General features: G+C 62.3%; 246 protein-coding genes, 3 tRNA genes and 2 pseudogenes (1 of these 251 only partly in view). 143 read left to right on the forward strand and 108 right to left on the reverse strand.

What is annotated here, in order from left to right; all coding sequences use genetic code 11:
* Both KIH45_RS00005 and istB read left to right on the forward strand, forming a co-directional pair.
* Positions 1-298: pseudogene (locus KIH45_RS00005) on the forward strand (IS21 family transposase); the annotation flags it as partial.
* On the forward strand, positions 295-1,062 hold the full coding sequence (gene istB, locus KIH45_RS00010; protein ID WP_007686288.1) for an IS21-like element ISSsp5 family helper ATPase IstB: 768 nt from the start codon (positions 295-297) through the stop codon (positions 1,060-1,062). The pseudogene KIH45_RS00005 and the gene istB, both read left to right, overlap by 4 nt.
* Positions 1,063-1,065: 3 nt before the next feature.
* Here istB and gntA read toward each other — a convergent pair whose 3' ends face one another.
* Together gntA and KIH45_RS00020 are read right to left on the reverse strand one after the other, a co-directional pair.
* Positions 1,066-1,668, reverse strand: a complete 603-nt coding sequence (gntA, locus tag KIH45_RS00015; protein ID WP_420481915.1) for a guanitoxin biosynthesis heme-dependent pre-guanitoxin N-hydroxylase GntA — start codon at positions 1,666-1,668, stop codon at positions 1,066-1,068.
* Between the two features lie 822 nt (positions 1,669-2,490).
* Positions 2,491-3,237, reverse strand: a complete 747-nt coding sequence (locus KIH45_RS00020) for an MgtC/SapB family protein (RefSeq protein WP_337925370.1) — start codon at positions 3,235-3,237, stop codon at positions 2,491-2,493.
* On the opposite strand from KIH45_RS00020, the gene KIH45_RS00025 reads away from it, so the two are divergent.
* The gene (locus tag KIH45_RS00025) at positions 3,190-3,831 is read left to right on the forward strand and encodes a cytochrome c oxidase assembly protein (protein WP_213174632.1); all 642 of its coding nucleotides are present in this window, start codon (positions 3,190-3,192) and stop codon (positions 3,829-3,831) included. The two genes, KIH45_RS00020 and KIH45_RS00025, sit on opposite strands and share 48 nt — an antisense overlap.
* Positions 3,828-4,478, forward strand: a complete 651-nt coding sequence (locus tag KIH45_RS00030) for a cytochrome b (RefSeq protein WP_213173976.1) — start codon at positions 3,828-3,830, stop codon at positions 4,476-4,478. The genes KIH45_RS00025 and KIH45_RS00030 overlap by 4 nt, the downstream gene beginning before the upstream one ends.
* On the opposite strand, the gene KIH45_RS00035 is transcribed toward KIH45_RS00030, so the two are convergent.
* A complete protein-coding gene (locus KIH45_RS00035; RefSeq protein ID WP_213173977.1) occupies positions 4,402-5,070 on the reverse strand; it encodes a c-type cytochrome in 669 nt (222 codons plus the stop codon). The two genes, KIH45_RS00030 and KIH45_RS00035, sit on opposite strands and share 77 nt — an antisense overlap.
* Positions 5,071-5,177: 107 nt before the next feature.
* On the opposite strand from KIH45_RS00035, the gene KIH45_RS00040 reads away from it, so the two are divergent.
* The 6 genes from KIH45_RS00040 to KIH45_RS00065 are packed head-to-tail and all read left to right on the forward strand — an operon-like array spanning position 5,178 to position 11,204.
* Positions 5,178-5,543, forward strand: a complete 366-nt coding sequence (locus KIH45_RS00040; protein ID WP_213173978.1) for a c-type cytochrome — start codon at positions 5,178-5,180, stop codon at positions 5,541-5,543.
* Entirely contained in the window at positions 5,536-6,570 is a 1,035-nt protein-coding gene (locus KIH45_RS00045) for a cytochrome c oxidase subunit II (protein ID WP_213173979.1), read from the forward strand. Before KIH45_RS00040 ends, KIH45_RS00045 begins: the two co-directional genes overlap by 8 nt.
* A complete protein-coding gene (locus KIH45_RS00050; protein ID WP_213173980.1) occupies positions 6,567-9,104 on the forward strand; it encodes a cbb3-type cytochrome c oxidase subunit I in 2,538 nt (845 codons plus the stop codon). The genes KIH45_RS00045 and KIH45_RS00050 overlap by 4 nt, the downstream gene beginning before the upstream one ends.
* Entirely contained in the window at positions 9,097-9,399 is a 303-nt protein-coding gene (locus KIH45_RS00055; protein ID WP_213173981.1) for a hypothetical protein, read from the forward strand. The genes KIH45_RS00050 and KIH45_RS00055 overlap by 8 nt, the downstream gene beginning before the upstream one ends.
* Before the next feature lie 36 nt (positions 9,400-9,435).
* Positions 9,436-9,873 carry a DUF2231 domain-containing protein gene (locus KIH45_RS00060; RefSeq protein WP_213173982.1) on the forward strand — a complete coding sequence of 146 codons (438 nt, stop codon included), beginning with the start codon at positions 9,436-9,438 and terminating at the stop codon, positions 9,871-9,873.
* Positions 9,870-11,204 carry a PQQ-dependent sugar dehydrogenase gene (locus KIH45_RS00065; protein WP_213173983.1) on the forward strand — a complete coding sequence of 445 codons (1,335 nt, stop codon included), beginning with the start codon at positions 9,870-9,872 and terminating at the stop codon, positions 11,202-11,204. Before KIH45_RS00060 ends, KIH45_RS00065 begins: the two co-directional genes overlap by 4 nt.
* Positions 11,205-11,738: 534 nt before the next feature.
* Here the strand turns inward: KIH45_RS00065 and KIH45_RS00070 are convergent.
* From KIH45_RS00070 to KIH45_RS00080, 3 genes are all read right to left on the reverse strand, one after another.
* Complete coding sequence (locus tag KIH45_RS00070; RefSeq protein ID WP_213173984.1) at positions 11,739-12,371, reverse strand: tyrosine-type recombinase/integrase; 633 nt, start codon at positions 12,369-12,371, stop codon at positions 11,739-11,741.
* A 173-nt stretch (positions 12,372-12,544) separates the two neighbouring features.
* Entirely contained in the window at positions 12,545-13,324 is a 780-nt protein-coding gene (locus tag KIH45_RS00075; RefSeq protein ID WP_213173985.1) for an SDR family oxidoreductase, read from the reverse strand.
* Positions 13,321-13,650, reverse strand: coding sequence for a nuclear transport factor 2 family protein (locus KIH45_RS00080; protein ID WP_213173986.1), 330 nt, complete (start codon positions 13,648-13,650; stop codon positions 13,321-13,323). Before KIH45_RS00080 ends, KIH45_RS00075 begins: the two co-directional genes overlap by 4 nt.
* 97 nt (positions 13,651-13,747) lie before the next feature.
* On the opposite strand from KIH45_RS00080, the gene KIH45_RS00085 reads away from it, so the two are divergent.
* The gene (locus KIH45_RS00085) at positions 13,748-14,647 is read left to right on the forward strand and encodes a LysR family transcriptional regulator (protein ID WP_213173987.1); all 900 of its coding nucleotides are present in this window, start codon (positions 13,748-13,750) and stop codon (positions 14,645-14,647) included.
* A gap of 668 nt (positions 14,648-15,315) precedes the next feature.
* On the opposite strand, the gene KIH45_RS00090 is transcribed toward KIH45_RS00085, so the two are convergent.
* From KIH45_RS00090 to KIH45_RS00115, 6 genes are all read right to left on the reverse strand, one after another.
* Positions 15,316-15,516: a hypothetical protein gene (locus KIH45_RS00090; protein ID WP_213173988.1), complete on the reverse strand. Its 201-nt coding sequence runs from the start codon at positions 15,514-15,516 to the stop codon at positions 15,316-15,318.
* A 660-nt stretch (positions 15,517-16,176) separates the two neighbouring features.
* Complete coding sequence (locus KIH45_RS00095; RefSeq protein ID WP_213173989.1) at positions 16,177-16,383, reverse strand: hypothetical protein; 207 nt, start codon at positions 16,381-16,383, stop codon at positions 16,177-16,179.
* Between the two features lie 304 nt (positions 16,384-16,687).
* Complete coding sequence (locus tag KIH45_RS00100; RefSeq protein ID WP_213173990.1) at positions 16,688-17,680, reverse strand: sensor histidine kinase; 993 nt, start codon at positions 17,678-17,680, stop codon at positions 16,688-16,690.
* 262 nt (positions 17,681-17,942) lie between these two features.
* Positions 17,943-18,119 (reverse strand): hypothetical protein, encoded by a 177-nt coding sequence (locus KIH45_RS00105; RefSeq protein ID WP_213173991.1) that lies wholly within the window; start codon positions 18,117-18,119, stop codon positions 17,943-17,945.
* A 339-nt stretch (positions 18,120-18,458) separates the two neighbouring features.
* On the reverse strand, positions 18,459-18,884 hold the full coding sequence (gene cueR / locus KIH45_RS00110) for a Cu(I)-responsive transcriptional regulator (protein WP_213173992.1): 426 nt from the start codon (positions 18,882-18,884) through the stop codon (positions 18,459-18,461).
* Positions 18,881-21,211 (reverse strand): heavy metal translocating P-type ATPase, encoded by a 2,331-nt coding sequence (locus KIH45_RS00115; protein WP_225899560.1) that lies wholly within the window; start codon positions 21,209-21,211, stop codon positions 18,881-18,883. The genes cueR and KIH45_RS00115 overlap by 4 nt, the downstream gene beginning before the upstream one ends.
* Positions 21,212-21,334: 123 nt before the next feature.
* On the opposite strand from KIH45_RS00115, the gene KIH45_RS00120 reads away from it, so the two are divergent.
* Both KIH45_RS00120 and KIH45_RS00125 read left to right on the forward strand, forming a co-directional pair.
* Complete coding sequence (locus KIH45_RS00120; protein WP_213173994.1) at positions 21,335-21,571, forward strand: hypothetical protein; 237 nt, start codon at positions 21,335-21,337, stop codon at positions 21,569-21,571.
* A gap of 169 nt (positions 21,572-21,740) precedes the next feature.
* Complete coding sequence (locus KIH45_RS00125; RefSeq protein WP_213173995.1) at positions 21,741-23,126, forward strand: class II fumarate hydratase; 1,386 nt, start codon at positions 21,741-21,743, stop codon at positions 23,124-23,126.
* 106 nt (positions 23,127-23,232) lie between these two features.
* Here KIH45_RS00125 and KIH45_RS00130 read toward each other — a convergent pair whose 3' ends face one another.
* The 5 genes from KIH45_RS00130 to KIH45_RS00150 form a co-directional block, all read right to left on the reverse strand.
* Positions 23,233-23,718, reverse strand: a complete 486-nt coding sequence (locus tag KIH45_RS00130; RefSeq protein ID WP_213173996.1) for an MgtC/SapB family protein — start codon at positions 23,716-23,718, stop codon at positions 23,233-23,235.
* A gap of 9 nt (positions 23,719-23,727) precedes the next feature.
* Positions 23,728-23,916, reverse strand: coding sequence for a DUF3008 family protein (locus KIH45_RS00135; protein ID WP_213173997.1), 189 nt, complete (start codon positions 23,914-23,916; stop codon positions 23,728-23,730).
* An 82-nt stretch (positions 23,917-23,998) separates the two neighbouring features.
* Positions 23,999-24,187: a hypothetical protein gene (locus KIH45_RS00140; protein ID WP_213173998.1), complete on the reverse strand. Its 189-nt coding sequence runs from the start codon at positions 24,185-24,187 to the stop codon at positions 23,999-24,001.
* Positions 24,188-24,252: 65 nt separating this feature from the next.
* Positions 24,253-24,684 carry a CBS domain-containing protein gene (locus tag KIH45_RS00145; protein WP_213173999.1) on the reverse strand — a complete coding sequence of 144 codons (432 nt, stop codon included), beginning with the start codon at positions 24,682-24,684 and terminating at the stop codon, positions 24,253-24,255.
* A 42-nt stretch (positions 24,685-24,726) separates the two neighbouring features.
* Positions 24,727-25,143 carry a PRC-barrel domain-containing protein gene (locus KIH45_RS00150; protein WP_213174000.1) on the reverse strand — a complete coding sequence of 139 codons (417 nt, stop codon included), beginning with the start codon at positions 25,141-25,143 and terminating at the stop codon, positions 24,727-24,729.
* 232 nt (positions 25,144-25,375) lie between these two features.
* Between KIH45_RS00150 and KIH45_RS00155 the strand changes: the two genes are divergently transcribed.
* Positions 25,376-25,609 (forward strand): hypothetical protein, encoded by a 234-nt coding sequence (locus KIH45_RS00155; protein WP_213174001.1) that lies wholly within the window; start codon positions 25,376-25,378, stop codon positions 25,607-25,609.
* Between the two features lie 84 nt (positions 25,610-25,693).
* On the opposite strand, the gene KIH45_RS00160 is transcribed toward KIH45_RS00155, so the two are convergent.
* From KIH45_RS00160 to KIH45_RS00175, 4 genes and pseudogenes are all read right to left on the reverse strand, one after another.
* The gene (locus tag KIH45_RS00160; RefSeq protein ID WP_213174002.1) at positions 25,694-25,966 is read right to left on the reverse strand and encodes a hypothetical protein; all 273 of its coding nucleotides are present in this window, start codon (positions 25,964-25,966) and stop codon (positions 25,694-25,696) included.
* Positions 25,967-26,256: 290 nt separating this feature from the next.
* Positions 26,257-27,449 (reverse strand): IS3 family transposase gene (locus KIH45_RS00165; protein ID WP_213174003.1). Its coding sequence is split into 2 segments (ribosomal slippage): positions 26,257-27,191 and positions 27,191-27,449, totalling 1,194 coding nucleotides; the frame shifts between segments, so codons are not numbered across the junction.
* A 562-nt stretch (positions 27,450-28,011) separates the two neighbouring features.
* Positions 28,012-28,155, reverse strand: a pseudogene (locus KIH45_RS00170) (IS3 family transposase); the annotation flags it as partial.
* Positions 28,103-28,453 carry a site-specific integrase gene (locus KIH45_RS00175; RefSeq protein ID WP_213174004.1) on the reverse strand — a complete coding sequence of 117 codons (351 nt, stop codon included), beginning with the start codon at positions 28,451-28,453 and terminating at the stop codon, positions 28,103-28,105. The gene KIH45_RS00175 and the pseudogene KIH45_RS00170, both read right to left, overlap by 53 nt.
* Positions 28,454-28,588: 135 nt before the next feature.
* On the opposite strand from KIH45_RS00175, the gene KIH45_RS00180 reads away from it, so the two are divergent.
* A complete protein-coding gene (locus tag KIH45_RS00180; RefSeq protein WP_213174005.1) occupies positions 28,589-28,879 on the forward strand; it encodes a type II toxin-antitoxin system RelE/ParE family toxin in 291 nt (96 codons plus the stop codon).
* Positions 28,869-29,171: a HigA family addiction module antitoxin gene (locus KIH45_RS00185; protein WP_213174006.1), complete on the forward strand. Its 303-nt coding sequence runs from the start codon at positions 28,869-28,871 to the stop codon at positions 29,169-29,171. The genes KIH45_RS00180 and KIH45_RS00185 overlap by 11 nt, the downstream gene beginning before the upstream one ends.
* Before the next feature lie 109 nt (positions 29,172-29,280).
* Here KIH45_RS00185 and KIH45_RS00190 read toward each other — a convergent pair whose 3' ends face one another.
* Positions 29,281-30,180, reverse strand: a complete 900-nt coding sequence (locus tag KIH45_RS00190; RefSeq protein ID WP_213174007.1) for a tetratricopeptide repeat protein — start codon at positions 30,178-30,180, stop codon at positions 29,281-29,283.
* A 182-nt stretch (positions 30,181-30,362) separates the two neighbouring features.
* Here KIH45_RS00190 and KIH45_RS00195 point away from each other — a divergent pair, with 182 nt between their 5' ends.
* From KIH45_RS00195 to KIH45_RS00205, 3 genes are all read left to right on the forward strand, one after another.
* Positions 30,363-31,316 (forward strand): hypothetical protein, encoded by a 954-nt coding sequence (locus tag KIH45_RS00195; RefSeq protein WP_213174008.1) that lies wholly within the window; start codon positions 30,363-30,365, stop codon positions 31,314-31,316.
* A 256-nt stretch (positions 31,317-31,572) separates the two neighbouring features.
* Positions 31,573-32,019 (forward strand): hypothetical protein, encoded by a 447-nt coding sequence (locus tag KIH45_RS00200; protein ID WP_213174009.1) that lies wholly within the window; start codon positions 31,573-31,575, stop codon positions 32,017-32,019.
* 38 nt (positions 32,020-32,057) lie between these two features.
* Positions 32,058-32,651, forward strand: coding sequence for a hypothetical protein (locus KIH45_RS00205; protein WP_213174010.1), 594 nt, complete (start codon positions 32,058-32,060; stop codon positions 32,649-32,651).
* A 917-nt stretch (positions 32,652-33,568) separates the two neighbouring features.
* Here KIH45_RS00205 and KIH45_RS00210 read toward each other — a convergent pair.
* The 7 genes from KIH45_RS00210 to KIH45_RS00240 form a co-directional block, all read right to left on the reverse strand.
* A complete protein-coding gene (locus tag KIH45_RS00210) occupies positions 33,569-35,173 on the reverse strand; it encodes an AMP-binding protein (RefSeq protein WP_213174011.1) in 1,605 nt (534 codons plus the stop codon).
* Positions 35,166-35,897, reverse strand: a complete 732-nt coding sequence (locus KIH45_RS00215; protein ID WP_213174012.1) for a lipoyl protein ligase domain-containing protein — start codon at positions 35,895-35,897, stop codon at positions 35,166-35,168. Before KIH45_RS00215 ends, KIH45_RS00210 begins: the two co-directional genes overlap by 8 nt.
* Positions 35,898-35,902: 5 nt before the next feature.
* Complete coding sequence (locus KIH45_RS00220; protein WP_213174013.1) at positions 35,903-36,133, reverse strand: lipoyl domain-containing protein; 231 nt, start codon at positions 36,131-36,133, stop codon at positions 35,903-35,905.
* Positions 36,130-37,158, reverse strand: coding sequence for an alpha-ketoacid dehydrogenase subunit beta (locus KIH45_RS00225; protein WP_213174014.1), 1,029 nt, complete (start codon positions 37,156-37,158; stop codon positions 36,130-36,132). Before KIH45_RS00225 ends, KIH45_RS00220 begins: the two co-directional genes overlap by 4 nt.
* A complete protein-coding gene (locus tag KIH45_RS00230; protein WP_213174015.1) occupies positions 37,155-38,156 on the reverse strand; it encodes a thiamine pyrophosphate-dependent dehydrogenase E1 component subunit alpha in 1,002 nt (333 codons plus the stop codon). Before KIH45_RS00230 ends, KIH45_RS00225 begins: the two co-directional genes overlap by 4 nt.
* On the reverse strand, positions 38,153-38,908 hold the full coding sequence (locus KIH45_RS00235) for an SDR family NAD(P)-dependent oxidoreductase (protein ID WP_213174016.1): 756 nt from the start codon (positions 38,906-38,908) through the stop codon (positions 38,153-38,155). The genes KIH45_RS00230 and KIH45_RS00235 overlap by 4 nt, the downstream gene beginning before the upstream one ends.
* 130 nt (positions 38,909-39,038) lie before the next feature.
* Positions 39,039-40,004, reverse strand: a complete 966-nt coding sequence (locus KIH45_RS00240; RefSeq protein WP_213174017.1) for a helix-turn-helix domain-containing protein — start codon at positions 40,002-40,004, stop codon at positions 39,039-39,041.
* Between the two features lie 253 nt (positions 40,005-40,257).
* Between KIH45_RS00240 and KIH45_RS00245 the strand changes: the two genes are divergently transcribed.
* From KIH45_RS00245 to KIH45_RS00255, 3 genes are all read left to right on the forward strand, one after another.
* Complete coding sequence (locus KIH45_RS00245) at positions 40,258-42,486, forward strand: TonB-dependent receptor (RefSeq protein WP_213174018.1); 2,229 nt, start codon at positions 40,258-40,260, stop codon at positions 42,484-42,486.
* Between the two features lie 28 nt (positions 42,487-42,514).
* Positions 42,515-42,922, forward strand: a complete 408-nt coding sequence (locus KIH45_RS00250) for a 2,4'-dihydroxyacetophenone dioxygenase family protein (RefSeq protein ID WP_213174019.1) — start codon at positions 42,515-42,517, stop codon at positions 42,920-42,922.
* Positions 42,923-43,172: 250 nt separating this feature from the next.
* Positions 43,173-43,583: a hypothetical protein gene (locus tag KIH45_RS00255; RefSeq protein ID WP_213174020.1), complete on the forward strand. Its 411-nt coding sequence runs from the start codon at positions 43,173-43,175 to the stop codon at positions 43,581-43,583.
* An 82-nt stretch (positions 43,584-43,665) separates the two neighbouring features.
* Here KIH45_RS00255 and KIH45_RS00260 read toward each other — a convergent pair whose 3' ends face one another.
* From KIH45_RS00260 to KIH45_RS00275, 4 genes are all read right to left on the reverse strand, one after another.
* On the reverse strand, positions 43,666-44,298 hold the full coding sequence (locus KIH45_RS00260; RefSeq protein ID WP_213174021.1) for a tyrosine-type recombinase/integrase: 633 nt from the start codon (positions 44,296-44,298) through the stop codon (positions 43,666-43,668).
* Between the two features lie 178 nt (positions 44,299-44,476).
* Complete coding sequence (locus KIH45_RS00265) at positions 44,477-45,574, reverse strand: phosphotransferase (protein WP_213174022.1); 1,098 nt, start codon at positions 45,572-45,574, stop codon at positions 44,477-44,479.
* Positions 45,567-46,766, reverse strand: coding sequence for an acyl-CoA dehydrogenase family protein (locus KIH45_RS00270; RefSeq protein WP_213174023.1), 1,200 nt, complete (start codon positions 46,764-46,766; stop codon positions 45,567-45,569). The genes KIH45_RS00265 and KIH45_RS00270 overlap by 8 nt, the downstream gene beginning before the upstream one ends.
* Positions 46,767-46,769: 3 nt before the next feature.
* Positions 46,770-47,168: a nuclear transport factor 2 family protein gene (locus KIH45_RS00275; RefSeq protein WP_213174024.1), complete on the reverse strand. Its 399-nt coding sequence runs from the start codon at positions 47,166-47,168 to the stop codon at positions 46,770-46,772.
* Positions 47,169-47,307: 139 nt separating this feature from the next.
* On the opposite strand from KIH45_RS00275, the gene KIH45_RS00280 reads away from it, so the two are divergent.
* The 6 genes from KIH45_RS00280 to KIH45_RS00305 all read left to right on the forward strand — a co-directional run bounded on the left by KIH45_RS00280 (position 47,308) and on the right by KIH45_RS00305 (position 51,768).
* Positions 47,308-47,658, forward strand: coding sequence for a Rieske (2Fe-2S) protein (locus KIH45_RS00280; RefSeq protein ID WP_213174025.1), 351 nt, complete (start codon positions 47,308-47,310; stop codon positions 47,656-47,658).
* A 115-nt stretch (positions 47,659-47,773) separates the two neighbouring features.
* Complete coding sequence (locus KIH45_RS00285) at positions 47,774-48,202, forward strand: nuclear transport factor 2 family protein (RefSeq protein WP_213174026.1); 429 nt, start codon at positions 47,774-47,776, stop codon at positions 48,200-48,202.
* Between the two features lie 2 nt (positions 48,203-48,204).
* A complete protein-coding gene (locus KIH45_RS00290; protein WP_213174027.1) occupies positions 48,205-49,215 on the forward strand; it encodes an NADP-dependent oxidoreductase in 1,011 nt (336 codons plus the stop codon).
* A gap of 5 nt (positions 49,216-49,220) precedes the next feature.
* Positions 49,221-50,030 (forward strand): ThuA domain-containing protein, encoded by an 810-nt coding sequence (locus KIH45_RS00295; protein ID WP_213174028.1) that lies wholly within the window; start codon positions 49,221-49,223, stop codon positions 50,028-50,030.
* Between the two features lie 17 nt (positions 50,031-50,047).
* Positions 50,048-51,058 (forward strand): NADP-dependent oxidoreductase, encoded by a 1,011-nt coding sequence (locus KIH45_RS00300; protein ID WP_213174029.1) that lies wholly within the window; start codon positions 50,048-50,050, stop codon positions 51,056-51,058.
* A complete protein-coding gene (locus KIH45_RS00305) occupies positions 51,055-51,768 on the forward strand; it encodes an SDR family NAD(P)-dependent oxidoreductase (RefSeq protein WP_213174030.1) in 714 nt (237 codons plus the stop codon). Before KIH45_RS00300 ends, KIH45_RS00305 begins: the two co-directional genes overlap by 4 nt.
* Positions 51,769-51,789: 21 nt before the next feature.
* Here the strand turns inward: KIH45_RS00305 and KIH45_RS00310 are convergent, their stop codons facing one another.
* The 3 genes from KIH45_RS00310 to KIH45_RS00320 all read right to left on the reverse strand — a co-directional run bounded on the left by KIH45_RS00310 (position 51,790) and on the right by KIH45_RS00320 (position 55,355).
* Positions 51,790-52,974 (reverse strand): aromatic ring-hydroxylating oxygenase subunit alpha, encoded by a 1,185-nt coding sequence (locus KIH45_RS00310; protein ID WP_213174031.1) that lies wholly within the window; start codon positions 52,972-52,974, stop codon positions 51,790-51,792.
* Positions 52,975-52,998: 24 nt separating this feature from the next.
* Positions 52,999-54,405, reverse strand: coding sequence for an aromatic ring-hydroxylating oxygenase subunit alpha (locus KIH45_RS00315; RefSeq protein WP_213174032.1), 1,407 nt, complete (start codon positions 54,403-54,405; stop codon positions 52,999-53,001).
* Between the two features lie 188 nt (positions 54,406-54,593).
* A complete protein-coding gene (locus tag KIH45_RS00320) occupies positions 54,594-55,355 on the reverse strand; it encodes an SDR family NAD(P)-dependent oxidoreductase (protein ID WP_213174033.1) in 762 nt (253 codons plus the stop codon).
* Between the two features lie 148 nt (positions 55,356-55,503).
* Here KIH45_RS00320 and KIH45_RS00325 point away from each other — a divergent pair, with 148 nt between their 5' ends.
* Both KIH45_RS00325 and KIH45_RS00330 read left to right on the forward strand, forming a co-directional pair.
* Complete coding sequence (locus tag KIH45_RS00325) at positions 55,504-56,310, forward strand: SDR family NAD(P)-dependent oxidoreductase (protein ID WP_213174034.1); 807 nt, start codon at positions 55,504-55,506, stop codon at positions 56,308-56,310.
* 2 nt (positions 56,311-56,312) lie between these two features.
* Positions 56,313-57,779, forward strand: coding sequence for an FAD-dependent oxidoreductase (locus KIH45_RS00330; RefSeq protein ID WP_225899561.1), 1,467 nt, complete (start codon positions 56,313-56,315; stop codon positions 57,777-57,779).
* Between the two features lie 17 nt (positions 57,780-57,796).
* Here KIH45_RS00330 and KIH45_RS00335 read toward each other — a convergent pair whose 3' ends face one another.
* Together KIH45_RS00335 and KIH45_RS00340 are read right to left on the reverse strand one after the other, a co-directional pair.
* Positions 57,797-58,432, reverse strand: a complete 636-nt coding sequence (locus KIH45_RS00335) for a PadR family transcriptional regulator (RefSeq protein ID WP_213174036.1) — start codon at positions 58,430-58,432, stop codon at positions 57,797-57,799.
* A gap of 62 nt (positions 58,433-58,494) precedes the next feature.
* Positions 58,495-60,126 carry an AMP-binding protein gene (locus tag KIH45_RS00340; RefSeq protein WP_225899562.1) on the reverse strand — a complete coding sequence of 544 codons (1,632 nt, stop codon included), beginning with the start codon at positions 60,124-60,126 and terminating at the stop codon, positions 58,495-58,497.
* A 215-nt stretch (positions 60,127-60,341) separates the two neighbouring features.
* On the opposite strand from KIH45_RS00340, the gene KIH45_RS00345 reads away from it, so the two are divergent.
* From KIH45_RS00345 to KIH45_RS00355, 3 genes are read left to right on the forward strand one after another with little or no spacing between them, the layout of a single operon-like run.
* Positions 60,342-61,529, forward strand: a complete 1,188-nt coding sequence (locus KIH45_RS00345) for an aromatic ring-hydroxylating oxygenase subunit alpha (RefSeq protein WP_213174037.1) — start codon at positions 60,342-60,344, stop codon at positions 61,527-61,529.
* 1 nt (position 61,530) lies between these two features.
* A complete protein-coding gene (locus tag KIH45_RS00350) occupies positions 61,531-62,325 on the forward strand; it encodes a sugar phosphate isomerase/epimerase family protein (RefSeq protein WP_213174038.1) in 795 nt (264 codons plus the stop codon).
* The gene (locus KIH45_RS00355) at positions 62,322-62,684 is read left to right on the forward strand and encodes an EthD domain-containing protein (RefSeq protein ID WP_213174039.1); all 363 of its coding nucleotides are present in this window, start codon (positions 62,322-62,324) and stop codon (positions 62,682-62,684) included. Before KIH45_RS00350 ends, KIH45_RS00355 begins: the two co-directional genes overlap by 4 nt.
* Before the next feature lie 65 nt (positions 62,685-62,749).
* On the opposite strand, the gene KIH45_RS00360 is transcribed toward KIH45_RS00355, so the two are convergent.
* The 4 genes from KIH45_RS00360 to KIH45_RS00375 form a co-directional block, all read right to left on the reverse strand.
* Positions 62,750-63,190 carry a nuclear transport factor 2 family protein gene (locus KIH45_RS00360; protein ID WP_213174040.1) on the reverse strand — a complete coding sequence of 147 codons (441 nt, stop codon included), beginning with the start codon at positions 63,188-63,190 and terminating at the stop codon, positions 62,750-62,752.
* A gap of 13 nt (positions 63,191-63,203) precedes the next feature.
* Positions 63,204-63,893, reverse strand: coding sequence for an SDR family NAD(P)-dependent oxidoreductase (locus KIH45_RS00365; RefSeq protein ID WP_213174041.1), 690 nt, complete (start codon positions 63,891-63,893; stop codon positions 63,204-63,206).
* A 1-nt stretch (position 63,894) separates the two neighbouring features.
* A complete protein-coding gene (locus KIH45_RS00370) occupies positions 63,895-65,241 on the reverse strand; it encodes an aromatic ring-hydroxylating oxygenase subunit alpha (protein WP_213174042.1) in 1,347 nt (448 codons plus the stop codon).
* Positions 65,242-65,342: 101 nt separating this feature from the next.
* Positions 65,343-66,005 carry a TetR/AcrR family transcriptional regulator gene (locus KIH45_RS00375; protein ID WP_225899563.1) on the reverse strand — a complete coding sequence of 221 codons (663 nt, stop codon included), beginning with the start codon at positions 66,003-66,005 and terminating at the stop codon, positions 65,343-65,345.
* A 190-nt stretch (positions 66,006-66,195) separates the two neighbouring features.
* Between KIH45_RS00375 and KIH45_RS00380 the strand changes: the two genes are divergently transcribed.
* From KIH45_RS00380 to KIH45_RS00425, 10 genes are all read left to right on the forward strand, one after another.
* Positions 66,196-68,484: a TonB-dependent receptor gene (locus KIH45_RS00380; RefSeq protein WP_213174044.1), complete on the forward strand. Its 2,289-nt coding sequence runs from the start codon at positions 66,196-66,198 to the stop codon at positions 68,482-68,484.
* A 141-nt stretch (positions 68,485-68,625) separates the two neighbouring features.
* Positions 68,626-69,837, forward strand: a complete 1,212-nt coding sequence (locus KIH45_RS00385; protein ID WP_225899564.1) for a cytochrome P450 — start codon at positions 68,626-68,628, stop codon at positions 69,835-69,837.
* On the forward strand, positions 69,837-70,373 hold the full coding sequence (locus KIH45_RS00390; RefSeq protein ID WP_225899565.1) for a nuclear transport factor 2 family protein: 537 nt from the start codon (positions 69,837-69,839) through the stop codon (positions 70,371-70,373). The genes KIH45_RS00385 and KIH45_RS00390 overlap by 1 nt, the downstream gene beginning before the upstream one ends.
* A gap of 26 nt (positions 70,374-70,399) precedes the next feature.
* On the forward strand, positions 70,400-71,749 hold the full coding sequence (locus KIH45_RS00395; RefSeq protein ID WP_213174046.1) for an aromatic ring-hydroxylating oxygenase subunit alpha: 1,350 nt from the start codon (positions 70,400-70,402) through the stop codon (positions 71,747-71,749).
* A 7-nt stretch (positions 71,750-71,756) separates the two neighbouring features.
* Positions 71,757-72,179: a nuclear transport factor 2 family protein gene (locus KIH45_RS00400; RefSeq protein WP_213174047.1), complete on the forward strand. Its 423-nt coding sequence runs from the start codon at positions 71,757-71,759 to the stop codon at positions 72,177-72,179.
* A gap of 41 nt (positions 72,180-72,220) precedes the next feature.
* Complete coding sequence (locus KIH45_RS00405; protein ID WP_213174048.1) at positions 72,221-72,670, forward strand: nuclear transport factor 2 family protein; 450 nt, start codon at positions 72,221-72,223, stop codon at positions 72,668-72,670.
* A 32-nt stretch (positions 72,671-72,702) separates the two neighbouring features.
* Positions 72,703-74,049, forward strand: a complete 1,347-nt coding sequence (locus KIH45_RS00410) for an aromatic ring-hydroxylating oxygenase subunit alpha (RefSeq protein WP_213174049.1) — start codon at positions 72,703-72,705, stop codon at positions 74,047-74,049.
* A gap of 24 nt (positions 74,050-74,073) precedes the next feature.
* Positions 74,074-74,670, forward strand: a complete 597-nt coding sequence (locus KIH45_RS00415) for a TetR/AcrR family transcriptional regulator (protein ID WP_213174050.1) — start codon at positions 74,074-74,076, stop codon at positions 74,668-74,670.
* Between the two features lie 80 nt (positions 74,671-74,750).
* A complete protein-coding gene (locus KIH45_RS00420) occupies positions 74,751-76,481 on the forward strand; it encodes an FAD-dependent oxidoreductase (protein ID WP_213174051.1) in 1,731 nt (576 codons plus the stop codon).
* Entirely contained in the window at positions 76,478-76,903 is a 426-nt protein-coding gene (locus KIH45_RS00425; protein ID WP_225899566.1) for a c-type cytochrome, read from the forward strand. The genes KIH45_RS00420 and KIH45_RS00425 overlap by 4 nt, the downstream gene beginning before the upstream one ends.
* Positions 76,904-76,921: 18 nt before the next feature.
* On the opposite strand, the gene KIH45_RS00430 is transcribed toward KIH45_RS00425, so the two are convergent.
* Genes KIH45_RS00430 through KIH45_RS00440 form a run of 3 tightly spaced genes read right to left on the reverse strand, consistent with a single transcriptional unit; the run spans position 76,922 to position 79,306 of the window.
* A complete protein-coding gene (locus KIH45_RS00430) occupies positions 76,922-77,701 on the reverse strand; it encodes an SDR family NAD(P)-dependent oxidoreductase (protein WP_213174052.1) in 780 nt (259 codons plus the stop codon).
* A gap of 19 nt (positions 77,702-77,720) precedes the next feature.
* Positions 77,721-78,527 (reverse strand): SDR family NAD(P)-dependent oxidoreductase, encoded by an 807-nt coding sequence (locus KIH45_RS00435; protein WP_213174053.1) that lies wholly within the window; start codon positions 78,525-78,527, stop codon positions 77,721-77,723.
* Positions 78,524-79,306 carry an SDR family NAD(P)-dependent oxidoreductase gene (locus KIH45_RS00440; RefSeq protein ID WP_213174054.1) on the reverse strand — a complete coding sequence of 261 codons (783 nt, stop codon included), beginning with the start codon at positions 79,304-79,306 and terminating at the stop codon, positions 78,524-78,526. Before KIH45_RS00440 ends, KIH45_RS00435 begins: the two co-directional genes overlap by 4 nt.
* A gap of 159 nt (positions 79,307-79,465) precedes the next feature.
* On the opposite strand from KIH45_RS00440, the gene KIH45_RS00445 reads away from it, so the two are divergent.
* From KIH45_RS00445 to KIH45_RS00475, 7 genes are all read left to right on the forward strand, one after another.
* Positions 79,466-80,884: an aromatic ring-hydroxylating oxygenase subunit alpha gene (locus KIH45_RS00445; protein WP_213174055.1), complete on the forward strand. Its 1,419-nt coding sequence runs from the start codon at positions 79,466-79,468 to the stop codon at positions 80,882-80,884.
* On the forward strand, positions 80,884-81,678 hold the full coding sequence (locus KIH45_RS00450) for a ThuA domain-containing protein (protein WP_213174056.1): 795 nt from the start codon (positions 80,884-80,886) through the stop codon (positions 81,676-81,678). The genes KIH45_RS00445 and KIH45_RS00450 overlap by 1 nt, the downstream gene beginning before the upstream one ends.
* Positions 81,679-81,776: 98 nt before the next feature.
* Complete coding sequence (locus KIH45_RS00455) at positions 81,777-82,475, forward strand: endonuclease/exonuclease/phosphatase family protein (RefSeq protein WP_213174057.1); 699 nt, start codon at positions 81,777-81,779, stop codon at positions 82,473-82,475.
* Between the two features lie 187 nt (positions 82,476-82,662).
* Positions 82,663-83,001, forward strand: coding sequence for a P-II family nitrogen regulator (locus tag KIH45_RS00460; RefSeq protein WP_066765395.1), 339 nt, complete (start codon positions 82,663-82,665; stop codon positions 82,999-83,001).
* Between the two features lie 17 nt (positions 83,002-83,018).
* A complete protein-coding gene (locus KIH45_RS00465) occupies positions 83,019-84,350 on the forward strand; it encodes an ammonium transporter (RefSeq protein WP_225899567.1) in 1,332 nt (443 codons plus the stop codon).
* 236 nt (positions 84,351-84,586) lie between these two features.
* Positions 84,587-84,925, forward strand: coding sequence for a P-II family nitrogen regulator (locus KIH45_RS00470; protein ID WP_213174058.1), 339 nt, complete (start codon positions 84,587-84,589; stop codon positions 84,923-84,925).
* Between the two features lie 21 nt (positions 84,926-84,946).
* On the forward strand, positions 84,947-86,287 hold the full coding sequence (locus KIH45_RS00475) for an ammonium transporter (protein ID WP_213174059.1): 1,341 nt from the start codon (positions 84,947-84,949) through the stop codon (positions 86,285-86,287).
* A 69-nt stretch (positions 86,288-86,356) separates the two neighbouring features.
* On the opposite strand, the gene KIH45_RS00480 is transcribed toward KIH45_RS00475, so the two are convergent.
* On the reverse strand, positions 86,357-86,791 hold the full coding sequence (locus tag KIH45_RS00480) for a protein tyrosine phosphatase family protein (RefSeq protein ID WP_213174060.1): 435 nt from the start codon (positions 86,789-86,791) through the stop codon (positions 86,357-86,359).
* Positions 86,788-87,597 (reverse strand): TerC family protein, encoded by an 810-nt coding sequence (locus KIH45_RS00485; RefSeq protein WP_213174061.1) that lies wholly within the window; start codon positions 87,595-87,597, stop codon positions 86,788-86,790. Before KIH45_RS00485 ends, KIH45_RS00480 begins: the two co-directional genes overlap by 4 nt.
* A gap of 253 nt (positions 87,598-87,850) precedes the next feature.
* Here KIH45_RS00485 and KIH45_RS19305 point away from each other — a divergent pair, with 253 nt between their 5' ends.
* From KIH45_RS19305 to queC, 5 genes are all read left to right on the forward strand, one after another.
* Positions 87,851-88,654 carry a cold-shock protein gene (locus KIH45_RS19305; RefSeq protein ID WP_213174062.1) on the forward strand — a complete coding sequence of 268 codons (804 nt, stop codon included), beginning with the start codon at positions 87,851-87,853 and terminating at the stop codon, positions 88,652-88,654.
* A gap of 129 nt (positions 88,655-88,783) precedes the next feature.
* Positions 88,784-89,962: an aspartate aminotransferase family protein gene (locus KIH45_RS00495; protein ID WP_213174063.1), complete on the forward strand. Its 1,179-nt coding sequence runs from the start codon at positions 88,784-88,786 to the stop codon at positions 89,960-89,962.
* Positions 89,959-90,888 (forward strand): ornithine carbamoyltransferase, encoded by a 930-nt coding sequence (argF, locus tag KIH45_RS00500; RefSeq protein ID WP_213174064.1) that lies wholly within the window; start codon positions 89,959-89,961, stop codon positions 90,886-90,888. The genes KIH45_RS00495 and argF overlap by 4 nt, the downstream gene beginning before the upstream one ends.
* Positions 90,885-91,790 carry an Hsp33 family molecular chaperone HslO gene (gene hslO, locus KIH45_RS00505; RefSeq protein ID WP_213174065.1) on the forward strand — a complete coding sequence of 302 codons (906 nt, stop codon included), beginning with the start codon at positions 90,885-90,887 and terminating at the stop codon, positions 91,788-91,790. The genes argF and hslO overlap by 4 nt, the downstream gene beginning before the upstream one ends.
* 41 nt (positions 91,791-91,831) lie before the next feature.
* Positions 91,832-92,518: a 7-cyano-7-deazaguanine synthase QueC gene (queC, locus tag KIH45_RS00510; RefSeq protein WP_213174066.1), complete on the forward strand. Its 687-nt coding sequence runs from the start codon at positions 91,832-91,834 to the stop codon at positions 92,516-92,518.
* Between the two features lie 83 nt (positions 92,519-92,601).
* On the opposite strand, the gene KIH45_RS00515 is transcribed toward queC, so the two are convergent.
* The 18 genes from KIH45_RS00515 to KIH45_RS00600 all read right to left on the reverse strand — a co-directional run bounded on the left by KIH45_RS00515 (position 92,602) and on the right by KIH45_RS00600 (position 107,891).
* Positions 92,602-93,669: an OmpA family protein gene (locus KIH45_RS00515; protein WP_213174067.1), complete on the reverse strand. Its 1,068-nt coding sequence runs from the start codon at positions 93,667-93,669 to the stop codon at positions 92,602-92,604.
* Between the two features lie 142 nt (positions 93,670-93,811).
* Entirely contained in the window at positions 93,812-94,267 is a 456-nt protein-coding gene (locus KIH45_RS00520) for a DUF2793 domain-containing protein (RefSeq protein WP_213174068.1), read from the reverse strand.
* Positions 94,268-94,288: 21 nt separating this feature from the next.
* Entirely contained in the window at positions 94,289-96,481 is a 2,193-nt protein-coding gene (locus KIH45_RS00525) for a phage tail protein (RefSeq protein WP_213174069.1), read from the reverse strand.
* Between the two features lie 3 nt (positions 96,482-96,484).
* Entirely contained in the window at positions 96,485-96,895 is a 411-nt protein-coding gene (locus KIH45_RS00530) for an NlpC/P60 family protein (protein ID WP_213174705.1), read from the reverse strand.
* Positions 96,892-97,710, reverse strand: coding sequence for a DUF2163 domain-containing protein (locus tag KIH45_RS00535; protein WP_213174070.1), 819 nt, complete (start codon positions 97,708-97,710; stop codon positions 96,892-96,894). The genes KIH45_RS00530 and KIH45_RS00535 overlap by 4 nt, the downstream gene beginning before the upstream one ends.
* Positions 97,707-100,028 carry a DUF2460 domain-containing protein gene (locus KIH45_RS00540; RefSeq protein WP_213174071.1) on the reverse strand — a complete coding sequence of 774 codons (2,322 nt, stop codon included), beginning with the start codon at positions 100,026-100,028 and terminating at the stop codon, positions 97,707-97,709. Before KIH45_RS00540 ends, KIH45_RS00535 begins: the two co-directional genes overlap by 4 nt.
* Positions 100,029-100,051: 23 nt before the next feature.
* Entirely contained in the window at positions 100,052-100,609 is a 558-nt protein-coding gene (locus tag KIH45_RS00545) for a tail tape measure protein (RefSeq protein WP_213174072.1), read from the reverse strand.
* The gene (locus KIH45_RS00550) at positions 100,602-100,808 is read right to left on the reverse strand and encodes a phage tail assembly chaperone (protein WP_213174073.1); all 207 of its coding nucleotides are present in this window, start codon (positions 100,806-100,808) and stop codon (positions 100,602-100,604) included. Before KIH45_RS00550 ends, KIH45_RS00545 begins: the two co-directional genes overlap by 8 nt.
* The gene (locus KIH45_RS00555) at positions 100,808-101,125 is read right to left on the reverse strand and encodes a gene transfer agent family protein (RefSeq protein ID WP_213174074.1); all 318 of its coding nucleotides are present in this window, start codon (positions 101,123-101,125) and stop codon (positions 100,808-100,810) included. The genes KIH45_RS00550 and KIH45_RS00555 overlap by 1 nt, the downstream gene beginning before the upstream one ends.
* Positions 101,122-101,535: a phage major tail protein, TP901-1 family gene (locus tag KIH45_RS00560; protein WP_144095808.1), complete on the reverse strand. Its 414-nt coding sequence runs from the start codon at positions 101,533-101,535 to the stop codon at positions 101,122-101,124. Before KIH45_RS00560 ends, KIH45_RS00555 begins: the two co-directional genes overlap by 4 nt.
* Positions 101,536-101,566: 31 nt before the next feature.
* Entirely contained in the window at positions 101,567-101,956 is a 390-nt protein-coding gene (locus KIH45_RS00565; RefSeq protein ID WP_213174075.1) for a DUF3168 domain-containing protein, read from the reverse strand.
* Positions 101,957-102,114: 158 nt separating this feature from the next.
* Complete coding sequence (locus KIH45_RS00570; protein ID WP_213174076.1) at positions 102,115-102,678, reverse strand: head-tail connector protein; 564 nt, start codon at positions 102,676-102,678, stop codon at positions 102,115-102,117.
* Between the two features lie 139 nt (positions 102,679-102,817).
* A complete protein-coding gene (locus KIH45_RS00575) occupies positions 102,818-103,966 on the reverse strand; it encodes a phage major capsid protein (protein WP_420481916.1) in 1,149 nt (382 codons plus the stop codon).
* A 116-nt stretch (positions 103,967-104,082) separates the two neighbouring features.
* Positions 104,083-104,553 (reverse strand): HK97 family phage prohead protease, encoded by a 471-nt coding sequence (locus KIH45_RS00580; protein WP_213174077.1) that lies wholly within the window; start codon positions 104,551-104,553, stop codon positions 104,083-104,085.
* Positions 104,550-104,858, reverse strand: a complete 309-nt coding sequence (locus tag KIH45_RS00585; RefSeq protein ID WP_213174078.1) for a DUF6127 family protein — start codon at positions 104,856-104,858, stop codon at positions 104,550-104,552. The genes KIH45_RS00580 and KIH45_RS00585 overlap by 4 nt, the downstream gene beginning before the upstream one ends.
* Positions 104,855-106,042: a phage portal protein gene (locus tag KIH45_RS00590; RefSeq protein WP_213174079.1), complete on the reverse strand. Its 1,188-nt coding sequence runs from the start codon at positions 106,040-106,042 to the stop codon at positions 104,855-104,857. Before KIH45_RS00590 ends, KIH45_RS00585 begins: the two co-directional genes overlap by 4 nt.
* Positions 106,043-106,086: 44 nt before the next feature.
* Positions 106,087-107,409 carry a DNA-packaging protein gene (locus KIH45_RS00595; RefSeq protein WP_213174080.1) on the reverse strand — a complete coding sequence of 441 codons (1,323 nt, stop codon included), beginning with the start codon at positions 107,407-107,409 and terminating at the stop codon, positions 106,087-106,089.
* Positions 107,409-107,891, reverse strand: a complete 483-nt coding sequence (locus KIH45_RS00600) for a hypothetical protein (RefSeq protein WP_213174081.1) — start codon at positions 107,889-107,891, stop codon at positions 107,409-107,411. Before KIH45_RS00600 ends, KIH45_RS00595 begins: the two co-directional genes overlap by 1 nt.
* 235 nt (positions 107,892-108,126) lie before the next feature.
* Here KIH45_RS00600 and KIH45_RS00605 point away from each other — a divergent pair, with 235 nt between their 5' ends.
* Positions 108,127-108,765: a YqaA family protein gene (locus tag KIH45_RS00605; protein WP_213174082.1), complete on the forward strand. Its 639-nt coding sequence runs from the start codon at positions 108,127-108,129 to the stop codon at positions 108,763-108,765.
* A 103-nt stretch (positions 108,766-108,868) separates the two neighbouring features.
* Positions 108,869-109,138: an usg protein gene (locus KIH45_RS00610; RefSeq protein WP_213174083.1), complete on the forward strand. Its 270-nt coding sequence runs from the start codon at positions 108,869-108,871 to the stop codon at positions 109,136-109,138.
* Positions 109,139-109,143: 5 nt separating this feature from the next.
* On the opposite strand, the gene KIH45_RS00615 is transcribed toward KIH45_RS00610, so the two are convergent.
* From KIH45_RS00615 to KIH45_RS00630, 4 genes are all read right to left on the reverse strand, one after another.
* Positions 109,144-110,757 (reverse strand): hypothetical protein, encoded by a 1,614-nt coding sequence (locus KIH45_RS00615; RefSeq protein WP_213174084.1) that lies wholly within the window; start codon positions 110,755-110,757, stop codon positions 109,144-109,146.
* Positions 110,758-110,814: 57 nt separating this feature from the next.
* A complete protein-coding gene (spt, locus tag KIH45_RS00620) occupies positions 110,815-112,071 on the reverse strand; it encodes a serine palmitoyltransferase (protein ID WP_213174085.1) in 1,257 nt (418 codons plus the stop codon).
* Positions 112,072-112,078: 7 nt separating this feature from the next.
* Positions 112,079-112,321: an acyl carrier protein gene (locus KIH45_RS00625; protein ID WP_066765427.1), complete on the reverse strand. Its 243-nt coding sequence runs from the start codon at positions 112,319-112,321 to the stop codon at positions 112,079-112,081.
* Positions 112,322-112,543: 222 nt separating this feature from the next.
* Positions 112,544-112,924 (reverse strand): response regulator, encoded by a 381-nt coding sequence (locus KIH45_RS00630; RefSeq protein WP_213174086.1) that lies wholly within the window; start codon positions 112,922-112,924, stop codon positions 112,544-112,546.
* A 125-nt stretch (positions 112,925-113,049) separates the two neighbouring features.
* Here KIH45_RS00630 and KIH45_RS00635 point away from each other — a divergent pair, with 125 nt between their 5' ends.
* The 5 genes from KIH45_RS00635 to KIH45_RS00655 are packed head-to-tail and all read left to right on the forward strand — an operon-like array spanning position 113,050 to position 116,276.
* A complete protein-coding gene (locus KIH45_RS00635; protein WP_225899568.1) occupies positions 113,050-113,289 on the forward strand; it encodes a DUF3572 domain-containing protein in 240 nt (79 codons plus the stop codon).
* The gene (locus KIH45_RS00640) at positions 113,286-113,915 is read left to right on the forward strand and encodes an HAD family hydrolase (RefSeq protein WP_213174088.1); all 630 of its coding nucleotides are present in this window, start codon (positions 113,286-113,288) and stop codon (positions 113,913-113,915) included. Before KIH45_RS00635 ends, KIH45_RS00640 begins: the two co-directional genes overlap by 4 nt.
* A complete protein-coding gene (locus tag KIH45_RS00645; RefSeq protein ID WP_213174089.1) occupies positions 113,912-114,376 on the forward strand; it encodes a RidA family protein in 465 nt (154 codons plus the stop codon). Before KIH45_RS00640 ends, KIH45_RS00645 begins: the two co-directional genes overlap by 4 nt.
* A 26-nt stretch (positions 114,377-114,402) precedes the next feature.
* The gene (locus KIH45_RS00650) at positions 114,403-115,119 is read left to right on the forward strand and encodes a glycerophosphodiester phosphodiesterase family protein (RefSeq protein ID WP_225899569.1); all 717 of its coding nucleotides are present in this window, start codon (positions 114,403-114,405) and stop codon (positions 115,117-115,119) included.
* On the forward strand, positions 115,116-116,276 hold the full coding sequence (locus KIH45_RS00655) for a GNAT family N-acetyltransferase (protein WP_213174091.1): 1,161 nt from the start codon (positions 115,116-115,118) through the stop codon (positions 116,274-116,276). Before KIH45_RS00650 ends, KIH45_RS00655 begins: the two co-directional genes overlap by 4 nt.
* A 15-nt stretch (positions 116,277-116,291) precedes the next feature.
* On the opposite strand, the gene KIH45_RS00660 is transcribed toward KIH45_RS00655, so the two are convergent.
* Positions 116,292-116,639, reverse strand: a complete 348-nt coding sequence (locus KIH45_RS00660; protein WP_225899622.1) for a hypothetical protein — start codon at positions 116,637-116,639, stop codon at positions 116,292-116,294.
* Between the two features lie 280 nt (positions 116,640-116,919).
* Between KIH45_RS00660 and dksA the strand changes: the two genes are divergently transcribed.
* The 4 genes from dksA (at position 116,920) to KIH45_RS00680 (ending at position 119,888) form a co-directional block, all read left to right on the forward strand.
* Positions 116,920-117,375, forward strand: coding sequence for an RNA polymerase-binding protein DksA (gene dksA, locus KIH45_RS00665; RefSeq protein WP_213174092.1), 456 nt, complete (start codon positions 116,920-116,922; stop codon positions 117,373-117,375).
* A gap of 183 nt (positions 117,376-117,558) precedes the next feature.
* Positions 117,559-117,921, forward strand: coding sequence for a PilZ domain-containing protein (locus KIH45_RS00670; RefSeq protein ID WP_213174093.1), 363 nt, complete (start codon positions 117,559-117,561; stop codon positions 117,919-117,921).
* Positions 117,922-117,984: 63 nt separating this feature from the next.
* On the forward strand, positions 117,985-119,418 hold the full coding sequence (locus KIH45_RS00675; RefSeq protein WP_213174094.1) for an ABC transporter substrate-binding protein: 1,434 nt from the start codon (positions 117,985-117,987) through the stop codon (positions 119,416-119,418).
* Positions 119,419-119,492: 74 nt separating this feature from the next.
* Positions 119,493-119,888 (forward strand): DUF4112 domain-containing protein, encoded by a 396-nt coding sequence (locus KIH45_RS00680; RefSeq protein ID WP_213174638.1) that lies wholly within the window; start codon positions 119,493-119,495, stop codon positions 119,886-119,888.
* Between the two features lie 18 nt (positions 119,889-119,906).
* Here KIH45_RS00680 and KIH45_RS00685 read toward each other — a convergent pair whose 3' ends face one another.
* Positions 119,907-120,083 (reverse strand): DUF1674 domain-containing protein, encoded by a 177-nt coding sequence (locus tag KIH45_RS00685; protein ID WP_213174095.1) that lies wholly within the window; start codon positions 120,081-120,083, stop codon positions 119,907-119,909.
* Between the two features lie 95 nt (positions 120,084-120,178).
* Here KIH45_RS00685 and KIH45_RS00690 point away from each other — a divergent pair, with 95 nt between their 5' ends.
* Positions 120,179-121,417 carry an RsmB/NOP family class I SAM-dependent RNA methyltransferase gene (locus KIH45_RS00690; protein ID WP_213174096.1) on the forward strand — a complete coding sequence of 413 codons (1,239 nt, stop codon included), beginning with the start codon at positions 120,179-120,181 and terminating at the stop codon, positions 121,415-121,417.
* Here KIH45_RS00690 and msrA read toward each other — a convergent pair whose 3' ends face one another.
* Positions 121,418-121,948 (reverse strand): peptide-methionine (S)-S-oxide reductase MsrA, encoded by a 531-nt coding sequence (gene msrA, locus KIH45_RS00695; protein WP_213174097.1) that lies wholly within the window; start codon positions 121,946-121,948, stop codon positions 121,418-121,420. It abuts the gene before it with no gap.
* Between the two features lie 152 nt (positions 121,949-122,100).
* On the opposite strand from msrA, the gene aguB reads away from it, so the two are divergent.
* The 3 genes from aguB (at position 122,101) to KIH45_RS00710 (ending at position 123,555) form a co-directional block, all read left to right on the forward strand.
* Positions 122,101-122,955, forward strand: coding sequence for an N-carbamoylputrescine amidase (aguB, locus tag KIH45_RS00700; protein ID WP_213174098.1), 855 nt, complete (start codon positions 122,101-122,103; stop codon positions 122,953-122,955).
* Positions 122,948-123,439 (forward strand): 2-amino-4-hydroxy-6-hydroxymethyldihydropteridine diphosphokinase, encoded by a 492-nt coding sequence (folK, locus tag KIH45_RS00705; protein WP_213174099.1) that lies wholly within the window; start codon positions 122,948-122,950, stop codon positions 123,437-123,439. Before aguB ends, folK begins: the two co-directional genes overlap by 8 nt.
* Positions 123,440-123,479: 40 nt before the next feature.
* Positions 123,480-123,555 (forward strand) — tRNA-Lys (locus KIH45_RS00710).
* On the opposite strand, the gene KIH45_RS00715 is transcribed toward KIH45_RS00710, so the two are convergent.
* The 4 genes from KIH45_RS00715 to KIH45_RS00730 form a co-directional block, all read right to left on the reverse strand.
* Positions 123,550-123,750, reverse strand: coding sequence for a hypothetical protein (locus tag KIH45_RS00715; protein ID WP_213174100.1), 201 nt, complete (start codon positions 123,748-123,750; stop codon positions 123,550-123,552). The genes KIH45_RS00710 and KIH45_RS00715 overlap by 6 nt on opposite strands.
* Before the next feature lie 61 nt (positions 123,751-123,811).
* Entirely contained in the window at positions 123,812-128,203 is a 4,392-nt protein-coding gene (locus KIH45_RS00720) for a PKD domain-containing protein (RefSeq protein WP_213174101.1), read from the reverse strand.
* 125 nt (positions 128,204-128,328) lie between these two features.
* A complete protein-coding gene (locus tag KIH45_RS00725; protein WP_213174102.1) occupies positions 128,329-130,017 on the reverse strand; it encodes a bifunctional helix-turn-helix transcriptional regulator/alpha/beta hydrolase in 1,689 nt (562 codons plus the stop codon).
* A gap of 247 nt (positions 130,018-130,264) precedes the next feature.
* Positions 130,265-131,563, reverse strand: a complete 1,299-nt coding sequence (locus KIH45_RS00730; RefSeq protein WP_225899570.1) for an acetyl-CoA hydrolase/transferase family protein — start codon at positions 131,561-131,563, stop codon at positions 130,265-130,267.
* A 182-nt stretch (positions 131,564-131,745) separates the two neighbouring features.
* Between KIH45_RS00730 and KIH45_RS00735 the strand changes: the two genes are divergently transcribed.
* Positions 131,746-132,597 (forward strand): OmpA family protein, encoded by an 852-nt coding sequence (locus tag KIH45_RS00735; protein WP_213174103.1) that lies wholly within the window; start codon positions 131,746-131,748, stop codon positions 132,595-132,597.
* A 30-nt stretch (positions 132,598-132,627) separates the two neighbouring features.
* Here the strand turns inward: KIH45_RS00735 and KIH45_RS00740 are convergent.
* The 3 genes from KIH45_RS00740 to KIH45_RS00750 all read right to left on the reverse strand — a co-directional run bounded on the left by KIH45_RS00740 (position 132,628) and on the right by KIH45_RS00750 (position 134,594).
* Positions 132,628-132,704, reverse strand: a tRNA-Pro gene (locus tag KIH45_RS00740).
* A 39-nt stretch (positions 132,705-132,743) separates the two neighbouring features.
* A tRNA-Ile gene (locus KIH45_RS00745) sits at positions 132,744-132,816 on the reverse strand.
* Between the two features lie 50 nt (positions 132,817-132,866).
* Complete coding sequence (locus KIH45_RS00750) at positions 132,867-134,594, reverse strand: sensor histidine kinase (protein WP_213174104.1); 1,728 nt, start codon at positions 134,592-134,594, stop codon at positions 132,867-132,869.
* A gap of 262 nt (positions 134,595-134,856) precedes the next feature.
* Here KIH45_RS00750 and KIH45_RS00755 point away from each other — a divergent pair, with 262 nt between their 5' ends.
* Both KIH45_RS00755 and KIH45_RS00760 read left to right on the forward strand, forming a co-directional pair.
* Positions 134,857-135,318 (forward strand): Lrp/AsnC family transcriptional regulator, encoded by a 462-nt coding sequence (locus KIH45_RS00755; RefSeq protein WP_213174105.1) that lies wholly within the window; start codon positions 134,857-134,859, stop codon positions 135,316-135,318.
* A gap of 4 nt (positions 135,319-135,322) precedes the next feature.
* Positions 135,323-135,922, forward strand: coding sequence for a hypothetical protein (locus KIH45_RS00760; RefSeq protein WP_213174106.1), 600 nt, complete (start codon positions 135,323-135,325; stop codon positions 135,920-135,922).
* 43 nt (positions 135,923-135,965) lie between these two features.
* Here KIH45_RS00760 and accC read toward each other — a convergent pair whose 3' ends face one another.
* From accC to KIH45_RS00775, 3 genes are all read right to left on the reverse strand, one after another.
* The gene (accC, locus tag KIH45_RS00765; protein WP_213174107.1) at positions 135,966-137,312 is read right to left on the reverse strand and encodes an acetyl-CoA carboxylase biotin carboxylase subunit; all 1,347 of its coding nucleotides are present in this window, start codon (positions 137,310-137,312) and stop codon (positions 135,966-135,968) included.
* Positions 137,313-137,325: 13 nt separating this feature from the next.
* Positions 137,326-137,778 (reverse strand): acetyl-CoA carboxylase biotin carboxyl carrier protein, encoded by a 453-nt coding sequence (accB, locus tag KIH45_RS00770; protein ID WP_213174108.1) that lies wholly within the window; start codon positions 137,776-137,778, stop codon positions 137,326-137,328.
* Positions 137,779-137,925: 147 nt separating this feature from the next.
* A complete protein-coding gene (locus KIH45_RS00775) occupies positions 137,926-138,339 on the reverse strand; it encodes a holin family protein (protein WP_213174109.1) in 414 nt (137 codons plus the stop codon).
* A 117-nt stretch (positions 138,340-138,456) separates the two neighbouring features.
* On the opposite strand from KIH45_RS00775, the gene KIH45_RS00780 reads away from it, so the two are divergent.
* The 4 genes from KIH45_RS00780 (at position 138,457) to maiA (ending at position 142,491) form a co-directional block, all read left to right on the forward strand.
* Positions 138,457-139,044, forward strand: a complete 588-nt coding sequence (locus KIH45_RS00780) for a GNAT family N-acetyltransferase (protein ID WP_225899571.1) — start codon at positions 138,457-138,459, stop codon at positions 139,042-139,044.
* Between the two features lie 185 nt (positions 139,045-139,229).
* Positions 139,230-140,513 (forward strand): homogentisate 1,2-dioxygenase, encoded by a 1,284-nt coding sequence (gene hmgA, locus KIH45_RS00785; protein ID WP_213174111.1) that lies wholly within the window; start codon positions 139,230-139,232, stop codon positions 140,511-140,513.
* A gap of 41 nt (positions 140,514-140,554) precedes the next feature.
* The gene (gene fahA / locus KIH45_RS00790) at positions 140,555-141,850 is read left to right on the forward strand and encodes a fumarylacetoacetase (protein ID WP_213174112.1); all 1,296 of its coding nucleotides are present in this window, start codon (positions 140,555-140,557) and stop codon (positions 141,848-141,850) included.
* Positions 141,847-142,491: a maleylacetoacetate isomerase gene (maiA, locus tag KIH45_RS00795; protein ID WP_225899624.1), complete on the forward strand. Its 645-nt coding sequence runs from the start codon at positions 141,847-141,849 to the stop codon at positions 142,489-142,491. Before fahA ends, maiA begins: the two co-directional genes overlap by 4 nt.
* Here the strand turns inward: maiA and KIH45_RS00800 are convergent.
* The gene (locus KIH45_RS00800) at positions 142,488-143,381 is read right to left on the reverse strand and encodes a LysR family transcriptional regulator (RefSeq protein ID WP_213174114.1); all 894 of its coding nucleotides are present in this window, start codon (positions 143,379-143,381) and stop codon (positions 142,488-142,490) included. The genes maiA and KIH45_RS00800 overlap by 4 nt on opposite strands.
* A 110-nt stretch (positions 143,382-143,491) precedes the next feature.
* Between KIH45_RS00800 and KIH45_RS00805 the strand changes: the two genes are divergently transcribed.
* The 9 genes from KIH45_RS00805 (at position 143,492) to KIH45_RS00845 (ending at position 152,215) form a co-directional block, all read left to right on the forward strand.
* Positions 143,492-144,604 (forward strand): S-(hydroxymethyl)glutathione dehydrogenase/class III alcohol dehydrogenase, encoded by a 1,113-nt coding sequence (locus tag KIH45_RS00805; protein ID WP_213174115.1) that lies wholly within the window; start codon positions 143,492-143,494, stop codon positions 144,602-144,604.
* 71 nt (positions 144,605-144,675) lie between these two features.
* Entirely contained in the window at positions 144,676-145,059 is a 384-nt protein-coding gene (locus KIH45_RS00810; protein ID WP_213174116.1) for a VOC family protein, read from the forward strand.
* A gap of 2 nt (positions 145,060-145,061) precedes the next feature.
* The gene (gene fghA / locus KIH45_RS00815) at positions 145,062-145,901 is read left to right on the forward strand and encodes an S-formylglutathione hydrolase (protein WP_213174117.1); all 840 of its coding nucleotides are present in this window, start codon (positions 145,062-145,064) and stop codon (positions 145,899-145,901) included.
* On the forward strand, positions 145,898-146,302 hold the full coding sequence (locus tag KIH45_RS00820) for a ketosteroid isomerase-related protein (protein WP_213174118.1): 405 nt from the start codon (positions 145,898-145,900) through the stop codon (positions 146,300-146,302). The genes fghA and KIH45_RS00820 overlap by 4 nt, the downstream gene beginning before the upstream one ends.
* 4 nt (positions 146,303-146,306) lie before the next feature.
* A complete protein-coding gene (locus KIH45_RS00825) occupies positions 146,307-146,723 on the forward strand; it encodes an NAD(P)H-dependent oxidoreductase subunit E (protein WP_213174119.1) in 417 nt (138 codons plus the stop codon).
* A complete protein-coding gene (locus KIH45_RS00830) occupies positions 146,720-148,258 on the forward strand; it encodes an NADH-ubiquinone oxidoreductase-F iron-sulfur binding region domain-containing protein (protein WP_213174120.1) in 1,539 nt (512 codons plus the stop codon). The genes KIH45_RS00825 and KIH45_RS00830 overlap by 4 nt, the downstream gene beginning before the upstream one ends.
* Positions 148,255-149,070, forward strand: coding sequence for a formate dehydrogenase accessory sulfurtransferase FdhD (gene fdhD / locus KIH45_RS00835; RefSeq protein ID WP_213174121.1), 816 nt, complete (start codon positions 148,255-148,257; stop codon positions 149,068-149,070). Before KIH45_RS00830 ends, fdhD begins: the two co-directional genes overlap by 4 nt.
* Complete coding sequence (gene fdhF / locus KIH45_RS00840) at positions 149,070-151,925, forward strand: formate dehydrogenase subunit alpha (RefSeq protein ID WP_213174122.1); 2,856 nt, start codon at positions 149,070-149,072, stop codon at positions 151,923-151,925. The genes fdhD and fdhF overlap by 1 nt, the downstream gene beginning before the upstream one ends.
* Positions 151,922-152,215 carry a formate dehydrogenase subunit delta gene (locus KIH45_RS00845; protein ID WP_213174123.1) on the forward strand — a complete coding sequence of 98 codons (294 nt, stop codon included), beginning with the start codon at positions 151,922-151,924 and terminating at the stop codon, positions 152,213-152,215. Before fdhF ends, KIH45_RS00845 begins: the two co-directional genes overlap by 4 nt.
* Here KIH45_RS00845 and KIH45_RS00850 read toward each other — a convergent pair.
* The gene (locus KIH45_RS00850; RefSeq protein WP_213174124.1) at positions 152,212-152,538 is read right to left on the reverse strand and encodes a PilZ domain-containing protein; all 327 of its coding nucleotides are present in this window, start codon (positions 152,536-152,538) and stop codon (positions 152,212-152,214) included. The genes KIH45_RS00845 and KIH45_RS00850 overlap by 4 nt on opposite strands.
* 203 nt (positions 152,539-152,741) lie before the next feature.
* Here KIH45_RS00850 and KIH45_RS00855 point away from each other — a divergent pair, with 203 nt between their 5' ends.
* The 7 genes from KIH45_RS00855 (at position 152,742) to KIH45_RS00885 (ending at position 157,582) form a co-directional block, all read left to right on the forward strand.
* Positions 152,742-153,248, forward strand: coding sequence for a hypothetical protein (locus KIH45_RS00855; protein WP_213174125.1), 507 nt, complete (start codon positions 152,742-152,744; stop codon positions 153,246-153,248).
* 19 nt (positions 153,249-153,267) lie between these two features.
* Positions 153,268-154,065: a cytochrome b/b6 domain-containing protein gene (locus tag KIH45_RS00860; protein ID WP_213174126.1), complete on the forward strand. Its 798-nt coding sequence runs from the start codon at positions 153,268-153,270 to the stop codon at positions 154,063-154,065.
* Positions 154,062-154,811 carry a molybdopterin-binding protein gene (locus KIH45_RS00865; protein WP_213174127.1) on the forward strand — a complete coding sequence of 250 codons (750 nt, stop codon included), beginning with the start codon at positions 154,062-154,064 and terminating at the stop codon, positions 154,809-154,811. Before KIH45_RS00860 ends, KIH45_RS00865 begins: the two co-directional genes overlap by 4 nt.
* A gap of 10 nt (positions 154,812-154,821) precedes the next feature.
* Entirely contained in the window at positions 154,822-155,388 is a 567-nt protein-coding gene (locus KIH45_RS00870) for a nucleotidyltransferase family protein (protein ID WP_213174128.1), read from the forward strand.
* Positions 155,389-155,524: 136 nt separating this feature from the next.
* Positions 155,525-155,863, forward strand: coding sequence for a hypothetical protein (locus KIH45_RS00875; protein ID WP_213174129.1), 339 nt, complete (start codon positions 155,525-155,527; stop codon positions 155,861-155,863).
* Between the two features lie 7 nt (positions 155,864-155,870).
* Positions 155,871-156,719: a hypothetical protein gene (locus tag KIH45_RS00880; protein WP_213174130.1), complete on the forward strand. Its 849-nt coding sequence runs from the start codon at positions 155,871-155,873 to the stop codon at positions 156,717-156,719.
* Positions 156,720-156,793: 74 nt separating this feature from the next.
* On the forward strand, positions 156,794-157,582 hold the full coding sequence (locus KIH45_RS00885; protein ID WP_213174131.1) for a DUF2189 domain-containing protein: 789 nt from the start codon (positions 156,794-156,796) through the stop codon (positions 157,580-157,582).
* A gap of 39 nt (positions 157,583-157,621) precedes the next feature.
* Here KIH45_RS00885 and KIH45_RS00890 read toward each other — a convergent pair whose 3' ends face one another.
* The 3 genes from KIH45_RS00890 to KIH45_RS00900 form a co-directional block, all read right to left on the reverse strand.
* On the reverse strand, positions 157,622-158,047 hold the full coding sequence (locus tag KIH45_RS00890) for a hypothetical protein (protein WP_213174132.1): 426 nt from the start codon (positions 158,045-158,047) through the stop codon (positions 157,622-157,624).
* Between the two features lie 130 nt (positions 158,048-158,177).
* Positions 158,178-159,800, reverse strand: a complete 1,623-nt coding sequence (locus KIH45_RS00895) for a Mur ligase family protein (protein ID WP_213174133.1) — start codon at positions 159,798-159,800, stop codon at positions 158,178-158,180.
* A complete protein-coding gene (locus KIH45_RS00900) occupies positions 159,797-160,561 on the reverse strand; it encodes an alpha/beta fold hydrolase (protein WP_213174134.1) in 765 nt (254 codons plus the stop codon). The genes KIH45_RS00895 and KIH45_RS00900 overlap by 4 nt, the downstream gene beginning before the upstream one ends.
* Positions 160,562-160,653: 92 nt before the next feature.
* On the opposite strand from KIH45_RS00900, the gene KIH45_RS00905 reads away from it, so the two are divergent.
* Positions 160,654-161,811 (forward strand): D-alanine--D-alanine ligase, encoded by a 1,158-nt coding sequence (locus KIH45_RS00905; RefSeq protein WP_213174135.1) that lies wholly within the window; start codon positions 160,654-160,656, stop codon positions 161,809-161,811.
* Here KIH45_RS00905 and KIH45_RS00910 read toward each other — a convergent pair.
* A complete protein-coding gene (locus tag KIH45_RS00910; protein ID WP_213174136.1) occupies positions 161,808-162,569 on the reverse strand; it encodes an SDR family NAD(P)-dependent oxidoreductase in 762 nt (253 codons plus the stop codon). The genes KIH45_RS00905 and KIH45_RS00910 overlap by 4 nt on opposite strands.
* A 77-nt stretch (positions 162,570-162,646) precedes the next feature.
* Between KIH45_RS00910 and glk the strand changes: the two genes are divergently transcribed.
* Together glk and KIH45_RS00920 are read left to right on the forward strand one after the other, a co-directional pair.
* Complete coding sequence (gene glk / locus KIH45_RS00915) at positions 162,647-163,630, forward strand: glucokinase (RefSeq protein WP_213174137.1); 984 nt, start codon at positions 162,647-162,649, stop codon at positions 163,628-163,630.
* A gap of 171 nt (positions 163,631-163,801) precedes the next feature.
* Entirely contained in the window at positions 163,802-164,098 is a 297-nt protein-coding gene (locus tag KIH45_RS00920; protein ID WP_213174138.1) for a UrcA family protein, read from the forward strand.
* Between the two features lie 95 nt (positions 164,099-164,193).
* On the opposite strand, the gene KIH45_RS00925 is transcribed toward KIH45_RS00920, so the two are convergent.
* Positions 164,194-166,251 carry a 3-hydroxyacyl-CoA dehydrogenase NAD-binding domain-containing protein gene (locus KIH45_RS00925; RefSeq protein WP_213174139.1) on the reverse strand — a complete coding sequence of 686 codons (2,058 nt, stop codon included), beginning with the start codon at positions 166,249-166,251 and terminating at the stop codon, positions 164,194-164,196.
* Positions 166,252-166,942: 691 nt separating this feature from the next.
* Positions 166,943-167,575, reverse strand: a complete 633-nt coding sequence (locus KIH45_RS00930) for a hypothetical protein (RefSeq protein WP_213174140.1) — start codon at positions 167,573-167,575, stop codon at positions 166,943-166,945.
* A gap of 75 nt (positions 167,576-167,650) precedes the next feature.
* Here KIH45_RS00930 and KIH45_RS00935 point away from each other — a divergent pair, with 75 nt between their 5' ends.
* Genes KIH45_RS00935 through KIH45_RS00945 form a run of 3 tightly spaced genes read left to right on the forward strand, consistent with a single transcriptional unit; the run spans position 167,651 to position 169,269 of the window.
* Positions 167,651-168,409: a TlyA family RNA methyltransferase gene (locus KIH45_RS00935; RefSeq protein ID WP_213174141.1), complete on the forward strand. Its 759-nt coding sequence runs from the start codon at positions 167,651-167,653 to the stop codon at positions 168,407-168,409.
* Between the two features lie 21 nt (positions 168,410-168,430).
* Positions 168,431-168,934 carry a TspO/MBR family protein gene (locus tag KIH45_RS00940; protein ID WP_213174142.1) on the forward strand — a complete coding sequence of 168 codons (504 nt, stop codon included), beginning with the start codon at positions 168,431-168,433 and terminating at the stop codon, positions 168,932-168,934.
* A gap of 26 nt (positions 168,935-168,960) precedes the next feature.
* Positions 168,961-169,269 carry an accessory factor UbiK family protein gene (locus tag KIH45_RS00945; RefSeq protein WP_213174143.1) on the forward strand — a complete coding sequence of 103 codons (309 nt, stop codon included), beginning with the start codon at positions 168,961-168,963 and terminating at the stop codon, positions 169,267-169,269.
* 10 nt (positions 169,270-169,279) lie between these two features.
* On the opposite strand, the gene KIH45_RS00950 is transcribed toward KIH45_RS00945, so the two are convergent.
* On the reverse strand, positions 169,280-170,149 hold the full coding sequence (locus tag KIH45_RS00950; RefSeq protein WP_213174144.1) for an energy transducer TonB: 870 nt from the start codon (positions 170,147-170,149) through the stop codon (positions 169,280-169,282).
* Between the two features lie 60 nt (positions 170,150-170,209).
* Positions 170,210-171,097, reverse strand: a complete 888-nt coding sequence (locus tag KIH45_RS00955) for a hypothetical protein (protein ID WP_213174145.1) — start codon at positions 171,095-171,097, stop codon at positions 170,210-170,212.
* Positions 171,098-171,182: 85 nt separating this feature from the next.
* Here KIH45_RS00955 and recO point away from each other — a divergent pair, with 85 nt between their 5' ends.
* Genes recO through KIH45_RS00975 form a run of 4 tightly spaced genes read left to right on the forward strand, consistent with a single transcriptional unit; the run spans position 171,183 to position 174,497 of the window.
* Complete coding sequence (gene recO, locus KIH45_RS00960) at positions 171,183-171,791, forward strand: DNA repair protein RecO (protein WP_213174146.1); 609 nt, start codon at positions 171,183-171,185, stop codon at positions 171,789-171,791.
* A gap of 49 nt (positions 171,792-171,840) precedes the next feature.
* Entirely contained in the window at positions 171,841-172,896 is a 1,056-nt protein-coding gene (gene leuB, locus KIH45_RS00965; protein WP_213174147.1) for a 3-isopropylmalate dehydrogenase, read from the forward strand.
* Between the two features lie 35 nt (positions 172,897-172,931).
* Positions 172,932-173,351, forward strand: coding sequence for a hypothetical protein (locus KIH45_RS00970; RefSeq protein WP_213174148.1), 420 nt, complete (start codon positions 172,932-172,934; stop codon positions 173,349-173,351).
* Positions 173,352-173,396: 45 nt separating this feature from the next.
* Positions 173,397-174,497, forward strand: coding sequence for a glycosyltransferase (locus KIH45_RS00975; protein ID WP_213174149.1), 1,101 nt, complete (start codon positions 173,397-173,399; stop codon positions 174,495-174,497).
* Here KIH45_RS00975 and KIH45_RS00980 read toward each other — a convergent pair.
* Positions 174,494-174,772 carry a hypothetical protein gene (locus KIH45_RS00980; protein ID WP_213174150.1) on the reverse strand — a complete coding sequence of 93 codons (279 nt, stop codon included), beginning with the start codon at positions 174,770-174,772 and terminating at the stop codon, positions 174,494-174,496. The two genes, KIH45_RS00975 and KIH45_RS00980, sit on opposite strands and share 4 nt — an antisense overlap.
* The gene (locus KIH45_RS00985) at positions 174,751-176,034 is read right to left on the reverse strand and encodes a phospholipid carrier-dependent glycosyltransferase (protein ID WP_213174151.1); all 1,284 of its coding nucleotides are present in this window, start codon (positions 176,032-176,034) and stop codon (positions 174,751-174,753) included. The genes KIH45_RS00980 and KIH45_RS00985 overlap by 22 nt, the downstream gene beginning before the upstream one ends.
* A 79-nt stretch (positions 176,035-176,113) precedes the next feature.
* On the opposite strand from KIH45_RS00985, the gene KIH45_RS00990 reads away from it, so the two are divergent.
* The 3 genes from KIH45_RS00990 to apaG all read left to right on the forward strand — a co-directional run bounded on the left by KIH45_RS00990 (position 176,114) and on the right by apaG (position 179,275).
* Positions 176,114-177,322: a trans-sulfuration enzyme family protein gene (locus KIH45_RS00990; protein WP_213174152.1), complete on the forward strand. Its 1,209-nt coding sequence runs from the start codon at positions 176,114-176,116 to the stop codon at positions 177,320-177,322.
* A 33-nt stretch (positions 177,323-177,355) separates the two neighbouring features.
* Positions 177,356-178,798, forward strand: a complete 1,443-nt coding sequence (locus tag KIH45_RS00995) for a sensor histidine kinase (RefSeq protein WP_225899572.1) — start codon at positions 177,356-177,358, stop codon at positions 178,796-178,798.
* Positions 178,799-178,876: 78 nt separating this feature from the next.
* Positions 178,877-179,275, forward strand: coding sequence for a Co2+/Mg2+ efflux protein ApaG (gene apaG / locus KIH45_RS01000; RefSeq protein ID WP_213174641.1), 399 nt, complete (start codon positions 178,877-178,879; stop codon positions 179,273-179,275).
* Between the two features lies 1 nt (position 179,276).
* Here the strand turns inward: apaG and mddA are convergent, their stop codons facing one another.
* Both mddA and KIH45_RS01010 read right to left on the reverse strand, forming a co-directional pair.
* Positions 179,277-180,005: a methanethiol S-methyltransferase gene (mddA, locus tag KIH45_RS01005; protein ID WP_213174153.1), complete on the reverse strand. Its 729-nt coding sequence runs from the start codon at positions 180,003-180,005 to the stop codon at positions 179,277-179,279.
* 69 nt (positions 180,006-180,074) lie between these two features.
* Complete coding sequence (locus KIH45_RS01010) at positions 180,075-181,163, reverse strand: AI-2E family transporter (RefSeq protein ID WP_213174154.1); 1,089 nt, start codon at positions 181,161-181,163, stop codon at positions 180,075-180,077.
* Between the two features lie 162 nt (positions 181,164-181,325).
* On the opposite strand from KIH45_RS01010, the gene KIH45_RS01015 reads away from it, so the two are divergent.
* Positions 181,326-182,117, forward strand: coding sequence for a LysR family transcriptional regulator (locus KIH45_RS01015; protein ID WP_213174155.1), 792 nt, complete (start codon positions 181,326-181,328; stop codon positions 182,115-182,117).
* Positions 182,118-182,130: 13 nt separating this feature from the next.
* Here the strand turns inward: KIH45_RS01015 and tmpT are convergent, their stop codons facing one another.
* From tmpT to KIH45_RS19035, 4 genes are all read right to left on the reverse strand, one after another.
* A complete protein-coding gene (gene tmpT / locus KIH45_RS01020) occupies positions 182,131-182,769 on the reverse strand; it encodes a thiopurine S-methyltransferase (RefSeq protein ID WP_213174156.1) in 639 nt (212 codons plus the stop codon).
* Positions 182,770-182,880: 111 nt separating this feature from the next.
* The gene (locus KIH45_RS01025) at positions 182,881-183,555 is read right to left on the reverse strand and encodes an energy transducer TonB (protein WP_213174157.1); all 675 of its coding nucleotides are present in this window, start codon (positions 183,553-183,555) and stop codon (positions 182,881-182,883) included.
* A gap of 128 nt (positions 183,556-183,683) precedes the next feature.
* On the reverse strand, positions 183,684-184,499 hold the full coding sequence (locus tag KIH45_RS01030; RefSeq protein ID WP_213174158.1) for a universal stress protein: 816 nt from the start codon (positions 184,497-184,499) through the stop codon (positions 183,684-183,686).
* Between the two features lie 28 nt (positions 184,500-184,527).
* Positions 184,528-185,463, reverse strand: a complete 936-nt coding sequence (locus KIH45_RS19035; protein ID WP_225899573.1) for a hypothetical protein — start codon at positions 185,461-185,463, stop codon at positions 184,528-184,530.
* 115 nt (positions 185,464-185,578) lie between these two features.
* Between KIH45_RS19035 and KIH45_RS01040 the strand changes: the two genes are divergently transcribed.
* From KIH45_RS01040 to KIH45_RS01215, 36 genes are all read left to right on the forward strand, one after another.
* A complete protein-coding gene (locus KIH45_RS01040) occupies positions 185,579-186,433 on the forward strand; it encodes a hypothetical protein (RefSeq protein WP_213174159.1) in 855 nt (284 codons plus the stop codon).
* On the forward strand, positions 186,430-186,978 hold the full coding sequence (locus tag KIH45_RS01045) for a hypothetical protein (protein WP_213174160.1): 549 nt from the start codon (positions 186,430-186,432) through the stop codon (positions 186,976-186,978). The genes KIH45_RS01040 and KIH45_RS01045 overlap by 4 nt, the downstream gene beginning before the upstream one ends.
* A gap of 398 nt (positions 186,979-187,376) precedes the next feature.
* Entirely contained in the window at positions 187,377-187,748 is a 372-nt protein-coding gene (gene rpsL / locus KIH45_RS01050; protein WP_047820267.1) for a 30S ribosomal protein S12, read from the forward strand.
* A gap of 163 nt (positions 187,749-187,911) precedes the next feature.
* Positions 187,912-188,382, forward strand: coding sequence for a 30S ribosomal protein S7 (gene rpsG / locus KIH45_RS01055; protein WP_213174161.1), 471 nt, complete (start codon positions 187,912-187,914; stop codon positions 188,380-188,382).
* A 134-nt stretch (positions 188,383-188,516) separates the two neighbouring features.
* The gene (gene fusA / locus KIH45_RS01060) at positions 188,517-190,649 is read left to right on the forward strand and encodes an elongation factor G (RefSeq protein ID WP_213174162.1); all 2,133 of its coding nucleotides are present in this window, start codon (positions 188,517-188,519) and stop codon (positions 190,647-190,649) included.
* Positions 190,650-190,786: 137 nt separating this feature from the next.
* Positions 190,787-191,962, forward strand: coding sequence for an elongation factor Tu (gene tuf, locus KIH45_RS01065; RefSeq protein WP_213174163.1), 1,176 nt, complete (start codon positions 190,787-190,789; stop codon positions 191,960-191,962).
* Between the two features lie 168 nt (positions 191,963-192,130).
* The gene (rpsJ, locus tag KIH45_RS01070) at positions 192,131-192,442 is read left to right on the forward strand and encodes a 30S ribosomal protein S10 (RefSeq protein WP_047820271.1); all 312 of its coding nucleotides are present in this window, start codon (positions 192,131-192,133) and stop codon (positions 192,440-192,442) included.
* A 187-nt stretch (positions 192,443-192,629) separates the two neighbouring features.
* Positions 192,630-193,484: a 50S ribosomal protein L3 gene (gene rplC, locus KIH45_RS01075; RefSeq protein WP_213174164.1), complete on the forward strand. Its 855-nt coding sequence runs from the start codon at positions 192,630-192,632 to the stop codon at positions 193,482-193,484.
* Between the two features lie 3 nt (positions 193,485-193,487).
* Positions 193,488-194,111 carry a 50S ribosomal protein L4 gene (gene rplD, locus KIH45_RS01080; RefSeq protein WP_213174165.1) on the forward strand — a complete coding sequence of 208 codons (624 nt, stop codon included), beginning with the start codon at positions 193,488-193,490 and terminating at the stop codon, positions 194,109-194,111.
* Positions 194,104-194,412 (forward strand): 50S ribosomal protein L23, encoded by a 309-nt coding sequence (locus tag KIH45_RS01085; RefSeq protein ID WP_066765577.1) that lies wholly within the window; start codon positions 194,104-194,106, stop codon positions 194,410-194,412. The genes rplD and KIH45_RS01085 overlap by 8 nt, the downstream gene beginning before the upstream one ends.
* Before the next feature lie 12 nt (positions 194,413-194,424).
* The gene (gene rplB, locus KIH45_RS01090; protein WP_066765579.1) at positions 194,425-195,261 is read left to right on the forward strand and encodes a 50S ribosomal protein L2; all 837 of its coding nucleotides are present in this window, start codon (positions 194,425-194,427) and stop codon (positions 195,259-195,261) included.
* Between the two features lie 6 nt (positions 195,262-195,267).
* Positions 195,268-195,543 (forward strand): 30S ribosomal protein S19, encoded by a 276-nt coding sequence (rpsS, locus tag KIH45_RS01095; protein ID WP_066552624.1) that lies wholly within the window; start codon positions 195,268-195,270, stop codon positions 195,541-195,543.
* Complete coding sequence (gene rplV / locus KIH45_RS01100; RefSeq protein ID WP_066765580.1) at positions 195,543-195,920, forward strand: 50S ribosomal protein L22; 378 nt, start codon at positions 195,543-195,545, stop codon at positions 195,918-195,920. The genes rpsS and rplV overlap by 1 nt, the downstream gene beginning before the upstream one ends.
* 3 nt (positions 195,921-195,923) lie before the next feature.
* The gene (gene rpsC, locus KIH45_RS01105; protein ID WP_213174166.1) at positions 195,924-196,619 is read left to right on the forward strand and encodes a 30S ribosomal protein S3; all 696 of its coding nucleotides are present in this window, start codon (positions 195,924-195,926) and stop codon (positions 196,617-196,619) included.
* 21 nt (positions 196,620-196,640) lie between these two features.
* Positions 196,641-197,075, forward strand: a complete 435-nt coding sequence (rplP, locus tag KIH45_RS01110) for a 50S ribosomal protein L16 (RefSeq protein ID WP_066552631.1) — start codon at positions 196,641-196,643, stop codon at positions 197,073-197,075.
* Positions 197,072-197,275 (forward strand): 50S ribosomal protein L29, encoded by a 204-nt coding sequence (rpmC, locus tag KIH45_RS01115; RefSeq protein WP_066552632.1) that lies wholly within the window; start codon positions 197,072-197,074, stop codon positions 197,273-197,275. The genes rplP and rpmC overlap by 4 nt, the downstream gene beginning before the upstream one ends.
* 10 nt (positions 197,276-197,285) lie before the next feature.
* Positions 197,286-197,576, forward strand: a complete 291-nt coding sequence (gene rpsQ, locus KIH45_RS01120) for a 30S ribosomal protein S17 (RefSeq protein ID WP_213174167.1) — start codon at positions 197,286-197,288, stop codon at positions 197,574-197,576.
* Between the two features lie 65 nt (positions 197,577-197,641).
* A complete protein-coding gene (rplN, locus tag KIH45_RS01125) occupies positions 197,642-198,010 on the forward strand; it encodes a 50S ribosomal protein L14 (protein WP_066775183.1) in 369 nt (122 codons plus the stop codon).
* Complete coding sequence (rplX, locus tag KIH45_RS01130) at positions 198,010-198,330, forward strand: 50S ribosomal protein L24 (protein WP_213174168.1); 321 nt, start codon at positions 198,010-198,012, stop codon at positions 198,328-198,330. Before rplN ends, rplX begins: the two co-directional genes overlap by 1 nt.
* Positions 198,323-198,904 (forward strand): 50S ribosomal protein L5, encoded by a 582-nt coding sequence (rplE, locus tag KIH45_RS01135; protein ID WP_213174169.1) that lies wholly within the window; start codon positions 198,323-198,325, stop codon positions 198,902-198,904. The genes rplX and rplE overlap by 8 nt, the downstream gene beginning before the upstream one ends.
* A 26-nt stretch (positions 198,905-198,930) precedes the next feature.
* On the forward strand, positions 198,931-199,236 hold the full coding sequence (gene rpsN, locus KIH45_RS01140; protein ID WP_213174170.1) for a 30S ribosomal protein S14: 306 nt from the start codon (positions 198,931-198,933) through the stop codon (positions 199,234-199,236).
* Positions 199,237-199,247: 11 nt separating this feature from the next.
* Positions 199,248-199,643, forward strand: coding sequence for a 30S ribosomal protein S8 (gene rpsH / locus KIH45_RS01145; RefSeq protein WP_213174171.1), 396 nt, complete (start codon positions 199,248-199,250; stop codon positions 199,641-199,643).
* Complete coding sequence (gene rplF / locus KIH45_RS01150; RefSeq protein WP_213174172.1) at positions 199,643-200,176, forward strand: 50S ribosomal protein L6; 534 nt, start codon at positions 199,643-199,645, stop codon at positions 200,174-200,176. The genes rpsH and rplF overlap by 1 nt, the downstream gene beginning before the upstream one ends.
* A 1-nt stretch (position 200,177) precedes the next feature.
* Entirely contained in the window at positions 200,178-200,522 is a 345-nt protein-coding gene (rplR, locus tag KIH45_RS01155; RefSeq protein ID WP_066552646.1) for a 50S ribosomal protein L18, read from the forward strand.
* On the forward strand, positions 200,522-201,301 hold the full coding sequence (rpsE, locus tag KIH45_RS01160) for a 30S ribosomal protein S5 (RefSeq protein ID WP_420481917.1): 780 nt from the start codon (positions 200,522-200,524) through the stop codon (positions 201,299-201,301). The genes rplR and rpsE overlap by 1 nt, the downstream gene beginning before the upstream one ends.
* A gap of 6 nt (positions 201,302-201,307) precedes the next feature.
* Positions 201,308-201,493, forward strand: a complete 186-nt coding sequence (rpmD, locus tag KIH45_RS01165) for a 50S ribosomal protein L30 (protein ID WP_213174173.1) — start codon at positions 201,308-201,310, stop codon at positions 201,491-201,493.
* A 190-nt stretch (positions 201,494-201,683) separates the two neighbouring features.
* The gene (rplO, locus tag KIH45_RS01170) at positions 201,684-202,172 is read left to right on the forward strand and encodes a 50S ribosomal protein L15 (protein WP_213174174.1); all 489 of its coding nucleotides are present in this window, start codon (positions 201,684-201,686) and stop codon (positions 202,170-202,172) included.
* A 116-nt stretch (positions 202,173-202,288) separates the two neighbouring features.
* Positions 202,289-203,653: a preprotein translocase subunit SecY gene (secY, locus tag KIH45_RS01175; protein ID WP_213174175.1), complete on the forward strand. Its 1,365-nt coding sequence runs from the start codon at positions 202,289-202,291 to the stop codon at positions 203,651-203,653.
* 37 nt (positions 203,654-203,690) lie between these two features.
* Complete coding sequence (locus KIH45_RS01180; protein ID WP_213174176.1) at positions 203,691-204,338, forward strand: adenylate kinase; 648 nt, start codon at positions 203,691-203,693, stop codon at positions 204,336-204,338.
* Between the two features lie 105 nt (positions 204,339-204,443).
* The gene (locus tag KIH45_RS01185) at positions 204,444-205,208 is read left to right on the forward strand and encodes an SRPBCC family protein (protein WP_213174177.1); all 765 of its coding nucleotides are present in this window, start codon (positions 204,444-204,446) and stop codon (positions 205,206-205,208) included.
* A gap of 359 nt (positions 205,209-205,567) precedes the next feature.
* Positions 205,568-205,936 (forward strand): 30S ribosomal protein S13, encoded by a 369-nt coding sequence (rpsM, locus tag KIH45_RS01190; protein ID WP_213174178.1) that lies wholly within the window; start codon positions 205,568-205,570, stop codon positions 205,934-205,936.
* Positions 205,937-205,991: 55 nt separating this feature from the next.
* Entirely contained in the window at positions 205,992-206,381 is a 390-nt protein-coding gene (gene rpsK, locus KIH45_RS01195) for a 30S ribosomal protein S11 (RefSeq protein ID WP_047820301.1), read from the forward strand.
* Positions 206,382-206,518: 137 nt separating this feature from the next.
* The gene (locus KIH45_RS01200) at positions 206,519-207,574 is read left to right on the forward strand and encodes a DNA-directed RNA polymerase subunit alpha (RefSeq protein WP_213174179.1); all 1,056 of its coding nucleotides are present in this window, start codon (positions 206,519-206,521) and stop codon (positions 207,572-207,574) included.
* A gap of 115 nt (positions 207,575-207,689) precedes the next feature.
* A complete protein-coding gene (gene rplQ, locus KIH45_RS01205; protein ID WP_066765621.1) occupies positions 207,690-208,112 on the forward strand; it encodes a 50S ribosomal protein L17 in 423 nt (140 codons plus the stop codon).
* 201 nt (positions 208,113-208,313) lie between these two features.
* On the forward strand, positions 208,314-208,901 hold the full coding sequence (locus KIH45_RS01210) for a hypothetical protein (protein WP_213174180.1): 588 nt from the start codon (positions 208,314-208,316) through the stop codon (positions 208,899-208,901).
* Positions 208,902-209,074: 173 nt separating this feature from the next.
* Positions 209,075-209,851 carry a hypothetical protein gene (locus KIH45_RS01215; protein WP_213174181.1) on the forward strand — a complete coding sequence of 259 codons (777 nt, stop codon included), beginning with the start codon at positions 209,075-209,077 and terminating at the stop codon, positions 209,849-209,851.
* Here KIH45_RS01215 and KIH45_RS01220 read toward each other — a convergent pair.
* The 8 genes from KIH45_RS01220 to KIH45_RS01255 form a co-directional block, all read right to left on the reverse strand.
* A complete protein-coding gene (locus tag KIH45_RS01220) occupies positions 209,833-210,477 on the reverse strand; it encodes a trimeric intracellular cation channel family protein (RefSeq protein WP_213174182.1) in 645 nt (214 codons plus the stop codon). The genes KIH45_RS01215 and KIH45_RS01220 overlap by 19 nt on opposite strands.
* A complete protein-coding gene (locus tag KIH45_RS01225) occupies positions 210,474-211,166 on the reverse strand; it encodes a PepSY domain-containing protein (RefSeq protein ID WP_213174183.1) in 693 nt (230 codons plus the stop codon). Before KIH45_RS01225 ends, KIH45_RS01220 begins: the two co-directional genes overlap by 4 nt.
* Before the next feature lie 62 nt (positions 211,167-211,228).
* Positions 211,229-212,632, reverse strand: a complete 1,404-nt coding sequence (lpdA, locus tag KIH45_RS01230; protein ID WP_213174184.1) for a dihydrolipoyl dehydrogenase — start codon at positions 212,630-212,632, stop codon at positions 211,229-211,231.
* 41 nt (positions 212,633-212,673) lie between these two features.
* Positions 212,674-213,897, reverse strand: coding sequence for a 2-oxoglutarate dehydrogenase complex dihydrolipoyllysine-residue succinyltransferase (gene odhB / locus KIH45_RS01235; RefSeq protein WP_213174185.1), 1,224 nt, complete (start codon positions 213,895-213,897; stop codon positions 212,674-212,676).
* A 22-nt stretch (positions 213,898-213,919) separates the two neighbouring features.
* Positions 213,920-216,751 (reverse strand): 2-oxoglutarate dehydrogenase E1 component, encoded by a 2,832-nt coding sequence (locus KIH45_RS01240; RefSeq protein WP_213174186.1) that lies wholly within the window; start codon positions 216,749-216,751, stop codon positions 213,920-213,922.
* A gap of 110 nt (positions 216,752-216,861) precedes the next feature.
* A complete protein-coding gene (sucD, locus tag KIH45_RS01245) occupies positions 216,862-217,752 on the reverse strand; it encodes a succinate--CoA ligase subunit alpha (RefSeq protein WP_213174187.1) in 891 nt (296 codons plus the stop codon).
* Positions 217,753-217,774: 22 nt separating this feature from the next.
* Positions 217,775-218,395, reverse strand: coding sequence for a hypothetical protein (locus KIH45_RS01250; protein ID WP_213174188.1), 621 nt, complete (start codon positions 218,393-218,395; stop codon positions 217,775-217,777).
* Positions 218,392-218,847, reverse strand: the 3' portion of a protein-coding gene (locus KIH45_RS01255) for a hypothetical protein (protein WP_213174189.1). It continues 48 nt past the right edge of the window; 456 of the gene's 504 nt are visible here — the last part of the coding sequence; its start codon lies beyond the right edge, outside the window — the gene reads right to left on this strand; its stop codon occupies positions 218,392-218,394. Before KIH45_RS01255 ends, KIH45_RS01250 begins: the two co-directional genes overlap by 4 nt.

The raw sequence follows: 218,847 nt of genomic DNA on the forward strand, positions 1-218,847 counted from the left end.
GACACTGCAGCGGTTGATGGAAGGGCGCATGCACAAACATGGCAGGCGCGAATATGTGCAGGTACTGCGCCTGCTGGAAACGTTCACCCTCGCCGATCTCCAGGCGGCGGTCGAACAGGCCATCGATCTTGGCGCCATCGGCTTCGATGCCGTCAAGCACCTCGTCCTGTGCCGGATCGAACGCGTACCGCCCAGGCTGGACCTGGACGTCTATCCCTTCCTGCCACGCACCACGGTCGAGAAGACCTTTGCCAGAGCCTATCTGAGCCTGCTCTCCGACCGGCAGGAGGCCGCATGAGCGATCAGGCCCCGGAGATCCTTCTCGCTCACCATCTCAAGGCGCTCAAGCTGCCTACGTGCCTGCGTGAGCATCACAAGCTCGCGCGGCAATGTGCCGCTGAAGGCGTCGATCATATCCGCTTCCTCGCCCGCCTCGTCGAGATGGAAATGATCGACAGGGAGCGTCGCATGGTCGAGCGGCGCATCAAGGCCGCGCGCTTCCCCGCCGTCAAAAGCCTCGACAGCTTCGACTTCGCCGCCATCCCCAGGCTCAACAAGATGCAGGTGCTCGAGATGGCGCGCTGCGAGTGGATCGAGCGGCGTGAGAACGCCATCGCTCTGGGGCCATCAGGCACCGGAAAGACGCACGTAGCGTTGGGGCTCGGACTGGCAGCATGCCAGAAAGGACTGTCGGTGGGCTTCACCACCGCGGCAGCGCTGGTCAGCGAAATGATGGAGGCCCGCGACGAGCGCCGTCTTCTGCGCTTCCAGAAGCAGATGGCCGGATACAAGCTGCTCATCATCGACGAACTGGGCTTTGTGCCGCTCTCCAAGACCGGCGCCGAACTGTTGTTCGAGCTGATCTCCCAGCGTTACGAACGCGGCTCCACCTTCATCACCAGCAACCTGCCCTTCGACGAATGGACCGAAACCTTCGGATCTGAGCGTCTCACAGGCGCGCTCCTCGATCGCCTGACCCATCACGTCAGCATCCTCGAGATGAACGGCGAAAGCTATCGCCTCGCGCACAGCCGGGCCCGCAAGGCCAAAACCAGACCCTGAAAATTACACCAATGCCGGGGGGAGTGGCCCTCGGGCTACGCCCTCACGCCACTCCCCCCGGCATGTAACACGATGGCCTGGTTTTACGCCGCCGAATGGCCGACTTTTGCTCCGCCGTTGACACAGATTGAACACCAATGCGGGCCGTTCGAATCTGCGGGCGGGCCTGCTAGCGCGCGGATGCATTCCTACGACAAAGAAAGCCTCTCCACCAAAACTCAGCGAAAAATGCGGATCGTTTGGATCAGGACTGACACGATTGTCATAGGGCTGCTCAAGCCAAGCATCCTTATCGGCAAGCGACTGGATGCGCTCCCACATCGCTGCTTCGAAACTCCTTTCGTCGAGATCCTCGTTCTCCTTGAAAATAAAGGCGAGGGAGCGAAACAGTCCCGGATCATTCTGATAATCAAATGACCAATCCAGCAATTCGCGATGTATGCGCACATCGTCCCAATTGCTTGTCATTGACCGGCAGACGCTAACCTTTAGCGTCCCTTTCGAAAGCGCGCTTTTCGCTCCCACACAAGGAAAGTCGCGATCTCGAATGAAATCCTCGAATTGGGTAGCAATTTTACGATCTATGTCGGCTGTCATCAGCATCATCCCAATTACTGGCCCAAGGCCATTATTTAAAATCCCTCCAATTCAAAATGTTCCGGGGCATTGCGCCGTATTTTTTCTGAGATTAGCGACTGGCGGCCATGCCTAGGCGTTGAAGTGCGCGACGATTGATGGATGAAGTGGGCCGTCAAAATCCAATCGATCCAGACCTGCCCGGTTCAACACGTGCAGGGGCCCAATCGCGCCGATCCAAACTACCCCTCGGATTCCAGCCAGCGAAGCGTGTAGTCGTTCATTCAATTTGCAAGCATGTACGGTGAGATCAACGATCCGAACCGTTGTGAATACGCCGCGCGCCAACGAAAGCTCTGCAGGCAATGTAATCGCGGGCATGTGCGGCCTCCTAGGGATCGAAAATTGCTTCGTTTTGTCAGATTTGGAAATCTGCGCTAACCGGCCTATCTTTCCACTAACGATGGTCAAATGCACCTTCTACAGAGCCCGTTCAAAGAACGTTTAGTCGTGCGGAAATAGTTTCTATCTAGAGATGAGCGTGTTCTTCTCAGCTCTCCTCAAGTGATTACCGGTTTCATCGAGATATGAATAACGGCGCACTGAGAAATGAGGGGCATGTGTGGAAGACCCTTGCGGCGCAAAAGCCTTTATTTAGCGAATAGCACTGGTCGGGCGCATCCATATGTTCGCAGCAGGCGCAATCTGTGGCATGCGCCGCACACGATTACACCCGCCATCATAGGCGAGGCTCCTTTAATCGCTTTGGTGCGTTTGCTGCATAGTGCTGCAAATACGCGTCCATCTAGAGCCGCGCGTGTTCTTCTTCGCCCTCTCAAGGGGCTATCGGTTTCACCGGCTGGTCGAGCGATTGGCGGATTTCTCGGTGCGGGCAACCTTGTCGAGCTTGCGGTCTCTGTCTTTGGATTCGACCACACGGAGGATCGTGAGCATGATCAGGCTTATCGCCGCAGCGATAGCGACAAGCGGCCATTGCGCGGCGCCGCAGGCGATGCCAATTACCGCCGCGAGCCACAGATGCGCGGCGGTGGTAAGGTTGTGCACCTGGCCCTTGCTGAACACGATCAGCCCGGCACCGACAATCCCTATGAAAGCGCCCGCAGCCTCGTAGACGCGCAAAGGGTCCATGCGCTGCCCGCCCAGTTCGTTATAAAGCGCCACGATCGAAACGGTCATCGAGGCGGCGGAAAAGCATATTAGGCCATGTGTTCGCATACCTGCGGCATGGCCTCGCAATTCTCGGTCAAGTCCCAGCAACAACCCGATGATTGCTGCAACGCCCAGACGCGACAGGAGGTCCCAGTCGAACCAGTGAACCAGAACGGGGTCATTGAGCTCCATCGCCTTCTCCTCGCAGCAGGAGTCAAGCGCATGATGGCCATGGAAAGTTCCGGAACCCTGCGGCACAACTGCGCATTTCTCCGATGCATGCAACGCGTGAGGTGATATTTGCCAAAATGGCTGCCCTATTGCGGTGAAGCACCGCTCCCTGCGGAATGGCTCTCGCGCTGGAATCTGGCTCCAGAGCTTATGCTTCTCGTGGCCGGACTCCTCGCGGCGATCTATTTTCAACGGCATCGGTTGCGCGTAGGTCCAGCGATCGGGGCGGTGGGCTTGATTGGCTGTCTCTACATTAGCCCTTTTTGTGCCCTCGGTTCAGCGTTGTTTGCCGTTCGGATCGTGCATGATGTGGTGCTTGTGTCGGTGCTCGCCCCACTTGTCGTGGCGGCACTTCGACTCGAGCGTCTGGCGATTCACGGATCGCTGGTAGGCTGGACCGTGATCCATGTGCTGACTTTCTGGCTGTGGCACGCACCGCCGTTCTACGAAGCAGCTATGAGTAGCGATGCAACGTTTTGGGCGATGCAGGTGAGCATAGTTGCTACCGCCTCTTTATGGTGGGTCAAAGTGTTCCGCGCACCTGCCCCTGCCGCCGCCACCGTGCTGCTCGCGACAATGGTCGCGATGGGATCGCTGGGGGCCCTGCTCACATTCGCCCATCGCGCCCTTTACGCGCCGCATTGGCTAACCACACAGGACTGGGGCCTATCTCCGCTGGAGGATCAACAGATCGCCGGCATCATCATGTGGGCGCCAGGGAGCCTCGTCTATCTCCTCGCCGCGCTCACGATCGTCTATCGCTCTCTTGGTACGCGGGCCGCAACCATATGAAGTTGCATCGCCTCGTCCGCAAATGGGCTCAAAGCTATACGAGGAGCGGCAAATATTCGCCGGTCGGCGTATGGTTTCATTGGCTCATGGCCGCGCTAGTGCTGTACCAACTTGCCTCTGGTTGGCTCATGTCGCGCTATCCCGTCGGTGGAAGCAAGCTTGCCACTTACGAGTTACATAGCGAGCTAGGCCTGTCGATCCTGTTACTCGCTATCCTGCGCTTCGCCTGGCGGCTGTTCGTTCCTAATCCGATAAACGACGCCCAAGCTCCGGAATGGCAACAAACAGCCTCCCATCTGACGCAATATCTGTTCTACGGCCTGTTTGCCATGTTGCCATTGTCCGGTTGGGCGATGTGGTCGGCGATCCAACCTGTCGAGCCGCTCCGGATCGGGGGGGTGATCGCGATCCCGCCGATGCCATTCCACACCCTTTCGCCCGCCTGGCAGTTCCAAGTGCTCGATTGGGCAGAGAGCCTGCATGTGCTCGGCGTCGTTGGTCTGAGCCTGCTCGTGCCGCTGCATGTGGGGGCAGCGTTCAAGCACCATTTCTGGGACCGCGACGATGTAGTCAGGGGCATTCTACCAGAAATCCGGGACGATGAGACCGCCCCGGACCATACGCAATATACCCCGCGAGTGGGCTGATCTCGTTGTCTCGCAGTTTGCCGGCAGCATCATGCATGACCTTCAGCGGATCGCCGAACCGCTCGCCCGTGCGCCAGCGACGCAGTTGTTCAGCGGTGTAGGCGGCGCTTTGTCCGACCAGCGAGGGGTTGCCGGCGCCGACGCCTTCGCCCTCCTCGCCATGGCAAGACGCACATGAGGCGAGATCGCGATCGGGAATGCCGTTGTGATAGATCGTGGCCGCATCGCCGAACGTGCAGATGTCAGCATCGTTGCCGCGTTCGGTGTCCGGAATCGGCATTCCGGCATAGAATGTCGAGACCGCCAGCCGGTCCGCGTCGTCCAGCCGACTGGCAAACCAAGTCATTTGCGGATGACGCCGCTGACCATCAGCATAGAAGCCCAGCTGCCGGACGAGGTAGCCCGCATCGATCCCCGCGATCCGCGGCACCAAGGCGCCATCTCCGCCACCATCAAGTCCGTGGCAGGTGTGGCATGCCGCCTGCGGACCGGCGTCGCCGCCCGACAGCGCAATAAGCTCCCCCGTCTCGTCGAAGCGACTGTCGACCGGCGCGGGATTGCACGAGGTGAGCGAACCAATGGCAGCGATCAACGGGAACGGGCGGAAAAGCATCGTCTGGCCGGAACGAATGTGGGGTTTGTCAGGTTCCCATAAGGATGAGGAGTGCGGAGCATCGGGATCTGCGTAACAGGACAATCATGATCGTCATGGCCCTTTCCGCCTGCGTCACACTTGTAGCGTGTAAGGAGCCGGTCGAGACGCGGCGAGAGCCGACTAACGATATGAAGGCGCGCGGATTGGCGGCGATTGAGCGCGCGGGCTGTGGATCGTGCCACAAAATTCCTGGGCTGGACTGGCCCGCGGGGCGGCTCGGACCATCGCTTGAGGGTTTTGACGATGTCGGCCTGATTGCGGGGGCGCTTCCCAACAGGCCCGACGTACTCGCCGCCTTCATCCGCAACGCGCCCGGCGTGAAGCCCGGCTCGACCATGCCACCGATGCCGGTGAGCGCGAGCGAGGCGGAGGATATCGCTGCTTATCTCTACGGCATCGACCATGATTGACGCGCTCTGGGGATGGCCGCCGCCAGTGCTCGATCCGGCGGGCCCCTATTCCGCCAAGGTGACTACACTTTCTTGGTCGTTGTTCGCGCTGGGGCTGGTCGTCACTGCGATCGTAGTTGCCGCGCTCTATGTCGCGATCAAGGGGCCGGACAGGTGGAAAGCAAAGCTGGGCGGCGAGCGCGCTATATGGCTGGGCGGCGTTGCGTTTCCCGGCGTGGTGCTAACCGGTCTGCTTATCTGGGGCCTGACACTTACCGCGAGCCTTACCGAGTCAATCCGTGGCGACGAGATGCGGATTCGCGTGACTGGCGAGATGTGGTGGTTCCGGGTCCAGTATCTCGACGCGGACGGCAGCGTCGCGATGGAGGATGCCAACGAGATTCATATCCCGGTTGGAGTACCGGTGGTGCTCGAACTCGAGAGCGCCGACGTGATTCACAGTTTCTGGGTGCCGCATCTGTCGGGAAAAAAGGATATGATCCCCGGCCGCCGCACGCTGCTCAGGATCGAGGCGGACAGGGCAGGGGAGTTCGGCGGGGTTTGCGCCGAATATTGCGGCGGGCAACACGCGCTAATGGGCTTCGTCACCGTCGCACATGATCGCCAGGAATGGAATGTATGGTTGGCCGGGCGCAGGGCCGGGGCCGCACAAGCGGCAGCGTCGCCCGCATCCGCGTCTGAGGGAGCTTCACCATATCCCGGCGACGCCGATGCCTATCCAACCGAAGCGGAGTTGCTTGAGCAATACGATCCCCGGGCGGGCTATCGGTTGTTCATGGATAGCGGCTGCGCGGCTTGTCATCGGATCGCAGGCTCTGATGCCAACGGACTTGCTGGCCCCGACCTTACATATGTAGGATCGCGCCGAACCCTGGGTGCGGGAATCCTGGCCAATAATCGGGGCACGATGGTGGGCTGGATCGGCGATAGCCAGTCCCTCAAGCCGGGCAATCGCATGCCCAGTTACGATGTGCTGACCGCGAAGGAACTGGGTCATATCGCCGCATTTCTGGAGCTGCAGCGGTGAGGTCCGAAACGGGTTTCGATCCCGCTCTTTACGATCGCTTCCCGACCGAAAAACGTCCGGACGGAGAAGTCGAGGAACTCGAAAGAATCTGGGCCGCGCCGAAGGGGTGGGCGCGTCTGACCGCGGTCAACAACAATTATGTCGGCTTCTGGTATGTTGTCACCGCCTTCGGGTTTTTCCTCGCGGCGGGCGTGCTGGCTCTGGGGATGCGGGTGCAGCTAGCCGCACCGATGCAGGATTTCCTTGGCGTCGATACCTACAACCAGTTCTTTACCATGCACGGAACGGTGATGATGTTCCTGTTCGCGGTGCCGATGGTGGAGGCGATCGGGATCATGTTGTTGCCTCAGATGCTGGCAGCGCGCGACTTGCCGTTCCCTCGCTTGTCTGCCTTCGCTTACTGGGCGTACTTCGTCGGCGGCACGATGTTTTTCCTGTCGCTGTTCGTCGGCTTAGCGCCCGATGGCGGGTGGTTCATGTATCCACCGCTTACCAGTATCGCCTTCAGCCCAGGCATCAACACCGATTTCTGGTTGCTCGGCATCGGTTTCATCGAGATCTCGGCTATTGCCGGGGCGATCGAGATCATCGTCGGCGTGCTGCGCACCCGCGCGCCAGGCATGACACTCGACAAGATGCCGATGTTCGCCTGGGCCATGCTGGTGTTCGCGGTGATGATCGTAGTCGCCTTTCCAAGCGTTATACTCTGCACGATGCTGCTGGAAATAGAGCGGGCCTTCAACTGGCCGTTCTTCGACGCTTTGCGCGGCGGCGATCCGATGCTCTGGCAGCACCTGTTCTGGTTCTTTGGCCATCCGGAAGTCTACATCATTTTCATCCCCGCCGCCGGCCTGATGAGCATGATGGTGGCCGTGGTCGCCAGGGTGCCGCTGGTGGGATATCGCCTTAACGTGCTGGCGCTGGTCGCGACCGGCTTCATCAGCTTCGGAGTCTGGGCACACCACATGTTCGCCACCGACATGCCACGCGTTTCCGCCGGATATTTCAGCGCTGCGAGTATGGCGGTGAGTCTGCCTGCCGGTATCCAGGTGTTCTGCTGGATTGCGACCCTCGCCAGCGGAAAGATCAAGTGGACGACGCCTGCTCTCTTCGTTGTCGGCAGCGTGCTGATCTTCACCATGGGCGGGCTTACAGGCGTGATGGTCGGCATGGTGCCGTTCGACTGGCAGGCCCACGATACCTACTTCATCGTCGCGCACCTCCATTACGTGCTGATGGGGGGGATGGTGTTCCCGATGTTCGCCGCCTTCTATCACTGGCACGGGATGACCAGCAGTCGGAGGCTGTCGGAGCGGGTGGGGAAATGGGTGTTCGGCCTCATGTTCGCCGGGCTCCACATCACCTTTTTCCCGATGCATCTGACAGGGCTAATGGGGATGCCGCGCCGAGTTTACACCTATCTGCCGGGCCGCGACCTCGACCTGCTTAATCTGGTTTCAACGGTGGGCGCTTTCGTGATGGCGGCTGGCATTTTGCTTTTCCTCGTCGACCTGGCGCGACGCTTCCGCTTCACCACCGATAACGACGTCGGCAACATCTATGGCGGCGGCACGCTCGAATGGTTGCCGACCGGGCTCTATTCGACCCGCTCGATCCCGCTGGTCACCTCGCGCGAGCCGTTATGGGATCGCCCCGAGATTTCTCGGGAGGTCGCAGATGGCCGTTACTTTCTTCCCAACTCTGCAACCGGCCAGCGCGAGACGCTGATCACATCGACCGTCATGGCCGAGCCGCAATATGTTCAGCTAATGCCCGGTCCATCGCCCTGGCCACTGGCGGCGGCGGTGTTCACCGCTCTGTTCTTCCTCTCGCTGACAGTGCAGGCCTATGCGTTTGCGGTGTTCTGCGGACTGGTCGCAATCGTCAGCACATTGCGCTGGATGTGGGAGACCGATCGTCCAATCAAGCAGGAATGCGCCGATATCGGGGGCGGGATCAAGGTGCCGATCGCGATCACCGGTCCGCAAAGCCACGGTTGGTGGGCCTTGAACACGCTCATGGTGGTCATCGGCATGATCGGCTTCATGGCGGTTTTTGCCTATCTCTATCTCTATGGCATCAATCCAGAGGTCTGGAGTGCGCCGCCGCCGCTGGGTGAGACCGCGCTGATTCTTGGCATCGAGGCGCTGGCGCTGCTCTCGGCGTGGGGCGGACGGCGCTTTCTTGCCACCAAAGAAGGCCGCCTGGCAGAGGATTTGCCATGGATGTTCGAGGCGCTGGCCGCCGCGCTGCTGGTCGGCGCACTCTATCTTGACGTCACCGGCTGGCTCGCCACCGGGCTAGAGCCGACTGCCAACGGCATGGGCGCAACCGTGTTCATGCTTGCGGTGCTGCAAGGCCACGTCGTAATTGTTTCCGTCATCATGGCAATTTACCTAGCCTTCCGCGAAGCACGCGGGATCATGACTACGCCGACCAACGTCACCATGGACATAGTTGCGCGCTTCGTGATGTTCTGCGCCTTTCAGGGCATAGTCTTTACTGTACTGCCGCGAGTGTTTCCGGGTGGATGAACGCGACGCCATCGAATCTGGTGAACCGATCGATAGGCCTCCGATCTATCGTATCGTGCTGATCGCCTTTCTCGTCTGGTCTTCCCATTTCATCGTGAGCTACGGTGCGGCTCTGATATTTCCCGAGCAGGCGATCGCCCGCTGGATTGCCGGTGCCGCAATGCTGCTCGCCTTTGCCGCCCTAGTCGTAAGGGCGCGGCGGCCCGGCTGGATGCGCGATCCCATGGCGCTCGGCGCGCTGGGTCTCGCGCTGGCGGGCATAATTTTCGGCACCTTACCCGCCGTCGTCGGTTAGTCCTCAAAAGGTCGCGGCATTCAGAGGAGAGACACCATGGATCGCACAGTCACGCGTGCACGAAGTTTCGCCAATCCGCTCCATGCGACCCTGCTTGCCTTTCCGGTGGCGCTTTTTCCTTCCGCGCTTCTGTCGGACCTCACCTATTGGAGAACCGCGGAAATCCAGTGGACGAATTTCTCCTCCTGGTTGATCGCAGGGGCCGACGTATTTGCGGGCCTGGTGTGCGCTTGGGCGCTCATTGGCCTGTTCGTCGGGCGGGCGCGGCATAGCAGGGGACGCGGGACAATCTATTTCGTAGTGGTCGCGGCGATGTTCGTCCTTGGCGTGCTCAATGCCTTCCAGCATGCGCGTGACGGCTGGCATTCGGTCGGACCGATGGGCCTTGTGCTCTCAACGCTCTGCACCATTCTTGCCTTGGTCGCGGCCCTCCTCGCCTATGGCGGAACTTTCTCGGTGGAGAAACGCGCATGAATCGGCTCGCCATCGTTGCTATACCGCTCACTGTTGCGCTGACTGCGTGCCAAGCTGCCAGCGAACCCGACATCGACCAGACGGGCAATAGCCCCGACCTGCCGGAACAGAACGACGCGTTGATCCCCGCAATGAAAATTCCGACGCCCGAAGCTTGGGGCGACGAATTGCCGGTCGTGCCGGACGGCTACACTGTCAGCGCCATTGCCAAGGATCTGAAGATCCCGCGCCAGACGCTTGTGCTGCCCAATGGCGACATCTTGGTGGCGGAAGGATCGGGCGGCAAGGCGCCCAAATTGCGGCCTAAGGACGTGATAGCGGGCTGGATCAAGCAGCGCGGTAAGAGCTCAGTCGAAGGCGGCGATCGTATTACGCTGCTGCGCGACAGCGACGGTGACGGCCAGACTGACCTCCAGACCACTTTCATCGAAGGGCTCGACGCACCCTATGGCCTCGCGTTCGTCGACGGTACCCTATATGTCGCCAATCAGGGCAGTCTGGTGAGCTTCGCCTACACCGAGGGTGCAACCAAAATCACAGGAACGGGCGCCGAGGTCACCAAACTTCCCGCCAAAGTCAACCACCACTGGACCAAGGCGTTGACTGCCAGTCCCGACGGCTCGAAGCTTTATGTCGGAATTGGCTCCAACAGCAATGTCGGTGAACGCGGCATGGATGTTGAGGAAGACCGAGCTGTAATCTGGGAGATCGACCGTGAAAGCGGCGCGAGCCGCATCTTTGCCTCGGGAATCCGCAATCCTACCGCTCTGGCCTTTGATCCTTGGTCCGACCGGTTGTGGGCGGTCGTCAACGAGCGCGACGAGCTAGGCCCACAGCTGGTGCCGGACTATCTCACGTCGGTTCGCGACGGCGGATTCTACGGCTGGCCCTACAGCTATTACGGCCAGCACGTCGACCCCCGTATTCAGCCGCAGCGGCCAGATCTGGTGCGAAAGGCGATTTCTCCCGACTATGCGCTCGGTTCACACGTCGCGGCCCTAGGCGTCGATTTCACGACCGGAGGTAGCTTCGGCGAACGGTTCGGCGCAGGCGCCTTCGTAGGTATGCACGGCAGCTGGAACCGGGCCGATCCGTCGGGCTACAAAGTCGTATTTGTGCCGTTCAGCGGCGGCCACCCCAACGGTAAGCCGATCGATCTTATCACCGGCTTTCTAAAGGACGGTAAGGCACGCGGACGCCCGGTCGGCGTAACCTACGATGCGGCGCGCAGTGTGCTATTGGTGGCGGACGACGTTTCCAACACGGTTTGGCGCGTCGCTCCGCGTCGGGTGCCACGTACGAATCCGACCCCTTCCGTGCCACTTGAGTAAATGAGACCGTGGCACCGACCGTCGACAAAGCGGGCTACCGCAACTGATTTGTTACGCTGAAATCATCCAAAACGGCACAGTTCAAAGGGCTTGGGCTACGGGAGAGCGGACGCAAACGTCAGTCTACTATAGCGGGGAGCTATACGAGCAAGTCTTTGGCGACCTCGAGTCCGAAAGGATGCTAGAGGAGGGGCGCTCGGCGCGCATCCGCAGCTTGTGGCAGCGCTAGAACACTTTCTGTCTTGCCTAAAGCGGCTTGATGCCTGGATAGAGGCGCGTGTTGACACGTGGAGTGGGGTAAAGGCCAAGCGATACCGACAGGCGTAGCCGAAATCTTCGCCGCTAGAGGTTGGGACGAGGCCCAATCTGCGGGCAGAGCATTGGCGGCGGTTGCGTCAGAAGCGGGCTTCAGCAGCAAGGACTTTAAATTCCTGCGGTGAATGACAGCTGCCCACCTCAAGTCGGCCGATCAGTGGGATGTGAGAGAACGCCTGGAAGCGGTCGATGAGATCTGCCGAGCGACCGCTTCTTTGGCTAGATTTCAGTTCGCTCCGCTAAGAGCAAAGCGTCTTCGACGTCGACGCCCAAATAGCGTACAGTGTTTTCGATCTTCGTGTGGCCGAGCAGGATCTGGATCGCTCGGATGTTTCCCGTCGCGCGGTAAATCATCGCCGCCTTCGTCCGGCGCAACGAATGCGTACCGTATTCTGCCTTCCGCAGTCCGATCGCAGTAACCCATTCATCGACTAGGCGTGCATACTGTCGAGTGCTCATATGGCCAGAGTGGTCGATACGGCTTGGGAATAGATAATCACCAATCGAACCGCCTCGACGTTCCAGCCACGCTAGCAATGTCGCTCGCACGTCGGCAGTCAGCTCGAACTGGACTGGACGGTTGGTCTTTTGCTGAATGACGGTTGCCCGATTCCGAACTTCGACGCCCGCAACCACATCGCCGATCTTGATTTTTACCAGATCACAGCCCCGCAGTTTGCTGTCGATCGCGAGATCGAAAAGGGCCTTGTCCCTCAGTCGTCCTTCGCGATCGAGATGAAAGCGGATCGCCCAGATCTGCTTCTGTGTCAGTGGTCGCTTAGTTCCGACATTCTTGCCAGCATTCCAAGCCGGACGATGCCGAGTTGAGGCATCAAAATGTGAGTATCCCATTGCATTTCTCCTCGGCCCAAATGGCCGAAGAGATAACGCTCAGAATGTCGCTGCTTGGGCCGGTAGCGGACTCTCAGCTTGCGGTTAGTTTTCGCTCGAAGCGGCCATTTCTGCCCTGGCGCGGGCAGAAAATGGGCGAGGGCACTCTCTTGATGATGCCATTCTTAGGCATCTCATGCGGTCGGGACAGTTCCGCCATCGATGACATACTCGGTGCCCGTGATCGTGCTAGCACGATCGGAAGCGAGGAATGCGATCAGGCTGGCGATCTCCTCAGGCTGGGAGGGTCGTCCGATCGGCACGCCTCCAAGGGACTGCATGATCATCTTCCTGCCCGCGGCGATGTCGCTACCATGCTCGGTTGCAAGACGCTTGGCCAGTTCGACTGAAGCCTCGGTTTCGATCCACCCTGGCGAGACGCGCACCACGCGCACGCCCGCCGGTGCAACCTGCTTGGACAGGCTCTTGCTATAGGTCGAGAGCGCCGCCTTGGCGGCCGCATATGCGGTCGTCGCGTCCGGCAGGGGCAACTCGCGCTGGATCGAGGTTACATGGATCACGACCCCGGATCCGCGCGTGACCATCGCCGGGACCAGAGCGCGATCGAGGCGGACGGCGGGCATGAGGTTGAGGTCGATCTCGGCTCGCCATTGTGCCTCGTCCAGCGCTTCGAACCCGCCCGCAGGGGCGGACGAACCGCCGAGCATGTGGACTATGATGTCGACTCCTTCGAACCTTTCGAGAACCGCTTCTACGACTGCGTCACACCCTTCCGCATGGGAGAGATCGGCGGCGATGAAACCGTCGGCCTCCATATCCGACGGTGCGTGCCGGGCCGTAGTGAGCAAGGATGCGCCAAGCTCCCGTAAGAGTTCGACCGTGGCCTTGCCCGCGCCTCGCGTTCCGGAGGTTACGAGCGCGCGCTTGCCTGCGAGATCGAGAAAGGGCCTCATGGCACGATCTCCAGTTGCGCGATTTTGTCTCCATCGATGATGAAGCGATATCGCAAGTCCACCGGACTGCCGGGGAAATTGCCGACCAGGTGGCTGGTGACGACGATGCGGCCTACTTCCTTGGTCAGCGCAAATGGTTCTACGGTATACGAGTATTCGGTGGACGCGTGGGCAATCCAGTGCCGAATCGCTTCGCGCCCCTCATAAGTGTTACCCTCGTCGATCACGGTCGCGTCGGTTGCGAAGCATTGCGCCAGCGCCTGCGCATCGCCTTTTCTGTCGGCTGCGAAATAGGCCGCGATCGCGTGCGGTAGCTCGATAGCCATAGTTGTGCTCCTCTAGTCTGGAGTTCCTCTCCTACCGGCTTGCCTCCATGCCGATAATCAGGATAGTTCGGGATGAGTTATTTTAAAGATCCGGACAATGGCACGTTACACCCTCAGCGATTTCGACGCGGTTCTGGCGGTCGGCAGGCTTGGCTCTTTCCGGGCCGCAGCTCTCGATCTGGGGATCTCGACCAGCGCGCTCAGCAGCGCCATTGCAAAGCTCGAGGCGCAGCTGGGCGTGCGCCTGTTCAATCGCACCACGCGCAGCGTGGCTCTGACCGAAGCCGGGCGCAGGTTCGTCGATGAGCTCGGCCCGGCCGTGCGCGACATCGGGCAGGCGCTCGATGCCGTTCGGTCCCAGCAAACTACCCCCTCGGGGACCCTTCGGATCAACACGTTCGCCACCGCAGGCCGAGAGGTGCTGGAGCCGCTCGTGCTGGAATATCTCCGCCGCTTTCCCGAAGTGAGGATCGATCTCGTCACCGAAGGCAAGCTGGTCGATATCGTCAAACAGGGCTTCGACTTCGGCGTTCGCAGCGAACACCTTGTGCCAAGCGACATGATCGCGATCCCGCTGACCGCGCCGAGGCGATACGCCGTGGTCGGCACCTCGGACTATTTCGAAGCCAATCCGCCGCCCCGGGTGCCGGCCGACCTGCTGCGCCATTCGTGCATTCGCACCCGCCTACCGAACGGAGCGATCTTCCGCTGGCGGTTCGAAGCCGGCGGAGAGCCGGTCCAGATCGATGTCGATGGCCCGATCACGCTCGACGAGGCGAGCCTGGCGCGCATCACGGCCCTGCAATCCGTCGGCATCGGCTTCTTCATGGAAACCGACGTAAGAGAGGATATTGCGGCCGGGCGTCTGGTCCGCGTGCTCGAGGACTGGACGCCTCCGCTCTCGCCGCTGTGTCTTTACTATCCCAGCCGCCGCAACCCGCCTGCGGCTTTCCGTCTCCTGGTCGACTTGGCGAGGGAATTGTCTCGGACTAGATAACGACTACCAATATTGGGCCGCTTGCAGACAGTCTGCTTTTTGGGTCTTATGTGGACAATGCAGCCATTAGAGCTCAAGCCGTCCGAAGCGACATTCAAACCCCTAGTCAAACGGTCCCGGGAGGCGCATATTCCGGCCCAGCGCCAGTCCCTAGGCCTCTTTGGGGAGAGTCCATACGTTCCAATTCTGGCGGAACATCTTCGGATATGCAGTCCGGGTAACACCTTCCTTCCCGGCTTGGCCTTCCGCAGACAATAGGGGCGTTTGCCGGGGGCTTAGGCTCCCGGCAGATCGCCAAAAGCCACGAAGATCATGATAACTTGGCTGGCGCATTAATGCTGCACGCTTCGGATGGCTGCTGCAGCATATATCCGAAGTCTATCGGCAATATCGACCCTGCTTTCGTTCTCGGCATATCGCGCGAGCGTGAAAAACATGGCTTGCACTTCATCGCGTGCTTCAAGGGATGCAGGTCCAAAGCCAACATGCCGGGCGAGAAGCCTGATTACCGTATCGCCCAAGGCATCTGTTATCGTTTCGACCAAGTCAGGGGGCTGTCAGAGCAATTCGCTAGTCCGTTGTCCATTCGAGCGCGACCCCTGCCAAAACAACAGAAATTGGCATGCTTGGTTCCATGGCCAGCTTGAGCCATGGCGCCCAGCGATCGATCAGCCATGGATCTCCCACAAGTTATCGCGATCGCGGGACAGGTGACAGAGAAGGTGGTCGCCGCGCCATAGCTCGAACCACTTCCCTGGCGGCTCGGCCATGAGTTGGGCCAGCGCACCTGCGGCGCTGTCCGCTTCGAACTCGATATCTTCATCCACGTCGAGTGCGTCGTCGTGGTAGTGCAAGTGGAACTGGGTCACGTCATCCCTCCAGCGGCTTGTGCGATGCTGCGGCATCCTCCCCGATGGGCCGAGCAAGTCACGGCATCCACTCGGGTCTGCTCCTCGTCGAGGGTGTAACTCCTCGGCCCTGCTGAGCGCGTGTGGGGGGTGTGCCCAATGAACAGGGGGGGATCGTCCATCAAGCCAGGCGCCCAACAATGCTATCATAGCACAGCGTGCCTCGAAGCGCCTGCCCGATTGCCATGCAAGCGACCAATGGAGGCGTATTCGGGATGGAGGCGTAGCTCGATATCCGAAGTCTGGGCAGAGGTTATGGGACGCTTTCCGCTTCAGTTTTCCAAAGTTATGCAAAATACATAACTTTTCATCGCAAATCTTCAGCTTAGACGTCAAAAAAGCACCACAAGTTCAATGGCTTGATGCGCCATTGCGCTTAGCGCTTGTTTTTGCCACGCAAAGCTAAATGACAATTAAACAGATACGGCTGATCAACCACAAATTTTGCGTACCGCCCGCTCGATTTCGTAACTCGACATTAACGATGGCACGCTAAACTGGACTTCGAAGCTAGCCATTACTGCCAGTCGTAAGTTTCCGCTCACGGCTGGCATTTTTCTTTGGGGCTGCGGGGGCTTTTTGGTGTGGCGAAGTTCCGGAGATGTCAGTGCGGCCTCTCAGTCATCCGACGAGACTGACCATCCAGTTTCCTCCAGCCTTGGCCGGCGGATACATGACGCAGACGCGCCTACCCTCACTCCATAGCGACACAGGTTGTTGTCCGCTGAGATCTTTGGCTTGCGACATGGCCTGCGCGACGCCGTCAGAATGAAAGCTGATCGTCGCCAGTTCTGGGTTGGCGTCAAATTTGACGGTGTAACTGGCCATACCCTCTCCGCATGATTTTTGAAGGCGCGACCCGAACTTGGAACAAGTGGGGATTAAAGGTCGCGCCCCATGTACGATCCTACATCACATGCTGCGAATGCGAAGAAAATAGTGTGATGAAACATCAGCAGTTTGGGGGAGATAAGAGAAGGCGGCCTCTGCAAGCCGCCTTCCCGAGGACATCGCTCAGGCGGGCCGGCAGGTCCTCTCGGCGCCCTAACGGCCAAAGAAGAGCACCTGTCCAGCAAGCGACCGAACTCATGCAGCAGTTCCCTGCCAAAGAAGCGGTGCCGTGCCCTTGAGATCAGGTAGTCGAAACGTCTTCGCCGGATTTGCCGATGAAGATACGGCATTCGATGCCGTTCTGCGCGAAATCCATTTCAACCGTTCCGTAGGACGCTATGGCTTGGGTGATCAGCGTCGATCCGAACCCACTCCCGCTCTGCCGACCGACTGTGGGCCCTCCACGCTCGGTCCAGATGATCTCCGTGCCATTTGAGATCCCCGCTATCTGAACCTTCACAGTCCCTGTCTCGTTCGACAGAGCTCCATGTCTCATCGCATTCATGAGCAGCTCATGGAAGATGAGGGTTAGTCCCTGGCCCACTGCATTTTTCAGGATCGGGTCGGCTGTCGGCCAGATGACGACCCTCTCCTGTAAGCCTGAGAAGGCTGCCAACTCGTTCCGCAAGATCGAGCTCGCGCTCATTGCAGCGAAGTCTCCCGTGGCAAGGAGTTGGTGGCTTCGAGCCAGGGCGCTCACTCTTCCCTCGAGCGATTTTGCGAAAGTCTCGGTGCTGCTCGCTTTCGAAGCCGAAAGGCTGATCATGGCCTTGATCATGGCGAGCATGTTGCGAACCCTGTGGTTGAGTTCGTTCGTGATGAGCTGGAGACGTGCCTCATTACGCTTCGTGTCGGTGATGTCGATCACCTGGCCGATCAGCTTGGTGATGCCCCCCTTGGCATCGAGCAAGGGGCGTCCAGCTGCACTGATCCAGCGCCTCTCACCAGTTACAGTCTTTATTTGGCATTCGAACTTCCATTCCCGTTTGCCGGCAATCGCTGCCTGCTGGAGTTCATCGACTCTCGTTCGATCGCCATCGACGACGTGGTGCAGGAAGCCGTCGTAGGTCCATTCGGCCAATGGCTCAGTGTATCCGAATATCAGGTCGTGGGCGCGGTTCCTGATGGCCTTCCCAGTTTTCAAGTCGAGTTCCCAGATGCCCACGTGCCCGGTCTCTATGACAAGGCGCAGGTGTTCGGCACTAAGCTCATCGAAAGGCTGGATGTCGGGCATCTGGTCTTTTCGGGTAGCGGACGGGCGCAATTCTCCCGCCAGTTCCGGATCATACGGGTCCTACCCGTAACCTAGCACGGGCAACACTCGTTCCCGCAGGAGCCAAATTTTCAAGGGGCTCTCCTCAAGGGATGCGCAATTCCAGAAGTGCACGAGAAATCGTGCTACAATGGAGGGGTAAGATCGCGAGACTGGAGTCGCGGCACTCCTCTCTTGGCGATTGTAAGATTCCAAAGGATCGCCTCGGATGCGCCGGTACCAATTACAGATCGCTGGCCAGCAAGGACGCAGCGCGCGCCTTGCCGATTTCGAGTGCGAAACCCGAGCGGACGCCTTGTCTGTTGTGGGCAGGCTCAGCCTGCTGGCTCGTGCCGAGCTTTGGCAGGACGAGTTCTATATCTGCACTATCGCTCAGGACGACCTCTGTCGGGTTAGCCATGGCCATGACAATCGGTGCTGATCTGCCGGCGACAGATCGGTAGGCAGCGCATCTAGATGGGAGCAGCAATCGAGTTCCATTTTGAGACAGGCTGGCAGTTGAACCCGCACAACCATCGTCGGCAGTCTTGCGCTGTGGTACACCTAGCCGGGTAGCGACCAACTACACCCGAAGCCCCCAAGTGCAACACGGCCAGCACTTGGGGGCTTCTGGCGTTTTGCGAGAGGGAGATTGAGCTGTTTATGGGCCGTTTGCTGCCTATCCGCTTTTTTAGGTGCCGTCATAGCGAAAGCCGCCATTCTGCAGCCGACCGGTTGCGAACGTCGGCGCCACCAAAAATCAATCATCTTCGGCAAACTCGAAAGTCATCGCCGTTCTTTCGCCCGACATGCTGTCGATGATCGGGCATTCGGGCCTGTCGTCACCATGACAGGTGCGGGCAAGGTGGACGAGGCTCGCTCGCATGGCGGCCAGCGCCTCTACCTTGCGGCCCAGTTCGTCAGCCTTGGCCAGCGCCAGCGCTTTGACCTCTGCACTGGCGCGATGTTCATCGCTCCACAGTTCGAGCAGTTCGCCGATCTCCTCGATCGAAAAGCCGAGGTCGCGGGCATTGGCGATGAACCGGAGGCGGTTGACGTCTGCAACCGAATAATCGCGATAACCGCTGTCGCGGCGCAGCGGCGCGGGGATCAGACCGATCTTTTCGTAGTGCCGGATCATCCGCTGCGACACGCCGGTGCGCTGAGCTGCATCACCGATGTTCATAGCTTTACCGCTTTCAGCCGCAGCGAATTGCCGATCACGCTGACAGACGAAAGCGACATCGCCGCCGCCGCGATCACGGGTGACAGCAATATGCCGAAATGCGGATAAAGTACGCCTGCCGCCACCGGCACGCCCAGCGCGTTATAGCCAAAGGCGAAGACAAGGTTCTGGCGGATGTTCGACATGACCTTGCCACTCAGCGTCCTGGCGCGGGCGATTCCGGTTAGCTCGCCGCCCAGCAGCGTGATCCCCGCGCTTTCGATAGCGACATCGGTGCCCGATCCCATGGCGATGCCGACGTCCGCTGCGGCAAGCGCCGGGGCGTCGTTCACTCCGTCGCCCGCCATGGCGACGACATGCCCCTCTGCGCGCAGCCGTTCGACCACCGCGCTCTTGCGATCGGGCAAGACATCGGCCTCGACCTCGTCGATGCCGAGCGACCGTGCCACCGCCTCTGCCGTAGTGCGGTTATCGCCGGTCAGCATCAGCACGCGAATACCCTCGGCGCGTAGGGCCTTTATCGCGGCAGGCGTGGTCGCCTTTACCGCATCGGCGATGGCAATGACTGCAGCGACCTTACCATCGACGGCCATCAATATCGCACTGGCGCCATCCTGCCGGAGGTGATCGGCGTCTGGCGCCGCCGCATCGGGATCTACGTCGCTTTCCCTAAGGAAGGTCACATTGCCGAGCAGAACCCGGCTGCCATCGACCGTAGCGCTCGCGCCCTTGCCGCTGGGGGAATCGAAGTCGCTGGCTTTGGGCGCAGCAATGTCGCGCCGCGCCGCTTCAGCCATGATCGCCTGCGCGAGCGGGTGCTCGGATGCCTGCTCGACCCCTGCTGCAAGGCGAAGCGCCTCCTCCTCCGCCAGATCGCCCAATGTCACGATGCGGGTGACCGAAGGCTTGCCCTCGGTTAGCGTGCCAGTCTTGTCGACCACCAGCGTGTCGACCTTCTCCATCCGCTCCAGCGCCTCGGCATTCTTGACCAAAATACCTTCCTCTGCCCCGCGCCCGACGCCGACCATGATCGACATCGGGGTGGCAAGGCCAAGCGCGCAGGGGCAGGCGATGATCAGCACCGCCACCGCCGCGACCAGCGCATGGGCAAGGCGCGGTTCGGGGCCCCATAGGCTCCACGCCGCAAAGGCGAGCAGTGCCACGAAGAGGATGAGCGGCACGAACCAGCCCGCCACCTTGTCGGCCAACCGCTGGATCGGTGCGCGCGAGCGTTGGGCCTGCGCCACCATCTGCACGATCCGCGACAATAGCGTCTCGCTGCCTAGCTTTTCTGCGACCATCACCAACGATCCGGTGGTGTTGATCGTGCCGCCAATCACCGGGTCTCCGGCCTGTTTGGAAACCGGCATGGATTCGCCAGTCACCATGGATTCGTCGATGGCGGAATTGCCCTCTGCCACCGTCCCGTCGACCGGGATCTTTTCACCCGGCCGGATGCGCAGGCGATCGCCAACCTGCAGTTCGTCCAGCGCGACTTCCTCGTCGCCATCGGCGCCGATCCGGCGCGCGGTACGCGGCGCGAGGCTGAGCAGCGCCTTCAACGCGCCAGAGGTTCGTTCGCGGGCGCGCAGTTCGAGAACCTGGCCCAAGAGGACCAGCACGGTAATGACCGCCGCCGCTTCGAAATAGACCGCGACCGTGCCGTCGGCACTGCGGAAAGCATCGGGGAACAGGCCGGGCGCAAGCGTGGCCACCATGGAATAGGACCACGCCACCCCTGTCCCCAGCGCGATCAGTGTGAACATGTTGAGATTGCGCGTGGCGACCGATGCCGCCGCCCGCGTAAAGAACGGCCAGCCAGCCCACAGCACCACCGGTGTCGCTAGCGCCAGTTGCACCCAGACAGAGACATCCGCCGGCACCAGATGGTGGATTGCGGGAAACACATGCCCACCCATCTCCAGCAGGAAAACCGGCAGGGCCAGCGCAATGCCGATCCAGAACCGGCGCGTCATGTCGACCAGTTCCTCGTTCGGACCGGCATCGGGGTCGACCATCTCGGGCTCCAGAGCCATGCCGCAGATCGGGCACGATCCCGGATGATCCTGCCGCACCTCGGGGTGCATTGGGCAGGTCCAGATCGCGCCTTCGGGGGCGGGCTCTTCGCCCGCCTGGTTCAACCAGCGATCTGGATCTTCAACAAAACGCGCGGCGCAGCGGGCGCTGCAGAAATGATAGTCGTGCCCGCCATGCGTGGTATGATGCGCGGTCGCCTGCGGATCGACCTTCATCCCGCATACGGGATCAGTGACCTGCGCGCTGCCTGCCGCGGCATGATCGTGGTGACAGTGCTGATGCTTTTCCATCGGCTTATTCTCCTTGCCGATAGGACAAATAAAGCCTGACATCATGTCAGGGTCAAGAGGGAAGGAACTTGGAACCGATACGCGCCGAGCTCGTTATTTAATTAGCACAGAAAGGATTGAGCCATGTTACTGAAGTTGCTCGGAACAGGGCTTCTCGGCTTTGTTGGATATCGCTATTTTGTGCGCCATCAGGACGGTGACCACGCCGCTTTTGCCAGTGGTCAGCCAAAAGGCAGCCACATGGATGTTCGCGATGCGGGGCCAAATGCGATGCGTGATGGATCCGGGCGCGAATGGACCGAAACTGACGAGGATTTAGATGAATCCTTTCCGGCAAGTGATCCGCCGGGGGGCTACTAGTTCCTTAGGTCGCCGGTTGCAGTCGAGTCGCCGGTTGTAGTCGATTGGACTGCACGGAACTTAGGATGAGACCCATTTTGGCGTTTGCATCTGCCAAACACATTCACTCGAATGCAGGTCGTCTGCGGTTGTGCATGACTGTGTTGCGACGGGAAGCGTGAGTAGCGAAATGACCGAAACACGCACCGAAACTGACAGCATCGGCGCGATCGAGGTTCCTGCCAGCGCGTATTGGGGCGCACAAACGCAACGTAGCCTCGAAAACTTCCCCTTTCCAACGCATCAGCGAATGCCGATCCAGATCGTGCACGCACAAGCGGCAGTCAAACAAGCTGCGGCGAGGGTCAACCGCAAGCATGGTCTGGATGATGACTTGGCAACTGCGATCGACGCCGCTGCAATGAAAATCCGTGCTGGCGATTACGATGACCAATTCCCGCTAACGATCTTCCAGACCGGCAGCGGCACACAGACTAACATGAATGTGAACGAGGTCATTGCCGGAATTGCCAATGAGAAATTGGTCGGACTTAAAGGCGGGAAAAAACCGGTCCACCCAAACGATCATGTCAACAAATCGCAGAGTTCGAATGACAGTTTTCCGACTGCATTGCACATCGCCGTGGTTCTTGAAGCTTACCAGACGCTTATGCCGGCGATCGATGCTCTTTACTCCGCGCTTGATCGCAAGGCCCGTTCATTCGCGGATATCGTCAAGATCGGACGCACACATGCACAAGACGCAACACCCCTGACGCTGGGCCAGGAGTTCTCCGGCTATGCCGCTCAAATAGCGAGTTGCAAGACGCGTATCAAAGTTTCGCTCGATCAAGACCTGCGGGTTTTGGCCATAGGCGGCACCGCGGTGGGCACGGGGCTTAATGCGCCGGAAGGTTGGCGTGAAGACATGGTCGCGATGCTATCCCAAATCAGCGGACAACAATTTCGTGCTGCTGAAAACTCGTTCGCTCAACTCGCGGCCAAGGATGGGCTGATTTCGTTTTCAGGCACCCTAAACACACTGGCGGTAGCTCTGAACAAAATAGCGAATGACATCCGTTTGCTCGCTTCCGGACCGCGCTCCGGTCTGGGTGAACTGACATTGCCGGCTAACGAGCCTGGCAGTTCGATCATGCCTGGCAAAGTGAATCCTACGCAGGTCGAAATGTTGACGATGGTCGCGGCACAGGTGATCGGAAACCATCATGTGGCGACAATTGGCGGAATGCAGGGGCAATTCGAACTGAACACGTTCATGCCTATCATCGGGGCCAACGTGCTGCATTCGCTTGAGCTTTTGTCCGTCGGCATCACCAGCTTCGCACATCGCTGTATAGAGGGGATTGAAGCGAACGAGGATCGCATTGCAGAGCTGGTGGAGCGCTCGCTCATGCTCGTAACAGCTTTAGCGCCCGAGGTCGGTTACGATGATGCTGCAAAGATCGCGAAGCACGCGTTGGAGAATGGTCAGACCCTGAAAGAGGCAGCACTAGCGCTCGACTTGGTCGATCCAGAAACGTTCGACCGTCTCGTTAGGCCTGACAAGATGGTCTGATGCATCCTGCCTTTTGGATCGCATATCGCCGCAGCTCGGCCGCCATCTGATTGCAAACCGTGTCAGGCCATCGCCGAATACATGGAGCTGGTTGATGTCGACTTTTCTAGCAATCTGGACGCTCCGGTTTTTCAAGGTGCCGATCTGCGGTCTTGTCTTCTACAAACCGCAATAGTGTAAGCATCACGAGGCTGATGATCGACGCAATCACCACGAGTGGCCATTGGCCCGCTCCGGCTGCGATACCAATCGTCGCTGCCAGCCATAAGTGAGCCGCCGTAGTCAGATTGTGCACCTGCCCTCTGCTGAAAACGATCAACCCGGCACCGATTATGCCGATAAACGCTCCCGTCGCTTCGTAAATTCGCAGAAGGTCGAGGCGACCGGCATCAGTAGAATTCCAGAGACCGATCGCCGAAATCGTCATTGCGGAGGCTGTAAAACATACGATGCCATGCGTCCGAACGCCCGCCGCGTGCCCTCGCAGTTCACGGTCCAGCCCCAAGAGCAGCCCCAGACAGGACGCGATGCCAAGCCGGGACAGCAAGTCGGAATCCAGCCAACCAGCAAGCGTTGGTGCATTCAGCTCCACCGCTCTGGCCTAGCTGTTACTCGCGTGCTCAGGCTTGCCTTTGCGCGATGTTTTCGCAAAGTCTTCAAGTTCATCTTCGGTCATGGAATCGAACATCTGCCTGGCGGAGCCCTTTAGTTCGCTTTTGCCCATCTCTCCGCGTTTGGCTGCCAAGGCCGCTCCTGCAGCTTGCTGTTGTGCTTTTGATTTTGCAGGCATGGCTGCTCTCCATTATTGTTTTAAATCGTTAATTCTCAATCTGATAGAGACGCCGCCGTCTCCAATTAGCCATGGGTCAGCCTCAGCACGATCCGGCTGCAGCCCCTTTCTCGAGTTCCTGCATATCGGCTTCCAGCTTCATGATGTTTGCCTCCAGCCTAGAAATGTCGGCCTTATCTCCAATCTCGCGGGCGGCCTTAAGCATCTCGAGGGCCTGATCACGATACTGTGCCAGCGCCTCCAGCATCCTACGGTTTTTCCCGAATGGCATGAATGACTTCCTTTTGAATTTGCGGCGAGGGTGCAGCGCCAGTTGCGCGGCTCCTCGCATTTAATTCACATCTCCTGTGAGTGGAGTTTGCTCGGCTTTGTTATGCCGTGCAGCGCTTCCGTTACGGTGATTGTACGTTCATCGTTCAGATCGCTAAGCGAAATGATGCCGACCAGGTTCTTGTCGGCATCCACGACCGGCAGTCGACGAATTTGCTTATCGGCCAGATTGCGTAGGACGCTATCCACCTCATCGTCTTCATGACAATAAAGCAACTCCTTGCTCATCGCATCGGACACCGTGGTCGTAGGATCATTTCGGTTCCCGACGACGCGAATGGCAATGTCCCGGTCAGTGATCATACCAACCAGTTTTTTGCCATCGGTAACGGGCAGGGCTCCTACGTCATTATGTCCCATTTTCATGGCCGCGCCTGCCACGTCTTCAATAGGCGAAACCATGATGACCGGACGAGACATGCAGTCTTTGACGAGCATAGTACTGCTCCTTCATTTTTAATTTCTGGTTAGATCGTCGGCTCAATAAGGGACGCCCCAATAACCGTAGATGTGCGCACCGAAGGCTCGGTCCCACATCGGCGTCTTGCCTTCCTGAATGTATGGCGCATCCTTCAGGACATCTTCTTCGGCGGAAATTACGTAGCCGTTCTGCTCTGTGTCGTAATCGAGCACGTCCCACGGAACGGGCCGCAGTTCTTTTCCAAGACCTAGAAAGCCGCCGAAGCTAAGGACTGCGTATTCCACGCGCCCGTTGCGTTTCCCGACCATGAAGTGATGCACTTGGCCGAGCTTCGTTCCGTCCGGACGGTATACATTCGTCCCTTCGACACGATTTGACGCGATCAGGTCATGGCCTTCGTCGCGTTTGAAAAGTGTTCTCTCAGTCTGGGAGTAGGATCCCGTCGGTTGATTTGAATCTTGAATGGTATCGACCATCTTTCCCTCCTGTGAAGGTTGTGATGGCGGATGCTCCAGATTAGCCGGGCCGTTGCCCCTTGCGACAGCGACGGCAGCATCTGCGCCATCGGTACATCGAAATGACGAGCGAGCGCGCACGATGTTCCGAGAAAGTCGCGTCATCCGATGAATTGCACTGAGTATGCGACGCAAGGAACGCGACCCAAGGTCATCCATTAGAAATATGAGGACGCAACTTTTGGAGGAGAATATGTCCATCACCTACATTAGCATAATCGCAGCGATCGGCTTTGTTGCCGCCCTTTCAGCCGGCATATGGCTTTTCCTGCATTTGACCAGTGTGGCGAGCGCCTTCGCAGGCAATGCAGACCTGGTGGAGGCTAGGAAACGTCCACGTCACTCGAAAGCTAAAGTACTCGCCAGTGTCATCATAATGATCGCAGGTGCGGTGGGCTGCGTGGTTCTGGCCCTTACCAGCATGTAGCAAATGGCTGAGCCGCGAGAAGCTTTAGGCGGTTTGCACTCTGTTTGAGCCCGTTCTGACCAAATAATCAAAGGCAGGAAACAATCAGCCGAGCTTCCAAACGCCTTGAGCATCCTCTTCCTCTTTCAGAGTACAGAGAAACTGGCCGTCTTCCCAAAGCTCGGCACGTTTGCCGGTCACAACCGGAGCCAATCTTTCCAGTGCCGTTGCAGTGTCAGCGGCTTCGAACGTGATGGTCTCATAGCAGCCCGTGCCATCATCAAAGAGTTCCGCGCGGTATCTATGCATTGCTCTATCATCCTTCCCGGCGTTCGGCAGGCGCGCTGGATGCACCGCCGCGGCGCCGGCATCAATCATACCACACATCGGAAAGGATCTGACGCAGGGCGTACACGCCAAAGAAAACGAGCTGCGCGAGATTCTGCCGCTACGAAGCACCAATGTCGCAATCCTTGTAGACTTCGAGTTCATCGTCAGCGCCAAGCAGAACCAAAAATATTTGAACCACGGGCAGACCATTACTGCAGGCATCGCTGAGAACATGACGAGGGTCGGGACAGCGAGCCGTCCCACCAGGAATGCATGAGAGCAATCAGGGGCACGATGGTATAGATAACAGCATCGGCTCAGACGACTGGCCTGCCCCATCAGGGTGGTCCACCGGATAAGTTAGAGTTCCGACGAACATGGTCGTCCTGATGGACTGACCGGAGCGCAGCGTAGGTCAGGCCGGCAGGACGAGGCAAGATCGTTTCTGGGGCTGGCGGCTGGTAGCCGAGCGAGCTGTGCGGACGCAGCGTGTTGTAATGCTGTCGCCAGCGTTCGATGAGGATGGTTGCCTCCCTCAGCGTGTAGAAGATCTCCCCGTTCAACAGCTCGTCCCTGAGCTTGCCGTTGAAGGACTCGTTGTAGCCGTTCTCCCATGGCGATCCGGGCTCGATGTAGAGCGTCTTCACGCCGATCCTGCCCAGCCAGTCGCGGACGGCATTGGCGGTAAACTCCGCGCCATTGTCCGATCTGATATGATCGGGTGGACCATGACGCTGGAACAAGTCCGTCAGGACGGCCAGCACATCGTCGCTCCTGAGCTTGCGCTGGACATGGATCGCGAGGCATTCCCGACTGTGCTCGTCGATCACCGTGAGCATGCGGAAGGCCTTTCCGTCATGGGTGCGGTCAGCCACGAAGTCATAGCTCCAGACATGGCCACGATATTGCGGACGTAGCCGCACGCACGATCCGTCATTGAACCACAGTCGTCCCCACTTTGGCTGTTTCTGCGGCACCTTGAGCCCCTCGCGACGCCAGATGCGTTCGACCCGTTTGGCATTCACGACCCAGCCGTCATTGCGCAGAAGGGCCGTGATCCGTCGGTAGCCGTATCGGCCGTACTGCTCAGCCAGATTGATGATCGCTGCTGTCAGCGGCTTCTCATCGGCACGTGGCTTGGCCGGCTTCCTCTGGGGCGAACGATGCTGGCCAACCACCCGGCAGGCACGGCGTTGGGATACGCCAATGACTTCCTGCACATGGTCGATGGCCAGCCTGCGTCGCGAAGGGCTCAGTATTTTCCCTCGACAACCTCCTTCAGGATCAAGGCGTCGAGCGTCAGGTCGGACACCGCCTTGCGCAACCGCTGGTTCTCCTTCTCCGGATCCTTGAGCCGCTTCGCCTGGCTGGTTTTCAGCCCGCCATATTCACGCCGCCAGCGGTAATAGCTCTGTTCGGATATCCCCAGTAATCGGGCGATCGAGCCGATCTTCTCCCCTTGCGAAAGCCGAACTTCGGCTTCGCGCAGCATCCCGATGATCTGTTCCGGCGTGTATCTCTTCCGTGCCATTCAAAGCTCCTTCCAAGCTTAAAATAGCCAAAATCCTAACTCTCAAAATGGACCACTTTTCCGGGGGAGGGCCAGTGCTCAGCGTGAGCTTTCGACGCCGCTCTTTACATTCTTTCACGGTGTACGTCCCCGATGGTCAGAAGATTGCTCCTCGCTACATTTTCTAAATGTAGAGCACTCCAAGTTTGAAGCTTGCAGTCCAAACGCAGGCATTGCCGAAGCGATCATCGATGCCCGTATCTGTCCAAGCGTTCGGAATTATGGCGCCTAGCTGATTGGCCAGAACGTTAGCGAAAATGTCCGCTATCCCGGATTGCGATACAGAAGGAAGCTTTTCCGGAGTGACCGCAATTGCTGCCGCGCAGCGATGATCAGTTCGATGTCCCCTTTTCGGGAGTTTGGCGAGAGAAGGCGAACGACTGAGTTTGGGACGCATTGCCGACTGAAACTGGGCCGTAAGGAGACGGTCTGGTTTCGGCGATGAAATGGTAGACGCTGCTGTTCGGGTTGCGATCCCGATTGCGGACGGGTGACGTGACCCCGAGCTTTCCTCCAGCTGGGATTAGAGCCTGGCGGTTGTTTTGCGCATGAGCGCGGTTGAAGCAATGGGCTGTGTAGTGGAGCCCGTAGGGCGTAGCGAAGCAGGCCATTGCTTATCCAGTTCGGCGGCGAATGCCGCCGGGGTTGCGTAGTCGAGAGAGGAGTGTCGCACGAACATCAGCGGTCAGCTCGAATTGGACCGGACGATTGGTTTTCTGCTGAATGACGATTGCGCGGGTACGGATGTCGGCCCCCGCAACGACGTCACCGATCTTGATCTTGACCAGATCGCAGCCGCGAAGCTTGCTGTCGATGGCGAGATCGAACAGGGCTTTGTCGCGCAGTCGACCTTCGCGATCGAGGTGGAAGCGGATCGACCAAATCTGCTTCTGTGTTAGCGGACGCTTTGTGCCTACATTTTTGCCTGCGTTCCAAGGCAGCTCGGCGCTGCATGGCCGGGTCATATCGTGAGTATCCCATTGTCATTCTCCATGGCCGTAATTGGCCGAGGCAGATCAGACGCCCGCCAAATGAAAAACCCACCCGCAATGTGTCGCGCGACACTTGACATTTTGCGGGCTTGAGACTATCCAGGTTGCATGGAAATCGAGAGTATCAGGCACAAAGGCCTGCGGCGTTTCTTCGAAACCGGCAATGCCAAGGGCCTGGTCGGCGATGTGAACCGACTACGAAAGATGCTCGCCTTCATCGATGCGGCCGAAAGCCTGGACGAACTATCGGCTCCGCCGAATTTCGGGCTGCATGAACTGACTGGAGACCGCAAGGGCACCTGGTCGATGACCGTAACACGCAATTGGCGCATGACATTCGGTATGAATGAAGAAGGCGCACTGATCGATATGGATCTGGAGGATTATCATGGCACTTAAGATGCACCCCTCGCTTGCCGTCAATGTGGGTGACTGGCTGAAGAGCGAGATCGTGGAACCTGCCGGGGTCAGCGTCACTGCCCTTGCTGAACACTTTGGTGTCTCGCGGCAGGCGCTGAGTACATTGCTCAATGGCAATGCCAGCCTTTCAGCGGATATGGCGATCCGGTTCGAGAAGGCCTTCGGCGTCAAGGCCGATACACTGCTACGGATGCAGACTTCCTACGAGCTTGCCCAGGCCCGCGAACATGAAGGCGAGATCAAGGTCGAGAAGTTCGCAAAGGCTGCGTGAGCGGCTTCTGGGCCGCTTGCGGACTGGCCGCTTTCAGCGCGACAACAAAGCAAACAGCCATTCAGCTGACGCCTAGATATAAAGGTCGCTTCGCCGCGCGACGAGTTCGTTACCGACCGTAGGGACAGCTATCTCGATCGCCCAGCTTGCAGGCGCGAGCATAGAACTCCTTTACCCGCCCATGATCGATCGGAACGCCCAAACCCTTTCCTACTGCATAAGCGGCTCCGCGGCAGGCATAGGTCTCACCCGCGGCGCATTGCTGCGCAGCCATTTCCGTAGCCTCCCTACGTTCTTTCATCGTACCGAGGCTGTGCTCAACCATAGTATACGTCAGGTTGCTGCACGCCCATCCTTTACCACCGCGGCAGGCAATCCGATTGAATTCAGTCCCGCGCAGCACGTCAACGGCAGTTCCTGTGCCATCAGTGAAGAAGACGCCGAGGTTTAGGCAATATTGGGGATCGCCCCGACCCGATGCACAGGCAGTCTCAGTCAGACGGAAACCGAGCGCCTTGTCTTCGTTCACGCCGCGGCCCGAGACGTAAAACACTCCAAGGTTGCCGCACGCGTTTCTGTTACCGAAGCGACATGCCCAGCGATAATCCAGAGCCGCTGCGACGTAATCCTCACTGGCTGCATGGCTGCGTGCCTGTTCGAAGATCGCGGCGTTTATGCTGACGGAAAGGCCGTCCATCTGTTTCCATAATGCCTCGCTCGAGGGGAGACTGCGCGCCTTCTCCAACGCAAGACCGGCGCGCACGTACTCTTTCATTTTGAACAGAGAATACGCGCGCATGATGCCGATAAGCGCGGTGTCGCGCCCCAGTGATTGCCGCGATTGTTCGGCAAGGCGAAGGGCCTCGGCATATTCGCCATCGTTTAGCGCGGCTTCGCTTGCGAAAAACAGTTCGCGCGCTCGGTTTTCCTGCGCAGCAGCTGGCTGGCACCAAATGCCGAATATCGCGATAGTTGCCGCCAGAAGGCGTTTTACGTACCCCATCCACATTCTCTGTAGACTGGCGAAACTTAGTTTAGAGATCAAGGCCTACCGGGGGCAAACTTGCACACTTTGATTAGTTCCGTTACACTATTCATTCTTAATTGCGCTGTGATTACTGGGGGCAGCACATGCGGCGTCAACTAGCACTTGCCATTGCCATTGCCACGTCGGCAACACCAGTCGCTTTGTTGGCCCAAGACGATGGGCTGTTCCGCACGCATACCCGGGTCGTTCCGACAGGCAAGGACGATATGTGGAGCGGAAGCACCGAACTTCCTGAGGCGCGCATCCGGCATCTCGTGCAAACGACCCTAGTCGACAGCGAGGGCCTTCCTCGCGATGCCAGTTCAGGCGACACGCTTCGGTTCTCGCCTCACCTCCAACGCGCGCTGAACGGTCTCAAGGTGCGAATGCACTATCGTAATACGAGCGGCGATACCTCGAACATCGCGTTAGATGTCGCTAACACCTATGACCTCTCGCTCATCTCTAGGGGCGGATCCGGCGTGACGCTGGTGGTGCGGGGCAATGGTTGGGAGTATTCGTTTCCCTATCTCACGCCTACGTCTATTGCGCTCAGAGATGCAAATCGCGTCCAACAAGTGGAACTCAACCATGCCGCCGCCGCCCGGCGTTCGGCAAGCAGCAGGAGTTCTTCACGCTATACCGCGAACAACACGCGCCGTCCTTCCCCTGTCCCTGAGACCGCACAAGTGGCGCGGCCCGGACTCGTTTACGACCCGTCACGAGGAAACAGTTTGTCGAACGCCTCGCGCAGTAACTCGCGCGCGAACAACGTCTACAACGACTATCGCGCCGACAGGGCTCGTCGCGAAGCAGCGGCGCGGTACAACAGCCCTGAAGCGATCCACGAACGGTGGCGAAATTCAGTAGCTGGATCGCGCTACCTCGCGGAGCGGGCGAGAGAACGTGCCTCGTCAAGCCGAAACATCGATATGTCGGTAGAAGGCATCTGGATCGACCCCGCCTCGGAACTGCCCGCAAATTCTAATTTTGTAGAGCCTGCAACTCCATTCGAGATAGCGAAATCGGATCCTAATTCCAACTGGGTCCGACCTGATTGGTGCCCGGCGCCCGACTCGCCGTCGCCAGCCGGTTCGGTAATCATCGAAGGTTGCTGATTAGTACCTGCGAACAACGGTGGTCCAGACGACGCCTGCGGGCATTTTCGCGGTTTTCTTCAGGTAGACCCGGTTGCCGACAATTTTGCCCATGTCATAATGCAAGAGGAAGTAGTGCATGTTGTCGTGCCGTCTGACTTTGTCAGCTTGATCCGGCGGTCTCTGACCTCTTCGACAGAACCGTATAGACTTCTCCGCGGCAATCCCGATACTTGTCCGAGTGTTGTATTGGCTTATCAGGATGGTGGCGCGGCTCTTGGGTAGTCTCCCCGATACGATTGAATTGGAGGGCATCGGCGAATTGCAGCGCGATTCCAGCCGCCCAAACTGCTACGTCGCGCAAGCTCCGTTCGAGGAGCGGACGATCAACCTCATCATTCATGACGAGCAGATCACCCGCGTCAAGGTCGATGCGGCGGCAGGTCATTTCCGGAAAATGCAGGACGTGCCCGATCTCGTGCGCGACATCGCCTGTGACATGGCGGGTGAAGGGCTGTTTGCGAAGTGGCTGTTCGAATGGGGCGGGGACGAGACGACGTCGCTCTACGAATGGAAGCAGGGGCTTGCCATCGACCGTATCTGGGTCATGGCCGATGGCCGCACGATGGTGGATTTCGCGTGGGGGCAGCCCTTTGCAGACCACCGCGTCACGGTTTCGGGGCAGGCCCCGGCCAATCTGAAAGAGGCCTATCTTTCGGTCTGACGGGCCGGGACTCTCGAGGACGAATGGAGGGAAGCGCGATGAAGCAGGCGATGACAGCACTGGTCGCAACTGTGGCGCTGGCCCTGGTGCCTGTTCCCGCTGCGGCACAAGATGCGCGGTTGGCCCAAATTGCTGACGAGACGAATTGGGAGAACCTATCGCGCGAACTCTGCGTGGTCGCGGATGCGTATTTCGGCTACAATGAGGCGGGCGAGAAGGTGGAAGATGTTTTTCTCGATCACTTCGGTATCACGCGTAGCACACCGGACTATCGCGATCAGGTCATAGCTTTCTGGAACGCAAACAGCGAAAAGCTGATCTGTCGGAACAAATGCTCGAAAAAGCCATACGCGCGCGTTCCGCAGCACTTCATGAAGCGCGTGGTCGACCTGCGCATGGAAAACCAGATCTTCTACGAATTCCTGCTCGACGACAGCGACACCTGGCAGGTCAATGTCAACGCCATCGAGATGATCGACGGCAGGGCCGAAACGCTGCTCGACTATCTGGACGGCATCCGCGCCGATCCCAGCCGCCATCATCACTACGATCTCGACCAAATCGCCGAGTTCCGCGAATACATCGTCGAGGAATACGGCGCGAAAACTGCTCGCGAATTAGGTGCGTCATAGCGCTGAAGCAGACGTCAGAATTTCAATTAGAAACAAATGTCTTGCTTAGGGTTTTATTCGCCTGATTTAACGATAACAGCAAACACCGAAGACTGCGAAGCTTGTCATTTGAACAAGTCTGGAGAGCGCGCTAGCGAAGCCCAGATAAGCGGCGAACTAGTGTGCTAAAAGTGAGTGAAGCGGTCTTGGTCTCATGCGCCCTCGACCCGACTTTCAACAAAGTTGAGGATTTCGTCTGTCATTCACCAATGATAGGCGGCTCTTAAGCTGACCTCAACTTCAAGAGCCGTTGACCTGCCACTATAAAACCGCACCCAGACCAGTTCTTGGCTCTCAAGCAATGGCCAATTCATTAGCGACGAATTTTGACGTATTGGGGCGCGATGCGAACGACAGTGCTGATGCGAGCGGACGGCCGAGAATTGGGTGCAGTTTGCAGTCGGACGCATTCCACACAAACGCCCGCTTTCAAGACCGAATTGAGCGAGCTCAAACGACCGAACCTAGGGCGCGTAGCCGACTGACCAAATCTGGGCCGATTGCTGTCTTTCCGCTTTTGGCAAAAGCCACGTAAAAACAGACAGCAATCTCGTGATCTTACGAGATGCAATGCTGGTAGACACCTCCCAACGCTAGCCAGCGGCGTTGAATCCTGCCTATCGAATTGCATCGGAGATGCACGAAGGTCGAACGCTCGAGACTAGATACAGAAGCGCGCCGCAAGGAAAAGTAGGTGCAGCGTGATGCCGATGCTCAAGCTCTTGCGAACTAAAAAATCACGCCGTCAGATCTAGCAAAACGGAATGGGCTTTTCACCGCCGCGCACATGGTCCGGTTCAAAGTCACTTGCAGGTGCGATTAATCCTTGCCGTAGTTGCGCAAATAAAGCGGCAGTTTGGCCGAGTGACGCTGCTCGGTCAGGTGGCGCCGAAACGCTCTCGCAACGCGAAACGCTTGATCTTGCCGCTAGGGGTTAGGGGCATTTCGGCAATGAAATGGATCGAACGCGGATAGGCGTGGCGGGCGAACCGGTCCTTAACCCACTGCTGCAATTCCACGGTCGAGGGCGTGTCCGAGGTATCCGTGAGGACGACGCAGGCCTCGAGACGTTCCCCCATGACTTCGTCCGGAACGCCAAAAGCGGCAGAGGCGGCGACTTTCGGGTGGTCGTTTAACACGCTTTCGACTTCCTGCGGGCCGATGCGATAACCCGCCATCAGCACAATGTCGTCGTCGCGGGCATAGAAAGTGATGAGGCCGTCCGCCTCCATGCGGGCCGCATCGCCGGTGAGGTAAAATCGCCCACATGGCGAGAATTTTTCTTGGGTGGCATTGAGTGCGTCGAGGTAGCCTGCAAACCAAGCCAAGGGGCTATGGTCGAGGCTCATTGCCAGCTTGCCGGTTTCTCCCGAAGGAGTAGGCTCGCACTGCTCATTTAGGATTATGGCCTGCCATCCCGGCATGGTCCGCCCCATCGACCCGGCTTTCGCTTCATTGCGCAACAAAGGGTGGTGATGGTTGTTGACCATCATCCCAGCCTCGGTCTGGCCATAGTGGTCGTGGATGCGCGTTCCGAACGTTTCCAGCGCCCATGCATCAAGGTCCGCGCCAAGAGGTTCTCCGGCGCTGGATGCCTTTTTCACTTGCAGCACGCCGGATGGCTCGCAGGTTCGTAAAGCACGGTAGATAGTTGGCGCGGCCGCGAAGTTGGTTACGCCTTCTTCAGCAAGGACAGACAGCGTGCGCTGCGGATCGAAACTACCAGGTAGCAGGATGGAGCGCTGACCCAGCAGGAGCGGGGCGACTATTGCGTAGTAGAGGCCATAGGCCCAGCCCGGATCGGCCGCGCACCAGTATGTATCGTCCGGTTCGATGAAGAGCCCGAACTCGGCATAGGCGCGAATGCTGGCCAGCGCGCGCAGCGGCAGATCGACGCCTTTCGGCTTGCCGGTCGTACCCGATGTGAAGATGCGGATCATCGGCGCGGAAGCAGGAAGGCGGGCAGGAACTGGCGCAGGCGAACGATCACCGATGATTGAGGCAAGGCTGGAGAACCCACCATCACTGCCATTTACGAAAACGCTCCGCGAAAGGCTAAGTTCTGCGATGATCGCTGGGTCAAGCTTTTCAACCTGACCGGCATCGGCGATCACGGCTTTCGCCTTGCCACCTTGCAACCGGTGCGTGACTGCAGGCGTGCTGAAGGCCGTGAAAATCGGCATGACCACGGCGCCCAAACGCCAGGCCGCGACCAGCGTGGCGACCAGTTCCGGGCTCTTGCCCATCAGCACGGCCACGCAGTCGCCGTGACCGACCCCTCGCGCTGCCAACCCGCCCGCGATCGCGGACGATAACCTATCCAATCGGGCGTAGGTGATATCCTTGCCCCTGATAAAGCGAAAGGCGACATCGTGCGGATCGTGCGACGCGATCAGCAGTTCATGCAGTGATAGGTCATCGCCGTCGTACAGCGAGACGATATGAGCAAGACGATCGGCAATGGCGGTCGGAATGTCAGGCAAGGCAGGACTCCCTGTCGGTTCCGATGTCAGCGAAGGAAGGGGTGCGCACCAGTTCGCTCAGTCCGACATGGCTTAGTGCGCTGTAGTCCGGTTCGAAACCGAGAGCGCGTTCGACCTGCATGATTGCGGCGAGATCGTTGGGGATGAAATGCAGCGATATCGAGGCGTGGGCGAGAACCACCTGTCGCTTGCCACGCCGCATGACAAATGCGGCCGTGCCAGCCAGCTTTCGCCCACCGACCGCGAAATTGTGCCGCCCGTCGCAATGAGCGCCTGGAACGCTGCGAGCTTCTCCGTCAATTCTCATCGAAGCGAGAAGTCGGTCCAGTAGGTCGAGTAGCGGCCTGTAAGGCTCACCAGACGCAACATGGTCGCCGGTCAGGACAAGCGTCAGGTTCGCGACGTGCGGTCCATGCGCGACACAGCGTCCGCCGGACTTTCTGAAGACTACCGGCATTCCTGCAAGCGCAGACGCCTGTCCGATCGCGGAGCTGTGCGCATGACGGCGCGGCACGACGAGACATCGCGTGTTTCGCCAAAGCCTTACCCGATTTGTGGCGACGCTTTCGCCTAATGACAGTTGCGCCATCGCGATGTCCTCATCGACAGCAGCCTGCGGGTCGGCGGGGGCTTCGTGAATGATCGCATCAGGGGCGATGCCGAGCAGTTCCGCGCCAAGGGCTTGGAACAGCGCATTGCACCGGGTCCGGTCCTTCGCGTCCACGTTGCTTACTCGATCGTGCCGATCGCAGATCCCAGCGCGATCTCGTCGTCCTCGGCTACGTGTGTCCGTAGCGTACCTGATGCGGGTGCGGCGATCTCGTAGCTGGCCTTGTCGCGCATGACTTCGGCGACGACCGTGCCTTCGCGCACCTGCTCTCCATCGGAAAACAACCAGGTGCCTAGAACCGCAGACGAGCCGTCATCCCACAAGTCGGCGGGTACGACGATCGCGGTCATGAGCGTTCTCCGACCGACTGGCGAGCGGCGGCAAGGGTCATTTCGGCGTTCGGCAAGACGGCATGCTCCAATGCTGGCGAGAAAGGGATGGGAATGTCGGGATGCGATACCCGCTGCGGCGGCGAGGCCAAGGGGATGCCTGCCTCGGCGATGGAGGCGATGACTTCTCCGGCAAGGCCGCAGGACAGGTAATCGTCGTCAACCACGGCCACGCGCCCGGTCTTGCGGACCGAGGCAAGGATCGTTTCGCGGTCCAGCGGCGCGATCGTCCTGATGTCGATGACTTCCGCTTCGACACCGTCTTCACGCGACAGGGCATCTGCGGCGGCGAGGCAGTGGTGTACGGTGATTCCAAGGCCAACGAGCGTGATGTCGGTCCCTTCACGCACTACGCCAGCCTTGCCAATCGGCACTTCATAGTCGCTCTCGGGTACATCGGTGATTGACCCGGCAACGGTGCCTAGCCAGCCCATGCCTTGAAGCGCCTTGTGAAACATGAAGACGACCGGATTTGCGTCGCGGATCGCGGCCAGCATCAATCCCTTCGCATCGTGTGCATTGGACGGGATGACGACCTTCATGCCCGGCAAGTGCCCGAACGTGGCGTAAAGGCACTGCGAATGCTGTCCCGCATCGCCATAGCCCCCGCCGACCGATGTCATCAGCACCATCGGGCACGAAACCTGTCCGCCCGAAAAGTAGGCCTGTTTCGCGGCGAGGTTGTAGATCGCGTCCATGCACACGCCAAAGAAATCGACGAACATCAGTTCGACGACCGGGCGCATGCCGGCCCCTGCCATGCCGACCGCTGCGCCGATGAAACCGGTTTCGGAAATCGGGGTGTCGAACACGCGGTCGGTGCCGAACCGTTCGAGAAGACCGCCGGTGTTGCCGAACACGCCGCCGAGCTTTCCGATATCCTCGCCTAGTACGACGACGCTGGGATCGCGCTCCATTTCGCTGGCAAGCGCTTCGGACATGGTCTTGGCGATCGTCTGCTTGCGGATGGCAGTGGCGGTGTTCATCCCGGGGTCCTTTCGGCGAAAACGCTGGTGAATGCGCTGGCCGGATCGGGCAGGGCCGAACCGCGCGCAAAGGCGAATGCGGCATCGACTGCCTGCTGTGCGCGATTTTCGCAGGCAGCCAGTTCGGCAGCATCAAGCCCGTCGGCAAGCAGGCGTTCACGGTATCGGGGGATCGGGTCGATGGCTTTCAGCCGGTCCTTCTCACCGTCTGGGCGATAGCCCTCCTGGTCTCCCATGAAGTGCCCTTCGAGGCGGCTGGTCTCGATCTCGATCAGGCTGGGCCCTTCGCCGCGGCGTGCACGAGCAATGGCATCGCCTGCGACCTCGTAGATTGCGTCGGGATCGTTACCCGCAACGTGTATGCCGGGCATGGCATAGGCGGCGGCGCGGTCGGCATTGCGGGACAAAGCAGTACATGATGCTTTTGACACCGACACGCCATAACCGTTGTCCTCGATCACGACGATTAGCGGTGCGCGCCAGACGGATGCGAGGTTCATGACCTCGTGGAACGCGCCCTGATTGGCCGCGCCTTCGCCGATGTAGGCAACTGCCACCGCATCACTACCGCGCAGCTTCGCGGCCATCGCCGCGCCCAATGCCGGCCCCATGCCCTGAGCAATGATACCCGAACAGGCGAAGTTCACCGATGCGTCGAACAAGTGCATATGACCGCCGCGTCCGCCCGACAGCCCGGTTTCGCGCCCGAAGATCTCTGCCGCCATGCGATCAAGATCGACACCCTTGGCAATCGCGGCGTGGTGCGGGCGGTGGGTGGCCGTCACCGTATCGCCTGCGCGCAAGTGGGCGCAGACGCCAACCGCGCAAGGCTCCTGCCCGTCGGACAAATGCATTTCGCCCGGGATCGGCCCCTTGGCCATGTTGAAGCGCGGCGTTTTTCCTTCGAAATAGGCGGGCTTGATCGCGTCCTCGAATGCGCGCGATTTCACCATGTTCTCATACATCCAGAGTCGGTGCGGCTGATTGGTGATGCTCATCGCGCAATGAACCCCCCGTCGATAACGAGTTCGAGGCCGGTGACGAACTTTGCCTCGTCGCTGGCGAGATAGACCGCGCCCCAAGCGATGTCGGACGGGTCGCCGACGTCGTTCAGCGGACACATCGCGCCCATCGCTTCCATCAGGCTGTCGCCCTCGATCAGGCCTGCGGCGACCCATTTTTCGCCGGCTGCGACAAGCATTGGCGTATTGATGCAGCCCGGATGGATCGAATTGCAGCGGATCGGTGTGGCGTGTGCCGCCCATTCGACCGCCAGACTCTTTGTCAGGTGCCGCACTGCGCCTTTCGACGTGTTGTAGGCGACCTGATCGGGAAACCCGACGATGCCTGCGACAGACGATATGTTGATGACCGAGGCCCGCCCCTCGGCGCGGCGCTCCATCAGGGGCTTCGCCGTGCGGCAGCCTAGGAAGATGCCGTCGACGTTCACCGACATGACCTTGCGCCAGTCGGCCAGCGGAATGTCCTGCAATGGCTTTTCCCACTCGATACCGGCATTGTTGACGAGGATGTCCAGCTTGCCCGACCCGGCTTCTATCTCAGCGATCGCTTTTGCCCACGATGCCTCGTCCGACACGTTGAGGTGCAGGGCGTGTTCGCCGTCCATTGACTGGAGATCGCCGCGCCAAACCTCGGCACCTTCGCTTTCGAAGTGGGCGGCAATCGCCTGACCTATGCCTTGTGCCGCCCCAGTTATGAAAGCGGTCTTTCCCGCCAGCCTTGCAGCCATTGCCGCGCCCTTTCCACGAAACGTTCCGCTGTCTTGCGGAATCTGCATCATGGGTTTTTGCTTGATCGGCGGCTTTCATGCTTGTCGGCGCGGGCCTTAAAACATGACGATGGGCGAACTGCCCTGTATGTCAGCCTTGCGCTTTCGAAGCCTCGCGCCAGTCGCGGGGGCTGGATCCGAACTCTGCCCGGAAACTTCGCGAGAAGTGCGAGCTGTCTGAAAAGCCGTTCTTCATGGCGATCTGTGTGATCGACAAGACGTCGAGCCCACGCGTCTCCATGTCGATACGCGCGCGCGCAAGCCTGCGCTGTCGGATCCATTCGCAAACGGTCATGTCGAACTCGGCGAACAATCGGTGCAGATATCGCGGGCTGAAGCGGAAGGCCGAAGCGATCGTCTGCGGACCGAGGCCCGGATCGGATAGGTTTGCAATCACGTATTCCTGCACACGGGCCAACAGCGAGCGGCGGAAGGCGGTGCCCGACAGTGCTTCTGTCGTCGGGCGGAACGTCGCGGCTGCCATCTCCACCGTCGCGCGAAGCACGGCGGGTCTGTCGCGCGCATCGATGCTGTCGATCGTCGAATGCAGTTGCTTCAGGTGCGACATCAGCAGTGCACCCATGCCGCGATCGCCGCGAACCTGCATGCCGCACAAGTCCTCGATCCCCGGCAGGGCCAGCTTGGCCGTGCGGTGGGGAATCAGCAGCGAGAACTGGTGGAGCGTCGATTTCGCATCGAAAAACGCGGGGCGCGTGCTGTCCCACAACGCGATTGAACCGGGCGTCAGGTCGCACTCGTTCGCGCCCTGGGCAAGGTGGCTTTGCCCTGCTTCCAGATAGAGCAGGCAGAAATAGGGCTGGTCGCCGCGCTTTATATCGTCCGCCGTGCGGCGTCCGGCCAGCGGGTCGGCCTCTATATGCGTGAAGACGTAATCGTCGAAATGCCGCCGTACGATGGAACCGTGATACTTGTCGGCACAATCGCCCTTCAGGTCCCAGTGGAAATGCGTTCTTTCGAAGACTTCCTGAAAATTGCGGAATTGCTGCCTCCCCGGCAGCCCGCGTGTTGTCCACGTCTCGGCTTGCTGTTCCTGCATCGTGTTTTCTCCCAGTCTGACTGTAGGGGATGAAAAACACGTGCGCCAGCGGCATGAGGTGAGGGTTCTCTCTGGTCTCGAAACCCGTTCACTCCTGTACAAAAGCGTGGAGTTTGGGGGCATTTTGCCCGGTTCACGCAAATGCATTGCTTTGGTCGCTGGCGGTCAAGCAATGTCCCGGCCGGAGTTCTAGACCCAACCTGCCAACAAGCCGCGCAGGCCGACTATAACGGCCGCGTTCGCAGGGGAGAGAATGATGAAACAGACCGGCAGCGCGACGCTGAAAGCAGCCGTAGCCTTGATGTGCGCCAGTGCGTTGACAACACCTGCTTTCGCGCAAGACGATGATGCCCAGGCACAGCAGGGCGGCATCGCAGAAATCGTCGTAACGGCGCAGCGCCGCGAGCAGAGTCTTCAGGACGTGCCGATTGCAGTCTCTGCACTCGGCGGTGACCAGATTGCAGAGGCGGGACTGACCAACAGTTTGGCCATTGGCGATAATGTCCCGAACCTCGAGATCAAGACTTTCGGCGGCGTTCCGAACATCTTCATCCGCGGCGTTGGCAACAACGATTTTAATTCCTCGTCCGTCGGGCCGATCTCGATCTATCGTGACGATGTCGTCGTAGCAGCGACCGGCAGCCAGATGTTCGCGCTATTCGACGTGGACCGGATCGAGGTGCTGCGCGGGCCGCAGGGAACGCTGTTCGGCAAGAACACGACGGGCGGCGCGATCCACTACATCTCGCGCCTGCCGGACGACTATTTGGAAGGCTATGCGCGGGCGGGCTATGGCCGGTTCGACCTGTTCGAGGCTGAAGGCGCAGTGACCATGCCGCTGGACGAAGGGCTTTCGATGCGCGCATCGGGCATCGTGCGCCGCCGCGATGGCGAACGCGTGAACCTGTTCACCGGCGACAGGGCGATCGACGTGGACGAAGCGGCGGTGAGGGCGATCCTTCGCTACAATCCGCATTCCGATCTCGATATCCGCCTTTCGGGCGGCACGGGTCGCGACAGGTCAGACTACTTCCATCCCAAGCCGCTGGGCACGGCGGGCGGCGCGAACATCTTCGGCTATTCCGATCCGGCGCCCGACGACTGGTCGGTGCTGAACTTCAATGCCGACAGCCGCAACTATTCCGACAACGCCTGGGCCTCGCTCAACGTTACGATCGGGCTGGGCGGCGGACTGACGCTCAAGTCCATCACCGGATATGATGATACCGAAGTCGACAACCGCGTTGACGTCGATGGCAGCCCCGTTTCGATCGACGAGATCAAGTTCGCAACGCAGACCGAACAGTTTAGCCAAGAACTGCAACTCGCATATTCAGCCGACCGGCTCGATGCGATCGTCGGCCTTTTCTATTTCGACGAGAAGCTGGAAAGCCAGGCCGATGCTGATCTTGTTGGGGAACTGACGTTCGAACAAGGCGGGATCCCGCTGATCACCGTGGCAAGCCGCGACAACAAGAGCTACGCGATCTTTGGGCAGGCAAGCTACGAAGTGACGGACCGGCTGGGGCTGACCGTCGGCGGGCGTTACACGTGGGATGAGGTCGACGCCACCCACCGTGCGTTTCTGGTTCCGGGGTACTTCGATGACGATGTACCCAATGGGCCTGAGATTGATCTTGTGCCCTATGCCGAGCTTTCGGACACGTTCAAGGCGTTCTCGTGGCGACTGGCTGCGGACTACGACGTCACCGATGACGTGATGGCCTATGCCTCGGTCACCAAGGGGTTCAAGTCGGGCACGTTCAACATCGGCATCATCACCAGCGTGGCCGAACGCACCAAGGTCGAACCCGAGTACCTGACGTCTTATGAAATCGGAGTAAAATCGACCCTGTTCGACCGCCGCGTGCGGTTCAATGCCAGCGCGTTCTACTACGACTATACCGACCTGCAGGTGCTAAGCGTGAACCAGCAGGGCAATGGCGTGCCGACACTGGGCCTCGACAACGCGGCCGATGCGACGGTGAAAGGGCTGGAAGTCGAGATCCTTGCCGAGCCGGTCGAACCGCTTTCGCTGGGTCTCAACTTCGGCTTGCTGGACGCGACATACAAGAACTACACTTCGGGCGCGATCGATCCGGTGACCGGCCAACCTCGTGACTTTTCGGGCAATCGCCTGCCCAATGCACCGAAGTTCACGATGTCATCGTTCGCGGCCTACACGTTTCCGATTTCCTCGGATCTCGAGGCGGGTCTGCGCGCCGAGTACAACTACACCGGCAAGCGGTACTTCAACAACGGCGAGGACGAGCAGGTGTCCAGCGGTGATGGCCACGGCCTCGTCAATCTGCGTGCAAAGCTGGCCGCGCAGGACGGCGGATGGGAGCTGGCCGCATGGGCCAAGAACGTTTTCGGCGAGAAGTTTCTGATGGACGCGACTGACTTGCGCGATTTCGGGTTCATCCCGCTCTACTACGGCGAACGTCCTACCTGGGGCGTCGAGGCCATCGCGCGCTTTTGATCAGCATTATATTTTCGGGAGAACACAGATGAGCATCGATGAGTGTCTCGTGCCCAAGGAAGATCGCAAGTGGCTGCCGCTGGCCGAAGGGATCGATATCCAGGTCCTTTTCAGCAGCAACGAAACAGGGCGCTGGACAGTCCTGATCAGGGGCCAGGAAGGCGCCAGCTTTGCCCGCCACAAGCATTACGGAGCAGGCGAATACTACGTCGTCAAAGGGCGCATGGACTACCGCATGGGAAGCGCGGTGGAGGGGACCTATGGTTATGAACCGCTGGGTGCCATTCACGAGGAGACGACTTTCACCGAGTATACCGAACTGTACTTCTCGAACTTCGGACCGGTCTTGTTCCTCGATGACGACGACAACGTGATATCGATCCTGGACAACTATCTGCTGGAAAGCCTCCAAAATTCTGAACTGCTAAGAGGCTGATTCTCAAATGCCGATTGAAAGGGTCCTCTAAGGGCTTGGCTTCTTGCAAAGCCGCCGTCCGGAATGACGGAGACGAACGGCGGCTTTCGGGTTGGATTCGAGCGGACTCGAACGACCGTGATTAGGGCGCATAGCTGCGTGATGACTTAGCGCTGGGCGAATGGTAGGTTTGCTCGATCCGGCGACCGAAACCGGACAGACAGCTAACGACCCGATTGTGGACGTTGGGTTGGGCGTGTAATCGGACCGGATGAGAGACGAACTTCCCCTGCATGATGCAACCTTTGATGGCTTGGTGACGCAAGGCAACGCTTGCACCCTCTATTTTAGCAAGACCGATGGGCAAGGGTGTGAAGTTGAATTGTCCGGTGTCGATGCACTGCAAATGGATGACTTTCGCGAAGGAAATATCGTCGTCGTCTTTGCAACAACGACTGGCGAACTGATCGGGGGCACCGTGGACTTAGAGCGGCTCTATCCTTCGCCTCATCCCTCCGCCGCGAATGATTATCACGAGAAGTATGAGGCCCACCGGAGCGGGAAAGTTCAGGCCATTGCATCGGGCGATCTAACTTTTGTCGAACTGGTACCTGCGATTGGGGCCGACCTGTTGGCCACATGTGAGCGGGTGGAGATACGGCTTCATAGGAATGTCCGCTAACCACCCCAAGTCGGCCGATCAGTGGATGTGAGAGACGACCTGGAAGCGGTCGATCAGATCTGCCGAGCGACCGCTTCTTTGTCTAGATTTCAGTTCGCTCCGCCAAGAGCAAAGCGTCTTCGACGTCTACGCCCAAATAGCGCACAGTGTTTTCGATCTTCGTGTGGCCGAGCAGGATCTGGATTGCTCGGATGTTGCCCGTCGCGCGGTAAATCATCGCCGCCTTCGTCCGGCGCAACGAATGCGTACCGTATTCTGCCTTCCGCAGTCCGATCGCGGTCACCCATTCATCTACTAGGCGTGCATACTGTCGAGTGCTCATATGGCCAGCGTGGTCGATACGGCTTGGGAATAGATAATCGCCAATCGAACCACCTCGACGTTCCAGCCACGCTAGCAGTGTCGCTCGCACGTCGGCAGTCAGCTCGAATTGGACTGGACGGTTGGTCTTTTGCTGAATGATGGTGGCCCGGTTTCGAATGTCATCTCCCGCGACCACATCTCCGATCTTGATTTTTACCAAGTCGCATCCGCGAAGCTTGCTGTCGATCGCGAGGTCAAAGAGAGCCTTGTCTCTTAGTCGACCTTCGCGATCGAGGTGAAAGCGGATCGCCCAGATCTGCTTCTGGGTGAGCGGACGCTTAGTTCCGACATTCTTGCCAGCATTCCAAGCCGGACGATGCCGCGTTGCGGCATCAAAATGTGAGTATCCCATTGCATTTCTCCTCGGCCCAAATGGCCGAAGAGATAACGCTCAGAATGTCGCTGCTTGGGCCGTTTGCGGACCGTCCGCTATCGGGCGTCTGCAGGTGAAAAGCCGCCGTTCGGCTAACGGCCCAATAGTCGACGAATTCCGAACTGCCCACTATTGTTGAAAATGTCTTGGCCTGCGCTCAGACGATCCGAGAGCGCGATTGTGAGGAATGGTCACATCTACCCATCGCCTCTGCCGCCAATCGGGCGAGGCGGGGGAAGGCCTCGGCCCGTTCCTTCGCCTGCGCATTGGCAGCCGTGCCGCGGATTACGCGGCCCTTGATGCCGTGGAAGATCGCGGCCAGCCGGAAGAACTGGAAGGCGACGTAGAAGTCCCAGTTGGGGATGCTCTCGCGTCCCATGCGCTCGCAATAGGCGGCGACGTATTCGTCCTCGCTCGGGATGTTCAGTGCCTTCAGGTCCGCGCCTTCCAGCCCCGCCACGATGTCGGGCGGCATGTGGTACATCATCGCGTGATAGGCGAAGTCCGCCAGCGGATGGCCCAGCGTCGATAGTTCCCAATCCAGCACCGCCAGCACGCGCGGCTCTGTCGGGTGAAAGATCATGTTGTCGCAGCGCATGTCGCCGTGGACGACGGTTGTCTCGTCGCCTGCAGGGATATTCTCGGGCAGCCACGCGACAAGGCGGTCCATGTCGTCGTTACGGCCTGCTTCCTCGTCGGCGAGATATTGCTTGGACCAGCGGCCGATCTGGCGCGCGAAGTAGTTGCCCGGCTTGCCATAGTCGCCAAGGCCGACGGCCTCGTAATCAACGAGGTGCAGGTCGGCCATGACCTTGTTCATGGCATCGAAATAGGCAGGACGGTCCTCGCGGCTCACTTCGGGGAAAGTCGCGTCCCAGAAGATGCGGCCTTCGACCATGTCCATCACGAAGAACCACGTGCCGATGACATCGTCGTCGGTGCAGATGCCGTAGACCTTGGGCACGGGGAAGCCCGCCTTGCCGAGGCCGGTCATGACCTTGGCCTCACGCTCCACCGCGTGCGCGCCTTTCAGCAATTCGCCCGGCGGCTTGCGGCGCAGGACGTATTTCGCGCCCGGCGTCGTCAGCTTGTAGGTCGGGTTCGACTGGCCGCCCTTGAACTGCTCGATCGTCAGCGGCCCGGCAAAGCCTTCTACATTGGCTTCCATCCACGTGCTCAGGCGGCCCAGATCGACTTCGTAACCTTCGCGCACCGGCGTGGTGCCGGTGTTGGCCTCTGCAATCGTCTCAGCCATCTTGGGCCTGCGCGTCGCGCCATGCGCGCTTGATCTTCTTGGCCAGCGACCATTTGTGGACCTCGGTGGGGCCGTCGTAGATGCGGAAGGCGCGCACTTCGCGGAAGATCTGTTCGACCACGGTCTTGTCGGTCACGCCGGTACCGCCCATGACCTGCACGCAGTTGTCGGCAATGCGCATCAGCGCTTCCGACACCGCGACCTTGGCCATGGAGCTTTCGGTCGTGCCCAGATCACCGGTGTCGAGCACGCTCGCACACCAGTAGATCATCAGTTCCGCCTGCTGGATGTCGATCTTGTTCTGCGCAAGCATGAAGCCCACGCCCTCGTGATCGATCAGCGTCTTGCGGAACGCCTCGCGGCGGCAGGCGTAGTCGGTGGCGATTTCCTGCGCGCGGATGCAGCAGCCCAGCCAGCGCATGCAGTGCGACAGGCGTGCAGGCGAGAGGCGGATCTGGGCGTACTTGAACCCTTCGCCCGGCTGGCCCAGCAGCTGATCTGCGGGAACGCGCAGGTTTTCGATATCGATGGTGGCATGGCTGCCGGGCATCGAGTTGTCGATGGTGTTCGGCACGTCCACGATCTTGATCGCCGGATCGGGCAGGTCGACCAGGAACATGCATGCGCCGCCCTTGGAATCCTCTTCCTCGGACGCAGCCATGACGATGCCGACCTTGGCGCCGTCGGCCCCGGTGATGAAGGTCTTCTTGCCGTTGATGATCCAGTGGTTGCCATCCTTGCGGCAAGTCGACTTCATCATCGACGGGTCGGAACCCGCGCCGCCCCATTCGGCAGGCTCGGTCATGAAGAATGCGCTGCGGGCGTGGCCCGAAACCATGTCCTTCAGGAACCGATCCTTCAGTTCCGGCGAACCGACATGGCCCAGTAGGTACATGTTGCCTTCGTCCGGTGCCATCGTGTTGCAGGCCAGCGGGCCCAGCGGCGACAGGCCGGACTTGATCAGGACATATGCCGTCTCGACCTGCGTGAGGTGAGAACCGTCGTCGAGGATGTGCGGCGTCATCACGCCGGCGGCGCGGGCCTTTTCGCGCATCTCGTTGACCATTTCGTCCAGCGGCGCGCCGTGGTGGTCGCGCCGGTCATCCTTTTCGTAAGGAATGACGACTTCGCGGACGAATTTCTCTACCCGCGCGCCGATTTCAAGCGCGCGGTCGGGAACGGCAAAATCCATTTATCAGGCTTTCTGCGTTGCTGCTGCCGCGGCCTTCACGGGGGCAGGGTCGAAATAGTAGGGCTTGATCTCGCAGACCTTGCCGTCGCGGATACGGAACATTTCGGTCAGTTCGGCCGGTTCAAGGCCTTCGCCGAAGTTCATGCGCAGGATCTTGACGGCATAGTCGCCGCCATAGGTCGACCCGATGACGTCGAGCGACTGCACCTGCAGCATGGCAAAGACATCGTTGAACAGGTCGCGCAGGGCGTTCTTGCCCTTGTAGGTGCCGGCCATGGGCAGGCCCGGTGCTTCGCTGATGAGCAGATCGTCGGTGACCATCGTTGCGACCTTGTCCCAGTCTGCAGCTGCGCTTGCCGCGTACAGGTCGTCGATAAGGGTTTCCACCTCTTGCAGTGTCATCGTATGTCTCTCCCACACTGATTGAACTACCATCTTGTCGCCAATCGGCTCCGCAGGCGATAGCTATCGGAATTGTTAGCGTGAAAGCGTAGGCGCAAGCCGTTAGGGCCGTAAGACCCAAAGAGAGGATTGAATAACCGTGAGTGAGACCTGGCATCCCCTGATCGCCGAAAGCGATTTTCCCGAGGAAGGCAAACTGGCGACGAAGGTGGCCGGTTGGTACGTCCTCGCCGCGAAGACGGATGACGGTTTCCACGCGGTCAACGATCGCTGCACCCATCAGGCGGCGCTGCTTTCGGGCGGCCGGATCCGCCGCGGCGCGGTGATGTGTCCGCTGCACGGCGCGCGTTTCGAACTGGAAACGGGCCGCTGTATTGGCGGCGCCTACAAGGACCTGCGCACTTTCCCGATCCGCGTCGAAGGCGGGCAGGTCGAAGTGTGCGTCCCGGACGAAGCGCCGACGATGGAGGAACTGCCCGTCGGGCAATAAGGGCAATTGGCCGCACCCGATGCGATCGGGGCGGCCTACCTGCCAGAACGGATAGCTTTCGGCTTTCCCGTCACGCTCTACCCTCCGGTCAACTAAACCATTGGGAGAGACATTTATGCCCTTCACCGGATCGGACGCGGATCGGCTTGCCATTCGCGACCTGCTCGACACTTATGCCGACGCGGTGACCCAGCGTAACCCCGAAGCCTGGGGCGAGACCTGGGCCGAAGATGCGCGTTGGGAAATGCCCGACTATCCTCAGTTTCCGCCGCAGGAAGGTCGCGAGAACATCGTGAACCTGTGGGTTGAGGCGATGCAGCATTATCCGGGCATTCTGTTCCATGCCTGGCCCGGTTCGATCGAGATCGACGGCAACACGGCCAAGATGCGCAGCTACACCACCGAGACCTATGATCAGGACGGCAACACGGTGCGCGACCGCGGGGAATACCGGGACGAGCTCGTCAAGATCGATGGCCGTTGGTATTTCACGCTGCGATCCTTCCGCAACATCCACAAGCAGGTCGGCCCGAAAGGTACCTGAACATGACCAAGAACCGTTTCTGGCGTCTCGATGACCATCCGCAGGGCGACGATTTCAGCTCTGCCCTCAGTCTGCAGGAAACCGAGCTCGCCCCGCTCGAAGATGGCGAGATCCGGCTGAAGGCCGACTACCTGTCGATGGATGCGGGCACCCGCATGTGGATGGGCCCGCGTGAAGACGGCTATCAGCCGCCCCTGCCGATGGGCATCCCGATGGCCGGGCAGTCGCTGGGCCGTATCACCGAAAGCCGCGACGATCGTTTCCCGGTTGGCCGCCTGGTTCGCGTGTTCGGTCAGTGGGCCGATTACTCGACTGTGCGCCCCGACGATTCGTGGGCGGTGCTGCTGGATGAAGACATCGACGATCCGCGTCAGCACTTCGGCGTGCTCGGCCTCAACGGCTGGACGGCGCTTTACGGTACGAAGGACATTCTCGGCATCAAGGAAGGTGAGAACCTCGTCATTTCCGCCGCGGCTGGCGCTACGGGCAGCCTTGCGTGCCAGATCGGCCGCAATCTCGGTGCCAAGGTTACCGGCATCGCGGGTGGCCCCGACAAGTGCCGATACGTGGTCGAGGAACTGGGTGCGGAACGCTGCATCGACTACAAGAACCAGGACGTCGCGGCAGAGCTCAAGAAGATCGACGGCGGCATCAACGCGTACTTCGAAAACGTGGGCGGCCCGATCCTCGACGCGGTTCTGGCCAACATGGCATTGTTCGGGCGCGTGGCGGTTTGCGGCATGATCGCGAACTATGAAAGCGACGAAGGCGTGCCGGGTCCGAAGAACTACGACCAGGTCCTGATGCGCCGCCTGCGTATCGAAGGCTTCCTGTTGCCTGACGTGCCCGAACGCGGCCCCGAGTATCACGCCCTGCTCAAGGACTGGTACCAGAACGGCAAGATCACCGTGCCCTTCGACGTGACCAAGGGGCTGGAAAACACGCTGGTCGCCTATGGCCGCATGATGACGGGCAAGAACACCGGCAAGGTCATCGTCGACCTGAGGGACTAACGCTCGTGCCGACCATCGATTACCGGTCGCCCCTGCGCTGCCTCGTCGCGGTGCGGGGGCACCCGTTCGGGCGCGATGCCTTCGCCTCGGTTTTCGAGGGCATGGAAGGCATCTCGGCCACGATGGTCGACCAGCCTGCCGCCTCGCTGCTGCTCAACCCCGATGGCATGCGCGATTTCGATGTGGCGGTGCTCTACGACATGCCGGGGCTGGATTTCGACGATCCCGATGCGCCGCCCGCCTATGTCGATCCGCCGCAAGTCATGCGCGATGGCTTTCCCGCGCTGTTCGATGCGGGGAAGGGCGTCGTCGCGCTCCACCATGCTTTGGCCGGTTGGCCGACATGGCCCGATTATGGCGAGATCATCGGCGGGCGGTTCCTTTACAAACCGGGCGAGGTTCGCGGGGCTAGGCGGCTAGACAGCGGCTATGCCCATGATGTTCGGCAGACCTTCACGCCCGTGCCCGGCCATCCGGTGACGGAAGGGCTTCCCGCCTCGTTCGAGATTACCGACGAGCCCTATCTGGCCGAGATATTCGAAGACGACGTGACGCCGCTCCTGCGTTCGGACGCTTCGTTCGATCGCGACCATTTCTTCTCCGCCTCGCTCGCCGTGAAGGGCGAGATGTATGCGCGCGAGGGGTGGGACCATCCGGCAGGCAGCAACCTTGCCGGCTGGGCGAAAGAGATCGGCAAGGGCCGGCTCGTCTATCTGCAACCCGGCGACGGGCCGGGCGCCTACGAAAATCCCGACTACCGCCAGCTGGTCGAAAATGCGATCCGCTGGACGGCAGGATCGGCAACAGCAGCCTGAATTCAAGGAGAGGTCACATGACCAACCGCCGCTTCATCCTCCGCCGCCGCCCTGTCGGCGATCCGGTACCCGAGGATTTCGAGCTCGTCAGCGAACCGATCCCCGATGTTCCCAAGGGCGGGCTGGTCGTGCGCAATCATTACTGCTCGCTCGATCCGGCGCAGCGCGGCTGGATGGACGATGCGCCCAGCTACATGCCGCCGATCCCGCTTGGCGATCCTGTGCGCGCGACGACGGTGGGCGAAGTTTACGCCAGCGACAATCCGGACTTTCCGGTCGGGAGCTGGGTCATGAACCTCAGCGGGATTGAGGAATATAGCGCCGTCGAACTCGGCCATTTCACCGCACCGATCGACGTCGGCATGGTCGACAGTCCGTCGAAGTTCCTCTCGGCCATGGGGGCGGTTGGTCTCACCGCTTATTTCGGAATGCAGGACGTCGCCAAGCCGAAGGCGGGCGAAACGCTTTGCGTCAGCGGCGCGGCAGGGGCGGTCGGTTCTGTCGTCGGGCAGATCGGCAAGATCCACGGCTGCCGCGTGATCGGTATTGCTGGCGGGGCGGAAAAGTGCCGCCGCCTGATCGAGGATTACGGTTTCGACGTCGCCATCGACTATCGCGGCAAGAGCCGTGAGGACTTGATCGAGGAAATTGCCAAGGCAGCGCCCGACGGGCTCGACATGGTGTTCGAGAACGTGGGCGGCGACATCCTTGAGGCAGAGGTCCACAACCTCGCGAAAAAGGCGCGCATCGTGCTGTGCGGGCTGATCAGCGAATACAATTCGGTCGAGAAGCACGGGCTTCAAAACCTGTGGCAGCTGATCGTGCACCAGGCTTCGATCCACGGCTTCCTCATCATGGACTACGCCGACCGCTTCCCCGAAGGCGGGGCGCAGATCGCGCAGTGGATCGCCGAGGGCAAGGTCCGCATCGACGAGGACGTGCAGGAAGGTATCGAGAATACCTACGACGCTTTCATGCGGCTGTTTTCGGGCAAGAACACCGGCAAGCTGGTCCTGAAGATCGCATGAGCGGTCGGCTGGAAGGTCGCCGCGCCATCGTCACGGGCGCAGGGTCTGGCATCGGCGCGGCTGTGGCGAAGCGGCTCGTGGCAGACGGCGCACAGGTCTTCACCTGCGACCTCAAGGGCGATGTCGATCATGTCGCGGACGTGACCGCCGAGGGTGCGAGTGCGGCGCTGGTCAAGGCTGCGGTCGAGGACATGGGCGGTCTCGACACGGTGGTGCCGTGTGCGGGGATCGCGGCTTTCTCACCGCTGGAGGGGCACACAGACGACTATTTCCGGCAAGTGCTGGAAGTGAACCTCGTCGCGGTGTTCCGGCTGGTGCGCGATGCGGCAGAGCATCTGAAGCAGGCTGGCAAAGGGCGGATCGTCACGATCGGTTCGACGACTTCGACTTACGGCGACGAGGGGCTTTGCGCCTATTCCGCATCGAAGCACGCGGTGCTGGGTTTTACCAAGTCGGCCGCGGCCGAGCTCGGCCCGTTCGGCGTCACGGTAAACTGCGTTCAGCCGGGTGCGATCGATACGCCGATGACGGCACCGGCTTTCGAGGAAATGCCCGAATATCGCACGTTCTGGGAAAACAAGGCGCCGCTGCGCCGGCTGGGCAGGGCGGAGGATATCGCCGACGTAATCGCCTTCCTGTGCAGCGACGATGCCCGCTTCATGTCGGGCCACGGCCTGTGGGTCGATGGTGGGGCGATGGTCCGGCACTGACCGGACCACCGCCCTAGGCCATCAGTCCTTCATCACCGGCATCGGCGTCTGGCCGGTTTCGTCGAGGTAGTACTCGATCCACTTGTGAAAGAACTGGTTGCCCGGTTCGTTCCGGCCGAAGGTCTGGTGCGTCATCGCGCCGCTTTCCAGCCCGTTCTGCACCTTGAGGCCGAGGAAGTAGTCCTCCTCTTCCACCACGTTGTAGAAGAAGTCGCACATCTCATCGAGCTTCCGCATCTCCTCGTCCGTTTCCGGCTTCGTCGGGAAGACGTAGTTCATGATCGTGACGTTCGTGTTCGGCGCATCGCCGGGGAACAGCTGTGCGAACTGGCACATCTCGGGCGCGAGGAAGAGCGCGAAGTTCGGGAAGAGCATCCGGATGAAGTCGTAACCGTCGTTCTCGTGCCGACCCCATTCGTCACGGGGCAGACCCTTAAGGTCCACGATCGACTTCTGCGGAAAGCCCAGCCGGATATGCGGGCCGAACCCTTCGTAGTGCGCGCGATTGGACGGTGAGCGCGGCGCCACCGTGTCCTTGTGCGCGGCGGCGAAGTGGTAGCCTTCGAGATAGCCGTCATAGGCGACCTTCCAGTTCGCCCCGCGCATCTCGCGCGACTTGTGATAGTACCAGTCCTCCAGCTTGAGGGCGGCGAAATCCTCGTACATGCCGCCCAGCCATGCCTTCGCGTCGATCTCAAGACCCGGTGTCAGGATCACGAAGATCATGCCCGCAACCTCGTCGCAGGGCAGTTCGGTCATGTTGAGATCGCTGCGGTCGACTTCGCCGAACGTGCTGGCCTCGGCAATGCCCAGAAGCTTGCCGTCATTGGCATAAGTCCAGCCGTGATAGGGGCACGAAAAGCGCGAGCAATTGCCCTTGCCCTCGGGCGCGAGATGCGCGGCGCGGTGCTTGCACACGTTGAGGAAGGCGCGGGCCTTCATGTCCTTGCCGCGGGTGATGACGACGGGAAGGCCCATGATCTGGATGGCCTTGTAGTCGTTCTTTTCGGGCAGCTCGATAGAAAGCGCCAGCATGAGGGGGAGGCGTTTGAACACGCGCTCTTTCTCCTGCTCCCAGCGCTGCGGGTCGAGGTAGTTCTCGACCGGCACGCGCATGGTGGAGCTGGCCTGGTCGGTCGTGCGGCTTTCCACGAAGTGGAGCATCCGCTCGGCAATGTCGCCGTACTTGGCATAGAGTTCGGTCATGGTGTGATCCTTGTCGGATGAATGTCAGTCGGCGGCGTTGAGGTACCGGTCGAGCGCCTGGTGGAAGTGGCGGATGCGCACTTCTTGGTAGTCGCCCAGTTCGACGCGCTGGTTCTTCGATGCCTTCAGGCCTTCGTGGCACAGTTCCATGTTCTCCATGTCCTGATCGACCACGTCGCCCAGCACGCCCAGTTCCGGCGCATCGGACCAGTTCTCGTCCTCAGCCAGCAAGTGCATCGGCACGCCTGCGGGACGCGGCTGGCCTTCGGGAACGCGGGCAAGCACGCGCACTTCCATCAGGCAGGCATTCTCGTCCGGCCAGGGACGCCAGCGATAGACGATGTTCGGCATGAACCCGCCCCAAGGCGCGAAGTTCGGGAAGACGTTGTAGACCAGCGCGTCGAGCAGTTCGCTTTCCGACACCTTGGAATAGTCGCCGCCGAACGTGCGCTCGCTCGTCTTGCGCATCGCCTCGCCAAGCGCCTGACGCGCGGTCAGGCCGGTGGGGACGGCGATGTTGTAGTCGTCCTTTTCGGCGTCGTAATTGTCGGCGCTGCGCCCGTTGTACTTCACGAACTCGTCGACGATCCACTGCTGCGGCAGGTCGTGCTGCTGCACATGCGGGCTCATCGTGCCGAACGGCGTGTAGTTCACGTTCACGTGGTCGCCCAGCACGTGGTATGCCGCATTGGCATCGCCGGTGAACGGCATGAGCTGCGGGTGCGTGGCATAGGCGTGATAGCTTTCCATGAAAGCTTCCATCACGATCTTCCAGTTCGCCTTCACGACCTTGCCGACCCATGCGACGGTCGTGCAATCCTCGTGCCGCCAGCGTTCGAAGAACTGGGGCAGGGGGGCGAGGAATTCCTCGATAGACGGGCCTTCCTCGGCATCGCGCACGAAGACATATCCGCCCCAGCGCGCGACGCTGGCTTCGGGCAGCTTCATCTGCTCGTCGCTCAGGTGGCCGAAGTCCCAGCGGCAGGGGATCGAATTCAGCGTGCCGTCGGTATTCCACGTAAAGGCGTGAAACGGGCAGACGAACTTTTCTGCCGAGCCGCAATCCGTCTTCAGTTTGCGCCCGCGATGCAGGCACACGTTGTGGAAGGCGCGGATGGAACCGTCGTCCTGTCGCACGATGAGGTAGGAGCGGCCCACGTTCTCGTAGGTGACATAGTCGCCGGGTTCGGGAAGGTCTTCCTCGCGCGTGGCGAATTGCCAGACGGCGGGCCACATCTTCGTCTTTTCTGCCTCAAAGAACTCGGGCGAATAGTAGCGGGAGGCATCGATCGCCTCGGACCCGAGATACTCGTAGCGGTCCTCGGCCATGAAGGCGGGCGGCTGGATATCGTCAGCGGCCAGGATTTCTTCCCAGCCGGGTCCCGGACAGCGGGCGACGTCCATGCGTCCGCGCGGATCTGCTTCTGCCATGTCGGCATCCTCCTCGTATCTTTCGAGGAGAAGAATACCGGACCGGCGCGCGGCGCTGTTTGACGAGGGTCAAGAAAAATGCCCCTCCACCCCTGCGCTTTTGACTAGGTCAGTCGCCAGCGTCAGGGGTGAAGGGGCAGTGGGGTGGAGGATGGCGGCCCCTTACGGGGCCACGCTCCATGAGATGGTTAGAACTGGACGCGCTTCGTGATGCCGTTGTCGACGACGATGTTCGCACCCAGCACGCCGGCTGCGGCCGGCGAGGCAATGAAGACGACCGTGCGGGCCAGTTCTTCGCCCGTGGTCATCTTGCCGGTGGGGATCTGGGACATGATCGAATCGTAGAATTCGGTCACGTTCTCCTTGATGTAGGCCCACGGACCGTCTTCGCAGAAAACCGGGCCCGGCGTGATGCAATTGACGCGGATACCCTTGGGGGCCAGCGCCTGCGCCTGTGCCGAGGCGTAGTTCATCACTGCGGCCTTGATGGCGTTGTACGGCTGCACGCCCATGAATTCCTCGACCGCGCCGGTCGAGCTGATGCACAGGATCGAACCGGCATCGGACTTTTCAAGGTGCGGCAGGGCAGCGGCGATGCCGCGGCGCATCGGCAGGATATCGGTCTTCAGGATGGTTTCCCAGGCCTGGTCGGTGTCTTCGCCCGGGTTGGCCGACGTGAAGCTGATGAAGATGTCGCAGCCGCCGAGTGCTTCTGCTGCCTTGTCGACGAAAGCGGGGACCGCTTCGGCGTCAGTCGCGTCTAGAGCTTCGGAGTAGACCTTCACGCCCGAGGGCTGAAGTTCGCCGACGACCTTGTCGACCTTTTCCTGCGAACGACCGCAGATGGCGACATCGCAACCTTCTGCTGCAAATGCCTGTGCAACTTTGCGGCCGATGCCGCCGTTTGCGCCGACGAGAATGGCTTTCTTGCCCTTGAGGCCGAGGTCCATGCGACGATCCTTTCCCTGAAATAGAAACCTGATTGATTGAAGCCGATAGTAGGTACTGCCCCCGCCAGCTTCGACTAACGTTTTGCGCAGTCCCTTCACGCGGGCGCGCGATGTTACGCCTCTGTCCAATGAGAGAGGGAGAATTGCGATGGGTAGGCTCGAAGGCAAGCGTGCACTGATCCTTGGTGCGAGTAGCGAAGGCAACATGGGTCAGGTCATGGCCCGCCGCTTCATGGATGAGGGCGCGACCGTCATGGTCTCGGGGCGCAAGCAGGCGGTTCTGGACGATTTCGCGAAAGACACCGGTTGCCTTGCACACGCTTGCGACCTGACCGACGAGGCGAGCGTCAACGCGTTGCTGGATGCCGCAGCAGAGCAGATGGGCGGTGTCGACATTGCCGTCAACGCCACCGGTTGGGGGCTGCTCACGCCCTTCCTCGACAATACGCGCGAACAGCTTGAACAGATGAGCGCGCTTCAACTCATCGGCCCGTTCCAGTTCTACCAGGCCTGCGTGCGCAAGATGGCCAAGTCGCACGGCGGCGACGGCGGCTCTATCATCCAGATCAGTTCGGCCACGGCGAAGATCATGCTGTGGGATCACTCCGCCTACATGGGCACGAAGGCAGCAACCGATCACATCATCCGCTGCGTCGCGAACGAATTCGGCTGCGAGGGGATTCGCGCAAACTCGATCTCGCCGGGCCTTACCGAGACTCCGATGACGTCAGATGCAGGGCAAGTGCCCGGGCTCTTCGAAAGCTTCGTAAAAGGATATCCGCTCGGCCGTTATGGCACGAGCGACGACATTGCCGCCGCCGCTGTTTTCCTGGCGAGCGACGAATGTTTCATGACTGGTGAGAACCTGCAGGTGAACGGCGGGCTATGCCTGCGCGGCAATCCCACGCCTGACGAGATGCAGGCCAGCATCGCCGCCGCGGCGGAGGGTAATTGAACATGAAGGAAGTGCCGGAACTGCTGTCTGCGGATGCGATCTCCAGCTGGGACCGCGAATGCGACGTTGTCGTCATCGGACAGGGCGTAGCCGGAACCTGCGCAGCGCTCGAAGCGCACCGTGCGGGCGCCGAAGTGCTGATCGTCGAACGCGCCTCAGGCGGCGGCGGGGCGAGCGCGATGTCCTCGGGCATCTACTACCTCGGCGGCGGCACGGCGGTGCAGAAGGCCATGGGCTATGAAGACACGCCCGATGAAATGGCTGCCTACATGATGGCAAGCTGCGATCCACTTGATCCCGTAGCCGTGCGCAGCTTCTGCGACGACGGTCCGGCTCATTTCGACTGGCTGGAAGAGCAGGGGCTTCCCTTCGAGCGGACCGAGTTCAAGGGCAAGGCGGTGTTCCTCAACGACACGACCTGCCTGATGGGCACCGGTAACGAGAAGCTGTGGCCCTACAACAAGATCGCCAAGCCTGCCCCGCGCGGCCACAAGGTGGCGGGCACGGGCGAGAATGCTGGCCACACCGGCATGGCCCCGCTGCTGCAGAAGTGCGAGGACGAAGGGATTGCCGCGATCTACGACAGCGGCGTTACTGCGCTGGTTGCCGATGCATCGGGCCGGATCGTCGGCGTGCAGATCAAGCAAACCGATGGCACGATCTATGCGAAGGCGCGCCGCGGCGTGATCATCGCTGCGGGCAGCTTCAATCTCAATCGCGAGATGATCGCCGAGAACATCCCGCTGCTGGGCGAAACGAGCGAACCGCTCGGCATTCCGAGCAACGATGGTGCGGGCGTGCTGCTGGGTCTTTCGGCAGGCGCTGGGACAAGCGCGATGGACGGGGTGATTCCGACCGCGTCGATCTACCCGCCGGGGCAGCTCATCAAGGGCATCGTCGTCAACAAGCGCGGCGAACGGTTCGTGGCCGAAGACAGCTATCACGGCCGCACCGCGAACTTCGTGATGGAGCAGCCCGAGCAGAAGGCCTACCTGATCGTCGACAGCGAGATTTTCGCCTACCCCGAGATCCCGACCGCCAATCACACGCTGATCGACGGCTATGAAACGATCGAGGAAATGGAGGCCGGTCTCGACCTGCCGACGGGTTCGCTGGTGAAAACGATGGCGTTCTACAACGAAAATGCAGCAGAGGGCCGCGACCCGCTGCTGCACAAGGATGCTTCGTGGCTCAAGCCGCTGGACCAGGGGCCGTGGGCAGCGTTCGACATATCGTTTGACCGTTCGACCTACCTGTTCATCACGCTTGGCGGGTTGAAGTCGGGTCCGAACGGCGAATGCCTCAACCCGCATAGCGAGCCGATCCCGGGCCTCTATGTCGTGGGGGCCAGTGCGGCGCACATTCCGCGCACCGGCAAGTCCTATGCCAGCGGCATGAGTCTTGGGCCCGGCAGCTATTTCGGCCGCCGCGCCGGTCGCCATGCAGCCGGCGCGAACTGGCAGGGTTGAGCGTCTAGCAGGCCTGCTTAACGACCGAGCCGTTCGATCGCCTGGGCGGCGCGGTCCAGTTCGGCCGCGATGTCAAGGATCAGCGCATCATCCGACTTCTCGTCGGACAGGCGCTGCATCGTCGCGGTGCGCAGGTTCATCATCGCCCGCTTTACAGGGCCCCGATCGACGCGGCCTGCAACGCTGGCGATTGCGGACAGCTTTTCGCGCGCGGCGGCAAGCGTGTCCTTTTCCTCCTCAAGAACGGCCTTGCCCGCATCGGTGATCGCAAAGCTGCGGCGGGTTTCGCCGTCATCGGCCTCGCGCACGAGGTCCATGTCGGCCAGCATCGTCAGCAGCGGGTAGAGCACGCCGGGGCTGGGCTTGTAGGCATCACTGGTGGTTTCCGCGAAAAGGCGGATCAGGTCATAGCCGTGGCGGGGGCCATGTTCGTCGAGCATGGCCAGGACGAGAACGCGAAGTTCGTCGCCGCTGAAGCGCTTGCCGCGCCGACCGCCACCGCGAAGTCCGCCACCGCCACGCGGGCCATGACCGCGACCACGAGGGCCGAAGCCGCCGCGAAAATCGCCGCCCATGCCGAAAGTTTCATCAAATGGGCCGCGAGGCCCACGATGCGCGTGACGACCACGCGCGAAGTTTTTTCCGTGTTTCATCACACGGTAGATAGCTCAGCCGAAAGATATCTCAAGATATATCTTGTAACGCTAAGTAACAGTCAGGCCTCCGCGCGCTCTCCCTCGATCTTCGCCTTCACGTCGGCTCGCAACTGGTCCTTGCGGATCTTGCCCGATGCGGTGCGCGGATAGTCGTCGACGAATTCGAAGCGTTCGGGGGTCTTCTGCTTGGCAAGCCCGCTCGCCTGCACATGGGCGCAGAGCACCTCGATCGTGGCCGGTTCGCCGACCGAGATGATGTAGGCGCAAACGCCTTCGCCCAGTCGTTCGTGCGGCATTGCCACGACGCTGGCATCGCGGACTTGCGGGTGGGTGCGAAGGACATCCTCGATCTCGACGGCGCTGATATTCTCGCCGCCGCGAATGATGAGGTCCTTTTTGCGGCCCGTGATCGTGACCGCGCCGTTCGGCGACAGGGTGCCGAGATCGCCGGTCTTGAAGTAACCCTCGGCATCGAAGGCCGCCGCGCTCTGCGCCTCGTCGGCATAGCCGAGCATCATGGAGGGGCCGCGCGCAAGGATTTCGCCTTCGACATCGCGGGGCAGGGGATTGCCGTCGTCGTCGACGATCTTGACCTCGTAGTCGACGACTTCGCCATCTGTCGTCGCGGCCAGCGCCTCGTCGTGCGGCCAGCCGAAGGTGACCAGCGGAACCTCGCTTGCGCCGAAGACGCGGAAGGCCTGCAGGTTGTCGAATGCCGAATTGGCCGCCGGGATCAGGTCGGGCGGAACCGCCGCGCCGCCGCACGCAAAGACCTTCATCGAAGGAAGGCGGGTGCCGGCATTGCGCGCGGCATCGGCCAGTTCGACAAGGAACGGCGTTGCCGCGACCGTGCCGCTGACTTCGTATTCCTGAATCAGAGCAAGCGCGTCCTGCGCGTTCCACGCCTCCATCAGCACGACGCGCACGCCGGCGATGAAAGGGCATTCGAGACCGTTGGCATAGCCCGAGATGTGGGTGACGGGCGAGGGCATGATCATCGTCTCGCCCTTGCCGATGCCCCAGTGGCCATAGCTCTTGCGCACGATGTTCTCGAGCGTTTCATGGCTGTGCAGTACGCCCTTGGGACGACCCGTCGTACCGGATGTGAACAGCACCATCTTGACCGAGCCGGGGTCGACTTCAGGCGCGATGTCGTCAAGCGCGCGGCCTTCCTCGACCAGGGCGGCAAGGTCGTTCGCGCCGTCGCCGCGCACGGTAAAGACATGTTCGAGATCGGGAAGCTTGGGGCTCAGCCGTTCTGCCATTTCGGAGAAGTCGAAGCGGCGGAACGTGGTGCAGGTGAAGATGGCGCGGGCGCGGCAGTCGCGCAGCATCAGTTCAACCTCGGCATCGCGGTAGATCGGGACGATCGGGTTCACGACCAGCCCTGCGATCGCGCAGGCAAGGTTGAGCACTGCGGCTTCGTGCCAGTTGGGCGTCTGGAAGGCGACCACATCGCCCGGCTCCAGCCCGCGGGCGGCCAGCGCATTTGCCAGTGCCTGCGCATCGGCGAGCCACTGCGAGAAAGTCAGTGAACGGACGCCATCTACTATGGCCACGAAATCGGGGTCTGTGGCGGCGCGTTCGCGTGCAAGATCCGCGATCGTCTTTCCGCTCCACTGGTCCGCAAACCGCGCAAGATGCTGCGGCGGAAGGTCCAGCCATTTCCACGGCATGTCGAGTTTGGCCATCTTCAAGCTCCTGTTCCCGTCCCGTCTTGTCGCGGGAACGTCGCGCCGCTTCCATTGGCGAAAAGAGTAGGCGCGAGCGCGCCCGCACGTGCCCGCGTGCAGATCACCTGTCATCTTGGGCAGGTTGTGCAGGTTAGCGCAAGGATGCAGCGTGCAGGGGTTGGAGATCAGTTCGCGCCAATGCGCGACGACACGTTTCTTGGGAGAGAACCACGATGGACCGCGCAGCGCGCATCGGGCAGCTTGGCGACGTCGCCGAAGTCATGCTCGGCTATGTCGAAAACAAGACCACATTTCAGGGCGAGGGTACGCTGAAGGTGCCGTCGGCGTCCTATTGCGACGAGGAAATCTACCAGAAAGAGATCGACCTCGTCTTCAAGAAGCTGCCCCTCATGCTGGCCTTCACTGCCGAGATGCCGAACCCCGGCGACTACAAGGCGATGGAAGCGGTCGGCATGCCGGTGCTGATCACGCGCGACAAGGACGGTACGGTTCGCGCTTTCCTGAACGTGTGTTCGCACCGCGGCGCGCCGGTGGCCGATGAAGGCTATGGCAATTGCCCGCGCTTTACCTGCAAATACCATGCATGGACTTTCGGCCGTGATGGCAAGCTGATCGGTATTTCCGATCGCCAGACTTTCGGCGACGTCGACAAGTCCGAACGTGGCCTGCGCCAGCTTCCTTGTGAAGAGCGTGCGGGCATGATCTTCGTCAGCCTCGACCCGGAAGGTTCGTTCGACCTCGACGAGTATTTCCGCGGCTACCTCGGCGATTTCGAGGACATGAACTTCAAGGACTGGCACTACGTCGGCAATCGCACGATCCACGGTGCCAACTGGAAGATCGCGTTTGACGGTTATCTCGAAGGCTATCACTTCCAGTCGCTGCACCCCGAAACGATCTTTCCGCGCACGCCGTCGAACACGATGCACTATGAGGGCTTCGGTCCTTCGATGCGCATCGGTTTCCCGCAGCACGAGATCAAGGACCTCTTGAAAGATGTCTCGCGCGAGGAGTGGGGGACGCGCGAAAACTACGGATACGACTTCGTGCGCATCCTTTTCCCGAACGTGTCTATCTTCGTCGCGTCGGAAATCACGCAGGTCGCACAGCTCTTCCCCGGGCCGACGCCCGACAAGAACCGTACCGTGCTGAATTATCTCTGCCGCGAAGCGCCAAAGACGCCCGAGGAAGAGGAAAAGCTGCAGGGCATGGCCACCTTCTTCCGCGACGTGACTTACGAGGAAGACTACGTCATCGGCATGGAAATCCAGAAGGGCCTGGAATCCGGCGCGCACGAGGAACTGATCTTCGGCAAGAACGAGCGCGGCAACCAGTACTTCCACGAATGGCTGAACTGGTACCTGGCAGAGGATCCCTCGGCACCCGAACCGCAGATGTGACGTGAACCCGATTGCGCTCGCATCGGGCGTCCTGCCGGAATACGGCCCGGTCGACCTGATCGAGGCGGCCTCTACGGCCGGTTTCGACATGGCGGGGCTCTGGGTCGATCCGGCGGAGTGGGACACTGCCCGCCATCGCGACACGAAGCGGGCGTTGGCGGAAACGGGGATGCCGGTGGTCGACGTCGAGGTGGTCTGGTTGCAACCGGGCTGCTCGGTCGATGACCACTTGCGCATCCTCGACATCGGGATGGAACTGGGCGCGGCCAATGCGCTGTGCGTTAGCTCCGTCGATGACCCGGGTGAAACGGTCGAGTGGCTGGCGCGCCTGTGCCGTCATGTCGAGGGAAGCCCGCTTCGCGTGAACCTCGAATTCGGCATCTTCACGAAAGTGCCCGATGTCCTTTCGGCAAAGCGGATTGTCGAGCAGGTTGGCCATCCTGCTGCCGCGATCCTTGTCGATCCGATCCACGTCGACCGGTCGGGCAGCGATCCGGCGGACATCGCCGCGCTCGACCGGCGGTTCATTTCCTATGCGCAGTTCTGTGATGCGCGGGCCGAGCGTCCCGATCCTGCAAACTTTGATGCGATCATCGAGGACGCGGTGGACCTTCGCGAACACGAGGGCGAGGGCGCGATCGATCTCGACGCGATCTGGCGCGCTCTGCCCGCGGACATTCCGCTTTCGATAGAATTGCGCTCAAAGACGCTGCGCGATGCCTATCCCGACGATCCGATCGGGAGGGCAAAGGCCGTCGCCAAGGCGACGCGCAAATGGCTGGGAGCCAGGATATGACGGTAACGCTTCTTTCGATCTTCCGACGCCGCGAAGGCATGAGCCACGACGAGTTCGTGGACTATTACGAAACGTTTCACGCCAAGATCGGCGAGAAGGTCCTGGCCGGATATGCCTCGGCCTATCGCCGCCGTTTCACGACGCCTTTCGCGCACGAAGCGGGGCCGAACGATCCCGACGTGGTGATGGAGATCGAGTTTCCGGACGAGGCGACGATGCAGGCGTTCTTCGCCTCTATCGCCAATGACGCGGAAACAGCAGGGATGATCCGGATCGACGAGGACAAGCTCTTCGATCGCGACTCGATGAAGGTCTATCGCCTCGACGAACGGGTGAGCGAGATGCCACCCGTTGGTTGAGACCGGTCGGTCACGGCGGGCGGACAACCGTTAGGCCTTCCGCCCGCTGAGACCTTTGTGCCGGATCAGTCCCGGCGTTCGTGGAAGATACGATATTCGCGGCGGGTGAAGACCCACTTGCCGTCGATCTTCGCCAATTCGTCTTCGTAGTGACCGTTGGTGTGGACGGTCTCACCCGTTTCGGGGTGCTGGTAGATTTCGATCGTGAAGGTCGTGGCGATCGCCTTGTCCCCGTCGATCTCGATCCGGCCCGGGTTGGCGAGATAGACCATCGGGCGGGTCATGTCGTCGAGGCCATAGACCTCCATCGATCCGACCCATGCTTCCACGATCGCCTTCTTGCCTTCGAAACCGCCAAGGTCGGGGTATTCCGGCAATGCCCAGTAGGCGTCGTCAGCCCAGGTCGCGGCCCATATCTCTGCGTCCTTGGTCATGACGCCGTAGGCGTATGTCTCCATCGTCTCGCGGATCGCGATGCGATCCTCAAGCGGTCCGGTAAATGCCATTTTCAGGTCCTCCTCAGAGCGGGTGCGGTTCGCCATTCCATTTGAAGAAGCCGCCGCTGTCCTCGACCGTCAGCCGGTCTGTGAGTGCGGTGATCCCCGCAACGCTTTCTTCGGTGGTGATGTCGGCATCGGGGCCGCCCATGTCGGTCTTCACCCAGCCGGGGTGCAGCGAGATGAGCGAGATGCCGCGATCCTTCAGGTCGATCGCCATCGAACGGGTGAGGGCGACGAGCCCCGCCTTGGTCGCGACGTAGACGTAGAAGCCGCCATAAGGCCATGTCGACGCGGCAAGCTGGCTCGAGAAGTTGATGACTTTCGAACCTTCGCCCATCTTCGGCAGGAACGCCTTGGTGATTTCAAACGGGGCCTTGAGCATCACGTCTATGGCAAGGTCCCATGCGTCCCAGTCGGTATCGCCTTCAAGCTCGCCGCTGATGGGACCGGTGACGCCCGCGACGTTGTAGAGCACGTCGACGCTGTCGCAGGGAACTGCCTGTGCGGCTGCCGGGATGCCGGCAAGATCGGCTGCGTCCAGCTTGTGAACGCTGACTGCGCCGTTCGACCCGTCGGCAAGCGCCGTGAGGTCTTCGGATTTTGCCGTATCGCGGACGAGAGCAAAGACACGGTCGCCGCGTTCGGCGTGCGTGCGTGCCAGTTCGAGGCCGATGCCGCGACCGGCACCGGTGATGATTACATTAGCCATTTCAGGGCCTTCTCCCTTCGATCCAATCGTTCAGTACTTCGTGGAAGAAGCGGATGCGTGTCTCCTGATCAGAGAGATAGGCATCCTTGTAACCACGTGAATGCATGCCGGCCTGCATGTTCTCGGCCAGTTCCATGTCCTGGTAGACGATCTGTCCGGCAAGTTCGGGAATGCCGCGGCCGCCGTCGAACACGCGGTGTTCGCATTCGGCCACTTCCTTCAGCGGCTTGCGCCCGGCCATGATCGATTCGACCTCGGTCTGCCCTTCGACGGGGAAGGCCATGCACCACAGGTCGAAATAGCACTTTTCCGGATCCGTCGCGTGCGGTTCGGAGCGGAAGAAGACCAAGTTGTCCGGCAGGAAGCTGATCGTCACGTTCGGGAACATGACGGTATGCGGGCTGTCGGTGATCTCCTCGTCGTCCATTTTCTCATAATGGACGTAGCCCTTTTCGCGCCACAGCTTCTGCTTGGCCGCCTTCAGGTCCTTCCAGCCCTGCATGGCGAAGTCTTCGTAGCTTTCGTACTTGGCGGGATCGATGTCCCACTTGGCAAGCTCGGCCTCGAACATCGCGTTGCCGCCGCCTTCCGGGCGATCGGATAGCGAGGGGCGCATCGGCTGAACCGTACGGCCATGGCCCTTGGGCCACATCTCGTGACGCGCGGAATCGACGTCCTGGTCGATCCATGGCGGAACCTGCGGGTGGGCGGTGCGGGTGTGGTAGCTTTCCGAGAAGTTGTCGGTGACGAACTTCCAGTTGGCATTGATCTCGATCCGGTACCACGCGACGCGTACGGCGGTGTCCATCGGGTAATTGCGATAGAGCGCGGGCATCGGTTCAAGGAAATCGGCGAGCGAGACACCGTCGGGGTCCATCGAATACCAGACGAACCCGCCCCAAGTATCGCAGCGGACTTCGTTCAGGCCGACCTTGTCGCAGGGGTTGCCCTGACTGAAATCGACATCGGCGTCCTGTGCGTGGATCAGCTTGCCATCAAGGCCGTAGCGCCAGCCATGGTACGGGCAGTGGAACGCCGCGACAGAACTGGAATCGTCGACCATCCGCATCCCGCGGTGGGCGCAGGAATTGTAGAATGCACGGACCGATCCGTCCTCTTGGCGGACGGCGATCACCGATTCCTTCATGAAATTGTGAACGAGGAAGTCGCCCGCTTCGGGAATGTCTGCGGTCCGTCCGGCGATGTGCCAGATCTTGGTCCACATGTGGTCCCATTCCTTCTGCGCAAATTCCGCGCTGAAATAACGGTCGCCGGTAATCTTGTCCCCGCGCAGGTTCGACGGGTCGCGCCCGTCCATAGGGGGCGGAACGACAGTCTGCGTATTCATCAGGCCTCTCCCAAGTGAAGCTTATCTTGCCATGAGGGTGCGCTCGTGCCGGGCACCTCTCAACTATCACATGCGATAGAAAACAGGTCGATCGTCCTGTTTTATCGTTTCGCTGCCTCGGCCAGTCGCATGACCACGCCGATCAGCTCGTCCTGAATCATGCGGACGCGGTCCTCGCCAATGGTCGATCCATTGATCAGCAAGCCCAGTTGCACCGCCTGCGTGAAGTCACTGGCCAGCCGCATCAGTTCAGGTGCGTTGCGCCATTGCGGGAAAGCGTGGTCCATCTCTTCCAGCCACACTTCGTCATAAAGCTTGGCGGCAGGGTCGAAGGCCTCGGCCAGTTCCGCATCGTTGCGGGCTGCGACGGCCAGCCGAAGGTAGGCTTCGAACTCGCGGCTCTGAACCGAGTGCCAGTGTAGTTCCACGGCGATTACATGGGGTTGCAGCGCTGCGTCGCCGTTATCGATGACTTTCAGGCGCGCAACGAAGTCATCGAGGAAATAACGCATGCGGCTGTAGAAGACATGCTCGATCATCCCGCGGACCAGCGCGATCCGGTTGGGGAAATGGTGGTGCATGGCCCCGCGCGAAACCCCTGCGCGGCGGGCGACATCGTTGGTCGAAAGCCCGGCGTATCCGCTCTCGACCAAGCTATCGACGGCGGCGTCCAGAATCGATTCGCGCGTCAGCGAGCTTTTGCGCTGCTGCCAGCGGTCAAAATCCTCCGGCCCACCGTTCGGGCGGATCCTGCGAAGCGCCATGTCTCTACGTGCAACTACCATCGGTCCAGCTACTCTCCCGGGCGTCCTGTCGGCACCCTATCACTTCCTTCAGTAGTACATTCTGATCACTTCCGACACAAAAACCGACAAGGTTGCCGGTAAACGGTGCCTCGGGTCACAAGTGCCCGCCCGCGAACAGTAACCGGCGGGCATGAGGGAGGGAGAGGAAATGACGAAAATTCACAGGTATCTTGTAAGTGGTGCAGTCGGTGCGCTCGCCATGTCGGCAGCCCCCGCTTTCGCGCAGGACGATACGGCCGAGCAGCCTTCGTCGGGCCTCAACGAGATCGTCGTAACCGCACAGAAGACCGCCGAATCCATTCAGGACGTGCCGATCTCGATCACCGCTGTCGGGGGCGAACGCCTGTCCGACATGCAGGTGACGACGCTTCAGGCACTGCAGGGCAGCGTCCCCAACGTCCAGATCGACAACTTCGCCAATACGCCGAACAACGCGGTCTTCACGATCCGCGGCATCGGCGTGATCGAGCCTGACCCCTACGCCGGTAACACGGTGTCGATCGTGGTCGACGGTGTGCCGCAGTTCTTCTCGATGGGCGCACTGCTCGACACTTACGACGTCCAGCGCGTCGAAATCCTGCGCGGTCCGCAGGGCACGCTGTTTGGCGCCAACACGACCGGCGGCGTGGTCAACGTGGTCACCAACCAGCCGACCGGCGAATTCGGTGGCTACATCAAGGGCGTCTACGGCAACTGGAACCGCTTCGACGTTTCCGGTGCGCTCGAAGTGCCGATCGCCGAGGACCTGGCTTCGTTCAAGATCGCCGGCATCCATACCGAGCGCGATGGCTGGGTCACGAACGTCTATGACGGTTCGGACATGGGTTCGAAGAACGTCGACGCGATCCGCGGCCAGCTTTACCTGACCCCGTCGCTCGACCTGTCGATCACGCTTCAGGGCGAATATGTCGGCGCACGAAACGGCGCGCCGGTCGTCGTCAACGGTGGCCTGCCGGGCGAGGCGAACTATGTGCCGGAAGGCACGTTCTGGAACGGCGCGGAACTGCCGATGTACGCCAGCCCCTGCGCGGTTGCAGGTCAGCCGTGCGAAGCGCCGGACAAGTTCTTCTCGGGCAATAACGAAGTGCCCGACACCTCGAACATCGACACCTACTTCGGCATCGCCACGATCGAACTGGCCAATACCGCCATCGGCGATATCACCTCGATCACCGGCTACAAGGAATTCACCCAGTTCGAATATACCGACCAGGACGGCACGGCGAAGACGAACAACGCCACTCGCCGCCGGACCAAGGGCTGGCAGCTCAGCGAAGAGTTTCGCACCGCCTTTGAAAGCGGCATCATCTCTGGCGTGGCGGGCGTCTTCTTCATGAAGACGAACTACAACCACTACCAGATGTACCACCTGGACTTCGCGCTGCCGGGCCTGATCCAGTACAACGAACAGGATCAGACGACCGAAAGTTACTCGGCTTTTTTGCAGACTTATGCGCAGGTCACCGATCGCCTGAAGCTTCAGGCCGGCATCCGCTTTACGCATGACAAGATCGACGCGCGTTCCACGCTCGACACCGGTCTTGGCAGCGAGGCGCTGACTTCGCCGGACTGGGATAAGTTCGACGTGCTCTTCCCGGGCAGCCTTGATGTTGGCGGCAAGGAAAGCTGGGATAACGTGGGCTGGAAGCTCGGCCTCGATTATGAACTCGGCGACGATGCTCTGGCCTATGCCAGCTGGTCGCGCGGCTTCAAGTCGGGCGGTTTCACGGGTCGTATCGGCGTCGCTGCCGACGGTGACACGCCCTACAACCCGGAAGAGGTGGACACGTTCGAAGTCGGCCTGAAGGCGGACTTCTTCGACCGCACGATCCGTACGAACTTCGCCGCGTTCTATACCAACTACCGCGACATGCAGCTGGCCCAGATCTACTTCGATCCGGATACCAACGTGCAGGGCAACCGCATCCTCAATGCCGCAAAGTCCGAGATCAAGGGCTTCGAACTCGAGGCGCAGGCCGTTCCGGTCTGGGGGCTTACCCTGCGCGGTGCGGTTTCGTACCTCGATGCGAAGTACAAGGACTTCGACTACCTCGATCCGGTGTCGACCAATGTCTTCGACCTGACGGGTTTCCGCCTGCAGAATGCGCCTGAGTGGCAGACGATGCTTGGCGTTAACTACGACTACGAGATGAACAGCGGTTCGCGCATCGTGGCCGACGTTTCGTGGATGTACACGTCGAAGAAGTACTACACCGCGATCGTGAACACGCCGCGTTCGACGGTGCAGCCGACCTATCTTGTCGATGCGCTGCTTACCTACCACGCTCCGGGCGGCGAATGGTCTGCCGGTCTGTGGGGCAAGAACCTGCTCGACAAGCGCTACATCTCCACCGTCTACGACTCGCCCGGTTACATGGGCATCGTGGGCTACGCTCCGCCGCGCCAGTACGGTGCGTCGCTGCAGTACAACTTCTGATCCGGCGGGAGGCGGTGCCGCATTCCCGCGGCATCGTCTCCGTCCGGCGCAATTTACGGGACGAAAGGAGGCTGACATGATCGACTGCGCAAAAGCATCGACCGCCTTTCGAGTCCGGTGCGCGAAAAGATCAGGAGAAGGATGATGGCAACAGTAGCCAGCACGGACGCCCCCGCGCACGTCGATCCGGCCCGCGTGGCCGATATCGACATCTATGCGATCGAGGGGCAGGCGGAAGATTATCACACCGCGTGGTCGCGCCTTCAGGCGAGCCTGCCGGAAATCGTGTGGACCCCGCGCAACGAAGGGCACTGGATCACGCTGGGCGGTGAGGCGCTGGCCGAAGTCCAGTCCGACTGGGAACGCTTCAGCAGCCGCGTAATCGTGCTGCCGAAATCGGTCGGCGAGCAGCACGGGCTTTTGCCCACGACCATCGATCCGCCGGTTCACCGCCCCTATCGCAAGCTGCTCAACGACAACCTGAAGCCTGCTGCCGTGCGCGGCCTGAAGGATTCCATCCGCGAAGTCGCTGGCGATCTAATCGACGCTTTCGCGTCAAAGGGGCACTGCAATTTCACCGAGGAATACGCGAAGATCTTCCCGATCCGCATTTTCCTAGCGCTCGTCGGCGTGCCGCAGTCCGATGCGGAGAAGATCCGCCACTGGGCGCTGTGCATGACGCGGCCCGATCAGGACATGACGTTCGAGGAGGCGAAGGCCGCGTTCTACGAATACGTCGATCCGCTGGTGCGCGAACGCTTTGCCAATCCGGGCGGGGACATGATCAGCAACATGCTGCATTCCGACATGGATGGCCGCCAGCTGACCCATGACGAGGCCCTGTCGCTCGTCACCCAGCTGTTGATCGCGGGCGTCGACACGGTCGTGAACTTCCTTGGCTATGCAATGCTGGCGCTGGCCGGGGACGGGCAGCTTCGCCGTGATATGCTGACCCATCCGGGCGGCACGATCGCGGCGGTGAACGAACTGTTCCGCCGTTTCGGCCTTGTCGCCATCGCGCGCGAGGTGCGGGACGACATCACGTTCCGCGGTGTCGAGATGAAGGCAGGCGACATGGTCGCGATCCCGACCGTGGTGCACGGCATCGATCCTGCTGCGAACGAATGCCCGATGAAGATCGATCTGCAACGCCGCCGCGCGCCGCATTCGACCTTCGGCAGCGGTCCGCACATGTGCCCGGGACAGGAACTGGCCCGCGCCGAAGTCGCGATCACTATCGAGGAATTTCTGAAGCGCATTCCCGATTTTCGCGTCGCACCCGACAGCGATCTCGAAAACGTCGGCGGCATCGTCGCCAGCGTGAAGAAGCTCTGCCTGGAATGGGACGTGTGATGGCCACGATCGCATTCGATCTCGAAGCGGAAATCCGCGACCTTGCAGCCCGGCGCGACATTGCCGATGCGACGCATCGCTATATGCGCGGGCTGGACCGGTTCGACCGCGACCTGCTGCTCAGCGCTTTTCACGCCAATGCGCATATCGATTGCGGGTTGATGAAGGGCGGTCCGGACGCCTTTGCCGACTTCGCTTTCGGCTTTCTCGGCGACATGAACGGCACGCATCACATGCTGGGACAGGTCCGCATCGAGATGACCGGCGCTGACAGCGCGCAGGGCGAGTGCTATTTTCAGGCATTCCACGATGTCAGCGACGAAGCGGGGCAGGCGCGCGACCTGTTCATTTCCGGTCGCTATATCGACGAATATACCTGCAGGAATGGCGAGTGGCGCATCGCAAAGCGCGCACTCATAACCGACTGGGTTACCGACCATCCCGGCAGCCGCGCCTTCTTTACCGACAATCCCCAGGCGGGACGCGGACACAGGCACGGCGCCGATTTCAGCCAGACGCGAAACTGGTCGGCCTAAGAAACACGCAAGAGAGGCAATTCCCCATGAACGTTCAGTCCGGCGCAGCCCGTTATTCGGCCGAATTCGACCAGCCCGTCCGCGGCGACATGATCACCGCCGACCGCTACACCTCGCGTGAGTGGATGGAGGGCGAGTACGAGAACCTCTGGCCCAGCGTATGGCATCTTGGCGGCATGCTTGCCGACCTCGAGGAAGAGGGCGATGTCATTCGCCACAACTTCGGCCGCGAATCCATCATCATGGTCAAGCAGGCCGACGGGTCGGTGAAGGCGTTCTATAACGTCTGCCCGCACCGCGGTAACCGCCTTGTTCTCGGTGATGTCGCTTCCACCCCGCGCATCACTTGTGGCTATCACGGCTGGCAGTTCGATGCCTCGGGCACGCTTGTCGACGTGCAGGACCCCGACGATTTCCCCGGCGGCAACCCGTGCGGCAAAGTCCACCTGACCGAGATCCAGTGCGAAACCTGGGGCCCGTTCGTGTTCTGGGCGATGAACGACGATGTCGCTCCGCTTGAAGAATGGCTCGCCCCGTTCCCCGAGCGGCTCAAGGGCTACAACCTTGAAAACTGGGTGCGCGTCCTGAACCTGTCGGCGGACTGCGAGTTCAACTGGAAGATCATCCGCGACAACTTCAACGAGAGCTACCACCTCCCGACGATCCACCCCGAACTGGCGACCTTCATCAACGACGGCCTGCCGACCACGCTGTTCGAGATGTACGAGAACGGCCACAACTCGATGTGGATGATCGGCCACCAGGCCACCAGCCGCAAGGACTACGTCAGCGGCGACGTGCCCCCGGGCCTTTACGAAGCGGCCGAGGCATGGGGCATCGATCCCAAGGAATATCGCGGCCGCACCGAGGACGTGCGCCAGGCAGTTATCGAGGCCAAGCGCAAGCATGGCGCAGAGCGTGGCTACGACTATTCGGAAATGACCGATCAGCAGCTGGTCGACTATTTCCACTGCACGCTGTTCCCCAACCTCACTATCACGATGAGCCCGGAACAGTGCCAGATCCTGCGCACCGAACCGCACCCGACGGATCCGGCCAAGTGCGTGTTCCAGCACTGGTGCCTCTATCCGCCGGTGAAGGGCATGAAGGAAGTCGTCACGCCGGTCGGCAACGCGCCGCTAAAACATGACGCGATCCAGCGCCACTCGGTCTATGGTGACGGCGTCTCGCTCGGCTTCGTGGCCGATCAGGACCTTTCGATCGGCACGACGCAGCAGCAGGGCCTGAACTCGCGCGGTTTCAAGGGCTGCATGCTCACCTATCAGGAAAAGCGCATCCAGCGTTTCCACGAACTGCTGAACGACGTCGTGCTCGGCCACCCGACCGAACAGGCGCCGAACGCGGGCGAGGAGTAAGTCGGTCATGGCAGTGAACATGCCCGAGGACGTCTTCAAGGCGCTCTGCAACCTGATGACCGAATATACCTACGGGGTCGACGCGATCGCCGACCCCGAGAACGTGGTCGACCTGTTCACTGACGATGTCGTTATCGACTTTTCCGACGTCGCGTTTCCGAAGATGGAAGGCAAGGACGCGGTCCGTGCCTTCTACACCGGGCTCACCGAGAGCATGGCCTATGAATGCCACACGCCCGCGAATTTCCGGGCCGAAAGCTGGGACGGAGCTGTCGGTGCGATCACCGCTTACGTGATGGGCATGGGCCGCGCCAAGGACGGCACGGCGATCAACGTGCAGGTCCGGTACCGCATGGAATGTGTCGAAGTGGATGGCGCGTGGAAGTGCCGCCACTTCTCCCTGAAAAACATGATGCCGCAGCCGGCCTGATCGAACGCGATCGCCCCGGCGACCGAGGAAGAGGAATATTGATGACCCAGATGCCCGAAGACGTCCGTACCGCGCTTGAGCGGCTGATGATCGAGTATTGCTACAACGTCGATGCGCTTGAAGACATGGGCCGGTTCCTGTCGGTCTTCACAGAGGATTGCGTTGCGGACCTTTCGGCCATCGGTCTGCCGTTGATGCACGGTCACGACGGGCTTCGCGGTTTCTTCGAACCTGTCTTTGCCGACATGACCCATCACTTCCACTTCATCAGCAATTTCCGTCCCGAAAGCTGGGATGGTAAAGTCGGTGCAATGACGGCCTACGTCATCGGCATGGGGGCATCGAGCGACGGCAACACCGTCGAGGTGCAGGTCAAGTATCGCATGGAATGCGTGCAGGATGACAGCGGCGCGTGGAAGTGCCGCCACTACACCATCACCCCGATGATGCCGATGCCCGGCTCGCTGGACGAAATCCACGGCGACCGCTGACAACCGCATGAAGGTCTGAAGGAGACACGATCATGGCTACCGTTCTCGACAAGCCCTCTGGCAAGCCCGGTTATCCCACGCACCCCGATGCCGAAGTGCCGGCAGCGCGCGGCGACAAGATTACCGGCGACCGTTACTGGTCCAAGGAATTCGCCGACCGCGAATGGGAGCACATGTGGAAGAAGATCTGGCACGTCGGCGGACGCACGGCTCAGCTGGAAGAGGCCGGCGACTTCATAGTCCACGACTTCATGCATGAATCGGTCCTGATGGTCCGTCAGGAAGACGGTTCCATCAAGGCGTTTCTCAACGTGTGCCAGCACCGCGGCAACCTGCTGGTGAATACCAGTGAGGGCGGCGTGATGAGCCACTTCGTGTGCCCCTACCACAACTGGAAGTGGCGTCTCGACGGTGTGCTGGACCACGTGCAGGACCCCGAGGATTTCCCGCAGGGCGATCCGTGCGGCAAGCTCAAGCTGCATGAGCTGAAGTGCGATACCTGGGGCGGCTTCATCTTCTTCAGCTTCAACCCCGATCCGGTGCCGTTGCTCGACTATCTCGATCCGGCACCGACGCTTCTGGGCAACCGCGATCTGGATGATTGGACCCGCGTCGTGTGGCGCCGCCTGCGCGTCAACACGAACTGGAAGTTCGCGTCCGACAACTTCAACGAAGCCTACCACATCCCGGCCGTCCATCCGCAGTTCGAACCGATGATCGACGATCACTACTCGACCTCGGTCTTCGAGATGTACCCCACGGGTCACAACCGCATGATCGAGAAGCTGCAGCCGTCCTCGCGCTATGAAGACGCGCAGCAGATGAAGCCGCTCTGGGCCGAAGTCCTGAAGGAATGGGACATCAACCCCGACGACTATGATGGTCGCGCGCAGGAAGGCCGCATCGCGCTGCAGGAAGCGCGCCGCCGCCTTGGGCCGGAACGGGGCTATCACTACTTCGACAAGTTCACCGACGATGAACTGACCGACCAGATGCATCACACGCTGTTCCCGAACCTGACGCTGACGGGAACGCCCGAAGGGCTGCACGTCTTCCGCACCGAACCGGACAAGGACGACCCGAACTGGTCGACCTTTGACTATTGGTATCTGGTGCCCAAGGTCGAAGGCGCGAAGGAAGTGGCGACGCTCTACGGGATGCGTCCCTACGAGGAAGCCGAGTTCGAGAGCGACAGCTATGCTGATTACGAAGCGGACATTCCGCAGGGCGACTTCCTAACGCAGGACCTTTCGCTTGCCGTCACGCAGCAGCGCGGTCTTCGCTCGATGGGCTTCACCGATGCCTATCTCGCGAACCAGGAGACTCGCGTCCGGCGCTTCCACGAGGTAATCAACGACTATCTGGAAGGGCGGCGCTAAGGCGCATCGAGGAGTAGGTTTCGAATGCCGGCAATCGTCGATCACGACAAACGGCGCGAACAGGTTGCATCCGTCGCGTACGATCTCGTGGCCGAGATGGGCATCGAGGCCGTGACCTTCCGGCAAGTCGCGGGGGCGGCGGGGTCGTCCACCGCGATCGTGTCGAACTATTTCGAGAACAAGGGCCACCTGCTGCACGAGGTCTATCGCATCGCCAACCGGCGGGTGATGGATAGGCTGCAGGTGGCTTTCGAACAGGACGAGGATCTCGTCGACTGTCTCTCGGTCGTCCTGCCGGTGACCGAGGACAACCGCCGGACTTGGCACGTCTGGCTGGCGTTCTGGGGCAGGGCGCACTGCGACGAGGCATACGGCGCCGAAACCGCGCGCAATGCGGGTGAGAGCCTGGCGCTCTATTGCCGCATGCTGGCGCGCCGTTACGGCGTGAACGAGGAAGTCCACAATACGCAGATCGAACGGCTGGCGCGGCGCTTGATTTCAACCGTCGGCGGCGTTGCACTGCAATGCGTGCTCGCGCCTGAAGACTGGCCGCTTTCCCGTCTACGCGAGATTATCGCGACCGAGGTCGCCATTCTCGATGCGGAGTTTTCGCAGGGCTGACCTGCTTTAAATGACAGTCGTCATGTTTAAGGCGTGATGGCAGTCTCGCTCCCAGAATGTAGAGGGGTGGGACTGGATCCATGGCTAAATCTATCGGACTGAGCCGGCGGCGGATGCTGGCAGGAAGCGGCGCTGCGGCTGTCGTGGCAACGACTGCTGCGTGCAGCCGCGGGTCGAGCGCGGATAGCGAGACCTGGGACGAAACTTGCGACGTCCTGTGCGTAGGAAGCGGCGCGGCAGGCGGCACGGCGGCTGTCACTGCGGCGGCGGCTGGCGCGAAAGTGCTGGTGCTTGAGAAGATGCCGATCCCCGGCGGTACTACGGCCAAGTCGGGCGGCGTGACCTGGATATTCAACCACTTCCTGCTAAAAGAGCAGGGGATTGAGGACAAGAAGGAAGACGCGCTACGCTATGCCACGCGCTACGGCTTCCCACGGGAATACGATCCGGCAAGCCCGACACTCGGCCTCGATGAGATGCGCTATCGCACGCTCGAGGCGTTCTACGACAAGGGCAGCGAGGCGATCGACCACTTGCGCGAGCTGGACGCGGTCCAGTTCAAGCAGTTCCGCATGTTCTTCGTGGACAAGCCCGCGCCTGACTATGCCGACCACTTGCCCGAAAACAAGGTGCCGACAGGCCGCGCGCTGGAGCCTTCGGTCGGCTCCGGTTCGACAGAGGGCGGCGGCAGCCTTGCGCGCCAGCTTGGCGCCTATCTGGAAAAGCAAAACGTGCCGGTCATGCTGGACACGGCGGTCACGAAGATCGTCAGGGACAGCGATGGCCGCGTCGTCGGCGTAGAGGCGGAGCGGGGCGGCGAAAAGCTGCGTATCAGGGCCGAAAAGGGCGTCGTTTTCGGCACCGGTGGCTATTCGCACAACGTCGACTTGTGCAACATCCACCAGCCTGCGGTCTATGGCTCGTGCTCATTGCCCGGATCGACCGGCGACTTCGTTCCGCTGGCGCAGGAAGCCGGCGCGAAGATGGGCAGCATGGGACTGGGCTGGCGTAGTCAGGTCGTGCTGGGCGAGGCATTGGCATCGCGCGCGGTCGGCCTTGGCGCATTCGTGCTGCCGGGCGATTCCATGATCCTCGTGAACAAGTACGGGGAGCGTGTCGTCAACGAAAAGCGCGACTACAATGACCGGACGCAAGCACATTTCCCGTACGATCCGGGTCACGAGGAATATCCCAACCACCTGATGTTCATGCTGTTCGATGCGCGCTCGATCGATGCGTTCGGAGGGGCATTCCCGTTCCCGATGGACGAGAAGGAACAGCCGCACTTGCTGAAGGCAGATAGCTGGGACGCGCTTGCGGGCAAGATCTCGGCGCAGCTTGCGGGCTGGTCTGGCAAGACGGGCGGTGTCGCGCTCTCAGACGACTGGGCCGCCAAAGTCCGCCAGACGGTCGCCCGCTACAATGGCTTCGCGAAGTCGGGCGTCGATGCCGATTTCGGGCGCGGCAAATATCTCTACGACCGCGAATGGCACTTGCTGTTCTCGGCCCGCCGTCAGGGCACCGCGCAGCCGGAAAACCCCTATCCGAACATCACGATGCATCCCTTTGCCGACAACGGGCCCTATTACGCCATCGTCCTCGCACCGGGCACGCTCGATACCGCTGGCGGGCCGCAAGTGAACGCCAATGCGCAAGTGCTGGGCGCGAACGGTGAGCCGATCGAGGGGCTCTACGCGGCTGGCAACTGCATTTCCGCGCCGACTGGTCAGGCCTATCTCGGGGCAGGGGGCACGATCGGACCGGCAGTTGCATTCGGCTATATCGCTGCCAAGCACGCGGTGGAGGCATGAGCGTGAAGACCAACCTGATAATCATGTCGCTTCTTGCGCTGGCCGGATGTTCCGGCGGCGCCGATGAAGCGCCTTCGCCGGCAGAAGAGACGGCGACCCCCTCACTTTTTGCAGAGAAAGTCGCGCCGACTTTTCAGGCGCAATGCGCAACCTGCCACCTGACGGGGCAGGAGCAGGGCAACGTCTCGCTCATCCCTGCAAAGGCGATCGAGAACCTTGTTGGCGTGCCGTCTGAGGAAGCGCCCGACATTCTGCGCGTCAAGGCGGGGGATCCCGATGCGTCCTATCTCGTCATGAAGATCGAGGGGACGCACCTGGACAATGGCGGCAGCGGATCGCGGATGCCTTTTGCTGGCGCGCCGCTGACAGATCAGCAGATCGCCGACATCCGCCAGTGGATTGCAGAGGGCGCGAAGCCCTGATGCCCTGGATGGGCGGGATCAGACCTGGCTGAACCCGCCGTCCATGACCAGCTCGTCGCAGGTCATGAAGCTGGATGCTTCCGAAGCGAGGAAGACGACACCGCCGGCCATTTCACCGGGGCGGCCCATGCGACCGATCGGGTGGTTGGCCTTGATGCCGGCAATCGCGGTATCGACGTCCGGCACTGCGCCCAGTTCGACATAGCGTTCCATGATGCTGCTGAGCATCGGAGTGTCGATCCCTCCCGGGTGCACGCTGTTCACGCGGATGTTGTAGCCGAGCGCCGCGAACTCCGCGCCCATGCACTTGCTCAGCATCTTCACCGCCCCCTTGCTGGTGCAATAGGCTGCGTTGAACGCCGCACCGCGAAGGCCGCCGACACTGGAGAAGTTGATGATCGAGGCACCGCCATCGCGTGCCTTGCCACCTTCCTTCAACAGCGGCAGCAGGACCTGCGCGCTCAGCACCACAGCATCGACATTCACTGCGTTGACGCGGTGAAACTCCGAAAGCGGGGTGTCCTCCAGCTTCGTGACGATCGAGATGCCGGCATTGTTCACTAGCGCGTCCAGCCGCCCGTAAGTCTCGGAAATGAAGGCGCCGATCTCGTCCCAGTCGTCTTCGCTCGTCACGTCCTGCTGGAAGTAGTGATCGGCCCCGCCATGATCGCCGTCGCTGGCGATGTCGGTGGCGATCACGGTTGCGCCCGCGGCCTTCATGGCCTTCACGATTTCGCGACCGATGCCGCCCGTTGCCCCCGTGACGAGGGCGATGCAGTTTTCCAATGCTATCGTCATGTGCCCCTCCCTTGTCGGCTCAACGAGCCAGATAGCCGCCGTCGACGACCATTTCCGAACCGGTCATGTAGCTGGATGCTTCGGTAGCGAGGAAAGCGACGGCGTCCCCGATCTCATCAGGGTCGGCCAGCCGGTTGACCGGCGTGGAAGACGCCACCTGATCCTTCAGGTCCTGAGCCTTTTCCGCGACTCCGCGCGACACCATGCGATCGAACCCTTCGTCCAGAAGCGGCGTTTGCACGAAGCCGGGGTGGACCGAATTTGCGCGGATCGGAACGCCGTATGCGGCGAATTCGACCGCACAGGCCTTGGTAAAAAGGCGGATCGCGCCCTTGGACGCGCAATATGCCGAGCTTTCGGGGAACGCGACAAAGCCCATGATCGAGCTGACGTTGATCACCGAAGAGCCGCCTTTGCGATCCTTGCCGCTCTTTTCCATCAGTGCGAAGCTGTGCTTCACGCCAAGGAATGCGCCGTCGCTGTTCACGGCCTGGACCTTGCGCCAAAGCTCAAGGCTCATGTCCTGAATACGGCCCGTGCCGTCGATGCCGGCATTGTTGACAAGGACGTCGAGACGTCCGTCAGCAGCCTCGATTTTCGCGATGGCATCGATCCACGACTGTTCATCGGTGACGTTGAGGCGGACATAGGCCGCCCCTCCGCCAATCGATTCCAGCGCCTGTGAAACGGCGGCATCGTCTTCGGGCGTAAGATCGCCGATCCAGACTTTCGCACCCTTGGCTGCGATCTTTTCTGCAGCGGCGAGACCGATCCCGCGTACGCCGCCGGTGACAAGCGCCACGCGCCCTGCAAGTTCGCCGCTCATACGCCCGACATCCCGGCCGTGGTGGCTCCGTCGATCGTGTATTCCCCGCCGGAGATGAACGCAGCCTCGTCAGACCCGAGGAAGGCAACGAGTGCGGCCACTTCTTCGACCGTGGCCATGCGGTTCAGCGGAGCCATTCCTTCGTACATGGCACGGGCCGCCGCCGGATCCTCCTGCGAGTTCATGATGTTGGTAATCAACTCCGTTTCGACCACGCCGGGAAGCACCGCGTTGACGCGGATCTTGTAGCCGGCAAGCCCGCAGTAGTTTGCTGCCGACTTCGCCAGCGCGACAACGGCGGCCTTGGTGACCGAATAGCCCATGTAGTTGCCCATCGCGCGGTGGGCGTTCATCGAACTGTTGATGATGACCGAACCGGTCGGACCGCCGGGATTGTCCTTCATGATCCGGATCGCATGCTGACAGGTCAGCATCGCGCCGGTCTGGTTGACCTCCACGATGAAGTTCCAGTCATCCAGTGCGATGTTCTCGACGCTGCTGTCACCCTTCTCGGTGCCGGCATTGGCAAAAGCGATGTCGAGGCGGCCGAAGTCCTTGCGGATCATCGCCGAAAGCTCTTCCCACCCCTTTGCGTCCTGCACCCGGTGCGAGAAGAAAGTGGCACCGGTTTCCTCGCAAAGCGGGCGTGCCGCTTCCTCGCGCGAACCTGTGAAGATGACCTTGGCGCCATCGGCAGCCAGCCGCCTTACGGCGCCTGCACCGATTCCCGCCGTGCCGCCCGTTACGAGCGCCACTTTGCCTGAAAGCCTGTCGGACATTATCCTGCTCCAATCTTATCCGTAGTCTTCAGATTTGGCCGACTGGCAGCGGATGACAACCTATGACTTCGGCAAGGTGACGCACGCTTTGCCAATGGCCAAGGTAAGGCAAATTCCGGAGATTTCGTCCGGCTCACAAGAACCTAGAGGATCGAAGGCATGTCCGACATCGACGTAACCGAAAAGTTCGGCGAGGACCGCAGCGAAGGCATCAGCTGGAACGAGTTGATGGAGCGCGATTCCCGTCCCGCTCCGGATATTTTGACCGAGGAAGCATACGAATATCGCGGCTCCGACCCGATCCCGGCCGAACGCTACACCAGCGAGGAATTCGCGCAGAAAGAGCGTGAGCGCATGTGGCCTTATGTCTGGCAGTTCTGCGCCCGTGAGGAAGAGCTGAACGAGCCCGGCGATTTCGTCGTCTATGAAAACGCTGGCCGCAGCTATCTCGTCGTGCGCCAGGACGACGGTTCGATCCGCGCCATGCACAACGTCTGTCTCCACCGCGGCCGCAAGCTGCGCACCGAGGACGGTTCGGCCGACAAGTTCACCTGCCCGTTCCACGCCTTCACCTGGAACAAGGACGGCACGTTCAACCACGCGCCGTGCCAGTGGGACTTCCCGCACCTTGAAAAGAAGAACATGGACCTGCCCGATGCCGAAGTGGCGACGTGGCAGGGTTATGTCTTCCTGCGCGAGGAAAAGGGCGGGCCGAGCCTCGAGGAATACCTCGCCCCGCTGCCCGATCACTTCAAGCGTTGGCGCCACGACGAATGCGCGACGGTCATGCACGTCGCGAAGGAAGTCCCGGCCAACTGGAAGATCGTCATGGAAGCCTTCATGGAGTCCTGGCACACGATCGTCACGCACCCGCAGCTTCTGCCGTTCACGGGCGACTCCAACGCCGCGTACCGGACCTGGGGCGACAACATCAACGTGAACCTCGTGCCTTTCGGCATCATGAGCCCGCACCTTGAAGAAGGGCAGGGCGAGCAGTGGATCGTCGACGAGTTCATCAAGTACAACGGTCGTAGCTCTGACAACTACGACCCCACCGGCAACCCGATGGCGATCGAGGTGCCCGAGGGCAAGACCGCGCGCGAGGCGCTGGGCGACCAGATGCGCCAGGTCTATACCGAGACCACGGGCTACGACCATTCGGACGCGACCGATGCCGAGGTGCTCGACGCCCTGGTATACAACGTCTTCCCGAACTTCGCCCCGTGGGGCGGCTTCATGCCGAACATCGTATATAGCTGGTTCCCCGGCAAGACGCCCGATACCTGTGTTATGGACGTACGGATCCTCGCCCGCGTCAAGAAGGGCGATCCCAAGCCTGCCGCCGCGCCGCGCAAGTTCCTGACCCTTGACCAGAAGTGGACCGAGGCGCCTGAACTCGGCATTCTTGCCGACGTCTTCGAACAGGACATGGACAACCTGCCTTACGTGCAGGACGGCCTCCATGCCTCGAAGAATGGAGAGGTCCAGCTGGGCAACTACCAGGAAATCCGCATTCGCCAGTTCCAGGACACCATGATGAAGTACATCAACGGTGAACTCGGAGGCTCGAAGGCCTGATGGAAAGGATCGACCACGGGCCGGACCCGCTCGCCGAGTTTACGGACAAGAACCACCCGGCGCGCATTGACTGCGTGCTGATCGCGGGCGGTGTCTGGCACGACATCGACTTTGCGCGGCTGGAACTGCTGAAGCTGCTGGCCGAGGATCCGCGCGTTCGCACTCGCGTGTTCGAGGATTTCGAAAACCTCGACGCGATCCGCGAAGCCGACATCCTCATCAGCTACACCTGCAATGTCGTCCCTTCGGACGCAGCGCAGGAAACGCTGCGCGACTGGATCGAGGCTGGTGGGCGCTACTACGCGCTGCACGGCACGAACTCGATCCTGAAGCTGATGGACGACGGGCTGTTCCACGCCCCGCGTGAAGCGCAGCTTTTCATGGACGTGTTGGGCAGCCAGTTCATCACCCACCCGCCGATCGCGCCTTATACGGTGACGGTCGCGGATCCGGATCATGAACTCGTCACCGGCGTCGAACCTTTCGAGACGACGGACGAGCTCTACCACCTCGAAACGCACGGAGACCTGCATGTCCTGCTGGAGACCGAGTGTACCGAGGAAGGCACCGGTTTTGCCGAGGCTGCGGACGCGCCGGGCATCCACCCCGTCATGTATATCAAGGAACGCGGCAAGGGCGCGGTCCTTTACAACACGCTCGGCCATTGCCGCGGGCACTATGATCTCCAGCCGCTGGCCGACTGGTGGCCGACGGTCGATCGCTGCGCGTGGGAACTGCCGGTCTATTACGACCTGCTTCGTCGCGGCATCGACTGGATCAAGCGCCGCGACTGAGCGTAAAGCGCACGAATTCTGGTGGCAGTTCGCAAGGGCTGCTAGGCAAAAGGCTTCGGGGGTTGAACCCGAAGCCTTTTTCGTTCGTTGTCAGGTCGATGCAGCTCAAGTTCGCCAGCTACAACATTCACAAGGCCGTGGGGCTGGACCGCAAGCGCGATCCCGATCGCATCCTGTCGGTCCTGCACGAACTCGATGCCGATGTGGTCGCGCTGCAGGAATGCGACCGTCGCTTTGGGCAACGGGAAAGCGTCCTGCCAAGGGCGCGTATCGAGGATTCCTCTTATCGCCCCATCGCGCTGGGTATCAGGCCCGGCAGCCTCGGCTGGCACGGCAATACGTTTCTGCTGAAAAAGGACATCAGCGTGGTCGAGACCGATCCGCTGATCCTGCCCACGCTAGAGCCGCGCGGGGCCGTGCGCGTCGATATCGAGCATGGCGGGAAACGCGTGCGCGCAATCGGCATGCATCTCGACCTGTCCGGCTTTCGCCGCCGTCATCAGGCAGAGGCTGTCCTCGCGCATCTCGAAGATTGCGAGCATGATTGCCCGACCGTGGTCATGGGCGACACAAACGAATGGTCCAGCACCGGCGGCATGCTCCGCCTGTTCCGGGATCGTTGGCACTCGCCCGATTGCGGGCCCAGTTTCCCGACGCGCCGGCCGATCGCCCGTCTCGACCGCATCTTCGCCAGCCACCAATGGGACATGGTCGACAGCGGCGTCCATCACAGCCTGCTGGCCTCGCGCGCGTCTGATCACTTGCCGGTGTGGGCGACCCTCTCGCTCAAATCCTGAGCGCGCACTTGCACAAAATTTGAGCAGCGTTGTTCGCATGCACGGAATCCGTGCGCAAATGTGAACAGAAGGTTACTGCGCCGAATCGGCTGAAAACGGCCAATTTTCGCACTTGCGGCAAACTGGCACGCCCCTTGCAGAATAGCTGGCACCGGCAGACGGGCCGGGAGGCAACAAGGGGGCTGAGATGAAATTCATCATCGCCATCATCAAGCCGTTCAAGCTGGACGAAGTACGCGAGGCACTGGGCTCGCTGGGCGTCGCCGGCATGACGGTTACCGAGGTTAAGGGTTTCGGACGTCAGAAGGGTCAGACCGAAATCTACCGCGGTGCAGAATACTCCACGAACATGCTGCCCAAGGTGAAGATCGAGATCGCCGCAAGCGATGCGCTTGCGCCGCAGATCATCGAATCCATCCAGCAGACCGCCAGCACCGAGGCCATCGGTGACGGCAAGATCTTCGTGCTCGACCTCGCCAGCGCCGTGCGCATCCGCACCGGCGAATCCGGCGACACCGCGCTCTGATACGAAGGGAAATCCCAATGGATCGTAACACCATGAAATGGGGCATGCGCGCGGTTGCTGCCGCTGCCCTGGTCGCGCCGGTCGCGGCTTTCGCACAGGATGAAGCCGTACCGGCTGCCGAAATGGTCGGCGGCGGCACTGCCTACATCCTCAACACTCTCCTGTTCCTCATCGGCGGCTTCCTCGTCATGTGGATGGCCGCCGGCTTCGCCATGCTCGAAGCCGGTCTCGTGCGTTCGAAGAACGTTTCGATGCAGTGCCTCAAGAACATCGCGCTCTACTCGATCGCGGGCATCATGTTCTGGGTCATCGGTTACGGCATCGCCTATCCGGGCGACTTCAACGGCTACTTCTCGTTCGGTTCGATCCCCTACGCCATGCAGGGCGTTGGTGAAGCTGACGTCGACACCGGTTACTCGGTCGCTTCGGACTGGTTCTTCCAGATGGTTTTCTGCGCCACCACGGCCTCGATCGTTTCGGGTACGCTGGCTGAACGCATCAAGATCTGGCCGTTCCTGATCTTCACCGTGATCCTGACCGGCGTGATCTACCCGACCGTCGTCAGCTGGGAATGGGGCGCTGGCTTCCTTGACCAGATGGGCTTCTCCGACTTCGCTGGTTCGACGCTGGTCCACTCGACCGGTGGCTGGGCTGCTCTTGTCGGTGCGATCATCCTTGGCGCCCGTGCAGGTCGCTATGGTCCCGACGGCAAGGTCAACGTCTTCCCGGGTACGAACATCCCGCTCGCAACTCTGGGTACGTTCATCCTGTGGCTCGGCTGGTTCGGCTTCAACGGTGCTTCGCAGCTTGCAATGGGCACCGTTGGCGACGTTTCGGACGTGTCGAAGATCTTCGTGAACACCAACATGGCGGCTTGCGCCGGCGTGGTTGTCGCGATCATCCTGACGCAGATCATGTACAAGAAGATCGACGTCACCATGGCGCTCAACGGCGCGCTGGCTGGCCTCGTCTCGATCACCGCAGAACCGCTCACTCCGTCGGTCCCGATGGCGCTGCTCATCGGCGGCATCGGCGGCGCGATCGTGGTCTTCGCGGTCCCGATGCTCGACAAGCTGAAGATCGACGATGTCGTCGGCGCCATCCCGGTTCACCTGTTCGCAGGTATCTGGGGCACGCTGGCCGTCTGCCTGACCAACGGTGACGTTCCGTTCGTTGCCCAGATCACCGGCGTTGTCGCCACGGGCGTCTTCGTTTCGATCGCTGCCGGTATCGTGTGGTTCATCCTGAAGATGGTCATGGGTCTGCGCCCGACCGCCGAAGAAGAACTGCTCGGCATGGACAAGGTCGAGGTCGGCGTCGAAGCCTACCCGGAATTCGTCAACGCCTGACGATTTCCCACACCAGTTTTGGCGGGGTGGTTCCTCCTCTCCTCTCCCCACCCCGCCAATAACAACGTTCCTCCTGCGAACGTAACTCAATGGGTCGGAAAGCCAGCCGCTTTCCGGCCCTTTTTTGTTGGCCCTTGTGACAGTTGGCCGACACTCCGCTTGCCTAAAGCTGAAAGTCATGCATCAGTGTCGCGCCCGGCAACTTGCCGGAAATTGCAGCAGGAGGGGCAATTTCGATGAAATATGTCATCGCCATCATCAAGCCGCACAAGCTTGAGGAAGTTCGCGAAGCGCTCGGATCGCTTGGCGTGGCCGGCATGACGGTCTCCGAAGTCAAGGGCTTCGGTCGTCAGAAAGGTCAGACGGAAATCTATCGCGGCGCCGAATACTCGGTGAACATGGTGCCGAAGGTGAAGATCGAGATCGCCACGTCGGACGCGCTCGCCGCGCAGATCGTGGAAACGATCCAGGGTACGGCCAACTCCGATGCCATCGGTGACGGCAAGGTATTCGTGCTCGACCTGGGATCGGCTGTGCGCATCCGCACCGGCGAAACAGGCGACACCGCGCTCTAGCGTTTAGACGGAGGGACTCTCATGAACCGCAAGATGCTTTGCGGTGTTGGCGCAGCTGCGGGATCGCTGCTTTTCGCCACCACTGCCTTCGCGCAGGAGGCTGCAGAGGCGGCCGCTCCTGTACCCAACCCCGGTAACAATGCCTGGATGATGACCGCGACGCTGCTGGTCCTGCTCATGATCATTCCCGGCCTTGCATTGTTTTACGGCGGCCTGACCCGTTCGAAGAACATGCTTTCCACGATGACCCAGATTGGCGCCACGGCTGCTCTTGCCATGCTGATCTGGGTGATGTGGGGCTATTCGCTGGCGTTTGGCGATACGACCTATGAAGGGACGCTGGGCCTGTTCATTTCCGGCGGCAGCTATTTCCTGTCCGGCACCGATGCCAGCAGCACGGCGGCCACTTTCACGGACGAGGTGATCAGCAAATACGTCTTCATCAGCTTCCAGATGACGTTCGCGGCCATCACGGCGGCCCTGATCCTGGGTGCGACGGCGGAGCGCCTGAAGTTCAATGCGGTCATGCTTTTCGTGCCGATCTGGCTGACGATCGTCTATTTCCCGATCGCCCACATGGTCTGGGCAGGCGGGGGACTTCTGTTTGAAGACGGCGCACTGGATTTCGCCGGTGGCACTGTCGTGCACATCAATGCGGGTATCTCGGGCCTGATCCTTGCCTACCTTGTCGGCAAGCGTCGCGGTTTCCCCAATGAACCGATGCCGCCCCACTCGATGACTCTGACGATGGTCGGCACGGGCCTGCTCTGGGTGGGCTGGTTCGGTTTCAACGCCGGTTCGGCGCTTGAAGCGGACGGGTCGGCCGGCCTTGCGATGATCAACACGTTCGTCGCTACGGCTGCAGGTGCTCTTGCCTGGATGGTCATCGAACGCATGGCAGGCCACAAGGGCTCTGCTCTGGGCTTCTGTTCGGGTGTGATCGCCGGTCTTGTCGCGGTGACGCCTGCGGCGGGTAACTCGGGGCCCTTCGGCGCGATCCTTCTCGGCATCGTTGCGTCGGCAGTCTGCTATTTCTTCGTGGCCAAGGTGAAGGGCAAGTTCGGTTATGACGACTCGCTCGACGCTTTCGGTATCCATGGCGTTGGCGGTATTGTCGGTGCGATCGGTACGGCAGTGGTTTACCAGCCGTTCCTCGGCGGCCCCGGTGACGGTTCGGTCGGTCTTGTCGACCAACTGGGCATCCAGATCTTCAGCGTCGTCGTGACGATCGTCTGGGCTACGGTCGGCACGCTTATCGCCGCATTCGTGGTGAAGGCCCTTGTCGGCCTGCGCAGTTCGGAAGAAGTCGAGCTTTCGGGCCTCGACATCGGCGAACACGGCGAACGCGCCTACAACGACTGATCCCCGGATCAGCACAAAGAAAAAGGGCCGGAGGTTCGCCTCCGGCCCTTTTTCGTTTCGGTGATGTTTTCAGCTCCCGGCGCTGAGCATGTCGATCAGCTGGCGGATCGGCGAAACGTCATATCCCGCGCCCGATGCCTTGGAGGAAATCACTGCGGGGTTCTTGCCCGCCTTCGCCTCCGCAAGAGCCCAGAGCAGGGTCGAACGCGTGCCTGAACGGCAATAGGCCAGCACCGGCCCTTCTGCCTTGTCGAGAGCTTCGCGCATCGCATCGACCTGTCCCTGCCCGAAACCCGCATGGGTGATCGGGATGGCGAGATAGTCGATGCCAGCCGCCTTGGCCGCAGCTTCAATCTCGGCACCAGGCGTCTGGTCGGGGGATTCGTCTTCGGGACGGTTGTTGACGATCAGCGTCACACCCAGCGCCTTGGCCTCGGCAACTTCGTCGACAGTGATCTGGGGGCTGGCGTAGATCGTCTCGTCGATCTGACGGAACTGGCTCATGCGGTAACGTCCTTGATGGAATTGGCTTTGGTGCGACGATTGCGCTGGATCATGTTGAGAAGCTCGACACCGACGGAGAAGCCCATGGCGGCGTAGATATAGCCCTTGGGAACGTGGAAACCGAACCCGTCAGCAATCAGGACAAGCCCGATCATGACGAGGAAGGCGAGCGCCAGCATGACCAGTGAGGGGTTCTTCTCGATAAATCGGGCAAGGGGATCAGCGGCGACCAGCATGATGCCAACCGTGATGACGACGGCGGTCACCATGATCGGGATCTCGTCGGTCATGCCGACGGCGGTCAGGATGGAGTCGACAGAGAACACGAGATCGAGAGCGATGATCTGCGCGATCGCGGCGCCGAACCCGATACTGGCGACGGCCTTGCCGGTGTTCTTGTCCAGCATCGTGCCGGAATCGCCCTCGGGGTCCATCGAGTGATGGATTTCTGTCGTCGCTTTCCAGAGCAGGAACAGACCGCCCGCGATCAGGATCAGGTCTCGGCCCGAAAAAGCGGTTTCGAAGGTGGCCTCGCCATGAGGGCCGGGCGCGCCGGTGATGCCCAGATCGAACAGTGGTGTCTGCAGCGTGACCAGCCATCCTATCAGCATTAGCAGGCAGATTCGCATGGTGAGGGCAAGCGCAAGGCCCAACCGCCGGGCCTTGGACTGTTGATGCTCCGGAAGGCGGTTCGACAGGATGGCGATGAAGACAAGATTGTCTATTCCCAGAACCACTTCCAGCACGATGAGCGTGAGGAGCGCGGCCCAGGCGGCCGGGTCGGAAAGCAGGGCTAGGATGTCCATGGCGCGGGTTTCTGCCGCCGGTCAGCCGCTGTGGCAAGTAATCTCGAACGTGCCGAACCTGTGTTATTCGTGCCATCGTGTCCGGAAAATGGCGATTAAGGCGTAAATTGTTCGCCAATGGTTCCCAAATGCCTTATAACACCTCACCGTCAGGGGCCGTTGCACGAGGTATCGGCCCGAAGTCGTCGGTTTCTGTCCGTCCGCAGGCCATGGCGATCGAGGGAAGGGCGAGAGTTAAGGTACGCTTAGATTTATGGGTTATGACAGAGGTCGGCGCGGTCGTGGCCGCGACAAACGCGATGGTTTCGGTGAAGACAATTACGATCCGTTCTCGCAGGGCGGGTTCGGATACGATCAGGGCTTCGATAACCGTGGCGGCGGCGGTGGTGGCGGTGGTTACAACCGCGATCGCGGCGGATTCGGCAACGACCGCGGTGGTTACGGCGGCGGCGATCGCGGCGGTGACCGTGGTGGCTTCGGCGGCGGTGACCGCGGCGGCTTCCGTGGCGGCCCGGGCGGCGGTGGTGGTTTCCGCGGCGGCGGTGGTGGCGGCGGTGGCCGTATGCCCCCGCAGGTTGTCGGCACCGGCAAGGGCGTCGTAAAGTTCTTCAACTCCGGCAAGGGCTTCGGCTTCATTCAGCGTGAAGACGGCGGTGAGGACGTGTTCGTCCACATCAGCGCGGTCGAACGTGCAGGTCTCGAAGGTCTGGCTGAAGGTCAGGAACTGGAATTCAACCTCGTCGATCGCGGCGGCAAGATCTCGGCCAGCGACCTTCAGGTCGTCGGCGACGTGATCCCCGTCGAAGCGAAGCCCGCAGCACCGCAGCGCGAGCTGACTGGCGAAAAGGCTGTCGGTACGGTCAAGTTCTTCAACTCGGTGAAGGGCTTCGGCTTCATCACCCGCGATGACGGTGAGCAGGATGCTTTCGTGCACATCAGCGCGGTTGAGCGTTCGGGCCTGTCGCAGCTGAACGAAGGCGATCGCGTCGAATTCGATCTCGAGGTAGACCGCCGTGGCAAGTACTCGGCCGTGAACCTCGTGCCCGTTCAGGGCTGACGCTCATCGGTAAAGTCCGGCCTTACGGTTGATTGACCGAACAGGACGGATTTCCTAGATGCAGAAAAATGGCGGTTCCCACCGGGGGCCGCCATTTCTCTTTTAAATATCCGTAAGAGGATCGCTGAAATGTCGATTACGCCCCTGATGCCCGTGTATCCGCGCTGTGATGTCCGGCCGGTGCGAGGCGAAAACTGCCATCTCGTTTCCGAGGATGGCCGGCGATTCCTCGACTTTGCCAGCGGTATCGCGGTGAACCTTCTCGGGCATTCGCACGCAGGGCTGATCGGCGCCATCCAGAAGCAGGCCGAAACGCTGATGCATGTGTCCAACATGTACGGCAGCCCGCAGGGCGAATCGCTGGCTCAGCGGCTTGTCGACCTGACCTTTGCCGACACGGTGTTCTTCACGAACTCGGGCGCAGAGGCGGTCGAGACCGCGATGAAGACGGCGCGGGCCTATCATCAGCACGACGGCAACGACGAACGCTACGAGATCATCACGTTCAAGAACGCCTTCCACGGCCGCACGATGGCAACGATCAGCGCATCGAACCAGGACAAGATGCACAAGGGCTTCATGCCCCTGCTGCCCGGGTTCAAGTACGTCGAATTCAACGACCTTGAGGGCGCCAAGGCCGCCGTCGGTCCGCACACCGCTGCAATCATGGTGGAGCCGGTGCAGGGTGAGGGCGGCATCCGCGTTGCCGACGATGCCTTCATCAAGGGCCTGCGCGAACTGTGCGACGCCAATGACCTGATGCTGATCTTCGACGAAGTTCAGTGCGGCGTGGCGCGCACCGGTACTCTCTATGCCTACGAACAGTTTGGCGTCGAACCCGATATCCTCGCGACCGCGAAGGGCATCGGCGGCGGCTTCCCGATGGGCGCGTGCCTCGCGACCGAAAAGGCTGCGCGCGGCATGGTTTTTGGCACGCACGGCAGCACCTATGGCGGCAACCCGCTGGCGATGGCTGCGGGCGAGGCTGTTTTGGATGCCGTGGCGAACGACGAATTCCTCGCGCACGTCCGTTCGATGGGCGAAAAGCTGCGCGGCCGGCTCGAACAGTTCATCGGCAACTACCCCGACCTGTTCGAGGATGTTCGCGGCATGGGCCTGATGATGGGCGTGAAGATGAAGGTCGAAAGCCGGCCCTTCGTGGCGCACCTGCGCGACCATCACGGTTTGCTGACCGTGGCTGCGGGCGACAACGTCTTCCGCATCCTGCCGCCGCTCGTCATCGAAGATGCACACATCGACGAATTCATGGAGAAGCTGTCCGCCGGGGCGGCTGATTACACGCCGTGAGCGTGCGGCATTTCCTCGACCTCTCGGATGCGGGGGGAGACGCGATCGCGGCGATGATCAACGACGCCATCGATCGCAAGGAAGCGCGCGCCGGTATGCCCAAGGGCGCGCCTGATAGTGATGCACCGCTCAAGGGCCGCGTGCTGGCCATGATCTTCGAGAAGAACTCGACCCGTACGCGCGTGTCGTTCGACATGGCGATCAGGCAATTGGGTGGCAGCTCGATCATCATGGAAGCGGGCAGCATGCAGCTCGGTCGCGGAGAGACGGTCGCAGACACCGCGCGCGTGTTGTCGCGCATGGTCGATGCCATCATGATCCGCACCGACGATCACGCCAAGATCGAGGAACTGGCCCGCCATGCCACCGTACCGGTGATCAATGGTCTTACCGATCGCTCGCACCCCTGCCAGATCGTTGCTGACCTGCTCACACTGGTCGAACATCGCAAGGCCCTGCCGGGTCTTGAGGTCGCCTGGTTCGGCGATGGCAACAACGTGCTGCACTCGGTGCTGGAAGCAGCGGCGCTGATGAAGTTCAACGTCCGCTACGGCGTGCCCGAAGGTTACGAGCCCGAGGAAGAGTTTGTCCAAATGGCGCGGGCTGCTGGCTCAACCGTAACGTTGTGCCGTGATGCTACCGAGGCAGCTGCGGGCGCCGACGTCCTCGTCACCGACACCTGGGTTTCGATGGGCCAGGCGGAAGCTGCCGAAAAGCTGGCGGCGATGCGCCCCTATCAGGTCAATGCCGATCTTATGGCTCACGCGAAGGAGGATGCTGTCTTTCTGCACTGTCTGCCTGCGCATGTCGGTGACGAAGTTAGCAAGGACGTGTTCGAGGGTTCGCATTCGGTCGTCTGGGACGAGGCGGAGAACCGAATCCACGCCCAGAAGTCCGTACTGCGCTGGGCGTTCGGTCAGCTGTGAGCGATACGCCGCCTGCCATTGAGAACGAGACCGGCTTTGACCGTGTGCTCGCCTTCACGCTGCCCGAAAGAGATGCGCGTGGGCGTTCTGTTCGCCTGGGCCCGACGCTCGACCTGATCCTTTCGGCGCACGACTATCCGGTCGCTGCCCGCAATCTGCTGTCGGAAGCGCTCGTGCTTTGCGCGCTGATGGGCTCACTGGTTAAAACCGGTGGTCAGCTCACGATGCAGGCTAGGGCATCGGAAGGTGCGGTCAGCCTGCTGGTTTGCGACTATCGTGGGGGTGAACTGCGCGGTTATGTCCAGCATGACAAGGAAGCGCTGGAGCAACTGGGCGCCAATCCTGACCTGAAGGCCCTGTTTGGCAACGAAGCTTTTCTTGCCATCACTTTCGATCTGGCCACTGGCGGTCGCTATCAGGGTGTCGTGCCACTCGATGGCGCGACGCTGAGCGTGGCTTGCGAGCATTATTTTCGCCAGTCGGAGCAGGTGCCGTCGGTCCTGAGGGTCGCGATCAGTTCGGAAGGTGCGCATACCGTTGCTGGCGGTGTCCTGATCCAGCATTTGCCGGACGGTGAAGAAGGGCGCGAGCGTCTTCACGTGCGCTACGACGACCCTGACTGGGAACATGTCGCGGTGATCGGAGGCAGCGTTCGCCATGCCGAGCTGGTCGATCCGACACTATCGATGGAAGCGATCGTTTGGCGGCTGTTCCATGAGGAAGACACTGTGCGTGTCGAGGCGCTGGATCGGATCGTGCGCGGGTGCCGCTGCACGGTCGAGCACTACCGCGACGTCCTTTCGCGGTTCTCGCCGGATGATCTGGCCGAGATGCGCGAGGACGACGGTCTGATCCACGTCGATTGTGCCTTCTGCTCGAAGGTCTTCGAACTCGACGTCTGAACCGGCTTGCGTCTGGCCAAGGCGCGTCTTAGCTCCACGACATGACTGAACAGCACAATGCAGCGCCCGCCGTCGTTCTCTTGTCCGGCGGGCTGGATTCGATGGTGACCGCAGGGATCGCCCGTGAACGAGGCTTCTCGCTCAACGCGCTGACGATCGATTACAACCAGCGCCATCGCCGCGAACTTGAAAGTGCGAAGCAAATCGCGGCAAATCTTGGTGCGGATCGGCATGTGGTTCTGCCGCTGGACCTTCGCGCCTTCGGTGGTTCCGCTCTTACCGCAGACATCGATGTGCCCAAGGGCGGCGTCGGCGAGGATATTCCGGTCACCTACGTCCCGGCACGTAATCTCGTGTTCCTGTCGCTGACGCTGGCGTGGGCCGAAGCGATTGGCGCGCGCGACATTTTTATCGGCGTCAATGCGCTCGACTATTCGGGCTATCCCGATTGCCGGCCAGAGTTCATCCAGTGTTTTGCCGATCTCGCTCGTCTGGCAACGAAGGCTGGGGCCCAGGGGGGAGAGTTCACGATCCACGCGCCTTTGCAGTATCTGGGCAAGGCGGAGATCGTATCCGAAGCTTACAGACTGGGCCTCGATCCGGCGGAAAGCTGGTCCTGCTACGATCCGATGCCCGACGGCACCGCCTGCGGACAATGCGACAGCTGCCGGTTACGGCTGGAAGGCTTCAGCAAGGCGGGACGCGAGGATCCGCTGTCCTACGCCTGATGCGATCACATCGATGAAACGAAAAAGGGGCCGGCTTGAACCGGCCCCTTTCTCTTGTTTCGTTTCCGAATGATCGGAAAGAATTACATGCCCGAACCCGGACCGTACGTGATTTCCACGCGGCGGTTCTGGAGTTCGCGAACACCGTCGGCGGTCGGCACGCGCGGGTTGCTTTCACCGAAAGCTTCGCTCGTGATGGCCGATGCCGGGATGCTGCGGGCCGTGAGGTAGGACTGGACCGAGTCGTTACGACGCTCGGACAGGCCCATGTTGTACTGCACCGAACCCGAACGGTCGGTGTAGCCTGCGAGCATGATCGGAACGCTGTCGCAATCGGCATAAGCCGCAACGGCGCTGTCGAGGATGCTTGCAGCCTCAGGTGAGATCTCAGCCGAATCCCAGTCAAAGAACACGATGTACGGACCCGTGTTGCAGACCGCTGCCGGCGGTGGCGGCGGTGGCGGAGGGGGCGGCGGCGGCGGAGGCGGCGGGGGGGGCGGCGGCGGCGGAGGCGGCGGAGCCATGCCGAAGTTGTACGACAGCGTGCCCATTAAAGAATGCGAGCGGATGTCGTGTTCGAACTCCGCGCCGCTGAGATCGATCAGTCCGATATCGTCGTGACGGAAGTAGCGATACTTGAGGCCAACGTCCCAGTTGTCGGTTAGCGGCGCGCGAATGCCCGCAATGGCCTGCCAAGCAAAGCCGGTGTCCGAATCGTCGACAATGCCTGTACCATCGACATTCGTGCGGGCCACGCCGACACCGCCACCAATGAAGCCCTGCAGGCCTTCGTCGTCACCGAAGTCGAGAAGGCCGTTCACCATGAAGCTGAGCGAATTGAATGTCACGTGGAGGTCTTCGTCGGCGATTGCCGTCCCGCCTACGTTTGCTCCGTCATCGTCCGAGCCTTTGTACGCGGTCTCTGCCTCGAGGCGGAAGCTGCCGAAGTCGTAGCCGACCATGCCGCCGAAGTCGTAGCCGTAGTCCCAGTCGATCTTCGCGGCATTTTCGACTGCTCCGATATCGACGTCGGTGTCTTCAACGAGCGCCGTGCCGCCATCGAGCTCGATATACCATGCGCCGTCGCGCGCAGAGGCTGGCATGGCGAGAACCGTCGAGGCCATCGCCAAACCAATCATCAATTTACGCATTCGCGTTTCCCCTTGTTCTTTGGCGACATTGCCCAAAGTCACTCAGGAAATCTGTATCGTTGGGAATAATTGTGCGCAAGCAACGAAGTTGCCTGAAAAGCCGGAACTTAATCGCCGTTAGGCTCAATTCGTAACCACGCTATCATGAGCCTACGATGCCTGATCGCTGCAGCGCGTCGATCAAACCGTCGATGGCGGATCGTGCCTCCGCATCCACGGTCGTTCCACCGGAAGGCTTGCTAATGACTGTGTTGGCGTTCCAGCCATCACGATAGAACCGGTTGGCGCCGAGGGCTTTGTCAAAGACCCGCATGCCCTCAACGGGCTGGCAAAAGATCCACTGTCCTTCATTAAAACAAGCGATCTGGTGGTCTCGATTGTCGAAGGAGGCGGTTGCTCCGGGCGCGACGATCCAGCACTCGCCGTTTGCGGGTGACACTGGCGGCTGGTCAGAAACACCCTCGACAAGAGGGTGCAGCATTGCATCCATGATCACGTGTGCCTCGTTTACGAAAACCTCTTTCTGGGTCTGAGCGACGTGAAGGAAGGGGAGAGCAAATTTCGCCGTGGCTGAATTGAAAGTGATGGGCTCTGCCATTTTTATCTCCTGGAGATGATATCAGAACGAGACTTCAAGCGGCAACGACCGCCCGTAGTCGCCGACCTGTCTGATCTGGAATTTCGCTGGCTTGGGCCGGCTGTCGAGTTGCCCCATCGTAGTGGCATCTAGCTCGAGATGCGGCTGCGAAACTTCCCACGCGAGGACGTCTTGTGCAGCATCGATGAAGCGAACCTCATATCGCTCGAAAGTCTCGGAGAGCGGAATTTCGACCTCGTCAGGCCATGCCCAGGCACCACGTGACCGGCGCGTCCATTGCAACTTTGATGAACCTTCGCCGGTATCGGTTTCGACGAAGTGCGCCCTGACTGGCGTCAAGGGTCGCAAGGTCAAGCCGCTGTCCGAAATTGTCGATCGAACAGGTTGTGGATCGGCCTGGCCCAATGCCACCACGTCGACATCGGCGAGCGAACTAATAGCAGAACTGTCGATCAGCGTGAGTTCGTCATCGAGGAAAATGAAGTCTTCGCCAGGAATATGGGAGCCGATGGCATGTTCAGTCCCTCCGCGGCCGCGAAGCAGGTTCGTAAGTTCCCAAAGTCCGCCGCCCCGATGAACAGCGGAGCCGAACTGAATGATCTCGGCACCGATCCTCGCCCGATTGCGGCCCTGAGCCATTTCCTGGGCCGAGGCATCGGACAAGGCGAACGCCTCATCGGCCAAGAGCACCATGATTTGTGCTGATCTATCGAAAAGGTGCGGCGTTGAGGGCGGGATTGCAGACTGCACCGTGCCGACGACGGCACGGGTTTTCCCGGCAACCCCCGCAGGGACGAGTACGCCGTCTCCCGCGTCGAGGTGCAGAGCCGCGCCTGCCCAGCCTTCGTGCGCCGAGGAGACGGCAGCGTAGATCTTGCGTTCGTTCACACGTCCTGCACCGTCCCAGGGCAGCTCGAAGGCACTGAGAAGAGTCGGGCCGTTCGAGAGGTCTCGGGGTTTACGGTCAGCCCCCGCATCGCCAGCAGACCTGAGGTCGCTTCCGCTGCGTAGCTGAACCGAGCGTAGGTCCAGTTCCACCCCGGCGGCTCGCCATTCCCAACCGGCGACCTGCCATATGCCGGTTTCGCCTTGAGGACGGACATAGGAACCCGGGCGGATTGCCGGGTCTAATGTGCCAACACGATAGGCTACCTTTTCCCGACCCGACAGGTTTCGCTCTGCCATCTCTTCGGCAATCCGTCTGGCGGCGTCGGCCGTCAGGCCAGCGGGAAAGTCGACGGTTTCCATCGCGCCGTTCCCTGCCATACCGCGGCTGCGTTGCAGACCGGGTTGAAAATCCCGTTCCTGATCGTAGTAGCGCAAACATAAAGCGTTGCGTTGGCTGCCTGCCTTGCGTGAACGACTGGCGCCGGTGGCTTGTCCGAAATCTCCCTGTCTGTCGGCAATCGGGGGCGGTAGATTAATCACTGTGGCGTCAGGTTCGTTCACGGCTGCATGAACGCTCAGGCGGCCTCGCGATGCGTCGATGGCAAGCGGATAGCCGGCATGTAGCGTGGCGAGCAGCGAAAGCTCGCTGCCGCCATCGTGACTGATGCCGGCCAGCCCCTCCATATGCACGCTGGATTGCAGGTTCAGGTCTTCCCCGATCATCGTGACCAGGTCGAGCGCGCCGTCATCCGAGATGATTTCGAAAGTCAGGGCCGGAATTCGATTGCCGAAGTCGGCAAGTTGCAGATCTTCAAACACCACGTAGGCGATGCCGCGGAATGCGGGGCAACCAGCGCCAATATCCGAGGCGATCAGCCCATCCGGAGCTTGGCGTTCAGAGCCGCGATAGACGCGCATCTCGCCGCCCGCCTTCAGGTCTCCACCTGCGCCGCGAAGAAGATTGCCATCCGCCCAGATCCGACCCACCGACTGGATGGGGCGGCTAGCGAGAGCGACGGCAAATGACGTCGTGTAACTGTAGGTAGCTACCTTCGGCTTGCCTTTTCCGCCGCCGCTTTTCTCCTTGTGCTCTACAAGGTCGGTTGCCCAGATTATGCTGCCTGCCGCCCGAACGGTGCCAAAGTGTCGCGGAATTGTGCTGCCGTAGCTTGAGGTAGTGACCGAAAGTTCTTTCAGTCTCGCGCCCTCATGCTTTGGCGCTCCGAAAATTGCGTTGTCGAGTGCACGCCCAGCGAGAGTTCCTAGAGCGCCTCCGAGCGGTCCACCAAGAGCAGTGCCGACAGTCGTCAGAACGAGTGTTGCCATGGTTCAATCCTTGACTTCGATTGGTATGCGCCAGTTCGCTATTCGCTGCCATCGCGGATCGACTGGCCCGCAGACGACCTTGCGCAGGCCAGCATGAGCGTGAATAAACCGCGCGCTTCCCACAGCCACGGCCAGGTGAAACTGGCCGAAACCCAGATCGAATAGCGCGATGTCGCCTGGTTCTGTCGGTCCCGCACCGCTGCGCAGGCCCGATGCGGCGGCGGATTTCATCAGTGCGGAAATGTCGGTGTTGCGAAGTCCATATCCGAGAGGAAGGCAGGCGGTGCCTCCGACCCGTTCGATGACTTCTCCGACCAGGCCTACGCAATCGAGACCGGTGGAAGGGTCACGCCCGCGCAACCTGAAGGGACAACCGACAAGCTGCAGCGCAGCAGCCGCGGCCGGGTGTGTCATCGCGCTGATGGATAGCGTGCGAGCAGATCGTTGCCTGGCAAGAATGGTTCGCCACGGAAATTGATCGCATTTGCAAAACGGTCGCTACACGTTGCCCAACGATGGTCACAACCCTGGCGCAGTTCCAGGCGGTCACCGGGGCTAACTATCGCCGGGAGGCGCGGCGACAGCACAAGGGCATCGTTTGCGATCGACGTGATTTCGTAGGTGAGGCCGCTGGCCGGACCGCTCACGATGCGGACCAATCCATCCAGATAATTCGCAGGCGAAATCTTCTCGTGCACGAGAAGTTGGGCTCCCCCGTTTGCAACCTCAGAGATAGAAGTTTCGAGAGTGAATTTCGGAGAAGGCAAGTTGCATCCCGGACCGCAGAACCTAGCGCGACAGGTCGGGCTTGTCCGCGGGATCGTGTCAGCGGTGAGGCGGCTCTTTTCTGACAGGAGTTCGGCAGTGAAGCTTCCAGCTTCCTCATCGACCGTTCCGATCCGCCCGGTATAGAGCGTTTCGCGTTCGAGCGTTTGCCAGTCGACCAATCCCATCGCAACGTGGGCGTCGTCGAACCGCCCCAAGGACAAGTCATCATTCGTCACTGCGGCGTGATCGAGCGCTCCGGACATCTCTGCGCTATCAGGCTCGAAATCGGCGCTGAAGCGGATTGCAGACGGAACCATCCCCGGCGCGGTGAGGTGCCGAATGTCATCGAAAACAAGGTCGCGGTCGTGACTGGTGAAGCCGATCGTGACGCCGTCTTTGCGATAAATGCGCCACCAGATTGCGACGGTTTCGAGGCTTCCTTCAAACCAGACCCTGCTCATGCGGCTTCCCGCACTTCGATAAGCGGGACGCTCGGTGCTTCGCCGGCGGCGAATGCAGCGTTCGAAACCTCGAGCCGATCTTCGGCAAAACGAACCGGAACGTCGAATAGGTATCCCGCCCGGACTTGCGCGCCCGGCGGCGCAGCGTCGTGCAATCGTATCACTCCGCGCTGCCCGATCGACCACGCGGAAGTTTCGACCCCGTCGACACTGATCTGAATCGTTTCCGAGACCGGTCGCGTAATACGGCGCTCCTGCGCATCGTCACTGCCATAGCTTTTGATGAGCGGGAAAATGGTCTGCACCCCGTCGCCAAGTCCAAGCAATTGATCGAACGCGGACGGCGCGCCTGTCATGCCATTTGAACTGTAATCATTGGGGTCGCGCAGACGAAAGCCGCGAGCAGCGCCCCGGCGTGCGCGAAAGAATGACAGCAGCGTGCCCAGTTCGGCCTCGGACCGGATGCCGGGCCCGACGTCGTAACGAAGGCGCGCGTCCGACCAGACGGAGTTACGATGTTCGTGGCCCGAAGCCGTGATCACGATCGTTGTCGAGAATTCCGGACTGACTGCGGCCCCCCTGCCAAGGGCGAGAGGGTAAGGGATGTCATCGAATTCCTGCATGGCGTCCTCGTTTCTCGGTGTGGGAAGGCGGACATATCCGTCACGCATGACTTGTGGGCTGGCCCAGACGAACTGGCGATTCACGCTGCGCTCACCGGCTTCGTTCAGACCTGCATCGATAAGGGGCCAGAAATTCGAGGCATCTTCGTCAAGAAGGACGAAGCCTGAGAGGTAGTCCTGCAGTTCGACTGGATAGCCCAACCGCTCGTCAGCGATGGCGTAGGCCTTCAACCGGTCACCCGAGCGTCCGGCGGTCAGCCAGTCGTAGTCCTCGATTTGGAGCCGATCGAAAGCCGGATAGGCCCAGCCCTCGGGCAAGTTGGCTCTGTCGGATTCGGGCGTCAGCGGATCGAGAACGGTTGGCAGGAAGGTGAGCAGCCTGACTTCAGCGCCCTCCTCCTCTCGTACCGCATCGGCAAGCGCTGCCGTCGATGCGGCGAGGATCGCACCCGCCTGGTCGAGAAGCTGCGTCTGCGCCGCATCGAGCGGATCGCGCAGGGAAGGGATCGCCACGGGAGCGCCGCCGAAAGCATCGCGAGCCTCGTCATCGTAGAGGCAGATGCGTCCATCGGCATAAGTCCACCACCAGGGCTCGCCGATCTGGAACTTCGCTTCCGCTCCATTCTCCGTCATCAGCGACACCGCCGCTCTTGCCACCTGCTGCAGGAATGCCATCGCATCATCGTTGGCAGGCGAGAGGATGTTCGACGGTGGCGACCAGCCGGTGAGCGCGGGATTGCCGTCGAGATCACGTTGCGTCCAGGCTTGCGGACAGTGCATCGCCAGAAGTTCGTAAGAGAGCGAGGCGACCGGCTCGAACCCCATCGCGGCGCAGCGCGCGAAGAAGTCTGCGTGCCAGGCCTCGGCAGGCCTATTGAGGGCAGCAGCCCCGGTATCGATGACATAGCCATCGCCTTCGGGCTTGAGCTGGAAATAATGGCTCATGCCGAGATAGTGGACGATCTCGCCCCGATACCCCAGCGCGCGGATGTTCCGCAGCAACCGTTCGGGTGTCTGGGTGCCGCAGTCGTCGAAGGCCGTGCACATGCCGATGCCGTGCTCGGGCGTCATGACGTCGCCGATTTCGAGCAGGGCACCGTTGCCGTCAGTGCGCAGGTCGCTGATCTCGGCCCACCCTTCGACTGGCGCAGCGAGATCGCCGCCCGCAGGATCGAAGCCCGGCGGGACGAGCGAGACGAACATGCGGTCGATGTCGGCACAATGGACCGGGTCTGCCTCTGCGGGCAGCAGGAAGCCGCCGTCGAGGCTGTCGAAGTCGATGGTGATCGCCGCATCAGTGGGCGAGCCTTCGGCATAGTTCCATAGCCGCACATACCAGGTCCGCGCCGCGCCATCGGCATCGCGTCCCTCGATCGTCAGGGTGGGACCGTTCAGCTGGTCGAGCTGCACGATCCCGCCCGAACGCCAGCGGAACGACACGGTCAGCCCCGTGTAGTCACGATTGGTGTCGTAACTCGTCAGCGGGTGGTCGAGCGTGTCGACGCTGTCCCAGATGAGCCCGGCAAGATCGTTCTTGCGATAGAAGACGCAGTCCACCCGCAAGGCGTCGGGCGCGGTGGTCGTGACCGCCGCCATCATCGGGCGCGGGAAGTTCACCGTCCAGAAGCGCGGATCGAAACGGGCGATCCAGTCGCTGTGCTGACCGTTGCGTTTCTTTGCCAACCAGTAGGCCATGATTGTCCGGTCCCCGTTTGCGATCAGTAGGAAGCGAGAGCGCGGCGAACGGCGCTCGCGACCTGGCGGCTGGAGCGGGCAAGGCTCTGCGCAGACGAACTGCCGGGCTGCGCTGCGAGGTTGATCGAGACACGCACATCGCGCCCGCCACCCAGGCTCGAGCCGTTGTCGATGCGGCCAGCGCTCGTCGGCACGAAAAGCTCGGGGCCCCTCTCTCCGACGACGTATGCGGAACCCGGCGAAACGTTACCGCCCGTGGCGCGGCCGGGCAGGCCGAGCAGGCCTCCGACGATCCCGCCAAGTCCCCCCGAAAATGCGCCCCCAAGCGAGGCGATGCCGCTACGCAGGGCAGAGGCTGCGATTTCATCGAGGGCGCGCAGGGCCGTTCGCTTGAGGTCGTCAAACCCGAGGCTGCCGCGCCGCACCGCGCCAAGCAGGCTGGTTTCAAGCACGTTACCCGCCTTGGCGAAGCCGTCGACGAGCGTGGTGTCGAACTGTTCGCGCATTCGCCCGATGTCGGCGGCAAAGCCGTCGGTGCTGGCCCTGACGTCGATCATCAGGGTTTCGATCTCGCTATCCATGATCCTGCTCCATCATGCGCTTGATGTCGTCTCTCGTGACGCTGCCGTTTGCCTGCGGTTCGTGTGTGGCGGTGAAGATGGCGGCGACTTCCGCCGGGGTGGCGAGCCAGAACTCGTCCGGCCGCCACCCCACCATCAGCGCGCACTTGCCGCAAAGCCGCACTGCCGCGTCGGCGAAGCGGGCTGCGGGGGCGCTCATCAGGCCCCCTGCAGCACCTGCTTCAGCACGGCGCGCAGCGCCGGCGCGCTTCCTGCAAGGCCCTGCGCCGCGATCGCCTCGCCCACGTCGTCGCGGGTGAGATCGGCGCGGTCGGCAAGGCAGTGCCAGAACAGCGAGGTCATCTCGCCAAGCTTGAGGCGGCCCTCGCTCGCCCGTTCGACCAGCGCGAAAAGCGGGCCGAGATCCTCTTCCGCAGCGACGAGCGCTGCGAATGTCGGGCGAAGGCGGCGCTTGCGGCCAAGGACCTCGATCGCAGCCTCGCCGCGGGCCGGATTGACTGGCTCGTCGGCGCTCATGCTGCCACCGGAAGGACCGGACCGGAGCTTTCTAGGGTGAGCGTGTAGTTGCGCTCGCCGTTGAAATCGCCGGCATAGTCGAGCCGCTGGACGAGGAAGCGGCCCTGCATGCGCTCGCCGTCTTCGAAGCTCAGTTCGTAGTCGGCAATCGTACCGGCAAGCGCATGGCCGCGAATGGCGTTTTCCGCCGACGAGCCGAGAAAGATCCCTGCCGCGCTGACCGAGACCTGACGGACGCCGGCCCCCGACAGCAGCTCGCGCCAGCCGCCGGATTCGTTGGTCGTCACGTTCACCGCATCGCCGGTGATGGACATGTTGGTGGTGCGAAGTCCGGCGACCGTTTCGTAAGTCGCGGGCGATGCTCCGTCGCTGATCTTGAGAAGGAAGGCGCTGCCTTTCTGGGCACTCATGGGGCTGGTCTCCGGTTGGGCAAGATGGGGATCACTTCGCGAGGATGCGGAAGCGGTATTCGAGAAGCACGGCTCGGATCGTCCCGCCGCGCTGTTCTGTACGGGCGCGCAGGAAGTGCTGGCTGGCGATCCTGAAGTCCGGCTGGTCCGCGGGAAGGGCGCCAATGGCATCCTCGATCGCTTTCACCAGCGAGGCGGCAGTGGCCGGATCGTCGCCGCGCGCCTGCAGTTCGACCGCGATGCGGACTTCGCGGCCCGCGCCGGTCTTGTGGCTCCAGTCCGCGCTGGCGCTGGCGACGATGGCGAGCCATGGCAGGCTGGCGCGAAGCGGCGCCTCCTCGGTTATCGCAGACAGCTCTTGGACAAGAGTTGGCTGGGCTTTCAGGTGCTCGATCAGCGCTGCGCGCAGTGCGATTTCCATGTTGGATCAATCCTTCCAGCGAGGTGCGAAGTCGGGCCAGAGCAGGTCTGCCCTGCGCCAGCGATCGGAGCGAGCGGCATCATCGGTTCGCCGCGATGCCCGCCGCCTCGGCGATGTGAGCAGCGAGGTGAAACCGCTGCCGCGAAGACCGGCCTCGATCATCCGATGCGGACCCGGCGCCAGGGCTGCCAAAGCGCCGCGACCGCGCGGGGCGGCGCGACGTTGGCGTTGCCGGTGTCGCGTGTGCGGTGATGATGTGCGGCAAGGCGGATCGCGCCCTGCCGAAGCGCTTCGGGAAGGCTCGACCAGTCGGCGGCGAGCCCTGCGGTGAACCGGACTGCGAGACGCTTTTCGGGAACACTGCCGGTAATGCGGAACCGTCCGGTGCCGTCGGCGTCGATGTCGACTTCGTAAGTCTCGGCCGCCAGCGCGGTCCGCGTGCCGTCGATTGCGATGCTCTCGATACCGGTGATGGCGGTTACCGGCCTTGTCGCAAGAAACTGCCAGCCGGTAATCGAGACCAGTGGCCGGACCGGCCAGGTTTCCTCGCAAGTCGTCTCGATCGGTCGCTCGCCGGTATAGGCTTCGCATATGTCGAGCGAGGCGTTCAGGAGATTGCCGAGCAGCGCGTCTTCGCGCGTGGAATTGATGCCAAGCCACTCCTTCAACTCGGCCAGTGCCGAGGCGGGAAGGGGGACGGGGGCAAGAATGGCGCGCTTCATAGCGGTCCAGCCTTTCCTGTCGAATGCGGTTCAAAAGGGAAGCACCTGCACCGGCGGGATGAACCGGTGCAGGTGCCTCGAGGGTGCGGGTCAGGCGGGAAGGGGAAACCGCGTTACCCGCATCGGGGCCTGGAGGGGATCAGGCCTCGATCTTGAGGAGCTTGATCGCGTCGCTGTCGAGCACCTGCCCGCCGATGCGCTTCGTCGCGTAGAAGTGGACGAAGGGCTTGTTCGAGAACGGGTCGCGCAGGATCGAGGTCGCGGTGCGTTCCGCGATCAGGTAGCCGGCGCGGAAGTTGCCGAAGGCGATCGGCGTGGTGCCGGCTGCGACATCGGGCATGTCCTCTGCCTCGATGATCGGATAGCCGAGCAGGCGATCGGGCTGGCCCTCGATCAGGCCCGGCTGCCACAGGAACGCGCCGTCCGAGGTCTTGAGCTTGCGCACGGCGGCCATCGTTGCCGAGTTCATGACCCAGCTCGCGCCCTGTCGGTGCGAAGCCTTCAGAGTGTGGACGAGGTCGATCAGTTTGGCCTCGGGCGCGGTGTCGAAGCCGCTGGCGTTGCCCGAACCGACATACTGCAGCGAACCGAACGTGCGGGCCGCGTCGTCAGCAGCCGACTGGTTCGACATCAGGAAGCCGAGCGGCTGGTCGACACCGGTGCCGTTGACGAAGGCGGCACCTTCGGCGCGGGCGAACTCGGTTGCGATCTCGTCGGCAAGCCATGCCTCGAGGTCGAAGCCCGCATCGTCGAGCATCGCCTGGCTGGAAGCCGGATTGGCGTAAAGCTCACCGGTCGGCGGGGCGATCTCGTGGAAGGTCGGCGTCGCGGTTTCGGGACGTGCAGCCGCGTCGCTGACCCAGCCCGAGGACGTGCCCGCACCGGTAACCAGCTTGCGATAACCGGCGCTGCCGACCTGGACGACCTGCGCGATCTGACGGATCGGGCTGATTTCTTTCAGCGAGCGGGCGATCATCGCGTCCAGTTCACGCGGCACGGCATAGCCGCCGTCGCTCTGCACCGCGCCCGAGATCGACTTCAGCTCGGTCTCGCGGCCCTGGCGCAGGTAGTTGTTGACGAAGCCTTTCACCTCGGCGCTCTGCATCGCGGTGCCGGGCTGGCCGCCGTCGATCATCGGGCGGGCCGCGGCGCGGCTCACCTTTTCGAGCCGGCCCTTGACCTCCTCGACGTCGCGGCGCAGGCCCTTGATGGCCTCGTCAGCGGCGTCCTGGCGCGCAACAATATCGAAGGAGGCGTCGAGGCCTTCCATCTTGGTTTCCATATTCATGGGGCAATTCACCTTTCGCACATGAAAAAGGCCGCCTCTTGCGGGCGACCGTTCGGGTTGCTGCCAGGGGCAGCCTTCGATCCGCGCGCCAGACCGGCACGCGGAAATTCGTTGGATCAGTTGACGAAGTGGACGCGCGCACCGTGCTGCATCGGACGGTGAACCAGGCTCACTTCGAAGATGTCGACTTGCGCCAGTTCGCGGCCCTGTCGGCCATCGGCGTGGGTCACCTGCTTCGATGCCTTTGCACGATATCCGAATGACAGGCCGGACAGCTTGCCGTCCTTCAGCATACGCGCCGCCGCGCTGTCGGGATTGTCGATACGGGCCACGACACGCAGGCCGCGTTCGTCCTCGCCGATGCGTTCGATCCAGCCAATCTGCTGGTCGGGACGGTGCTGCCAAAGGAGCGGGATGGCCTCGCCGGACTTCTTGCGCTCGGCAAGGCTGGCCTCGAAAGCACCGGGGCGGATGAGATCGCGGCCCGCGTCGATCTTGTCGAACAGCGCGGCGTAGCCTGCAAAGCGGACGGCATCGAAGCCGGTCGTGAACTTGGTTTCGATCGTTTCAGGGGTTTCGTGTTTCATCGGACGAGATCTCCAAGGCCCAGCCGGACCGCGATGGCAAAGAGGAGGAGGGCAAGAACGCCGCGCACGACCCAGTCGACGGCAGCACGCCATGCGCTGCGCTTGGCATCGCGCCATGCGGCCAGCAGTTCGCGCAGTTCGGCGAGGTCCTCGTGCGCGTTCGCGTCATCGAGCCCCATGCGGGCGAGCACGCGGGTCGCGCCCAGCTCGCTCGCTTCCTCGACGACGGCGCGCAGGGTCACGAAGTCGCCGCCCGCGTCCTCGGCCTGCGCGATGAGGCGGGCGAGGAGGTCCTGCCGGTTCATCGTTTCGGCTCCGGAGCTTCGTCAGGCTCAGGCTTTTGCGGGCGCGGCGGCAGGCCAAGCATGGCGCGCTTTTCGTCGTCACTCAGGAAGTCGGCATCGGCGACTTGCGACCACAGCTTCTCGCGGTCCTCGGCAAGGGCAGGCACGCGGTCGAGATCGATGGCGAGATCGGCATCGGGGAACCACGGCGAAAGTGTCTCGGCCAGCGCGTCGAGGATCTTCGCCGCCAGTGGCAGCAGCGTCAGACGCCAGAGCGCGCGGTTCGCCTCACGGTAGTTCGAGTAGGTATTGTCGCCCGGCAGGCCCAGCAGCATCGGCGGAACGCCGAAGGCCAGCGCGATGTCGCGGGCAGCAGCGCTTTTCAGTGTGGCAAAGTCCATGTCGGCGGGCGACATCGACATCGACTGCCACTTGAGCCCGCCTTCGAGCAGCATCGGACGACCGGCATTGCCCGAACCCTGGAAGGCGGTGGCAAGCTCGGCCTTCAACCGTTCGAACTGGTCGGGCGTCAGTGTCGCGCCGTCGCCGGTCTCGTAAACGAGCGCGCCCGAGGGACGAGCTGCATTTTCCAGCAGCACGCGGTTCCAGCGGGCAGCGGCATTGTGGATAGCGACCGCTTCGTTCGCGGCCGTCAGGCAGCCTGCGCCATAGTGGTCGTCGCCCGGATGGAAGCAGCGGACGTGGACGACGTTGGGATACTGCGCATCGTCCTCGACCGGAATCGTCATGACGCTGTCGCCGACGCGGTAGCGATAGGCGGCGGGCCAGCCGTCGGCGCCGGATTCGACGCTCATGCGTTCAGGGCGCAGTGCGAAAAGTTCAACCGGCTTGCCCGATGCGTCCTTGATGACCTGCACATAGCCGTTGCCGTGCAACAGGACCTGCGCCGCGACGGTTTCGAGCAGGGACTGGCCCGCACTGGTGGCAGTGACGAGCCGGATCAGTTCGGGATCGGCCTGTTTCAGCGGGGCGCTCGCGACGCCTTCGGAAACCATGCGGATTGCCCGCTGGGCCACCGGATTGTCGAGATAGGCGCGCCCGACCGCACTGCGGTATTCGTAGGGAAGCGCACCATTGCCGCCGTCGGCGAAGAGCCAGGGGGAAGCGAAGGGGCGCGCCAGCGGCGGTCGCTCCGCCGGGGCGCTGCCTTTGAAGGCAGCACCCAGCGTTTCGAGAAACGACATTGCGGTGTCTCCTGTTACACGCGAAAATTCGTGAAAGGGTCGGGTTACTGCGCCCAGACCCGGGGGCGCCCGCGGGCACCCAGCATCAGTTCGGTCAGCGCCCAGACGAGCGCGTCGGCCCGGTCCGGCGACCGGCCCGGGCCATGGTATTCGCCGCCCATGTCGAGCGCGCACATCTCGTCCTCCAGTTCGGGGAAAGTCCCGACATGAAAGACACGCCCCGCTTCGTAGAGCGCGGCGACAGGTTCGGCGCGGGCGACCTTGCCGCGGCTGGCGTGGACCAGCCGGATCGGCAGGTTCACTTCGGCAGCGCGCAACACGCTCTCAACCATCGCACCGCCCTGATTTGCCTCGGCAACAACTCGGTCGGCGTTCCAGTTGGCGGCAGCATTGGCCACGGCACGGGCCCAGCGTTCGGGGCTGGGCTTCGTAACCGAACAGTCGGCGACGACGCGGGCGAGGCCGTCCTCACCGACACCGACGACGACGATCCCGCAAGCATCGCCGTTGCTGCTGGCAGGCGGATCGACGCCGACGACCACGCGGGAGAGCGGGGCGGATTTGCCCCGGCATTGCTCCAGCAAGGTTCTGGTCCAAAGCGCGCCCTCGACATCGGTCAGCAGTTCGCCGTCAAGCTCCTGCCTGCCAAGCGCTGAGCCGCCGAGCGTCGCCTCGATGTCCCGCAGGAAGCGGGACGGAAGGTTCGCGGCATTCTCCCGGCTGCGCCCCGTGACCATCGCCGTCTGACCGCCAGCACGGCCATCGACGATGCGCTGCATCAGCGGCACGGCACGCGGCGTCGTGGTGGCAAGGACGCGCGGATTTTCGCCCAATCGCAGCCCTAGCATGAGGTTGTCCCATGCCTTCTCGGCCCGGTTTCCCGCGGTCTCCCACTTGGCGATCTCGTCGCACCAGGCGTGCGAGGTCTGCGGGCCGCGCAGGCTCTCGGGCTCGGCTGCGGAAAACAGCGTGGCTACCGCACCGTTGGGGAACGTCAGCTTGCGCAGCGAAGGTTCGAAAGTCGGGCGGAAGCGGGGAGGGCAACAGGCCATGATACCACTCTCGCCCTCGACCATCACAGACCTCGCTTCGCTGAGTGACGCGCCGACCAGCGCGATCCGTGCGTTTGGATCACGCCGGGCGACGGCGCGAACCCATTCTGCGCCGGCACGCGTTTTGCCGAAACCGCGGCCTGCGCAAATCAGCCAGATGCGCCAGTCGTCCTTTGGCGGAAGCTGTTGGGGCCTGGCCCAGAGTTCCCAGTGATGTTTCAACTCCTCGCGCTCGCCATCACTCAATGTGCCGAGCATCAAGGTGCGCTCCTGCTCGCCCAGCGACATGAGCCAGGCGAGCCTCGTTTCCTGCATCACTGTTCGTCGTCAGCAGCAGGGGCGGGCAGGGCGATCGCCTCCTCGGCCTCGCTCGCCTCGCGCATCCGTTCGCGCATCAGGTCGAGCTTGGCATTGATCGAGGCGATAATCTCTTCCTCGTCCATCTGCTGTTCGTTCGCGCGCATCTTGCTGACCGTTTCCTTGTGGGCGATCAGCAAGCGAAGCGAGTTGGCATTGTCGTACTTGCGCTTTCCCTTGGTCCTCGCGCTTTCGTATTCGCCCATGCGAAGGCGGCGCAGGAGTTCCAGCTCAAGGATTTCGTATCCGTCACACAGGGCCTGGAACCAGGCCTTGGCGAAGACCGGATCGGCCCGGCGCTGGCGATAGACCGTGCCGGTGTCGACTTTCGCGGCGCGTGCGGCGGCCTTGATGTTCGAGGTGCATGAAAGCGTGTCGAGAAAGACCTGCTTCCAGTCTGCAGGCGTGCGTCGACCCGCCGGGGTGGAACCCTGAGCCATGTTGACCTCCCTGTTGGCTGACCGCGAGAGCCATGCCGCCACTGCCCGGGCGACTCGCTCTACCGCGATGTTCAATTTGTCTAACCAAAGAGCGTGACAATGTCAATATAAAAGTGCCAAATAGGTTATTTATTGGATTTCGGATTAGCCGCTGTCGTTGGCGGAAAGATCGGCTAAACAGCTCTCAAGGTTTCGGATTGCCCCTGCGCGGTCCACGGGAAGGCAAGAGGGTCGCGTGCTTCGCAAGCTTTACGAATGGACGATGGAAAAGGCGCAGCACCGCCATGCGGAGCGGTGGCTGGCAGGGTTCGCTTTCGTCGAATCGAGCTTCTTCCCGATCCCGCCGCACCCGCTGCTAGGCCTGATGTGCTTGGCGAATCCGAAGAAGGCGGTTCGCTATGCACTGATCACGACGATCGCGTCGGTGCTCGGCGGATTGTTTGGCTATGCGATCGGATACTTCCTCTACGACACGCTCGGCCAGTGGCTGATCGCGACACTCGGCCTACAGGAGGCGTTTCCCAAGGCCGCCTGCTATCTGCGCGAATATGACGTCGAGGTTATCTTGCTCGCCGGATCGACACCGGTGCCGTTCAAGCTGCTGACGATCACCGCGGGCTTCATCCAGATGGCGCTGCTGCCGTTCATCCTGGCCAGCATCGCCGGACGCGGGCTGATCTTCATGAGTTGCGGCATCCTGTTTCGTGTCTTCGGCGCGCCCATCAAGAGCTTCATCGACAAGTATCTTGGCTGGGTCACCGCCGCATTCGTGGTGCTGGTCGTCGCCGGTTTCGTTGCCTTGTCCTTCCTGGGCGGCGGCAGCGAGGAGGCGAAGACGGCCTGCGATCTGGCGACGTCGGTGCGCCCTGCCTGAATTGCTGCACTGCACAATATTTCGTTGACGCAACCGGATCTTTACCGGATCATGTCACCGTGATTTCCAGTGATCGCACATTTCGCGACACGCAGGAGGAGCGATGGCGGACCGGGATTTCGAGCTTCAGGTTCAGGGCTACGGCCTGACCACGGTGCAGGTGCATTTCTGGATGCCAGACCATCGAAGTCTGCTGCAGCAGTTCGTATTCCAGCAATACGACGTCGCCCCGAAATTTCCCCGCCTCGGCAAGTTTCTCGATTACTGGCGCACCGATATAGAGGCGGTGCTGCACTCCGTCGCGGTCGCGCACAAGCACCTGATGGGGCCCGCCGAATGGCAGGCCGTCGACGGGGTCATCACGATTAACTGACGGGATCAGCCGCCTGCGGCGATTTCCTCGACCAGCCTGCTCGCGACGGGGTCGAGCGGGCGAACCTCAAGCGTCTTGCGCGCTTCGCGTAGTGCGCCTTCGCTATCGCCTGCGGCTTGCAGCGCCAGCGCATAGTCGCGGCGGACCGGGTACCAGAAGGCGGGTGGGTCCGAGAACAAGCTGAAGTCGTCGGTTTCCTCGATCATCGCGGCCTCGGCAAAAGCTGCGGCGGCATCTCGCGGGCGGCCTTCCATCATCGCCACACGGCCCGTCAGCACGGCGCGGGTGATCGACAGCATCTGTTCGGGGGCGTTCTTGTAGCTGCCTTCGCCCTGCGGTTCGATGCTGGCGGGAATGGCGGCGATCTCCACTTTCACGCCGTCGGCATCGCCAAGAAACGCCAGAGCCTCACCGCGTGCATAGTGCCGGGCGGCGGCCAAATAGGGCAGCTTCGGTTCGGGCAGCGCCAGAACGACCTTGGGATCCTCGAACCGGCCGAGTGCGAAATAGCCTGCGGCCGAGAGGAGCTGGCGGATCGGGCTGCCTTTTTCCTGGTCCTGCGAATACTCGACCAGCGGACGGCCCAGCATCAGCGCGGTGCGGCTGTCGCCGGACATAAGCGCACCGCCGAGACCGAAAATCACGTTGTGCGCGTGATACGGGATTTTCCAGACCCCGCCCTCGGCATCGGGAGGGAGCAGCATCGCCTGATGCTCGCCGATCATGACCGCCCGCTTGTTGGCAGCGGCGGCATCGGCATAGCGGCCCACCCAGTACCACGTGTGCGAGGGCATGTGGACGAGGTGGCTGGCCTGAAGCCGCATCGCATCAAGCCGGTCCGCAGCGGCAACGGCCTTGGCCGGATCGCCCGCGATTTCGGTCGCGTGGATGTAGAAGTGGATCGCGCCGGTATGGTCGGGATTGCGGGCCAGTACCGGCTCGATCAGCCTGATCGGCTCTGCCATTCCGCTCTCGTCGGTCGAGGCGACCATCAGCGCGTCGGCAGCGAGAACTTGTAGCGTGTCATGCTCGGGCCAGCGGGCGGCAAGCTCGGCCATCTTGCTGGCATAGGCCTTGTCGCGGGCGTCTACATCACCCTTGGGTCGGTAGCGCAGGGCCAGCGCCTCGATCAGCGCGCTTTCGATTTCGGTTGTCGTACCTTTCGCAAGGCGCCGCGCTTCGAGCACTTCGGCATAGGCATCCTTCCGCTCGTCGGCGTTGCGCCCGTAATTGAGCGACGGGCCCATCGAAAGCGAATGACCCCAGCGGCACATCGCGCATTCGGGGGCGAGGCGCACGGCCTCTGCCATCGCGGCGGTTGCCTCGTCGTGCGAAAACGCCATCATCAGTTCGATGCCGTTGTCGAAGAAGGCCTGTGCCCGGGCGTTATCGGTGCTGATCGGGAAGCCGCCATTGCCGACATCGGCGATCAGCTGCGTGGTCTCTTCGGCTGCGTGATCCATCGCCGCTTGGTCTGATGTCGTCGCCTCTTCGGAGGCGCTGACCGCAGTTTCGGAATGCGACCCGTCGGGCAGACCCGCCGGTTCTGCGTCCTGCGCGAAGGCAGGGCAGGCCGCCCCTGCCAGCAGGAGCGAAGTGAAAACGGTAAGCGCGCGCATGGACAGTCCCCCTTGTTCCGTGGGGACTGTCTCACGCGTTCGCGTGTATCGCAACGGTCAGATAATTCCGACGGCCTTGCCGGCTGCTTCGAACATGGTGAGGATCTGGCCGACCTGTTCCTCGCTGTGTTCGGCGCAGAGCGAGCAGCGCAGCAGCGTCATGCCCGCAGGCGTTGCCGGCGGACGGGCAAGGTTCACGTAGAGCCCTTCCTTCAGCAGCGCTTCCCACATGCCCGCACCGCGTTCGAGGTCGGGCATGATGACCGCGATGATCGCGCTCTGCGGTTCCTCGGTGCCGAGCTCGAAACCCAGATCGCGCAGCCCCTTGTGGAGGCGTTTGGAATTTTCCCAGAGATGCTCGCGCTTGTCGCCCGCATCCATCAGCTTGCGGATCGAGGTCGCGGCGGTGGCCACCACGCTCGGCGGAAGCGACGCGGTGAAGACATAAGGACGGCAGACGAGGCGCATGATCTCGAACTTCGGGTGGTTCGAGACGCAGAAACCGCCGACCGTGCCGACCGACTTGGAGAACGTGCCGATCACGAAATCGACATCGTCCAGCACGCCCTGATCTTCGGCGACGCCGCGGCCATTGGGGCCGATAAAGCCCATCGAGTGCGCTTCGTCGACCAGCACCATCGCGCCATGGCTTTTGGCGATGGCGATCATTTCCTTGAGCGGGGCAATATCGCCCAGCATCGAATAGACGCCTTCGAGGACGACCAGCTTGCCCGCGCCTTCTGGAATGCGCTTCAGGCGCTTTTCCATGGCCTCGAGGTCGTTGTGCTTGAAGGGCACGACTTCGGCATTGCCCATCGCGCAGCCGTCCCAGATGGAGGCATGGCTGTCGATGTCGAGGACGATGTAGTCGCCCTTGCCTGCAATGGTCGAAATGATGCCGAGATTGGCCTGATACCCGGTCGAGAAGACCATGGCGTGGTCCATGCCATAGAACTCGCAAAGCGCGTCCTCGACATCCTTGTGCCCGACATAAGTGCCGTTCAGCACGCGGCTGCCCGTCGTGCCCGACCCGTAGTTTTCAAGCGCGCTCTTGCCGGCTTCGATCACTTCGGGGTCAAAGGTCATGCCCATGTAGTTATAGGTCCCGAGCAGGATCGTCTCGCGCCCGTTGCATACCGCGGTAACGGGCGACAGAACGCGCTCCATCACCAGGCCGAACGGGTCTTCGAGACCGCTGTCGAGCAGGTCCTGCCGCTGCTTGATCAGCGGGTCGAACTTGCTGAACAGGTCTTTCGCGTCCTCCACCTCGGGCAGGGGCTCGGGCTTGTCGGGGGTGGAAATGCTCTCGCTCATGTGCCGGTTACTCGCCGCGCAGCTTGGTGACGGCGTCGATCAGCTGGCCGTAGGTTTCGATCTCGGCCTGCTGGTTCATCGAGATGATGATGTCGAATTCGTCCTCGATCGCGGCGACGAAGTCCATGACGGTCAGGCTGTCCCATTCGAGATCGCCGGCAAACGTCGTGTCGTCGGTGATGGCGACGCCCTTCTTGTTGAAGGGTTCGATCAGCGTGTCGATCCGGGCCTTGGTGTCTTCGCGGTCCATGATGGAATTGGCTTTCTGATGAAGGAATGAATTTTCAACCGTCGGGCAAAGCGGGGTGAGGCTCCGGTGTCAAGCGGAGAGGTGGCCTGTGCCTGTGCATGGTCGGCGAGGTGAAGCGCCTGACGGACCGCTTGTGAGTGCTCTTTTACCGCTTCTGTCAGATGAGCAGCCGACGGCACATCCTGCGGTGCAGGCTTAAACGATTCGCGATTGGCTTGAAGGTCAGGCCGCGGCGCGGCGGTCGATCAGGGCGTTCACCGCCGACATGAAGGGGTGGATCGATACCGGCTTCGACAGGTAGCCTTCGGCACCTGCGTCACGGATCTTTTCCTCGTCGCCCTTGCCGGCATAGGCGGTAACGGCCAGCACCGGCACGTCGCGCAGGCGGAAGTCGTCCTTCATCGCCTCTATCAACGAAATGCCCGAAACGTTGGGAAGCTGGATGTCCATGATGACGAGGTCAGGACCAAAGTTCGCGGCGCGGGCGATAAAGTCGTGACCGTCGGCGAAGGGTTCCACCACGAAGCCGTTCGCCCGTAGCAGGTCGCAAAATAGTTTCCGATTTAGGTCGTTGTCCTCGACAACGATCACACGTTCAGTCACTGCGATTTACCCCCGGCAGGTCTTCCCCAAGGCCCACCACCGTCCGATTGTGTAATTTATATACCCGGAGTTTGACAATCCCGATGCAGCCCCCAGCTTCAGCAGACGATGCGACTGTGGCTTTGATGGCACTGTCGTGGTTGCTGCAGGACCAGCGCCTTGCTGATCGTTTCCTCGGTCTCACCGGATTGTCACCCGACAGTCTTCGGGAAGGGATAGGAACCCGCGAAGTGCAGTCCGCCGTTCTGGAATTCCTGGCCGGGAACGAAGGCGACATGGTGGCAGCCGCCGACGCGCTTGGCCTGACGCCCGAACGCATCGTCCAGGCACGCGACGCCCTCTCGGGCAGGAGATACGAAGTATGAAACGCCCCCTCGTGATCACGGACTGCGATGAAGTCTTGCTGTTCATGGTTAACCATTTTCGCGACTGGCTGGGCGAGGAACACGGCGTCGAAATGACGCTGGCACAGGGGTTCGAGAACGCGCTGCGCTATCGCGAAAGCGGCGAGCCGGTGGAGCGCGAGGAAATCTGGAAATTGCTGGGCGGTTTCTTCGATACCGAGATGCACCGGCAGGACCTGATCCCCGGTGCGGACGAAGCAATCGGCGCGTTGTCCGAAAAAGCCGACGTCGTCGTGCTGACCAATCTGCAGGACCATCGCCGCCAGGATCGCACGCAGCAGCTGAAGAAGCTGGGTATCGACCTTCAGGTCTATACCAACCAGGGGCCCAAGGGGCCTGCGCTGCAAAAGATCCTTGACGAACATGGCGCGGATCGGCGTTCGTTCTTTATCGATGACCTCGCGGTTCATCATGGTTCTGTCGCCGGGGTTGCGCCGCAAGTGACCCGCCTCCATTTCGTGGGCGAACCGGACGTGGCGCCGCATGCCACGTGCGCCTACACCGCGGGCGATGCCCATGCCCGTATCGATGCCTGGGACGAAGCGCTCCCGTGGCTGTTGAAGCAGATCGAAGGAGACGACGCGTGAGCGCCAATATCGAAGCCCGCCTTGCCGAACTGGGCCTGAACCTGCCCGAGCCGGCTGCGCCAGTGGCAAGCTATGTTGCGGCTGTCGAGGCGGGCGGTCTGCTCCACATTTCCGGCCAGCTTCCTTTCGTTGCCGGCGCGCTCGTCACCGGGCGGCTGGGCGAGGATGTTTCGCTTGAACAGGGGATCGAGGCGGCTCAGGCCTGCGGCGTGATGATCCTTGCCCAGGCGAAGGCAGCGCTCGGTTCGCTGGAGCGCGTGACCCGCGTCGTGAAGCTGGGCGGGTTCGTAAATTCGACCGGTGATTTTACCGATCAGCCCAAAGTCGTGAACGGGGCATCGGACCTGATGATGGCCGTGTTCGGGGAAGCGGGCCGCCATGCGCGCAGCGCGGTCGGCGTTCCGGTCCTGCCGCTGGGCGCAGCGGTCGAAGTTGACGCGATCCTGCAGGTGGGCGCCTGAGCGGGCACTCCAACCGGATGGCCGTGATGGCCCGTCAGGCGTGGCTGGGAGACTGGACTTACGCCCACCGCGGCCTGCACGACGATGACACCTGCGAGAACTCGCCCGCCGCCTTTCGCGGTGCGATCAAGGCGGGGCTCGGCATCGAATGTGACGTTCAGATGAGCGGCGACGGCGAGGCGATGGTCTTCCATGACTGGACCCTCGACCGGCTGACGGCCGAAAGCGGCGCGTTGCGCGACCGGACTGCGGACGAGCTTGCGCAAGTTCCCCTGAAGTCGGGCGGCAACATTCCGCGCCTTTCCGAATTTCTCGCGCTCGTCGGCGGGCGCGTTCCCGTGCTGATCGAGGTGAAATCGAAGCGCGATGCCGAGTGGAAGCCGCTCGCCCGTTCGGTGGCGAGGTCGCTGGCGCGCTACAACGGTCCCGCTGCTGTCATGAGCTTCGACCCGCGCATCGTGCGCTGGTTCAGCCGCACGATGCCGACCCGCCCACGTGGGCTGGTGACAGGGCGAGGCGAGAAGCAGCGGCTGGCCTTCGCGGTCGAACGGTCCATGGCCGTCGTTCATGCGCGCCCCACCTTCATCGCCTGCGACATTCGCGACCTGCCCGACCCCGCGCTTGCACGGTACCGGCGCCGCGGCATGCCGCTACTGACCTGGACCGTGCGCAGCCGCAATTTGATGGCGCGTGCACGTCACCATGCGGATGCCGCGATAGCGGAAGGGGCGGGGCTGGCGTGAGCGACCGTGTCGACGAGAGGGACGACGGCGGGCTTGCCGTCCGGCTCAACCCGTCGGTCGGCGGGCTCGACGCCGCGCAGTGGGACGCGCTCGACCCCACGGGCAATCCTTTCACCAGCCACCGCTTCCTTGCCCTGCTGGAGGAGTCAGGCAGCGTTGGTACCGGCACGGGCTGGTCGCCCGCGCCGTTGACGCTGGGCGCGAAGGACGGGGAAATCCTCGCCGCCTTGCCCGCCTATCTAAAAGGCCACAGCCAAGGCGAATACGTCTTCGATCACGGCTGGGCGGATGCGTGGCAGCGGGCAGGGGGCAGCTACTACCCCAAGCTCCAGATTTCGGTCCCGTTCACGCCAGCGACCGGCCCGCGGGTGCTTGCACCTGATGACGCCACCGCGCGCACGATGCTGCGCGCAGCCGAAATGCTTTGTGAGAACGAAGGGCTGTCCTCAGCCCACGCGACCTTCATCGCGGACGAGCAGATCCACATCTTCGAAGATGCAGGCTGGATGATCCGCGAGGATATCCAGTTTCACTGGACCAATCGCGGCTACGAAAATTTCGACGAGTTTCTCGCCACGCTCGCCTCGCGAAAGCGCAAGGCCATTCGCAAGGAACGGGCCAAGGCGCAGGAAGGCATCCGGATCGAGAGCCTGACCGGCGAGATGATCCGACCTGAGCACTGGGACGCCTTCTGGCTGTTCTATCAGGACACCGGCGCGCGCAAGTGGGGCACGCCTTACCTGACGCGCGAGGCCTTTGACCTGTTCGGGCAGGAAATGGCGAACGATGTCCTGCTGATGCTGGCCTATGACGACGATGTCGCGGTGGCGGGCGCGCTGAACTTTATCGGGCCAGAGGCGCTATATGGCAGGTACTGGGGGGCGCTGGTCGACAAGCCGTTCCTGCACTTCGAGCTGTGCTATTACAGGGCCATCGACGAGGCGATCGCGCGGGGGCTGTCACGGGTGGAGGCAGGTGCCCAAGGCTCGCACAAGTTGGCGCGCGGCTACGAACCGGTACGCACACGCTCTGCCCATTTCATTCCGCATCCCGGTTTCCGGGCAGCGGTCGCCGACTTCCTCGAACGCGAAGCGCTTGGCGTCGGCATGGAACAGGAGGCCCTGCAAGGGCTGTCCCCGTTCCGGAAAGGCCCCTAGCCAGGGGCCGGTTCGTCAGGCGACGCGCCGGTTCGCGGCTTCGGCCAGGAACGCGCGGGCGCGGCGCTGGGCTTCGTGAATTTCGCGAGCGGTCATTTCCTCGGCAACTTCGGCGCGGCAGGTCTGCGCTTCTTCGTGACCACGCGACGCGGCGAGATTGAAGTATTTGTGTGCTTCGACGAGATCGCACAGCGCTCCGCGGCTGCCGGTCGAGAAGGCGCAGCCCAGTTCGAAGAGTGCATTGTCGTCCCCGTCATCATGCTGCGAAAGGCAGCGGCAGACGAGCGCTTCGGTCGTTGCGAGAACCGCCGGATCTACGGCCGGGCCGGTTTCTACAAGGTACAGATGTTCGGCGTATGCCATATCGATCACCCCTGTTTGGCGCCGCTCAAAATCCCCTGCGGCAAGGAACAAGGTGGGTCATCGTGGTCAACAAAACGTTAATCGGTAAATTTCCGAGCCGTAACAGTCCTTTCGCGCAACATCGTTAAATGCATTCGTGTTCGGCAGCGCTTAATCTGTGGGTGATTACATCATTCGACGAAATTGCGCTTGTTTGCGAATCGGCGGGCACTTATAGGGCCTGCCCAGGGATCGGAAGGGCCGGTGGCTCCTAGTCGCCGGCAAGTGCGGAGTGTGACGCATGGGCCTCGCGGCTGCTACGGAAATTGACGTACTCGCTACTGCTCGTCGCAACGTGGGCGATTATACGCCCGACGCGGGCGAGCCCTACATGAATGCGCAGCAGCAGGAGTTTTTCCGCAAGCTGCTGGTTGAATGGAAGCACTCCATTCTCGATGCGTCGGCCGGAACGCTGCAGTCGTTGCAGGACGGCCCGATCCGCGAACCCGATCTCAACGACCGCGCATCCAGCGAAACCGACTGGGGCATCGAACTTCGCACCCGCGACCGCCAGCGCAAGCTGATCGCCAAGATCGATTCGGCCCTGCGCCGTATCGACGAAGGGGAATACGGTTATTGCGAAGTGACGGGCGAACCGATCGGCTTGGGCCGCCTTATCGCGCGTCCCATCGCGACGATGACCGTCGAAGCGCAGGAAGCGCACGAACGCCGCGAAAAGATTTCCCGCGACGATTGATATCGCGGGATTTTCCTGTCTCGGCCCTATGTGTCCCGATCGGGAACACCGCTGGCGCAAAGGTGGGTAACCCCATCGCTTCGTTTACACTTCGTTATCCCTGTTGCGTTAATCCTTGCTCATCGAGGTTAACGCGTGCGCAATCTCTCTCTCCGCGCGCAGCAGGATATCGGGGGTTAAGTCATGCGGGATCAGGACAACCGCAAGCACGAACGCGATTCGCTGTTTCTGATGGCAGAGCTTCGTCTCGAAAGGGACGGTGCGCCTTACGCGGTGAAGCTTCGCAACATTTCCGACTCGGGCGTGATGGCCGAAGGGTCGATGCGCGTGATCCGGGGCAGTGAGGTTTTCGTTGACCTCTGCAATATCGGGCTGGTCGCAGGAAAGGTGGCCTGGGCCGCCGGTGACCGGTGCGGCATCGCTTTTGACGAGGCGGTGGAGTCCGCCAAGGTGCGATTTCCAGTGACCGACGTGGACCTTCCCGAAGGTGACGCCGAAAGCGGTGACGACATCCACACCGACAGCGACGCCGACCGCGGCGCCTGAACTTCTCCTAACATTGGATCATAGCTGCTGACCGCGCACGAATGCGCTGTTAGGGAAGGGGCGATGCGGCCCCTTATTCGTCCTCTTGCCTGTCTGACCATCGCCATGCTCGCCGCCTGCGACAGCGGAGAAGGCGGGCGTTTCGACGTGATCCTTGTCGGCGATGAGCAGGCTGCGCTTTCGCCCGAACCTCCGTTCTCGCCTGCGGCAGACTTGTTGCGCGAAGCGACAGGTAGCGGTCTTGTCGGCCTCGATGCCGAAGGGCGCATCCGGCCTGATCTTGCCGATCGCTGGATCGTGACTGACGATGGGCTCAGCTATATTTTCCGGTTTGAGCAGACGGCAGTGCCGGGCGAAGAGCCGCTGACCGCTCGCGATGTGCGCACCGCCCTTCGCAAGGCGATCAAGGATCTCGACGGGACTGCGCTGGGAAAGGATCTGACCATGATCGACGGGATTTATGCCCGTACGAACCAGGTCATCGAGATTCGCCTGAAGACGGCGGCCCCCGAATTCCTGCAACTGTTGGCCGACCCGGCGCTCGCCATGCGGTTCGAGGCGCGGCATGACCGCGTGCTCGATCTGGAGGCGGAAGGGGGCGTGCTGACCCTTGCCACATATGCAGAAGACCCGCGCGACGCAGAAACGATGGACTTGCGCATTGCCGGGCCGAGGGAAGCGGTTCAGCGCTTCCAGCGGGGCGAGGCACGGCTTCTGCTGGGTGGCGGGATAGATGCGTTGCCCCATGTCGAACTGGGCGGACTATTGCGCGGTGCTATCCGGCTTGATCCCGTGACCGGCCTGTTCGGACTGGCGATCGCCGACAGTGAGGGGTTCCTGTCGCGCGCAACGAACCGCGAGGCGCTTTCGATGGCGATAGACCGGCAGGCGCTCATCGCTCCGTTCGGGATCGGTGGCTGGTCCCCGCGCACGCGGCTGGTACCTGTCGGGATGCCCGGCACGCAGCAGCCACCGGGCCGTTGGGCGGCGCTGACCATGGAAGAGCGTCAGAACATCGCGGCGCAGCGGGTTGCGGGCTGGGTGGCGAGCGAGGGGGCCATTGCGCCACTGTCGATCGCGCTGCCCACGGGCACGGGCGGCGATATTTTGTTTCGCCGCCTGTCGGCTGACCTGTCACGCATCGGGCTTGGCGCTCGCCGCGTAGGACCGGGCGAAAAGGCGGACCTCACCCTCGTCGATGATGTCGCGTGGATGGACCGACCGGAGTGGTATCTCCACCGGCTCGATTGCGGCGTGAGGAAGGGCCTGTGCAGTGAAGAGGCAGATGCGCTGGTGGCGCAGGCCATCGCCGAGCCTGACGCCGCAACGCGAAGGCAGCTTCTATCCGAGGCAGAGGCACTGCTGACCGATCTCGACAGCTTTATCTCCTTCGGCCCGCCGATACGTTTCTCGCTGGTGCGCGGCGGGGTGGACGGGTTCGGGGTCAATCGCTGGGGCTTCCATCCCTTGTCGCAGCTGTTCGTCGACCCCACCTAAGGGGCATGGACCAAGGCAATCGCACTGACGGAATGCGTGGTGCGGGCGGTTTCGAAACCGGCCGTGCACGGCGCATGGATTTTCGGGACAACATGCCGGTCGGCAACGATCCGGCCTCCATCCGCAAGAGGATCGAGGCGATGGAAGCGGTGCTCGAACGCGCTTTCGTGATTCCCGGCGTGAATTACCGGGTCGGCCTTGATTCGGTTGTCGGGCTCGTTCCCGTGGTCGGCGACCTGATTACCGCTGCGATGGGCGCCTACATCGTGTGGGAGGCCCGAAATCTCGGCATTCCGAAGTGGAAGCTGTGGCGCATGGCCGCGAACATCGGGTTCGATACCGCCGTCGGCGCGATTCCGGTCGTGGGCGATGCCTTCGACCTCTTGTTCCGGTCGAACACCAAGAACCTCAAGATCATCAAGAAGCACCTCGACAAGCATCACCCCGAATCGCGGGTGATCGAGGGCTGAGAACGCGGATCCTCGCGATCAGAAGTCGATCGCGATCCCGTTCTTTTCCCAGTCGCCGAAACGCGTCGGGTCGGGACGCTCGTCCTCTTCGTGACGGCGGCCGGGGCCCGGCTTGGGCGCGGGGTCGTTGGTCCAGTGCGCGGGCTTGGTGAAGCCTGCGGGGCGCTTCGTGGCTCGCTTGGTCTCTTCGGTCATGGCGCACAAGATGGGGCAGGCCGCGCCCGGTTGCAACGATCACGAAGGACAGTTCGTGTTGCCAAGCGACGGGCGAAGGTCGATAGGCGCGGGCGATGAACGACATTGCCGGACTTCCCGCGCGTAACGCGGCGCTCAAGATGCTGGATGCGGTCCTGCGCCGCGGCGACACGCTCGACACCGCGGCGGGCGCTGCCAAGGGGCTTGGGCCGTCTGACGCCGCGCTTGCCCGCGCCATCGCCAGCGAGGTTCTGCGCTGGCAGGTCGACCTCGACCGCCTGATCGATTCCGCCACGCGCCAGCGCCTGCCCGACGATGCCAAGGCGCGCACCGTGCTGCGCATGATGCTGGCACAGGCGCTGAAGCTGGAAACCGCGCCCCATGCCGTGATCGCGACCGGACTGCCGCTGCTGGCAGGCGGGCCGAGGCGGCTGGCGCATGGTGTATTCTCGACTCTCGACAGGAAGGGCGCGCGCCTGCCCAATGCGCCGACCTTGCCCGACGATGTCGCCGCGCGCTGGGGTGCGCAATATGGCGAGCGTCTGCCCGAGATCGCCGCTGGTCTCGCATCGCCGCCGCCGCTCGACATCAGCTTGCGCGATGCGGGCGAAACCCATGCCTGGGCCGAGCGGCTGGACGCGCGCGTTATGGCGCCGGGCCAGCTGCGCCTTTCGCGCGGGCAGGCGGTCGATGCCCTGCCCGGTTTCGACGAGGGCGCGTGGTGGGTGCAGGATCTTGCCGCCTCCATCCCTGCCAGCCTGCTGGGCAAGGGTGCGGGCAGGGCGCTCGACCTTTGCGCCGCACCGGGCGGTAAAACGCTGCAACTTGCGGCAGCGGGTTGGGACGTCACCGCACTAGACATTGCCAAGCGGCGGCTTAAGCGGCTGCACCAGAACCTTGAGCGTACCGGCCTGTCGGCGCAAGTCGTCGAGGCGGACGCGCTGAAGTGGGAGCCTGAGCAGGGATTTGACGCGATCCTACTCGACGCGCCGTGCAGCGCGACGGGCACCTGCCGCCGCCACCCCGACGTGCTGCACCGCGTATCGCAGGCGCAGATCGAAGACCTGTCGAAGCTGCAGGCAGCGCTGATCGGGCGGGCGAGCGGCTGGCTCAATCCCGGCGGCGTGCTGGTCTATGCCGTCTGTTCGATGGAGCGCGAGGAAGGCGAGGCGCAGATGGACCGCGTCTCGCTAACTCCCGCCCCGATCACGCGGGACGAACTGCCCGACGGCCTTGTGCCGACTGCAGAAGGCTGGCTCAGGACCGATCCGGGCATGCTGGCCGATGCGGGCGGGCTCGACGGGTTCTTCGTCGCCCGCTTCCGCAAGGACTAGTTACTGGGGCTTCACCCGGTCGGCGAAGCTCTTGCGCAGCTTCTGCAGCTTGGGCGGGATCGTCGCAACGCAGTAGGGGTTCCGCTGTCCGTCGCCTTCCCAGTATTCCTGGTGATAGTCTTCTGCCGGATACCATGTCGCAGGACCTTCAATCGTCGTCACGACGGGCTGGTCATGGTTCGCCTGAGCACGTTCGATCGCGGCTTCGGCTTCGGCCTTCTGCCTGTCGTCCAGCGGGAAGATCGCCGAACGGTACTGCGTTCCGACGTCGTTGCCCTGCCGGTTGAGCTGCGTCGGATCATGCGTTGCGAAGAAGATGTCGAGGATATCGCCCAGACGGACGATCTCGGGATTGAACGTCACGCGCACCGCTTCGGCATGGCCGGTGTTACCCGAACAGACCTCGCGGTAAGTGGGGTTCTCGCTCGTGCCGCCGATATAGCCGCTTTCGACATCGCTGACGCCCAGCACGTCGCGGTACACCGCCTCGGTGCACCAGAAGCAGCCGCCTGCCACGATAACCTGTTCCATTGGTCCGTATTCTCCTTGCTGCCGCACAGATGGGGAGGGGCAGCGTCGTTTTCCATCCGATGAACCTGATAAACGGTTCGAGCGGCCATTCGGTCCTGACACATCGCGGGTTACGGTGGACTTGAGGCCATGCGCACCATATCTGCATGGCCATGACCAGCATTACCGTCGCGGCGCTGCAATGCGCGCTCGGCTCGGACGACGAGCAGGAAAACATCGCGAAGATCAGCGACCTCGTGGCCGAAGCCGCGGGGCAGGGCGCGCAAGTCATTCTGCCGCCCGAACTGTTCTCCGGCCCCTATTTCTGCCGCGAGGAAGACGAGGCGCTGTTCGTGCTGGCGCGTCCGACGGCACAGCATCCTTCGGTGATCGCGATGCAGGCCCTGGCGAAGAAGCTGGACGTGGCGATCCCGACCAGCTTTTTCGAACGCGACGGGCACCACTACTACAACACGCTCGCCATGATCGATGCCGACGGCGAGATCATGGGCACCTATCGCAAGAGCCACATTCCCGACGGTCCGGGATACGAAGAAAAGTACTATTTCCGCCCCGGCAATACCGGCTTCAAGGTCTGGGACGTGTTCGGCACCCGTATTGGCGTCGGCATCTGCTGGGACCAGTGGTATCCTGAAACGGCGCGCGCGATGGCGCTGATGGGGGCGGAACTGCTGTTCTATCCCACGGCCATCGGGTCGGAGCCCTACGACGCCGATCTCGACACCAGCCGCATGTGGCGGCGCGCGATGATCGGGCATTCGGTCTCGAACTGCATGCCGGTGATCGCCGCGAACCGCATCGGGCGCGAGGGCGAGCACCAGACTTTCTACGGGCACAGCTTCATCAGCGACGAATGGGGCGACCTGGTGGCGGAATACGGGCGCGACGAAACCGGCGTGCTGGTTGCGAAGCTGGACCTTGGTAGAGCCGCGACGCACCGCGCCGGCATGGGCTTCTTCCGCGACCGCCGCCCGCAGCTCTACGGCCGCCTTGCCGAGGATGTCTGAGCAGCACCTCTACCTGATCGCGTTGGGCGGAAACGTCCGGCACCCAAGGTATGGCGCTCCCGCGCAGGTTCTGGCTGCTGCGACGGACTCGATTGACGATGCGGTGGGTAAGGTGGTCGCGAGTTCGCCGGTAATGCGCAGCGCTGCGGTGGGACCGTCGGCTCGGCAGTATGCAAATGCCGCGATCATCGTGCGAAGCAAGCTTGAACCCCGGGACATGCTATTGGCATTGAAGGACCTGGAAGCCGAATATGGACGACGCACCGGCGGACAGCGCTGGTCGGCAAGGACGCTCGATTGCGACATCGTGCTCTGGTCCGGCGGAGTCTGGGCAGACGACGCGCTGACCATCCCGCACCCCCTTTTCCGCGAACGCGATTTCGTGCTGCAACCTGCCGCAGCCATTGCTCCGGACTGGCGAGACCCATTGACGAACCTGTCGATCCGCCAACTCCTTTTCCGCAATCGTCACCAAGGCGCTTGACCGCGCCGCCGCCCCTCCTTAGGTGACCGCTCCGTGGTCGGGGCCCTTAGCTCAGTCGGTAGAGCAACTGACTTTTAATCAGTAGGTCGCTGGTTCGAACCCAGCAGGGCTCACCACGTTTCCGTAAAAACCTTCATTTCCAGGCTGAGCGACTTTGGGCCGACCGAAGTCGCTGCCTTCAGGGCGTCGGAATTGGAAATAGCCGGGCGCTCGGCCCGGTTCCTGCGCTTGGCGCGATCATCCCGCTGCTGTTCTCCTGCACGACGTAAAGCCTGACTGGCTGAGCGGTTCGTCGTCGCAGTGATGCCCATGAAAAAGGGGCGGCCCCATGCCGGGACCGCCCCTCTTTTCGTGTCACGATGGCCCGCGGGATCAGAAGCCGAACGAGACCGCTACGCTTCCGCCGACAGCCCTCAGGTCTTCTTCGCCGATCCCGTCATAGAACCCGCGAAGGCCGAAGCTGAGGCCAGTGGGCGCGCTGGTGTCCACGCCGACCGTCACGCGGCCGCGAAGCCCGTCCTCCACGATGGAAAGCGCGTCGCTGCCGAAGGTCAGAAGGCCTTCCATCTCGGCATAAGGTGCGATCGTCCAGCGGCTGTCTGTGACATAGTCATAGGCCAGGCGCGGGCTGAACGCGATTTCGCCTTGGTCGATGGCGTGCTCGGGCACGAGGATACCCAGCGAATCGGTGTAGTCCTGAACGCTTTCGCGGATGTAGCGACCACCCACTTCGGGCCAGAGCGTGAACCCGCCGCCCAGCGGTACATTGCCCAGTGCTGACCCACTGAGCAGGATGCGATCGGTCTTGAACGCATCTGTGAAGTCGCCATAGGGCGAGACAGTGTTGTCGGACTTCCCGAATGCGGCGCGGGCATCGACATAGAGCCCTTCGGACAGCCGCGCGGTGACATAGGGGCCAGCCATCCAGCCGTGGCCTTCTGCCTGCCCCGCGCCCAGCGACGCGTTATCGTGGTTGAAGTCATCGACCTGAACCAGCGCGCCAACAAGGATGCCGTCGGCCACCAGATAGTCGGCGCCAAGGTATCCGATGGCGAACCGTCCGCTGTTGCGGCCCACGTTCACGTCGAGCAACGCGCCTTCTGCCCAGATGTCTAGCCCCGACAGCGCGCTGCCGTCCGAGCGCAACGATTTGCGGGCCATGGCAAGGCTGGTAGAAGCCGTGGTCGTGGCATGGCTGACGGCAATGCGTGCCGGCAGGCGCTGACTGCCCGGCACCGGCACGGGGCCGATCCGCGCCGAACCTGCCGACGGGTCGCGGCCCATGACGCGGGCGATGCGACGCTGGAGATCGGGCTGGTTAGCCAGCAGGAGGGCATTGCGACCTCCTACGAATTCGCCGATCGCCTGCTGCGCGGCGCTGCGCGAATGGCTCATCGTGACGGTGCAAACGAGGTCCTCGTTCGGAGAAAGCGCAAGCGCGATCGAGCGATCGGCGAGCGAGATCGTGCTGTCGGTGTCGTTGCACGACAGTGCGGTCACGGCAAAGCCGTCATCGCGCAGGTCGTCGACGGTGAGCGTGTAGGCGCCCGATGCAACCTGCGAGGCGGAGACGACCGCACGACCGCCGCTCGTCGTCGCGCTGGTCGGCAGACCCGGCACGGTGCTGGTGTAGGACACCGTCGCATCGCCGCCCACGACGTTCTGGATGATCGTGATGCTGCCCTGCGATCGGACCGCGATCGTCACCTGATCGGCTGAGGACGTGGCCAGCCCGTCACTGACGACAAGTTCGAAGACGATGTCCTCCGTCCCCGCGACTTCAGGCGCGGTAAAGGACGGACGCGCGGCTGTAGCATCGCTGAGCGTGACGGTGGGTCCCGAAACCTGCGTCCAGCTGTAGGTCAGCGCGTCGCCGTCCGGATCGCGTGAACCCGCGCCGTCAAGCGTGACCGTATCGCCGGTATCGAGCGGCCCCTGATCGGAACCGGCATCCGCGACCGGGGCGGTATTGGCGGCCAGGGTGAACGCCACGCGGTCGGTAGCGGTTGCCCCGTTGCCGTCATCGATCAGCAAATCGAATTCAAGCGTCTGGACCGCAGAGGTGCGGGCCGGGGCAACGAAGCTCGTCTGCAAAGCGGCGGCGTCGGCGATGGTGACTGCAGGGCCGGACACCTGCGTCCAGGTGGCCGACAGAGTATTGCCATCGGGATCACTTGATCCCGAGCCGTCGAGCGCGACGGTCGCACCCGGAACGATCGCGTCGTCAGTACCTGCATCGGCAAGAGGCGGCTGGTTCACAGGTGCAGCGGCGATCGTGACAGTAACGCGGTCGACATGCTGGGCCGTGCCGTCCGATACCGTGACGTCGAAGCTCATCGTCTGCTGAGCGTTCGTCGCTGCCGGGGCCGTGAACGTGGGCGTGGCGGTGTTCGCACCGCTCAGTGTCACGCTCGGTCCGCTGGCCTGCACCCAGCTGTAGGTGAGGGGATCGCCATCGGGGTCGCTCGACCCACTGGCGTCCAGCGTGACGTTTGCCGACCCGGTTACCGACTGGTCGGGACCGGCATCGGCAACAGGGGCCGTGTTCTGGTTGGCAAGATAGGTGATACGCAGCTGCATCACGTCCTGCGCAGAAGTTGCGCCCAGCGCGTCCGTCACGACAAGGCCGAATTCGAGAATCTCGTACTGCGCCGAGCTGGGCGGAACGACGATAGTGGTCGACACGCCATAAGGGCTGTTGATCGTAACCGGCGGACCAGACAGCTGAGTCCACTGATAGGACAGCGGCGTGTTCCCGTCTGGATCGCGCGAATCGAGACCGGCGATCGTGGCAAGGTCTCCCGCATATCCGCTATAGTTCAGATCCAAGCCGGCATCGGCGATGGGAGCCTGGTTGCTGAGGGCGGCAACGTCGACCGAAACGGTGTCGACATGCTGCTGCGTTCCGTCGGATACGGTTAGCTCAAACGTCATCGTCTGTTGCGCGCTGGTGGCGGCAGGGGCGGTGAAGACCGGCGTCGCGGTGTTCGCGCCGCTCAGCGTCACGGACGGCCCCGAGGTCTGAACCCAGTTGTAGGTCAGCGGATCGCCTTCGGGGTCGCTCGATCCGCTGCCGTCGAGGCTGACGCTGGCGGAACCCGTGACCGACTGGTCCGGTCCTGCATCGGCGACGGGCGGCTGGTTGATGGCGGCAGCGGCGACTTGCACGGCCACGCTGTCGACGTGCTGCTGCATGCCGTCGGACACGGTGAGGTCGAAGATCAGCGTCTGCTGGGTGGCGCTGGCAGTCGGGGCGGTGAAGCCCGGCGTTGCGGTGTTCGCGCCGCTCAGCGTGACGCCCGGCCCGAAGGTCTGGACCCAGCTGTAGGTCAGCGGATCGCCTTCGGGATCGCTCGATCCACTGCCATCAAGGCTTACGCTGGTCGAACCGTTGACCGACTGGTCGGGCCCTGCATCGGCGACCGGCGCCCGGTTGATGACGGCGGCTGCGACGAGCACCGCCACGGTGTCGACATGCTGCTGCGTGCCATCGGATACGGTGAGTTCGAACGTTATCGTCTGCTGCGCGCTGGTGGCGGTAGGAGCGGTGAAGCTCGGCGTTGCGGTGTTGGCGCCGCTCAGCGTCACGGACGGACCCGAGGTCTGGACCCAGCTGTAGGTCAGCGGATCGCCTTCGGGATCGCTCGATCCGCTACCGTCAAGGCTGACGCTGGCGGAACCCGTGACCGACTGGTCCGGCCCTGCATCGGCAACGGGCGCCTGGTTGCTGGCAGCGACGATCACGCCCACGCTGTCGACGTGCTGGGCCGTGCCATCGGACACGGTCAGTTCGAAGATCAGCGTCTGCTGGGTGGTGGCAGATGGCGCGGTGAAGACCGGCGTTGCGGTGTTCGCACCGCTCAGCGTCACGCCCGGCCCCAATGTCTGCACCCAGCTATAGGTCAGCGGATCGCCGTCGGGATCGCTCGATCCAGTGCCGTCGAGGCTGACGCTGGTCGAACCCGTGACCGACTGGTCGGGCCCTGCATCTGCAACCGGGGTCTGGTTGGGCGCAGGCTGCGCCACGATCTGCACCGTATCGCTGGACGATGCGCCATCGGGATCGGTGACCGTGACCTGGAAAGTATAGGTCGTGCCCGCAGCGACGACGACTTGCGCGCTTTGCTGGTTGGCGCCGGTGATCGTGATGGCCGGACCGCCGGTCTGGCTCCACACATAAGTCAGCGGATCGCCATCTGCGTCGGACGAGCCCGCGGCATCGAGAGTGACGGTCGTGCCGCCCGCAACGGTCTGGTCCGGCCCGGCATCGGCGACCGGTGCCTGGTTGGGCTGCGACACATAGCCATAGGCGACGGCGACCGACGCGCAATCGCCGCCGGCGGCATACATCTGCGCCCTGTCGGTCGCACGCGCGGCCAGCCGGCTTCCGAATGCGCCCATGGCGTTCAGTTCATAGATGGCGATTTCAGGCGCCACGTTGGGCAGGCCGCCCCGATACACGGAAAAGGGGACGGTGCCCGAGATCGTCTGGACCGCGCCGACCGTCACGAAGTAATCCTCGCGCGTGGTGGCAAAAGTGCCGTTCTCGGTTCCGATCGACATGATGCGGTCAAGCCCGTTGCCGTCGTCCAGGGTGCCCGTGGCGTTGAACTGGAAGCCCACGGTGCAGTACCCGCCGCCCGGCGTATAGGTGAAATTGGTCGGCGCTGAAGATGTCGCGGCCTGCGCCTGGCTTGCGATGGCAAGACCCGAAACACCGCCCAAAACCAAGGCGCGCCGGAGAGTACTGGTAATTCGTGACATGAAAATTGCCCCTGTAAGATTCGATCCGGCAGGGGCTATGGAAACTCGGTGGCGGGATCAGAATGTCCCATATGGACTATCCGGGCGGTGAAGGTGCTTTTCCCGGATTTCAATCGCTTGCGCGCCTATCCGTCGAACAGCGCGGCCAGTTCGGCAAAGACGAGCTGGGGGGCCTGGAACATGCTGAAGGCGCCAAGCCCCTTGACCGGGCCGACCGGGGTGATCCCATAGCGTTCGCAAAACGCCAGTTGCGAGGCGGGTTTGTGGACCGCGTCGAATTCGGGGACGATGATGCGGGTCGGCACCTCGCTTTCCGAGAGCCAGTCGCTCCAGTCCAGCAATTGCACCAGGAGCGCATGCGCCATCGCCCGCTGCGCCTTGTCCGGGCGGTTGAGAAAGGCCTTGCGCATCACTGCCCTGACGTCAGGACGGTGCAGGGTGGCAAGGTCGAGCGGGCTGTCCTTGAACAGGCGGTCGTAATAGCGAAAAGCCTCGCCCCGCATCGCCAGTCGGACGACCGCGCGCACCAGCATGTCTACCGTGCGCGGCGAACTACGCGCGAGCACCAGCGGCGCGCGCCAGAACGGGTTCACGTCGTCCTCGTCGGCGATGTCCTGCAAGGGGATGAGTAGAGCAAAGCCGACGCACCCCACGAAGCGGTGCGGCAGAAGCTTGGCTGCGGCAAAGCCATAGGCGCACGACACACTGCACGCGAGCAGCGCGCACTGGTCGATCTGCACGGCATCGCAGAACGCATCGAGCTTTGCGGCAAATTCCTCTATCGTTGAGCGCGTGTCGCTGGGGGGCACCACTTCGGAAAAATAGGGCATCCAGGGCGCAAAGAGTTCCAGCCCAGCCGCGTGCGCGCGCTGCTGCACGAGCGAGGGCAGGTAGGGCCCCTCGATCGCGCCGTGCAGCCACAGAACAGGACGACCGCCCGCCTTGCCATAACGCTCGAACCGCAGGTGCGAACCATCGGGCAGCCGCACTTCCTGGCCAAAGGCGGAATGATCCTCCCTCGGAATCGAAATCTGCTGCAACGACAACGATTTGACGAAGCCTGCGTAAAGCGAGACGAGTTCGCTTTGCGAGTTGATACCCAGCTTGCGAAACACCGCCTTGATCTGGTTGCGCGCAGTTCCGATCGAGCGGTTACGTTCCTGCGCATAGTCGGCAAGCGTTCGCCCTCTGACGATGAAGCCGGTAAGTGTCGCCTCGGTCTCGCTCAGCCCCGTGACTTCGGCAAACCGCGCGGCCTGCGTTTCTTCCCATTCCAGCCCAACGCGAAAGAACTGCAGCTCGCGGCCTTGCTCGGTGCCGACCAGCCGCGCCATCGCCATGAAGCCGCTGTGATCGTCTTCGGATGAGAAGAGCCGGAAATACTCGATCTCGCCGATCGCGCTCTCGTTGATCGTGGCGCGAACCGTGCGCTGCGACTTGACCTGTCCGCCGAAAAGCCACGCCGGAGCGATCCTGCCCGGTGCCACGTCCGGTCCGGCCCAGGCGTAGTCGGCGCCTTCCTGCACGCGCAGCCCCTTGTCGAGCGACAGGATGGGCAAGGTCGAGGACCGCTCGGTGGTCGCCGGTTCACCTGACAGCGCCATCTGCGAAAAGTCGGCGTCGGGCCCGAGATGAACTGCATCGAACAGTTCGCCGATCTGGCCAAGGTGGCGGTTTACGATGGCTAGCGCATCCTCAGAGCGCTGCTGCGCGCGTTCCAGCCGCAGTTGCAGGTCGAACAGCTTTTCCGGCTCGGCAACGACCGCATAGGCGTCCTTGATCAACTGGTTGGCGGCTATGGATTGTTCGTACACGAGAGAAACGGAACCTTGGTTGGCATGGCTGTGTGTGCCGTGGGCAAGGGTCTGCGCCCCCACGTCGCCGACCGTCTTTGCTCCCTTTAGGATTTCAGGCGCGTAAACGGAAGCTTCGTCAAATTCGAGATTTTTGCTTTGATCTCAACTGCATTCATGCCCGTCGCCAAGGTCGTAGCCGGCTCCTCATCAGAAAAGCTCCGTCAGGGTTCATTCCCCTTGTTGCAGCCAGCCACACCCGTAAGTCTTACAGGCTGCGCTCCAGTTCATCGCGGAAACGCGGGTGGGCGAGCGCGATCATCGCCTCTGCTCGTTCGTTGAGAGACTTGCCGCGCAAATTGGCGGCGCCGAATTCGGTAACGATCCATTCGACGTCGTTGCGCGGCGTGGTGACCGGGCCTTCCAGCTTCGGAACGATCCGGCTGACCGTGCCGCCTTTAGCCGTGGCGCGGCAGGCGATGATCGACTTGCCGCCGCGCGACGCCGTCGCGCCGCGTACGAAATCAAGCTGACCGCCGGAACCCGAATACTGGTGCCCCATCATGTGTTCGGAATTGCATGCGCCTGACAAATCGATCTGCAGCGTCGCATTCACAGAGACGACATTGTCGTTCTTTGCGATGTGGCGCGGGTCGTTCACGATGTCGACCGGCAGGGAGTAGATGGCCTGATTGTCGCCCAGCCATTCGTAGAAGGCCCTGTCTCCCAAGGCGAAGGTGAAAACGCTGCGGCCCGGGAAGGTCGCCTTCAGCCTGTTCGTAACCGCCCCGTGCTGCATCAGTTCGGCCAGCGCCGGTGTCATCAGCTCTGTGTGAATGCCAAGATCACGGCGCGTCTTCAGGCGGGCGCAGACCGCGCTGGGCAGATTGCCGATACCCATCTGGAGGCAGGCGCCATCATCGATCATGCCGGCCACGATATCTGCGATCGCCTCGTCCTCTGCGCTGGCGGCATGGCCTTCGATCTCAAGAAGCGGAGAGCGATGCTCAACGATGGCATCGACTTCCGAAACATGGAGCGGCCCTTCGCCGAACACGCGGGGCATCAAGGGATTCACCTCGACGATCAGCTTCTTCGCCGCGCGCGCCGCCACGGATGTGTAATCGTTGGCCGCGCCAAATGTGAAGTAGCCGTGCTTCCCCATGGGTGAGACCATCGTGACGCAGGCGTCGAGATCCCCATCTTCGCGCAAGAGGCGAGGGGAGGCGCTGAATGCGGTGGGCACGAATTCGATCATCTGGGTGCACCGGTCCGGCTCGGCCCGGATCAGGGCGCGCTCAACCCCGCTCAGAAACATGCAGTGCGGCCTGACGCGGTCCAGCAGTTCGCGGCGCAGGACGGTGCTGGCCGCGTGGCTCATCGAATGAAAATACCAGAGGCGCAGCGCATCGAGATCGCCTGCTTCCACCCGGCGCGCCATCGCGGCGAGGATCGCGGGAGGTTCGGCGACGGCCATGCCCATCGCCACGTCGCTGTCGGATCTCAGCATCGCGGCGGCCTCGTCCGCGCTCGTCAGCTTGGTACGGTAAATGGCATCGACGTCCATGATACAGCCTCGTCAAACGGCGCATATCTGCCGCTTCTGCTGCCAAGATGGTGGCCCGTGCGCCCGTCGGCAACCGCTTAGACGGTAAGCATATTCGTAAAGCCGGTGGTTACCGCTTCTTGCGAGGTTTTCGCCCGTTCAAAGAATTTCACGCCGCCTCGACCGGTTGAAGGAGCAATACTGTGACCATCGTTTCAAAGGGGCCCAAGGCCCTCCTCCTCGTCGCCATGCTCGGCGCAACGACCAGCCTTTCGGCGCAGGAAATCCAGCCTGAAGGCGATGTCCTGACTGTCATGGGCAACCGCGCCGTCGAAGGGCCCGAGATCGAAGGCATCATTTCCGCCCGAAGCGGCGACAAGGTGCAGGTGACGACGGCCGAAGGCATGCGCGCCGTCGTGTCGATCGACGATCGTACCGAAATTCGCGGGAAGGGCGGTTTCCTTGGCATGAGCAGCAAGGAAAAGGGCGCGTCCTCGCTCTTCAACGGGCTGCCGGTGACGATCAAGACGCTGCGCTATGAAAACGGCCTGTTCGCGGAGGAAATCCGTTTCAAGAACAATGACCTGAAAACTGCCGCGATGATCCATAACGGCACTGATCAGCGTTTCCTGAAGCAAGCTGCCGCGACAGAGGCGCTGCGCAGCCGCATGGGCGACATCGACAAGTACAACGTGAAAGACACGACGAACGTGTATTTCGATTCGGGCAAATACAAGCTGTCTGCCGATGCCGAACGTGACCTCTGCGCCGCTGCCAGCAAGGCCGATGCGATGGACAACGCCCTGCTGCTGGTCGTCGGCTACACCGATTCCACGGGCAGCTACGAAGTGAACCAGGCGCTCAGTGAAAAGCGCGCTGCACGCGTCGTAAACTACCTCCAGCAGGCCTGCGGCTGGAAGCCGTACCGCATGCTGACGCCGACGGGCATGGCCGAATCAGACCCGGCAGCCGACAACGAGACCGAAGCCGGCAAGGCGCAGAACCGCCGCGTTGCCGTCAACATCCTGGTCAGCAAGGGGCTGGACGGCATTTAAGGCCGGTGCAGATCTGCAAGATCAGGGAAATGGTCGGGGAGACAGGATTCGAACCTGCGACATCCTGCTCCCAAAGCAGGCGCGCTACCGGGCTGCGCTACTCCCCGACCCTTGGTGCTGCTTCCTGACGGAAGCGGCGAAAACGGTGGGCCCGGCAGGATTCGAACCCGCGACCTAGCCGTTATGAGCGGCCAGCTCTAACCGCTGAGCTACAGGCCCGTGGCGGACGCGACTAGCGGGGGTCGAGTGGCTTGGCAAGCGCGCTTGCGTCAGGCGACGGCTTCGCGTTCGCTTTCGGCTTCGTCGGCCCGTGCCGGAAGGGTCAGGACAAGCGCGGATTCGTCCCGTTCGAGGTTGCCGCCAGCCGCCTTCGCCTCTGCGCTGGCAAGGCGCAGGGCAAAGCCCCGGCCCAGCATTCCCGTGGCTAGTTCCTCGTTGCTGTCGGTGGCAGGCGATGCGCCGAAAAGCGTTTCATCGTCCAGACCGGCCAGCGATGCGGGCATTCCGATCGTGATCGTGACCGCCTCGGTGCTGGCATCGAGCGAGATGGGCAATACGTCGCCTTCGCGCGCAGAACCTGCCACGGCCGCGATCAGGCGCCACAGGCTGCGTTCCAGTTCGCCCTCGTCCACCGGCACGGTCATGCCCGGATCGGATATGCGCGGGCTCAGGCGGGCACGGCGCGCGTCCAGCATCGGTGCGACCTGGTCGAGCAGCGATTCGATCAGCGGGCCGATTGCGGTTTCACCCTCGCTCATCGTGCGTGTGCCGTGGCGCAGGCGGACGAGACGGTCTACCTCCTCAAGCCCTGCGAGCAGCGCTGCGGTCTCTCCGGCAATGCCCGCTGCGAGCGAGCGATACTGATGCGGCACGGGGCCGAACAGTTGCTGCTGAATGATCTCGGAAAAGCCCTGCAACGCGTTGATCGGCGTGCGCAGTTCGTGAAGCGCCTGCCGCACGAGATCGCCGCGACGGTCGGGCGCAGAGCCCATGTCGCGGGTGAGGCGTGCGTGGTGGCCAAGGAAGCGGCCCACGGGATCGAAGTGAGGTGCTGCGTCCAGCCGCCAGACGCCCGAGATGGCGGGCGATGCGCCGATTGTGACGCGGCCAGAACGAACGGCCTGCTGGCGGCGCAGCGCGGTAGAGGTCGCCTCGTCCACTTTCGCGCTGGCGCTGTCCGACGGCGAAAGCATCAGGCCGGTCAGCATCGGCGACAGGCGCGCGGCCCAGTCGATGCGGCCTTCGGGCGAGATCATGCAGTCCACTTCGCGCGTCGTCGCGATGGGCGGCGGTGCGGTTTCGGCAGCTTCGTCGTTGAGCAGGCTTTCGTCTTGATCGACCGATGACTTGCGGCCGGTAGCGACGATTTCCTCTGTCACCTGTTCGCGCCGCTTCAGACGGAATCGTTCGATGCGCGCCACGATCTCGGCGATGTCGCCGACTGCGGGAGTCTCAGCCTGTGCCGTCGGCATTGGTGTCGGCGGCGGAGGCGGAGCGGGCATTCGCGGGGCGCGAGCGGGAACCGGGGCGCTGGGCGTCAGCTCGTCGGCCAGCGATGTGCGTTTCTTCGAGCGCTCGGCGAGCAGCGGCGGCGGTGCTTCCACGCTCCGGGCGCGCCCTGTGGTGCGGGCACTTCGGACGCGGTTCTGCAGGCTGTCGTCCAGGACACTGGTGAGCACCGTCCAGCCAGCCTCGTCGAGGTCTGCGGCATCGATCGCGGCGTTGGCGACTTCTTCCTCACCCTCGCAAAGCTGGGCGACGAGCGGGGCGGAGCGCAGACGCAGGGCGGGGTCGGCAAGGATCTGGGCGCGTTCGAAGGCGGGGATGCGGCGGGCAAGGGCAGCAAGGCGCAGGAAGGAGGCCGCAACAAGCGAGCCATCCGCCACGGTGCGTCCACTGCCGAGAAGGTCGACGAGCTGCTGGTATTGCGCACGTGCGGAAGCGTCGCTGTCGGCAGCGACTTCGAGCACAGTGCGCAAACGGTCGTCGAGTGTCATCAATTCCCCCGGGGCGGGGCGGCGATGCGGCATCGAAAGAAATGATGACGCACGTGATTCCGTCCCTCAGTTGGAGGTAAACATCCGCTTAACATCGGGGAAGGGGCACGATCTGTCCGTTGCAAAGTGGAACAGGCATCGTCATAGTTCATTTATTGCGTAGTGGGGCCATCCTGTTATCCGCAAGTTGCGGTAACAGGCATTTTCCGTTTCCCTAGATCAGGAGCGCGGCACGATTCGCTGCGAACAGGGTTTGACGAGCATGATTTTTGACGAGATTGACCGCCGGCTTCTTGCAGAATTGCAGGCAGAAGGGCGGATCACGAACGTAGAACTGGCCAGCCGGGTGGGCCTGACGGCTCCGCCGTGCCTGAGGCGCGTGCGCGCGCTTGAGGAAAGCGGCGCGATCCAGGGCTATCACGCCGATCTCGACCCCGCGACGCTGGGCTTCACGATCACCGTCTTCGCGATGGTCAGCCTGAAGAGCCAGGCCGAAGACGCGCTGCGTTCGTTCGAGGAGCACGTCTTGAAGCTTCCCGAAGTGCGCGAATGCCACATGCTCAACGGCGAGATCGACTTCATCCTGAAGATCGTGAGCAAGGACCTGCAGAGCTTCCAGGAATTCCTGACCAGCAGCCTGACGCCTGCGCCGAATGTGGCGAGCGTGAAGACCTCGCTCGTCATTCGCCGTTCGAAGAACGAACCCGGCGTTCCGCTGGGCTGAGTGTATGCGGCTCCCCAAGCGGAACCGCCTTTTCCTTCTTGCCGCCCCGCTCGCGCTTGCCGCGTGTAGCGAGGAGCCGCGCGATGCGCAGGTTTCTGCCCCGCGGCAGGGGATGATGGACGGGATGCCCGCCGACGCGCGCGGCTTGCGCAAGGTCGCGACTTTCGATGCCGATGTGCTGGTGCTGAGCCGCCGCAATTATGGCGGGCTGTTCGGGGATACGTTCTCGGACTATTCGCCCGTCGACCTGGCTGTCGCGTGGAGCGAGGGCGCGCGGGCCGAAGTGCACTCGCAGATCAGCATTCGGCAGTCGGGCCGGTTCTACTATTGGCGGGCGGGAGCCGATGCGTGGCAGGACCCGCGCGTGCGCCGGTTCGGCAAGCATTCGGCCAACTGGCACCTGATCCCCGCCGACGACACGATTGCCGACAAGATCGACCGCATCGGCGCGAACGACGTCGTTGGCCTCAAAGGCTATCTGGTCGACATCGACGCGCCTGACGGGTCGCGCTGGCGCACGTCGCGCACCCGTAACGACAAGGGTGCCGGGGCGTGCGAGATCATCCTCGTGACCGAAGTGCGCGCCTACGACGAGGCAGCCTGAGCTTTTGTGAAACGTACCGGAGCGAGTGGCTCCGAACGAGACGTCAGTCCCGCTCGGCGAGCCACTCCTCGAGCCACTTGATGGTGTAGTCGCCGTTCAGGAAGTCGTCCTGCCGGATCAGTTCCTGATGCAGCGGGATCGAGGTCTGGACGCCTTCGATCACCATCTCTTCCAGCGCGCGCTTAAGCCGCATGATGCAGCCTTCGCGGGTGCGGCCATAGACGATCAGCTTGGCGATCATCGAATCATAGTAGGGCGGGATGCGGTAACCCGCATAGAGCCCCGAATCGACGCGCACGTGCATGCCGCCAGCAGCATGATAGCTCTTCACCTCGCCCGGGCTGGGCGCGAAGGTGAAGGGGTTTTCCGCGTTGATGCGGCACTCGATCGAGTGGCCGGTGAAGTGCAGTTCGTCCTGCGTCACCGACAGCGGCTTGCCGTCGGCGATGCGGATCTGTTCGCGAACAAGGTCGACGCCGGTGATCGCTTCGGTCACTGGGTGTTCGACCTGCAGGCGGGTGTTCATCTCGATGAAGTAGAACTCGCCGTTTTCCCAGAGGAACTCGATCGTGCCCGCGCCGCGATAGCCCATTTCGGCCATCGCATCGGCGCAGACCTTGCCCATGCGGGTGCGTTCTTCTTCGCTGATGACGGGCGAGGGCGCTTCTTCGAGCACCTTCTGGTGGCGGCGCTGCAGCGAACAGTCGCGTTCGCCAAGGTGAATGGCATTGCCTTCACCGTCGCCGAAGACCTGGAATTCGATGTGGCGCGGGTTGCCGAGATACTTCTCGATATAGACCGTTGCGTCGCCGAAAGCGGACTTTGCCTCGCTGCCGGCCTGCTTCATCAGCGTTTCGAGTTGATCCTCGGCCTCGCACACTTTCATGCCGCGGCCGCCGCCGCCCGATGCCGCCTTGATGATGACCGGATAGCCGATTTCGGCCGCGATCTGGCGGGCCTCGTCATAGTCGGATACCGCACCGTCCGAACCCGGCACCAGCGGCAGGCCCAGTTCGCCAGCCGACTTCTTGGCCGCGACTTTGTCGCCCATCGTGCGGATGTGTTCGGGCTTGGGGCCGATCCACTTGAGGCCGTGTGCCTCGACGATTTCGGCAAACTTCGCGTTTTCCGAAAGGAAGCCGTAGCCGGGGTGGATCGCATCGGCATTGGCGATTTCCGCTGCCGAGATGATCGCCGCCATGTTCAGGTAGCTGTCGGTCGCCGAAGGCGGGCCGATGCAGACCGCCTGGTCGGCCAGCCGCACGTGCATGGCATCGGCGTCGGCGGTGGAGTGCACCGCCACCGTCTCGATACCCATTTCATGCGCGGCGCGGTGGACACGCAGCGCGATCTCGCCGCGGTTGGCGATGAGAATGCGCGAGATTGCCATTGCTGGACCCCGCTCAGTCGATCACGACGAGCGGCTGGTCGAATTCGACCGGCTCGCCATTGTTGACGAGGATCTGGCTGATCGTGCCGGCCTTGGGGGCGGGGATCGCATTCATGACCTTCATCGCCTCGACGATGAGGAGCGTTTCGCCGGCCTTCACCTTCTGGCCGACCGTGATGTAGTCGGGCGCGCCGGGTTCGGGGGCAAGATAGCAGGTGCCGACCATCGGCGACTTCACCGCATCGGCCGGAACCGCAGAGGCGGCGTCGGCGGCGGGAGCGGCGGCAGGCGCGGGCGCGGCTGCGGGTGCAGCGGCAACCGGGGCCGCGACGGGCGCTGCGGCCGCGGCAAGGGCTGCGCGCGAAACCTTGATCTTGCGATCGCCGTCCTCGACCTCGATCTCGGTCAGGCCGGTTTCGGCCAGAAGTTCGGCCAGTTCGCGCACGAGTGCGCTGTCAACATTCATTCCGGCCGTGCGGCGGCCGGTGGGGGTCTTGGCTTCGCCCATGTAGTCCTCGGCTAAGCAGTTACAGGTTGCAGGCGGCGCTACGCGCAGCAGGAACCATTCGCAAGAGCAAAGGGCCAAGTTCCCCCAACGGCAGGACGAGCGATCCTAGCGGTCGATGCCCTTGGCCTTACCCCACTGGCGGGCGACGGTGTAGCCGAGATAGCCGGTGCCGAAGAGCGCGTAGAGCGGTTCGGGCAGGCCGTTGAGGTAGCGCGTCATGCCATCTGCGATGGCCAGCGCGGCTGCCGGGTTAAAGGCGGCGACCAGTCCCATCGGGATGGCAAAGAGGATCATCGCGTACATTACGTAGAGAAAGCCGGGGCGCGCCCTGCTGGTCCAGGGATCGGCGGAATTGGCCTCTGCCACGATGGCGGACAGGCGGGCCTCGACCATCTGCATTTCGTGCGTGCCTTCGAGCTTGAGCAGTTCGAGCTTGGCTTTCTCGCGGGCCTCCTTGTCGGGGATGATCTTGTCGATGATGCGGGTGATCGGGACGATGAGCGAATCGAGAACGGGCAAGGGCGGACCTCCTGTTTCGGCGTTTTTTCGATGAAGGTGCCACCAAGACCATTGCGCGCAGGCAGTAGGAAAATAAATTCGCGCGCCTTCACGCAGGCAATTTCAGGAGTTGGCATCTTGGCAGTCACGATCAGGTCGCTGACGGGGGAAGAGATCGAGGCGGCGATCCCCGCGCTTGCGGCGCTGCGCATCGCGGTCTTTGCCGAGTGGCCGTACCTTTACGACGGCGATCTTGCCTACGAGGAAGGCTACTTGCGCGAATTCGCCGCTGCGCCCGACGCGGTGCTGGTTGCCGCGATGGATGGCGAGAGGATCATCGGCGCTGCGACGGCCTCGCCCATGGCGGCGCAGAAGGAGGAGTTCCGCCGCCCGTTCGAAGAGCGAAGTCTTGCCACGCAGGACATGTTCTATTTCGGCGAATCCGTCCTGCTGCCCGAATATCGCGGGCAGGGCATCGGCCACGCCTTTTTTGACCACCGCGAGGCGCAGGCGAGCAAGTGCGGGGCGCAGACCGCCTGCTTTGCCGCCGTCGTCCGCCCCGCCGATCATCCCGACCGCCCGGCCGATTATCGCCCGCTCGACGCGTTCTGGCAGGCGCGCGGCTATGAGAAAGTGCCCGGATTCGAGACGGGTCTGGCATGGAAGGACCATCGCGACGCCGCCGAGACCGAAAAGTTGATGCAATACTGGATGCGAACGCTGTGACGCTTCGCATATGCTCCCCCGAATTGCGTAAACTTGGTGGGTTCCGGCGTAAAACTATGGAAGTGTGGCGGAAATCGCCGAAGCAACGTTCAGATAAGGTGATAAACGCTTTCGCGAAATTGCTAGTGTAGTGTCCTGCTCGAAAAGAGCCGTGCGATTCAGCGCGGTCCAGGAGGCGAGGACGAATGAACCACTACCAGACAGGGTTCGGCAACGAATTCCAGACCGAGGCGGTGAAGGGGGCCTTGCCCGTCGGACGCAACAGTCCGCAAAAGCCAGCCTTCGGCCTTTATGCCGAACAGTTCTCGACCAGCGCCTTCACGATGACCCGCGCCGAGAACAAGCGCAGCTGGTTCTATCGCATGCGCCCGACCACCGCGCATGGCGCGTTCGAACCGCTGGACACGATGCTGCGCGTGTCGAGCGGGCCCTTCCCCGACGCCAGCCCCAATCGCTATCGCTGGAATCCGTTGCCCATGCCCGAGGGGCCGACCGACTGGCTCGAAGGGCTCGTCACTTATGGCGGCAACGGCGATGTCGGAACCAGCGCGGGGATCGCGGTGCACATGTATGCCGCGAACCGGTCGATGGAGCGGCGGGTGTTCCAGTCGAGCGACGGCGAACTGCTGATCGTTCCGCAACTCGGCACGCTGCACATCGATACCGAGATGGGCCGCCTCGACGTGCCGCCCGGGCACATCGCGGTCATCCCGCGCGGCCTGCGCTTTGCCGTGCGGCTGAGCGAGCCTTCGCGCGGCTATGTCTGTGAGAATTACGGATCGCCTTTCCGGCTGCCCGACCTTGGCCCGATCGGCGCTAACGGGCTGGCCAATCCGCGCGATTTCGAAACGCCGGTTGCATGGTTCGAAGACGCCGACCGCGAAACCGAGTGGGTGCAGAAGTTCCAGGGCAATTTCTGGCGCACCACGCTCGCCCATTCGCCGTTCGATGTCGTCGCGTGGCACGGCAATACCGCGCCCTACCGCTATGACCTTGCGCGCTTCAACACGATCGGTTCGGTCAGTTTCGACCACCCCGACCCCTCGATCTTCACGGTCCTGACTTCGCCCAGCGAGGTTGCCGGCACCGCGAACTGCGATTTCGTGATTTTTCCGCCGCGGTGGATGGTGGCCGAGGATACTTTTCGCCCCCCGTGGTTTCATCGTAACGTGATGAGCGAATTCATGGGACTGGTGCAGGGCGTCTACGATGCCAAGGAAGGCGGGGGCTTCGTGCCCGGCGGCGCCAGCCTGCACAACCAGATGAACGGTCACGGCCCCGATGCGGAAAGCACGAAGCGGGCCATGCAGACCGCGCTGCGGCCCCAGAAGATCGCCGATACCATGGCCTTCATGTTCGAAAGCCGCTGGGTCATCCGGCCCACGCCTTTCGCGCTGACCAGCCCGATGCTGCAGGACGATTACGACGCCTGCTGGAAGGGCTTCAAGAAGGCGCAACTGCCTCGGTGACACCCGCACGTCGCGACGGCCCCGAAAAGATAACGACAAGGATGCAAATGCTCGACCATACCCATGACGCCCAGGCCAAGAGCTGGGTCGCAAGCGCCAACGATCACGCCGAATTTCCCGTCCAGAACCTGCCGCTGGGCATATTCTCGCCCAAGGGAGAGAAGGACCTTCGCGGCGGTGTCGCGATCGGCGACATGATCCTGTGCCTGCGCGGCGCGGCAGGCGTGCTTTCCGGCAAGGCGGCAGAGGCGGCAAAGCTGGCCGATGCGACTTCGCTCAACGCGCTGTTCGCCGATGGCAACGTGATGGCCGACGCGCTGCGGCTGGGCCTGTTCGAACTGCTGACCGACGAGGGCAAGGCGGGCGAGGCGGGCAAGATGCTGTTCGCCGCGGAAGACTGCGACCTGTTCGTCCCGTTCCATGTCGGCGACTACACCGATTTTTACACCGGGATCGAGCATGCCAAGAACATCGGCGCGCTGTTCCGGCCAGATAATCCGCTGCTGCCCAACTACAAGTACGTACCCATCGGCTATCACGGTCGCAGCTCCTCGATCCGGGCGAGCGGTGCCGACGTTATCCGCCCCTCGGGCCAGACCCGTCCCGCAGATGGCGAAACCCCGCCGTTCCAGCCGAGCGCGCGGCTCGACTACGAAATGGAAATGGCGATCTGGACCAGCGGTTCGAACGATCTGGGGCAGCCGGTTTCGATCGGTGAGGCGGGTAGTCACATCGCGGGGCTCTCGATCCTCAACGACTGGTCGGCGCGCGATCTGCAGGCATGGGAATACCAGCCGCTCGGCCCGTTCCTTGCCAAGAACTTTCTGTCGACCGTGTCGCCGTGGATCGTGACGAGCGCCGCGCTCGCCCCCTTCCGCACCGCGCAGCCGGACCGTCCCGAGGGTGATCCGAAGCCGCTCGACTACTTGTGGGACGACGGTGACCAGAAGTCGGGTGCCTACGCCATTGCGATGGAGGTCCTGCTCTCCACCGCGAAAATGCGCGAGGCGGGGATGGAGCCGCACCGGCTCTCCAAGGGTCCGATGACAGCGATGTATTGGACCGCGGCGCAGCTTGTCGCGCACCACACGGTCAACGGCTGCAACCTTCAGCCGGGCGACCTGCTTGGTACCGGCACGCTGTCGGGGCCCGAGGCGTCGAGCTACGGTTCGCTGATGGAGCTTTCGGGCGGGGGTAAGAACCCCATCGAACTGCCCAATGGCGAGACGCGCACGTTCCTCGAGAACGGAGACGAGATCATCATGCGCGCCCATGGCGAGGCGGACGGTGCGCGCTCTATCGGGTTTGGCGAGTGCCGGGGCCGGGTCGTCGGCTGATGGCGTTAACGCTCCACGGCTACTGGCGTTCGGGCACCAGCTATCGCACGCGCATCGCGCTGAACCTCAAGGGCCTCGAATATGCGCAGGTCACGCACGACTTGCGCAAGGGCGAGCAGAAGGACGCAGCCTATACCGCACTCGCGCCGCAGGGGCTGGTGCCGGCGCTGGAGATCGGCGGCGGTGTCGCCCTGCCGCAGAGCGTGGCGATCCTTGAATGGCTTGAAGACACGCACCCCGAACCGCCGCTGCTGCCGCGCGATGCGAACGAGCGCGCCGTGGCCCGCGCCATGTGCGCGACGATCGGGAGCGACGTTCATCCGCTGAACAACTTGCGCATCCTGAAGTACCTCAAGAACGAACTGGGGCAGGATCAGGCGGCGGTCGATGCCTGGGCGCAGCACTGGATCGCGCAAGGGTTTGCCGCGCTCGACACGATGATCGCGAAGTATGGGGCCGGCTATGCCTATGGCGATGCGCCGACGCTAGTCGATTGCTACCTCGTGCCGCAGGTCTATTCGGCGGAGCGTTTCGGGAGCGATCTTTCGGCCTATCCGGACCTGATGGCGGCTTACGGGAAAGCGGCGGCGGACCCCGCAATCGCGGCGGCGCACCCAGACAGACAGCCCGACGCCGATTAGGCGTACTGGAACTTGGCCGCCTCAAGCCTGTCCTGAAGCTTGGCGCGCAGCAGCGCGACGAGGCCGCTGACCTTGGGCGAAAGGTGCCGCCGGGTGGGATAGATCGCCCAGATCGGCTCGTCCTCGGGCCGTTCGTCTTCCAGCACTTCCTGCAGTCTCCCTGCCGCAAGATGTTCGCGCACGTAGAAGGCGGGCAACTGGCATATCCCCATGCCCGCAAGGCAGGCGTCGACCACGGTCGTCCCGCTATTGCAGTGCCAGCGCCCGCGCGGGCGGAAGCTCTGCCCGCGCCGGAAATGCCATTGCGATGACGACCCGACGAGACAGTCGTGCGCGGTCAGTTCGGCGATCTCGCGCGGCTCTCCGTGCGATGACAGGTAGTGGCGCGAGGCGACCGTCACCAGTTCGCGCTGCGCCACGCGGGTCGCGATGAGGCGGGAGTCTTCGAGGTGGCCGGTGCGAACGGCAAGGTCGTATCCACGGCTGACGATATCGACCACGTCGTTGTCGAGATCGAGCGTGACGACGAGCGAAGGGTGCTCTTGTGCGAACTCGCGCACCAGTGGCGACACGAAACGCTCGCCCAGCGCATAGGAACAGGTGAGGCGCAGCGCCCCGCGCGGCTGGCCTTGCGAGGCAATGCCCGCGATCGCTTCCTCACGCTCGTCCACCAGCCGCTGACACTGTTCGAGGAAGATGCGGCCCGTATCGGTCAGGAAAAGCGAGCGGGTGGTGCGGTTGAACAGCTGCGTTTCCAGCCGCGCCTCCAGACGGGCGACGGCGCGGCTCATGTGCGTGACCGACGCGCCGAAGGCCCGCGCGCCTGCCGTGAAAGATCCGGCCCGCGCCACGGCGACGAACTCTTCTATCCCGTCCCAGCCACCGATCATCGATTATTGCCCCTGAGTGATAATGCTTTGCCGAAATCGCTGTTTATCACCGCAGGGTGTGATTGCTAGACCTGCATCCAAGAGATTCACGCGTTCGAAGGAGCAAACCCATGAAAACCCGCGCCGCCGTCGCTTTCGAAGCTAAGAAACCGCTCGAAATCGTCGAAGTCGACCTCGAAGGTCCGAAGGAAGGCGAAGTCCTCGTCGAGATCATGGCGACCGGCATCTGCCATACCGACGCCTACACGCTGGACGGGTTCGACAGCGAAGGCATCTTTCCCTCGATCCTCGGCCACGAAGGCGCAGGCATCGTGCGCGAAGTCGGCCCCGGCGTGACGAGCGTGAAGCCCGACGATCACGTGATTCCGCTCTACACCCCCGAATGTCGCCAGTGTAAGTCGTGCCTGTCGGGCAAGACGAACCTGTGCACCGCGATCCGCGCCACGCAGGGGCAGGGCCTGATGCCCGACGGCACCAGCCGCTTCTCCTACAAGGGCGAGACGATCTTCCATTACATGGGCTGCTCGACCTTCTCGAACTTCACTGTCCTTCCCGAAATCGCGGTCGCCAAGATCCGCGAGGACGCACCGTTCCAGTCGGCCTGCTACGTCGGTTGCGGCGTGACGACGGGCGTTGGTGCCGTGACCAACACCGCCAAGGTGCAGGTCGGCGACAACGTCGTGATCTTCGGCCTGGGCGGTATCGGCCTCAACGTGATCCAGGGCGCGCGGCTGGCAGGGGCCAACAAGATCATCGGCGTCGACATCAACCCCGACCGTGAGGAATGGGGCCGCAAGTTCGGCATGACCGACTTCCTCAACACCAAGGGCATGAGCCGCGAGGACATCGTCGCCAAGATCGTGCTGATGACCGACGGCGGCGCGGACTACACCTTCGACGCCACCGGCAACACCGAAGTCATGCGTACCGCACTGGAAGCATGCCACCGCGGCTGGGGCACGAGCATCATCATCGGCGTGGCCGAAGCGGGTAAGGAAATCTCCACCCGCCCGTTCCAGCTCGTCACGGGCCGTAACTGGCGCGGCACGGCGTTCGGCGGGGCCAAGGGCCGCACCGACGTTCCCAAGATCGTCGACATGTACATGACCGGCAAGATCGAGATCGACCCGATGATCACCCACGTCATGGGGCTGGAAGAGATCAACACCGCCTTCGATCTGATGCACGAAGGCAAGTCGATCCGCTCGGTCGTCGTGTTCTAAAGTATTGGTAGTATTCGATCTGTCGGTACGTTTACCTATCGGAAGATCGAAGAAACCAAAGGAGAGCGATCATGTTCAGCCACGTGCACCTCGGCGCAAACGATGTCGAAAAATCACGCCAGTTCTACGACGCCATCATGGGCGTTCTTGGCGCGGAGCCGGGGTCGTACGATGCCGAACGCAATCGCTACTTCTGGAGTCACAACGGCACACTGCTGATCGTCGGTGAACCTCTCGACGGAAAAGAGGCAACCGCTGGCAACGGCATGACCATCGGCTTTACGGTCGAGAGCGAGGAAATGGGCCACAAGTGGTATGAAACCGCTTGCGCCAATGGCGGAACCGGGATCGAGGAGCCGCCGAGCGTGCGCACCAAGATGGTTGGCGACCTGTTCCTTGCCTACGTCCGCGATCCCGACGGCAACAAGCTGTGCGCGCTAAAAGTCATGGGATGACAATGACCTTCGAAACAGTTTCGACGAACAAGGCCCACGGCGGCGTGCAGGGGGTGTACAAGCACACCTCTGCCGCCACGGGGACCGAAATGACCTTCTCCGTCTTCGTGCCGGATCATGAGCCGGACGAAAAACTGCCGGTGCTGTGGTATCTGTCAGGCCTGACCTGCACCCACGCGAACGTCACCGAGAAGGGCGAATACCGCGCCGCCTGTGCCGAGCATGGCATTATTTTCGTCGCGCCCGATACGTCCCCGCGCGGTGACGACGTGCCAGATGACGAAGCTTACGACTTCGGCAAGGGCGCGGGCTTCTATGTCGATGCGACCGAAGAGCCCTGGGCGAAGCATTTCAACATGCGCTCCTACATCGAGAGCGAGTTGCCCGAGCTTGTCGCGGCAAACTTCCCGGTCGACATGGCGCGGCAGGGCATCACCGGACACTCGATGGGCGGGCACGGTGCGCTGACGATTTCGCTGCGTAACGAAGGCCGGTTCAAGTCGACCAGCGCCTTCGCTCCGATCGTCAGCCCGCTGAACTGTCCGTGGGGCGAAAAGGCGCTGACCGGCTACGTCGGCGCGGACCAGGCCGCATGGCGCGAATACGACGCCTGCGCGCTGATCGCCGATGGTGCTCGCCTTCCCGACCTGCTGGTCGATCAGGGCACGTCGGACAACTTCCTTGCCGAACAGCTCAAGACCACGCTGCTCGAACAGGCGGTCGACGATGCAGGGATGAAGGCGACGATCCGCCTGCAGGAAGGGTATGACCATTCCTACTACTTCATCTCGACCTTCATGGCCGAACACGTCGCGTGGCACGCTGAAAGGCTGAAGGCGTGACCGTCACCGAGACGCTGGCCGCCTATTACGCGGCCTTCAACCGGCAGGATGCGGAAGGCATGCTGGCGCTGCTCGCCGATGATGTCGTGCACGAACCGAGCCAGGGCAATCCGCGACACGGCAAGCCGGCTTTCCGCGAATTCCTCGCCCACATGAACCGCTGCTATGCCGAGCAGGTCATCGATCCGGTGTTCCTGACCGGCGAAGACCCCTCGCGCGGGGCGGCGGAGTTCATGCTGGAAGGGCGTTATCTGGAAACGGACGAGGGTCTGCCGCCTGCCACGGGGCAAACCTATCGGCTGCGCGTCGGTGCGTTCTTCGCGTTCGAAAACGGCCTGATCACGCGGGTTTCCAACCACTACAACCTTGCGGACTGGACGCAGCAGGTTCAGTCTGCCTGACGTCATGGACCGGATCGACCAAATCGTCGCTCGCCACGCGGACCGTGAAGGCCCGCTGCTTCCCATCCTGCATGACGTGCAGGCGGAACTGGGGGCGATCGACACGGCTGCCGAAACCCGCATCGCATACTTGCTGAACCTGACCCGCGCCGAAGTGCACGGGGTGGTCAGCTTCTATCACGATTTCCGTGCAGAGCCCGACCCGCGCCCCGTCGTGCAGGTCTGCCGTGCGGAAGCGTGCCAGGCCCGCGGGATCGAGGCGATGATGCCTGCCGTTGCCGCAGCGGCTGGCGACAGAGTGCGGGTCGAGACGGTCTATTGCCTCGGCCTGTGCAGCGTCGGCCCCAATGCGCGGATCGGCGACGATCTCCACGCGCGGCTGGACGAAGGTGCACTGACCAAACTGGTGGAACGCGCATGACCACGGTCCGCATCTCAGACGACGCAGTTGCTCGCGCTTGCGGGGTGGACAGGGTCGTCGCAGCTTTCGAAAAGCTGGGCTGGACGGTCGAGCGCGTGTCGAGCTGGGGCATGCACTGGCTCGAACCGCTGGTCGAAGTGAACGGCGTCGGCTGGGGTCCGGTAATGGCGGACCGCGTGGCCGAAATTGCCGAAGGCGGCGCGGATGATCTCTGCATCGGTCCTGTCGCTGCGTATCCCTTCATCGCCAGCCAGCAGCGCCTGACTTTCGCGCGGGCGGGGCGGACCCGTCCGCTCAGCCTTGAGGATTACGCGGCCACCGGCGGCTGGGCCGGGCTCGACCGTGCCCGCGCCATCGGCAGCGAGCAAGTGCTGGCCGAGATGGTCCAGTCGGGCCTGCGCGGTCGCGGCGGCGCGGGCTTTCCCGCCGGAATCAAGTGGCAGACGGTGGCCAAGGCGGAAGGCGCGCGCAAGTACGTCGTCTGCAACGCCGACGAAGGCGACAGCGGCACCTTTGCCGACCGCATGGTCATGGAAGGCGATCCCTTCGCGCTGATCGAGGGCATGGCGATCTGCGCTTATGCCGTCGGGGCAGGGCAGGGCTATGTCTACCTGCGCAGCGAATATCCCGACGCCATCGCCAAACTGAATGCGGCGATCGAGCTCGCCACGCCGCGCATCGCCCCGTTCCGCATCGAGGTTCGCGTCGGTGCGGGCGCATACGTCTGCGGTGAGGAAACATCGCTGCTCAACAGCCTTGAAGGCAAGCGCGGCGAAGTGCGGGCCAAGCCGCCGCTGCCCGCGCTGCAGGGTCTGTTCGGCTGCCCTACGGTCGTGAACAATGTCCTGACGCTGGCCGCCGTGCCGCATATCCTCACCGAAGGCGGGGCGGTGCGGTACGAGAACCTCGGCATTGGCCGGTCCAAGGGCACGATGCCGATCCAGATCGCGGGCAACGTCAAACAGGGCGGGCTCTACGAAACCGCCTTCGGCGTGACCTTGAGCGAACTGGTCTATGACATTGGCGGGGGCACCGCTTCGGGCAGGCCGGTAAAGGCCGTGCAGGTTGGCGGACCGCTGGGCGCCTATATCCACCCCGATCAATTCGACATCGCCTTCGATTACGAGGCCTATTCCGCTGCCGATGCACTGATCGGCCACGGCGGCATCGTGGTGTTCGACGATACCGCCGACATGGCGGCGCTTGCCCGCTTCGCGATGAAGTTCTGCGCGGCGGAATCCTGCGGCAAGTGCACGCCCTGCCGCATCGGATCGGTGCGCGGCATGGAAATCATCGAGCGGATCCTTTCCGGTGGGCGTCAGGCCGACGCGGTCGAGAAATTGCCCCAGATGCACAACGTGCGCCAACCACAGCGCAGCCTTGAAGAGCAGGTCGCCTTGCTCGAAGACCTGTGCGAGACGATGAAGTTCGGCTCGCTCTGCGCGCTGGGTGGGTTTACGCCCTATCCGGTGCTCTCCGCGCTGCGCCACTGGCCCGAGGATTTCGGGCTCACCAAACAGGCGGTCCCGGCATGAACGGCACCGAACTCGCCCGCGTCCAGCGGCTGGGCCTTGAGGCGGAAGGCGACGGCGAGCTTGTCCGCCCGCTCGCCATCGAAACGCCGGTCGCCATCGAATACAACGGTCTGGGCTATGCCGTGATGATGGCGACGCCCGACAGGCTCCAGGATTTCGCGCGCGGGTTCACCCTGTCCGAAGGGCTGGTCGACGCGGCATCGAAGATCGAGGCGATAGACGTTCACGAAACCGCGGACGGCTGGATCGTGCGCGTCGCGCTTCCGCCAGAGGCGATGGAGCCGGTTATCGCCCGTGCGCGCACCCGCGTTTCGGAATCGAGCTGCGGGCTTTGCGGCATGGACAACATCGCCGAAGTCCTGCGCCCGATGCCGCGCATCACCGCGAAGATCGAAACGACCCGCGAGGCTATCGCCGACGCGCTGCGACGCCTGCACCATCACCAGCCGATGGGCCTGCGCACCGGCGCCATGCACGTCGCCGCGTTTTGCGCGGCGGACGGTTCCATCGTGCTCGCCGCAGAGGATGTCGGGCGTCACAATGCGCTCGACAAGCTAATCGGCGCAATGGCGCGCGAAGGGCGCGATGCGGGCGCGGGGTTCATACTGCTGTCGGCGCGTTGCAGCTTCGAACTTGTCGAAAAGACGGTGCGTGCCGGCTGCCCGCTGCTCGTCACCATATCCGCGCCGACCAGCCTTGCCGTCGACCGCGCGGCGCAGGCGGGTCTTGCGCTCGTCGCGCTGGCCCGGCGCGATTCCGCGCTTGTCTTCGGCGATCCGCAAGGCGTTCTGGCACTTGAGGGAGAAGCCTGATGGGATACGCGAAACAGCCCGATTTCGGCACGCCTGAAGTCCGCAGCGACCACACCGTCACGCTCTCCATCGACGGGCGCGAAGTCACCGTCCCCGAAGGCACCAGCGTCATGCGCGCAGCGGCCGAAATCGGCGGCGACATCCCGAAACTGTGCGCGACCGACATGGTGAAGAGCTTCGGCTCCTGCCGCCTCTGCCTTGTCGAGGTGGAAGGCATGCGCGGCACGCCTGCGTCCTGCACGACGCCCGTAACCGAGGGCATGGTCGTGAAGACACAGACCCCGCGGCTGGAAAAGCTGCGGCGCGGGGTGATGGAGCTCTATATCTCCGACCACCCGCTCGATTGCCTGACGTGCAGCGCGAACAACGACTGCGAGCTTCAGGACGCGGCTGCCGAAGTGGGCCTGCGCGATGTGCGTTATGGCTATGACGGCGCGCATCACCTGGGGCAGGTACCGGACCTGTCGAACCCCTATTTCCTCTTCGCGCCGGACAAGTGCATCGTTTGCTCACGCTGTGTCCGTGCCTGTGACGAGGTGCAGGGCACGCTTGCGCTGACCGTCGAGGCGCGCGGGTTCGACAGCAAGATCAGCGCGGGCACGGCCAAGGACGATTTCCTGTCCAGCGAGTGCGTGTCATGCGGCGCCTGCGTGCAGGCCTGCCCGACATCCGCGCTCATGGAAAAGAGCGTGAAGCAGCACGGCAAGCCCGAACGCTCGGTCGTCACGACTTGTGCCTATTGCGGCGTCGGCTGCACCTTCCGTGCCGAGATGCGCGGCGAGCAACTGGTCCGCATGGTCCCGTGGAAGGAAGGCAAGGCGAACCGCGGACATTCCTGCGTGAAGGGCCGTTTTGCCTGGGGCTATGCGAACCACAAGGACCGGATCACCTCGCCGATGATCCGCGATTCCATCGACGAGCCATGGCGCGAGGTCAGCTGGGCCGAGGCAATCAGCTATACTGCCGGACGGTTGAAGGACATTCGCGCGCAGCATGGCGCAAGGGCGCTGGGCGGTATCACCTCCAGCCGTTGTACGAACGAGGAAACGTTCCTCGTCCAGAAGCTGGTGCGCGGCGGGTTCGGATCGAACAACGTCGATACATGCGCCCGCGTCTGCCACTCGCCGACGGGTTACGGGCTGAAGACCACCTTCGGTACCAGCGCTGGCACGCAGGATTTCGACAGCGTTGAGCACAGCGACGTCATCCTCGTCATCGGCGCGAACCCGACCGACGCGCACCCCGTTTTCGCCAGCCGCATGAAGCGCCGCTTGCGGGAAGGGGCGAAACTGATCGTCATCGACCCGCGCCGGATCGATCTCGTCCGCTCGCCCCATATCGAGGCTGCGCACCACTTGCCGCTGCAACCCGGCACCAATGTCGCGGTCCTGACCGCGATGGCTCACGTGATCGTGACCGAGGGGCTGGTCGATACGCAGTTCGTGGCCGAGCGCTGCGAAGTCGACGCCTTCGAGGACTGGGCCCGTTTTGTCGCCGACGAGAGCCACAGCCCTGAAAGGCTGGAGCCTGTCACCCGCGTCCCCGCCGAAGAACTGCGCGCCGCCGCGCGGCTATTTGCGACGGGCGGTAACGGCGCAATCTATTACGGCCTTGGCGTCACCGAACACTCGCAAGGGTCGAGCACTGTCATGGCCATCGCGAACCTCGCCATGGCGACCGGCAATATCGGACGCCCCGGCGTCGGCGTGAACCCCTTGCGCGGGCAGAACAACGTGCAGGGCGCCTGCGATATGGGCTCCTTCCCGCACGAGCTTTCGGGCTATCGCCATATCTCCGACGCCGAAACCCGCGCCCTGTTCGAAAGCGACTGGGGCGTCACGCTGGATGCAGAGCCGGGGCTGCGCATCAACAACATGCTCGACGCCGCGGTCGACGGCACGTTCCGCGCGATCTACATCCAGGGCGAGGATATCCTGCAGTCGGACCCCGATACGAAGCACGTCGCGGCGGGGCTGGAGGCGATGGACTGCGTCATCGTCCACGATCTCTTCCTGAACGAGACCGCGAACTACGCCCACGTCTTCCTGCCGGGCAGCACGTTCCTAGAAAAGGACGGCACTTTCACCAATGCCGAACGCCGTATCCAGCCGGTCCGCCGCGTGATGGACCCGGCGAACGGATACGAGGACTGGCAGGTCACGCAGCTTCTGGCGAACGCGATGGGGCTGGGCTGGGACTATGGCCACCCGAGCGAAATACTGACCGAGATCGCGCGCCTGACGCCGACTTTCGCGGGCGTGACGTGGGAACGTTTGTGCGAGGAAGGTTCGCTGCAATGGCCGGTGAACGAGGCCAATCCCGATGGCGCGCCTGTCATGCACGTCGATGGTTTCGTGAGGGGCAAGGGACACTTCGTCGTCACCGAATATGTGCCGACCGATGAAAAGGCCGGCCCGCGCTTTCCGCTGCTGCTGACGACGGGGCGCATCCTGTCGCAGTACAACGTCGGCGCGCAGACGCGGCGCACGGCAAATACGGCGTGGCACCCCGAAGACCTGCTGGAAATGCACCCCACCGACGCCGAGAACCGCGGGCTGAACGATGGCGACTGGGTGCGCCTTGCCAGCCGCAAGGGCGAGACGACCCTGCGCATCAAGGTGACAGATCGTGTTGCGCCGGGGGTGGTCTATACAACGTTCCACCACCCCGAAACGCAGGCGAACGTCGTGACGACGGACTTCTCCGACTGGGCCACGAACTGTCCCGAATACAAGGTGACGGCAGTGCAGGTCTCGGCCTCCAACGGACCGACCGACTGGCAGGAAGACTATGCCGATCTTGCCGAACGCTCCCGCCGCATCAGCCATGAGGCTGAGGGGGAGCCGGCGGAATGAGCGACACTTACGTCTCTGATACGCATCGGCGCCTGATCTACATGGCGAACCAGATCGCGCGCAATTTCTGCGCGCTCGACCATGATGCCGCCGCGGCCGCGACGGCCGATCACATCGCGCAGTTCTGGGATCCGCGCATGAAGGCGGCGGTTGCGGGTGACGAGGCCGACCTGTCGGACGTCGCCGCGCGCGCTTTTGCGATCCTGCGCGAACAGGGCGAACCGGCACCGCAGACGCGGGCGACGGTGTTCAACGATGCGGATGAAGGTGGACGGTCCGACGCGGGTTAACTAAGCCGCGGTTCCGGATCAGGGTTCAGCGCGCCGCGGGCATGGGCATGCTCAAGATGTTCTAGCAAGGCGCTGTGCAGCGGGCGGGTGAACGCCAAGCCGCAGAACGAACCGTATTGCCAGCGGACCTGTGCCGAAACGGGGGCAAGGTTGCCGATCGCGATCGACAGGCCCTTGCCGGGAGCCAGAAGTTCGACGCCGTTACGCAAGCGGCAGCCCATTTCGGAAATATCGATGACCGAGGTCTCGAACTCGGCACCGTCGTCGGTCCGGTATCCGGCGGGTATGCTGACCCGGGAGCGAGGATCATGGCGTGCGGTCATGCCCCTTCATAACGCGGGTACGCTTAACGTTTCGTCCCCCCTCTACAGGGAAAATAATGCGCAAACGGCGCTCGAATTGCGTAGATTGACGGCTTTCGGGGCGACTTTGGGATGCCTTGCGGCTGTCACGGTGGTCGTGCAGTGTGCAATTCGACGCCGCCCGGGCATGGTGCCCCGCCGGCCATGATGGAAGGGGGTATATCATGCGTTACCTTGCCCTGTTCACTGCCTGCAGTGCGTTTGCTCTTTCTGCCTGTGGCTCTGCCGAGGAACCGGCGGCAGAGGTCGAGACGCCGGTCGAAACGGCGGAAGCCAGCGAGCCTGAGCCCGCCGAAACAGTCGATGCCGACTATGTCCCGGCCAAGCAGGTCGCCGATATCCCGATCGAGCGGGTGGAATTCGCCGCCGGCGAAAATGCGATCACCGTCGAGGATTCGATCACCGGCTACGAATCGGTCGATTACGTGGTGAAGCTGGCTGCAGGACAGCCGCTCAACGTCTCCATGGCGACCCAGCACACCGCGACATATTTCAACCTCATCGCACCGGGCGAGGAAGACGTTGCCTTCTTCATCGGTTCGACCGAGGGTAACCAATACGAAGGTATGACCGAATTGGCAGGGGACTACCGCATAAGGGTCTACATGATGCGCAGCGCCGCCCGGCGCGAGGAGACTGCCGATTACCGCCTCGAGATCATCGCCGGATAATGCAACTCCGCCCCGTGTGGTGAGGCGCCACCGCGTCTCCACGCGGGCGTGGCACTGGCTTAACGTCGTCGCCGTCTTCACCCTGCTGATGAGCGGGATGACGATCTTCAACGCCCACCCCCGGCTATACTGGGGGCAATATGGAGCGAACCCGGACCAGCCGTGGTTGCACATCTACGCAACGCGCGGGGGTGAGGGGGTCTTGCGCGTCGGGTCGGTCGAGGTGGAGACGACGGGCGTGCTGGGCGTCTGGGAAAAAGACGGGCGCACGCAGACGCGGGCCTTTCCGCACTGGATGACGCTGCCGTCGCATTACAGCCTCTCTTCAGGGAGGAAGTATCATTTCCTCGGCGCGTGGCTGCTGGTGATTGCAGGCGTGCTTTACTTGCTGTGGTCATTGGCAAACCGCCACGTCTGGCGCGATCTTCTGCCCAGCCGGAAAGAAATCGCCCCGCGCCACTTGTGGCACGATATCAAGGACCACGCCCGTCTGCGTCTGCCGCGCGGTGAGGCGGCGGCGCGGTACAATCCGCTGCAGAAGCTGGCCTACCTGTCGGTCCTCTTCGTGATCCTGCCGGTAATTGTCCTGACGGGATTGGGAATGAGCCCGATGATGAACGCCAGCTGGGGCTGGATACTCGACCTGTTCGGCGGACGGCAGTCGGCGCGATCGGTCCACTTCATTGCCGCGTTCCTGCTCGTCGCCTTCATCGTCCTCCACCTTCTCATGGTGGTGATCGCAGGGCCGGTAAACGAGATCCGGTCGATGATTACGGGCCGCTTCCGCCTGCCGCCTGAAAAGGGAGACACGCCATGATCATCGGACGGCGCAAGCTGATCGCGGGGCTGGGCGCGGGGATCGCGCTGGGCGGGTGCCAGAAGATACTGGAAACCGAACCGGCTGACGGGCTGGCCTCCTCGCTCGACCTGTTCACCCGCGATGCGCAGCGGCTGGTGACGGACCGCAATGCGCTCGCCCGTGAATATGCGCCTGAAGAGCGCAGCCCCGATTTTCGCGCCAACGGATCTCGCACGGTCGATACGCCCGAATACCGGCGGCACCTGGCGAACGGCTTTGCCGACTGGCGACTGACCGTAGGCGGCATGGTGGCAAGGCCGCTGTCGCTCTCCATCGCCGATCTTCAGCAGATGCCCGCCCGCACCCAGATCACGCGGCACGACTGCGTCGAGGGGTGGAGCGCGATCGGCCAGTGGACCGGCACGCCTCTGTCGCACCTGCTGCGGCTGGCGCGGATCAGCGACAGGGCGCGTTACGTGCTGTTCCGCTGTGCCGACAGTTTCGGCGACACACCCTATTACGAATCTATCGATATGATCGAGGCGATGCACCCGCAGACGATCATGGCATGGCGCATGAACGGTCAGCCCCTGCCTGAACGCCACGGCGCGCCGTTGCGCCTGCGGGTGGAGCGACAGCTGGGCTACAAGCACGCGAAGTACGTGACCGGCATCGAGGTAATCGAGGATTTCCGTACGATTGCGGGCGGCAAGGGCGGTTTCTGGGAAGACCGCGCCGGATACCAGTGGTGGGCCGGGATCTGAGCGACGCGACGTGAGCCCGCAGAAGTTCCTCGACCTTGCCCTGCAGAACCCGGTGAACCGCGCGCTGCTGGACCGCTTGCCCGCGTTTGGCCTGCCCGAATGCTACCTGACAGCGGGATGCCTGTTCCAGACGGTGTGGAATCTGAAGTCGGGCCGCGAAGCGCAGTGGGGCATCAACGACTACGACGTCTTCTATTACGACGAAGCCGACCTCAGCTACGAGGCAGAGGACGAGGTGATCCGGCTGATCGACGCCGCGACCGCCGATCTTGGCGTGACCGTCGAGGTCCGCAACCAGGCGCGCGTGCACCTCTGGTATGCCGACCGTTTCGGCGGCGAATATCCGCCGCTGGGCTCGTCGAGAGAGGCGATCGAACGCTACCTCATCCCGTGCACCTGCATCGGCATCGATGTCGCGACAGGCGAACTGTTCGCGCCTTATGGCCTCGAAGAAACGGCACGAGGCCTGCTGCGGCCCAATCCGGTGAACTACAAGCCAGTCCTCTTCGCGAAGAAGGCGCAAAGTTATCGCGAACGGTGGGATTGGCTCGAAATCGACCCGGTTTGTAATGCCTGATCAAAAAATTGCGGGGTTTGTAACTTGATCGGAACAACCCTCGCGGCTCTCATGCTCGCCAAGTTTTACGTGCAGGTCGCATGAGGCAGAACGGGACTTTTGCCGCGACCCGCTGACAGACCGGGGGGGATCCGCAATGAACAAGTTTATCGGCGCAGCCGTCGCCATTTCGCTCGCCGCCATGCCGTGTGCGGCGCAGGCAGAAGAAGAGATGAAGCCGGAGAAGCTGGTCGAGTTTGTGTCCGAATGCGCCTATGTCGTGCACACGGTCGGCGTTGATGAAGGCGGCCTTCGCCACGGTAGCGAGGATTGGCAGTCGGTCCTCGCGCAAGTGAGCGAGAAGGCCGGTATCGACCCGCTGCCCTTCCTTCAGCAGGCAAAGGCCAAGTACGAACGCAGCGCCAAGAAGATGGGCGCGGACTGGACGTACAAGCGCATGATCGCCCGCGCGCAGGACTGCGACCAGCAGCTGTAACCGCGCCATGCGATGCCGCGCCACAACGGGGGCCGCGCTGGCAGCTCTCCTGCTCGCACAGCCGCTGGCCGCGTCCGACAGGGACGAGGAGCTGGCGACGCTCGTAACCGTGCTCGAATGCAACATGGCGATGGAACTGATGACCGAGGCGACGGGCATTCCCTATGCCGTCGACCCCGACACCATCGCCATCGACTACGAAGCGCGGCTGCGCCAGTCGACGTTCACCGATGAAGAGGTGATCGCCGAGTTGAAGCGGACGTGGCACGAATATCGCGACACCAGCGGGCAGGACGCGTTCTTCTCCTACGTCGAAGGCGCGGCGGACGAGTGCAATGCGATCTACCTCGAAAAGGCGCAAACACCTGCGCCTGCGCCGACCCAGTCCGGCCCGCCGAAGGTCATCACGGCGGAATATTTGCGCGATCACCTGGCCCGCAACGGAGATTACCGTTCGGTGGCGGATTTCATCGTCTACACGCTGCCCAACGGGAAGAACCCGTTCGAGGAAAATGCGATGGGCGAACTGCTGGGGCAGATGGTTGTCGAAACCGGCGCGAAGGGGCTTATCAAGTTCAGCGAGGCGGCGATCATGGCGATGGTTGAGCATCGTTACTGGCAATACAATCCGCCGGCGACGCGGCTGGTCGATGCCGAGTATCGCCGTCGTCTGCGGGTGAAGAACTATACCGCGCAGGAAGGCAGCCGTTGGGCGCAGCGCGCCGCGGCCGACCGCGCCGAACAGGCCCGCCGCGCCGACGCGCCGTGGATTGGATCGATCGGCAAGCACTGCGAAAAGTACATGGAACCTCCAGGGCCTGGGACGCCCGCCTACTGGGTCACGAAGTGCCAGTAACGTCGCGGGCTTGAAGGGCCGCCGATCCTGATGCACCCTTGCTTGCGAATAGGGCGCTTTGCGGGAGAGGTGTCATGACGACGGAAAGCCGGACGGGGCATGCGCAGATTGCGCCGGTGGCGGTTGCCGACAACCTGACGATTGCAGACTTGGGCGCGGCTCTGGCCGCAGGGTGGCGGGATTTTGTCGCCAGTCCCGCATATGGGCTGTTCTTCGCTGCGACTTACGTGGGGGCAGGGCTGTTCCTTGCCTATGCGCTGATGGAATGGGACGCGGTTGCATGGCTGATCCCGGCGGCGGCGGGCTTTCCGCTGCTCGCGCCCTTCGTCGCGGTTGGCCTTTATGAAGTGAGCCGCAGGCGCGAGGCGGGCGAGCCGCTGTCGTGGGGAGCGGTGCTGGGCGCGCTTCGGGGCAGGGGTGACGAACAGATCCTCTCGATGGGCGTGATCGTTTTCGTCGCCTTCGGGTTCTGGCTGATGGTCGCCCACGGCATTTTCGCGGTGTTCCTGTCGGAATCGGGCATCGGCGGCGAATCGCTGGCGCTGTTCGCGACACCTGCTGGCATGATGATGCTGGCCGTGGGCAGCCTAGTCGGCGCGGTCATGGCGCTGGCGTTCTATGCCATCACGGTCTGCAGCCTGCCGATGCTGGTCGACCGCGAAGTCGATTTCCTGACCGCGATCATCGTCAGCCTTGGTGTCGTGCGGTCCAACACCTTCGTCATGCTGGCATGGGCGGTGCTGATCGCGGTCCTGCTGTTTGCCGCGATGTTGCCGGCGTTTCTGGGTCTGCTGATCGTGCTGCCGGTTCTGGGCCACGCGACATGGCATCTCTATCGCCGCGCGGTGGCCGGGTCCGATTGAGGGGACGGGCCAATCGGCCCACCCCCTCGCTTCATCGGGTCAGTCGTCCGCCTCCATAGCGGCCAGCCTTTCGGCCGCCGTTTCCGTCATGACGATGGTGTCGATATGGCTGGCGATCATCGCCATCATCGCACCGCGCTGCGGTTCGATGCCGAGCTTTTTGCGGGCGGCGATGAACTTGTCCCGGTCGCCTTCCTTCGCTGGCTGAGAGAGGACCATCAGGTTCCACGCATCGCCCTGGACGTGCCAGAAGTACTGTAGGGGCGGAAGCTGCGCCTCGGCACGGATCTGGTCCATCTGCGCCATCTGTTTTACAACGTCCATGTATCTGCCGGGTGCGAAGTGATACTCGGTCAGGATCGGCAGGTCGTCGAGGCTTTCCTGCGCGGCAGCAGGCGGTGCGACGGTGAATACGCACGCTGTCGCGGCGGCCAGCGTGGCCGCACGAATGGTCTTCCAGATCATATAGTTTATCCCCAGTGACCGGGCCAATGACCCGGCGGCGCGACCCTGAACCGTCCCTGCTTCCCCCCGGAAGATCGGGGGACGGCCTGAGCTCAACATGCACATCAATTGCAGGCTTGGCAAATGGGGGTCAGAGCAGGCGGCGCTCTTCGAGAAGATCGGGCAGGTCGTTTTCGTAAAGCACGACGTCTTCGGGCTTTGCCTCGACCTTCAGCGCCTCGCGCGCATCGGCGAAACTGGCGACCTCGATCGCGGTCTTGCCGTTCGCGGATAGCGAGGAGGTGAAGGTGCCGATGCGCGACGGGTTCACGGCATAGACGACGTCGGCAAGGCTGGCGGTATATTCGCCGAGGCTTGCGTGAACGCGGTCATGTTCGATCCCCAGTTCGGCAATGCCGGGGGTGACGAGGATCGAGCGTCCGCCGCGCTGCTTCGCCAGTTCCGATGCGACCGCGACCGCGTTGCGGAAGCCTGCCTCGTTCGCGTTGTAGGCATCGTCCAGCACCAGCGACTGGCCGGGGCTCTCGCGCTTTTGCAGGCGGTGCGGGACCTGTTCGACATCGGGCGTGACGAGCGGAATTCGCGTCGCGATCGTGGGGTCGATGATCCACGCCGCTGCCACGGCCAGCGCCGAGTTCGTGACATTGTGTTCGCCCAGCAGCGGCAGTTCGTATTCGAGCGTCGCGCCATCCGCACCCTCGCGCCGGTCTTCCAGCACGATCTTCCAGTCCGCCTCGACCAGCGCGGCGCTGACGATGCGGATGTCGGCGGTTTCTTCCGGCCCGACAGAGATCACCTTGCCCGGATAGTCGGCGCGCAGGACCCGGAACGGTTCGTAGTCCAGCACTTGCGTCGAAACGATCGCGGTGCCGCCGTTTTCGCACACGTCCTCGACCAGTTCGGACTTGGCCTTCGCGATGTTGTCGACCGATCCGAACCGTTCGGTATGCGCGTCGCCGATGGCCGTGACGATGCCGAAGTCGGGCTTCACGAAGTTGCACAGGCGGTGGATCGACCCGATGCCGTAGGCACCCATCTCGGCGATGAAATAGCGGTGGCTCCACTGCAGCCGTTCGCGGATGTGGCGCGTCAGGCCCAGCACCGTGTTGATCGATCCGCGCGAATAGAACACCGGCCCTGACACGGCGAGAACCTCGGCGAAGATGTGCTTCGTCGTCGTTTTGCCGAAGCTGCCGGTAATGCCGATACGCTTGGGGTTGAGGCGGGCGAGCTTCGTGCGCGCCTCGTCGATATAGCCTTCGTTGATCCGTTCCTGCGCCGGGGTAAGGATGCGGTTCGCCAGGATCAGCGTGAAGGGCAGCAATTGCAGCCCGATGATCGCCCAGATGATGCCGATCAGCGCAAGCAGCACCAGCACACCTGCGAACACCGCCGCCAGCTTCCGGATGCGGCGCACGCGTTCGGTGAGGACCAGCGGTTTCTTGTAACTGTAGCGGCTTTCCTTCCACGCGATCCAACCGATCACCGCGGCCGCGGCGACGATGGCCGTGAAGAGCAGACCCCTGCCAAGCGCAGCCTGCGTGATCACGATCGTCGCGATCAGCAGCGCCAACAGCACGAGACTGGCGCGTACGTCATAAAGCCGCACCCGCCTCACCGCGCCCAGGAAGCGCGAACCGTTGTATTCTTCCTGCTGGAAATAGGTCAGCAGCGTATGCAGCCGCACCCACGCCAGCGCGCCGAGAGAGAAAATCATCGCAAAAAGGGCGATCGGCAGCATCAGTTCGCTCATGCGACCTCTCCCGGAACCGTCACGGCTTCCTTGATGGCAAGCGCGATCTGGTGCCGCCCGCGATCAAGGATCGAGATGTGGTCGTAATGCGGGCACTCGACATAAGTGCTGTTGGGTACGAGCGCGGCGATCTTCTTGCCGATTTCCGGCGGTGTTTCAGTATCGGCGCTGCCGTAGATCAGCGTCGTTTCGGTCGGGATGCGGGGCAGGTCCGCGCTCTGGTCCTCGGAGATCGTGGCGACGAAGATGTCGCGCATACCGGTCTCGCGGCTCATGACATAGTCGGGACTGCCGAATTTCTTTTCCAGCGCGATCAGGTCATCCTCGGTCTTTGCCTGCGCCTTCAGTTTCTGGAACTTGCGGCCGTTCCACTTGCGCTTCCACCGTTCCTTCGTGGTCACGTCGCGCGGAACGCCCGCGCCCGCCACGATGACGAGGTGATCGAGCATGCCGGGCGACTGTACGCCAAGGCGTAGCCCCAGGCGCCCGCCGAAGCTGTGGCCGACCCACACGCACTTCGAAATGCCGAGGTCGCCCACGATGTACCGTGCCATGTATTCGGCGTATTCCACCGTTCCCCATGCATCTTCGGGCCGCTCGGACTTGCCGTGGCCGGGAAGATCGAACAGGTAGGCATCGATCGACGGGGCAAGTGCCTCGGCAACGGGAATGAAATCGCGGTGCGACCGGCCCCATCCGTGGCCGAAGACCACCTTGGGCTTACCCGGCGTGCCGATCCTGATGTGGTGGGGAGGCTGCATGGCCCCCTTCTTACAGCGCCCGCGATGGCGCACAAGTTGACACCTGCGAGTCGCACACAGGGTGCGACGAGCAAGCTGGGGAAAGTGGCTTGATGGCCGATAAAAAACGGGTTGCAGTTCTGTTTGGCGGCGCAAGCCAGGAGCATGACGTCTCTGTCGTGTCTGCGCACCAGTTGATGGACGCAGCCGACGTGCGCGGGATCGAGGTCGTGCCCGTCTATACCGACTTCGAGAACCGGTTCTTCTCTGCCCCCTTCCTGCGCGACATCCGCCGCTTCCGGCCCAAGCCGTCGGGCGCGCCCGAAGTCATCTTCTCGTGGTCCGAACGCGGGCCGGTGATGCGCGAGCGCAAGAGCCTGAAGGAAACGCCGATCGACTGCGTCTTGCCGGTTTTTCATGGGCCGTTCGGAGAAGACGGGCGGCTGCAGGGCCATTTCGAGCTGCTGGGCATCCCCGTTACGGGTTTCGCCGCTGGGTCGAGCGCGATGGCCATGCGCAAGGACGCGACCAAGGCGCTGGTGCGGCTGGCGGGCGTCAACGTGCTCGACCACGTGACTGCCAACCGCTCGAAGCTGGCCGATACGAAGGCGCTGATCGCCGAGGTCGAGGCGAAGTTCGGTTTTCCCACCATCGTGAAGCCGGCGAACCTCGGCTCCTCCATCGGGGTGGGCCTCGCCAAGACCGCGGCGGAACTACCCGCGCTGGTCGCCTATGTTCTGGCGCAGGACAATCTCGCGATCATCGAGCCACAAGTGCAGAACCTTGTCGAATACAACATCGCGATGCGGTGGGACGAGGCGGCCCAGGAAGTGAAGTTCTCCGCCATCGAGCGGCCCAAGTCGGGCGCCGAACTGCTCGACTTCAAGGAAAAGTACCTGTCATCGGGCGGCGGCACCAAGGGCGCATTCCTTCCGAGTGAGGGGATGCTCTCGCTCACCCGCGACATCAATCCCGACCTTCCGGCCGAGTTCAAGGCGACGATCCACGACTATGCCCGCCGCGCCTTCATGACGCTGGGCCATCGCGGCGCGCCACGCATCGACTTCATGTCGAACAAGGCGACGGGCGAGATCTGGTTCAACGAGATCAACGCCATCCCCGGATCCTACGGCTTCTTCCTGTGGGAAGCCGCCGAAGAACCCAAGCTGTTCCCCGAACTGGTCGAACACCTCGTGGAAGAGGCACTACGCGACACGGTGAAGCGTTTCGACGACCCCGTGCCGCAGGGCGCGTACCTGCTCCCGCGTTAAAGCGAGGACACCAGGTGCCCGCCGTCCACGGGGATGACGGCACCGGTCATGTAGGCCCCGAGGTCGGAGGCGAGCAGCAGCATCGGCCCGTCGAGGTCGGGCAGGTTGCCGAAGCGCTGCATCGGGATGCGGTTCAGCATGTCCTGACCCAGCGGGCTTTCGAGCAACCCTTCGGTAATCTCGGTCGGGAAGTATCCGGGGGCCAGTGCGTTCACGCGGATGCCGTAGCGCGCCCATTCGAGCGCGAGTTGCTTGGTCAGCTGCACCACCGCCGCCTTGCTCGCCGCATAGGCCGACAGCGTCGGGCCCTGCCGGAAACCGAGGATCGAGGCGGTGTTGACGATCGATCCGCCGATGCCGTCCGCCTTCATCGCCTGCGCACAGGCCTGCGCCATCGCGAAGACGCCGGTGAGGTTTACCGCGATGACTTTCTCGAACTCGGCAAGCTCCTGCTTGATCGCCATGCGCGCGCCGTCGATCCCTGCGTTGTTGAGCAGGATCGTCGGCGTGCCGAGCGTTCCGGCGATCGAGGCGACGACATCCTTGCACGATGCGCCATCGGCAACGTCGAGCGCGACCGCCTCTGCCTTCACGCCGCGCCCGCGCAATTCGTCGCGGAGGGCCTCAAGCCGGTCCACCCGCCGCGCGCAGAGCGCGACGTCCGCGCCGTGTTCGGCAAGGGTGAGGGCGAAGTGCGCGCCGATCCCGCTGGATGCGCCGGTGATGATGGCCGTGCGGCCCGAGAGGTCGATTTTCATGGGCGCAGGGGTGCAGTTTTCACCGGTCCCTTGCAACTGCTTGTTAAACGAGGGGCGAGAGGTTAGCCGTTCGTTTCATGGCAAAAGAAAAAACGAAAAGCCTCGTCACTATCGACGTGGGAGGGACCAACGCTCGCTTCGCCCTGGCCGAAGTGGCGGACGGGAAAGTCGTCTCGGTGGGCGAACCGACGACCTTCGCGACAGGATCGGTCGACGGCCTCGCCGCTGCGTGGCAGCGGTTTGCAGATGCCCATCCCGAAGGCCTGCCGCGCGCCGCCGCGATTGCCGTTGCAGGGCCGGTCAACGCGAACGAGATCCGCTTCACCAACTCGCACTGGGTAATCCGCCCTGCCGCCATCGGCGCGGAGCTCGGCGTCGATGCCCATTGTCTGATCAACGATTTCGAAGCGGTCGGCCATGCGGTCGCCGCGGCGGGCGAGGAGCATTTCCTGCACCTGTCGGGACCAGAGGACATCCCCGAGTTTGGCACGACGACGATCACCGGGCCCGGCACCGGTCTTGGCGTTGCCGCGCTGGTGCGCCGTCCTGATGGGTCCTATCGCGTCCAGCCGACAGAGGGCGGCCACATCGGCTTCGCACCCGAAGACCGCGTCGAGGAGAAGATCCTCGCTGTCGTGCGTGAATCGCTGCCGCGCGTTTCGGTCGAACGCATGTGTTCGGGCCCTGCCATCCTCTATCTCGCCGAAGCCATCGCGCGGATCGAAGGTCTGCCCATGCCGTCGGGAGACGACCGCGAGCTCTGGCTCTCGGCGATCACCGGCACCGATCCGGTCGCGGTCAAGGCGATGGAGCGGTTCTGCATGATCCTTGGCGCGGCGGCCGGTGACCTTGCGCTGGCGCATGGTTCGAACGCGGTGGTGATCGCAGGCGGGCTTGGCCTGCGCCTGCGCGACCAGATCCGCGCATCGGGCTTTGCCGACCGCTTTGTATACAAGGGCAGGTTCAAGTCGCTGATGGAAACGATCCCCGTCAGGCTGATCACGCACCCACAGCCGGGACTGTTCGGCGCGGCGGCTGCGTTCGCGCAAGCCCACAGCTAAGTCGTTCATTAGACAGGCGAACGGCGGTCTTGCCGTTCGTCGGGCCCGATATGTCGTTCGTCGGCAAGCGGAGTCGTTCGTCGGCAACTGTGTTGCGGCTATAGAACACCGAATGCGCGACGCGGCGATGCGCGGCACAAGGTCCTCGTCATTTCGAGGAGGACTAGAACCATGAAGATCATCGCAGCCATCGCCGCCACTGCCGCCCTTGCCACCGCCGCTCCGGCCTTCGCCGGTTCGGTCGAAGTGAAGTACAAGGATCTCGACCTTTCGACCGCCGCCGGTCAGGCCCAGCTTGAGGATCGCCTCGACGACGCCGCCCGTGCCGTGTGCGGCATGGACGAGATCCAGACCGGCACCCGTATCCGCAGCCGCGAAGCACGAAACTGCTACGCCGGTGCCAAGGCCCAGCTTTCCAAGCAGATCGCCACCCTGGCCGAGAAGCAGAAGACGGCAAAGGGCGGCTGACTGCCCACGACCCAGCAGTTCCCAAGCAGTCAATCGCCTGCGCCCGACCGCTCCCGTGCGGTCGGGCGTTTGCCGTTAGAGGTGGTTGGTTCGCTTCAAGTGAAGGAGCCGCCCTCTGCTGCCAGCTTCTTCAGCGAAGTCGCCGGTTCGATGCCCATCTGCTCCAGCCCGGCAACGATCTTGTCGAGGCCGTGGATGTCGGCCCAGCACATCGGACCGCCCTGATAGCTGGGCCAGTTGTAGCCGAGGATCGCGGCCACATCGATGTCGCCCGCCCGCAGCGCGATGCCTTCATCGAGGATCTTCGCGCCTTCGTTGATCACGGGGTAGAGCAGGCCGGCGACGACCTGTTCCGGCGTCAGTTCGACATCGCCTGCAATGCCGCGATGCTTGCGCACCTTCTCGATGATGTCATGCGCGGCGGGCGCAGGGGTGCCGCGGCGCTTTTCGTCATAATCGTAGAAACCGCCGTTCAGCTTCTGGCCGCGCCGTTCGATCGCCACCAGTTCGCCGGTCAGCGTCATGTCGCCGGGGAAAGTGATGACGTCGAGACCGATGAGGTCGAGCAGGGCGATCGGGCCCATGGCAAAGCCATAGTCGCGCATCGCCGAATCTATCACCTGCATCGGCGTTCCGGCCAGCAGCATTTCCTGGCTGGCGACCATGTAGGGCAGCATCAGGCGGTTGGCGATGAAGCCGTCGCACACGCCTGCCAGGACCGGCGTCTTGCCGATCTTGCCCGCCAGCTTCATGCCGGTGGCGATCACGCTGTCGCTGCTCTTGTCCCCGCGCACCACTTCCAGAAGCGGCATGACGTTGGCGGGCGAGAAGAAGTGCAGGCCCAGCACCATTTCGGGGCGGCTGGTGAAGGTCGCGATGTGGTTGATGTCGAGGAAGCTGGTGTTCGACGCCAGGATCGCGCCCGGCTTGCAGATGGTTTCAAGGCGGCTGAACACCTTCTCCTTGATCTCCATCGATTCGAACACAGCCTCGATCACGAGGTCGACATCGGCCAGCGATTCCATGTCGAGTGAACCGGTCAGAAGGCCCATGCGGGTCTCGACGTCCTCGTCGGTCAGGCGGCCTTTCTTGGCCGTGTTCTCATAGTTCTTGCGAATGACGCCAAGCCCGCGGTCCAGTGCTTCCTGCTTCACCTCGACGATGGTCACCGGAATGCCGATGTTGGCAAAGTTCATCGCAATGCCGCCGCCCATCGTGCCGGCGCCAATAACGCCAACGCTCTTCACGTCGATCAGCGGAGTGTCCTTGGGAATGCCCGGCACCTTCGATGTTTCGCGCATGGCGAAGAAGACGTGGCGCAGCGCGCGCGACTGGTCGGAGGTGAACAGCTTGTCGAAGTTCGCAGATTCGACCGCCATGCCCTCGCGGAAGGGCAGGTTCACGGCGGCCTTTACCGAATCGAGGATCTCGTCAGGCGCGATCACGCCGCGGAACAGGCGGCCATGCTCGGCCTTGAACCGGTCGAACAGGTCTGCGTCGGCGCGGTCCTTTTCCACCATGTCGGTCTTTTCCGACACGCGCGGCAGCGGGCCGTCCTTGGCCATCATGGCGGTGGCCATGGCAGTCGCCTCTGCCATCAGCGCGTCGTCGGCGACGACCTTGTCAACGAGGCCCATCTTTTCAGCGAGCGCAGCCTTCACCGGTTTGCCCGTGACCATCATCTGCAGCGCGGCTTCCGCGCCGACAAGGCGGGGCAGACGCTGCGTACCGCCCGCGCCGGGCAGCAGGCCAAGCGTCACTTCGGGCAGGCCCATCTTTGCCGAGGCAGCAGCGACGCGGTAGTGACAGCCCAGCGCGACTTCGAGCCCGCCGCCAAGCGCGGTGCCAAAGATCGCGGCGACAACCGGCTTGGAACAGGCCTCGATCTTGTCGACGACGCCGGGAAGCCAGGGTTCGCGCATGCCGATGTCGAATTCGGCGATGTCGGCGCCGGCGGGGAAGGTGCGACCCTTGGCCGAAATGATCGCGGCCTTGATGCCCGTGTCGCTTTCGATCTCCGCGATCGCGGCGGCCAGACCTTCGCGGACCGACAAGCCCAGTGCGTTGACCGGCGGATTGTCGATCAGAACGACGGCAATGGCGTTCTCGACGCTCAACGTGACGGTATCGGACAGGGTCTTGGTTTCGGACATTCAGGTCGCTCCTCGTGTCTCTTTGCGTGTCTGCGCATGCACAGCCGCGCCTCGTTTCGGCGCGTTGATGACGCAGCGCGGCATAAATTACAATTGCGCAGGAAAAACCGGTCTTTTGGCGAGGTAGCGGGAATAACCGGCGAAATAATGAGAAAGCCCGTAGCAGGGCAATCCCGCTACGGGCTTTCGCATGGTCAGCGGCCGGAAGTGCCGCCCTGACGAAACCTCTATCGTTTCACACCCCAAAAGCGGGGCGGATTAACGATAATGCCTCGTAGTGGACTTCACCGACCTCTCTGCTGAACCATGAGACATCGGATCACCTCCTTTCGCGCCGGGGCCAAGATTTAGCCGCGTGCCGCAAGCCCCCAAGTTAGCCTGCGAGCGGCGGGGTCGGGCGGTGTATCCGAGCGATCTGAGGCCTTGCGCCTGGCTATCGCCGTTCCGCTCCGTCCTTGATTCGAGAGACTACTTTTTTGGCGCTGCACAACAAGTCTTGCGTGAAACTTATTCACTGTCATAATCGATGACTTCGGGAATTGGCCTTGCGGCAAACCTATGAAAAAACAGGGTTTGTCCGCGCCGACCGGCTCGTGCTTACAGCCCCCGAAGTCCTCCATCAGACCGTTGTTCAGGCCCGCCGCGGTGGGCGGTGCACAACTATCCACAGTCGTGTTGGGGTACCCGAATTTTAGCGGCAATCCTCGACCACGCGGGCGATCTCCGGCCAGCTTGGCAGATAGAGCGCAGACAAGCCCGGAACCTGCACCGCGACACGGCCACGGCTGAAGATCATAGCGTCGAGAATCGGGTCGTAGGGCTGCAGCGTCGCGACGGTGTAGGCCGACGGAGTTGTCACTGCGCCTGCGGGCAAAGTGCGGTCCGCTTCGGTCGAAGTGATGTGCATCGATGTCGCGCCCGGACCGGTGCCCGCGCGCCACAACTTCACCTGGCGGTTCGCCGGTTCGCAGGCGAGAATGAATTTCGCATCGCCATTCGCTTCGCCGAAAACGGCGCGGGTCGCGGTGCCGCTGCTGACATATTGCCAGTCGCCAGCGGTAAGCGGCGCGTCGAGCCAGCCCGAGGGTGCTTCTGAAACCGGCGGCGGAGTAGGCGTCGGTGTCGGCGCGGGAGCAGGGGCAGGGGCAGGGGCCGGCGGCGGGGCCGAGACAGGCTCAGGCGCGGGCGGCACACAGGAGGCAAGGCCAAGCCCCGTCGCCGCGACGGCAGAGCCCATCAGCAGCCACGTGCGGCGCATCGCCTTGCGGGCAATGGTATTGCGCTGGGTTTCGGAAAGGGCGGGCACGTCGTCGCTTGGCGTCATGCGCGCGTTATGCGAAGGGCTGGCCTCGCACTCAAGCCCCTTGACGCCAAACCGGTTTTCCTTTTCGCCCGTCCGATGATCAAGCCACCTGCCAGCAAGCCGAAAAAGCAGCGCGTGGACCAGATGCTGGTCGAACGCGGCCTCGTCGAAAGCCGAAGCCGCGCGCAGGCGCTGATCATGGCGGGCACGGTCTTCACCGGCGAGACCAAGTTGGCGAAGGCGGGGCAGCAGCTCCCCGAGGACGCGCCGCTCGAAGTGCGCGGGCGCGATCATCCCTGGGTCAGCCGTGGCGGCATCAAGCTGGCCCATGCTATCGACGAATTCGGCCTCGACCCCAAGGGCGCGACCGCGATGGATATCGGCAGTTCGACCGGCGGGTTCACCGATGTCCTGCTGCAAAAGGGCGCAGAACACGTTTTCGCCGTCGATTCGGGTACGAACCAGCTGGCGTGGAAACTGCGTCAGGATGAGCGTGTGACCGTGCTCGAACAGACCAGCGCCCGTATCCTGACCCCCGAACACATCGACCGCCCCTGCAACTGGGTCGTCTGCGACGCCAGCTTCATCGGACTTGCCAAAGTCCTCGAAGTGCCGCTCGCGCTCGCCGCGCCGAACGCAACGCTTGTCGCCCTTATCAAGCCGCAATTCGAGGTGGGTCGAAACGAAGTCGGCAAGGGCGGCGTCGTGCGTGATCCGGCGCTGCACGAACGGGTCTGCGATGAAGTCACCGACTGGCTGGAATCGATCGGGTGGACCGTGAAGGGCCTGACGACCAGCCCGATCACAGGGCCCGAAGGCAATGTCGAGTTCCTCGTCTGGGCGGAACGCGGCTGACCCCTCGCGCGTTCAGGTGGCATGGACACCAAGATCGCATCCCCTGATACCTCCCGTTCGGTCCTCAAATGGGCCATCCTGACCGTTCCCGTCGTCGTCGTACTGGGCCTCCTGTCCGGCTGGGCCTCGGGCTCTGGCGGGGACGGGGAATGGTTCAGTTCGCTGGTAAAGCCAGACATCTACCCGCCGTCCTACCTGTTCGGCGTGGTCTGGACGATCCTCTACGTCCTCATGGGCTTCTCGCTCGCCTTCGTGCTGGCCGCGCCGCCCACGCCGTTCAAGCGGTTTGCCGTGACGATCTTCGCGGTGCAGCTGGTGGTGAACGTGCTGTGGTCGCCGATCTTCTTCAGCGCCCACCTCATCGCCTTTGCCTTCTTCTGGATCGTGCTGCTGATCGTGCTTGTACTGGCGACGATGGCCTATTTCGCGCGGGTCAGCCGTACAGCGATGCTGCTGCTTGTCCCCTACCTTGCGTGGATCTGCTTTGCCGCGGTGCTGAACCTGCGATTCTGGCAGTTGAACTGATCGGTTATCGGGGCCACATAGGAACCATGCAGAGCGACAATCCCCGTATCTCGGACATCACCCGCATGTTCACCGCAGCCGCTGGTACTTTTGCCGGCATGGCGCAGGAATCGGCCGAAGCTGCCCGCGAACGCTTCAAGGAAGCGCTGGGCGGCATGGACTTCGTCAGCCGCGAGGAATTCGAGGTGGTGAAGGAAATGGCCGTGAAGGCGCGGGAAGAGAACGACAAGCTGGCCGAGCGTATCGCCACGCTCGAAGCCGAAGTCCTGCGCGCCGCCTCCAAGAAGGCCGCCGCCCGCAAGACCCCGGCCAAGAAGGACGCGCCCGAGGGCTGAGACTACGGCCTCAATGAAGTCGATAGTGTGCTGTCCCAAGAAAGATGCCGGTTATCGGATTTTCGTCGGCGTCAAGCGCCGGGGTGAACTTGGCGTACCGCCGCCAGTTCCTGCAAGTGAAGTCGGCCAGGCTTTTCGACGCAAGGTTCTGTGTGACTCGGCATTCGGCAGGTTTTCCTTTTTCGTCGACGATGAGTATGAACGTTACGTCGCCCTGTTCGGCGTTAATGATTGCTGTTGAAGGATAATCGATGAGTACCTCATTCTCGTTGTAGTTGAGCAATTCAACAGGGCGAGAGCGGTTACGCAGCGTGACGGGGTCGACCCCCATCTCGGATATCAGATTGTCGAGACATGTCCGGAGCGCGTTGAAAGGTGCTTTCAAACTCCCGGTCATGTAAGCGAGGTCCGCACCGGTTTCATCCGTGAGAAACAACCCCTCGACACCGGCTTCGGTTGTCATACGCTCTGCCTCGTTCCGATAGTCTTCATCCGAAGGATTATCGGTCAACCCTGCAACATTGTGACCAAGCCCGGCTTCGAACATCAGACCGGTTCCTGCTTCGAACTTGATAGGTGTGACCTTACCCGCTTCCTGGGCCTCAGCCATCTCCGACCAACGGAACTTCAATCCCTTGGTGTCGAGTTTGCTTGGATAGACCAGCACGTCAAAGCCCGCCTTTCTTCCAGATGGCGCCGCGAATTCGAGCGTAGATTTCTGTTCGCCCTCGCCGAACGTGGCCCAAAGCCTGCAGCTGCTGTCGGCGTAATCCATGACCCAGGCTGACGATTTTTCGAGCTTTAGCTGTTCTGCCGACGCGCTCGAGGCCATGCCCGTCGCGACCATGCCGAGCGCGGTTGCAAGCGCTTTGGATTTCATTGATTTTGGTTCCTTACTGTTAGAAACGGCTTGTCAGATGTCGATCTAAACTGCCTGTTTCTACTCTTGAACATAAACGATGTCGGTCTGCCAGATTCCTTTGATGGGCGATCCGTCGCGGCCAATCGCGGGTTCGAACTTGGCGACCTTCTTGATCAGGTCGCACGACTCCTTCATCACATTTTCAGGTTCCATTCTGAAAAGTGTGTGGCAGGCCGTGACTGCGCCGGTTTCGTCGATGTCGAGGCGTATGCTGTTATGGAACCTGCTATAACGAGCGGCTCTTTCTTGCGGAAATAGGCTCACGAAACGCCGAACCCATTTCTTGTAATCGATCGGCTTTGGGCTGCTGATACGTGCCTTGTAGGCCGCAACGTCTATGCCCCAGTGTCGCATCAGTTCGTCAGTGCACTTTCGCATGGCGTCGAAGGCTGGACGCAAGTTACCGGTCTTGAAAATGACGTCCGATCGCAGGCCCTTCAGCAGGTACAGGCCATCGGCCTTCGCCTCGGCGTCTTGCAACAGTCCTACAACGACAAGCGGCGGCGTTTCTTCTGTCTTTATTTCCGGGTCCAGAAACGTGTGGCTGAAGATGACCCCATCGTGATCGTCTACTTCAATAAGAGACTTTGCCTTCTCCTCCCGATCGGGCCCATCTTCGCTCCAGCGTATTGTTAAGTCACGGCCCTGCCTTTGCTTTAACCCCTTGCCGTAGACCATGACATCGAAACTGTCAGAAGGACCGTACTGCTGGAACTCCAGCATATAGGGCTTGCCTTCGCCATCGTCCTCCTCGCTACGGAAGGCGCGGCGCAGTTTGCAGCTATCCTCGGCATAATCCATGACCCACGGGGTCGAAGGGAGCAGCGGAAGCGGCTGGTCTTCGCCAAAGGCTGGATGCGACACGGCCAGGGAAAGAAGCCCGGCCCCCAAGAAAAGCTTCTTCATGACAGCAGGTTAGGCGAGAGGCCCCTAAAAGGTCAAACGTCTGCGCGCTTGCCAGCCGCGCTTATGCCCGCCACATCCATTACCCATGGAAATCCGCGCCCCCGCCATTGTCTGCGCCAGCCGCGCCCACGGAGAGACTGCGGCCATTGCTCGGGTGTTTACGCGCGAATTCGGGATGCTGGCGGGCTATGTCGCGGGCGGGCGGGGCAGGCGGATGCGGCCCGTGCTGATCCCCGGCAACGTGGTCGAGGCGGACCTTCGCGCACGCTCGGCCAGCCAGTTGCCGTTCCTTAAACTCGAACTCGTCACCAGCCGCGGGCCCTGGCTGACCGAGCCTTTGCCCGCCGCCGCGATCGGCTGGGCGACGACGCTGGCAGCCTCGGTCCTGCCCGAACACAATACCTATCCTGCGCTCCACGATGCGCTTTCGGGGCTGCTGGAGGCAATCTGCAATGCGCCCTCGGCGCGGATGTGGGCGCTGGCCATGGCGAAGTACGAGGTGCTGACCTTGCGCGAACTGGGGTTCGGCGGGGGCGAGATACCTCCGGTGGCAGAGGACTGGGACGAAATTCTTGCCCTTCTGGACGGCAGCGGGCGGCAATTATCCCGCAGGCTGCTTGCAGATCGCCGCACGAATGTTATGGGCGCGCGCGAAGTCATGATGCAGCGGCTTGCCCGGATCTCCGGCGGCTGAGCCTGCTGCCCCAGAGCATCGACCCAAAGAGCACCGAAAGGCACAGCACATGAAGATCGCGGTTTTCCCCGGCGACGGTATCGGCCCCGAAGTCACGGCACAGGCGCTGCGCGTGCTCGATGCCCTGCCGCTTCAGGTCTCGCTGCTCGAAGGCGATGTCGGCGGCGTTGCCTACAAGCGCCACGGCCACCCGCTGCCGGAAGAAACGCTGGTCGCCGCGCGTGAGGCCGATGCGATCCTGTTCGGCGCGGTCGGCGATTTCGACTGCGATCACCTCGAACGCCATCTGCGCCCCGAACAGGCGATCCTCGGCCTGCGCCGCGAATTGAACCTGTTCGCCAACTTGCGCCCCGCCAAGGTGTTCGAGGGGCTGGAGCATACCAGCGCGCTGAAGCCCGAGATCGCGGGCGCCATCGACCTCTTGATCGTGCGCGAGTTGAACGGCGACGTCTATTTCGGCGAAAAGGGCATGCGCAAGACCGACGCGGGCCTGCGCCAGGGCTATGACATCATGTCCTATGACGAAGCCGAAGTGCGCCGCATCGCCGTCGCCGGTTTCGAAGCCGCGCAGAAGCGCCGCGGCCGCCTGTGCAGTGTCGACAAGGCCAACGTGCTGGAAACCAGCCAGCTGTGGCGCGACGTGGTGATCGAAACCCACGCCGACTTCCCCGACGTGGAACTGAGCCACATGTATGTCGACAACGCGGCGATGCAGCTGGTGAAGAACCCGGGCCAGTTCGACGTCGTCGTCACCGGCAACCTGTTCGGCGACATCCTGTCGGACCAGGCCTCGATGTGCGTCGGTTCGATCGGCCTCTTGGCCAGTGCCTCGCTGGGCGATCGCAAGACCGAGTACGGCACGTTCGGCCTTTACGAACCGATCCACGGCAGCGCGCCCGACATCGCGGGCAAGGGCATCGCCAATCCGATGGCAACCGTCCTCAGCCTTGCCGAACTGCTGCGCCACTCGCTCGGCCAGGAAGAACTGGCCGCACGTGTGGAGAACGCGGTTGCCAAGACGCTGGCCGATGGTATCCGTGGCGGCGATCTGGGCGGGGATTCGAATTGCGCCGAAATCGGTGACGCAATCTTAACGCGCCTCTGATAACATTGCGAAAATTCATCTGGCTGGGGGGCCTCATGAAATTTGGATTCGGTGCGTCTGATACGGACGCGACAGACAAGCGGCCTTGCACCCTGTGCGGGCTTGAGATGGTCTATCTGATCGGGATTCCGCTGGCGGTTTGGATGTCGTCTGCGGACATGTGGCTCTATCCTGCGGTCAACTTCACGCTCGTTGCGCTCGTCGTTTTGACTGTGACGCGGCTGGGCTGGGCGCTTTCGTGGCTTCTGCTTTCGGCAGGATGCATCGGTTTCCTGATCTTCGTTCCGATGGGCGCGATGTTCCAGTTTTCGCGGTTCGCCGGTAGCGATATGGCCTACCTGCGCTTTGCGCTGATCATGTTCATGGGAACGGCGACGCTCGTCCTCTTGTGGATGCCGTCGACGACGCGCTGGCTGCGCGCAAGGGGAGGGCGTTTCGCCAACGTGCTGCTTTGACGTCCGGCTGGACGAGGCGCGCATTTGCGGCGATTGAGTGCAAAGATGCTGAAACTCGCCGTTATTCTTCCGACATTCAACGAACGTGACAACCTCGCCTCGCTGGTAAAGCGCATGGCGGCCTCGCTCGACAGTGCGCTGGGCATCGGGGGGTGGGAGGCGATCTTCGTCGACGACAATTCGCAGGATGGCACGGCGGAAGAAGCGCGGACTCTATCACGCGCAGACCACCGCGTCCGCGTGATCCAGCGCATCGGCAGGCGCGGCCTTGCCAGCGCTGCGATCGAGGGGATGATGGCGACCGCTGCGCCCTATGTTGCGGTGATGGACGCTGATCATCAGCATGACCCCGCGCTACTGCCGCTGATGGTGCAGGCGCTGGAAAGCGGGGAGGCGGACGTCTGTGTCGCCAGCCGTTTCGCGCCGGGGGCCAGCATGGCCGAATGGAACCGCCCCGACCGCGAAAAACAGTCCGAACTTGCCAACCGCATCGCGCGCAAGCTGACCGGTGTCGAACTGTCCGATCCGATGAGCGGCTATTTCATGATGCCCGCACGAACGCTGCGCGATGTTGCGCCGCGTTTGTCGGGGATCGGGTTCAAGATCCTGCTCGACATCCTCTCGACGTCGGAGCGCAAGTTGACGGTCAAGGAATTCCCGCTGTCGTTCGCGGCGCGGGCAGCAGGAGAATCCAAGCTGGACCAGGCCATCGCGTTCGAGTTCCTCGTCGGTCTCTACGACAAGACGCTGGGCCGCTTCATCCCGACGCGCTTTGCCCTCTTCGGCACGATCGGCGCGCTGGGCGTGGTGGTGCACCTTGCCGTGCTGTGGCTGCTTTACAAGATGTTCGGGACGGGGTTTCTTTACGGTCAGATCGGCGCGGTGATCGCGGCGATGACGTTCAACTTCATCCTCAACAACGAACTGACTTATGCCGACAAGCGCATCCATTCGCTGGGCGGTCTGATCGTGGGCTGGCTGAAATTCGCGCTGACTTGTTCGATCGGGGCTTTCGCGAATGTCGGCGTGGCAGAGGCGCTTGTCAGCCGCGGGGCACACTGGGTGCTGGCCGCGATTGCGGGTATCGTTATCGGGTCTGTATGGAACTACGCCCTGTCCAGCCGCTTCGTCTGGGGCCGGTTCTAGACCTCGGAAATCTTGCGCAGCCGTTCTGCGGTCCGCGAAGCCTTGCCCTTTTCCATGTCCTGGCAATCGCTTTCGATAAGCTGATCGATCTGGTCCGCCGCACGCGCCAGCACGTTCTGCAGCGCGAGCTTCTCCTGCTGCGAATTGGCGAGCGCGTGGCGCAGCTCGTCCTTGCTTTGCTCAGTGTTGCGATCTGGTTCCGGGCTGTCCGTCATCTCACCGAAACAATCGCCAAAGCGCCTTCGGGTTCCGATCAGCGCCAGTTCTGGAACCATGCATAGTCGGCAAAACTGGTCTTCTTGGCCAGCGGCTGGGTCGTCAGGATCGGAAGAAAGTAGACGAACAGCAGCACGCTGGCTCCGATAAAGGCCGGTGCCAGTCGCCGGTGCAAACGCCACGGCGGATTGCGCCAGACCCAGTGGTCGAGCGCCAGTGCCAGCGCCACCATCAGGAACTGCGCGCTGATCAGGTAGTGGTAGTAGAACTGCACCGGCTTTGGCGCGACGATCCAGAGCGCCAGTGCCGCGGCCCATGCACCCGCCGCCATCAGGCAGTCCATCCGGCCACGCACCAGCCCCAGCCAGAGGCACCCGACAAGGCCCAAGAGGCCCGTCAGCATCGTGATCGGATTGCCGAGGAACAGCATCCCGCGCCAGTCGCCTTCGTACTCTTCGTAGAAGTACCAGATCGGCCGCCAATCGATCACCCACTGCCACCAGCGCGACATGTAGGGATGGTCCTTCTTCACGCTCTCCTGCAGGTCGAGCATGTATCCTTGCCACGACACCGGCCCGTGGAAACGCGGGTTCGGATTATCGAGCAGCCAGATCGTCGTGTAGCTCGCCAGATAGACCGCCACTGGCAGCAGCGCGAGCCAGACGAACGCCTCATATATCGTCATGTCGCCCAAGGGCCGACGTGCATCCTTGAACGCCAAGGCGCGCATGTTGCCGAGGAAGATGCAGGCACCCGCAAAGGCGATGACCGGTGCAGCATTCCACTTCACCGCCAGCGAGAGCCCAAACAAGATGCCCGCCAGTATCACCCGCGGGCGCACAGCCTTGCCCGTGCCCGCCGCGACCAGCGACCAGCAGCCCAGCATCAGGAATCCCAGCATGTAGATGTCGAGCATCGCCACCCGCGACTGGACCAGCAGCAGGAAGTTCGAAGCCACCAGCACGCCCGCGGCCAATGAGGCAAAGCGCGAGCCGCTGGCGAGCCACGTCATCCGCATCATCGCGAACAGCGTCAGCATCCCGAACAGCACCGAACCCGCGCGCCACCCCATGGGCTTGTCACCAAGCAGGTGGATCGATGTCGCGATCAGCTGCTTGCCCAGTACGGGGTGTTCGGGGTTCAGCAGGATTTCGCCTGCCACCCACGCTCTTGCAGCGGGCAGGTAATGGGTTTCATCGAAGATCGGAATCGCCACTTCGGCAAAGCCCCAGAGGGCCAACGCGGCAAAGACCAGCGTGATCAGCAGCATCCAGCCGATCGGATCGCTCTCTCGCCTGGTGGTGTTCGCAATCGGCTGCATCGCCTTGGCGGGTAACGTCAGGCGGTCAGGCTTGCAATCGCGATTGCATGGGCCACGGGGCGGCGCTAACGGCAGGGCCATGAAACGCACGACAGGACAGGACCGCTCGATCACTCGCAACTGGCGTCCGGCCACGCAGGCCGTTCGCGCAGGCACCTGGCGCAGCGAGATGGGTGAGACCAGCGAAGCGATCTTCGCCACTTCCGGCTATACCTACGAAGACGCGGCAACGCCTGCCGCGCGCTTTGCGGGTGAGCAGGACGGCATGACCTATTCGCGTCTGCAGAACCCCACCGTACAGATGCTGGAAGAACGCATCGCCATCCTCGAAGGGGCAGAGGCGTGCCGCACGCAGGCATCGGGCATGGCCGCGATGACCGCAGCGCTGCTCTGCCAGCTTTCGGCAGGCGATCACATCGTCGCCGCGCGCGCCGCCTTCGGTTCGTGCCGCTGGCTGGTCGACAGCCTGCTGCCGCGCTTCGGCGTCGAGGGCACGGTCATCGACGCGACCGACAATGCCGCGTGGGAAGCCGCGATCCGGCCCAACACCAAGGTCTTCTTCTTCGAGACTCCGGCAAACCCGACTCTCGACATCGTCGACCTCGAATATGTCTGCGGGCTTGCGAAAGCGCACGGCATCACGACTGTCGTCGACAATGCCTTCTGCACGCCGATCATGCAGCGTCCGATGGATTTCGGTGCCGACGTTGTGGCTTATTCTGCGACAAAACTGATGGACGGGCAGGGCCGCGTGCTGGCCGGTGCCGTCTGCGGCAGCGAGGAATTCATCCAGGACAAGCTGCTTCCGTTCCAGCGCAACACCGGGCCGAACCTGTCGCCGTTCAATGCGTGGGTCGTGCTGAAGGGGCTGGAAACGCTCCACCTGCGCGCGCGCCAGCAGTGCGACAATGCGCTGAAACTGGGCCGTTTCCTTGAGGACCGGGTGCCCACGATCCTGCATCCGGGGCTTGAACGCCATCCGCGTCACGCGCTGGCGATGAAGCAGATGACGATGCCGGGCTGCATCTTTTCAATCGTTCTCGACGGCGGTCGCGAGCAGGCGCACGCCTTTCTCGACGCGTTGGAGCTTATAGATCTTTCGAACAATATCGGGGACGCGCGGTCCCTTATGTGCCATCCTGCCAGCACGACTCACCATTCGGTCGGACCGGAAGCACGGGCCGAGATGGGTGTGTCGGAAGGAATGTTGCGCCTGAATGTCGGACTTGAGGATGCGGACGATCTCATCGAAGACCTCGCGCGGGGGCTGGCGGCGGCTGGTCTCTAGGAACGTGTTGCGCGCGATCCGCCGGATCGGCACTTGAAGTTCGATTCCGATCTTGACGATGGTCGGCCCGAAGGCCGCGCTTCGCGCACCTCGGGCGATGCGGTAGACCTGCAGATCGGGGGAGGCGCGCCTGCGTTTCCCTCCGTTGCGCCCGAAGCCTTGCTGGCCGCGATCATCGAGGGTTCGGACGACGCGATCGTCTCGAAGACGCTCGACGGTATCGTGACAAGCTGGAATCCGGGGGCCGAGCGGCTCTTCGGCTATACCGCGTCCGAAATGATCGGGCAGTCCGTCCGCAGGCTGATCCCCGAAGAACGCCAGATGGAGGAGGACGCGATCCTTCGCCAGATCGCGGCGGGGCGGCGGGTCTCCTCGCTCCACACCACACGCCTGCGCAAGACGGGTGCATCGGTGCGCGTCTCGGTCACCGTGTCGCCGGTGCGCGACGAACACGGCAAGATCATCGGCGCCAGCAAGATCGCCCGCGACGTCGGCGCGCTGGAACTGGCGCGCCAGCAACTGGCCGAGAGCGAACGCCGCTTCAAGATGCTGGCCGACAACATGTCGCAGCTGGCGTGGATCGCGGATTCGAAGGGCTGGATCTTCTGGTACAACAAGCGCTGGTTCGACTACACCGGCACGACCCTGTCCGACATGGAAGGGTGGGGCTGGAAACAGGTCCACCACCCCGACCACGTCGACCGCGTCGTTGAACGCATCCAGCGCAGCTGGGACAGTGGAGAGATCTGGGAAGACACGTTCCCCTTGCGCGGACGCGACGGGCGCTATCGCTGGTTCCTGTCACGGGCGCGGCCGATCAAGGATGAAAACGGCGAAATCGCCTACTGGTTCGGCACCAATACCGACGTCACCGAACAACGCGCGCAGGCGGAATCGATCGAGACGCTGCTGACCGAGGTGAACCATCGGTCCAAGAACATGCTGACGGTGATCCAGTCGCTCGCCCGCCGGTCTGCGCCGGGCAATGACGACTTTCTGAAGCGCTTCGTTCGCCGCTTGGAAGCGCTGGCCGCGAACCAGGACCTGTTGGTGCGCCGCGCATGGACGCGGGTGGAAATGCACGAACTCGTTCGCGCGCAGCTGGCCTTCGCGCTCGACATCGCAGGGACGCGGATCGAATACGACGGGCCGGAAGTGGACATTACCTCGCGCGCGGCGGAAACGCTGGGCATGGCGCTGCACGAACTGGCGACCAATGCACTGAAGTACGGCGCGCTGTCGGTCGATGGCGGCAAGGTGTCGATCGTCTGGGAAGACCGCGACGGGCGCTTCCAGCTGACGTGGCGTGAAACCGGCGGGCCCGAAGTCATGCCGCCGACCCGCACCGGGTTCGGCACTTCGGTCATTCGCGACATTCCGGTGACCGCACTGGATGCGACGACCAGCCTCAACTTCTCGCAAGGCGGGGCCAGCTGGTTCTTCGAGTGCGATTCGGACACCGTCATCGCGCACTAACGGCGGCACTTTCCACCATATCGGGCCTCCGGGATTTGCGGGGGCGGGGGGTGATCGTCTAGGCTGCTATATGAAATGATGAACCAGTTCTTCGATCACGTAGCCACTACCAACGGCATAACCGTGCGGGTTTCCGCAAGCTTCCTGCCGGAACAGTCGCAGGTTGCCGCGGGGCGCTGGTTCTGGGCCTATCACATCCGGATCGAGAACGAGGGTGAAGAGGCCGCTCGCCTCGTCACGCGGCACTGGCGGATCACTGACGGGAATGACCGCGTCAGCCTTGTCGACGGCGAAGGCATCGTCGGCGAAATGCCGCGGCTGGAACCGGGCGAAAGCCACGACTACGTATCGGGCTGCCCGCTCGAAACCTCGCTTGGTTCGATGGAAGGATACTATGGCTTCGTCCGCGACGACGGCACGAAGTTCGAGGCGGCGATCCCGTTCTTCCCGCTCGCCGCCCCGGCTACCGCGCGCTGATCTAGCGCGCCTTGCCGATCCCCGGCACGATCATCCCGACCCGCTTGCGATAATCGGTATAGGCCTCGCCCAGCGCATGGGTGAGGTCGCGTTCCTCCCACCGGATCGCCATCAGGACATAGACCGACATCACCCCTGCGAAGAGCAGGTGCCCCACGGTCATCACCGGAATGGCCCAGAACGCGATCAGCATCCCGAAATAGAGCGGGTGGCGCACATAGCGGTAGAACATCGGCTCGCGGAAGCGCGGCGCATGGTCGTTCTTGCCCGTGAAGCCGAACCACGCCTGCCGCAGGCCGAACAGTTCGAAATGGTCGAGCATCCACGTCGACAGGAACACGATGGTCCACCCGATCGCGAACAGTCCCCAGAGCACGACCGCCGCGGTGCCTTCGGTTGCCCAGACCACGGCCGGAATCGGCTGCCAAAGCGCGAACATGATCCACAGCACGCCCACGGTGGCGAGGACATAGACGCTGCGCTCAATGCTCGGATGGACGAACTGTGTCAGCTTCCGCTTGAAGCCGCTTCGCGCCATGACCGAATGCTGCAGCCCGAACAGCGAGATCAGGAAGACGTCGACGACCGCCGCCGCGACGGGATCGAGCGCACCGCCCGCATCGATGGTTTTCGGTGCGAAGACATTGCCGACGAACGCGGCGAGATAGAGGAACGTCGCGAAGAAAAGCAGATATGACGCGACGGCGAAAACGAGGCGAATGGCACCCATGACGAGTCCTCCCCAACAGGACATCGCGACCCCCGAATGGGCCGATCATACCATCATTAAGCGAATTTGCTAAGTGACCGGCACGGGCGCGTCAGCATCGTCCTCTACTGGCGGGTGCATGATCGCCCAGCCGGACAGGAACAGCCCCGCCACCAAGGGGCCGGCCACAATGCCGCTGACTCCGAAGGCCGCGATGCCGCCGAGGGTCGATACCAGAATGATCCAGTCCGGAATCCCCGTGTCGCGCCCCACCAGGATAGGTCGCAGCACGTTGTCCGCCATGCCGATCACCGCGACACCCGACACGATCACCATGACGCCCTGCCAGATGTCGCCGATCGCCAGAAGATAGACCGCCGCAGGCAGCCAGACGATGGCAGGACCAAGCGCGGGCAGAAGCGAAAAGATCGCCATCAGCAATCCGAACAGCACGGCGGCAGGCAGGCCCGCGATCCAGAACGTGATCGCACCCAGCGCACCTTGCACCAGTCCGACGACGACAGAGCCCTTGATCGTCGCGCGGATGATCGCGACGAACCGGTCCACGACCTGCCGCGAAACTTCCGGCGGCATGGGGAGGGCGCGGCGCACGGCATGGCCAATGGCGCGCCCGTCGCGCAGCAGGAAATAGGTTACGTAAAGGCCGACGCCGAAGCTCAGTACGAAGCCCAGCGCGCCGCCGCCGATGGCGATCGCCCGCGTCGCGATAAATCCCACGGATTCGCGCGCTATCTCCGTCACCTTGTCGCGCAGCATCTCGAATTCGCCGTAGCCCGAATTGTCGAGCAAAACCTGCATTCTCGCAGGCAGCCCGTCGCGCACGCGGTCGAAGATGGTGCCGGCATCGAACTGCTGGTCCTGAAGGGCAAGGTAGATGCCGGTCGCCTGATCGACGACCATCGTGCCGATCACCATGGCCGGAACCAGCACGGCAACCGTGATGATCAATAGCGAAGCCAGCGCGGCATAGTTCTTCCGCCCGCGCAGGATCAGCAACATCCGGCGGTTCAGCGGTTGGAACATGATCGCGGCCAACAAGGCCCAGAACAACGGCGGCAGGAAGGGCCACGCGATAAAGAGCGTCGCTGCCGTGATCGCGGCAAGGAACAGCAGGAAGCCGCCGCGTTCGATCCGATCCCTGTCCCACTCCTTGCCCATGCAAATCACCCCGTATCCAACCGGGCGCAGGATACCGCCGCCCCGCGCAAGTGTCTGCCCGTCCGCAGCTTTAGTCCCCGACTTGCGAAACGGCCCATCGCCTTCGCCAGACTTCTTCGCCCGTTGCCCAAATCGCCGGCTGGGCTTATGGCGCGGCTTGCAATGAAGCGGACGCATCTTCCCCTTAATGGCCTGCGCGTGCTCGACGCCGCGGCACGGCACTTGTCGTTCACCCGTGCGGCGGACGAACTGGCCGTGACTCCGGCCGCCGTGGGCCAGCAGATTCGCGCGCTCGAAGACCTGCTCGGCGTCGTGCTATTCCGCCGCACGCCCAAGGGGCTGGAACTGACCGACGAAGCGATTGCCGGTCTCGATTCCCTGCGCGAAGGGTTCCTGCGTTTCGAGGAAGCGGTCGAGGCGATGCAGGCGGGGCAGTCCAGCCACAACTTCACCTTTGCCGCGCCGCGCGACTTCTTCGGCGCGTGGTTCGCGCACCGGCTGGCCGATTTCCGCAAGGAAAACCCCGACACCCGCTTTCACATGGCAGGCGGCGCGCAGACCGACTTTACCGAGGCGAACCTCGACTTCGCGGTGCGCCTAGCAGACGGCCCCGGCGACCACGAAGGCGTCCTGCTTAGGCCGGGGCGCGTCGTCGTCGTCGCGGCGCCCGATGGTGCGCGCGGCTGGATTGCATGGCCCGGCGGCCCCGCGCCCGAAGGCGAGGAAGAGACGATGCAGGTCGGCGCGACCGGACAGGCCCTCGCCGCTGCCGCCGCGGGCCTTGGCCGCACGCTCCTGCCGCTGGAATTGGTCGAACGCGCGATCGAGGCGGGCGAGCTGGTGGCCGAGGGCGAGGTCGAGGAGAACCGGTATGGCTACTGGTTCGTCGCGCCGCGCCCGCAGTGGCGGCAAAAGAAAGTGAAGGCGCTGGTCGAGTTCCTCACGCGCGTCTGATTTTGGGCCTGATCTAGCGCGGGATCATTCGCCATGCCGCCTCGGTGGCGGGGATCCTGCCTTTGAGCCCACCTTCGACGTCGCGCTCTTCCAGACAGGTCAGGTCGTAATCGCCTGCGAACAGCCGCTCGACTTCGGCAGTGTTGATCGAGAAGGGCGGACCCTCCATCTGCGACTGGTCGTAGGCGAATGTGATCAGCAGGCGTTTCGCAGCAGGCGTCAGGGCGCGGACCTGATGCGCATAGTTGTCGCGCATCGAAGCGGGCATGGCGACCAGCGAAGCGCGGTCGTAAACGGCATCCACGCCGCTCAGCGTCGCACCGTCGAGCGCGAATAGATCGCCCGCGTAGATCGTGATCGAGCCTGCGGAAAAGCGTGTCAGGCTGCCGTGTCCGGCAATCTCGGGCGCGACGTCCATTTCCTCGAAGAACTGGCCGACGGCCTTGGCGCTCAATTCAACGCCGACGACCTCGAAACCTTGCGCGGCGAGCCAGGCCATGTCGTGCGCCTTGCCGCACAGGGGCACAAAGATGCGCGCGCCTTCTGCAAGGTCCAGCGAGGGCAAGTGACGGACCAGCAGGTCGTTTGCTTCCCCCTCATGAAATCCGATCTCCATCGCGTCCCAGCGAGCGTGCCAGAAATCGGCTTCCATCAATCCATTCCTTGTCTTGCGATCCGTACGGTTAAGTTTCGCAAGGCTCATAATGCAAACGGCCCCGCCCGGTAAGGGGCGGGGCCGCTCCCCCACGTCTGGTCGCCGCCGTCAGGGCAGGCGCCAGACAATTCTGCTGGAATACGTGCCGGGTATGGCATCCCCGTTACCGTCGCGCGCGGCTTCGAACTTTGCCCGCCTGGACAGGGATGTGCAGGCCGCCTTGTCGAGATCGGCCGCGCCGCTCGACGAGGTGACGGTGCAATCGGTAACCTGCCCGCGCGCATCGATGGTCAGGCGGAAGCCGGTGGTCCCTTCGATCCCTCGGCGGATCATGCGCGACGGATAGTCATCCTGCGTGACCCAGGTGCCGGGATTGCCGCGGGGTGCGGCGGCCTTGGGTGTGTAGAGCGGTGCGGGCTGCGTCGCCTCTACGGGAAGCTCGATGATCTCGTTCGAGCGGCTCGTCGGAAAGGTGTCGGGGATAGGGATCTTTGGCACCACGAACTCGCTCGTGCGGTCGAGCGGGCTGTCCATCGGGACGATCTTGGTGTCGGGCGCGGGGACTTCGCGGATGTCTTCCTTGGGCTGCTCGATCGGGTCGAGCGGGATGATCTCGACCTTGTCCTCGGGAATGAAGATCGATTTGATCGAATCTCCGGCCTCGGTGATCACGCCGCCCGCGAACCCGGTCAGCAGGGCATATCCCAGACCTGCGTGAATGATGGCGACGGTTGCAATCGTCCGGGTCCGGTTCGGACCGTGGCTGGTATCGGAATAGGCCATTGGCACCCTCCTCGTGGGCGCTTCGGGCGCTTGTTCCAGACACGCCCTGTAAGCGCGATGAGGCGGTCAGCCTATCACGGGCCGGAACGGGTGCCTAAATCATTTGATAGAGGGCGTTTTGCCCGCCTTTAGCACTCCGGCGGGACGACCAATGCGTCGCATGGCGCGCTGGAGAGAAGCTGGCTCGCCGTGCTGCCCAGCGCCGCGTGGCGGAAGCCGCCGCAGCCTTGCGTGCCAAGCACCAGCAGGTCGGCGTCATGCGCAGCAATCGCATCCATCACCGCACGCTCTGCCCCACCGTCGCGGGTTTCGGCCTTGATGCGCTTTTTAAGGGCAGGGGAGAGCCCCGCATCGGCGAGGAATGCGTCCAGCGCCTTCTTCGCCTCTTTCTCGGTATCCTCACGCACGTGCAGCGCCTTCTGCCAGCCCGCAAAGGGCACGTGCCAGCCGTGAACCACGTGCAGCGGCGGATCGGGGAACAGTTCTCCGGCCGCGCGGATCGCGCCGGCCGAGGTTTCCGACAGGTCGGTCGCCGCCAGCAGCCGTTCGTATGCGCCATGCGCGCGGCGTTTCACCACCAGCACCGGCACCAGCGCCTGTCGCAGCAGGTGATCGACCGCGGTGCCGAGGAAATAGTCGCCGATATCGTTAAAGCGCGCCACGCCCGTCACGATCAGCTGCGCGCCCAGTTCGTCGGCAAGGCGCGGGATTTCGAGCGGGGGCGAGCCGACGGGCAGTTCCAGCCGCGCGTCCACCCCGTTGGGGATTACGTCCTGCAAGGCGGCGCGGGCGGCGTCCATGTCCTGCGCCCGCTTGCTGCCGGGCTTCACGACGTGGACGGCGACGAGTTCCACCCCCCGCAGTTTTGCCATCATCGCGGCGCGGTCGATCGCGCGGTCGTCTCTGGCGGAAAGGTTCGTGGCGACGAGGACAGGACCGTTCATGCGCCCGACCCTATGCAAACGCTCGCCATCACGCAATCCCTTCGCGTCCCTCCATCCTCGCCCGCATCAGGTCGAGCTTGCGGTTGATGGAATCGATGATCTCCTGCTCGTCCGGCCCCTCTGTCCCGGCGCGCTCTGCCTCCGAGCCATAGCGGTGGGCGCGGCGGTGGCGCAGCATGAACATGGTGAGCGCATCGTTGTGGCGGCGATACCATGCCACGACCCTGCCGCCGCTGACGACGGGGCGCAGCTCGCCCTCCATCGCGCGGATGAGCGCGGTGTCCTCCAGCCGCGCCATGCCGGCATCGACCGCCTTGTCCCACGCCCTGGCAAAGCCTTCCGCCCCGCCGCGGGAGCGCAGGCGGTAGAGCGCCTCCAGGCTCGCCCCGATTTCGCGGGCGGCCTGCGTGACAGAGCCTGTCGCGGCGAGCGCTGCGATGAAGGCGCGCTGGCGGGCCGGCGTGATCGAGTTGCGGCGGGGGCGGGCGTGGAGATAGGGCGCAAAGCCCAGCAGCGGATCGTCGGGAGAGGGCGGATCGCCCCGAAACGCGAGATAGGACGTCCGCCGCGAAGGGCGGGAGGAACTGCAATGAAGCGGACCTTCCAACCCGCCACCATCAGCGCCAATCCCCGCGCTCACCTCGTCCGGCGGAAAGACCGGCGGCTCTGCCTGCCTGAGGTCAGGCGAGGGGCGCGAAGCGCGTCTACCGGTGCGTCTCGCCGCGCGCCTTGCCTCGCGGGCTGAGGGGCACGAGCGCGCCGCGTCCCAGGCCGCGCGAAATTCCTCGCCCCCTGCCGCGTAGCGCAGCTTCTCCAGCGCCGCGACCGAGACCCCGACCCGAAGCGCCGCCTCGCCCACGAACCCGCATTGCGCCAGCACCGCGATGAAGTCCCTCTGCCGCTGCGCATCGAGCCGCGCATGAGCGGCCCGCTCGACTGGCGTGAAGGGGAAGGGATCGGACATGGACGCGCTCCGGTGCGTGGGACGGGGCGCTGGGGATTAGGGGGAGAGAGGGGGTGTAGGAAAATAAAATGTAGCTAATAGAGACCAGCTAGAAACTTTAATCGAGGGGCGCAATATGGGGCTCGGCGGAGCTGAAATACTGATAGCAATAGGGAAGACAGCAGGTGCGGTAAGCCAGCTGTCAAAGTCGTCGCCGATGATCATCAAGCAATCGAAACGGTTGTATTGGCGCTATACACGAGGGCCTGTGATCCTGCCTATTTTTGGTGCAGGCGGTGTAGGCAAATCTACCGCGGGCCGTGTAATTGCGGGGGAAGACAAAGATCGCGCGGCCCACAACTACGAAGAATCGCTTTGGACAGAAGTTATAAATCTTTCTGGAAATATTCCAGGTAAAATAAAAATAGCGCCTGGCCAATTAAGGAGAACAAACAAGCACTGGCCTAAATTATACGAAGAGATCGTAAAAAATAATTCTTACGGATTAATCAATGTTGTTTCTTATGGGTATCATGCGATCGGCACTCAAACGATAAAGGGTACCGATATATGGCAGGAGGGAATGGATGTTGGTGATTTTTCGGAGCAATATCTAGAGTCTTGCCGTAAAAAAGAGTTGGATGCCCTCAACGAGCTTGTTTCCGGCTTGTCTGCGGTATCTCGTCCGCTGTGGATGCTGACATTGGTGAACAAAAAGGATCTTTGGTTTGATCGAGAGGAGGCGGTAGTTGCGCACTATCGCGACGGGGAGTACGCGGAGGCATTGAAGAGATTGGAAGCTCGATTGGGGTCCGGTGCTTTTCAGCATGAGATCTGCCCTGTAGCCTTGACCATATCGAATTTGACATCACAATCGGGTGAGATTGTTGCGCCGGTACAGGCTGGCTATGATCTGGATGCGAGAAATAAATCTCTTCGAGATTTTATGCGAAAAATTGATTCGCTTATTGAGAAAGCGGGCGGGCAATGAGTTATAACTCCGATCCGGACAAGATTTTGAGCTTACTTTTAGAGTACACGAGCAAGCTTAGATCGGTTTGTGATGATCAGATGGAGAGAGAAATTCGCCAAAGAAACTCGCTTTGGTTCTCTGTCTTTTCTTTTATCATAGCCTTATTCATGATTGCCTTCATTTACAATCAGCAGGTGGTGCAAGGTCTGAGAATTGACCAAATGTATTTTTTCGCATTTTCATTGCTTGCGATATCGGCCATTATTTTACAGATTGCTCTTCTTGTGTTTCGTGTTTCACGTAAGTCAAATCATTGGGATGCCTTAAATATTGAGAGTATCTTATTACGCCTTATCAAATTGGCTTCAGGTGAATTTGAATATAGAAATAATACTCTAAGTGATCGCTTGGAATTTGAAATCCGACTTTCTGAGGCGGAATCAGCTTTGCGCATGTCGAGAGATGTTTTTCATGCTCGCGGTCGAGATGATCGCGAAGATCTGCATGAGCTTCGTGGTCCGTACTCTGAAATTTCGAATGCTTCTGTGTTGCGCGAGAATTGAGATTGACCCCCGCCCCAAATCCGCGTAGGGGCGCGGCCAGTCGAGGGGTTGGGTTTCTCCATCACCGCCGATCATAGAGCTGAACATTGCCGGTGATACGGTAAGGCTCGCGCCAGTCGCGGGTCTTTTTCCTTTTGGGGGAATGGGCAATTGCCCGCCCGGATATCCGTCAAAGTAACCTGCCTTGCAGGTGGAGCGTTTCGGTTCGTGCGATGCCTGATGGCGGGGCCTTATATAAAGGCCTGCCCGCCGCACTCGCCCGATCCATTCCTTCCATCGCTGGCAAACGGCTCGGCCAAGAGTTTTTTGGCCCGATCCCATTCGCACCTTCTCGATAAGGGCGCGGGGGAGGGCGCAACCCGGCGGGGGAAACCCTGTCGGCCAAGGAAGGAAGCTAAATGCCTACTATCAACCAGCTGGTCCGCAAGGGCCGCGTCCCGCAGAAGGCCAAGAGCAAGGTCCCTGCGATGGAGCAGAACCCGCAGAAGCGCGGTGTTTGCACCCGCGTTTACACCACGACCCCGAAGAAGCCGAACTCGGCACTTCGCAAGGTCGCCAAGGTGCGCCTGACCAACGGCCGCGAAGTCATCAGCTACATCCCGGGCGAAGGCCACAACCTGCAGGAGCACAGCGTTGTGCTCATCCGCGGCGGCCGTGTTCGCGACCTTCCCGGTGTCCGTTACCACGTCCTTCGCGGCGTGCTCGACACCCAGGGCGTCAAGGACCGCAAGCAGAGCCGTTCGAAGTACGGCGCGAAGCGTCCGAAGTGATCATGCCGGGGGCATGGTCATCCTCGAAAAATCGCAATCGGCGATTTTGTCGGGGATCCAGCCCCAAGGTTTTTTGAGTTCAACGCCATCCGCCTCTGGATCCCCGCCTGCGCGGGGATGACGAATTGAGAAGGTTGGCGACAAGAAGAAGGAAGCAAGCGACATGTCACGTCGTCGTCGTCCCGAAAAGCGGGAAATCCTGCCTGATCCGAAGTTCGGTGATCAGGTCCTGTCGAAGTTCATGAACAACCTCATGCTCGACGGTAAGAAGGCTGTTGCTGAAAAGATCGTCTATGGCGCTCTCGACACCATCGAAGCCAAGGCCAAGAGCGATCCGGTCCAGCTGTTCCACGATGCGCTGGGCAACGTCATGCCGCAGATCGAGGTCCGCAGCCGCCGCGTCGGTGGTGCGACCTACCAGGTCCCCGTCGAAGTCCGCCCCGAGCGTGCACAGGCGCTGGCCATCCGCTGGCTGATCACGGCGGCTCGCAACCGTCCGGAAACCACCATGGCGGCTCGCCTGTCGGGCGAACTGATGGATGCCTCGAACAACCGCGGCAACGCCGTGAAGAAGCGCGAGGACACCCACCGCATGGCAGACGCAAACCGCGCGTTCAGCCACTACCGCTGGTAAGACGTATCTGTGGCGCGGTGGCCCGAGCCCTAGTGCTCGCCTGCCGCGTCTTCAGATGGTCATATTAGTCACTATATGGGGCGGGTCTGCGGGCTCTCCCCGAACCCAATTCTTAAGCCCCTAAGGAATTTTCCATGGCGCGCGAATATCCGCTGGAACGCTATCGTAACATCGGCATCATGGCTCACATCGATGCCGGCAAGACGACCACGACCGAGCGTATCCTCTACTACACCGGCAAGTCCTACAAGATCGGCGAAGTCCACGACGGCGCCGCCACCATGGACTGGATGGAGCAGGAGCAGGAACGCGGCATCACGATCACGTCGGCTGCCACCACCACCTTCTGGACCCCCGAAGATCCGACCATGGATCCGCGCTCGGCTCCCGAAGACCTGCGTGCTGACATGCCCAAGTACCGCATCAACATCATCGACACCCCCGGCCACGTCGACTTCACCATCGAAGTCGAACGCTCGCTGCGCGTGCTCGACGGTGCGGTTGCAGTCTTCGACGGCGTAGCAGGCGTCGAACCGCAGTCCGAAACCGTGTGGCGCCAGGCTGACAAGTACGGCGTGCCCCGGATGTGCTTCATCAACAAGCTCGACCGCACCGGCGCAGACTTCTACTACTGCGTACAGTCGATCATCGACCGCCTCGGCGCGAAGCCGCTGGTGCTCTATCTCCCGATCGGCGCGGAAAGCGACCTTGAGGGCGTTGTCGACCTGGTCAACAACCGCGGCATCGTGTGGCAGGCAGAAGACCTCGGCGCGAAGTACGAGTTCGTCGACATTCCGGCCGACATGGCTGACAAGGTCGCCGAATACCGCGAGCAGCTGATCGAGACCGTCGTCGAACAGGACGATGATGTCATGGAGCAGTACCTCGAAGGTAACGAGCCCGACGTCGCGACGCTCAAGAAGCTGATCCGCAAGGGCACCATGGCGCGTGACTTCGTGCCGGTTACCTGTGGCTCGGCCTTCAAGAATAAGGGCGTTCAGCCCCTGCTCGACGCGGTTGTCGACTACATGCCGTCGCCGCTCGACGTTCCGGCCATCAAGGGCGTTCTGCCCGACAGCGATGAAGAACAGACCCGTCCGTCAAGCGACGACGAGCCGTTCTCGGCGCTGGCCTTCAAGATCATGAACGACCCGTTCGTCGGTTCGCTCACCTTCACGCGCATCTACTCGGGCAAGCTTGCCAAGGGTGCGGTCCTGAACTCGGTTAAGGACAAGAAGGAAAAGATCGGCCGCATGCTGCTGATGCACTCCAACAACCGTGAAGACATCGATGAAGCCTTCGCGGGCGACATCGTTGCTATCGCGGGCCTCAAGGAAACGACGACCGGTGACACGCTGTGCGCACCGAACGCTCCGATTATCCTTGAGCGCATGGAGTTCCCCGAGCCGGTTATCGAACTGTCGGTCGAACCCAAGACCAAGGCTGACCAGGAAAAGATGGGCGTCGCCCTCAACCGCCTGGCTGCTGAGGACCCCTCGTTCCGCGTTACGACCGATCACGAATCGGGCCAGACGATCATCAAGGGCATGGGCGAGCTGCACCTCGACATTCTTGTCGATCGCATGAAGCGCGAGTTCAAGGTCGAAGCCAACGTCGGTGCGCCGCAGGTTGCTTATCGCGAATACCTCGGCAAGCCGGTCGACGTCGACTACACCCACAAGAAGCAGTCGGGTGGTTCGGGCCAGTTCGGTCGCGTGAAGCTGAAGGTTGAGCCGGGTGAACGCGGTCAGGGCTTCGTCTTCAACGACGAGATCAAGGGCGGTAACATTCCGAAGGAATATATCCCCGCGATCGAAAAGGGTCTGCGCGAGCAGGCCGAGAGCGGCTTCCTGGTCGGCTTCCCGATCATCGACTTCACCGTCACCCTGTATGATGGTGCGTACCACGACGTCGACTCGAGCGCGATCGCGTTCGAAATCGCAGGTCGCGGCGCGATGCGCGAAGTCGCGCAGAAGGCTGGCATCAAGCTTCTCGAACCGATCATGAAGGTCGAGGTCGTCACTCCCGAGGATTACCTCGGCGACGTGATCGGCGACCTCAACTCGCGTCGTGGCCAGATCCAGGGCACCGACTCGCGCGGTAACGCACAGGCTGTCGAAGCCAACGTGCCGCTGGCCAACATGTTCGGCTACGTCAACGAACTGCGCTCGTTCACTCAGGGCCGCGCCCAGTACACGATGCAGTTCAGCCACTACGACGAGGTCCCGGCGAATGTCGCGGCCGAAGTTAAGGAAAAGCTCGCCTAAGGCGAGTGGGGCCAAGGAGAAGCTTGCACAAGCTTCTCAACCGGTTTAGGGGCGGCGCCTGATTCAGCGGGTGCCGTCTCTGTCCCGCCTAAAATCAAAATTGATCAACTGATCCAGACGAACAGAGGTTTTTTAAAATGGCGAAAGCTAAGTTTGAGCGGAACAAGCCGCACTGCAACATCGGCACCATCGGTCACGTCGACCACGGCAAGACCACGCTGACCGCGGCAATCACCAAGGTCCAGGGCGCAGCCGTCGATTTCGCAAACATCGACAAGGCCCCGGAAGAGCGTGAGCGCGGCATCACCATTTCGACCGCACACGTCGAATACGAAACCGACGCACGCCACTACGCGCACGTCGACTGCCCGGGTCACGCCGACTACGTGAAGAACATGATTACCGGTGCCGCCCAGATGGACGGCGCGATCCTGGTTGTGAACGCTGCTGACGGTCCGATGCCGCAGACCCGCGAGCACATTCTGCTTGCTCGCCAGGTTGGCGTTCCGGCTCTCGTCGTGTTCATGAACAAGGTCGACCAGGTCGACGATCCGGAACTGCTCGAACTCGTCGAGCTGGAAATCCGTGAGCTCCTCTCGAGCTACGACTTCCCGGGCGACGACATTCCGGTCATCGCTGGTTCGGCTCTTGCTGCTCTTGAAGGCCGCGATCCCGAAATCGGCGAAGAAAAGATCAAGGAACTGATGGCTGCAGTGGACGAATACATCCCGCAGCCGCCGCGTCCGACCGACAAGCCCTTCCTGATGCCCGTCGAAGACGTGTTCTCGATCTCGGGTCGTGGTACGGTTGTGACCGGCCGCGTCGAAACCGGCATCGTCAAGGTTGGCGAAGAAGTCGAAATCGTCGGCCTCAAGGACACCCAGAAGACGACCGTCACGGGCGTTGAAATGTTCCGCAAGCTGCTCGACCAGGGTGAAGCTGGCGACAACATCGGTGCACTGGTTCGCGGCATCAGCCGTGAAGACGTTGAGCGTGGCCAGGTCCTCTGCAAGCCCGGTTCGGTTACTCCGCACACCGAGTTCAACGCAGAAGTCTACGTCCTTTCGAAGGACGAAGGTGGCCGTCACACGCCGTTCTTCGCCAACTACCGTCCGCAGTTCTACTTCCGCACGACCGACGTGACGGGCGAAGTGATCCTGCCGGAAGGTACCGAGATGGTCATGCCGGGCGACAACGTCACCATCGGCGTGAAGCTCATCGCTCCGATTGCGATGGACGAAGGTCTTCGCTTCGCAATCCGCGAAGGTGGCCGTACCGTCGGTTCGGGGGTTGTCAGCTCGATCTCTAAGTAATATAGGCACGCGCACCGGCGGGGGTGATTCACTCCCGCCGGTCGGAATTTTCGGAAGGGCCGCCCCTTCCCGCGTCGGGAAACTGACGATGGTGAGGCGGGGCGGTTCTTTCTTTTTTGGTGGGGGCTTCGGCCCTTGCTTTTTGGCTCTTTCGCATCGGTATTGGACATGGAAGCTCAGAACATCCGCATTCGCCTCAAGGCGTTTGACCACCGCGTACTCGACCAGGCTACTGGCGAAATCGCAGAAACCGCACGCCGCACCGGCGCGCTTATTCGGGGCCCCATTCCGCTGCCGACGCGTATCGAGAAGTTCACCGTGAACCGCGGTCCGCACATCGACAAGAAGTCGCGTGAGCAGTTCGAGGTGCGTACCTACAAGCGGCTGCTCGACATCGTGCAGCCCAACGCCGCAACCGTCGACGCGCTGATGAAGCTCGACCTCGCTGCAGGCGTGAACGTGGAGATCAAGCTGGCCTGAGGCCGGTCTTAGGTCTTCACTTCGAAGACTTAGGGATACCGCCGGAAATTCTTTCCGGGCTGCGTCCCCCGTCTCGCTCTCTCTTTCGGGGGAGGGCATTATCAGCCCGGACGGGGCGACGCATGAAAATCTGGGCTGACACGCACCATGGGATGGGCCCTTGGTGCCTCTGTTAGGAGATTAGGTCATGCGCACTGGCGTGATCGCTAAAAAGGTCGGGATGACCCGCCTTTTCCAGGAGGATGGACGTCACGTTCCCGTGACCGTTCTGGCCCTGGAAGATTGCCAGGTCGTTTCGCACCGCACGATGGACCGCGACGGTTATGTCGCCGTTCAGCTCGGCGCGGGTGAAGCGAAGCTGAAGAATGTTGCTAAGCCGCAGCGCGAACATTTCGCCAAGGCTGAAGTGACCCCGAAGATGAAGGTCGCTGAATTCCGCGTCGAGGCCGAAGACGGTCTCCCGCCGGTCGGCGCCACCATCAGCGCGGAACATTTCATCGCCGGCCAGAAGGTCGACATCACCGGTCACACGCAGGGCAAGGGCTTCGCCGGCGCCATGAAGCGTTGGGGCTTCGGGGGCATGCGCGCCACGCACGGCGTGTCGATCAGCCACCGTGCTCACGGTTCGACCGGTAACCGCCAGGATCCGGGTCGTGTCTTCAAGAACAAGAAGATGGCCGGCCACATGGGCGATCGCCAGCGCACGCAGCAGAACCTCGAGATCGTGCGCACCGACGCCGACCGCGGCCTGCTCTTCGTCAAGGGCTCGGTCCCGGGTGCGAAGAACTCGTGGCTCGTCGTCACCGACGCCGTGAAGCTCCCGCTTCCCGAAGGCCTGCCGTTCCCGGCAGCCCTGCTCGAGAAGAAGAGCACGCAGCCCGAGCACGACGAAGCGCCAGCCGGCATGGTCGAGAGCGCTGCCGAGCACGAAGTGCAGCCGGAAGTTTCCGCCGAACAGCAGGCTGAACTGCTGAAGGAACAGGAAGCCGGTGCCGACACCGAAAACAACGCTGCCGAAGGCGGCGAGAACAAGGAGGGCTGATCCGTGAAGGTGAAGGTCCAGAAACTCGACGGCAAGGCGTCGGGCGACATCGAGCTGAACGACGACGTCTTCGGTCTCGAACCGCGTGCGGATATCCTGCACCGCGTTGTCACCTGGCAGCTTTGGAACCGTCGCGGCACTGCCCGCCCGACGCGTGAGCGTTCGGACGTGGCCCGCACCGGCAAGAAGTGGGGTCGCCAGAAGGGCGGCGGCACGGCTCGCCACGGCGATCGCAAGGCTCCCGTCTTCATCGGCGGTGGTAAGGCTCACGGTGCCCGCAAGCGCGATTTCGACATCTCGCTGAACAAGAAGGTCCGCGCTCTCGGTCTGAAGATGGCCCTGTCGAGCAAGGCTAAGGACGGCCTCGTCGTCGTCGACAGCCTCGAACTCGCAGACGCCAAGACCAAGGCTCTCAAGGCCCAGTTCGAGAAGCTCGGCTTTGGCGGCAAGGTCCTCGTGATCGACGGTGACAGCGTCAACGACGGTTTTCGCAAGGCTGCGGGCAACCTTCCGGGCGTCAATGTCCTGCCGGCCGTAGGCGCCAACGTCTACGACATCCTGAAGCACGACACGCTGATCCTCACGAAGGACGCTGTCGAAAAGCTGGAGGCCCGCTTCAATGGCTAAGGCTAAGGAAATCGACGTGCGGCACTACGACGTGATCGTCGCCCCGCACATCACCGAGAAGTCGACGCTTCTTTCGGAAAACAACGCTGTGGTTTTCAAGGTGGCGGAAACCGCCACGAAGCCGCAGATCAAGGAGGCCGTCGAAGCGCTGTTCGACGTCAAGGTCACCGGCGTGAACACCATGGTCCAGAAGGGCAAGGTCAAGCGCTGGAAGGGCAAGCCCTACAAGCGCGTCGATGTGAAGAAGGCGATCGTGACGCTGGCCGAAGGCCAGTCCATCGACGTCACCAGCGGTATCTGAGGCTAGAGACTGATGGCACTGAAGAACTACAAACCGACTTCGCCGGCCCGCCGCGGCCTGGTGCTCGTCGACAAGTCGAGCCTCTGGAAGGGCAAGCCCGTCAAGGCGCTCACCGAAGGCAAGCGCAAGACGGGTGGCCGTAACAACAAGGGCCACGTGACTTCGCGCGGCATCGGTGGCGGTCACAAGCAGAAGTACCGCTACATCGACTTCAAGCGTCGCAAGTGGGACGTCCCCGCGACCGTCGAGCGTCTCGAGTACGACCCGAACCGCACCGCGTTCATCGCTCTCATCAAGTATGAGGACGGCGAGCAGGCTTACATCATCGCTCCGCAGCGTCTGGCTGTCGGCGACACGATCATCGCTGCTGAAAAGGCTGACACCAAGCCCGGCAACGCCATGCTCCTGTCGCAGATGCCGGTCGGTACGATCGCCCACAACCTGGAGATGAAGCCGGGCAAGGGCGCGCAGATCGCACGTTCGGCCGGTGCATATGCCCAGATCGTCGGTCGCGACCGCGGCATGGTCATCGTGCGCCTCGGCTCGGGTGAACAGCGTTACCTGCGCGGTGACTGCATGGGCACCGTCGGCGCCGTGTCGAACCCCGACAACTCCAACCAGACGCTGGCCAAGGCCGGTCGTCGTCGTTGGATGGGCGTGAAGCCGCTTACCCGCGGTGTCGCTAAGAACCCGGTCGACCACCCGCACGGTGGTGGTGAAGGCCGCACCTCGGGTGGCCGTCATCCGGTTACTCCGTGGGGCAAGCCGACCAAGGGCGCCCGCACCCGTCACAACAAGTCGACGGACAAGATGATCATCCGTTCGCGTCACGCGAAGAAGAAGAGGTAAGCGGTCATGGCTCGTTCGCTCCGCAAGGGTCCGTTCGTGGACCTCCACCTGCTGAAGAAGGCCGAGACCGCCCAGGAATCGGGCGGCCGCGCGCCGATCAAGACCTGGTCGCGTCGTTCGACGATTCTTCCGCAGTTCGTTGGCCTGACGATCAACGTCTACAATGGCCAGAAGCACATCCCCGTGTCCGTCAATGAGGACATGGTCGGCCACAAGCTCGGTGAATTCGCGCCCACGCGTTCGTTCCCGGGTCACGCCGCTGACAAGAAGGGCAAGCGCTGATGAGCAAGCAGGCAGCTCCGCGCCGCGTCGGTGACAAGGAAGCGCTGGCAGTCGGGACCACGATCCGTGGCTCGGCCCAGAAGCTGAACCTCGTCGCCGGTCTGATCCGCGGCAAGAAGGCCGAGGACGCGCTGAACATTCTCGCGTTCTCCAAGCGCGCCATGGCCCAGGACGCACGCAAGGTCCTGGCCTCGGCGATCGCCAATGCCGAGAACAACCACAACCTGGATGTCGATGCGCTCGTCGTGGCTGAAGCCTCGGTCGGCAAGTCGATCACCATGAAGCGTTTCCACACGCGGGGCCGTGGCAAGTCCACGCGCATCCTGAAGCCGTTCAGCCGGCTGCGCATCGTGGTTCGCGAAGTCGAGGAGGCCTGATCCATGGGTCATAAATCCAATCCGATCGGTCTGCGTCTCCAGATCAACCGCACCTGGGACAGCCGCTGGTACGCCGAAGGGCGCGACTATGCCGGTCTGCTCAAGGAAGACATCGAGATCCGCAAGTTCATCGTCGACACGCTGCCGCAGGCCGCGATCTCGAAGGTGGTCATCGAGCGTCCGGCCAAGCTGTGCCGCATCTCGATCTACGCGGCTCGCCCCGGTGTGATCATCGGCAAGAAGGGCGCTGACATCGAGAAGCTTCGTTCGAAGCTCTCGAAGATGACCGACAGCGAAGTGAAGCTGAACATCGTCGAAATCCGCAAGCCGGAAATCGACGCCAAGCTCGTCGCACAGGGCATCGCCGACCAGCTCGTTCGCCGCGTGGCTTTCCGCCGTGCGATGAAGCGCGCCGTTCAGTCGGCTCTGCGTCTTGGCGCCGAAGGCATCAAGATCACTTGCGGTGGTCGTCTCGGCGGTGCGGAAATCGCTCGCGTCGAGTGGTACCGTGAAGGCCGCGTGCCGCTTCACACCCTGCGTGCTAACGTCGACTACGCCGAAGCCGAAGCGCTGACCGCGTACGGCATCATCGGCATCAAGTGCTGGATCTTCAAGGGCGAGATCATGGCACACGACCCGATGGCGCAGGACCGTCTGATGATGGAGGCCCAGACCTCCGGCGTGCGTCCCGCGCGCTGAGGTTAGGGTAAGGTAAGAGCAATGCTGCAACCGAAGAAAACCAAGTTCCGCAAGGCGTTCAAGGGCAAGATCCATGGCAACGCCAAGGGCGGCACGGACCTCAACTTCGGCTCGTACGGGCTGAAGGCGATGGAACCGGAGCGTATCACCGCTCGCCAGATCGAGGCTGCTCGTCGTGCGATCACCCGCCACATTCGCCGTCAGGGCCGTCTGTGGATCCGCGTGTTCCCCGACGTTCCGGTTTCGAAGAAGCCTGCCGAAGTCCGTCAGGGTAAGGGCAAGGGTTCGGTCGAATACTGGGCAGCCCGCGTGAAGCCGGGTCGCATCCTGTTCGAACTGGACGGCGTTCCGGGTCCGCTCGCTGCAGAGGCGTTCAGCCGCGCTGCAATGAAGCTGCCGATCAAGACCAAGGTTGTCGCCCGCCTCGGCGACTCCTCGCACCTGGGAGGTGAATGATGGCACAAGCTGAAGACCTTCGCGCCAAGAGCGACGACCAGCTGACCGCTGATCTGACCGATCTCAAGCGCGAGCAGTTCAACCTGCGTTTCCAAGCTGCGACCAACCAGATCGAGCGTCCCGCTCGCATCAAGGAAGTCCGCCGCCAGATCGCGCGCATCAAGACGCTGCAGGGCGAACGCGCCCGCGCAGCGAAGTAAGGACAAGACCATGCCCAAGCGTATCCTGATCGGGACCGTGGTCTCGGACAAGACCGACAAGACCGTGGTGATCAAGGTCGAGCGCAAGGTGAAGCACCCGCTCTACGGGAAGATCATCCGTCGCTCGAAGAAGTACCACGCTCACGATGCGGACAACACGTTCCGCACCGGTGAGAAGGTCCGCATCGAGGAGGTCGCTCCGATCTCCAAGCTCAAGACGTGGAAGGTTCTCGACCGCGTCGGTGGCCAGGCCGATATCGCCCTGGAAGCCGACATTGAGGTCGAAGCTGCCAACGGCTGAGCCGACTGACTTTTTTGGAACTGCCAGACTGGTTCTGGCAAGCCGAGTGAAAAGGAACCGGATCGATGATCCAGATGCAATCAAACCTTGACGTTGCTGACAACAGCGGCGCCAAGCGCGTCCAGTGCATCAAGGTGCTGGGCGGATCGAAGCGGCGCACTGCCAGCGTCGGTGACGTGATTGTGGTCTCCGTCAAGGAGGCGCAGCCGCGTGCCAAGGTCAAGAAGGGCGACGTTCACCGTGCGGTGATTGTGCGCACCAAGAAGGACGTTCGTCGTCCCGACGGCAGCGTCATTCGCTTCGACTCGAACGCCGCGGTTCTCGTGAACAAGAGCGAAGAGCCCATCGGCACCCGTATCTTCGGCCCCGTCGTGCGCGAACTGCGCGGCAAGGGCTTCATGAAGATCATCTCGCTTGCTCCGGAGGTGCTGTAATGGCTGCCGCGAAGATCAAGAAGGGTGACAGCGTCGTCGTGCTTTCGGGCAAGGACAAGGGCAAGACCGGTACGGTCACCCAGGTTCTTCCGAAGGACGGCAAGGTCGTGGTCGAAGGCGTCAACGTCGCGACCCGCCACCGCAAGCCCACCCAGATGAACCCGCAGGGCGGCATCGACCGCAATCCTGCTCCGATGGCGATCTCCAAGGTTGCCGTTGCCGATCCCAAGGATGGCAAGCCCACCCGCGTCCGCTTTGAAGAGCGTGATGGCAAGAAGGTGCGTGTCGCCGTCAAGTCCGGGGAGACGATCGATGGCTGATAGCTACACTCCGCGCCTCAAGGCGAAGTACGAAGCCGAAATCGTGAAGGCGATGACCGAGAAGTTCGGTTACGCCAATCCGATGATGGTGCCCAAGCTGGAAAAGATCACGCTCAACATGGGCGTTGGCGAAGCCAGCCAGGACAAGAAGAAGGTCCAGACCGCAGCTGCGGAAATGGAACTGATCGCCGGTCAGAAGCCGGTCATCACCAAGGCGAAGAAGTCGATCGCGCAGTTCAAGCTGCGTGAAGGCATGCCGATCGGTTGCAAGGTTACCCTGCGCCGTGACCGCATGTTCGAATTCCTCGACCGTCTCGTCACGATCGCGATGCCCCGCATCCGCGACTTCCGTGGCCTGAACCCCAAGTCGTTCGACGGCCGTGGCAACTACGCCATGGGCCTGAAGGAGCAGATCATCTTTCCGGAGATCAGCTACGACAAGATCGAAAAGGTTCGTGGCATGGACATCATCGTGACGACCACCGCCAAGACCGATGAAGAAGCGCGCGAACTGCTGCGTCTCTTCGGTTTCCCGTTCCCGGCTGAAGAGTCGGAACAGCAGGAGGCGGCGTGAGCCGCTGAGAAAGAGAGCTTAAGTCCATGGCGAAACTGAGTTCCGTGAACAAGAACGAGCGTCGCAAGAAGCTCGTCAAGAAGTATGCATCGCAGTACGCGAAGCTGAAGGCGATTGCCGACGACGAGTCGCTCGATGAGAGCGAGCGTTGGGTTGCACGTCTGAAGATGGCCGAGATTCCCCGCAATGGGAACCCGACCCGCATTCGTAACCGCTGCACCACCACCGGCCGTCCGCGCGGTTACTACCGCAAGTTCGGTCTCTGCCGCGTCGAGCTGCGCGATCTTGCCAACAAGGGCATGATCCCGGGCGTGACCAAGTCGAGCTGGTGAGGATCTGATAGATGGCTATGACCGATCCCCTGGGTGACATGCTCACCCGTATCCGCAACGGCCAGCGCGCGAAGAAGGATTCCGTCCTCTCGCCCGCCAGCAAGCTGCGTGCAAACGTTCTCGAAGTTCTCCAGCGCGAAGGCTACATCCGTGGCTACAGCGAGGACGCTTCGGGCAAGCACCCCGCGCTGCGGATCGAACTGAAGTACTTCGAGGGCGAACCCGCTATCAAGCACGTCGCCCGCGTCTCCAAGCCGGGCCGCCGCGTCTACTCGGGTTCCAAGGAACTGCCGACGATCCGCAACGGCCTTGGCATCACCATCGTCTCGACGCCCAAGGGCGTGCTTTCGGACAACGAAGCGCGCGCCGAGAACGTCGGCGGCGAAGTGCTGGCGGAGGTGTTCTGATGAGCCGCATCGGCAAGAAGGCAGTCTCGATCCCGAGCGGTGTGACTGCCAACATCGAAGGTGACACGCTCACCGTGAAGGGTCCGAAGGGCACCCTCTCGATGGGTCTGTCCGACCTGATCACCTACAAGGTGGAAGGCGAAGAGATCTCGGTTCAGCCGGCGAACGACACGAAGGCCGCGCGCAGCCACTGGGGCATGCAGCGTACTCTCGTCTCGAACCTCGTTGAAGGCGTGACCGAAGGCTACACCAAGGTCCTCGAGATCTCGGGCGTCGGCTATCGTGCACAGGCGCAGGGCAAGAAGCTCAAGCTTCAGCTCGGCTACTCGCACGACGTCGATCTCGACGTTCCCGAAGGTCTCGAAGTGAAGACTCCGGACCAGACCACCGTTGAGATCTCGGGCATCGACAAGCAGGCCGTTGGCCAGTTTGCCGCCGAGGTCCGCCGCTGGCGCAAGCCCGAACCCTACAAGGGCAAGGGCATCAAGTACCGCGGCGAGTACATCTTCCGCAAGGAAGGGAAGAAGAAGTAAGATGGCCAAGCTTTCTCTTTTCGAACGCCGCCGTCGCCGCGTGCGCACTGCGCTCCGCGCCCGTTCGGGTGGCAAGCCCCGCCTGTCGGTGCACCGCACTGGCAAGCACATCTACGCGCAGGTCATCGACGACGCTTCGGGTAAGACCGTTGCCGCTGCCAGCACCCTGGGCTCGAAGGCCTCGGGTGCGAACGTCGATGCCGCTCAGCAGGTCGGCAAGGACATCGCTGCCGCCGCCAAGAAGGCTGGCGTCACGACTGTCGTGTTCGATCGTGGCGGTTTCCTGTTCCATGGCCGCGTCAAGGCGCTGGCCGACGCCGCTCGTGAAGGCGGGCTGGAGTTCTGATGATGGCTGAAGAAAACAACAACGAAACCCCCGTGGTCGACAACGAAGGTTCGACCCCGACCCCGACCGTCGCCAGCACCGAAGCGGCTGATAACCAGTCGACCGAAGCCGGCGATCCGTCGCAGCCCCGCGAAGGTCGCGGTGGTCGTGGTGGCCGTGGTCGTGGCGGCAACGATCGTGGTGATCGTGGCGGCCGTGGTCGCGGACGTCGTGACGATCGTCGCGGCAACCGCGAGGAAGATGGCGAAGAGCTGATCGAAAAGCTTGTTCACATCAACCGCGTCTCGAAGACCGTGAAGGGCGGTAAGCGCTTCGGTTTCGCAGCACTCGTCGTCGTTGGTGACGGCAAGGGTCGCGTCGGCTTCGGCCACGGCAAGGCTCGCGAAGTTCCCGAGGCGATCAACAAGGCCACTGCTTCTGCAAAGAAGAAGATGGTCCGCGTTCCGCTTAAGGAAGGCCGCACGCTGCACCACGACGGCAAGGGCCGTTTCGGTGCCGGCAAGGTCAACGTCCGCACGGCACCGGCGGGTACCGGTATCATCGCGGGTGGCCCGATGCGCGCCGTCTTCGAATCGCTGGGCGTTGCAGACGTCGTGACCAAGTCGGTCGGCACGTCGAACCCCTACAACATGATCCGCGCCACCTTCGACGCGCTGACCAACCAGACTTCGCCGAAGTCGGTGGCACAGCGTCGTGGCAAGAAGGTCGCCGACCTTCTGGGCCGTGGCGGCGCGACCGAGGCAGAGGCAGAAGCCGACGCCGCGGCCATCGCGGAGTAATCGATCATGGCTAAGGCTAAGACCATCAAGATCAAGCAGGTCGGTTCGCCGATCCGCCGCCCTGAAAGCCAGAGGAAAATCCTCATCGGCCTGGGCCTGAACAAGATGCACAAGGTCGTCGAACTACAGGATTCTGCTGAAGTTCGCGGCGCCGTGGCCAAGGTTCCCCATCTCGTCGAGATCGTGGACTGAGCCTTCGGGTCTTGTACCAGACAATGATCCGGGCCGCGGCACTGCTGCGGCCCGTTTCGTTTATGCCACGTCGTTTCCGTGATCGGTGACGATGGGGTGACAAAGCGGGAAGGGGTGGCTAAGGCGCGCACTTCCCAATTGGCGCGAATCGTCGCGCACAACGCGAACAAAGCGAAAGCGAGTGTTGAATATGAAACTGAATGATATCCGCGACAACGAAGGTGCACGTCATCGTCGTATGCGCATTGGCCGTGGCATCGGCTCGGGCAAGGGCAAGACCGGCGGTCGTGGCCAGAAGGGCCAGAAGAGCCGTTCGGGCGTTGCCGTCAAGGGCTTCGAAGGCGGCCAGATGCCCCTTCACATGCGCCTGCCGAAGCGCGGCTTCAACAACCCGTTCGGCAAGGACTATGCGCAGGTCAACCTGGGCATGATCCAGAAGTTCATCGACGCGGGTAAGCTCGACGCATCGGGCGTCATCGACCACGAAACGCTGCAGGCCGCCGGTCTCGCACGTGGCGGCAAGGACGGTGTGCGCCTCCTCGCCAAGGGTGAGCTGACCACGAAGGCAAGCTTCAAGGTTGCCGGTGCCTCGAAGGGCGCCGTGGCCCAGGTCGAGAAGCTCGGCGGTAAGGTCGAGACGACTGCTCCGGCCAAGGCTGACAAGGCCGACGCCGAATAATCGGGACAAGGTTCGGGCGAGGGTGTTTGCATCCTCGCCCGCTGCCTATATGGGCTGTTCCCAGTTCTTGAGACGGCATTCTCGTCTCAGCCCCCGCAAGGCATTAGATTCATATCATGGCTTCACGCGCCGATAACATCGCGAGCAACATGTCCCTGGCCAATTTTGGCAAGGCGACCGAGCTCAAGCAGCGCATCTGGTTTACCCTGGGCGCTCTCATCGTCTTCCGCTTCCTGAGCTTCGTTCCGCTTCCGGGCGTGAACCCGCTGATCTTGCAGGATCTCTATGCTCAGACGCGCGGTGGCGTTCTCGATCTCTTTAACACCTTCTCGGGCGGCAGCCTTGAGCGCATGAGCCTCATCGCGCTCGGCATCATGCCGTACATCACCGCCTCGATCGTCGTTCAGCTTGCCGCAGCGCTTCACCCCGCGCTCGCCGCGCTGAAGAAGGAAGGCGAGAGCGGCCGCAAGAAGCTGAACCAGTATACCCGCTACGGCACTGTCGGCCTGACTGCGATCCAGGGCTACTTCCTAGCCGTCGGGCTTGAGACGTTCGCTGCTTCCAGCGGCCTGCACGCTGTCGTCGCACCGGGCATGATGTTCCGCATCGGCGCTGTGATCTCGCTTGTCGGTGGCACGATGTTCCTGCTGTGGCTGGGTGAGCAGATCACCTCGCGCGGTATCGGTAATGGCGTTTCGCTGATCATCATGGCGGGCATTATCGCCCAGTTCCCGACCATCACGGCTCAGCTGTTCGAAGGTGGCCGTTCGGGCTCGATCTCGCCGTTCCTGATCATCGCGCTGATCGCCATCATCATCGGCTTGATCCTGTTCATCTGCTTCATGGAGCGCGCGCAGCGCCGCTTGCTGATCCAGTATCCCAAGCGTGCCAGCCAGCGCGGTATGATGCAGGCCGACCGCTCGCACCTTCCGCTCAAGCTGAACACTGCGGGCGTCATTCCGCCGATCTTCGCGTCCTCGCTGCTGCTCCTGCCGTTGACGATCACGCAGTTCGCGCAGAACTCGATTTCGCCCGACAGCACGATGGGCGGCATTCTGGTGACGTTGAACCAGTACCTGCAGCACGGTCAGCCGATCTACCTGACGCTCTATGCCATCGGCATCGTGTTCTTCGCGTTCTTCTACACTGCGGTTGTCTTCAACCCGGAGGAGACCGCGGACAATCTGAAGCGCAACGGCGGCTTCATTCCGGGCATTCGTCCGGGCAAGCGTACCGCCGATTATCTCGACTACGTGCTGACGCGCATCACCGTGATCGGTGCCGCCTATCTGGCGCTGGTTTGCGTCCTGCCGGAATACGTGATCGGCCAAGCCGGTCTTCCGTTCTTCCTTGGCGGTACCAGCCTGCTGATCGTGGTGAACGTCACGGTCGACACCATCGCGCAGATTCAGAGCCACCTGCTGGCGCACCAGTACGGCGATCTCATCAAAAAGGCTAAGTTGAAAGGTCGGCTCCGCTGACCGATAGACGTTCCGGCAATCAGGGAGAGTTTTTCAAGTGAACATCATCCTCCTCGGACCGCCGGGAGCCGGCAAGGGTACGCAGTCACAGCGCCTCGTTGAAAAGCACGGCATGCGCCAGCTTTCGACCGGCGACATGCTGCGTGCCGCCGTCAAGGCGCAGACTCCGGTTGGCATTCAGGCCAAGGCCGTCATGGACGCGGGCGAGCTCGTTTCCGACACGATCGTCTCGGCCCTGATCAGCGACGAGCTGGCCTCGATGGGTAACGACGTCGGTGCGATCTTCGACGGCTATCCCCGTACCGAAGCGCAGGCACTCATGCTGGATGAAATCCTTCAGCAGCATGGCCGTACGCTGGCACACGTGATCGAGCTCGAAGTGAACGAGGACGCTCTGGTTGAGCGGATCACCGGTCGTTTCACCTGCGCATCGTGCGGCAAGGGTTATCACGACAAGTTCGAACGTCCGAAGCAAGAAGGCGTCTGCGACCGCTGCGGTGGGACCGAGTTCAAGCGGCGGCCTGACGATAACGAGGAAACAGTGCGTACGCGCATGGCCGAGTATCGCGCAAAGACTGCGCCGATCCTGCCCGTTTATGAAGCGCGCGGCATTGTCAGCCGGGTCGACGGCATGGCCGACATCGACGCGGTGACGGATTCGATCAACGCCATCCTCGAAGGCTGATCGCGTCCCGTTTGCGGGATAACCTCACGGATGAAGTGAAGCGCCGCGTTTGACGCGGCGTTTTGCTGTGCTAGCCCCACGATCGGAACAGGGAAGGGGCACCCGATGTACATGCGTTCTATCGTCGTAACCGCTGCAGCCGCGCTGGCCGGGTTCGCAACGCCTGCTTTTGCGGCGCTGGAAAAGATCGGTGACTATGGTTTCGTATCTCGCCATACCGAAGTGGTCGCTGCAGAGCCGATGGTCGCCTGGGGTGAATTGATCGAACCGGCGAATTGGTGGAACGGCGCGCATTCATTCTCCGGCGACGCTGAAAATCTTACACTTGAGCCGCGTGCACGCGGTTGTTTTTGCGAAATGCTTCCCGTTGGTGCGGCTCGCTCTCAGCCTGGGAGCGTCCGTCACATGGAAGTGCTGTTCGTCGATCCTGGCACCGCGATGCGTTTGTCCGGGGCGTTGGGCCCCTTGCAAAGTGAGGCGGTGGCCGGCGTTCTTACGATCACTTTCAAGGAAGTCGATGGCGGAACCCGCATCCTGTTTGAATATGTCGTGGGTGGCTCGATGCGCTTCCCGATTGAGCAGATCGGGCCCGCGGTGGATCGTGTGATTGGTGAACAGCTGTCGCGGCTTGCGGACAGGATCGGCCGTGCTGACACGACGCCAGCACCAGAAGCGATCGATTTGCCGCCGTCCGCGCCTGCGGAGGCGGAGGCTGAAGTGAGCGCGATCGACGAGGCTGCCCAGGAGACTGAGGGAGCAGGAGCTGGTTTCGGGGCGGACTTCCTCTCGGACCTCGATGCCAAACCAAGCGAGGCCGAGGAACTGCCTCCCGTCGAGGAAGATGAGCTTAACGAGTTCGATACTCGCTGAACGAAAGATACCTCATCCTCAGGCGAGCCGATGAGGTGTGGGCTGAAAACACTCTCGAGAGTTGGCCTGTGACCTATGGGCCTTTGACGATCGCGCGGCTCTGCGGTATGAGGCGGATATCGGCATCCATTGCCGCGGCGGGCAGCTTTCGCGCTGACCCGTTGACTTGCCGCGCGAATCGACGTAAGCGCGGCCCTCGCTCGTCATAAATCGGGTCCGGTCCGGCAGGTTCGCGGCAATTCGCGTTCCACCCGGACTTTTTGCCGTTCCGGCAAATGGACCTGCCCAACGACAGGCGTTCAACCGCGATGAGATAGGGGCAGGCCAGTGCCTATCCCCTGTGGAGCATGGAGAATTAAGTGGCTCGTATTGCCGGGGTAAACATCCCCACCAACAAGCGCGTTATTATCGCGCTCACCTACATCCACGGTATCGGTCCGAAGTCCGCCAAGGACATCGCTGCCAAGCTGGGTATCGACGAATCCCGTCGCGTCCAGGACCTTTCCGACCAGGAAGTCCTGCAGATCCGTGAAACGATCGACGCCGACTATCTTGTCGAGGGTGACCTTCGTCGCGAACACGCGATGAACATCAAGCGCCTCATGGACCTGGCCTGCTATCGCGGCCTGCGTCACCGTAAGGGCCTGCCGGTCCGCGGTCAGCGCACGCACACCAATGCCCGCACCCGCAAGGGCAAGGCGAAGCCGATCGCCGGCAAGAAGAAGTAAGCCGCGCCTTTTGGCAGCAGGCTGACCCTTCCTTCAGGATACAGGAACCAAGACAATGGCACGCGAACCCCAGCGCATTCGGCGCCGCGAACGCAAGAACATTTCCAGCGGCGTCGCTCACGTGAACGCCAGCTTCAACAACACCATGATCACCATCACCGATGCCCAGGGCAATGCGATCAGCTGGTCCAGCGCCGGCATGATGGGTTTCAAGGGCAGCCGCAAGTCGACTCCCTATGCTGCGCAGGTCGCGGCTGACGATGCGGGCAAGAAGGCAGCCGAACACGGCGTCCGTACGCTCGAGGTCGAGGTGAAGGGTCCGGGTTCGGGCCGCGAGAGCGCCCTTCGTGCGCTGCAGGCGGTGGGTTTCACCATCACCTCGATCCGCGACGTGACCCCGATCCCGCATAACGGTGTGCGTCCGTCCAAGCGCCGCCGCGTCTGATCTGAAAAGGGCGAGGGGCGGGCCGAAGGATCCACGGCCCGTCCACCCGCACTCGCCTGTTTCGGATCGATACTGTGGGGAAGGCGTATTCCCTCCATACGCACCCCGGATAAACCGATAAACCCTAGGGGAAGTCCATGTCCGTCAATATTAAGAACTGGCAGGAACTGAAGAAGCCCAACAGCCTCGAAATCAAGTCGCAGGGCGATGCCAAGCTGCGTGCGACTTTCGTTGCTGAACCGCTCGAGCGCGGTTTTGGCCTGACGCTCGGCAATGCATTGCGTCGTGTGCTGCTCTCCTCGCTGCAGGGCGCCGCGATCACGTCGATCAAGATCGACAACGTCCTGCACGAGTTCAGCTCGCTTGCAGGCGTGCGTGAGGACATCACCGACATCGTCCTCAACATCAAGCAGGTCGCCCTGAAGATGGAAGGCGAAGGCATGAAGCGCCTGAACCTCTCCGCGACCGGCCCCGCCGAAGTGAAGGCTGGCGACATCCAGGTTTCGGGTGACATCGAGGTCATGAACAAGGACCTCGTGATCTGCCACCTCGACGAAGGCGCTACGCTCAACATGGAGCTGACCGCCGACACCGGTAAGGGTTACTCCCCCGCCGTGCAGAACCGCACCGCGGACGCGCCGATCGGCCTGATCCCGGTCGACTCGCTGTACTCGCCGGTTCGCCAGGTCTCGTACAAGGTCGAGAACGCCCGCGTCGGCCAGGAACTGGACTACGACAAGCTGTCGCTGACCGTCGAAACCGACGGCACGGTCACGCCGGAAGACGCCGTTGCTTACGCAGCGCGCATCCTGCAGGACCAGTTGGCTCTGTTCGTTCACTTCGAGGAAGGCATTCCGCAGGGCGCACCGCAGGTCGCCGGCGTTGCCGCAGCTCCGGAAGAGAGCGACGCGAACCAGCTCAACCGCTACCTTCTCAAGAAGGTCGACGAGCTGGAACTGTCGGTCCGTTCGGCAAACTGCCTCAAGAACGACAACATCATCTACATCGGCGACCTGGTCCAGAAGACCGAGGCCGAGATGCTCCGCACGCCGAACTTCGGCCGCAAGTCGCTCAACGAGATCAAGGAAGTCCTTTCCTCGATGGGCCTGCGCCTCGGCATGGACATCCCCGGCTGGCCGCCGGAGAACATCGAAGAAATGGCCAAGAAGCTCGAACAGGAACTTCTCGGCTGATCGAATTCCCGTCCCGGTTAGCGCCGGGACGGATTTCGGGGTTCATGGCTGACCCCAGACAACAGCCAGGATCGGGCTACCTCATACGGGCCCCCTACGAACGAAGGAAAAGACTATGCGTCACAAGATGGGTGGGCGTAAGCTCCAGCGTAAGACCGGCCACCGCAAGGCCCTCCTGCGCAACATGGCAGCAGCCCTTATCAAGCACGAGCAGATCAAGACCACGACGCCGAAGGCTCGCGAACTGCGTCCCTACGTCGAAAAGCTGATCACGCTTGCCAAGCGCGGTGGTCTCTCGAACCGTCGTCTCGCCAACTCGAAGCTGCTCGACGATGCGCAGCTGGCCAAGCTGTTCGACGTTCTTGCAGAACGCTACAAGGACCGTGACGGCGGCTACACCCGCATCATCAAGGCTGGCATCCGCGCCTCGGACGCTGCTCCGATCGCGATCATCGAGCTGGTCGACCGCGATGTCGACGCCAAGGGCCAGGACTCCGGTCCGGTCATGAGCGAAGAAGAAGAATTCGAAGAAGCCTGATCTAAGGCCTCTTTGTTAGCCAGAAGGGCGCCGGTTGCAGATACGCAACCGGCGCCTTTTTTGCGTTCGATGCGCATTCAGACAAGTCTGCACTTTCCTGAACAATTGCTGTCGTCGGAATTCAGGGTCACCTCATGGCCGAATCGCTATTCCATGTCTTGTCCGGGCTATCCCGTCCGGTCAGGACTAAGGATCGCACCGATGAACAACATTTCGAAAGCCATCATTGGCTCTACCGCGGCCGGCGCGATGGCCCTTGCTTCGGCCAACCCTGCCATGGCGCGCGACCGCTATGACCGCGACGGCATCGATGCCGGCGACGTCATTGCCGGCGCGCTGATCATTGGTGGTATCGCCGCGATCGCCAGCGCCGCGAGCAAGGACAAGAACCGCGACTATTACTACGACCGCGATTACCGCGACGGTCGTTACCGCGACTACGATCGCTATGACCGTTACGGTTACAATGACCGCCGCCGCAACAATGCCCGCGCATCCGTAGAGCAGTGCGTCCGCGCCGCAGAGCGCGATGCCCGCCGCTCCGGCTTTGCCCGCGCCAATGTTACCGACATCCGTGATGTGGACCGCAAGAACGGTGGTTACCGTGTGAAGGGGCGCATCGCCGTTGACACCGGTTATCGCGGCGGCCGCTATGGTCGTGGCTGGGGCCGTGACTATCGCGGTTGGAACAACTCGATGCAGGGTTGGGACAGCGGCAAATTCACGTGCGACATCCGGTACGGCCGGGTCCGTGACATCGATTACTCCGGCATTCGTGGTCTGCGCTGATCCTCCTGCCAGCAATGGCTACTGATGCCTAACCTTGGGCCCGGCGGTATTCCCCTTCCTGCCGGGCCCTTCGTTTATCTGTGGTTCAGGGACTGGAAAGCCATTCAGGCCTAGATTGTCGCATAATGTTTGGGACTCGTCTGAGTCCCGGGGGTTTCAGGGATCGCAAAACCATGAACAGCATATTCCGTTCCGCTGCCGGTGCCGCCGCCTTGCTGGCTGCATCTTCGTTGGCCGTACCCGTTCAGGCGGCACCACTTCCCACTACGTCAGATGCGCCGACCGGAATATGGACCATAGAGAGCGAAACCGCGCATGGTTGGAAACACCATCGACGCTGGCGTCGTAATCGTGTCGATGGTGGCGACTTACTGGCCGGCATCCTGATCCTTGGCGGCGTGGTTGCCATCGCCAAGGCTGCTGAGAACGCGCAGGAGCGCAAGTATCGCGAGCGCCGGGACGAGGACTACCGCTATCGCGATTATGACCGTGACAGCCGCCGTTACGACGATCGCCGCTATGCCGACAATTCACGGCGCGGCATCGACGGCGCGATCGAGGATTGCGTCTATGAGGTCGAGCGTAGCGAAGAGGTCCGCACCGTAGATACCGCGGAACGTGACGAGCGTGGCTGGCACGTTGAAGGCGACCTTGCCAACGGCGGCCGCTTCGATTGCGAGATCGACGCCAGTGGCCGTGTGCGCGACATCGATATCGAGGTCGGTTCTCGCCGTTATGGCAGCGCGGCCGATGCCGTCCGTCCAGCGCGCGACAGCCGTTATGGCGACGATTACTACGCCGACGCCCGCGCGCGGATCGAGGAGCAGGCTCCCGCCACGCGTGTTGAGGATGGGGCCCGTCCCGCCGATGAAGGCGACACGTGGGAGCGCGGCACGCCCGACGACCGTTACCAGACCGCCGACGGCCCGGACTACGCGCTGGTCGGATGATCGGGATCGCTGCCGTGCCTCGAATAGGCCGGCAGCTCGATCCTCCAGACGAGAGCTGCTCCGCGTAGGGCGAGGCCGAGCACGGTCGCAATCGCGAGCGCGGGTGCGCGCGGCACGTCGAGCATCAGCAGTACTGTCGCGGTAAGCGCCGACAGCGCCGCTGCAGTGACGTAGAGCTCGGGCCGCATCAGGATGGACGGCACCCCCGCGACGACATCGCGGATGATCCCGCCGACGCAGCCCGAGACAATGCCCAGCACGACCGCCGAGATCGGCGCGACGCCGAATGACAGCGCCTTGGCCGTGCCCAGCGCGGCGAACGCTGCCAATCCAATGGCGTCCGCCCATTCGAGCAAACGCCCCTGCCACCATCGCACCGGACTGAACCAGGCGAGAAGCGCTGCGACCAACACGACGGGCCCGGCATAAGGATCGGAAATCCAGAACGCTTCCTGCCCCAGCATGACATCGCGCACAGAACCGCCGCCAACGCCGGTGAGGAAGGCGAAGAAGCACACGGTGACAATTGTCTGGCGCAGATGGGCGGCCACGATCGCGCCCGACAGCGCGAAGACGAAGGTCCCCAGCATCTCGAACCAGGGGAAGGTGGCGAGCACTGCCATCATACCGTGACGCGCGCCTTGCGGCGGCGGAACATCAGGATGAAGCCGATCACGCTGAAAACGATGCTCAGCGCTGCAAAGGCGATCAGGATCGGATGATGGGTGTCCTCACGCTCTTGCAGGTCCATGATGTGCAGGCCCCACATGAAGTCGAACAGCCGCCACCAACGCGTGCGTACTGCCTCGATCGCGCCGCTGTCGCGACCGACATAGACGTGGGTGCCGTCCTTCAGGACGACCTGCCAGACAGGCTCAGGGCGGCGGAAATCGAGTGGAACTTCCTCGGGCTCGAAAAAACGGATCTCGGAAACCTCGTCGCCCCCCTCGATCTCCATCGCAACAATCGTGCGGGCAGCAGCAACGTCGATTTCGGGCACGGGAGCGCCGGAGCGGGCGAAATAGCGTTCGACCTTGCCATCGGCGTAGATCGCGCTGGTGATCGCGGAGTTGCCCTGCATTCGCGTGCGCAGCTCGATCGGGCGGTCTTCGCCCTCGATCAGCATGCGGGCGAGGTGGCCGGGCGGGATCGGACGTTTCTCGGTCGTCTTCAACAGGTGGTTGCCGCGCACTTCCTCGATCGGCTTTGCCACCATGACAAGGCCGCTGATCGTCCACATGAGCAGCGGCACGCCCGCCAGCCAAGCCAGCCAGATGTGCCACTTGGCAAACAGGCGCATCGTTTTCTGAGACATGAAAAAGCCCTCCGGCCGCATGTCTGCGGGCGGAGGGCTTTTTCGTCAAATCCCGGAAGGGATCAGATGTGGATCGGCTTGCCCCGGACCGCCATTGCGGCTTCCTTCACGGCTTCCGAATGGGTCGGGTGCGCGTGGCAGGTGTAGGCGATGTCTTCCGACGTCGCGCCGAATTCCATGGCCTGCGCGATCTGCGCGATCATGGTGCCGGCAAGGCTGGCGATGCACCATGCGCCGAGGACGCGGTCGGTTTCTGCATCGGCGATGACCTTCACGAAGCCTTCAGGCTCGCGGTTGGTCTTTGCGCGGCTGTTGGCCATCATCGGGAAGTTGCCGACCTTGACCTCGTGGCCGGCGTCCTTCGCCTGCTGCTCGGTCATGCCGACGCCTGCGATTTCCGGCATCGTGTAGACGACGCTGGGGATCACGGCATGGTTCACGATCCCATGTTCGCCCGCGATGTTCTCGGACACGGCGATGCCTTCGTCCTCGGCCTTGTGGGCCAGCATCGGGCCGGGGATGACGTCGCCGACGGCCCAGACACTGTCGACCTTGGTGCGGAAGTCGTGGTCGGTCTCGATCTGGCCGCGCTGGTTGGTGGCAAGGCCGATGGCATCGAGGTTGAGACCGTCGGTATTGGGCTTACGCCCGATGGCGACCAGCACGCAGTCGGCTTCGAGCGTTTCGGCATCGCCACCGTTCGAAGGTTCGACGGTGAGAGTGGCCTTGCCGTCCTTCACTTCAGCGCCGGTGACCTTGGTGCTGAGCTTCAGCTCCATGCCCTGCTTCTTGAAGATCTTGCCTGCTTCCTTCCGGACGGCATCGTCCATGCCGGGCAGAAGCTGATCAAGGAATTCGACAACGGTGACTTCTGCGCCAAGACGGCGCCAGACCGAACCGAGTTCGAGCCCGATCACGCCGCCGCCGATAACGACCATCTTTTCGGGAACGCGGTCCAGCGCTAGCGCGCCGGTGCTGTCGACGATCACGCCGCCTTCATTGTCGACGGTAACGCCCGGAAGCGGCGTGACCGATGAACCGGTGGCGATGACGATGTTACGCGCCGAATGTTCGCCATCGCCGACCTTCACGGTGTGCTTGTCGACGAACGAGCCGAGGCCCTTGAGCCAAGTCACCTTGTTCTTCTTGAACAGGTACTCGATCCCGCCGGTCAGTTCCTTGACTGCCGTCGCCTTTTCGCCCTGCAACGCCGACAGATCGAGTTCGGGGGCGGGGATCTTCACGCCGAACTTGGCGAGCGTGCCGTCCTTGGCTTCCTCGAACAGTTCGGAACCGTGCAGCATCGCCTTCGACGGGATGCAGCCGACGTTGAGGCAGGTTCCGCCCAGCGTCTCGCGGCTTTCCACGCAGGCGGTCTTCAGGCCCAGTTGCGCAGCGCGGATGGCGGCCACGTAGCCGCCAGGTCCGGCACCGATGACGATCACGTCGAAGTCGAATTCAGCCATTTTCTATTCTCGTCTTTATGCTGCGTGAGGGAGGCGCGCGATCAAAGGTCGATCAGCAGGCGCGTAGGATCCTCGATCGCTTCCTTGATGATCTTCAGTGCCGTAACAGCCTCGCGTCCGTCGATAATCCGATGGTCGTACGAAAGCGCGATATACATCATCGGACGGATCTCGACCTTGCCGTTGATCGCGACCGGACGGTCCTCGATACGGTGAAGGCCCAGAACCGCGCTCTGCGGCGGGTTGATGATCGGGGTCGACATCAGCGAGCCGAACACGCCGCCGTTGGAAATCGTGAAGGTGCCGCCCTTCATGTCTTCCATCGTCAGGGCGCCTTCCTTGGCGCGCTTGCCGAAGTCGGCGATGTCCTTTTCGATCTGGGCAAAGCCCTTCTTGTCGGCATCGCGCAGGACCGGAACGACAAGACCGTTCGGGGCCGACACGGCGACCGAGACGTCGACGAAGTCGTGGTAGAGGATCTCGTCACCCTCGATCTGGGCATTGACGCTGGGCACGTCCTTCAGCGCAAGGCAGGCAGCCTTGGTGAAAAAGCCCATGAAGCCGAGGCGCACATCGTGCTTCTTGGCGAACAGGTCCTTGTACTTCGAACGCGCTTCCATGACCGCGGTCATGTCGACGTCGTTGAAGGTGGTGAGAAGGGCAGCGGTATCCTGCGCGCTCTTCAGACGCTTTGCGATCGTCTGGCGCAGGCGGGTCATCTTCACCCGCTCGACATTGCGGCCCGAAGTGGCCGGAGCTTCGCCAGCGGCGGGCGCAGGGGCGGCCGCCGGGGCAGCGCCGCTCTTCTTCGCTTCGGCTGCGGCCAGAACGTCTTCCTTGGTCAGGCGGCCGTCCTTGCCGGTGCCCTTGACCGTGGTGGGGTCGATGCCGTGTTCCAGAACTGCGCGGCGAACGGCGGGCGAAAGAACAACCGCGTCATCGCCTTCTGCCGAGGCAGGGGCGGACTGGGAGGGGACCGACGCGCTGTCGTCCTTGCGGGGCGCGACAGCCTTGTCGCCAGCGCCCGCACCGTCAGCAATCGTAGTGATGACCGCACCGACGACGACGGTGTCGCCTTCGCCGACCATGTGTTCACCCATCACGCCCGAGACGGGGGCGTTGACGTCGATCGCGACCTTGTCGGTTTCGAGGCTGCAGATCGGTTCGTCCTGCGCAACCGCTTCGCCGGGCTTCTTCAGCCATTCGCCGACAGTGGCTTCAGTGATGGATTCGCCCAGAACCGGGACTTTGACTTCAGTGCTCATCGGTTTGTTTCCTTTACCGATCTTATTTCTGGCGGGCTGCGATGACGTCTTCAACCGAAAGGCCGAGGGCGTCCGCAACAAGCGCGTTCTGCTGTTCGACGTGGCGGCTGGCGAGACCCGTTGCCGGCGATGCCGACGGTGCGCGGCCCGCGTAACGGGCGCGGCTGACAGGTGCGCCTGCTTCCGACAGGGCCTGCTCGATCTGGCTTTCGACGAAGAACCACGAACCGTTGTTCTTCGGCTCTTCCTGACACCAGACGACCTTTTCGAGGTTCTTCATGCGCGACAGGCGAAGGGCCAGCGGCTCACCCGGGAAGGGGTAGAGCTGCTCGATACGCACGATCGACGTGTCGGTCTGACCTGCGGCATCGCGAGCCTCGATCAGGTCGTAGGCGACCTTGCCCGAACACAGGACCAGGCGCTTGATATCCTCGTCCGCCGGCGGGTTCGTGTCGGACACGATGCGGCGGAAGTGGCTTTCGTCGAGGAACTCTTCCTTCGTCGAACGGGCCATCGGGTGACGCAGCAGCGACTTGGGCGTCATGATGATCAGCGGCTTGCGGAACGAGCGCAGCATCTGGCGGCGAAGCACGTGGAAATAGTTCGCCGGTTCGGTGATGTTGCACACCTGGATGTTGTCGCCCGCGCAAAGCTGCAGGAAGCGTTCGAGACGCGCCGAGGAGTGTTCCGGACCCTGACCTTCATAGCCGTGCGGCAGCAGCAGCACGAGGCCGTTGGCACGAAGCCACTTGGCCTCGCCCGCGGCGATGAACTGGTCGATCATGATCTGCGCGCCGTTGGCGAAGTCGCCGAACTGCGCTTCCCAGAGCACGAGGCTCTTCGGATCGGCCAATGCATAACCGTATTCAAAGCCAAGCACGCCGTATTCGGACAGCGGGCTGTCATAGACCTCGAAGTGACCATGCGGGACATGGCACAGCGGGATGTACTTGTTCTCGGTGTTCTGATCGACCCAGACGGCGTGACGCTGCGAGAACGTGCCGCGGCCTGAATCCTGACCCGACAGGCGGACGGAGAAGCCCTCTGCCAGCAGTGAACCAAACGCCAGCGATTCCGCCGTTGCCCAGTCGAAGCCCGCACCGTTCTCGAACATGTCGCGGCGACCGTCGAGGACGCGGTTCAGCGTCTTGTGGATCGTCACGTCTTCGGGAACGGTCGTCAGCGTGCGGGCCAGGCCGTCGAACAGCTTGCCCTCGATACCCGTCGCGATGTTGCGGCGCGCGGTTTCCGGGTCAGCAGGCTTGTTGAGACCGGCCCAGCGACCGCCGAACCAGTCGGCCTCGTTCGCCTTGTAGGTCTTGCCCGCCTCGAACTCACCGTCGAGGTACTTGGTGAAGCCGTCGATCGTTTCCTGCGCGAAGCCGCCGTCAATCACGCCTTCTTCCTCGAGCCGCTTCGCATAGAGCGAGGCGACGCCGGGGTGCTTGCGGATCTTCTGGTACATCAGCGGCTGCGTGAAGCTGGGCTCGTCGCCTTCGTTATGGCCGAAGCGGCGATAGCACCACATGTCGATCACGATATCGCGGCCGAAACGCTGGCGATATTCGATCGCGAGCTTGCAGCAGAACGTCACGGCCTCGGGATCGTCGCCGTTAACGTGCAGGATCGGGGCCTGGACGCCCTTTGCGACGTCCGAGGGGTAGGGCGACGAGCGCGCGAACTGCGGGCTGGTCGTGAAGCCGATCTGGTTGTTGATGACGAAGTGGATGCAGCCGCCGGTGTTGTAGCCGCGGATGCCGGAAAAGCCGAAGCATTCCCACACGATGCCCTGGCCTGCGAAAGCCGCGTCACCGTGGATCAGCACGGGCAGCACGGTCTGGTGCTTGCCGACGCCGATGTCGTCCTGGAACCGCTGCTGCGCGCGGACCTTGCCGAGCACGACCGGGTCCACCGCCTCGAGGTGCGAGGGGTTGGGCACGAGGCTCATGTGGACCTTGGTGCCGTCGAATTCACGGTCGGTGGAAGTGCCGAGGTGGTACTTCACGTCGCCCGAACCGCCGACATCGTCGGGGTTGGCGCTGCCGCCGGAAAATTCGTGGAAGATGACCTTGTAAGGCTTGCCCATCACGTTCGCGAGGACGTTCAGGCGGCCGCGGTGGGCCATACCGAACACGATTTCCTTCACGCCGCTGGAGCCGCCGTACTTGATGACGGATTCAAGCGCCGGGATCATCGATTCGCCGCCGTCGAGGCCGAAACGCTTCGTGCCGACGTACTTCTTGCCGAGGAACTTCTCGTACTGCTCACCGCGGATCACGGCCTGCAGGATCGCCTTCTTGCCCATGATGGTGAAGTCGATCGAGGCGTCCTTGCCTTCCATGCGGTCCTGCAGGAAGCGACGCTCTTCGATGTCGGCGATGTGCATGTATTCAAGGCCGACCTTGCCGCAGTAATTTGCGCGCAGGATCGCCACGATCTCGTTGACCGTCGCCCATTCCATGCCGAGGTTACCGCCGATGTAGACCGGGCGGTCGAGATCGCCGGGGCCGAAGCCGTGGTATTCGGGGGTGAGATCAGCCGGAAGCTCGAGCTTGGACAGGCCCAGCGGGTCGAGATCGGCCGCAAGGTGGCCGCGCACGCGATAGGTGCGGATCAGCAGCATGGCGCGAACCGAATCGTCGCAGGCCGCTTCGACCGCCTTCTCGTCGAGCTTGGCGCCCTTCTTCTCGGCAGAGGCCTTGATCTCGGCCTTCATGCGGGTGGGATCCATCGACGCTGTCAGGTCGTCGGTACCGCCCATGTCGAGCGGCCAGCCCTTGCGGGCCCAGGAAGGTCCGGGCTGGGGGCCGTCAGGCTCCAGCTCGGGAAGGAAGGACTGGTTTTCTTTACCCATTTTCAGTCACCCGCATCTGGCCGGTCTGTCCGGCACAGGTGTAATCTTGGCGGTAGAGCCAAAGGCGGTGGGACGGCCATCCCTCCTCGGCCGCCCCACCGCCGAAAGCCTTAGGCCGTTTCCTTGAGCAGGCCGTTCAGCGTTTCGCCGAGCAGCGAAGGCGAGGGCGAGACGCGGATACCCGCTTCTTCCATCGCCGCGATCTTGTCTTCGGCGCCGCCCTGGCCGCCCGAAACAATGGCACCGGCGTGGCCCATGCGGCGGCCCGGAGGCGCCGTACGGCCCGCGATGAAGCCCACCATCGGCTTCTTGCGACCGCGCTTGGCTTCGTCCTTGAGGAACTGGGCCGCTTCTTCTTCGGCCGAGCCGCCGATTTCGCCGATCATGATGATCGACTTGGTCTCGTCGTCGGCAAGGAAGAGTTCGAGCACGTCGATGAAGTTCGTGCCGTTGACCGGGTCACCGCCGATGCCGACAGCCGTCGTCTGGCCGAGGCCGGCGTTGGTGGTCTGGAACACGGCTTCGTAGGTGAGCGTGCCCGAGCGGCTGACGACACCAACCGAACCCTTGGAGAAGATCGAACCGGGCATGATGCCGATCTTGCATTCGCCGGGCGTCAGGACGCCGGGGCAGTTCGGGCCGATCAGGCGCGACTTCGAACCCTGCAGGGCGCGCTTCACCTTGACCATGTCGAGCACCGGAATGCCCTCGGTGATGGCGACGATCAGTTCCATCTCGGCGTCGATCGCTTCAAGGATCGAGTCGGCAGCGAACGGCGGCGGAACGTAGATGCACGATGCGGTCGCGCCGGTGGCGGCCTTCGCTTCGTGAACGGTGTTGAAGTTCGGCAGGCCGATGTGGGTCGTGCCGCCCTTGCCCGGGGTAACGCCCGCGACCATCTGCGTGCCGTAGGCCAGCGCCTGTTCGGTATGGAAGGTGCCGGTGGCACCGGTCATACCCTGGGTAATGACCTTGGTATTCTTGTCGACGAGGATGGACATTCGATTTTCCCCTCTTGCTGGGTCAGTCGTTGGCGACAGGGCCGATCGAATCGATCTTCATGGCCAGGCCGTTGAAATGGACATGGGATTCCAGCGGGCTACCCGCCGGGACGAAATAGTAGTCGAAGCTGTCGGTCGTGGGGCTGAGCCCTTCGAACTTCACGATCGTGTTGCCTTCCCGCTCGATAGTCTGAACGGGCTCGCTTCCGGCTAGTTCCTTGACCTTGGCGACCCCTGCATCGCGCGTTTCGGCAGGGTCGAACAAGCGGCAGCCGGTGACACGGCCGCCGTGGACGGTCACTTCGGTCACGACGATGGCGACATCTTCGCCGCCCACGGTGTTCCGGAAGATCGCCGCGGGCGACATCGTGCCGCCCATCTCGGCAACGGCCTTTTGGCCGGCGTCTTCGGCAAATTCCATGAACGAGGTGAGGGCGGGCACGCCTGCGCGGTCGGTCGGCTCCCAACCGGCTTCGACGACGCTGGCAACGGTGCCGTCGTAATCGGGCATCGGGCCGCAGGCCTTGGCGAATTCGGCAAACATCGCGTCGATCGGATATGCGCCGTCAGCCGCCATGGCAGGTGCCGCCAGCAACATCGGTGCGACGATCGCACCGGCGCCAAGGGCGGCGGCCAGCCTCATTCGGCAGTCTCTTGCGCAGCGGACACGACGAACAGCGCCTTGGGCGACGAACGGTCACCGCTGGGGTTCATCTCGACCGTCTTTTCCGAACGCAGCCACGTGTAGACGAAGCCGTCTTGCGAGACCGGCATGCCGAACACCGCGCTGACATCACGGGCAAGCGGGTTGTAATCCGCCGTCGTATCCAGCTTCGTCATGACCATGCAGGTCTTGTCGCGAAGGTTTTCCTTCGTGATGACGATGTAAGCCTCGTTGCCCGACTTCTCGTAAGCGCCGCGCACGACCATCTGGCGATTGCCGCCTGACTTGCGCACGTTCTTCCAGCCATGAGACTTGAGGTCGTCGAGCTCGATCCACGTCGGCGACGTGATTGCCGCGCAAACGTCGATAGCCTCGGCCACCTGATCGGGTGAAGCAGGCTTGGACTGTGCCGCTGCCGGCCCCGCGAAGGC

The sequence above is a fragment of the Croceicoccus gelatinilyticus genome (genome assembly GCF_018398395.1).
In the GTDB taxonomy this organism is placed as follows: domain Bacteria; phylum Pseudomonadota; class Alphaproteobacteria; order Sphingomonadales; family Sphingomonadaceae; genus Croceicoccus; species Croceicoccus gelatinilyticus.

Excerpts from the sequence above, each read along its gene's own strand:
- KIH45_RS00095 (WP_213173989.1), bottom strand. The coding sequence starts at position 16,383 with ATGGCCAGTTACACCGTCAAATTTGACGCCAACCCAGAACTGGCGACG.
- KIH45_RS00180 (WP_213174005.1), top strand. The coding sequence starts at position 28,589 with ATGGAAATCGAGAGTATCAGGCACAAAGGCCTGCGGCGTTTCTTCGAA.
- cueR (WP_213173992.1), bottom strand. The coding sequence starts at position 18,884 with ATGAACATCGGTGATGCAGCTCAGCGCACCGGCGTGTCGCAGCGGATG.
- fdhF (WP_213174122.1), top strand. The coding sequence starts at position 149,070 with ATGGGATACGCGAAACAGCCCGATTTCGGCACGCCTGAAGTCCGCAGC.
- rplB (WP_066765579.1), top strand. The coding sequence starts at position 194,425 with ATGGCACTGAAGAACTACAAACCGACTTCGCCGGCCCGCCGCGGCCTG.
- KIH45_RS00575 (WP_420481916.1), bottom strand. The coding sequence starts at position 103,966 with ATGAATATGGAAACCAAGATGGAAGGCCTCGACGCCTCCTTCGATATT.
- secY (WP_213174175.1), top strand. The coding sequence starts at position 202,289 with ATGGCTTCACGCGCCGATAACATCGCGAGCAACATGTCCCTGGCCAAT.
- KIH45_RS00920 (WP_213174138.1), top strand. The coding sequence starts at position 163,802 with ATGAAGATCATCGCAGCCATCGCCGCCACTGCCGCCCTTGCCACCGCC.
- istB (WP_007686288.1), top strand. The coding sequence starts at position 295 with ATGAGCGATCAGGCCCCGGAGATCCTTCTCGCTCACCATCTCAAGGCG.
- lpdA (WP_213174184.1), bottom strand. The coding sequence starts at position 212,632 with ATGGCTGAATTCGACTTCGACGTGATCGTCATCGGTGCCGGACCTGGC.
- KIH45_RS00760 (WP_213174106.1), top strand. The coding sequence starts at position 135,323 with ATGCGGCTCCCCAAGCGGAACCGCCTTTTCCTTCTTGCCGCCCCGCTC.
- KIH45_RS00450 (WP_213174056.1), top strand. The coding sequence starts at position 80,884 with ATGGAAAGGATCGACCACGGGCCGGACCCGCTCGCCGAGTTTACGGAC.
- tmpT (WP_213174156.1), bottom strand. The coding sequence starts at position 182,769 with ATGGAAGCCGATTTCTGGCACGCTCGCTGGGACGCGATGGAGATCGGA.
- KIH45_RS01085 (WP_066765577.1), top strand. The coding sequence starts at position 194,104 with ATGGCTAAGGCTAAGGAAATCGACGTGCGGCACTACGACGTGATCGTC.
- rpsC (WP_213174166.1), top strand. The coding sequence starts at position 195,924 with ATGGGTCATAAATCCAATCCGATCGGTCTGCGTCTCCAGATCAACCGC.
- spt (WP_213174085.1), bottom strand. The coding sequence starts at position 112,071 with ATGAGCGAGAGCATTTCCACCCCCGACAAGCCCGAGCCCCTGCCCGAG.
- KIH45_RS00540 (WP_213174071.1), bottom strand. The coding sequence starts at position 100,028 with ATGGCCTACTGGTTGGCAAAGAAACGCAACGGTCAGCACAGCGACTGG.
- KIH45_RS00800 (WP_213174114.1), bottom strand. The coding sequence starts at position 143,381 with ATGATCGGTGGCTGGGACGGGATAGAAGAGTTCGTCGCCGTGGCGCGG.
- KIH45_RS00520 (WP_213174068.1), bottom strand. The coding sequence starts at position 94,267 with ATGGCAGAGCCCATCACTTTCAATTCAGCCACGGCGAAATTTGCTCTC.
- KIH45_RS00140 (WP_213173998.1), bottom strand. The coding sequence starts at position 24,187 with ATGCCATTCGGGAAAAACCGTAGGATGCTGGAGGCGCTGGCACAGTAT.
- KIH45_RS00885 (WP_213174131.1), top strand. The coding sequence starts at position 156,794 with ATGACGACGGAAAGCCGGACGGGGCATGCGCAGATTGCGCCGGTGGCG.
- KIH45_RS00435 (WP_213174053.1), bottom strand. The coding sequence starts at position 78,527 with ATGAGCGGCGAACTTGCAGGGCGCGTGGCGCTTGTCACCGGCGGCGTA.
- KIH45_RS00600 (WP_213174081.1), bottom strand. The coding sequence starts at position 107,891 with ATGGCTCAGGGTTCCACCCCGGCGGGTCGACGCACGCCTGCAGACTGG.
- rpmC (WP_066552632.1), top strand. The coding sequence starts at position 197,072 with ATGATGGCACAAGCTGAAGACCTTCGCGCCAAGAGCGACGACCAGCTG.
- KIH45_RS00255 (WP_213174020.1), top strand. The coding sequence starts at position 43,173 with ATGAGAGACGAACTTCCCCTGCATGATGCAACCTTTGATGGCTTGGTG.
- KIH45_RS00660 (WP_225899622.1), bottom strand. The coding sequence starts at position 116,639 with ATGGCATACGCCGAACATCTGTACCTTGTAGAAACCGGCCCGGCCGTA.
- rpsE (WP_420481917.1), top strand. The coding sequence starts at position 200,522 with ATGATGGCTGAAGAAAACAACAACGAAACCCCCGTGGTCGACAACGAA.
- KIH45_RS00395 (WP_213174046.1), top strand. The coding sequence starts at position 70,400 with ATGAACGTTCAGTCCGGCGCAGCCCGTTATTCGGCCGAATTCGACCAG.
- rplC (WP_213174164.1), top strand. The coding sequence starts at position 192,630 with ATGCGCACTGGCGTGATCGCTAAAAAGGTCGGGATGACCCGCCTTTTC.
- KIH45_RS00065 (WP_213173983.1), top strand. The coding sequence starts at position 9,870 with ATGAATCGGCTCGCCATCGTTGCTATACCGCTCACTGTTGCGCTGACT.
- hmgA (WP_213174111.1), top strand. The coding sequence starts at position 139,230 with ATGAACCACTACCAGACAGGGTTCGGCAACGAATTCCAGACCGAGGCG.
- KIH45_RS00420 (WP_213174051.1), top strand. The coding sequence starts at position 74,751 with ATGGCTAAATCTATCGGACTGAGCCGGCGGCGGATGCTGGCAGGAAGC.
- folK (WP_213174099.1), top strand. The coding sequence starts at position 122,948 with ATGTCTGAGCAGCACCTCTACCTGATCGCGTTGGGCGGAAACGTCCGG.
- KIH45_RS00875 (WP_213174129.1), top strand. The coding sequence starts at position 155,525 with ATGAACAAGTTTATCGGCGCAGCCGTCGCCATTTCGCTCGCCGCCATG.
- KIH45_RS00460 (WP_066765395.1), top strand. The coding sequence starts at position 82,663 with ATGAAATTCATCATCGCCATCATCAAGCCGTTCAAGCTGGACGAAGTA.
- KIH45_RS00060 (WP_213173982.1), top strand. The coding sequence starts at position 9,436 with ATGGATCGCACAGTCACGCGTGCACGAAGTTTCGCCAATCCGCTCCAT.
- aguB (WP_213174098.1), top strand. The coding sequence starts at position 122,101 with ATGACCAGCATTACCGTCGCGGCGCTGCAATGCGCGCTCGGCTCGGAC.
- mddA (WP_213174153.1), bottom strand. The coding sequence starts at position 180,005 with ATGGGTGCCATTCGCCTCGTTTTCGCCGTCGCGTCATATCTGCTTTTC.
- KIH45_RS00240 (WP_213174017.1), bottom strand. The coding sequence starts at position 40,004 with ATGCAGGAACAGCAAGCCGAGACGTGGACAACACGCGGGCTGCCGGGG.
- KIH45_RS00085 (WP_213173987.1), top strand. The coding sequence starts at position 13,748 with ATGGCACGTTACACCCTCAGCGATTTCGACGCGGTTCTGGCGGTCGGC.
- KIH45_RS00975 (WP_213174149.1), top strand. The coding sequence starts at position 173,397 with ATGCTGAAACTCGCCGTTATTCTTCCGACATTCAACGAACGTGACAAC.
- KIH45_RS00290 (WP_213174027.1), top strand. The coding sequence starts at position 48,205 with ATGACCAAGAACCGTTTCTGGCGTCTCGATGACCATCCGCAGGGCGAC.
- KIH45_RS00675 (WP_213174094.1), top strand. The coding sequence starts at position 117,985 with ATGCGGCCCCTTATTCGTCCTCTTGCCTGTCTGACCATCGCCATGCTC.
- KIH45_RS00935 (WP_213174141.1), top strand. The coding sequence starts at position 167,651 with ATGATCAAGCCACCTGCCAGCAAGCCGAAAAAGCAGCGCGTGGACCAG.
- KIH45_RS00020 (WP_337925370.1), bottom strand. The coding sequence starts at position 3,237 with ATGCCGTTGAAAATAGATCGCCGCGAGGAGTCCGGCCACGAGAAGCAT.
- KIH45_RS00250 (WP_213174019.1), top strand. The coding sequence starts at position 42,515 with ATGAGCATCGATGAGTGTCTCGTGCCCAAGGAAGATCGCAAGTGGCTG.
- KIH45_RS00715 (WP_213174100.1), bottom strand. The coding sequence starts at position 123,750 with ATGGGCATCACTGCGACGACGAACCGCTCAGCCAGTCAGGCTTTACGT.
- KIH45_RS00570 (WP_213174076.1), bottom strand. The coding sequence starts at position 102,678 with ATGAAGCGCGCCATTCTTGCCCCCGTCCCCCTTCCCGCCTCGGCACTG.
- KIH45_RS00405 (WP_213174048.1), top strand. The coding sequence starts at position 72,221 with ATGACCCAGATGCCCGAAGACGTCCGTACCGCGCTTGAGCGGCTGATG.
- KIH45_RS00410 (WP_213174049.1), top strand. The coding sequence starts at position 72,703 with ATGGCTACCGTTCTCGACAAGCCCTCTGGCAAGCCCGGTTATCCCACG.
- KIH45_RS00525 (WP_213174069.1), bottom strand. The coding sequence starts at position 96,481 with ATGGCAACACTCGTTCTGACGACTGTCGGCACTGCTCTTGGTGGACCG.
- KIH45_RS01200 (WP_213174179.1), top strand. The coding sequence starts at position 206,519 with ATGTCCGTCAATATTAAGAACTGGCAGGAACTGAAGAAGCCCAACAGC.
- rpsQ (WP_213174167.1), top strand. The coding sequence starts at position 197,286 with ATGCCCAAGCGTATCCTGATCGGGACCGTGGTCTCGGACAAGACCGAC.
- KIH45_RS00380 (WP_213174044.1), top strand. The coding sequence starts at position 66,196 with ATGACGAAAATTCACAGGTATCTTGTAAGTGGTGCAGTCGGTGCGCTC.
- KIH45_RS00385 (WP_225899564.1), top strand. The coding sequence starts at position 68,626 with ATGATGGCAACAGTAGCCAGCACGGACGCCCCCGCGCACGTCGATCCG.
- KIH45_RS00855 (WP_213174125.1), top strand. The coding sequence starts at position 152,742 with ATGCGTTACCTTGCCCTGTTCACTGCCTGCAGTGCGTTTGCTCTTTCT.
- KIH45_RS00730 (WP_225899570.1), bottom strand. The coding sequence starts at position 131,563 with ATGGACGTCGATGCCATTTACCGTACCAAGCTGACGAGCGCGGACGAG.
- KIH45_RS00355 (WP_213174039.1), top strand. The coding sequence starts at position 62,322 with ATGACGGTAACGCTTCTTTCGATCTTCCGACGCCGCGAAGGCATGAGC.
- KIH45_RS00340 (WP_225899562.1), bottom strand. The coding sequence starts at position 60,126 with ATGGCCAAACTCGACATGCCGTGGAAATGGCTGGACCTTCCGCCGCAG.
- KIH45_RS00205 (WP_213174010.1), top strand. The coding sequence starts at position 32,058 with ATGAAGCAGGCGATGACAGCACTGGTCGCAACTGTGGCGCTGGCCCTG.
- dksA (WP_213174092.1), top strand. The coding sequence starts at position 116,920 with ATGGGCCTCGCGGCTGCTACGGAAATTGACGTACTCGCTACTGCTCGT.
- KIH45_RS00635 (WP_225899568.1), top strand. The coding sequence starts at position 113,050 with ATGGCACTGTCGTGGTTGCTGCAGGACCAGCGCCTTGCTGATCGTTTC.
- KIH45_RS00070 (WP_213173984.1), bottom strand. The coding sequence starts at position 12,371 with ATGGGATACTCACATTTTGATGCCTCAACTCGGCATCGTCCGGCTTGG.
- KIH45_RS01040 (WP_213174159.1), top strand. The coding sequence starts at position 185,579 with ATGGGGCTCGGCGGAGCTGAAATACTGATAGCAATAGGGAAGACAGCA.
- rplQ (WP_066765621.1), top strand. The coding sequence starts at position 207,690 with ATGCGTCACAAGATGGGTGGGCGTAAGCTCCAGCGTAAGACCGGCCAC.
- KIH45_RS00135 (WP_213173997.1), bottom strand. The coding sequence starts at position 23,916 with ATGCCTGCAAAATCAAAAGCACAACAGCAAGCTGCAGGAGCGGCCTTG.
- KIH45_RS00305 (WP_213174030.1), top strand. The coding sequence starts at position 51,055 with ATGAGCGGTCGGCTGGAAGGTCGCCGCGCCATCGTCACGGGCGCAGGG.
- rplF (WP_213174172.1), top strand. The coding sequence starts at position 199,643 with ATGAGCCGCATCGGCAAGAAGGCAGTCTCGATCCCGAGCGGTGTGACT.
- KIH45_RS00175 (WP_213174004.1), bottom strand. The coding sequence starts at position 28,453 with ATGACCCGGCCATGCAGCGCCGAGCTGCCTTGGAACGCAGGCAAAAAT.
- leuB (WP_213174147.1), top strand. The coding sequence starts at position 171,841 with ATGAAGATCGCGGTTTTCCCCGGCGACGGTATCGGCCCCGAAGTCACG.
- KIH45_RS00265 (WP_213174022.1), bottom strand. The coding sequence starts at position 45,574 with ATGGCTGAGACGATTGCAGAGGCCAACACCGGCACCACGCCGGTGCGC.
- KIH45_RS00905 (WP_213174135.1), top strand. The coding sequence starts at position 160,654 with ATGGCCGATAAAAAACGGGTTGCAGTTCTGTTTGGCGGCGCAAGCCAG.
- KIH45_RS00980 (WP_213174150.1), bottom strand. The coding sequence starts at position 174,772 with ATGGTTCCAGAACTGGCGCTGATCGGAACCCGAAGGCGCTTTGGCGAT.
- KIH45_RS00650 (WP_225899569.1), top strand. The coding sequence starts at position 114,403 with ATGGCCCGTCAGGCGTGGCTGGGAGACTGGACTTACGCCCACCGCGGC.
- KIH45_RS01010 (WP_213174154.1), bottom strand. The coding sequence starts at position 181,163 with ATGGGCAAGGAGTGGGACAGGGATCGGATCGAACGCGGCGGCTTCCTG.
- KIH45_RS00455 (WP_213174057.1), top strand. The coding sequence starts at position 81,777 with ATGCAGCTCAAGTTCGCCAGCTACAACATTCACAAGGCCGTGGGGCTG.
- KIH45_RS00285 (WP_213174026.1), top strand. The coding sequence starts at position 47,774 with ATGCCCTTCACCGGATCGGACGCGGATCGGCTTGCCATTCGCGACCTG.
- KIH45_RS00950 (WP_213174144.1), bottom strand. The coding sequence starts at position 170,149 with ATGAAATCCAAAGCGCTTGCAACCGCGCTCGGCATGGTCGCGACGGGC.
- KIH45_RS00925 (WP_213174139.1), bottom strand. The coding sequence starts at position 166,251 with ATGTCCGAAACCAAGACCCTGTCCGATACCGTCACGTTGAGCGTCGAG.
- KIH45_RS00690 (WP_213174096.1), top strand. The coding sequence starts at position 120,179 with ATGAACGACATTGCCGGACTTCCCGCGCGTAACGCGGCGCTCAAGATG.
- accB (WP_213174108.1), bottom strand. The coding sequence starts at position 137,778 with ATGAATGTTGACAGCGCACTCGTGCGCGAACTGGCCGAACTTCTGGCC.
- KIH45_RS00480 (WP_213174060.1), bottom strand. The coding sequence starts at position 86,791 with ATGAGCCAGTTCCGTCAGATCGACGAGACGATCTACGCCAGCCCCCAG.
- KIH45_RS00865 (WP_213174127.1), top strand. The coding sequence starts at position 154,062 with ATGATCATCGGACGGCGCAAGCTGATCGCGGGGCTGGGCGCGGGGATC.
- KIH45_RS00565 (WP_213174075.1), bottom strand. The coding sequence starts at position 101,956 with ATGGAAATCGCACTGCGCGCAGCGCTGATCGAGCACCTGAAAGCCCAG.
- KIH45_RS00440 (WP_213174054.1), bottom strand. The coding sequence starts at position 79,306 with ATGTCCGACAGGCTTTCAGGCAAAGTGGCGCTCGTAACGGGCGGCACG.
- rpsN (WP_213174170.1), top strand. The coding sequence starts at position 198,931 with ATGGCGAAACTGAGTTCCGTGAACAAGAACGAGCGTCGCAAGAAGCTC.
- KIH45_RS00485 (WP_213174061.1), bottom strand. The coding sequence starts at position 87,597 with ATGGACATCCTAGCCCTGCTTTCCGACCCGGCCGCCTGGGCCGCGCTC.
- KIH45_RS00535 (WP_213174070.1), bottom strand. The coding sequence starts at position 97,710 with ATGAGCAGGGTCTGGTTTGAAGGAAGCCTCGAAACCGTCGCAATCTGG.
- KIH45_RS00025 (WP_213174632.1), top strand. The coding sequence starts at position 3,190 with ATGCTTCTCGTGGCCGGACTCCTCGCGGCGATCTATTTTCAACGGCAT.
- KIH45_RS01225 (WP_213174183.1), bottom strand. The coding sequence starts at position 211,166 with ATGTCTCAGAAAACGATGCGCCTGTTTGCCAAGTGGCACATCTGGCTG.
- KIH45_RS00750 (WP_213174104.1), bottom strand. The coding sequence starts at position 134,594 with ATGACACTCGACGACCGTTTGCGCACTGTGCTCGAAGTCGCTGCCGAC.
- KIH45_RS00720 (WP_213174101.1), bottom strand. The coding sequence starts at position 128,203 with ATGTCACGAATTACCAGTACTCTCCGGCGCGCCTTGGTTTTGGGCGGT.
- KIH45_RS00080 (WP_213173986.1), bottom strand. The coding sequence starts at position 13,650 with ATGGCTATCGAGCTACCGCACGCGATCGCGGCCTATTTCGCAGCCGAC.
- rpsS (WP_066552624.1), top strand. The coding sequence starts at position 195,268 with ATGGCTCGTTCGCTCCGCAAGGGTCCGTTCGTGGACCTCCACCTGCTG.
- KIH45_RS00335 (WP_213174036.1), bottom strand. The coding sequence starts at position 58,432 with ATGAAACACGGAAAAAACTTCGCGCGTGGTCGTCACGCGCATCGTGGG.
- KIH45_RS00260 (WP_213174021.1), bottom strand. The coding sequence starts at position 44,298 with ATGGGATACTCACATTTTGATGCCGCAACGCGGCATCGTCCGGCTTGG.
- rpsH (WP_213174171.1), top strand. The coding sequence starts at position 199,248 with ATGGCTATGACCGATCCCCTGGGTGACATGCTCACCCGTATCCGCAAC.
- rpsL (WP_047820267.1), top strand. The coding sequence starts at position 187,377 with ATGCCTACTATCAACCAGCTGGTCCGCAAGGGCCGCGTCCCGCAGAAG.
- rplP (WP_066552631.1), top strand. The coding sequence starts at position 196,641 with ATGCTGCAACCGAAGAAAACCAAGTTCCGCAAGGCGTTCAAGGGCAAG.
- KIH45_RS00985 (WP_213174151.1), bottom strand. The coding sequence starts at position 176,034 with ATGCAGCCGATTGCGAACACCACCAGGCGAGAGAGCGATCCGATCGGC.
- apaG (WP_213174641.1), top strand. The coding sequence starts at position 178,877 with ATGAACCAGTTCTTCGATCACGTAGCCACTACCAACGGCATAACCGTG.
- KIH45_RS00545 (WP_213174072.1), bottom strand. The coding sequence starts at position 100,609 with ATGGATAGCGAGATCGAAACCCTGATGATCGACGTCAGGGCCAGCACC.
- KIH45_RS00990 (WP_213174152.1), top strand. The coding sequence starts at position 176,114 with ATGAAACGCACGACAGGACAGGACCGCTCGATCACTCGCAACTGGCGT.
- KIH45_RS00495 (WP_213174063.1), top strand. The coding sequence starts at position 88,784 with ATGTCGATTACGCCCCTGATGCCCGTGTATCCGCGCTGTGATGTCCGG.
- KIH45_RS00685 (WP_213174095.1), bottom strand. The coding sequence starts at position 120,083 with ATGACCGAAGAGACCAAGCGAGCCACGAAGCGCCCCGCAGGCTTCACC.
- rpsG (WP_213174161.1), top strand. The coding sequence starts at position 187,912 with ATGTCACGTCGTCGTCGTCCCGAAAAGCGGGAAATCCTGCCTGATCCG.
- KIH45_RS01045 (WP_213174160.1), top strand. The coding sequence starts at position 186,430 with ATGAGTTATAACTCCGATCCGGACAAGATTTTGAGCTTACTTTTAGAG.
- KIH45_RS00530 (WP_213174705.1), bottom strand. The coding sequence starts at position 96,895 with ATGACACACCCGGCCGCGGCTGCTGCGCTGCAGCTTGTCGGTTGTCCC.
- fdhD (WP_213174121.1), top strand. The coding sequence starts at position 148,255 with ATGAACGGCACCGAACTCGCCCGCGTCCAGCGGCTGGGCCTTGAGGCG.
- accC (WP_213174107.1), bottom strand. The coding sequence starts at position 137,312 with ATGGCAATCTCGCGCATTCTCATCGCCAACCGCGGCGAGATCGCGCTG.
- KIH45_RS00515 (WP_213174067.1), bottom strand. The coding sequence starts at position 93,669 with ATGCGTAAATTGATGATTGGTTTGGCGATGGCCTCGACGGTTCTCGCC.
- KIH45_RS00825 (WP_213174119.1), top strand. The coding sequence starts at position 146,307 with ATGGACCGGATCGACCAAATCGTCGCTCGCCACGCGGACCGTGAAGGC.
- KIH45_RS00145 (WP_213173999.1), bottom strand. The coding sequence starts at position 24,684 with ATGCTCGTCAAAGACTGCATGTCTCGTCCGGTCATCATGGTTTCGCCT.
- KIH45_RS00610 (WP_213174083.1), top strand. The coding sequence starts at position 108,869 with ATGGCGGACCGGGATTTCGAGCTTCAGGTTCAGGGCTACGGCCTGACC.
- KIH45_RS00390 (WP_225899565.1), top strand. The coding sequence starts at position 69,837 with ATGGCCACGATCGCATTCGATCTCGAAGCGGAAATCCGCGACCTTGCA.
- rpsJ (WP_047820271.1), top strand. The coding sequence starts at position 192,131 with ATGGAAGCTCAGAACATCCGCATTCGCCTCAAGGCGTTTGACCACCGC.
- sucD (WP_213174187.1), bottom strand. The coding sequence starts at position 217,752 with ATGTCCATCCTCGTCGACAAGAATACCAAGGTCATTACCCAGGGTATG.
- rpmD (WP_213174173.1), top strand. The coding sequence starts at position 201,308 with ATGGCTAAGGCTAAGACCATCAAGATCAAGCAGGTCGGTTCGCCGATC.
- KIH45_RS00315 (WP_213174032.1), bottom strand. The coding sequence starts at position 54,405 with ATGGCAGAAGCAGATCCGCGCGGACGCATGGACGTCGCCCGCTGTCCG.
- KIH45_RS00045 (WP_213173979.1), top strand. The coding sequence starts at position 5,536 with ATGATTGACGCGCTCTGGGGATGGCCGCCGCCAGTGCTCGATCCGGCG.
- KIH45_RS00755 (WP_213174105.1), top strand. The coding sequence starts at position 134,857 with ATGATTTTTGACGAGATTGACCGCCGGCTTCTTGCAGAATTGCAGGCA.
- KIH45_RS01210 (WP_213174180.1), top strand. The coding sequence starts at position 208,314 with ATGAACAACATTTCGAAAGCCATCATTGGCTCTACCGCGGCCGGCGCG.
- fahA (WP_213174112.1), top strand. The coding sequence starts at position 140,555 with ATGCAAATGCTCGACCATACCCATGACGCCCAGGCCAAGAGCTGGGTC.
- KIH45_RS00810 (WP_213174116.1), top strand. The coding sequence starts at position 144,676 with ATGTTCAGCCACGTGCACCTCGGCGCAAACGATGTCGAAAAATCACGC.
- KIH45_RS01240 (WP_213174186.1), bottom strand. The coding sequence starts at position 216,751 with ATGGGTAAAGAAAACCAGTCCTTCCTTCCCGAGCTGGAGCCTGACGGC.
- KIH45_RS00430 (WP_213174052.1), bottom strand. The coding sequence starts at position 77,701 with ATGACGATAGCATTGGAAAACTGCATCGCCCTCGTCACGGGGGCAACG.
- KIH45_RS00550 (WP_213174073.1), bottom strand. The coding sequence starts at position 100,808 with ATGAGCGCCCCCGCAGCCCGCTTCGCCGACGCGGCAGTGCGGCTTTGC.
- rpsK (WP_047820301.1), top strand. The coding sequence starts at position 205,992 with ATGGCACGCGAACCCCAGCGCATTCGGCGCCGCGAACGCAAGAACATT.
- queC (WP_213174066.1), top strand. The coding sequence starts at position 91,832 with ATGACTGAACAGCACAATGCAGCGCCCGCCGTCGTTCTCTTGTCCGGC.
- KIH45_RS00375 (WP_225899563.1), bottom strand. The coding sequence starts at position 66,005 with ATGGCGCTTCGCAGGATCCGCCCGAACGGTGGGCCGGAGGATTTTGAC.
- KIH45_RS00845 (WP_213174123.1), top strand. The coding sequence starts at position 151,922 with ATGAGCGACACTTACGTCTCTGATACGCATCGGCGCCTGATCTACATG.
- KIH45_RS01015 (WP_213174155.1), top strand. The coding sequence starts at position 181,326 with ATGAAGCGGACGCATCTTCCCCTTAATGGCCTGCGCGTGCTCGACGCC.
- odhB (WP_213174185.1), bottom strand. The coding sequence starts at position 213,897 with ATGAGCACTGAAGTCAAAGTCCCGGTTCTGGGCGAATCCATCACTGAA.
- KIH45_RS00615 (WP_213174084.1), bottom strand. The coding sequence starts at position 110,757 with ATGCGCGCGCTTACCGTTTTCACTTCGCTCCTGCTGGCAGGGGCGGCC.
- KIH45_RS00125 (WP_213173995.1), top strand. The coding sequence starts at position 21,741 with ATGACCGAAACACGCACCGAAACTGACAGCATCGGCGCGATCGAGGTT.
- gntA (WP_420481915.1), bottom strand. The coding sequence starts at position 1,668 with ATGATGCTGATGACAGCCGACATAGATCGTAAAATTGCTACCCAATTC.
- KIH45_RS01030 (WP_213174158.1), bottom strand. The coding sequence starts at position 184,499 with ATGAACGGTCCTGTCCTCGTCGCCACGAACCTTTCCGCCAGAGACGAC.
- fusA (WP_213174162.1), top strand. The coding sequence starts at position 188,517 with ATGGCGCGCGAATATCCGCTGGAACGCTATCGTAACATCGGCATCATG.
- KIH45_RS00235 (WP_213174016.1), bottom strand. The coding sequence starts at position 38,908 with ATGGCTGCAAGGCTGGCGGGAAAGACCGCTTTCATAACTGGGGCGGCA.
- KIH45_RS00220 (WP_213174013.1), bottom strand. The coding sequence starts at position 36,133 with ATGACCGCGATCGTCGTACCCGCCGACTTGTGGGATGACGGCTCGTCT.
- KIH45_RS00415 (WP_213174050.1), top strand. The coding sequence starts at position 74,074 with ATGCCGGCAATCGTCGATCACGACAAACGGCGCGAACAGGTTGCATCC.
- KIH45_RS00805 (WP_213174115.1), top strand. The coding sequence starts at position 143,492 with ATGAAAACCCGCGCCGCCGTCGCTTTCGAAGCTAAGAAACCGCTCGAA.
- KIH45_RS00230 (WP_213174015.1), bottom strand. The coding sequence starts at position 38,156 with ATGAGCATCACCAATCAGCCGCACCGACTCTGGATGTATGAGAACATG.
- msrA (WP_213174097.1), bottom strand. The coding sequence starts at position 121,948 with ATGGAACAGGTTATCGTGGCAGGCGGCTGCTTCTGGTGCACCGAGGCG.
- rplV (WP_066765580.1), top strand. The coding sequence starts at position 195,543 with ATGAGCAAGCAGGCAGCTCCGCGCCGCGTCGGTGACAAGGAAGCGCTG.
- rplR (WP_066552646.1), top strand. The coding sequence starts at position 200,178 with ATGGCCAAGCTTTCTCTTTTCGAACGCCGCCGTCGCCGCGTGCGCACT.
- KIH45_RS00880 (WP_213174130.1), top strand. The coding sequence starts at position 155,871 with ATGCGATGCCGCGCCACAACGGGGGCCGCGCTGGCAGCTCTCCTGCTC.
- KIH45_RS00400 (WP_213174047.1), top strand. The coding sequence starts at position 71,757 with ATGGCAGTGAACATGCCCGAGGACGTCTTCAAGGCGCTCTGCAACCTG.
- KIH45_RS00360 (WP_213174040.1), bottom strand. The coding sequence starts at position 63,190 with ATGGCATTTACCGGACCGCTTGAGGATCGCATCGCGATCCGCGAGACG.
- KIH45_RS00930 (WP_213174140.1), bottom strand. The coding sequence starts at position 167,575 with ATGACGCCAAGCGACGACGTGCCCGCCCTTTCCGAAACCCAGCGCAAT.
- KIH45_RS00900 (WP_213174134.1), bottom strand. The coding sequence starts at position 160,561 with ATGCAGCCTCCCCACCACATCAGGATCGGCACGCCGGGTAAGCCCAAG.
- KIH45_RS00670 (WP_213174093.1), top strand. The coding sequence starts at position 117,559 with ATGCGGGATCAGGACAACCGCAAGCACGAACGCGATTCGCTGTTTCTG.
- rplE (WP_213174169.1), top strand. The coding sequence starts at position 198,323 with ATGGCTGATAGCTACACTCCGCGCCTCAAGGCGAAGTACGAAGCCGAA.
- KIH45_RS00895 (WP_213174133.1), bottom strand. The coding sequence starts at position 159,800 with ATGAGCGAACTGATGCTGCCGATCGCCCTTTTTGCGATGATTTTCTCT.
- KIH45_RS00970 (WP_213174148.1), top strand. The coding sequence starts at position 172,932 with ATGAAATTTGGATTCGGTGCGTCTGATACGGACGCGACAGACAAGCGG.
- KIH45_RS01185 (WP_213174177.1), top strand. The coding sequence starts at position 204,444 with ATGTACATGCGTTCTATCGTCGTAACCGCTGCAGCCGCGCTGGCCGGG.
- fghA (WP_213174117.1), top strand. The coding sequence starts at position 145,062 with ATGACCTTCGAAACAGTTTCGACGAACAAGGCCCACGGCGGCGTGCAG.
- KIH45_RS00680 (WP_213174638.1), top strand. The coding sequence starts at position 119,493 with ATGGATTTTCGGGACAACATGCCGGTCGGCAACGATCCGGCCTCCATC.
- KIH45_RS00075 (WP_213173985.1), bottom strand. The coding sequence starts at position 13,324 with ATGAGGCCCTTTCTCGATCTCGCAGGCAAGCGCGCGCTCGTAACCTCC.
- KIH45_RS00245 (WP_213174018.1), top strand. The coding sequence starts at position 40,258 with ATGATGAAACAGACCGGCAGCGCGACGCTGAAAGCAGCCGTAGCCTTG.
- KIH45_RS00475 (WP_213174059.1), top strand. The coding sequence starts at position 84,947 with ATGAACCGCAAGATGCTTTGCGGTGTTGGCGCAGCTGCGGGATCGCTG.
- rplX (WP_213174168.1), top strand. The coding sequence starts at position 198,010 with ATGGCTGCCGCGAAGATCAAGAAGGGTGACAGCGTCGTCGTGCTTTCG.
- KIH45_RS00320 (WP_213174033.1), bottom strand. The coding sequence starts at position 55,355 with ATGGACCTCGGCCTCAAGGGCAAGAAAGCCATTCTCGTCGGCGCAAAC.
- KIH45_RS00345 (WP_213174037.1), top strand. The coding sequence starts at position 60,342 with ATGGACCGCGCAGCGCGCATCGGGCAGCTTGGCGACGTCGCCGAAGTC.
- KIH45_RS00830 (WP_213174120.1), top strand. The coding sequence starts at position 146,720 with ATGACCACGGTCCGCATCTCAGACGACGCAGTTGCTCGCGCTTGCGGG.
- rplN (WP_066775183.1), top strand. The coding sequence starts at position 197,642 with ATGATCCAGATGCAATCAAACCTTGACGTTGCTGACAACAGCGGCGCC.
- KIH45_RS00275 (WP_213174024.1), bottom strand. The coding sequence starts at position 47,168 with ATGACACTGCAAGAGGTGGAAACCCTTATCGACGACCTGTACGCGGCA.
- KIH45_RS00115 (WP_225899560.1), bottom strand. The coding sequence starts at position 21,211 with ATGGAAAAGCATCAGCACTGTCACCACGATCATGCCGCGGCAGGCAGC.
- KIH45_RS00100 (WP_213173990.1), bottom strand. The coding sequence starts at position 17,680 with ATGCCCGACATCCAGCCTTTCGATGAGCTTAGTGCCGAACACCTGCGC.
- KIH45_RS00120 (WP_213173994.1), top strand. The coding sequence starts at position 21,335 with ATGTTACTGAAGTTGCTCGGAACAGGGCTTCTCGGCTTTGTTGGATAT.
- KIH45_RS19305 (WP_213174062.1), top strand. The coding sequence starts at position 87,851 with ATGGGTTATGACAGAGGTCGGCGCGGTCGTGGCCGCGACAAACGCGAT.
- KIH45_RS01220 (WP_213174182.1), bottom strand. The coding sequence starts at position 210,477 with ATGATGGCAGTGCTCGCCACCTTCCCCTGGTTCGAGATGCTGGGGACC.
- KIH45_RS00580 (WP_213174077.1), bottom strand. The coding sequence starts at position 104,553 with ATGAAACACGAAACCCCTGAAACGATCGAAACCAAGTTCACGACCGGC.
- KIH45_RS00325 (WP_213174034.1), top strand. The coding sequence starts at position 55,504 with ATGGGTAGGCTCGAAGGCAAGCGTGCACTGATCCTTGGTGCGAGTAGC.
- KIH45_RS00625 (WP_066765427.1), bottom strand. The coding sequence starts at position 112,321 with ATGGACCGCGAAGACACCAAGGCCCGGATCGACACGCTGATCGAACCC.
- KIH45_RS00850 (WP_213174124.1), bottom strand. The coding sequence starts at position 152,538 with ATGACCGCACGCCATGATCCTCGCTCCCGGGTCAGCATACCCGCCGGA.
- KIH45_RS00590 (WP_213174079.1), bottom strand. The coding sequence starts at position 106,042 with ATGTCGTTTCTCGAAACGCTGGGTGCTGCCTTCAAAGGCAGCGCCCCG.
- KIH45_RS00370 (WP_213174042.1), bottom strand. The coding sequence starts at position 65,241 with ATGAATACGCAGACTGTCGTTCCGCCCCCTATGGACGGGCGCGACCCG.
- rplO (WP_213174174.1), top strand. The coding sequence starts at position 201,684 with ATGAAACTGAATGATATCCGCGACAACGAAGGTGCACGTCATCGTCGT.
- KIH45_RS00185 (WP_213174006.1), top strand. The coding sequence starts at position 28,869 with ATGGCACTTAAGATGCACCCCTCGCTTGCCGTCAATGTGGGTGACTGG.
- KIH45_RS00945 (WP_213174143.1), top strand. The coding sequence starts at position 168,961 with ATGCAGAGCGACAATCCCCGTATCTCGGACATCACCCGCATGTTCACC.
- KIH45_RS00595 (WP_213174080.1), bottom strand. The coding sequence starts at position 107,409 with ATGCAGGAAACGAGGCTCGCCTGGCTCATGTCGCTGGGCGAGCAGGAG.
- KIH45_RS00310 (WP_213174031.1), bottom strand. The coding sequence starts at position 52,974 with ATGACCGAACTCTATGCCAAGTACGGCGACATTGCCGAGCGGATGCTC.
- KIH45_RS00040 (WP_213173978.1), top strand. The coding sequence starts at position 5,178 with ATGATCGTCATGGCCCTTTCCGCCTGCGTCACACTTGTAGCGTGTAAG.
- recO (WP_213174146.1), top strand. The coding sequence starts at position 171,183 with ATGGAAATCCGCGCCCCCGCCATTGTCTGCGCCAGCCGCGCCCACGGA.
- KIH45_RS00155 (WP_213174001.1), top strand. The coding sequence starts at position 25,376 with ATGTCCATCACCTACATTAGCATAATCGCAGCGATCGGCTTTGTTGCC.
- KIH45_RS00955 (WP_213174145.1), bottom strand. The coding sequence starts at position 171,097 with ATGAAGAAGCTTTTCTTGGGGGCCGGGCTTCTTTCCCTGGCCGTGTCG.
- KIH45_RS00640 (WP_213174088.1), top strand. The coding sequence starts at position 113,286 with ATGAAACGCCCCCTCGTGATCACGGACTGCGATGAAGTCTTGCTGTTC.
- KIH45_RS00190 (WP_213174007.1), bottom strand. The coding sequence starts at position 30,180 with ATGTGGATGGGGTACGTAAAACGCCTTCTGGCGGCAACTATCGCGATA.
- KIH45_RS00555 (WP_213174074.1), bottom strand. The coding sequence starts at position 101,125 with ATGAGCGCCGACGAGCCAGTCAATCCGGCCCGCGGCGAGGCTGCGATC.
- KIH45_RS00150 (WP_213174000.1), bottom strand. The coding sequence starts at position 25,143 with ATGGTCGATACCATTCAAGATTCAAATCAACCGACGGGATCCTACTCC.
- KIH45_RS00940 (WP_213174142.1), top strand. The coding sequence starts at position 168,431 with ATGGACACCAAGATCGCATCCCCTGATACCTCCCGTTCGGTCCTCAAA.
- KIH45_RS00465 (WP_225899567.1), top strand. The coding sequence starts at position 83,019 with ATGGATCGTAACACCATGAAATGGGGCATGCGCGCGGTTGCTGCCGCT.
- KIH45_RS00445 (WP_213174055.1), top strand. The coding sequence starts at position 79,466 with ATGTCCGACATCGACGTAACCGAAAAGTTCGGCGAGGACCGCAGCGAA.
- KIH45_RS01250 (WP_213174188.1), bottom strand. The coding sequence starts at position 218,395 with ATGAGGCTGGCCGCCGCCCTTGGCGCCGGTGCGATCGTCGCACCGATG.
- KIH45_RS00225 (WP_213174014.1), bottom strand. The coding sequence starts at position 37,158 with ATGAACACCGCCACTGCCATCCGCAAGCAGACGATCGCCAAGACCATG.
- glk (WP_213174137.1), top strand. The coding sequence starts at position 162,647 with ATGGCAAAAGAAAAAACGAAAAGCCTCGTCACTATCGACGTGGGAGGG.
- KIH45_RS19035 (WP_225899573.1), bottom strand. The coding sequence starts at position 185,463 with ATGTCCGATCCCTTCCCCTTCACGCCAGTCGAGCGGGCCGCTCATGCG.
- KIH45_RS00425 (WP_225899566.1), top strand. The coding sequence starts at position 76,478 with ATGAGCGTGAAGACCAACCTGATAATCATGTCGCTTCTTGCGCTGGCC.
- KIH45_RS00030 (WP_213173976.1), top strand. The coding sequence starts at position 3,828 with ATGAAGTTGCATCGCCTCGTCCGCAAATGGGCTCAAAGCTATACGAGG.
- KIH45_RS00585 (WP_213174078.1), bottom strand. The coding sequence starts at position 104,858 with ATGAACCGGCAGGACCTCCTCGCCCGCCTCATCGCGCAGGCCGAGGAC.
- KIH45_RS00270 (WP_213174023.1), bottom strand. The coding sequence starts at position 46,766 with ATGGATTTTGCCGTTCCCGACCGCGCGCTTGAAATCGGCGCGCGGGTA.
- KIH45_RS00560 (WP_144095808.1), bottom strand. The coding sequence starts at position 101,535 with ATGAGTGCCCAGAAAGGCAGCGCCTTCCTTCTCAAGATCAGCGACGGA.
- KIH45_RS00105 (WP_213173991.1), bottom strand. The coding sequence starts at position 18,119 with ATGGCTAACCCGACAGAGGTCGTCCTGAGCGATAGTGCAGATATAGAA.
- KIH45_RS01215 (WP_213174181.1), top strand. The coding sequence starts at position 209,075 with ATGAACAGCATATTCCGTTCCGCTGCCGGTGCCGCCGCCTTGCTGGCT.
- KIH45_RS00365 (WP_213174041.1), bottom strand. The coding sequence starts at position 63,893 with ATGGCTAATGTAATCATCACCGGTGCCGGTCGCGGCATCGGCCTCGAA.
- tuf (WP_213174163.1), top strand. The coding sequence starts at position 190,787 with ATGGCGAAAGCTAAGTTTGAGCGGAACAAGCCGCACTGCAACATCGGC.
- KIH45_RS01025 (WP_213174157.1), bottom strand. The coding sequence starts at position 183,555 with ATGGCCTATTCCGATACCAGCCACGGTCCGAACCGGACCCGGACGATT.
- KIH45_RS00910 (WP_213174136.1), bottom strand. The coding sequence starts at position 162,569 with ATGAAAATCGACCTCTCGGGCCGCACGGCCATCATCACCGGCGCATCC.
- KIH45_RS00470 (WP_213174058.1), top strand. The coding sequence starts at position 84,587 with ATGAAATATGTCATCGCCATCATCAAGCCGCACAAGCTTGAGGAAGTT.
- KIH45_RS00300 (WP_213174029.1), top strand. The coding sequence starts at position 50,048 with ATGACCAACCGCCGCTTCATCCTCCGCCGCCGCCCTGTCGGCGATCCG.
- KIH45_RS00330 (WP_225899561.1), top strand. The coding sequence starts at position 56,313 with ATGAAGGAAGTGCCGGAACTGCTGTCTGCGGATGCGATCTCCAGCTGG.
- KIH45_RS00890 (WP_213174132.1), bottom strand. The coding sequence starts at position 158,047 with ATGATCTGGAAGACCATTCGTGCGGCCACGCTGGCCGCCGCGACAGCG.
- KIH45_RS00160 (WP_213174002.1), bottom strand. The coding sequence starts at position 25,966 with ATGATTGATGCCGGCGCCGCGGCGGTGCATCCAGCGCGCCTGCCGAAC.